General features: G+C 58.5%; 207 protein-coding genes, 5 tRNA genes and 2 pseudogenes (2 of these 214 running past the window's edge). 86 read left to right on the top strand and 128 right to left on the bottom strand.

Annotated elements, in window-relative coordinates; genetic code table 11:
- Window positions 1–634 carry the 5' portion of a D-alanine--D-alanine ligase family protein gene (locus ACLI1M_RS05340; RefSeq protein ID WP_023021676.1) on the bottom strand. It extends 428 nt beyond the left edge of the window, so 634 of the gene's 1,062 nt are visible here — the first part of the coding sequence; its start codon is at window positions 632–634; its stop codon lies beyond the left edge, outside the window.
- Window positions 635–656: 22 nt separating this feature from the next.
- Window positions 657–1,655 carry an NAD(P)H-dependent glycerol-3-phosphate dehydrogenase gene (locus tag ACLI1M_RS05335; protein ID WP_248098859.1) on the bottom strand — a complete coding sequence of 333 codons (999 nt, stop codon included), beginning with the start codon at window positions 1,653–1,655 and terminating at the stop codon, window positions 657–659.
- A 162-nt stretch (window positions 1,656–1,817) separates the two neighbouring features.
- On the opposite strand from ACLI1M_RS05335, the gene ACLI1M_RS05330 reads away from it, so the two are divergent.
- Window positions 1,818–2,816, top strand: a complete 999-nt coding sequence (locus ACLI1M_RS05330; protein ID WP_239205614.1) for an NUDIX hydrolase — start codon at window positions 1,818–1,820, stop codon at window positions 2,814–2,816.
- Window positions 2,817–2,920: 104 nt separating this feature from the next.
- Here the strand turns inward: ACLI1M_RS05330 and ACLI1M_RS05325 are convergent, their stop codons facing one another.
- The 3 genes from ACLI1M_RS05325 to leuC form a co-directional block, all read right to left on the bottom strand.
- Window positions 2,921–3,796: a hypothetical protein gene (locus tag ACLI1M_RS05325; RefSeq protein ID WP_248098861.1), complete on the bottom strand. Its 876-nt coding sequence runs from the start codon at window positions 3,794–3,796 to the stop codon at window positions 2,921–2,923.
- Window positions 3,797–3,997: 201 nt separating this feature from the next.
- A complete protein-coding gene (gene leuD, locus ACLI1M_RS05320; RefSeq protein WP_411706716.1) occupies window positions 3,998–4,588 on the bottom strand; it encodes a 3-isopropylmalate dehydratase small subunit in 591 nt (196 codons plus the stop codon).
- A 21-nt stretch (window positions 4,589–4,609) separates the two neighbouring features.
- Window positions 4,610–6,031 carry a 3-isopropylmalate dehydratase large subunit gene (gene leuC, locus ACLI1M_RS05315; RefSeq protein ID WP_200287618.1) on the bottom strand — a complete coding sequence of 474 codons (1,422 nt, stop codon included), beginning with the start codon at window positions 6,029–6,031 and terminating at the stop codon, window positions 4,610–4,612.
- A gap of 52 nt (window positions 6,032–6,083) precedes the next feature.
- Here leuC and ACLI1M_RS05310 point away from each other — a divergent pair, with 52 nt between their 5' ends.
- From ACLI1M_RS05310 to ACLI1M_RS05295, 4 genes are all read left to right on the top strand, one after another.
- Complete coding sequence (locus tag ACLI1M_RS05310; RefSeq protein ID WP_200287619.1) at window positions 6,084–6,767, top strand: IclR family transcriptional regulator; 684 nt, start codon at window positions 6,084–6,086, stop codon at window positions 6,765–6,767.
- A gap of 189 nt (window positions 6,768–6,956) precedes the next feature.
- Window positions 6,957–7,250: a hypothetical protein gene (locus ACLI1M_RS05305; protein ID WP_023021683.1), complete on the top strand. Its 294-nt coding sequence runs from the start codon at window positions 6,957–6,959 to the stop codon at window positions 7,248–7,250.
- A gap of 216 nt (window positions 7,251–7,466) precedes the next feature.
- Entirely contained in the window at window positions 7,467–10,118 is a 2,652-nt protein-coding gene (locus tag ACLI1M_RS05300; protein ID WP_248098865.1) for a YhgE/Pip family protein, read from the top strand.
- A gap of 3 nt (window positions 10,119–10,121) precedes the next feature.
- Complete coding sequence (locus tag ACLI1M_RS05295; protein ID WP_239208446.1) at window positions 10,122–12,329, top strand: YhgE/Pip domain-containing protein; 2,208 nt, start codon at window positions 10,122–10,124, stop codon at window positions 12,327–12,329.
- A gap of 278 nt (window positions 12,330–12,607) precedes the next feature.
- On the opposite strand, the gene ACLI1M_RS05290 is transcribed toward ACLI1M_RS05295, so the two are convergent.
- From ACLI1M_RS05290 to gltX, 4 genes are all read right to left on the bottom strand, one after another.
- A tRNA-Glu gene (locus ACLI1M_RS05290) sits at window positions 12,608–12,683 on the bottom strand.
- Window positions 12,684–13,373: 690 nt separating this feature from the next.
- Window positions 13,374–13,446, bottom strand: a tRNA-Glu gene (locus ACLI1M_RS05285).
- Window positions 13,447–13,485: 39 nt separating this feature from the next.
- Window positions 13,486–13,557, bottom strand: a tRNA-Gln gene (locus ACLI1M_RS05280).
- 246 nt (window positions 13,558–13,803) lie between these two features.
- A complete protein-coding gene (gene gltX, locus ACLI1M_RS05275) occupies window positions 13,804–15,297 on the bottom strand; it encodes a glutamate--tRNA ligase (protein ID WP_411706737.1) in 1,494 nt (497 codons plus the stop codon).
- Between the two features lie 232 nt (window positions 15,298–15,529).
- Between gltX and ACLI1M_RS05270 the strand changes: the two genes are divergently transcribed.
- From ACLI1M_RS05270 to ACLI1M_RS05240, 7 genes are read left to right on the top strand one after another with little or no spacing between them, the layout of a single operon-like run.
- Window positions 15,530–17,971 carry a choice-of-anchor M domain-containing protein gene (locus ACLI1M_RS05270; protein WP_248098868.1) on the top strand — a complete coding sequence of 814 codons (2,442 nt, stop codon included), beginning with the start codon at window positions 15,530–15,532 and terminating at the stop codon, window positions 17,969–17,971.
- A 36-nt stretch (window positions 17,972–18,007) separates the two neighbouring features.
- Complete coding sequence (locus ACLI1M_RS05265) at window positions 18,008–19,609, top strand: choice-of-anchor M domain-containing protein (protein ID WP_411706715.1); 1,602 nt, start codon at window positions 18,008–18,010, stop codon at window positions 19,607–19,609.
- Window positions 19,609–21,117 (top strand): anchored repeat ABC transporter, substrate-binding protein, encoded by a 1,509-nt coding sequence (locus ACLI1M_RS05260; RefSeq protein ID WP_411706714.1) that lies wholly within the window; start codon window positions 19,609–19,611, stop codon window positions 21,115–21,117. The genes ACLI1M_RS05265 and ACLI1M_RS05260 overlap by 1 nt, the downstream gene beginning before the upstream one ends.
- Window positions 21,110–21,988 (top strand): choice-of-anchor M domain-containing protein, encoded by an 879-nt coding sequence (locus ACLI1M_RS05255; protein WP_150850455.1) that lies wholly within the window; start codon window positions 21,110–21,112, stop codon window positions 21,986–21,988. The genes ACLI1M_RS05260 and ACLI1M_RS05255 overlap by 8 nt, the downstream gene beginning before the upstream one ends.
- Window positions 21,975–22,709, top strand: a complete 735-nt coding sequence (locus ACLI1M_RS05250; protein WP_411706736.1) for an anchored repeat-type ABC transporter ATP-binding subunit — start codon at window positions 21,975–21,977, stop codon at window positions 22,707–22,709. The genes ACLI1M_RS05255 and ACLI1M_RS05250 overlap by 14 nt, the downstream gene beginning before the upstream one ends.
- The gene (locus ACLI1M_RS05245; RefSeq protein WP_411706713.1) at window positions 22,706–23,614 is read left to right on the top strand and encodes an anchored repeat-type ABC transporter permease subunit; all 909 of its coding nucleotides are present in this window, start codon (window positions 22,706–22,708) and stop codon (window positions 23,612–23,614) included. Before ACLI1M_RS05250 ends, ACLI1M_RS05245 begins: the two co-directional genes overlap by 4 nt.
- Window positions 23,611–25,092, top strand: a complete 1,482-nt coding sequence (locus ACLI1M_RS05240; RefSeq protein WP_411706712.1) for a choice-of-anchor M domain-containing protein — start codon at window positions 23,611–23,613, stop codon at window positions 25,090–25,092. The genes ACLI1M_RS05245 and ACLI1M_RS05240 overlap by 4 nt, the downstream gene beginning before the upstream one ends.
- Before the next feature lie 85 nt (window positions 25,093–25,177).
- Here ACLI1M_RS05240 and ACLI1M_RS05235 read toward each other — a convergent pair whose 3' ends face one another.
- Window positions 25,178–26,341 (bottom strand): alpha/beta hydrolase-fold protein, encoded by a 1,164-nt coding sequence (locus ACLI1M_RS05235; RefSeq protein ID WP_411706711.1) that lies wholly within the window; start codon window positions 26,339–26,341, stop codon window positions 25,178–25,180.
- A gap of 100 nt (window positions 26,342–26,441) precedes the next feature.
- Here ACLI1M_RS05235 and ACLI1M_RS05230 point away from each other — a divergent pair, with 100 nt between their 5' ends.
- The gene (locus ACLI1M_RS05230) at window positions 26,442–27,545 is read left to right on the top strand and encodes an isochorismate synthase MenF (protein ID WP_200287635.1); all 1,104 of its coding nucleotides are present in this window, start codon (window positions 26,442–26,444) and stop codon (window positions 27,543–27,545) included.
- Here the strand turns inward: ACLI1M_RS05230 and ACLI1M_RS05225 are convergent.
- From ACLI1M_RS05225 to ACLI1M_RS05185, 9 genes are all read right to left on the bottom strand, one after another.
- On the bottom strand, window positions 27,542–27,907 hold the full coding sequence (locus ACLI1M_RS05225; protein WP_396127275.1) for a hypothetical protein: 366 nt from the start codon (window positions 27,905–27,907) through the stop codon (window positions 27,542–27,544). The genes ACLI1M_RS05230 and ACLI1M_RS05225 overlap by 4 nt on opposite strands.
- 201 nt (window positions 27,908–28,108) lie before the next feature.
- Entirely contained in the window at window positions 28,109–28,918 is an 810-nt protein-coding gene (locus ACLI1M_RS05220; RefSeq protein ID WP_049360951.1) for a fumarylacetoacetate hydrolase family protein, read from the bottom strand.
- Between the two features lie 181 nt (window positions 28,919–29,099).
- Window positions 29,100–30,119: a 3-isopropylmalate dehydrogenase gene (locus tag ACLI1M_RS05215; RefSeq protein ID WP_248098881.1), complete on the bottom strand. Its 1,020-nt coding sequence runs from the start codon at window positions 30,117–30,119 to the stop codon at window positions 29,100–29,102.
- 120 nt (window positions 30,120–30,239) lie between these two features.
- Complete coding sequence (serA, locus tag ACLI1M_RS05210; protein WP_023021699.1) at window positions 30,240–31,826, bottom strand: phosphoglycerate dehydrogenase; 1,587 nt, start codon at window positions 31,824–31,826, stop codon at window positions 30,240–30,242.
- Between the two features lie 63 nt (window positions 31,827–31,889).
- Window positions 31,890–32,690 carry a hypothetical protein gene (locus ACLI1M_RS05205; RefSeq protein ID WP_232212590.1) on the bottom strand — a complete coding sequence of 267 codons (801 nt, stop codon included), beginning with the start codon at window positions 32,688–32,690 and terminating at the stop codon, window positions 31,890–31,892.
- Between the two features lie 94 nt (window positions 32,691–32,784).
- Window positions 32,785–34,575, bottom strand: coding sequence for a DUF262 domain-containing protein (locus tag ACLI1M_RS05200; protein ID WP_248098882.1), 1,791 nt, complete (start codon window positions 34,573–34,575; stop codon window positions 32,785–32,787).
- 112 nt (window positions 34,576–34,687) lie between these two features.
- Window positions 34,688–35,701 (bottom strand): ketol-acid reductoisomerase, encoded by a 1,014-nt coding sequence (gene ilvC, locus ACLI1M_RS05195; protein WP_248098883.1) that lies wholly within the window; start codon window positions 35,699–35,701, stop codon window positions 34,688–34,690.
- Between the two features lie 100 nt (window positions 35,702–35,801).
- A complete protein-coding gene (gene ilvN, locus ACLI1M_RS05190; protein WP_248098885.1) occupies window positions 35,802–36,320 on the bottom strand; it encodes an acetolactate synthase small subunit in 519 nt (172 codons plus the stop codon).
- Between the two features lie 2 nt (window positions 36,321–36,322).
- A complete protein-coding gene (locus ACLI1M_RS05185) occupies window positions 36,323–38,173 on the bottom strand; it encodes an acetolactate synthase large subunit (RefSeq protein ID WP_248098887.1) in 1,851 nt (616 codons plus the stop codon).
- 306 nt (window positions 38,174–38,479) lie between these two features.
- Here ACLI1M_RS05185 and ACLI1M_RS05180 point away from each other — a divergent pair, with 306 nt between their 5' ends.
- From ACLI1M_RS05180 to ACLI1M_RS05170, 3 genes are all read left to right on the top strand, one after another.
- Window positions 38,480–39,022, top strand: coding sequence for a PH domain-containing protein (locus tag ACLI1M_RS05180; RefSeq protein WP_411706709.1), 543 nt, complete (start codon window positions 38,480–38,482; stop codon window positions 39,020–39,022).
- A 54-nt stretch (window positions 39,023–39,076) separates the two neighbouring features.
- A complete protein-coding gene (gene ilvD / locus ACLI1M_RS05175; RefSeq protein ID WP_248098891.1) occupies window positions 39,077–40,930 on the top strand; it encodes a dihydroxy-acid dehydratase in 1,854 nt (617 codons plus the stop codon).
- 77 nt (window positions 40,931–41,007) lie between these two features.
- Window positions 41,008–42,282, top strand: a complete 1,275-nt coding sequence (locus ACLI1M_RS05170) for a glycosyltransferase family 87 protein (protein WP_248098893.1) — start codon at window positions 41,008–41,010, stop codon at window positions 42,280–42,282.
- On the opposite strand, the gene ACLI1M_RS05165 is transcribed toward ACLI1M_RS05170, so the two are convergent.
- The 4 genes from ACLI1M_RS05165 to ACLI1M_RS05150 all read right to left on the bottom strand — a co-directional run bounded on the left by ACLI1M_RS05165 (window position 42,257) and on the right by ACLI1M_RS05150 (window position 45,043).
- Window positions 42,257–42,571: a transcriptional regulator gene (locus ACLI1M_RS05165; protein ID WP_200287647.1), complete on the bottom strand. Its 315-nt coding sequence runs from the start codon at window positions 42,569–42,571 to the stop codon at window positions 42,257–42,259. The two genes, ACLI1M_RS05170 and ACLI1M_RS05165, sit on opposite strands and share 26 nt — an antisense overlap.
- On the bottom strand, window positions 42,564–43,028 hold the full coding sequence (locus tag ACLI1M_RS05160; RefSeq protein WP_248098895.1) for a hypothetical protein: 465 nt from the start codon (window positions 43,026–43,028) through the stop codon (window positions 42,564–42,566). Before ACLI1M_RS05160 ends, ACLI1M_RS05165 begins: the two co-directional genes overlap by 8 nt.
- Before the next feature lie 125 nt (window positions 43,029–43,153).
- Window positions 43,154–44,101 carry a DoxX family membrane protein gene (locus ACLI1M_RS05155; protein ID WP_248098897.1) on the bottom strand — a complete coding sequence of 316 codons (948 nt, stop codon included), beginning with the start codon at window positions 44,099–44,101 and terminating at the stop codon, window positions 43,154–43,156.
- 69 nt (window positions 44,102–44,170) lie between these two features.
- Window positions 44,171–45,043, bottom strand: a complete 873-nt coding sequence (locus ACLI1M_RS05150; protein WP_200287653.1) for a LysR family transcriptional regulator ArgP — start codon at window positions 45,041–45,043, stop codon at window positions 44,171–44,173.
- Window positions 45,044–45,113: 70 nt separating this feature from the next.
- Here ACLI1M_RS05150 and ACLI1M_RS05145 point away from each other — a divergent pair, with 70 nt between their 5' ends.
- Window positions 45,114–45,806: a LysE/ArgO family amino acid transporter gene (locus ACLI1M_RS05145; protein WP_200287655.1), complete on the top strand. Its 693-nt coding sequence runs from the start codon at window positions 45,114–45,116 to the stop codon at window positions 45,804–45,806.
- 21 nt (window positions 45,807–45,827) lie between these two features.
- Here ACLI1M_RS05145 and ACLI1M_RS05140 read toward each other — a convergent pair whose 3' ends face one another.
- From ACLI1M_RS05140 to gatB, 4 genes are all read right to left on the bottom strand, one after another.
- Window positions 45,828–46,898: an aldo/keto reductase gene (locus ACLI1M_RS05140; RefSeq protein WP_374048526.1), complete on the bottom strand. Its 1,071-nt coding sequence runs from the start codon at window positions 46,896–46,898 to the stop codon at window positions 45,828–45,830.
- Between the two features lie 16 nt (window positions 46,899–46,914).
- Window positions 46,915–48,342 (bottom strand): hypothetical protein, encoded by a 1,428-nt coding sequence (locus tag ACLI1M_RS05135; protein ID WP_200287659.1) that lies wholly within the window; start codon window positions 48,340–48,342, stop codon window positions 46,915–46,917.
- A gap of 203 nt (window positions 48,343–48,545) precedes the next feature.
- Window positions 48,546–49,598, bottom strand: coding sequence for an NAD(P)-dependent alcohol dehydrogenase (locus tag ACLI1M_RS05130; RefSeq protein ID WP_411706708.1), 1,053 nt, complete (start codon window positions 49,596–49,598; stop codon window positions 48,546–48,548).
- A 138-nt stretch (window positions 49,599–49,736) separates the two neighbouring features.
- The gene (gene gatB, locus ACLI1M_RS05125) at window positions 49,737–51,242 is read right to left on the bottom strand and encodes an Asp-tRNA(Asn)/Glu-tRNA(Gln) amidotransferase subunit GatB (protein ID WP_234288100.1); all 1,506 of its coding nucleotides are present in this window, start codon (window positions 51,240–51,242) and stop codon (window positions 49,737–49,739) included.
- Window positions 51,243–51,299: 57 nt separating this feature from the next.
- On the opposite strand from gatB, the gene ACLI1M_RS05120 reads away from it, so the two are divergent.
- Window positions 51,300–52,085 carry a DUF4261 domain-containing protein gene (locus ACLI1M_RS05120; RefSeq protein WP_200287664.1) on the top strand — a complete coding sequence of 262 codons (786 nt, stop codon included), beginning with the start codon at window positions 51,300–51,302 and terminating at the stop codon, window positions 52,083–52,085.
- Here the strand turns inward: ACLI1M_RS05120 and ACLI1M_RS05115 are convergent.
- The 3 genes from ACLI1M_RS05115 to ACLI1M_RS05105 form a co-directional block, all read right to left on the bottom strand.
- Complete coding sequence (locus tag ACLI1M_RS05115; protein ID WP_248098903.1) at window positions 52,082–53,080, bottom strand: bile acid:sodium symporter family protein; 999 nt, start codon at window positions 53,078–53,080, stop codon at window positions 52,082–52,084. The two genes, ACLI1M_RS05120 and ACLI1M_RS05115, sit on opposite strands and share 4 nt — an antisense overlap.
- A gap of 64 nt (window positions 53,081–53,144) precedes the next feature.
- On the bottom strand, window positions 53,145–54,176 hold the full coding sequence (locus ACLI1M_RS05110; protein ID WP_023021719.1) for an ATP-dependent 6-phosphofructokinase: 1,032 nt from the start codon (window positions 54,174–54,176) through the stop codon (window positions 53,145–53,147).
- Between the two features lie 24 nt (window positions 54,177–54,200).
- Window positions 54,201–55,577: an MFS transporter gene (locus ACLI1M_RS05105; RefSeq protein ID WP_200287666.1), complete on the bottom strand. Its 1,377-nt coding sequence runs from the start codon at window positions 55,575–55,577 to the stop codon at window positions 54,201–54,203.
- Between the two features lie 47 nt (window positions 55,578–55,624).
- On the opposite strand from ACLI1M_RS05105, the gene ACLI1M_RS05100 reads away from it, so the two are divergent.
- On the top strand, window positions 55,625–55,948 hold the full coding sequence (locus tag ACLI1M_RS05100; RefSeq protein WP_005323344.1) for a hypothetical protein: 324 nt from the start codon (window positions 55,625–55,627) through the stop codon (window positions 55,946–55,948).
- A 77-nt stretch (window positions 55,949–56,025) separates the two neighbouring features.
- Here ACLI1M_RS05100 and ACLI1M_RS05095 read toward each other — a convergent pair whose 3' ends face one another.
- The 3 genes from ACLI1M_RS05095 to gatC all read right to left on the bottom strand — a co-directional run bounded on the left by ACLI1M_RS05095 (window position 56,026) and on the right by gatC (window position 58,392).
- On the bottom strand, window positions 56,026–56,520 hold the full coding sequence (locus tag ACLI1M_RS05095; protein WP_200287667.1) for an META domain-containing protein: 495 nt from the start codon (window positions 56,518–56,520) through the stop codon (window positions 56,026–56,028).
- An 87-nt stretch (window positions 56,521–56,607) separates the two neighbouring features.
- Window positions 56,608–58,095: an Asp-tRNA(Asn)/Glu-tRNA(Gln) amidotransferase subunit GatA gene (gene gatA, locus ACLI1M_RS05090; RefSeq protein WP_200287668.1), complete on the bottom strand. Its 1,488-nt coding sequence runs from the start codon at window positions 58,093–58,095 to the stop codon at window positions 56,608–56,610.
- Window positions 58,096–58,392, bottom strand: a complete 297-nt coding sequence (gene gatC / locus ACLI1M_RS05085; protein WP_034656449.1) for an Asp-tRNA(Asn)/Glu-tRNA(Gln) amidotransferase subunit GatC — start codon at window positions 58,390–58,392, stop codon at window positions 58,096–58,098.
- Between the two features lie 204 nt (window positions 58,393–58,596).
- Between gatC and ACLI1M_RS05080 the strand changes: the two genes are divergently transcribed.
- The gene (locus ACLI1M_RS05080; RefSeq protein ID WP_200287669.1) at window positions 58,597–59,256 is read left to right on the top strand and encodes an amino acid-binding ACT domain protein; all 660 of its coding nucleotides are present in this window, start codon (window positions 58,597–58,599) and stop codon (window positions 59,254–59,256) included.
- Between the two features lie 10 nt (window positions 59,257–59,266).
- On the opposite strand, the gene ligA is transcribed toward ACLI1M_RS05080, so the two are convergent.
- Window positions 59,267–61,336, bottom strand: coding sequence for an NAD-dependent DNA ligase LigA (ligA, locus tag ACLI1M_RS05075; protein WP_282439148.1), 2,070 nt, complete (start codon window positions 61,334–61,336; stop codon window positions 59,267–59,269).
- 45 nt (window positions 61,337–61,381) lie between these two features.
- Here ligA and ACLI1M_RS05070 point away from each other — a divergent pair, with 45 nt between their 5' ends.
- A complete protein-coding gene (locus tag ACLI1M_RS05070) occupies window positions 61,382–62,053 on the top strand; it encodes a 3'-5' exonuclease (RefSeq protein WP_200287671.1) in 672 nt (223 codons plus the stop codon).
- Window positions 62,054–62,131: 78 nt separating this feature from the next.
- The gene (locus tag ACLI1M_RS05065; protein ID WP_200287672.1) at window positions 62,132–63,253 is read left to right on the top strand and encodes an ATP-binding protein; all 1,122 of its coding nucleotides are present in this window, start codon (window positions 62,132–62,134) and stop codon (window positions 63,251–63,253) included.
- On the opposite strand, the gene ACLI1M_RS05060 is transcribed toward ACLI1M_RS05065, so the two are convergent.
- Window positions 63,250–64,143, bottom strand: a complete 894-nt coding sequence (locus tag ACLI1M_RS05060; RefSeq protein WP_234288102.1) for a methionine synthase — start codon at window positions 64,141–64,143, stop codon at window positions 63,250–63,252. The two genes, ACLI1M_RS05065 and ACLI1M_RS05060, sit on opposite strands and share 4 nt — an antisense overlap.
- A 24-nt stretch (window positions 64,144–64,167) precedes the next feature.
- Window positions 64,168–65,253 carry a tRNA 2-thiouridine(34) synthase MnmA gene (mnmA, locus tag ACLI1M_RS05055; RefSeq protein ID WP_200287676.1) on the bottom strand — a complete coding sequence of 362 codons (1,086 nt, stop codon included), beginning with the start codon at window positions 65,251–65,253 and terminating at the stop codon, window positions 64,168–64,170.
- A gap of 94 nt (window positions 65,254–65,347) precedes the next feature.
- Between mnmA and ACLI1M_RS05050 the strand changes: the two genes are divergently transcribed.
- Entirely contained in the window at window positions 65,348–66,184 is an 837-nt protein-coding gene (locus ACLI1M_RS05050) for a spermidine synthase (protein ID WP_248098909.1), read from the top strand.
- On the opposite strand, the gene ACLI1M_RS05045 is transcribed toward ACLI1M_RS05050, so the two are convergent.
- Entirely contained in the window at window positions 66,165–67,325 is a 1,161-nt protein-coding gene (locus tag ACLI1M_RS05045) for a glycoside hydrolase family 25 protein (RefSeq protein WP_317001779.1), read from the bottom strand. The genes ACLI1M_RS05050 and ACLI1M_RS05045 overlap by 20 nt on opposite strands.
- A 429-nt stretch (window positions 67,326–67,754) precedes the next feature.
- Here ACLI1M_RS05045 and ACLI1M_RS05040 point away from each other — a divergent pair, with 429 nt between their 5' ends.
- Entirely contained in the window at window positions 67,755–68,702 is a 948-nt protein-coding gene (locus tag ACLI1M_RS05040; protein WP_234288103.1) for an HNH endonuclease signature motif containing protein, read from the top strand.
- On the opposite strand, the gene ACLI1M_RS05035 is transcribed toward ACLI1M_RS05040, so the two are convergent.
- From ACLI1M_RS05035 to ACLI1M_RS05010, 6 genes are read right to left on the bottom strand one after another with little or no spacing between them, the layout of a single operon-like run.
- A complete protein-coding gene (locus ACLI1M_RS05035) occupies window positions 68,699–69,814 on the bottom strand; it encodes a cysteine desulfurase family protein (protein ID WP_200287680.1) in 1,116 nt (371 codons plus the stop codon). The two genes, ACLI1M_RS05040 and ACLI1M_RS05035, sit on opposite strands and share 4 nt — an antisense overlap.
- On the bottom strand, window positions 69,814–70,755 hold the full coding sequence (locus ACLI1M_RS05030; protein ID WP_200287681.1) for an electron transfer flavoprotein subunit alpha/FixB family protein: 942 nt from the start codon (window positions 70,753–70,755) through the stop codon (window positions 69,814–69,816). Before ACLI1M_RS05030 ends, ACLI1M_RS05035 begins: the two co-directional genes overlap by 1 nt.
- An 8-nt stretch (window positions 70,756–70,763) precedes the next feature.
- Window positions 70,764–71,546 carry an electron transfer flavoprotein subunit beta/FixA family protein gene (locus ACLI1M_RS05025; protein WP_023021736.1) on the bottom strand — a complete coding sequence of 261 codons (783 nt, stop codon included), beginning with the start codon at window positions 71,544–71,546 and terminating at the stop codon, window positions 70,764–70,766.
- 24 nt (window positions 71,547–71,570) lie between these two features.
- The gene (locus tag ACLI1M_RS05020; RefSeq protein WP_248098910.1) at window positions 71,571–72,704 is read right to left on the bottom strand and encodes a THUMP-like domain-containing protein; all 1,134 of its coding nucleotides are present in this window, start codon (window positions 72,702–72,704) and stop codon (window positions 71,571–71,573) included.
- Complete coding sequence (locus ACLI1M_RS05015) at window positions 72,701–73,528, bottom strand: NUDIX hydrolase (protein ID WP_049361369.1); 828 nt, start codon at window positions 73,526–73,528, stop codon at window positions 72,701–72,703. The genes ACLI1M_RS05020 and ACLI1M_RS05015 overlap by 4 nt, the downstream gene beginning before the upstream one ends.
- Window positions 73,525–74,346, bottom strand: a complete 822-nt coding sequence (locus ACLI1M_RS05010) for an ABC transporter ATP-binding protein (RefSeq protein WP_023021739.1) — start codon at window positions 74,344–74,346, stop codon at window positions 73,525–73,527. Before ACLI1M_RS05010 ends, ACLI1M_RS05015 begins: the two co-directional genes overlap by 4 nt.
- Before the next feature lie 58 nt (window positions 74,347–74,404).
- Here ACLI1M_RS05010 and ACLI1M_RS05005 point away from each other — a divergent pair, with 58 nt between their 5' ends.
- Entirely contained in the window at window positions 74,405–76,414 is a 2,010-nt protein-coding gene (locus ACLI1M_RS05005) for a maltotransferase domain-containing protein (RefSeq protein WP_034656479.1), read from the top strand.
- Between the two features lie 44 nt (window positions 76,415–76,458).
- Entirely contained in the window at window positions 76,459–78,576 is a 2,118-nt protein-coding gene (gene glgB, locus ACLI1M_RS05000; protein WP_248098911.1) for a 1,4-alpha-glucan branching protein GlgB, read from the top strand.
- A gap of 5 nt (window positions 78,577–78,581) precedes the next feature.
- On the opposite strand, the gene ACLI1M_RS04995 is transcribed toward glgB, so the two are convergent.
- From ACLI1M_RS04995 to rho, 20 genes are all read right to left on the bottom strand, one after another.
- A complete protein-coding gene (locus ACLI1M_RS04995) occupies window positions 78,582–78,974 on the bottom strand; it encodes a low molecular weight phosphatase family protein (protein WP_200287685.1) in 393 nt (130 codons plus the stop codon).
- A 20-nt stretch (window positions 78,975–78,994) separates the two neighbouring features.
- Window positions 78,995–79,921, bottom strand: coding sequence for a tetratricopeptide repeat protein (locus tag ACLI1M_RS04990; RefSeq protein ID WP_086588750.1), 927 nt, complete (start codon window positions 79,919–79,921; stop codon window positions 78,995–78,997).
- Window positions 79,922–80,230, bottom strand: coding sequence for an MTH1187 family thiamine-binding protein (locus ACLI1M_RS04985; RefSeq protein WP_034656448.1), 309 nt, complete (start codon window positions 80,228–80,230; stop codon window positions 79,922–79,924).
- A 10-nt stretch (window positions 80,231–80,240) separates the two neighbouring features.
- Entirely contained in the window at window positions 80,241–80,525 is a 285-nt protein-coding gene (locus ACLI1M_RS04980) for a hypothetical protein (protein WP_080971253.1), read from the bottom strand.
- Window positions 80,525–81,217 (bottom strand): endonuclease NucS, encoded by a 693-nt coding sequence (gene nucS, locus ACLI1M_RS04975; protein ID WP_049361374.1) that lies wholly within the window; start codon window positions 81,215–81,217, stop codon window positions 80,525–80,527. The genes ACLI1M_RS04980 and nucS overlap by 1 nt, the downstream gene beginning before the upstream one ends.
- A gap of 23 nt (window positions 81,218–81,240) precedes the next feature.
- Window positions 81,241–81,717, bottom strand: a complete 477-nt coding sequence (locus ACLI1M_RS04970; protein ID WP_023021746.1) for a DUF2550 domain-containing protein — start codon at window positions 81,715–81,717, stop codon at window positions 81,241–81,243.
- Window positions 81,718–81,898: 181 nt separating this feature from the next.
- Window positions 81,899–82,267, bottom strand: coding sequence for a F0F1 ATP synthase subunit epsilon (locus tag ACLI1M_RS04965; protein WP_086588747.1), 369 nt, complete (start codon window positions 82,265–82,267; stop codon window positions 81,899–81,901).
- Window positions 82,268–82,277: 10 nt separating this feature from the next.
- Window positions 82,278–83,723, bottom strand: coding sequence for a F0F1 ATP synthase subunit beta (atpD, locus tag ACLI1M_RS04960; protein ID WP_049361377.1), 1,446 nt, complete (start codon window positions 83,721–83,723; stop codon window positions 82,278–82,280).
- 3 nt (window positions 83,724–83,726) lie between these two features.
- On the bottom strand, window positions 83,727–84,716 hold the full coding sequence (locus tag ACLI1M_RS04955) for a F0F1 ATP synthase subunit gamma (RefSeq protein WP_023021749.1): 990 nt from the start codon (window positions 84,714–84,716) through the stop codon (window positions 83,727–83,729).
- A gap of 50 nt (window positions 84,717–84,766) precedes the next feature.
- Window positions 84,767–86,407 carry a F0F1 ATP synthase subunit alpha gene (gene atpA, locus ACLI1M_RS04950; RefSeq protein ID WP_023021750.1) on the bottom strand — a complete coding sequence of 547 codons (1,641 nt, stop codon included), beginning with the start codon at window positions 86,405–86,407 and terminating at the stop codon, window positions 84,767–84,769.
- Window positions 86,408–86,467: 60 nt separating this feature from the next.
- A complete protein-coding gene (locus ACLI1M_RS04945) occupies window positions 86,468–87,283 on the bottom strand; it encodes a F0F1 ATP synthase subunit delta (protein ID WP_239205708.1) in 816 nt (271 codons plus the stop codon).
- 6 nt (window positions 87,284–87,289) lie between these two features.
- The gene (locus ACLI1M_RS04940) at window positions 87,290–87,859 is read right to left on the bottom strand and encodes a F0F1 ATP synthase subunit B (protein ID WP_023021752.1); all 570 of its coding nucleotides are present in this window, start codon (window positions 87,857–87,859) and stop codon (window positions 87,290–87,292) included.
- A gap of 42 nt (window positions 87,860–87,901) precedes the next feature.
- The gene (locus ACLI1M_RS04935; protein WP_023021753.1) at window positions 87,902–88,141 is read right to left on the bottom strand and encodes an ATP synthase F0 subunit C; all 240 of its coding nucleotides are present in this window, start codon (window positions 88,139–88,141) and stop codon (window positions 87,902–87,904) included.
- Between the two features lie 102 nt (window positions 88,142–88,243).
- Window positions 88,244–89,044 carry a F0F1 ATP synthase subunit A gene (gene atpB / locus ACLI1M_RS04930; RefSeq protein ID WP_023021754.1) on the bottom strand — a complete coding sequence of 267 codons (801 nt, stop codon included), beginning with the start codon at window positions 89,042–89,044 and terminating at the stop codon, window positions 88,244–88,246.
- Window positions 89,045–89,499: 455 nt separating this feature from the next.
- Window positions 89,500–89,925 (bottom strand): hypothetical protein, encoded by a 426-nt coding sequence (locus ACLI1M_RS04925; RefSeq protein WP_023021755.1) that lies wholly within the window; start codon window positions 89,923–89,925, stop codon window positions 89,500–89,502.
- A gap of 16 nt (window positions 89,926–89,941) precedes the next feature.
- Window positions 89,942–91,117, bottom strand: a complete 1,176-nt coding sequence (locus ACLI1M_RS04920) for a glycosyltransferase family 4 protein (protein WP_248098913.1) — start codon at window positions 91,115–91,117, stop codon at window positions 89,942–89,944.
- A gap of 12 nt (window positions 91,118–91,129) precedes the next feature.
- The gene (locus tag ACLI1M_RS04915) at window positions 91,130–91,798 is read right to left on the bottom strand and encodes an L-threonylcarbamoyladenylate synthase (RefSeq protein WP_023027842.1); all 669 of its coding nucleotides are present in this window, start codon (window positions 91,796–91,798) and stop codon (window positions 91,130–91,132) included.
- 31 nt (window positions 91,799–91,829) lie between these two features.
- A complete protein-coding gene (gene prmC, locus ACLI1M_RS04910) occupies window positions 91,830–92,666 on the bottom strand; it encodes a peptide chain release factor N(5)-glutamine methyltransferase (RefSeq protein WP_248098915.1) in 837 nt (278 codons plus the stop codon).
- 6 nt (window positions 92,667–92,672) lie between these two features.
- Window positions 92,673–93,749: a peptide chain release factor 1 gene (gene prfA / locus ACLI1M_RS04905; protein WP_411706707.1), complete on the bottom strand. Its 1,077-nt coding sequence runs from the start codon at window positions 93,747–93,749 to the stop codon at window positions 92,673–92,675.
- Entirely contained in the window at window positions 93,742–95,571 is a 1,830-nt protein-coding gene (gene rho, locus ACLI1M_RS04900; protein WP_248098917.1) for a transcription termination factor Rho, read from the bottom strand. The genes prfA and rho overlap by 8 nt, the downstream gene beginning before the upstream one ends.
- Before the next feature lie 351 nt (window positions 95,572–95,922).
- Between rho and ACLI1M_RS04895 the strand changes: the two genes are divergently transcribed.
- The 5 genes from ACLI1M_RS04895 to ACLI1M_RS04875 all read left to right on the top strand — a co-directional run bounded on the left by ACLI1M_RS04895 (window position 95,923) and on the right by ACLI1M_RS04875 (window position 101,178).
- Window positions 95,923–97,704 carry a long-chain fatty-acid--CoA ligase gene (locus tag ACLI1M_RS04895; RefSeq protein WP_248098919.1) on the top strand — a complete coding sequence of 594 codons (1,782 nt, stop codon included), beginning with the start codon at window positions 95,923–95,925 and terminating at the stop codon, window positions 97,702–97,704.
- 66 nt (window positions 97,705–97,770) lie between these two features.
- Window positions 97,771–98,883, top strand: coding sequence for a GTP 3',8-cyclase MoaA (gene moaA, locus ACLI1M_RS04890; RefSeq protein ID WP_248098921.1), 1,113 nt, complete (start codon window positions 97,771–97,773; stop codon window positions 98,881–98,883).
- A gap of 10 nt (window positions 98,884–98,893) precedes the next feature.
- Window positions 98,894–100,093 (top strand): molybdopterin molybdotransferase MoeA, encoded by a 1,200-nt coding sequence (locus ACLI1M_RS04885; protein WP_248098922.1) that lies wholly within the window; start codon window positions 98,894–98,896, stop codon window positions 100,091–100,093.
- 9 nt (window positions 100,094–100,102) lie between these two features.
- Complete coding sequence (moaC, locus tag ACLI1M_RS04880) at window positions 100,103–100,582, top strand: cyclic pyranopterin monophosphate synthase MoaC (protein WP_248098924.1); 480 nt, start codon at window positions 100,103–100,105, stop codon at window positions 100,580–100,582.
- On the top strand, window positions 100,582–101,178 hold the full coding sequence (locus tag ACLI1M_RS04875) for a molybdenum cofactor guanylyltransferase (protein WP_023021765.1): 597 nt from the start codon (window positions 100,582–100,584) through the stop codon (window positions 101,176–101,178). Before moaC ends, ACLI1M_RS04875 begins: the two co-directional genes overlap by 1 nt.
- Window positions 101,179–101,309: 131 nt before the next feature.
- Here the strand turns inward: ACLI1M_RS04875 and ACLI1M_RS04870 are convergent, their stop codons facing one another.
- Genes ACLI1M_RS04870 through ACLI1M_RS04860 form a run of 3 tightly spaced genes read right to left on the bottom strand, consistent with a single transcriptional unit; the run spans window position 101,310 to window position 104,922 of the window.
- Entirely contained in the window at window positions 101,310–102,677 is a 1,368-nt protein-coding gene (locus ACLI1M_RS04870; protein WP_248098925.1) for a multicopper oxidase domain-containing protein, read from the bottom strand.
- The gene (locus tag ACLI1M_RS04865; RefSeq protein ID WP_248098926.1) at window positions 102,678–103,856 is read right to left on the bottom strand and encodes a beta-carotene 15,15'-monooxygenase; all 1,179 of its coding nucleotides are present in this window, start codon (window positions 103,854–103,856) and stop codon (window positions 102,678–102,680) included.
- A complete protein-coding gene (locus tag ACLI1M_RS04860) occupies window positions 103,843–104,922 on the bottom strand; it encodes a hypothetical protein (RefSeq protein ID WP_248098927.1) in 1,080 nt (359 codons plus the stop codon). The genes ACLI1M_RS04865 and ACLI1M_RS04860 overlap by 14 nt, the downstream gene beginning before the upstream one ends.
- A 66-nt stretch (window positions 104,923–104,988) precedes the next feature.
- On the opposite strand from ACLI1M_RS04860, the gene ACLI1M_RS04855 reads away from it, so the two are divergent.
- The 6 genes and pseudogenes from ACLI1M_RS04855 to ACLI1M_RS04830 all read left to right on the top strand — a co-directional run bounded on the left by ACLI1M_RS04855 (window position 104,989) and on the right by ACLI1M_RS04830 (window position 108,623).
- On the top strand, window positions 104,989–105,249 hold the full coding sequence (locus ACLI1M_RS04855) for a DUF2249 domain-containing protein (protein ID WP_248098928.1): 261 nt from the start codon (window positions 104,989–104,991) through the stop codon (window positions 105,247–105,249).
- A gap of 75 nt (window positions 105,250–105,324) precedes the next feature.
- Window positions 105,325–106,089, top strand: a complete 765-nt coding sequence (gene modA / locus ACLI1M_RS04850; protein WP_248098929.1) for a molybdate ABC transporter substrate-binding protein — start codon at window positions 105,325–105,327, stop codon at window positions 106,087–106,089.
- 3 nt (window positions 106,090–106,092) lie between these two features.
- Window positions 106,093–106,848, top strand: a pseudogene (locus ACLI1M_RS04845) (ABC transporter permease); the annotation flags it as partial.
- Window positions 106,849–106,923: 75 nt separating this feature from the next.
- A pseudogene (locus ACLI1M_RS04840) lies at window positions 106,924–107,340 on the top strand (ATP-binding cassette domain-containing protein); the annotation flags it as partial.
- Window positions 107,341–107,469: 129 nt separating this feature from the next.
- Window positions 107,470–107,925 carry a TOBE domain-containing protein gene (locus ACLI1M_RS04835; protein ID WP_369707473.1) on the top strand — a complete coding sequence of 152 codons (456 nt, stop codon included), beginning with the start codon at window positions 107,470–107,472 and terminating at the stop codon, window positions 107,923–107,925.
- Between the two features lie 38 nt (window positions 107,926–107,963).
- A complete protein-coding gene (locus ACLI1M_RS04830; protein WP_200287705.1) occupies window positions 107,964–108,623 on the top strand; it encodes a helix-turn-helix transcriptional regulator in 660 nt (219 codons plus the stop codon).
- On the opposite strand, the gene thrB is transcribed toward ACLI1M_RS04830, so the two are convergent.
- The 4 genes from thrB to argS form a co-directional block, all read right to left on the bottom strand.
- Window positions 108,610–109,539, bottom strand: a complete 930-nt coding sequence (gene thrB / locus ACLI1M_RS04825) for a homoserine kinase (protein WP_248098933.1) — start codon at window positions 109,537–109,539, stop codon at window positions 108,610–108,612. The two genes, ACLI1M_RS04830 and thrB, sit on opposite strands and share 14 nt — an antisense overlap.
- A gap of 24 nt (window positions 109,540–109,563) precedes the next feature.
- Window positions 109,564–110,907, bottom strand: coding sequence for a homoserine dehydrogenase (locus ACLI1M_RS04820; RefSeq protein WP_411706706.1), 1,344 nt, complete (start codon window positions 110,905–110,907; stop codon window positions 109,564–109,566).
- A 172-nt stretch (window positions 110,908–111,079) separates the two neighbouring features.
- Window positions 111,080–112,417 carry a diaminopimelate decarboxylase gene (gene lysA / locus ACLI1M_RS04815; RefSeq protein WP_023021776.1) on the bottom strand — a complete coding sequence of 446 codons (1,338 nt, stop codon included), beginning with the start codon at window positions 112,415–112,417 and terminating at the stop codon, window positions 111,080–111,082.
- Window positions 112,418–114,070, bottom strand: coding sequence for an arginine--tRNA ligase (argS, locus tag ACLI1M_RS04810; RefSeq protein ID WP_248098938.1), 1,653 nt, complete (start codon window positions 114,068–114,070; stop codon window positions 112,418–112,420).
- Between the two features lie 210 nt (window positions 114,071–114,280).
- Here argS and ACLI1M_RS04805 point away from each other — a divergent pair, with 210 nt between their 5' ends.
- The 5 genes from ACLI1M_RS04805 to ACLI1M_RS04785 all read left to right on the top strand — a co-directional run bounded on the left by ACLI1M_RS04805 (window position 114,281) and on the right by ACLI1M_RS04785 (window position 119,021).
- Window positions 114,281–115,066 carry a (Fe-S)-binding protein gene (locus tag ACLI1M_RS04805; RefSeq protein ID WP_049361528.1) on the top strand — a complete coding sequence of 262 codons (786 nt, stop codon included), beginning with the start codon at window positions 114,281–114,283 and terminating at the stop codon, window positions 115,064–115,066.
- Window positions 115,066–116,571 carry a lactate utilization protein B gene (locus tag ACLI1M_RS04800; RefSeq protein WP_049361405.1) on the top strand — a complete coding sequence of 502 codons (1,506 nt, stop codon included), beginning with the start codon at window positions 115,066–115,068 and terminating at the stop codon, window positions 116,569–116,571. Before ACLI1M_RS04805 ends, ACLI1M_RS04800 begins: the two co-directional genes overlap by 1 nt.
- Window positions 116,568–117,188, top strand: coding sequence for a lactate utilization protein C (locus tag ACLI1M_RS04795; RefSeq protein ID WP_023021780.1), 621 nt, complete (start codon window positions 116,568–116,570; stop codon window positions 117,186–117,188). The genes ACLI1M_RS04800 and ACLI1M_RS04795 overlap by 4 nt, the downstream gene beginning before the upstream one ends.
- 118 nt (window positions 117,189–117,306) lie before the next feature.
- Window positions 117,307–118,893: an alpha/beta fold hydrolase gene (locus ACLI1M_RS04790; RefSeq protein ID WP_248098941.1), complete on the top strand. Its 1,587-nt coding sequence runs from the start codon at window positions 117,307–117,309 to the stop codon at window positions 118,891–118,893.
- A 54-nt stretch (window positions 118,894–118,947) separates the two neighbouring features.
- Window positions 118,948–119,021, top strand: a tRNA-Arg gene (locus ACLI1M_RS04785).
- A gap of 64 nt (window positions 119,022–119,085) precedes the next feature.
- On the opposite strand, the gene ACLI1M_RS04780 is transcribed toward ACLI1M_RS04785, so the two are convergent.
- The gene (locus ACLI1M_RS04780) at window positions 119,086–119,883 is read right to left on the bottom strand and encodes a MerR family transcriptional regulator (RefSeq protein WP_248098943.1); all 798 of its coding nucleotides are present in this window, start codon (window positions 119,881–119,883) and stop codon (window positions 119,086–119,088) included.
- A 97-nt stretch (window positions 119,884–119,980) separates the two neighbouring features.
- Between ACLI1M_RS04780 and ACLI1M_RS04775 the strand changes: the two genes are divergently transcribed.
- The 3 genes from ACLI1M_RS04775 to ACLI1M_RS04765 are packed head-to-tail and all read left to right on the top strand — an operon-like array spanning window position 119,981 to window position 122,558.
- Window positions 119,981–120,487, top strand: coding sequence for a hypothetical protein (locus ACLI1M_RS04775; protein ID WP_239208285.1), 507 nt, complete (start codon window positions 119,981–119,983; stop codon window positions 120,485–120,487).
- Window position 120,488: 1 nt separating this feature from the next.
- Window positions 120,489–121,388: an ABC transporter ATP-binding protein gene (locus ACLI1M_RS04770; RefSeq protein ID WP_248098946.1), complete on the top strand. Its 900-nt coding sequence runs from the start codon at window positions 120,489–120,491 to the stop codon at window positions 121,386–121,388.
- Between the two features lie 3 nt (window positions 121,389–121,391).
- A complete protein-coding gene (locus tag ACLI1M_RS04765) occupies window positions 121,392–122,558 on the top strand; it encodes an ABC transporter permease (protein ID WP_248098947.1) in 1,167 nt (388 codons plus the stop codon).
- 59 nt (window positions 122,559–122,617) lie between these two features.
- Here the strand turns inward: ACLI1M_RS04765 and ACLI1M_RS04760 are convergent, their stop codons facing one another.
- From ACLI1M_RS04760 to ACLI1M_RS04730, 7 genes are all read right to left on the bottom strand, one after another.
- On the bottom strand, window positions 122,618–122,821 hold the full coding sequence (locus ACLI1M_RS04760; RefSeq protein WP_034668134.1) for a hypothetical protein: 204 nt from the start codon (window positions 122,819–122,821) through the stop codon (window positions 122,618–122,620).
- Between the two features lie 108 nt (window positions 122,822–122,929).
- Complete coding sequence (locus ACLI1M_RS04755) at window positions 122,930–123,229, bottom strand: molecular chaperone GrpE (protein ID WP_248098949.1); 300 nt, start codon at window positions 123,227–123,229, stop codon at window positions 122,930–122,932.
- A gap of 5 nt (window positions 123,230–123,234) precedes the next feature.
- On the bottom strand, window positions 123,235–123,741 hold the full coding sequence (locus tag ACLI1M_RS04750; protein ID WP_248098951.1) for a MarR family winged helix-turn-helix transcriptional regulator: 507 nt from the start codon (window positions 123,739–123,741) through the stop codon (window positions 123,235–123,237).
- 4 nt (window positions 123,742–123,745) lie between these two features.
- Window positions 123,746–126,331, bottom strand: coding sequence for an AAA family ATPase (locus ACLI1M_RS04745; protein WP_248098953.1), 2,586 nt, complete (start codon window positions 126,329–126,331; stop codon window positions 123,746–123,748).
- The gene (locus tag ACLI1M_RS04740) at window positions 126,331–127,449 is read right to left on the bottom strand and encodes an exonuclease SbcCD subunit D (protein WP_248098955.1); all 1,119 of its coding nucleotides are present in this window, start codon (window positions 127,447–127,449) and stop codon (window positions 126,331–126,333) included. The genes ACLI1M_RS04745 and ACLI1M_RS04740 overlap by 1 nt, the downstream gene beginning before the upstream one ends.
- Window positions 127,449–128,270: an SWIM zinc finger family protein gene (locus tag ACLI1M_RS04735; RefSeq protein WP_248098957.1), complete on the bottom strand. Its 822-nt coding sequence runs from the start codon at window positions 128,268–128,270 to the stop codon at window positions 127,449–127,451. The genes ACLI1M_RS04740 and ACLI1M_RS04735 overlap by 1 nt, the downstream gene beginning before the upstream one ends.
- Before the next feature lie 3 nt (window positions 128,271–128,273).
- Window positions 128,274–131,309: a DEAD/DEAH box helicase gene (locus ACLI1M_RS04730; protein WP_248098958.1), complete on the bottom strand. Its 3,036-nt coding sequence runs from the start codon at window positions 131,307–131,309 to the stop codon at window positions 128,274–128,276.
- 167 nt (window positions 131,310–131,476) lie between these two features.
- Between ACLI1M_RS04730 and putP the strand changes: the two genes are divergently transcribed.
- From putP to ACLI1M_RS04715, 3 genes are read left to right on the top strand one after another with little or no spacing between them, the layout of a single operon-like run.
- Complete coding sequence (gene putP, locus ACLI1M_RS04725) at window positions 131,477–133,042, top strand: sodium/proline symporter PutP (RefSeq protein ID WP_023021794.1); 1,566 nt, start codon at window positions 131,477–131,479, stop codon at window positions 133,040–133,042.
- Window positions 133,043–133,079: 37 nt separating this feature from the next.
- On the top strand, window positions 133,080–133,658 hold the full coding sequence (locus tag ACLI1M_RS04720; RefSeq protein ID WP_023021795.1) for an HNH endonuclease family protein: 579 nt from the start codon (window positions 133,080–133,082) through the stop codon (window positions 133,656–133,658).
- A gap of 44 nt (window positions 133,659–133,702) precedes the next feature.
- Complete coding sequence (locus tag ACLI1M_RS04715) at window positions 133,703–134,152, top strand: hypothetical protein (protein ID WP_023021796.1); 450 nt, start codon at window positions 133,703–133,705, stop codon at window positions 134,150–134,152.
- A gap of 20 nt (window positions 134,153–134,172) precedes the next feature.
- On the opposite strand, the gene ACLI1M_RS04710 is transcribed toward ACLI1M_RS04715, so the two are convergent.
- On the bottom strand, window positions 134,173–135,258 hold the full coding sequence (locus ACLI1M_RS04710; RefSeq protein ID WP_248098960.1) for an HNH endonuclease signature motif containing protein: 1,086 nt from the start codon (window positions 135,256–135,258) through the stop codon (window positions 134,173–134,175).
- Between the two features lie 289 nt (window positions 135,259–135,547).
- Window positions 135,548–137,407, bottom strand: a complete 1,860-nt coding sequence (locus ACLI1M_RS04705) for a DEAD/DEAH box helicase (RefSeq protein ID WP_411706704.1) — start codon at window positions 137,405–137,407, stop codon at window positions 135,548–135,550.
- Between the two features lie 373 nt (window positions 137,408–137,780).
- Here ACLI1M_RS04705 and ACLI1M_RS04700 point away from each other — a divergent pair, with 373 nt between their 5' ends.
- The gene (locus ACLI1M_RS04700; protein ID WP_248098963.1) at window positions 137,781–138,395 is read left to right on the top strand and encodes a hypothetical protein; all 615 of its coding nucleotides are present in this window, start codon (window positions 137,781–137,783) and stop codon (window positions 138,393–138,395) included.
- Here the strand turns inward: ACLI1M_RS04700 and hutI are convergent.
- Both hutI and ACLI1M_RS04690 read right to left on the bottom strand, forming a co-directional pair.
- Window positions 138,392–139,561, bottom strand: coding sequence for an imidazolonepropionase (gene hutI / locus ACLI1M_RS04695; protein ID WP_200287729.1), 1,170 nt, complete (start codon window positions 139,559–139,561; stop codon window positions 138,392–138,394). The two genes, ACLI1M_RS04700 and hutI, sit on opposite strands and share 4 nt — an antisense overlap.
- Window positions 139,562–141,238: a urocanate hydratase gene (locus ACLI1M_RS04690; protein ID WP_411706703.1), complete on the bottom strand. Its 1,677-nt coding sequence runs from the start codon at window positions 141,236–141,238 to the stop codon at window positions 139,562–139,564.
- 188 nt (window positions 141,239–141,426) lie between these two features.
- On the opposite strand from ACLI1M_RS04690, the gene ACLI1M_RS04685 reads away from it, so the two are divergent.
- The gene (locus tag ACLI1M_RS04685; protein WP_248098965.1) at window positions 141,427–142,212 is read left to right on the top strand and encodes an SGNH/GDSL hydrolase family protein; all 786 of its coding nucleotides are present in this window, start codon (window positions 141,427–141,429) and stop codon (window positions 142,210–142,212) included.
- On the opposite strand, the gene ACLI1M_RS04680 is transcribed toward ACLI1M_RS04685, so the two are convergent.
- From ACLI1M_RS04680 to ACLI1M_RS04670, 3 genes are all read right to left on the bottom strand, one after another.
- Window positions 142,195–142,785 (bottom strand): flavin reductase family protein, encoded by a 591-nt coding sequence (locus tag ACLI1M_RS04680; protein ID WP_239208274.1) that lies wholly within the window; start codon window positions 142,783–142,785, stop codon window positions 142,195–142,197. The genes ACLI1M_RS04685 and ACLI1M_RS04680 overlap by 18 nt on opposite strands.
- Window positions 142,786–142,858: 73 nt before the next feature.
- Window positions 142,859–144,412, bottom strand: coding sequence for a histidine ammonia-lyase (hutH, locus tag ACLI1M_RS04675; protein WP_248098966.1), 1,554 nt, complete (start codon window positions 144,410–144,412; stop codon window positions 142,859–142,861).
- A 78-nt stretch (window positions 144,413–144,490) separates the two neighbouring features.
- Complete coding sequence (locus tag ACLI1M_RS04670; RefSeq protein WP_248099140.1) at window positions 144,491–145,198, bottom strand: IclR family transcriptional regulator; 708 nt, start codon at window positions 145,196–145,198, stop codon at window positions 144,491–144,493.
- Window positions 145,199–145,384: 186 nt separating this feature from the next.
- On the opposite strand from ACLI1M_RS04670, the gene ACLI1M_RS04665 reads away from it, so the two are divergent.
- Window positions 145,385–146,770: an amino acid permease gene (locus tag ACLI1M_RS04665; protein WP_248098967.1), complete on the top strand. Its 1,386-nt coding sequence runs from the start codon at window positions 145,385–145,387 to the stop codon at window positions 146,768–146,770.
- Between the two features lie 11 nt (window positions 146,771–146,781).
- Window positions 146,782–147,714 (top strand): formimidoylglutamase, encoded by a 933-nt coding sequence (hutG, locus tag ACLI1M_RS04660; protein WP_248098968.1) that lies wholly within the window; start codon window positions 146,782–146,784, stop codon window positions 147,712–147,714.
- A gap of 8 nt (window positions 147,715–147,722) precedes the next feature.
- Here hutG and ACLI1M_RS04655 read toward each other — a convergent pair whose 3' ends face one another.
- A complete protein-coding gene (locus tag ACLI1M_RS04655) occupies window positions 147,723–149,069 on the bottom strand; it encodes a YjiH family protein (protein ID WP_248098969.1) in 1,347 nt (448 codons plus the stop codon).
- A gap of 133 nt (window positions 149,070–149,202) precedes the next feature.
- On the opposite strand from ACLI1M_RS04655, the gene ACLI1M_RS04650 reads away from it, so the two are divergent.
- The 3 genes from ACLI1M_RS04650 (at window position 149,203) to ACLI1M_RS04640 (ending at window position 154,254) form a co-directional block, all read left to right on the top strand.
- On the top strand, window positions 149,203–149,598 hold the full coding sequence (locus tag ACLI1M_RS04650) for a (deoxy)nucleoside triphosphate pyrophosphohydrolase (protein WP_248098971.1): 396 nt from the start codon (window positions 149,203–149,205) through the stop codon (window positions 149,596–149,598).
- 147 nt (window positions 149,599–149,745) lie between these two features.
- Entirely contained in the window at window positions 149,746–152,868 is a 3,123-nt protein-coding gene (locus tag ACLI1M_RS04645; RefSeq protein ID WP_248098973.1) for a DUF3427 domain-containing protein, read from the top strand.
- A 201-nt stretch (window positions 152,869–153,069) separates the two neighbouring features.
- A complete protein-coding gene (locus ACLI1M_RS04640; protein WP_248098975.1) occupies window positions 153,070–154,254 on the top strand; it encodes an Nramp family divalent metal transporter in 1,185 nt (394 codons plus the stop codon).
- Between the two features lie 15 nt (window positions 154,255–154,269).
- On the opposite strand, the gene ACLI1M_RS04635 is transcribed toward ACLI1M_RS04640, so the two are convergent.
- A complete protein-coding gene (locus ACLI1M_RS04635) occupies window positions 154,270–155,511 on the bottom strand; it encodes an MFS transporter (protein ID WP_248098977.1) in 1,242 nt (413 codons plus the stop codon).
- Between the two features lie 112 nt (window positions 155,512–155,623).
- On the opposite strand from ACLI1M_RS04635, the gene ACLI1M_RS04630 reads away from it, so the two are divergent.
- The gene (locus ACLI1M_RS04630) at window positions 155,624–156,142 is read left to right on the top strand and encodes a hypothetical protein (RefSeq protein ID WP_232212585.1); all 519 of its coding nucleotides are present in this window, start codon (window positions 155,624–155,626) and stop codon (window positions 156,140–156,142) included.
- Here ACLI1M_RS04630 and ACLI1M_RS04625 read toward each other — a convergent pair.
- From ACLI1M_RS04625 to ACLI1M_RS04615, 3 genes are all read right to left on the bottom strand, one after another.
- Window positions 156,139–156,981: a hypothetical protein gene (locus tag ACLI1M_RS04625; protein WP_248098978.1), complete on the bottom strand. Its 843-nt coding sequence runs from the start codon at window positions 156,979–156,981 to the stop codon at window positions 156,139–156,141. The two genes, ACLI1M_RS04630 and ACLI1M_RS04625, sit on opposite strands and share 4 nt — an antisense overlap.
- 206 nt (window positions 156,982–157,187) lie before the next feature.
- Window positions 157,188–158,036: a hypothetical protein gene (locus ACLI1M_RS04620; RefSeq protein WP_023021822.1), complete on the bottom strand. Its 849-nt coding sequence runs from the start codon at window positions 158,034–158,036 to the stop codon at window positions 157,188–157,190.
- A gap of 81 nt (window positions 158,037–158,117) precedes the next feature.
- The gene (locus ACLI1M_RS04615; RefSeq protein ID WP_248098979.1) at window positions 158,118–159,821 is read right to left on the bottom strand and encodes a carboxylesterase/lipase family protein; all 1,704 of its coding nucleotides are present in this window, start codon (window positions 159,819–159,821) and stop codon (window positions 158,118–158,120) included.
- Window positions 159,822–159,937: 116 nt separating this feature from the next.
- Here ACLI1M_RS04615 and ACLI1M_RS04610 point away from each other — a divergent pair, with 116 nt between their 5' ends.
- Together ACLI1M_RS04610 and ACLI1M_RS04605 are read left to right on the top strand one after the other, a co-directional pair.
- On the top strand, window positions 159,938–160,666 hold the full coding sequence (locus tag ACLI1M_RS04610; protein ID WP_411706702.1) for a hypothetical protein: 729 nt from the start codon (window positions 159,938–159,940) through the stop codon (window positions 160,664–160,666).
- Between the two features lie 183 nt (window positions 160,667–160,849).
- Window positions 160,850–164,569, top strand: a complete 3,720-nt coding sequence (locus ACLI1M_RS04605) for a multifunctional oxoglutarate decarboxylase/oxoglutarate dehydrogenase thiamine pyrophosphate-binding subunit/dihydrolipoyllysine-residue succinyltransferase subunit (protein WP_411706701.1) — start codon at window positions 160,850–160,852, stop codon at window positions 164,567–164,569.
- 440 nt (window positions 164,570–165,009) lie between these two features.
- Here ACLI1M_RS04605 and ACLI1M_RS04600 read toward each other — a convergent pair whose 3' ends face one another.
- Complete coding sequence (locus ACLI1M_RS04600) at window positions 165,010–165,753, bottom strand: hypothetical protein (RefSeq protein WP_248098981.1); 744 nt, start codon at window positions 165,751–165,753, stop codon at window positions 165,010–165,012.
- A 105-nt stretch (window positions 165,754–165,858) separates the two neighbouring features.
- Between ACLI1M_RS04600 and ACLI1M_RS04595 the strand changes: the two genes are divergently transcribed.
- The gene (locus ACLI1M_RS04595) at window positions 165,859–166,989 is read left to right on the top strand and encodes an Mrp/NBP35 family ATP-binding protein (RefSeq protein WP_023021827.1); all 1,131 of its coding nucleotides are present in this window, start codon (window positions 165,859–165,861) and stop codon (window positions 166,987–166,989) included.
- 3 nt (window positions 166,990–166,992) lie between these two features.
- Here the strand turns inward: ACLI1M_RS04595 and ACLI1M_RS04590 are convergent, their stop codons facing one another.
- The 3 genes from ACLI1M_RS04590 to sigE all read right to left on the bottom strand — a co-directional run bounded on the left by ACLI1M_RS04590 (window position 166,993) and on the right by sigE (window position 168,725).
- The gene (locus ACLI1M_RS04590; protein ID WP_248098983.1) at window positions 166,993–167,538 is read right to left on the bottom strand and encodes a twin-arginine translocase TatA/TatE family subunit; all 546 of its coding nucleotides are present in this window, start codon (window positions 167,536–167,538) and stop codon (window positions 166,993–166,995) included.
- A 23-nt stretch (window positions 167,539–167,561) separates the two neighbouring features.
- On the bottom strand, window positions 167,562–168,011 hold the full coding sequence (locus tag ACLI1M_RS04585; protein ID WP_248098985.1) for an anti-sigma factor family protein: 450 nt from the start codon (window positions 168,009–168,011) through the stop codon (window positions 167,562–167,564).
- A gap of 84 nt (window positions 168,012–168,095) precedes the next feature.
- The gene (sigE, locus tag ACLI1M_RS04580; protein WP_248098988.1) at window positions 168,096–168,725 is read right to left on the bottom strand and encodes an RNA polymerase sigma factor SigE; all 630 of its coding nucleotides are present in this window, start codon (window positions 168,723–168,725) and stop codon (window positions 168,096–168,098) included.
- Between the two features lie 151 nt (window positions 168,726–168,876).
- On the opposite strand from sigE, the gene ACLI1M_RS04575 reads away from it, so the two are divergent.
- The gene (locus ACLI1M_RS04575) at window positions 168,877–169,524 is read left to right on the top strand and encodes an O-methyltransferase (RefSeq protein WP_200287764.1); all 648 of its coding nucleotides are present in this window, start codon (window positions 168,877–168,879) and stop codon (window positions 169,522–169,524) included.
- On the opposite strand, the gene glgC is transcribed toward ACLI1M_RS04575, so the two are convergent.
- Window positions 169,521–170,738 (bottom strand): glucose-1-phosphate adenylyltransferase, encoded by a 1,218-nt coding sequence (gene glgC, locus ACLI1M_RS04570; protein WP_086588169.1) that lies wholly within the window; start codon window positions 170,736–170,738, stop codon window positions 169,521–169,523. The genes ACLI1M_RS04575 and glgC overlap by 4 nt on opposite strands.
- 109 nt (window positions 170,739–170,847) lie before the next feature.
- On the opposite strand from glgC, the gene glgA reads away from it, so the two are divergent.
- Window positions 170,848–172,002, top strand: a complete 1,155-nt coding sequence (gene glgA / locus ACLI1M_RS04565) for a glycogen synthase (RefSeq protein ID WP_200287766.1) — start codon at window positions 170,848–170,850, stop codon at window positions 172,000–172,002.
- A gap of 12 nt (window positions 172,003–172,014) precedes the next feature.
- Entirely contained in the window at window positions 172,015–173,457 is a 1,443-nt protein-coding gene (locus tag ACLI1M_RS04560; RefSeq protein WP_200287768.1) for a GH32 C-terminal domain-containing protein, read from the top strand.
- A 195-nt stretch (window positions 173,458–173,652) separates the two neighbouring features.
- Here the strand turns inward: ACLI1M_RS04560 and ACLI1M_RS04555 are convergent, their stop codons facing one another.
- Genes ACLI1M_RS04555 through dapE form a run of 7 tightly spaced genes read right to left on the bottom strand, consistent with a single transcriptional unit; the run spans window position 173,653 to window position 178,408 of the window.
- Window positions 173,653–174,519 (bottom strand): methyltransferase domain-containing protein, encoded by an 867-nt coding sequence (locus ACLI1M_RS04555; RefSeq protein WP_248098992.1) that lies wholly within the window; start codon window positions 174,517–174,519, stop codon window positions 173,653–173,655.
- A 9-nt stretch (window positions 174,520–174,528) separates the two neighbouring features.
- Entirely contained in the window at window positions 174,529–174,696 is a 168-nt protein-coding gene (locus tag ACLI1M_RS04550; RefSeq protein WP_005323535.1) for a DUF3117 domain-containing protein, read from the bottom strand.
- A gap of 12 nt (window positions 174,697–174,708) precedes the next feature.
- Entirely contained in the window at window positions 174,709–175,002 is a 294-nt protein-coding gene (locus tag ACLI1M_RS04545) for a DivIVA domain-containing protein (protein WP_086588081.1), read from the bottom strand.
- Window positions 175,003–175,005: 3 nt separating this feature from the next.
- A complete protein-coding gene (locus ACLI1M_RS04540; protein ID WP_239208050.1) occupies window positions 175,006–175,728 on the bottom strand; it encodes a glucosyl-3-phosphoglycerate synthase in 723 nt (240 codons plus the stop codon).
- Window positions 175,725–176,537, bottom strand: coding sequence for a dihydropteroate synthase (gene folP, locus ACLI1M_RS04535; RefSeq protein ID WP_248099143.1), 813 nt, complete (start codon window positions 176,535–176,537; stop codon window positions 175,725–175,727). The genes ACLI1M_RS04540 and folP overlap by 4 nt, the downstream gene beginning before the upstream one ends.
- Before the next feature lie 14 nt (window positions 176,538–176,551).
- Window positions 176,552–177,316, bottom strand: coding sequence for a TIGR00730 family Rossman fold protein (locus ACLI1M_RS04530; RefSeq protein WP_198492838.1), 765 nt, complete (start codon window positions 177,314–177,316; stop codon window positions 176,552–176,554).
- A 3-nt stretch (window positions 177,317–177,319) separates the two neighbouring features.
- Window positions 177,320–178,408 carry a succinyl-diaminopimelate desuccinylase gene (dapE, locus tag ACLI1M_RS04525; protein ID WP_248098994.1) on the bottom strand — a complete coding sequence of 363 codons (1,089 nt, stop codon included), beginning with the start codon at window positions 178,406–178,408 and terminating at the stop codon, window positions 177,320–177,322.
- Window positions 178,409–178,497: 89 nt separating this feature from the next.
- On the opposite strand from dapE, the gene ACLI1M_RS04520 reads away from it, so the two are divergent.
- The 6 genes from ACLI1M_RS04520 to ACLI1M_RS04495 all read left to right on the top strand — a co-directional run bounded on the left by ACLI1M_RS04520 (window position 178,498) and on the right by ACLI1M_RS04495 (window position 184,237).
- The gene (locus ACLI1M_RS04520) at window positions 178,498–179,856 is read left to right on the top strand and encodes an amino acid permease (RefSeq protein WP_248098997.1); all 1,359 of its coding nucleotides are present in this window, start codon (window positions 178,498–178,500) and stop codon (window positions 179,854–179,856) included.
- Between the two features lie 17 nt (window positions 179,857–179,873).
- Entirely contained in the window at window positions 179,874–180,845 is a 972-nt protein-coding gene (gene dapD / locus ACLI1M_RS04515; RefSeq protein ID WP_239208047.1) for a 2,3,4,5-tetrahydropyridine-2,6-dicarboxylate N-succinyltransferase, read from the top strand.
- 99 nt (window positions 180,846–180,944) lie between these two features.
- Window positions 180,945–182,276 carry an amino acid permease gene (locus ACLI1M_RS04510; RefSeq protein WP_248099145.1) on the top strand — a complete coding sequence of 444 codons (1,332 nt, stop codon included), beginning with the start codon at window positions 180,945–180,947 and terminating at the stop codon, window positions 182,274–182,276.
- 793 nt (window positions 182,277–183,069) lie between these two features.
- The gene (locus tag ACLI1M_RS04505; protein ID WP_248098999.1) at window positions 183,070–183,495 is read left to right on the top strand and encodes an endonuclease domain-containing protein; all 426 of its coding nucleotides are present in this window, start codon (window positions 183,070–183,072) and stop codon (window positions 183,493–183,495) included.
- A 57-nt stretch (window positions 183,496–183,552) separates the two neighbouring features.
- Window positions 183,553–183,762, top strand: a complete 210-nt coding sequence (locus tag ACLI1M_RS04500) for a helix-turn-helix transcriptional regulator (protein ID WP_023021845.1) — start codon at window positions 183,553–183,555, stop codon at window positions 183,760–183,762.
- Window positions 183,755–184,237, top strand: coding sequence for a transcriptional regulator (locus tag ACLI1M_RS04495; protein ID WP_248099001.1), 483 nt, complete (start codon window positions 183,755–183,757; stop codon window positions 184,235–184,237). Before ACLI1M_RS04500 ends, ACLI1M_RS04495 begins: the two co-directional genes overlap by 8 nt.
- A gap of 188 nt (window positions 184,238–184,425) precedes the next feature.
- On the opposite strand, the gene ACLI1M_RS04490 is transcribed toward ACLI1M_RS04495, so the two are convergent.
- Genes ACLI1M_RS04490 through ACLI1M_RS04460 form a run of 7 tightly spaced genes read right to left on the bottom strand, consistent with a single transcriptional unit; the run spans window position 184,426 to window position 190,188 of the window.
- Window positions 184,426–184,989, bottom strand: a complete 564-nt coding sequence (locus ACLI1M_RS04490; RefSeq protein WP_005323549.1) for a GtrA family protein — start codon at window positions 184,987–184,989, stop codon at window positions 184,426–184,428.
- Between the two features lie 30 nt (window positions 184,990–185,019).
- A complete protein-coding gene (locus tag ACLI1M_RS04485; protein WP_248099003.1) occupies window positions 185,020–185,859 on the bottom strand; it encodes a pseudouridine synthase in 840 nt (279 codons plus the stop codon).
- Complete coding sequence (gene dapC, locus ACLI1M_RS04480; protein ID WP_248099005.1) at window positions 185,852–186,940, bottom strand: succinyldiaminopimelate transaminase; 1,089 nt, start codon at window positions 186,938–186,940, stop codon at window positions 185,852–185,854. Before dapC ends, ACLI1M_RS04485 begins: the two co-directional genes overlap by 8 nt.
- Window positions 186,941–186,943: 3 nt before the next feature.
- Window positions 186,944–187,267: a ferredoxin gene (gene fdxA / locus ACLI1M_RS04475; protein ID WP_005327491.1), complete on the bottom strand. Its 324-nt coding sequence runs from the start codon at window positions 187,265–187,267 to the stop codon at window positions 186,944–186,946.
- Window positions 187,268–187,320: 53 nt separating this feature from the next.
- A complete protein-coding gene (locus ACLI1M_RS04470; RefSeq protein WP_248099146.1) occupies window positions 187,321–187,698 on the bottom strand; it encodes a hypothetical protein in 378 nt (125 codons plus the stop codon).
- A complete protein-coding gene (locus ACLI1M_RS04465; protein ID WP_248099007.1) occupies window positions 187,698–188,567 on the bottom strand; it encodes a PIG-L family deacetylase in 870 nt (289 codons plus the stop codon). Before ACLI1M_RS04465 ends, ACLI1M_RS04470 begins: the two co-directional genes overlap by 1 nt.
- Window positions 188,557–190,188: an ABC transporter family substrate-binding protein gene (locus tag ACLI1M_RS04460; protein ID WP_248099009.1), complete on the bottom strand. Its 1,632-nt coding sequence runs from the start codon at window positions 190,186–190,188 to the stop codon at window positions 188,557–188,559. Before ACLI1M_RS04460 ends, ACLI1M_RS04465 begins: the two co-directional genes overlap by 11 nt.
- 88 nt (window positions 190,189–190,276) lie before the next feature.
- On the opposite strand from ACLI1M_RS04460, the gene ACLI1M_RS04455 reads away from it, so the two are divergent.
- Window positions 190,277–190,939, top strand: a complete 663-nt coding sequence (locus ACLI1M_RS04455; protein ID WP_023021852.1) for a GOLPH3/VPS74 family protein — start codon at window positions 190,277–190,279, stop codon at window positions 190,937–190,939.
- A gap of 11 nt (window positions 190,940–190,950) precedes the next feature.
- Here the strand turns inward: ACLI1M_RS04455 and typA are convergent, their stop codons facing one another.
- Complete coding sequence (gene typA, locus ACLI1M_RS04450; protein WP_086588097.1) at window positions 190,951–192,861, bottom strand: translational GTPase TypA; 1,911 nt, start codon at window positions 192,859–192,861, stop codon at window positions 190,951–190,953.
- Between the two features lie 227 nt (window positions 192,862–193,088).
- Between typA and ACLI1M_RS04445 the strand changes: the two genes are divergently transcribed.
- The 3 genes from ACLI1M_RS04445 to ACLI1M_RS04435 are packed head-to-tail and all read left to right on the top strand — an operon-like array spanning window position 193,089 to window position 195,353.
- A complete protein-coding gene (locus ACLI1M_RS04445; protein WP_248099011.1) occupies window positions 193,089–193,865 on the top strand; it encodes a hypothetical protein in 777 nt (258 codons plus the stop codon).
- A complete protein-coding gene (locus ACLI1M_RS04440; RefSeq protein ID WP_023021855.1) occupies window positions 193,866–194,402 on the top strand; it encodes a DUF402 domain-containing protein in 537 nt (178 codons plus the stop codon). It begins immediately after the preceding gene.
- A 3-nt stretch (window positions 194,403–194,405) separates the two neighbouring features.
- On the top strand, window positions 194,406–195,353 hold the full coding sequence (locus ACLI1M_RS04435) for a DUF808 domain-containing protein (RefSeq protein WP_411706700.1): 948 nt from the start codon (window positions 194,406–194,408) through the stop codon (window positions 195,351–195,353).
- A gap of 21 nt (window positions 195,354–195,374) precedes the next feature.
- On the opposite strand, the gene zupT is transcribed toward ACLI1M_RS04435, so the two are convergent.
- Window positions 195,375–196,172, bottom strand: a complete 798-nt coding sequence (gene zupT / locus ACLI1M_RS04430; protein WP_248099014.1) for a zinc transporter ZupT — start codon at window positions 196,170–196,172, stop codon at window positions 195,375–195,377.
- Between the two features lie 34 nt (window positions 196,173–196,206).
- Window positions 196,207–198,144 carry a BCCT family transporter gene (locus tag ACLI1M_RS04425; protein ID WP_023021858.1) on the bottom strand — a complete coding sequence of 646 codons (1,938 nt, stop codon included), beginning with the start codon at window positions 198,142–198,144 and terminating at the stop codon, window positions 196,207–196,209.
- Between the two features lie 191 nt (window positions 198,145–198,335).
- On the opposite strand from ACLI1M_RS04425, the gene ACLI1M_RS04420 reads away from it, so the two are divergent.
- A complete protein-coding gene (locus tag ACLI1M_RS04420; RefSeq protein ID WP_239205354.1) occupies window positions 198,336–199,427 on the top strand; it encodes a hypothetical protein in 1,092 nt (363 codons plus the stop codon).
- Window positions 199,428–199,453: 26 nt separating this feature from the next.
- Here the strand turns inward: ACLI1M_RS04420 and selB are convergent, their stop codons facing one another.
- The 3 genes from selB to ACLI1M_RS04405 all read right to left on the bottom strand — a co-directional run bounded on the left by selB (window position 199,454) and on the right by ACLI1M_RS04405 (window position 202,663).
- The gene (gene selB, locus ACLI1M_RS04415; RefSeq protein ID WP_239205352.1) at window positions 199,454–201,226 is read right to left on the bottom strand and encodes a selenocysteine-specific translation elongation factor; all 1,773 of its coding nucleotides are present in this window, start codon (window positions 201,224–201,226) and stop codon (window positions 199,454–199,456) included.
- On the bottom strand, window positions 201,227–202,489 hold the full coding sequence (selA, locus tag ACLI1M_RS04410) for an L-seryl-tRNA(Sec) selenium transferase (protein WP_248099147.1): 1,263 nt from the start codon (window positions 202,487–202,489) through the stop codon (window positions 201,227–201,229). It lies immediately after the preceding gene.
- Between the two features lie 79 nt (window positions 202,490–202,568).
- Window positions 202,569–202,663: transfer RNA gene (locus tag ACLI1M_RS04405), tRNA-Sec, on the bottom strand.
- 178 nt (window positions 202,664–202,841) lie between these two features.
- Here ACLI1M_RS04405 and selD point away from each other — a divergent pair.
- Window positions 202,842–203,825 (top strand): selenide, water dikinase SelD, encoded by a 984-nt coding sequence (gene selD / locus ACLI1M_RS04400; RefSeq protein WP_248099017.1) that lies wholly within the window; start codon window positions 202,842–202,844, stop codon window positions 203,823–203,825.
- Window positions 203,826–204,011: 186 nt separating this feature from the next.
- Here selD and nrfD read toward each other — a convergent pair whose 3' ends face one another.
- Genes nrfD through pcp form a run of 4 tightly spaced genes read right to left on the bottom strand, consistent with a single transcriptional unit; the run spans window position 204,012 to window position 210,084 of the window.
- Entirely contained in the window at window positions 204,012–205,127 is a 1,116-nt protein-coding gene (gene nrfD / locus ACLI1M_RS04395; RefSeq protein WP_248099020.1) for an NrfD/PsrC family molybdoenzyme membrane anchor subunit, read from the bottom strand.
- Entirely contained in the window at window positions 205,124–206,182 is a 1,059-nt protein-coding gene (locus tag ACLI1M_RS04390) for a 4Fe-4S dicluster domain-containing protein (RefSeq protein ID WP_023021864.1), read from the bottom strand. The genes nrfD and ACLI1M_RS04390 overlap by 4 nt, the downstream gene beginning before the upstream one ends.
- Window positions 206,183–209,449 (bottom strand): formate dehydrogenase-N subunit alpha, encoded by a 3,267-nt coding sequence (fdnG, locus tag ACLI1M_RS04385; protein WP_411706699.1) that lies wholly within the window; start codon window positions 209,447–209,449, stop codon window positions 206,183–206,185.
- A 47-nt stretch (window positions 209,450–209,496) separates the two neighbouring features.
- Window positions 209,497–210,084 (bottom strand): pyroglutamyl-peptidase I, encoded by a 588-nt coding sequence (pcp, locus tag ACLI1M_RS04380; RefSeq protein ID WP_248099025.1) that lies wholly within the window; start codon window positions 210,082–210,084, stop codon window positions 209,497–209,499.
- A gap of 355 nt (window positions 210,085–210,439) precedes the next feature.
- On the opposite strand from pcp, the gene ACLI1M_RS04375 reads away from it, so the two are divergent.
- On the top strand, window positions 210,440–211,801 hold the full coding sequence (locus ACLI1M_RS04375; RefSeq protein WP_248099027.1) for a dicarboxylate/amino acid:cation symporter: 1,362 nt from the start codon (window positions 210,440–210,442) through the stop codon (window positions 211,799–211,801).
- A 63-nt stretch (window positions 211,802–211,864) separates the two neighbouring features.
- Here the strand turns inward: ACLI1M_RS04375 and ACLI1M_RS04370 are convergent, their stop codons facing one another.
- The 4 genes from ACLI1M_RS04370 to ychF form a co-directional block, all read right to left on the bottom strand.
- Window positions 211,865–212,794 carry a PRC and DUF2382 domain-containing protein gene (locus ACLI1M_RS04370; RefSeq protein WP_023021869.1) on the bottom strand — a complete coding sequence of 310 codons (930 nt, stop codon included), beginning with the start codon at window positions 212,792–212,794 and terminating at the stop codon, window positions 211,865–211,867.
- 512 nt (window positions 212,795–213,306) lie between these two features.
- Entirely contained in the window at window positions 213,307–214,218 is a 912-nt protein-coding gene (locus ACLI1M_RS04365; RefSeq protein ID WP_411706698.1) for a cation diffusion facilitator family transporter, read from the bottom strand.
- 226 nt (window positions 214,219–214,444) lie between these two features.
- Window positions 214,445–214,978 (bottom strand): type 1 glutamine amidotransferase domain-containing protein, encoded by a 534-nt coding sequence (locus tag ACLI1M_RS04360; RefSeq protein WP_248099032.1) that lies wholly within the window; start codon window positions 214,976–214,978, stop codon window positions 214,445–214,447.
- A gap of 128 nt (window positions 214,979–215,106) precedes the next feature.
- Window positions 215,107–216,192 carry a redox-regulated ATPase YchF gene (gene ychF, locus ACLI1M_RS04355; protein WP_200287819.1) on the bottom strand — a complete coding sequence of 362 codons (1,086 nt, stop codon included), beginning with the start codon at window positions 216,190–216,192 and terminating at the stop codon, window positions 215,107–215,109.
- A 47-nt stretch (window positions 216,193–216,239) separates the two neighbouring features.
- Between ychF and ACLI1M_RS04350 the strand changes: the two genes are divergently transcribed.
- The 3 genes from ACLI1M_RS04350 to ACLI1M_RS04340 all read left to right on the top strand — a co-directional run bounded on the left by ACLI1M_RS04350 (window position 216,240) and on the right by ACLI1M_RS04340 (window position 219,682).
- On the top strand, window positions 216,240–217,709 hold the full coding sequence (locus ACLI1M_RS04350; protein WP_023021873.1) for an AI-2E family transporter: 1,470 nt from the start codon (window positions 216,240–216,242) through the stop codon (window positions 217,707–217,709).
- A 36-nt stretch (window positions 217,710–217,745) separates the two neighbouring features.
- On the top strand, window positions 217,746–218,816 hold the full coding sequence (locus ACLI1M_RS04345; protein ID WP_411706697.1) for a DNA recombination protein RmuC: 1,071 nt from the start codon (window positions 217,746–217,748) through the stop codon (window positions 218,814–218,816).
- Window positions 218,817–218,878: 62 nt separating this feature from the next.
- Entirely contained in the window at window positions 218,879–219,682 is an 804-nt protein-coding gene (locus ACLI1M_RS04340; protein ID WP_051138352.1) for a Yip1 family protein, read from the top strand.
- A 62-nt stretch (window positions 219,683–219,744) separates the two neighbouring features.
- Here the strand turns inward: ACLI1M_RS04340 and ACLI1M_RS04335 are convergent, their stop codons facing one another.
- Window positions 219,745–220,695, bottom strand: a complete 951-nt coding sequence (locus tag ACLI1M_RS04335; protein ID WP_023021876.1) for a 4-hydroxy-3-methylbut-2-enyl diphosphate reductase — start codon at window positions 220,693–220,695, stop codon at window positions 219,745–219,747.
- Window positions 220,696–220,836: 141 nt separating this feature from the next.
- Here ACLI1M_RS04335 and xseA point away from each other — a divergent pair, with 141 nt between their 5' ends.
- Genes xseA through ACLI1M_RS04320 form a run of 3 tightly spaced genes read left to right on the top strand, consistent with a single transcriptional unit; the run spans window position 220,837 to window position 222,737 of the window.
- Complete coding sequence (gene xseA, locus ACLI1M_RS04330; RefSeq protein ID WP_411706696.1) at window positions 220,837–222,078, top strand: exodeoxyribonuclease VII large subunit; 1,242 nt, start codon at window positions 220,837–220,839, stop codon at window positions 222,076–222,078.
- Window positions 222,079–222,099: 21 nt separating this feature from the next.
- Entirely contained in the window at window positions 222,100–222,369 is a 270-nt protein-coding gene (locus ACLI1M_RS04325) for an exodeoxyribonuclease VII small subunit (protein WP_023021878.1), read from the top strand.
- On the top strand, window positions 222,369–222,737 hold the full coding sequence (locus ACLI1M_RS04320) for a hypothetical protein (protein ID WP_023021879.1): 369 nt from the start codon (window positions 222,369–222,371) through the stop codon (window positions 222,735–222,737). Before ACLI1M_RS04325 ends, ACLI1M_RS04320 begins: the two co-directional genes overlap by 1 nt.
- Here the strand turns inward: ACLI1M_RS04320 and ACLI1M_RS04315 are convergent.
- Complete coding sequence (locus tag ACLI1M_RS04315; protein ID WP_034656435.1) at window positions 222,721–223,290, bottom strand: DUF4245 domain-containing protein; 570 nt, start codon at window positions 223,288–223,290, stop codon at window positions 222,721–222,723. The two genes, ACLI1M_RS04320 and ACLI1M_RS04315, sit on opposite strands and share 17 nt — an antisense overlap.
- 187 nt (window positions 223,291–223,477) lie before the next feature.
- On the opposite strand from ACLI1M_RS04315, the gene glpX reads away from it, so the two are divergent.
- The 5 genes from glpX (at window position 223,478) to ACLI1M_RS04290 (ending at window position 228,629) form a co-directional block, all read left to right on the top strand.
- On the top strand, window positions 223,478–224,491 hold the full coding sequence (gene glpX / locus ACLI1M_RS04310) for a class II fructose-bisphosphatase (RefSeq protein ID WP_023021881.1): 1,014 nt from the start codon (window positions 223,478–223,480) through the stop codon (window positions 224,489–224,491).
- Window positions 224,492–224,576: 85 nt separating this feature from the next.
- A complete protein-coding gene (locus tag ACLI1M_RS04305) occupies window positions 224,577–225,977 on the top strand; it encodes a class II fumarate hydratase (protein ID WP_239205332.1) in 1,401 nt (466 codons plus the stop codon).
- A gap of 173 nt (window positions 225,978–226,150) precedes the next feature.
- Window positions 226,151–226,774 carry a TetR/AcrR family transcriptional regulator gene (locus ACLI1M_RS04300; RefSeq protein WP_239205330.1) on the top strand — a complete coding sequence of 208 codons (624 nt, stop codon included), beginning with the start codon at window positions 226,151–226,153 and terminating at the stop codon, window positions 226,772–226,774.
- The gene (locus tag ACLI1M_RS04295) at window positions 226,768–228,336 is read left to right on the top strand and encodes an MDR family MFS transporter (protein ID WP_023021884.1); all 1,569 of its coding nucleotides are present in this window, start codon (window positions 226,768–226,770) and stop codon (window positions 228,334–228,336) included. Before ACLI1M_RS04300 ends, ACLI1M_RS04295 begins: the two co-directional genes overlap by 7 nt.
- Window positions 228,336–228,629: a DUF2316 family protein gene (locus ACLI1M_RS04290; protein WP_411706695.1), complete on the top strand. Its 294-nt coding sequence runs from the start codon at window positions 228,336–228,338 to the stop codon at window positions 228,627–228,629. The genes ACLI1M_RS04295 and ACLI1M_RS04290 overlap by 1 nt, the downstream gene beginning before the upstream one ends.
- Before the next feature lie 531 nt (window positions 228,630–229,160).
- On the opposite strand, the gene ACLI1M_RS04285 is transcribed toward ACLI1M_RS04290, so the two are convergent.
- The 3 genes from ACLI1M_RS04285 to ACLI1M_RS04275 form a co-directional block, all read right to left on the bottom strand.
- Complete coding sequence (locus ACLI1M_RS04285; RefSeq protein ID WP_411706694.1) at window positions 229,161–229,751, bottom strand: hypothetical protein; 591 nt, start codon at window positions 229,749–229,751, stop codon at window positions 229,161–229,163.
- Window positions 229,752–229,816: 65 nt separating this feature from the next.
- Window positions 229,817–230,386, bottom strand: coding sequence for a GNAT family N-acetyltransferase (locus tag ACLI1M_RS04280; RefSeq protein WP_049361538.1), 570 nt, complete (start codon window positions 230,384–230,386; stop codon window positions 229,817–229,819).
- A gap of 78 nt (window positions 230,387–230,464) precedes the next feature.
- Window positions 230,465–230,686: the final stretch of a PhoH family protein gene (locus ACLI1M_RS04275; protein WP_411706693.1), read on the bottom strand. 1,143 nt of this gene lie beyond the right edge of the window; the window shows 222 of its 1,365 coding nt (coding positions 1,144–1,365); its start codon lies beyond the right edge, outside the window; the stop codon is at window positions 230,465–230,467.

Here is a 230,686-nt window from a genome sequence, read left to right as displayed (position 1 = left end):
CGTCGTCTTCTAGAGCAAGGTCAACGGCTGCGGGGAATTCTTCCCAGCTATTCACTTTGGATACGCCGATTGATGATCCGCCCCGGGCGGGCTTTACAAAGACGGGCAACCCTAGGTGCTGCTTTTCTTCCTCGCTGAGCTCGGTACGACCCTTCAGAATGACCTCGGGCGCTACGGGCAGGCCTGCCGCTGCCAGTACCTTTTTGGTAAATTCCTTATCCATGCCCACCGAGGAAGCCAATACGCCCGGCCCGACATAGGGCAGGCCGGAGAGCTCAAAGAGACCTTGGACGGTGCCGTCTTCACCAAAGGGCCCGTGCAGGATGGGAAATACCACATCAACCTCAGCAAAGAGCGTGCCATCGGTGACGTTATGGAACTGGCCCCTGGCATTAGGATCCAGGGAAAGCGTCAGCTCCGCCCCTCGCCTGACTTCTGGCATGACACCATTGACAATTTCTAGTCCCTCAGTGGTGCCGGGCGTCCACGTGCCCTCGCGGGTGATGCCGATAGGCACCACCTCGAATTTTTCAGGATCGAGGTGATTCATGATCGCACCTGCAGAGACGCAGGATACGGAGTGCTCGGTGCTACGGCCGCCATAGATAACGGCCACGCGGGTCTTTTCAGTCATGCCCGCAGATTTTACCCTTGACCTACTCCGACTTCTTGGACCGACCCATCAGAGCGATGATCATATCTTCCACCGCCATGCCCTCGTAGCAGACACCATAAACCGCGTGGGTAATCGGCATCTCTACGTCTGCCTGCTGGGCTAGGCGGTAGATAGAATCACAGGAGTAGACGCCCTCCGCAACCTGCCCGTTGGTGGCGGCCTTGGCCTCTTCAATGGTGCCGCCTTGGCCCAAGCGATAGCCAAAAGTACGGTTGCGCGACAATGTCGAGGTACATGTTGCCACCAGGTCACCCAAGCCGGCCAAGCCGGAGAAGGTAAATGGATCCGCACCCAACTCCACGCCGAGGCGGGTAATTTCTGCCAAACCGCGGGTAATGATGGTGGCCATGGTGTTATTGCCCAGCCCCTTGCCGGAGGCGATACCGCAGGCTAATGCGATGACGTTTTTGCAGGCGCCGCCGATTTCCGCACCAATAACATCGGTGTTGGTATACGGGCGCAAGTACGGCGCGGCCACCGCCGCCTGGACGCGCTTTGCGCGATCTTCATCTGGGCAGGCGATTACTGTGGCGGCTACTTGGCCTGCGGCAATCTCTTTAGCCAAGTTCGGGCCTGAAAGTACCGCCACGCGGTCTGCTGGCACACCCGCCGCATCCATGATGACCTCGCTCATGCGCTTGAGCGTGGTGGTCTCCACACCCTTCGAAATGGAGACCAAGGTCGCGTTTTGTGGCAGATGCGGGGCCCACTTTTCCACGTTGCCGCGCAAGGTTTGGGAGGGAACGCCGAATACGACGACCTCGGCACATGACAATGCTTCCACTTCATCATGAGTCGCCCGCACAGCCGCCGGTAGGCGGGTATCCGGCAAGTAGTCCGGATTAGTGTGGGTCTCGTTGATAACTTGCGCCAACTCTGCGCGGCGGGCCCACAGGCGAACGTCATTTCCGGCATCCGCAAAGACCTTGGCCAAGGTAGTTCCCCAAGAACCGGCACCCATCACCGCAACATTAACCATAGTGTCTCCTCCAAACGTGCAAAGCTATAACCTCAACTTTAAAGCATGTCTGTCCGACCGTGTGGCAGGGATGCACACCGCGCCTAACCCGTGGGACAATGGGCGCTTAGACGTTGTTTAAATGAAGCCAATTACTGTGGAAAGGCCCCGTGGAGGCAGACGATGCCCAATATTAAAAAGATGCACGAAACCGACAAGGATCAACAGCACGAGGAATTCATTTCCGGTCGCCATCAAGAAATCCCGGTGGATCCAGCCAAAGAATTCCACCGCACTACCCTTGCCGCCGGCGCCGTTATCTGGCGTGGTTCTCCGCAGGAACCGGAAATCGCGCTAATCCACCGTCCCCATTACGATGATTGGTCCCTGCCCAAGGGCAAGGTGGATCCCGGCGAGTCTCTTCCTACCACCGCAGCCAGGGAAATCCTGGAAGAGACCGGATTCAGCGTCCGGCTAGGCAAGCTCATTGGCAAGGTAACCTACCCGGTCCAGGGGCGGACCAAGGTCGTCTACTACTGGGTCGCTAAGTATTTGGGCGGCACCTATTCCGCCAATAGTGAGACCGATGAGTTGCGCTGGTTACCTATCGACGAGGCGCAAAATCTCTTGTCCTACGACGTAGATACCGCAGTGGTGGCTAAAGCCGCCAAACGCCTACGCATCGCGCCGGCCACGCGCGTTCTTTATGTCCGCCACGCCCATGCGCATGAAAGCGGCAGCTGGGAAGGCGATGATAACCTGCGGCCGCTCGATAAGAAGGGGCGTCGCCAAGCGGAAATGCTGGTCCCGATGCTCAGCGCTTATCAGCCCACTGCCATTTACTCTGCGCTGCCCCAACGTTGCCAGCAGACAGCTGCCCCGCTTGCCGACGAACTGGGCAAGGACATCTCCATCAATAAGAACTTTGGCGACGAGGCTTGGGAAAACGACCCAGAAGCAGCCAAGAAGGCCTTCCGCCGCGTGGTAAACGAAGGCGGAGTGCCCGTTATCGTCAGCCAAGGCGGCACCATCCCCGGCATCATCGAGGACCTCGCCCCAAAGTTCCTTAAAAAGCCGGTGGACAAGCTGAAGTTCAAGAAGTCTTCTGTGTGGGTCTTGTCTTTCAACAACGGCGAGCTCACCGGCGCCGATTACCTGGCTAGCCCACTGCCGGTGCGCTAGTTTCCTAGTTCCTCCCCGACCAACAATTAAGGCCCTGCCTTCCATCTCATGCGGCGGACGAGCAGGGCCTTACTTGCGCAACTATCGTGCGGCTGCGGGGTTTTCTAACCGCGCAAGCCGAGCGTGCGACGGACGAAGAGGACCAAAATGAGGGTGTTCAGTGCTGGGAACAGAAGCATGCCGACGAAGGTAAAGCTCAACACTGCGTACAGGACGGCAATCAAGACGGCTACTAGGATGGTCACTCCGACATTCTCCTTCGCTACTTCGATGGAAGCCCCAAAGGTCTCGCCAACGGATAGCTCAGGGCGTGCGGCCTTAACAGCCGGCATCCAGGTAAAGAAGAAGGCGGCGAAGAGTCCCGGAATAATCAGGAGAATGAAGCCCAGGGAAATAACCAGGGTCGAAAGCACATACACCGCCATGAGACCGGCGACATTTTTAAAGCTCAGAAAGTCCTTTATCTCCAGCATCCCGGTATCAACCTGTTTATTAGCAGCCTTGTACCAGGTGCTAGCTGCCCAAATAAACACGAGGAACATGGCGATAATGGCTAAGAACATTACTGCAATGAGGCCACCGGTAAGCGCGTCAGAACCTGAGCCACTTTTGGCTAGGGCGTCAATGGATGTACCGCTGCCTGCTAGGACGGCGACCAACAGCAAATAGAGGATGGAGAGAACTACCATCTGCACCAGTGGACCGAAAATCCACTGCGCCCAATTGCGGCCGAAGTAGCGGAAGCTATCCGCGATGACCTGAATGGCGTCTACGTCACGACCAATAGGGGAATCTTCTCCTTGGTAGGTGCTTCCAGCGTATCCGGGTTGCCCGAACTGTTGCTGACCGTACTGCTGCCCGTAGCCTGGTTGGCCGTTCGCGCCGTTTCCGTAGGGCGCAGATTCACTGGCAGGTCCGAGAGTACCTGGACCATTGTTTCCTGAATTAAAGGAATCATTATTCGAATAGGGATTGCTCATAGAGTTAAAGCTAGGGGCATACTTTGTTACAGGAAACTGGAGCAGGTGATTGTTACTCTTACGTTACCAATTTTTACCCCCGCAGCTCCCCCAAGGTTTGTGCTCAAGACTCATACCCAAATGCAAAGCACCCCCACCGCCCCTTCTTTAGAAAGGACTGTAGGGGTGTTGGCGCAAGTTCATCCCCAACCGCGCTCCCATTTATGGGGCGATAACAGAGGGCTTAAAGCCGGGGCATCGCTTTTCATAGTCAGCAATATCGTCCTCGTTACGGAGGGTGATACCAATGTCATCGAGTCCCTCCATCAACCGCCAACGGGTGTAGTCATCGATGTCAAAGCGGTAGGTATTTTCTCCCACCGTGACCGTTCGCGCCTCCAAGTCAACGGTGACCTGGGTTTCTCCTGCCTCCAGCTGCTTCCAGATAAGCTCGATGTCCCCTTGTTCCATCAAACCGGTAATAAGGCCGGACTTTCCTGCGTTACCGCGGAAGATATCTGCAAAGCGGGAAGAAAACACGGCACGGATTCCATATTCACTCAACGCCCATACTGCATGTTCCCGGGAGGAACCGGTGCCAAAGTCTCTTCCTGCAAAAAGCACCGACCCATTTTTAAATTGCTCTTGGTTAAGCACGAAGCTTTCTTCGGAGCGCCAATTAGAAAACAGCCCTTCAGAAAAGCCTGTACGCTTAACCGACTTCAGGTAGCGCGCCGGAATGATTTGATCAGTATCCACGTTAGTAACGCGCAGCGGTACGCCAGTTCCGGTATGGGTTATAAATTTCTCCATTATCAATGACTTTCTAAGCGCTTAATTCAGGTCAGCAGGGCTAGACAGGTATCCGGTCACGGCTGTAGCGGCAGCCACCTGGGGCGAGACTAGGTGTGTGCGCCCACCTGGGCCTTGTCGGCCTTCGAAATTGCGGTTAGAGGTTGAAGCTGAGCGCTCTCCCGGCGCTAGTTGGTCTGGATTCATTCCTAGGCACATCGAGCAACCAGCGGTACGCCATTCGGCGCCGAACTGGCGGAAGATCTCATCTAAGCCTTCTTCCTCTGCTTGGGCCTTGACAGCTGCTGAAGACGGCACTACCAGCATCCGCGTATCTTCGGCGATGGTGCGGCCCTTGACCACACCGGCAGCGGCGCGCAAATCTTCAATGCGAGCGTTGGTGCATGAGCCGACGAATACGGTATCTATTTTGATATCGCGCAGCGGAGTCCCCGGCTGCAGGTCCATATACTGGAGGGCCTTTTCTACAGTGGCCTTTTCATTATCGTCACCGCAGTCTTCTGGATCTGGAACACTCTCCCCTAATGGCAGACCTTGTCCAGGATTGGTTCCCCACGTAACAAACGGGGTCAAGGCAGAACCATCAATCTCAACGACGGTATCGAATTCCGCCCCCTCGTCGGTGGGAAGCGTCTTCCAATAGTCAACCGCAGCATCCCAGTCCGCCCCGCTGGGAGCAAACTCGCGTCCCTTCACATATTCAAAGGTGGTCTCATCTGGGGCGACCATGCCGGCGCGGGCTCCTGCCTCAATAGACATATTGCAGATAGTCATGCGCTCTTCCATGGACATCCTGCGGATCACCTCACCACGGTACTCAATGATGTGACCTTGTCCGCCGCCGGTACCGATTTTGGCGATTATGGCCAGGATGAGATCTTTGGCGGAGACTCCCTCTTGCAATTCGCCCGTCACCTCAATCGCCATCGTTTTAAAAGGCTTCAAGGAAAGCGTCTGCGTGGCCATGACGTGCTCCACCTCAGAGGTGCCGATGCCCATTGCGATTGAGCCAAAGGCACCATGGGTGGAGGTATGCGAGTCGCCGCAGACAATGGTCATACCTGGCTGGGTGATACCCAATTGTGGGCCAACTGTATGGACAATGCCTTGCTGTGCATCTCCCATGGAATGCAAGCGCACACCAAAATCCTCGCAGTTCTTACGCAGGGTCGATACCTGGGTGCGAGAAACCTCATCCTTGATTTCCAAGAGGTTGCCAGACTTAATGCCTTGCGTGGGAACGTTATGGTCCTCGGTTGCCAAGTGCAGTTCAGGGTGGCGCAGTGTGCGCCCAGCCAGCCGCAGACCATCAAAGGCCTGTGGACTGGTAACTTCATGTAGTAGCTGAAAGTCAATAAAGATGAGGTCTGGTGCCCCAGCATCACCGGGTTGGACGACGTGATCGCGCCACACTTTTTCCGCCAATGTCAGCTTCTGGTTCATAAACATCTCTCCACACTTGAAATCTCATAATTTGGGACGTAGATTTCATTGTATGGGAGAGTATAGCGCAGTTTCCGGAATTAAAGTGTTGGATCGAGCAATGGCCATCATGATGGCCGCCGCCAACCACCCCTCCACCCTCAACGAACTATGTGAAACCACGGGCCTACCTCGGGCGACGGCACACCGGCTAGCCACCGCACTGGAAGCGCACCGCATCCTCGTTCGCACCCCCGAAGGAAAGTGGAAGGCCGGTCCAGCCCTCCCTGGCAACCGTGACCACCTACTGGAAGTGGCGGGACCAATTATGGAGAAGCTGCGCGAAGACACCGGCGAGTCCATCCAGCTTTACGAGGTCACTGGAAATACCCGCACCTGTATTGCCACTAGGGAACCCGAGTCTGGCCTTCATAATGTCGTCCCCGTCGGACGCCAGCTACCACTTAGCTCCGGCTCCGCAGCGCGCATCATTGCCGCCTATGTAGATGTCAATATCGAAGACGCCTCGTTTACTCTCCAGGACATCGAAGCGGCAAGGAGCCAAGGGTATTCGGAGTCCATTGAAGAACGCGAAGCTGGGCTAGCCTCTATTTCTGCACCGGTTTTCGACGAAGCCGGAACTTTCCTGGCAGTTTTGTCCATTTCCGGATCTGTCGAGCGCTTCCAGCCATCACCCGCCCAAAAGTACGCGGATACCCTCACGGCAGCCGCTCGCGAATTGAGCAGCCAGCTTTAAGCTTCCCCTCGCCCCCCACCATGCCCGTCTCTGCCCAATCGTTGCAGAGACGGGCATTGCCTTTTTCTACTCATTTAAAAAAATTTGAGGAAACTCGCCTCCAGCTATTGAAACCAAACTGAAAATACGATTTAATGAAAATACGTTGAAAACAACGGGACTAATCCCCGCCAGAAAGGACCAGTCATCATGACCCACACCACCCACGAGAACCACACCCACACCCACGGCACCGATTGCGGCCACGTATCCTTCCCACACGGCGACCACACCGACTACCTCCACGAAGGTCATATCCACCGTGAGCACGATGGCCACTGGGACGAGTGCGAGACCACCGAGCACGTAGAAGCCGAGGCTCACACCGACCACACTCATGGTGAAGGCTGCGGCCACGTAGCAATCCCGCACGGCGACCATGTGGACTACCTGCACGACGGCCACCGCCACGCCGCACACGGCGATCACTACGACGAGCACTAGTTGCAGCTCGGGGCTTAGCCCCTCATTATGCGCCGCCTCGGCCCTTCACCTTGTGGGTCCCGGCGGCCATTTCTATGTCTACCCTTCCGCTAAAGAGCGCCCCGAAATTCACACCAGAAACATATCTGCGAGCTCGACAGGACACACTCTCTCATTTCTGTTAAAACTGACAGTCAGACTATTAGTTCTTTCCGGTTGGGTGCTACGGTTCTTCGAGTGATTACTAGTTGGAAGATTTTTCTCCAAGATTTTGTCCGCTTGTGGCGGACCCCGCAGGTCTGGGTGATCCTTATTGGTTTGATGATCACCCCAGCCCTGTATTCCTGGGTAAACATCTCCGGTTTCTGGGATCCCTACGGAAACACAGAACACCTCAAGGTCGCCGTTGTAAATGAGGACAAGGGCGCCACCTCGGAGATGACCGGCCACTTAGACGTCGGCGGACAAATGATTGACAAGCTGCATGATAACGACAGGCTTGGCTGGCAATTCATGGACAGGCAAGAAGCCGAGGACGCCGTTAAGAAGGGCGACGTCTTCGCCTCGGTAATAGTGCCCGAGGACTTCTCGGCCGATTTCGTCAGCCTGTTTAAAGGTACGTATTCTCAGCCCACGCTCGAATACCACGTTAACGAAAAGCTCAATGCAATCGCGCCGAAGATTACTGATACCGGCGCTTCGACTCTGGATACCACTATTAGCACTACTTTCAATGAGCAGGTGGCAGATTCAGTGGCGACGGAGCTTAAAAATTCCGGTGGTGATTTAAGCCAGAAGATTAACCGTACCGCGAGCGATACCGCGGATTCTTTTTCGGAAACCGCAGACACTGTAGCCAACTCGCGCAGCCAGTTGGCCGACGTTCACGCCACCATCGATGACGCGCGCCCGACTATCGCGCAAGCCCGCGAATCACTCGGTACAGTCCAACAGACCGTCGATGACGCGCAGACCGCGTTGAACGAAGTTACTTCAATTACCGCCGAGGTCCAGCGCGAGGTCACTTCTTTCTCCGATGACGCCACGGCCGCTTATGTGGAAGGAACGACCGCGTTGGCAGACGGCACTGCTTCTGCCAACGCTACCGTGGGCTCGGTATCTGGCAAGCTACGCGGTGCCCTCACTCGCGTCGATGCCGCTTCTGCTGGCGCAGCAGGCATCGTTGGTGAAGCGGATCGGGCTATTGACCAGCTCGATAAGCTCGCCTCATCTCCAGCCCTGCCCCCGCAGGTTTCCCAGCAGATTAAAGATCAGGTGGGAGATTTGCGTGAACGCAATAATCAGAACCGCGCAGTCCTCGGTGACCTGGACTCTCTCAACGGCGATACCAACGACACCATCGATTCGCTCAATAAGACAACGAGCTTGCTGGATAAGATGGCTGCCCAAACGCGCGATGACTCCCACGCGCTGCGCGATAATGTGGCCGAGGGCTTGCCCAAGCTCAATGCCGCGCTTTCCGACGTCACAGCTACCACCGGAAAACTTTCCGCCTCGCTCGAAAGCCAAAAGGCACTGGTGGGCCAGACCGATGGGCTCTTAGGCGGCGTCGACAAGCAGCTCAACCAAGCCCAACAGGTGGTCGAGCGCTTTTCTGTAGACCTCGATGGCATTGAACAGGGACTCCGGGCCTCCCGCAGCGATGTGCTGGCGTTGAGTAATACCGCCAATAACAATTCCATCCTGCAGTCAGTCAAGGGCCTCAATACCGACGAGGTTTCCTCCTTCCTTGCCTCCCCTGCGGAGATGGAAAGCCACGCCGTCTTCCCGGTGAAGCACTATGGCTCGGGCATGTCCTCCCTATTTATCAACCTCACGTTGTGGATCGGCGCTTTCATGCTGCTCATCATCTTCCGCGCTGAGGTAGACCCGCAGGGCCGCAAGAACCTCACCATCACCAAGGCGTACCTTGCCCGCTTCCTCCTACTCTCCTTCTTTGCCATCGCCCAGGCGCTCATCGTGTCCATCGGCAACCTTGCCATTGGAGTGGAGCATGCCAATGCAGTGGCTTATGTCGGTACCGCAGTCATCGTCGGCCTGTGCTATCTGAGCATTACCTATAGCTTGGTGTCTACGTTTGGCCACGTGGGCCGAGGCATCGCGGTGGTCTTTGCCTTCATCCAGATTCCTGGCGCTTCCGGCCTCTACCCGATTGAGATGACGCCAGATTTCTTCCGTGCGGTACACCCGTTCCTCCCCTTTACCTACGGCATTGACGCCATGCGAGAAACCGTCGGAGGTTTCTACGGTAACCATTACGCACGTGACCTCTGCGCCCTCATCGGCATGGCCGCGATTGCTTACCTCATCGGTTCGGTGATGCGCCGTGGCTTGTCCAACGTCAATATGTTGGTCAACGACGAACTGCGCAAGGGTGGATTGGTTATCAATGAACAGGTCCACCTTGTAGGAAGCCGCTACCGTTTCACCGATCTCCTCTATGCCTTGAACGACCGCGAGGCTTATCAACAAAGCCTTGAGAATAAGTGGGGCATGGCGCGCAGGAACTACTCTCAGTTGATGAAAATCACCGTGGCGGTGGGCCTGGCGCTGGTTGTCGCTTTGGGTATCTACTCACGCATTAACCCTGGAGAAAAGGCCATCATCTTCGGCCTAGCCTGCCTGGTTACGCTCATCGCGGTGGGTGTTATCTGTTCCCTCGAGTACGTCAAGCAGAGCATCGCGCATGACAACCGCCTGGCGGATCTTAGCGACGAGGAAATCCAGGAGCACCTCGAGCACCAGCAGGAACATCCAAACCGCTACCTCCTGGAAGATTTGGACGAGGAATCCGCACCTGTTGATACCAGCGAGACCAAAGAAATACCCGCCGTTGAAGGCGATGACCCCGGAAAGGGCGGCGAGTAAGTCATGAAAAACATTCTGACCATCCTCCGCGATGACCTCCACGCCATTCGCACCAATGTAATGACCGCAGTCATTATCTTCGGTCTTGCTATCATTCCGTTGCTTTTTACTTCCTTCAACGTGCTGGCCAGCTGGGATCCTTTTGCCAATACCAACCAGCTCAAGATTGCTGTTGCCAGCGAAGATGAGGGACACGAAAGCGACCTAGCCTCATTGAAGCTTAATTTGGGCGATGAGGTGCTCTCGCAGCTCAGCCGCAATCACGATATTGATTGGGTCATTACCGACAGCGCCGATGCGGTCGAGGGAACAAAATCCGGTGAATACTATGCTGGCATCGTCCTGCCAAAGGACTTCAGCGCAGATCTGCTTACCTTTTATGTAGAAGGAACCGAGCCCAGCAAGCTCAATCTCTATACCAATGAGAAGAAGAACGCGCTGTCTACCAACATCACACAAAAGAGTGCGGACGGCGTCATTCAAAAAATCGACGAGTCCTTCACCCGCGTGGTGTCTAACGTTGGTCTCGGCGTCGTATCCGATTTAGATAAATACCTCAACGAGGACGACACCCAGACGGCACTCAATAACCTTCACAACCGCATCAATAACGTCAGCACTCGCCTCGATGCGGCTTCAGGCACTGTAGGTGCCCTAAGCAATCTTGTCGATTCCACCCTCCCGCTTACGCAGGCAGCGGATAATATCCTCGCCGAGGCCGGCCGCCAGGCCACGGAGACGGACAATGCCCAAGGCGAGAACCCCATCGACATTCTGCGCTCCACCCTCAATGACTCTGCAGGTTCACTAGACGCTTCCTTGGCGGCTACAACACAAAGCTACGATGCGCTTTCTGCCCAGGTGGATGAGTTGCTCAATAACGCAAGTAACGCCACCGCACAAACGGCGCAGACCTACCGCAGCGCAGCTGAACGTGTAGATGAGCAAACGAGCGCCTTTGAGGGCGTACGCGCTTCCATCAAGGAGCAAGCCGATAAAGCGGCGCTGCCGGCTCCAGTCGCTGGCGGCTATAAGGCGTTGATGGGCCAGATTGATGCTTCTATCGCCCAGAGCAACGCGCTACATGATTCGTTGGTTTCGACCGCCGATGATATTGAGCAGGGCCGTGGTACCTCGCAAGAATCGCGCCAGCGCACCAAGGATGCCATCGCCAATGCGAAGCACGCCGCAGAGAAGGCGCGCACTTCCTATAACGAGAACCTCAAGCCCCAGCTGGATCAGCTCAACCAAAGCGTCTCTGTAGTGGCCGGCGATATTGATGCTGTTAAGCAGGACATAGCTGGTATTCGCGACTCGGTTTCTCAAGATAACGAGTCCCCACAGCAAAGCCTAGCCCGCGCCCGCGATACTACTGCTAGCCTTGCCGGCACCCTGCGAGAGCAAAGCGGCCGTTTCGCGGACATGGGACGCAAGATCGACGAGGTTCGCCATGGCGGCGACCTAAGCAAACTGGCCGATATCGTTGGCTCTGACCCAGAGCTACTCGCCTCCCGCATTGCTGCTCCTGTGGCTGTGGACCGTGAACCGGTCTATCCTGTGGCCGCCTTCGGCGTAGGCATGACACCGTTCTACCTCACCTTGTCGCTGTGGGTAGGTGCCCTCCTAGCGTGCGTGCTGGTCCATACCAACGCCGAACGCAAGTACTTGCGAAAAGACGAGAACGGCAAGTACGACGAAAGCGATTTCACCCGTGGCCAGGCATTCTTCGGTCGCTTTGCCACGCTCGCGTTGGTCGGTCTGGCTCAAGCCACCTTGGTGGTGCTTAGCCTCATTTTCTTCGTCCAAATCGAGCCTGCACACCCGTTCATGCTCATGTTCGCAGCATGGGTAGTCTCGCTAGTATTCATGTTGATCATTTACTCACTGGTCATCACACTCGATAGTGCCGGCAAGGCCTTGGCGGTATTGTTGCTTGTGATACAAGTGTCTGGTTCCGGCGGCGCCTACCCGTTGCCATTGCTGACTGAATGGTTCCAGAACGTCAGCCCTTGGCTGCCAGCTACTTATGCTATCGATGCCTTCCGCAGCGCCATTGCGGGCATCTACCATGGCGATATTTGGCGTGAGCTGGGCATGCTGCTGCTGTTTACCATCCCGGCATTGCTCGTCGGGCTCCTTATCCGCCGCGCCATGGACGCCTATCATAAGCGCCTACAAAAGGCGATTAAGAAGACGAAGGTGATGGCATAGCCAGCGCTTGGCGACGCCCTCCTTACACAGCCCAGCGAGCCGTTTCACGGCCCGTTGGGCTTCTTCCTTGCTGCGGTCTAGCGCAGGGCGCAGCTGACCACTCAGAACTCACTGTAGGGAGGTGCAACGCCGCCTGCTGCACTGTTAGGGCGATCGACGAGAATTGAAGAATGCAGGCGCCTGAAAGGCCGACTTATATGCCCCAACAGTCTCAAGGAATGCGCTTTGGGAACTAGGGAAAACAAAAGCTGCGAGCCATGAGGCTCGCAGCTTGGTAGTGGTACCCCGTACGGGATTTGAACCCGTGTTACCGGCGTGAGAGGCCGGCGTCCTAGGCCGCTAGACGAACGGGGCGCGTTCGCAGCAAGCACACACCGTGCGTTGCGGACTCGTTAAGAGTAAACGATGGGTTAACTGAGCACAAATCGCACGCTTAGGGGCGGTTTTGAGGGCGGAGGCTAGGAAAACGAAAAGGGTCCCGAGTCTTCTACTGCAGTGAGGTTTCTTCATGGCCGAGGTGCGGATCGAATCAGTGGTTATTCCGCAGGCAATCTGTGGATAGTCCGTGGCCGAGAACGCTGTGCTAGTAGGACTCGGGATGGCGCTGTGCGTCGAAGTGCATATACTGCAGGCTCCTATACTTCGTACAAATGTTGGTGGGAAGGAAGTTGTGGATTATAGCGTTACTACCTGGCTATGCTTTCGGCCTGTGCGCCTTCGCTGTGGTGCGTTTCGATTTCTGTCACCCGCTCTCCTTTCTGTCTGTTTTCTGCTGTACTTGCAGTCTATGCCTGTACTTGCAGGACTGGAAAGGGTTCGCACAACTTCGCGGTGGTCTTAACCCTGGTCTTATCGGCGGCGCGTCGCTGCCTGCGCGAAAGCTACCAATGGTCCGGGGTTAGGTTATAACCAGTCCCCCATGCTTGACCGCATCTCCACGTGGCCTTTAGACGACACCTCACAATCGATACCTTCCCCTTTAAGCCCCGAAAGGATACCGACTCGGATATGAAAAATCCTCCAGCGCTAAGCTGGAGGTCTTTGTACCCCGTACGGGATTTGAACCCGTGTTACCGGCGTGAGAGGCCGGCGTCCTAGGCCGCTAGACGAACGGGGCATAGAACTAGTGAGCCTGCCGTTTAAAGCATTTTCACTGCTGGCCTACCAGGACTCGAACCTAGAATGGCGGTACCAGAAACCGCTGTGTTGCCAATTACACCATAGGCCATTTGCTAACTCGCTAGGGAAGCTAACTGCCTTTCAGCCGTTCTCCCTTGCTCGCTGCAACGTGTAATAACTATAATGATCTTCGCGTAAACTGCCAAATCGCCAGCGCATAACGCTTTTTCAGCCCATAAAGGCGGCATTAAAAATGCGGTGAATGACAGTGCTGTAGTTCAGCCGTCATCCACCGCGCTAACGCGAGAGGAGTTCTTAATCCCAGCGTTGACTGCAGCGCTTGCCGCAGCGTTACCTACTGCGCCGCCGGGACGTAGGGAGTCACCTCGCGTGCGGCACGCAGGCGGGCCAAGGTAGATTCCTTACCCAGCAGCTCCATGGACTCAAAGAGCGGTGGGGAAACCTGGGCACCAGAAATAGCTACGCGCAGCGCACCATAAGCCTTACGAGGCTTCAGCTCTAGGTCTTCAATAAGCGCCTGGGAAAGGGCCGCCTCGATATTCTCGGTCTTCCACTCGGCAACGCCTTCGAGGGTTTCAATACCTACCTCCAGAGGCTGCACGGCCTCTTCCTTGAGGTTCTTCTTCGCTGCCTTCTCATCGAGTTGAAGTTCCGCATCTGGGGTAACCAAGAAGCTCATGAGGCCATAAGCATCGGAAAGCGTCTTGATACGGGTCTGTACCAGATCTGCCGCGAAGGCAAATTTCTCGCCGTCATAGTCGGCCGGAAAGTCGGTGTATTCCGTCAGGTAGTTGCGCAGACGGAAGGCAAACTCTTCTGGTTCCAGCTGGCGGATATGGTCGGCATTGATAGCCTCGAGCTTCTTCTGATCAAAGCGGGCCGGATTCCCCAGCACATCGTGGACATCAAAGTTCTTCACCAAATCTTCCATGCTGAAAATATCCTGGTCTGCAGACAGCGACCACCCTAGCAGGGAGAGATAGTTAAGCATGCCCTCCGGGATAATGCCATTATCACGGTGGTTGAACAGGTTGGACTGCGGATCACGCTTAGAGAGCTTCTTATTACCCTCGCCCATCACGAACGGTAGGTGACCAAACTCTGGAGTGAACTCGGCAATGCCGATCTTCTGCAGGGCGTCGTAAAGCGCGAGCTGCCGCGGAGTAGAAGACAGCAGATCTTCACCGCGCAGCACATGGGTGATGCGCATTAGGGCATCATCCACCGGGTTAACCAGGGTGTAGAGCGGCGCACCGTTGGAACGAGCAACCACGTAATCCGGCTGGGTTTCAGACTTGAAGGTCATTTCCCCGCGGACCAAGTCAGTCCAGGTCCAGTCCTGATCCGGCATGCGTAGGCGCCACACCGGCTTGCGGGCTTCGGCCTCAAAAGCGTCGATCTGCTCCTGGGTGAGATCACGGTCAAAGTTGTCATAGCCCAACTTCGGGTCACGGCCAGCCGCCTTGTGGCGCTCCTCTACCTCTTGGGCGGTGGAATATGCCGGGTAGACAAAGCCACCTTCGATGAGCTTGTCTAGGACTTCCTTGTAGATGTCCATGCGCTGGGACTGACGGTAAGGCTCGTGCGGGCCACCAACATTGATGCCCTCATCCCAGCCCAGCCCGAGCCAGGTCAGGGAATCAATGATGGCCTGGTAGGACTCTTCAGAGTCACGGGCGGCATCGGTGTCCTCGATGCGAAATACCAGCTTTCCGCCGGTATGACGGGCGTAGGCCCAGTTGAATAGTGCGGTGCGCACCATGCCTACGTGCGGTGTGCCGGTTGGGGATGGACAGAATCTAACGCGTACTTCAGTCATGCCCACCATCGTAGTGGAGCCGCCGATTCCAGTCCGCACCAGCCCAGGCGCCCCTGAAACCTGCCCGGCGCGTAGCGGTTTGCAGTTTATTCCTACACGCAAATTGGGGTAATTGGAAACAGGTTTCACTACAAAACCACAGGTCAATGAAACTGACTTCCATTAGAGCTAACAGGTTATGGGAATCATTTTCTATAGTTTCTGGTGAACTTGTGAGAACTGTAGAAAGGCCTTCCCAACTGTGGCTTCCCCACGCACCCGTTTCCTTGCCACGCTGAGCACGTTGGCGCTAATCACTCCCGCCACGGCTGTCGCGGGCCCGGATGATGGCAAGCACATCGCTACCAATACCCACGTTGACTCCCCCAAGTCTTTCTGGGAGAACAACGATTTCGTCCTGAAATCCGAGTTTGGCGGTCAAGAGCCCCCGATAGCCGACACCGTTGCCTGGGTGGGCAAGGGCTACAGCGCCACGGATAACAGCAACCAGTATCTCTATACGCTTCCGGCAAACGGGACCCAAGACTACATTGGGGCACCTGGTACAACCTACTACACAGCGCCGCACCAAGTATCCGGCAATACTTCACCCATTTGGCTGGGCTTTGGCGCCGATACCTCCTTGCCCACGGACAAATTCCGTGACGGGGTCGCGTTCCTTGATTTGCTCAGCGTCGATGGCCCCGGCGAGGTAGAGCTTTTTACCAATAAAGATGATGAGGCCGGCACCCAGCTGCACCGCATGCTCGGTTCCTTCCCGGATTCGCCGCACTCTGCTTACCTTGTTGCCGGCACGCATACGCACAACTCCACGCTGTTTACCAAGCCCGGACGATACCGCCTGACCTACCGCACTAGTGCGCGCGGAAGGGACGGCCAGCTCATAGCCAATGAGCCACAGACCACCACCATCCAAGTGGGCGGGCAGAAACCCAAAGAAGAAAAGACGCCGAGCCTCAAGGAACGCTTCGCACAATCCGCAGCCGGTAACGCCGCTGCTGCAGGCTACAGCCTGCGCATGGCGCCGAAGTCCAATCCCGAAAAAGACGGTGATGACAAGCTCACCACCATCTCTTTCGATGCCAAGAACAAGGCGCAAGGCACCCTTACGCTGCTTATCGACGGCTACTTCCTCACCGACCTTCCCGTTAAGGATGGGCATGCTCAGTGGGACGAATACATGGGCCCCGACCCTTCCCAGGTGCAGGCTGTATTTACCTCAGAGGGTGATGCCCCACGCTGGATATCCCAACCTCTTGACTTCCAACCCGGTAAATCCAGCCACACCGATTCTTCTGCCGCCGCTGATACGTGGCAGGAAACCTCCCAGCCGCGCCAGCTTGCCCCCACCCAGGAAACCGAGCTAAAGGAACTGGGCTACACCATCCGCATGCGCAAGCAGGGCGATGGCGGCACCAAGATCGTGGTGGATACCGAAGATAAAAACTTCAACGGCCTACTCACCGGCGGGCTCTATGACACCAAAGGGGCGAAATACCCCACCGTGGATCTGGAAACCCCTATTACTAATGGCCACGGCGAGGTCTCCTTTGATGAGGGCGAGTACTTCAAGGGCTATTTTGCCAAGGTTGACCTCTTCCCCCATTCCACTCTGAAGGCCGGACATGCCAGCAGCGTAATCACCGAGTCCTTTGCTTTCGGCGAAAATTATGAAGTCAATGGGAAGTTTTCTACTTCCACTGACGAACCGGAGACTACTCCCGGCGAGCAAGGTACTCCGTCTTCAGCGCCGCAGCCAGGCACCGAAAAACCGCAAACCGGCAATGCACAATGCAGCGAGAAGTACCTATTAGACCGTGGGCATGTAGATATCAAGGCCCAGCCTGCCGAGGGAGGCTTTGCAACCGTTCTGCGCGATGACACGGCGCAGGTAGACAAGAAATCTGTTGACCGCAAACTCGATGACGTTGTACTCGGTGTACACGATAATGCTCTTACCCCACGCAATAAGAAGCTCGCGGGCAAGGAGTTTGATTTTCTAGGAAAGCCCGGTGAGCGTTTCTATCACCTGCCGCAAACCCAAGACCAAAACATCATTTGGCCAGGCTATAACACCCAGGATCTGGACTATTCCTTAACCAAGGACAATGCCGTCAACCTCAACTTGAAGCCCACCTCCACGCCGGACGGCGCCGAGTGGGGCGCATTCATCGATGGCACCCATGGTAAGGGCTTTTCGGTCCTCGCCAATTCTGCGGCTAAAGACTACACCATCGAAACCAACTTTCCGGCCCATACCCATACGCACTGGGCCTTTTCCAAGCCTGGCTTGTACACCTTTGAGGCCACCTATACGGCCACGGGCACAGACGGCAAGGAGCTAAAGTCCGCGCCCCAAACCCTCACCTTTGCCGTGGGCGATAAGACGTTGGATTCCTGTTCCTTCCGCGCGCCGGGCACGGCCGGAAGCGGAGAGCCCAGCGAAAATCCAACGGATAAGCCTTCCGCGGAGCCTTCCCAGGAGCCTTCCACCCAACCATCCACCCCAGATACGCCGGACAAGCCAGCTCACCCCGGAAGGCCAGAAGAGCCCACAGGGTCCTCGTTTAGCCCGTGGAGTCTGGTCCTCCCAGCGGTTCTCGTGGTGGTTTTCAAGGCCTTTTATAACTTCTTCCGCGATAACGAGGACCTCATCCGCAAACGCTTCGGCCTCAACTTCTAAGCCTCTTCTACCCCACCAACTAGACGGGAAACCACAATGCATCATTCACCCTCCTTTGCCCCTCGGCGCGTCCCGCTGCGGCGCCGATTCATTCACGTATTCGCCGCCGTCTTTGCCACAGCACTGGCCTTCTTCTCCCCCGCCGCGGCACTTGCCTTTGATGAGGTCTTCGACTCTGGCCACGTAGACGCCTTTTATGTCACGGCCCCAGACGGTCAGCTACACCTATCGATGAAGGAAGACATCACTGGATCGGGCGTTCCACGCTCCGGCGATGATGTGGTGCTCAAGGTTGTGGAGGACGCTTGGTCCGATGCCACCGAGGCCGTGCCGGAGATCGGCCAGCCCACCTATTTCCTGCCGCAGACCCAGGATCAACGCATCATTTGGCCGGGCTGGGATACCCAGCCTGCACGCGATGGCGGCTTTGACAACGTTGACCTAGAATTCGCCGAAGTTTCCGGCCCGGGTTCTGTTTATGTCTTTGAGACCAGCGGCTTTGGCGATGTGAAGACGGTGACCGATTCCGGCTCAATGGAGCTCACCAGCGGCGAGGTCATCAACCAGCCCAATCCTGCTCACCGGCACGTCAACTGGGCCTTTAGCGAGGCCGGCACGTACACCATGACGGTGCAAGCCCATTCCAACGGCGAATCCAGCAATGCTGTGACCTACACCTGGGAGGTGGGCGACGGCGGCGATGCATCCGCAGCCGATCGATCGGCTGATACCGGCGAGGTTAGCAATGACCAAGAAGCTACGAGCACTCCGCGTTCAGCAGACAAAGGCGGCGCTGCAGCCGCAGATAAATCCGGTGCAGCTACGGATAAAGAGTGCACCCCGGGTATGACGCCGCAAATCAAGGACGATACTGTCTCTCCTTCCCAGTGGCGCGATGCTGATGGCGCTACCTTTTATCTCTCCGATAAATCCAGCGTCGATCTGCCCCAAGAGGTAGGTCCAGTGCCAGCCGGTCAGGCGTGGATGATTGGTTCTACCCAGGTCGATGGTGTGCCATGGCTCGGCGCTAATACCCAAAGCCCTTCAATGCGCGAGAATATCCCTGGAGATGTCACCTGGGAGTTAGCAGGCTTCAAGGGACCCGGCCCGATGATGGTCTACTCCCAGGGCGGACTGGGAAAGATCGTGGGCGATGAGTGGTTCCGAGGCAATGCCGATGCGGCGGAGGGCACCTATTCGATTGCACCCAATACCCACGTGCACCCCAACTGGGTCTTTGGTGCGCAGGGCACCTATGACGTCACCATCCGCCAGGTGGCCAAGACCGGTGAGGGCAAGCAAGTCGCCGGCGAAGCGACACTTCACTTCGTGGTCGGCGGCGACAAGCCGGCGGAAGCCTTTGACAACGGTCACTTCGACCTGGGCGCTGCGGTAAATCCGGAGGGCGGCGACTGCGGGCATGGCGCTGCGGCAGGTGGGGCGTCGGCAAGCGCTGGTGGCTCTTCCACAAGTACCGGAACAAGCACTGGCCAGGCCGCGCAGGCCCCTAGCAAGGGCGGTTCTTTAGCCAATACGGGGACTCCCATTGTTCCCTTTGGCATCGGAGCACTGGGCTTGGGCATGCTCTTCCTCGGCCTGGGCATTGCCCGCCTAGCTGTAGCTAAGGCAGCGGACTAATGGCGCGTGCGCTATCCCATAGACGCAGGCTTCGGACCATTGGCGCGCTGCTGGGCTCCTGCCTGCTGGCTACTGGTTGTGCCCCTTCGGCTGCGTTGGATACCGGAAGCGGAGAGAAATTCGCTGTGGTGGCCACCACCCCGATTCTCGCGGATCTTGCGCGCAACGTCGCGGGAGAAGATGCCCGCGTACAAAGCCTTATCCCCAGCGGAAAAGATCCGCATACCTTTGAGCCAACGCTGCGCACGGTACGCGATGTTGCCAATGCCGATTTGGCACTGAGCAATGGCTACTTGCTGGAGCCGCAGTCTCTCATCGATACACTGCACGAATCCACCGATGCCCCCGTGGTGGAAGTCGCCGATGCTGCCTCCACCCGCGGTGCCACTCTCGTGCCGCTGGTAGAAGATGTCTCGCTCGAGGCAATTTGGCTGGGCCTGCGTATCAGCGGCGCACAACAGCGCTCTTCCGGAGTGGACTTCCGCATGGTCTCTGCCGATGGGCCAGGTAACGTCGCGGCCTATGTGGTCTCTACCTTCGGCACCCCGGAGGTCCTTTTTAACTCGGCCGATGGCATCGATGAAAAAGACACAGTGACCTTGCCGGCCAACGCTCACACGCACGTGTCTTGGGGATTTTCCCAGCCGGGAATCTACCACCTCGGGTTCCAAGCAGAGGGCACCGACGTCCAACACCTCACTGTGGCCGTGGGAGTAAACCCACCTAAAGGCATGCACGTGATAGATTCCGGACACCTGGATATTGCAGGTGACCTAGCCAAGCACAGCATTGACTTGCGCGATCAGAACAAGCGCTTCGACCCTGCCACCACCGTGGTGTCAATCCCCTCTTCGGTACTGCAGCCCATACCGCCGGATCCGGCCTACCGCTTCCTGGGCAGGCCGGGATCGGATACTTACCTATTGCCGCAGGCGGTGCTGGGAAAACACATCCACGGCGAGGTGGACCCGCACCTGTGGCACAACGTGGACAATGCCATCGCCTACGTCGATGTCATTGCCGAGGAAATGGCGCAGGCAGATCCTTCCCACGGGGCGTCCTACCGCCAACGGGCGGAGGACTACACGCAGCGTCTGCGGAATACGGATACCTATGTTGACCGCGCCATTTCTTCTATCCCTAAAGAAAACCGGCACCTTGTGACCACGCACCACGGCTACGCCTATCTGGAGCAAGGTTATGACATGTCGGTGGCCGGCTTCGTCACTCCCAATCCGGCCATCGAGCCTTCCCCACGCGAAGTCATTTCCTTGCGCCGCACGCTGGAGAACCTCCATCTGCCAGCCGTATTTGTAGAACCCGTGCAGCAGGCAAGCGCCGAGACCCTGAAGCAGGCTGCCGCGGAGCAAGGCGTGGAGCTGTGCCCCATCTACGGCGACACGTTCGATGACACCGTCAGCTCCTACATCGACCTAATGAAATTTAACGCTGATTCCGTGCAGCGTTGCCTGAACCCCAACCCCACCCATGGAGATAAAAATGCTTAATTTCGCTACTCGTACCGCCACCCGCACCGCCGCCTGCGTCCTTACTGCAGGTCTGGCACTTTCTACCAGCCCTGCTTGGGCGGGCGACCTGGCCCAGGTGGTCGGTGCCGATGAAGACGTTGCCCCGCAGGGCGAAGAAAAGGTCATCGATACCGGTCACGTAGACGTTGGTGCCCTGCTTGATGGCACGGAGTCTGAGCTTATGGCCCGCGATGATGCCGGCGATAAGCCAGTCTGGCGTCACTTGGACGACCTCGTGTTTTCCGTGGGCGATAAGGCACAGCAAACCCTTCCCGATACGGATGACTTTGGCTTCGTTGGCGCTGAGTCCGGCGATAAGGTCTGGGTGGTTCCCCAAACCGAGCAAGTCGGCGTTCCCTGGCTGGGCTGGAATACCCAGGCGCCCTCCCTTGTCGACGCCGCCGACCGCGGCGTCACCATGGAATTCCTCGGCCATTCCGGACCAGGCGATTTCTCCCTCTTCTTACAAAACGGCGGCTTTGAAGCGCCACAGCTCTTGTGGTCCACCGCACAGAAGAGCGATGAGGACTTCTGGGTAGACCTCAATACCCACACCCACGCCAACTGGACGTTTACGGAGCCAGGTACTCACCAGGTAGGCATCAGGGTGAAGGGCAAGACCAAGGACGGCGCCGATTTCAGCACTGATGGCGTACTCACCTTCGCCGTGGGCGATGATGCCGACGTCCAAGCGGCCCAAGACACTACCTGGAATCCAGACGATGCCCAGACCGCGGGCTCGTCTATTCCCACCTGGGTCTTTGTCCTCGCCGGCGTTGGCGCCGTAGTACTACTGCTGGCCCTAGGGCTCGCCCTGCGTTCAGCTAAGCGGGGCGATAGCCGTGGCTAAACCGCTCATTTCCGTTGCTGATCTCAACGTCTCGCTCTCGCACCGCAGCGTAATTAGCGATGCCAATCTAGAGGTCCACCCCGGCGAATTCATCGGGCTCCTCGGGCCGAATGGTGCTGGTAAGACCACCCTCATGCGCGCCATTTTAGGGCTTATTCCTTCCACCGGAACTCGCAGCATCTCCGGCACCGTGGGATATGTTCCCCAGCGTCACGAGGTGGAATGGGGCTTTCCCATCAACGTTTATCGCACCGTACTCAGCGGCCGCACCGGCCTTATCGGCTGGCTCAAGCGACCGCGCGCCACGGACCACGCCGCGGCGGCAGAGGCGCTTCAACTGGTTCACATGGAAGAATTTTCCACCCGCCCCATCGAAGAACTCTCCGGTGGTCAACGCCAGCGCGTGCTCATCGCCCGGGCCCTCGCCACACAACCACACGTGCTGCTGCTCGATGAGCCCTTTACCGGACTAGATGCGCCCAATACCGAATCGCTCCTCGAGCTTTTTGAAGAGCTTTCCCACCGCGGCACCTCCATCATTATGTCCACTCATAACCTTTCTGAAGCGGCACATTCCTGCCACCGCCTCATTCTCTTTAACGGCACCGTAGTAGCCGATGATTCTGCCTCGACCCTTCTTCACCAGACGGATCCGTGGACAAAAACCTTTGGCGTGCGTGCCGGTTCCCCTTTGCTTTCTGCCATTGGAGTCACCGCATGATAGAAATTTCCTTCCTCGATTTCCTGCGCGACCTGGTCAATCCCCACCTTGACTTCCTCGCTCGCGCGGTAGGCATCTCCTTGCTTGCGGCCATCGTATGCGGCGTCATCGGCTGCTATGTCGTGCTACGCGGCATGGCCTTTATTGGCGATGCCGTCTCCCACGCCGTATTCCCGGGACTAGCCATTGCCTTCGCCCTGCAAGCCTCGGTGCTCGTGGGTGGCGCAGTCGCCGGTGCGGTTGTGGCCTTGCTCATCGCCGCCTTTTCGCAGCGCCGCCACGTACGAGCGGATTCCATCATCGGTATCTTCTTCGCCGCGGCCTTCGCCTTGGGCATGGTGATCATCTCGCGCACCGATGGCTATAGTGCCTCGTTGACAAGCTTCCTCTTCGGCTCACTCACCGGCGTATCCCGCACCGATATCATCATCGCGGCCTGCGTATGTGCCGTGGTTATCGCCATCGTTATAGCCTTTGGCCCCCAGCTCAACGCCACGTGCTTGGACCGGGAAACCGCTCGCGCAATGGGCTTGCCCGTCTTTGTGCTGGATATCATTTTGTACCTGTGCGTCACGGCCGCAGTGGTCATTTCCGTAAGCACGATCGGCAATATCTTGGTCCTCGCACTGCTTATCACTCCGGCCGCGACGGCACGCCTACTTAGCGCAAACCTCACGACCATGATGTGGCTATCCGCCCTCATTGGCGCGCTATCTAGCTTCCTCGGCATCTACCTAGCATGGGCCATTGACCTGCCGGCCGGCGCCACCATCGTGCTCACCCTCACCGCCATTTTCTTGGGCGTTTGGGCTATCCACCCACTGCTCGGCGCCCGCAAGCACGCAGGTGCCTCGCTTTCCGACGCCCCACACCCCACCCCACGAAAGGAATCCGTCTCCTCATGAAACCTGTCTGCCGCACCGCGGTGGCCCTTGGCGCCGCCGGACTGATAAGCCTCGGCGCCCTTCCGGGAGCGGGAGTAGAACTCTTCGCGCCCGCCACCGCATATGCAGAAGAATCCACCGATTCTTGCTCTGCCAGCGACTTCGACCTCATCACCAAGGGCCACCAGGATATGGCGCTCAGCGGCGATTCCGGCGATCTCAGCTTCCAGGTCAAAGATGATGATAAGGACATCGAGCATGACTCTGAGTCCTTTGCCATTGAGGTATCTGATGACCTTAAACAACCGCTATCGGAGCTCGGTGATTCTTCCCTGCCCGATGAAGGTTGGATTCTGCCGCAAACGCAAGACCCCGATGCTCCTTGGCTAGGTTTTAATACCCAAGAGCTGTCTCAGGATCTCCTCACCGCTGGAGACACCGCTACTTTGAGCATGGCTATCGCACAGGGCCCTGAGGATGGCCGCATCCTGGCCTACCAGGTGAATCTTGGTGACCCCAAGGTGCTTATGGACACTGCCGATGGCTCTGCCTGGGACTACCCCGGCAACTCCCATTCCCACCCGGCCTTTGCCTTTACCGAGCCGGGTACTTACGCAGTGAGCTTTACCTTCGAGCTTCCCGACGGCTCCCGACACCACTTGCATGCCGGCTTCCTCGTCGGCGAGCAGGCAGATGCGAAGGATCTATGCGGTGTGGACTATGCCGATGCGGATGGTGCTTCCGGCAACAGTGGTGACTCAAATAGCCGCCCCAAGCAACTGGAAAAAGACGTCAAAGACGTAGACAAAGCCATCGCCGGGTTGGACAAAGAGCTCGACAATACCCTGCAGGAGGGCCAGAAATTCCTAGAAGGTGGCAAGACACAAGAAGACAAGAAGGGTTCTGACGAGGACAGCGCGGGCAAGCGCAAGCAGCCCTCCCGCACCAAGGAAAAAGACGCTGGGAAGGATGGAGCGCCACGTAAGACGCCGTCCACGGGTTCGGCTCACGCCTCTGGTACTACTCGAAAGTCTGGTGCTGGTTCTGGGGCTACGACCCACCATTCGGCTAGCCGTGTTAATGATTCTGCCTCCACTGCGAAATCCGGAAAAAGCGGAGGCGCTGGCACAGGCTCGCACCGTTCTGCTTCCACCAGCGGTTCTTCCCACTCGACGGCCAAAAAGTCCACCGGCTCTCGGGACGCAAAGTCCGCAAAGCGTACCAAGGGCAAGGCCGCAGGCACCGCTGGTGCACAGAGGGTGCCGGATGCTGGCGCTGCGGAAGGCAGGGACTCTGAGAATGTACTGACTAATGCCGCTGCGTATACCGCCACTCTGGCTAAAAGCAGCTTCTGGGCGGGCCTTTTAGCCGGACTAGGCGCATTCGCTCTGGTGCTCGGAATCGGCCTGTTGGTCTATGTCCAGTTCTTCCGCAAGAAGAAGGCCCCAGCGCAGCAGCCGGCCGATGATGCCACGGCAAACTTGCCGCGCGTCGACTAGCCCAGTGCTAGTCATCGGCCAACAATAGAACTAGGCCCAGAGGATCTCTCCTCTGGGCCTCATCCGTGGCTAAGCGCCGCTGTTTTTATACCCTGGTCTTGGACGAGAGGAAGTCCCAGACCACCCGTGGAGTATCTGGCTGCCAGAACCAGGTGTGGTCTTGCGGAACCTTAACCAGTTGCACATCCTTTTGGCAGCCGTTAAAGCTCAAGCGTTCTGAACCGCCAGCTTCCGGAGTGGACTGAAAGGTCATATCACAGCGATTGCGTTTCAGGTAGCCGCCGAGCACCGTACGCACAGGGAGGTATCCAGCCTCGTGCCGGTCACCGCCCTCATAGGTCATCATCTTGTCGTTAACGCCATGCATGATGAGGGTATTCATCGGCGCATCGGCACAGTTGACCTCAACTGGGTTGTAGAAGGCACCCGAAACCATAGCTACAGCGGCAAAGGTGTCCTGTGCGTGGCAGCCAAGCACCGAGGTAAAGCCGCCTCCGTTAGACATACCCATGGCGTATACGCGGTTTCGATCAACGTGGTAGTCCTTGTCTACCGAATCAAGAATGCGCTTGATAAAGCGGATATCCTCCCCATCGCGCGTCTTAGCATAAGGCGCCGCCTCCCAGGCGCGCTCGAATCCCTCTGGATAGACGATGATGGCCTCGTTATTGGCCTCAGTGGTCTGCATGCGTGCATAGCCGGAGTAGTTCTCCGGGGAATCTCCCCACCCACCAAAGCCGAAGAGAACGGGCGCCGCCTTTTCCGGCGAATAGTGGTTAGGAATACGCAACAAGTACCTGCGGGTCTTGCCCTCGTGCTCCATTTCTAGGGACTGCATGGAACCCGGCGCAAACGGCGGGGTGGGATTGATGCTGGTATCTACCATTGGCGGCTGCGGCGCTGGCTCGGGAAGAGATGATCCCTCTGGAGCAGGTGCCGGGTTGTCTTGGTCAGCACCTTTATCTGCTGGTGCCGGGGTGGATTCTTTCACGCCTTCTGGAACGAGGTGGGATCCATCTGGCTGCGGGATAACCGGCTTCGCGTTTTCGGGTGCCGGCCCCGGTACCGGTGCTGGTGCCGGTGCTGGTGCCGGTGCTGGCTGTGGTGCGTTTGCTGGGGCCGGCGCAGGTGCAGGTGCAGGCGCTTCTTGCGCGTGGGCAGGAGACACGCTCAGCAGCGCCCCGCAAGCCAGCACACCAACAACAATCAGGTAAAGGAAATAGCGAAGAAAATTAGTAACATTAGCCACAAGGTTAAAACTAACCACATTTTTCACTAAAGACACTGTTTACACGCCCAGTGCACACTCAATTCTGTAAGAAAAGCCCAAGGCATTAAGCTATATTTTCATGCACGAAGACAGACCAAGCACCGCCCCCGATTTTTTGCTCTCACGGGCAACGGGGTCTGTCCGTACCCAAGGTGCGCGCCACGCTTTTAATGACGCCGATGCGGCAATTTCCGCTCTCCGCAGCAAGGATGTAGAGATGGTCGTCGGTGCGATCCCCTTCGATTCGGACACCCCCGCGGCACTAACCGTACCGGAGGCCATCATCCGCGAAGAGGGCCCGCTGGAACCGCACGCCTATTATCGCAACCAGAGTTTAAGCTCCCGCGTAGTTGGCTTCGATCCAGAGCCTGAGGAACACCTTCGCCGCGTGGAGGCAGCCATCGGCACGATTGAAACCTCCAAACTAGAAAAGGTAGTTCTGGCCCGCGCGGTAGACATCGAATTCCCTGAAGCTATCGATCCGCGCCTCGTGGCGGCGCGCCTTATCGATCTCTCTGCCAACCGTGACGGGTTCATTGCTGATCTCTCCCCCGCTGGAAGGCCGGGCGCGATGCTTGTCGGCTCCTCCCCGGAGGTTCTAGTCAAGCGTCAAGGCTCGACTGTGTCAGCCTTTCCCTTGGCGGGTTCGTCTCCGCGCCGCGCCTCGGCGGCCGAGGATCACCTCGCAGGACAGGACCTCTTGCATTCTTCCAAGGATCTCCACGAGCACGCTTTTGTGGTCGACCACCTGCGCCGGGCGCTCACCCCATTGTGCGAGCGACTAGATATTCCGGACGTCCCACAACTGATAAGCACCAATGAAATGTGGCACCTTGGCACGCCGATTTCCGGAACGCTCAAGGATAAAGACTTGACCGCGCTCGAGCTTGCCCTAGCGGTCCATCCCACACCGGCTATCTGTGGCACCCCGGCCGAAGCCGCCCAAGCCCTTATTGAGACTGCGGAGACTGACCGTGGTTTCTATGCCGGCGCGGTCGGCTGGTGCGATAGTTCAGGTGACGGCGAATTTATGGTAGCCATTCGCTGCGCAGAGGTTGCCGGCGATGGACTCTCCGCACGCGCTTGGGCTGGTGGAGGCATCGTCGGCGATTCTGATGCCCAAGCGGAGTTGGAAGAAACCACCGCTAAGCTGCGCACCATTTTGAAGGCGCTAAGCCTCTAGCCCACGCGCTTGGCGACGAGCACGACGTCGGTGCGGTGGTGCGCACCTGCACCTTCAGCCAGGTGGCGCTCCTGGCGAGTTAGGGTAATAGTTTTTAATTCCTGCAGGTTGTGCGCCAACCATTCCGGCATCGCCAGTTCTGTGGACTCCATATCGTGGTGAACAAAAAGCAGTGTTCCCCCTGGAGCTACCAAGTGCTCAAGCTTTTCGACCTCTTCCGACGTTGCGCGTATCCCACCGTAGTGGACGCTTACCAAGTCAAAGGGCTCATGGCTAAAGCCACTAAACATAGCAACCTGTGCGGCAACGCCGAGGGCGCGAGTGCGGGCTACGGCCGTCGGGGCGAAGTCAATGCCCAACACATCCTAGCCGTGGTTTTAAGCCAGAGCGCGTCCGCGCCTTCTCCGCAGCCAATGTCCAGGGCAGAGCCAGGCGCAAGCTCCGCAGCATAATCGACAAGGGTGGAGTTCGGCTTTCCTGACCACACGCGATCAGTGCTGCGGTACCGCTCCTCCATTTCCGCGGGAGTGGGAACGTAGGGGCGATGCTCGCTCTGGTGGGAGTTATGCACGGTCGATGGAATTGCGCAGGGTTCCCAGCCCTGGAATCTCGATTTCGATGGTATCCCCCGGCACCATCGGAGCGGTGCCCGCCGGTGAACCAGTAGTAATGACATCGCCGGGAAGCAAGGTATAGGCGGCGGAAATCTCTTCTAAGATGCCGCCCATCTTCACAATCATCTGGTCCGTATTGGAATCCTGCTTTTGCTCACGAGAGCCCTCGTGTGTCAGGTAGGCATTAATCTTCTGGTCATCCAGATTCAAGCTGTCCAGATCCGTCTCAATCCATGGGCCGAGCGGGCAGAAAGTGTCGATCCCCTTGGCACGAGCCCATTGTCCGTCCTTGAACTGCAGGTCACGGGAGGAAACATCATTGCAAATGGTGTAGCCCAGTACGTGGTCTTGCCAGTTCTCGGCCTTGATATTCTTCGACGGTTTGGAAATGACTACGGCAAGCTCGCCCTCAAACTCTACATTGGTGGCATAGTCTGGGATCTTGATCGCGGCATCCGGGCCGATGACCGCGGTGGACGGCTTGATAAAGATGGTGGGCGGCAAGCTATCGGCAGACTTCTTGAAGACTTCCGCAACATGGTCCGCATAGTTGCGGCCCAGCGCCACAACCTTGGTAGGCAGGGTCGGTGCCAAGAGGCGAACCTCGTTAAGCTTCCACTCGCGTCCGGTTGGCTCCGGCGGAGTGAAAGGCGTGCCAGCAATTTCTTTTGCTACTAGCTCTTGCATCGGGGCGTCTTTCGGCCCATCGATAATGGCGAAACAGATTCCTTCTGGGTGTGCAATTCGTCCTAAACGCATAGCGGTAATCCTACTCAATCGCTCCCTTTACATGTGTGCAAAGGTTACGGTGTTAATTAGTTAATTTGAGTAAATTGCGGTGTCCTTGCAAACGCCATTGCAAGCCCCTGGAAGAGGGGATGAAAGCAACCGTTCGGATCCGGGGGCGTCGGCAAGCGCATCGTGCAAGGCAGGTTTGCTCCTATGTAGCTAGGGCGCGCGAAATTCGGTCGCCGACGTCAGTGGTCTTCACCGGCCCATCGCCGCGTTGGGCAACGTCTTGCGCTACCGCATCCTCTACCCTTTGCGCATTGGCTTCATCGCCTACGTGTCGAAGGAGCATGGCCGCCGATAAAATAGCCGCTGTCGGATCCGCGATCCCCTTCCCAGCGATATCCGGTGCAGAACCATGGACCGGCTCGAACATCGAGGGATTCGCTCCTGAAGCATCAATATTTCCGGAGGCAGCAAGGCCAATGCCACCCACTACGGCACCGGCAAGATCGGTAAGAATGTCTCCAAAAAGGTTATCGGTGACTATTACGTCATATCGCGCCGGATCCGTAACCATATAAATGGTCGCAGCATCGATATGTTGGTAGTCCACCTGAACCTCTGGAAACTCAGCGGCGATGTCATCGACAGTGCGCTGCCACAGCCCACCCGCATTGACCAATACATTGGTTTTGTGCACCAAGGTCAGGTGCTTGCGGCGCTGCTCAGCCCGCGCAAAGGCATCGCGCACTACGCGCTCCACGCCAAAGCGGGTGTTTTGTGATACCTCACTAGCCACCTCATGCTCAGTGCCCTCGCGCAAGGTACCACCGTTTCCGCAGTACAGCCCCTCGGTGCCCTCGCGCACCACCACAAAATCAATGTCTCCAGGATCGGCCAACGGCGAAGAAGCAGTGGGATATAGCTTGGAAGGACGGAGGTTTACGTAATGATCCAGCGCAAATCGCATCTTGAGCAATAGCCCTCGCTCCAATACGCCTGGAGGCACTTTACCCGGGGCACCAATAGCCCCCAATAAGATGGCATCGTGTTCGCAGAGACTAGCTAAATCCGCATCCGTGAGAAGCTCCCCGTTGCGTAGGTAGCGCCGGGCACCAAGGTCATACTCGGTGGTGTCAATATCGGAGCGAACGGCATGCAGCACCTTGAGAGCCTCAGCCGTTACCTCGGGCCCAATACCATCCCCACCAATTACCGCAAGTTTCATTATGTAGGATTCCCTTCTCATAGAGTGGATTTAACCTACTCTATCAAAAAGGACCCGCGCAGCGCAGGAAGTTACCTGACACTACGCGGGATATGCTCCACGGATTCTGCACCAGCAGCTTTATGCGTCCATATCTAACTGTTCGCACTCTGCACCCAATGCCGCATTAATCTCAGCAATGAGAGACTCCGGCACCTCGGTATCCACGCGCAAAATAAGGACAGCGTCAGACTCTTGCTTAGCGTGAGTAAGCGCCGCCGCCACGATATTAATTCCAGCAGCACCTAGCTTGGTGCCCACCGTTCCCAACGCGCCCGGAGCATCCGCATAACGGAAGAAGAGATTGCGGCCAGTAGCGCGCATATCGACGCCGCGGCCGTTGATGCGGATAAACTTTTCGGTTCCATCGATGCCGATAAGCGCACCGGTCAGCGAGGAAGTTTCTCCATCAGCACCGATAACTTTCACCTGCAAGGAGGAGCGGTGCCCCTTGGATTCCGCGTTGGTAGATACCTCCACCTCTACCCCACGGCTCTGCGCAATCTGCATGGCATTGACAAATGTCACCGGTTCCGAAGTCACGCCGCTAAACAGACCCCGGACAGCAGAAAGACCTAAAACTTCTACATCCTCGGTAGACAGCTCACCGCAAGCTTCTACTTCAACGGCAACGGGTGCCTGCCCCAGCAGACGTCCAGCTGTAAGTCCTAGCTTGCGTGCGAGATCCAGCCAGCCAGCAACTTCTTCTCCTACAGCCCCACCGGAGACGTTTACCGCATCTGGGACAAACTCACCGGCGAGAGCTTTGAGCACCGAAGCCGCCACATCGGTTCCTGCTCGGTCCTGGGCCTCTACAGTGGAGGCTCCCAAGTGTGGGGAAACGGTGACCTGCGGCAGCTTAAAGAGCGGAGAATCAGTGCATGGTTCCGTAGCAAAAACATCGAATCCCGCACCTCGGTGATGCCCCTGTTCGATAGACTCGGCCAAGGCCTCCTCATCCACCAATCCGCCGCGAGCCGCATTAATGAGAATCTGCCCCTTCTTCGCCTTAACCAAAAGCTCCTTATCAAACATTCCGGCAGTCTCTGGGGTCTTCGGAAGGTGAATGGTCACAAAATCGGAACGAGACATGAGCTCTTCCAATTCGACCAGTTCCACGCCCAGTGCCGCCGCACGAGCCGGGTTGGCATAGGGGTCGTGGGCAATGATGGTCGTTTCAAAAGACTTCAGACGCTGTGCGAAGAGCTGACCAATGTGTCCAAAACCAACAATACCGATGGTCTTTCCATATACCTCCACGCCCTTGAAAGAAGAACGCTTCCATTCCCCCTCGCGCAGCGACTGGTCGGCTGCTGGTACCTGACGCGCCGTCGCCAAGAGCAATGCAATGGCCTGTTCGCACGCCGAGTGAATATTAGACGTAGGTGCATTTACCACCATGACGCCCTTTTCCGTTGCCGCCGGAATATCAACGTTATCTAGGCCTACTCCTGCGCGGCCCACAATTTTTAGCTTTGGAGCTGCTTCTAAAACCTCTGCATCAACAGTAGTTGCAGAACGCACCAGCAAAGCCTCTGCATCCGGAACTGCGGCGAGCAACTCCGCACGGTTTGGACCGTCCACCCAACGAACCTCAACTGAATCCCCCAAGGCCGTAACTGTGGATTGAGCTAATTTATCGGCAATAAGGACTACCGGCTTCGACATATCTTCCTTCGCTTAAGTGTGATGCGGTGCACGCGGAATTCCCGCGTGTCAAGGAAGTGTAGTTCAGGAAGGAGTGCCTTGCTTGATTTTTGCCTTAAATTCTTTCACTCGACCGAATTCCGGTCCAAGGGCTACTAAGGAACCGTCTGTAAGGCCAGCAACAGCGGCCATGCTGTGCTTATCCTCCAATGGATCAACAGTCGGCACCACCAACACCTTGCCGCCATAGGCTGCAGCCGTAATGACGTTCGCGATGGGACTGTCTTTTGTCGCGATGATATTCGGCGCCATCTGGGCATCCCTGCGGGACTGTGCTGGGACAGGTTTCTTCTTTTTCCCATCAGCCTCAGGTTCGCCTTCATACGGCACCCATGCGGGCCGCAGCTCCACTTGGGGAGTCTTGTCCAATCGCGCAATATCTTTGACCATTTGCTCAGGGGAAGCTACCACCTTGGAGCCGTATTGGAAGGCCGTAAACTCTCCCAGCGCTTTGTGCGTACCTGGATCCTTAATCACCTCGAAGTCCCCAGATGTTTGTGTCCACGGCACATCGCCGACAATCACCAAGCGTCGTACTCCCAGGTCCGTGAGTAGCTTATGGATTTCCAAACGCCTAGCGTCGTCATACTGCACCGCAGGCAAATGCTGGTTTACCGCCAACGTTGCTGCACGCAGAATAGATTTATCATCCGCGGTAAAGAGGACGAGCGAATCGGAATCTTCAAAAAATAGGCGGCTAGCCTCGATGCCTATGGGGTCATTGACAATGACGAATCTGCCGTCAAATTTCGGGTCAATCAGCCGGTTTTGGTTCTCCGCTTTGGCCTTATTGAGGTCAATTTCAGACTCATCCAAATCAGACAATCCCCGCCTGACCAGTTTGGTTTCAGTAACTGGCGTGCCACAGGCAGCTAATGCAAGCGATGCGACAAGCACTGTGGCAGTCAGGCGCACAGAATTAGCGATCAAAAGCTTGCGGGCCTTCCTCTCCACCAAACAGGTTTGCTTCATCCACATCACGGATGACAGGTTTACCTAAAGCATATTCCACGATGTCAAGGAACCGTTGACGACGGTCTGCTAGGAATTCTCGCGGCTGTGACGCCCGCAGGTAATTCAAATTCATATCGTGGGACGCTAGTACCTCATCAAATTGCCTGTCTTCCATGATGGACTTGGACTGAACGCGCGGCAGGTAGCGATCGGGAGCGAAGCCATCGAGTACTACCTCAGTTCGCTTGCCCATTGGGGTGTAGTTCATCACGGACTCCGCCAAAACGGGGTCCACTCCGTGGCGCTTGCACCAATTCAGCGGGAAAACCGGGAAAAAGCCCGGCTTGAGCTCTTCAAATGTGCGCCTATTAAACGCCTTTCCTGTGCGCCAATCCTTTGCGCCGCGCGCCATAAGGAGGGCATAGAGACCATGCCATACACCGTCCTTATCATCCACAGAGAGCAAACGGGATTCCCGGAAGGTGGCATCGGTGACAGTTTTCGGGGCTTCATCCGTTGCGCCCGCTACCCACTCGGTGACCTCATCCACGTCGCGAGCGGCGCGCAGCTGCACGGCAGACGAGCCATAAAGCTCGCCGAAGACGCCGCACCAGAACCATTGGTTCATGCGGTCCCACGATTGCTGGGTAGACAGCGCTCCCCCGCGTTTAGCCAGGCGGGCAATGATGACGGCTAGAGGAACAATCTGTTCATTAAACGGAACCTGATCCGTATTAAGGATGCATCGTTCCGCCAAAAACTCAGATACCTCACGGAAAGTAATGCGTAAATCTTTGGCCGCCGCCTTATACTCCGTTAGGGACAGCTTTAAGATGTCCTCGCGCTGCCCACCAGCACGGCCCTTTTCTCCGGAGACTAAAAGCGATACTGCAGAAAGAAATTCTGTGCGCCCAATTCCGTCCAAAGCTGGGGACGTACGCAGATCCTTTTCCACTTCTTGCCAATCAGTGGCCAGGTGGAAATTGGGATCCTCGGAAGCAAAAACCGCAGTTAGCAAATCAAAGACGTCCATTTGCAGACCTGCCGAATTTGCCTGCGCGAAAATCGACCCGATGCCGGCTCGCTCTGTTTCTCGGGAAAGCCGAATCATCGGCAGGTCATAGCCGGACAATGGTCTAACGATGCGGTTATTAAACGCTGCTAGCTCCGCGCTGTATTCCTGTTTGGTCGCTGCAAGCTCAAAGAGCATGCCAACGCCATCTTCACTCAATAGTGAAGCAACAGGAATGCACATATTCTCTAGGGCGTCTTCCCGTGAAAGAATGTCCCCCTCAATCGTCGGTGCGAAGTGCGATCGAACTTTTCCTTTGTGATCGACTGCAAAGATGGCGTCATCCGGCATAATCTCGCCCCGCACGGCAGCTCGAATATCAATGAAGAAACGGCGATGAATTTTCTTCTTGCGGAAGTCAATTGTGTCTACAAAGCCCTCGCCGTTGAAGCAGTGATACAGCGTGGTCAAACGCTGCTGTCCGTCCAAAAGGAGCAAGCCGGGATCGACGCCGGTATCCGGCGCGCCGGCGAGGGCGCGGGGGCGAAAGCGCATCTTTTCGTTTCGAGTATCAAGTGCCATAAGCGCCCCGATGGGATAGCCGCGAAGCACAGAAACAATGAGTGAACGGATGCGATCTTCGTCCCATGCATAGCTGCGTTGGAAATCAGGTAGCTGGATGTCCCCGCGATTAATCCGTGCAAAGAGGTCTTTGAGATCATAACTTGGCGTCGTAAAGCCCATGCCCGACATCCTACCCCCAAGGATTAATTCTTTCCTGCCGATAATTCAGAAAACCCACGGTGAACACCCCTAATTCACCGTGGGTTTGGCGCTATTCGCGTGGCCTTATGTGCTAGGCCGTAGCATCCAGTGGGTTCTTGACCCAGCTCATCAAATCGCGCAGCTTGGCGCCGGTCTTTTCAATCTCGTGCTGTGCAAATTCCTCGCGCAGGTCCTCCAATTCCTTGTTGCCGCCCTCAATATTGGCCAACAGGCGCTTGGTGAAGGTGCCATCCTGGATATCAGTCAAGATGTCTTTCATGCGCTGCTTGGTATCGGCATTGATAACGCGGGGACCGGAAATGTAGCCGCCAAACTCTGCGGTATCAGATACCGAGTAGTTCATATTGGCGACGCCGCCTTCAAACATCAGGTCCACAATCAGCTTCATCTCATGCAGAACCTCAAAGTAGGCCATTTCTGGCTCGTATCCAGCCTCAGTCAGAACTTCAAAGCCGGTACGAATCAGGTATTCCACACCGCCGCACAGGACAGCCTGCTCACCGAAGAGGTCAGTAACCGTCTCTGCTTCGAAGGTAGTCGGGATAACGCCGGCACGCGCACCACCGATGGCTGCGGCATAGGACAAGGTCAGATCGTGGCCTTCGCCCTTCGGATCCTGCTCAGTAGCGATGAGGCACGGAACTCCCTTGCCATCTACAAACTGTCGGCGAACCAAGTGACCAGGCCCCTTAGGAGCAACCATTCCGACGGTGACACTGGCCTGCGGCTCAATCAGCTTGAAGTGAATATTCAAACCGTGACCAAACAGCAGTGCATTGCCATCTTCCAGGTTAGGGGCGATTTCCTCTTCAAAGATCTGCTTCTGAGAGGTATCTGGCGCCAGCAGCATAATGACGTCCGCCCACTTAGCAGCCTCTGCCACGGTCTTAACCTCAAAACCTGCTTCCTCAGCCTTATCCGCCGACTTGGAACCCTCGCGCAGGCCGATAACAACCTCAACGCCGGAGTCACGCAGGTTTTGCGAGTGTGCATGACCTTGGGAACCGTAGCCGATGACGGCTACCTTGCGGTTTTGAATGATGGACAGATCCGCATCATCGTCATAAAAGGTCTCAATTGCCATGTCCTAATCCTCAATTCTGTAGTGATTAAAAGTTCAATGAATCAACGTCCCACCCACTATTGTATCAGCGTGTGGGATTTAATGCCCACCTAGTGAGACATTAATTTCGGGGCGGAACCAATGCTTTGGGCCCACGCCCTAAGGCCACGTCGCCCGACTGCACCAGCTCGAGTACACCAAAAGGTTCTAATACATCCAGTAGCGCCGCCAGCTTTCCCGGGGTACCAGTCGCTTCTACTACCACGGATTCTTGCGCCACATCTACCACGCGAGCGCGGAAGATATTGACGGCATCGACAACCTGGGGCCGGTTGGTATTATTTGCAGCTACCTTGACCATCATCAGAGCTCGCGCCACGGTTGCGTCAGCCTCAAGCTCAACTATCTTGATGACCGGAACAATTTTATTGAGCTGCTTAGTTACCTGCTCCATAATTGTCTCGGATGCATCAACCACGATAGTCAGCCGGTTGATACCCGGATTTTCCGTTTGGGCGGAAACCAAGGAAATGATGCTATAACCGCGCCGCGAAAACATTCCGGTCACCCGCGACAGGATTCCCTCTACGTCTTCCACCAGGACCGACAAGGTATGCCGGGAAACGTCAGTGGGTGCCATGCCTATACCTCCTGGATGGTCTCGTCGATATCGGCAGGACTTTCTGCTGCCGATTCAGTTTCATCGAATAGCGGGCGCAAACCGCGGGCGTATTGAATCTCTTCGTTGGACGCCCCACCGCCAATCATCGGCCACACCTGGGCATCTTCTCCAACGATGAAGTCAATAACCACAGGGCGGTCGTTGATTGCGCGGGCCCGTTCAATCGCAGGCACCACTTCTTCCTCGCAGGTGACCCGGATGGCTTCACACCCCAGTGCTTCTGCCAAGCGGACAAAGTCCGGGGTATAGACATCACGCTCTCGCAGCTTGGTATGGGAGTAGTTCTCATTAAAGAACAAGTTTTGCCACTGGCGGACCATGCCTAGGTTGCCATTATTAATAACGGCAACCTTGAATGGAAAGCCCTCCAAAGCTGCGGTGGTTAGCTCCTGATTGGTCATCTGGAAGCAGCCATCACCGTCAATCGCCCATACCTCTTTATCTGGGCATGCTGCTTTAGCGCCAAGGGCTGCCGGTACCGCGTAGCCCATGGTTCCAGCTCCGCCGGAGTTAATCCAGGAACGCGGCTGTTCAAAGTCAATAAACTGTGCCGACCACATCTGGTGCTGCCCCACTCCGGCACAATAAATTGCCTCGGGGCCTACGGTTTCGCTGAGCTTTTCCAAGACAAATTGAGGATTTAGCTGCCCATCCGGAGTGGGATCATAACCACGGGGAAACCGCTCTTTGAGTCCGTCAAGGTAGTCCCGCCATGGACCTGTCTGCGGCAGATCCAGAGAGGAGTTTTTACGGTATTCCTTTAAAAGTCCCGCTAGTACTTTTTGCGCATCACCCACGATAGGCACGTCCACCTCGCGGATTTTGCCGATTTCAGCAGGATCGATATCCGCATGAATCACCTGAGCCTCAGGGGCAAAGGTTGAGGTATCCCCAGTTACTCGATCATCGAAGCGCGCGCCGATGGCAATGAGCAGATCCGCACGTTGCATCGCCGCGACCGCCGGAACGGTGCCGTGCATGCCCGGCATGCCCATATGCAGCGGATGAGACTCCGGAAAGGACCCCAAGGCCGTAAGTGTGGTCACGACTGGAATTCCGGTAAATTCCGCAAACGCACGCAGCTCCCGTGCCGCCTCCGCCTTGATGACACCACCTCCGGCATAAATAACCGGCTTTTCTGCTTGCGCGATGAGTTCAACCGCTTGCGCGATTTGACGGTGGTGAGGCTTGGTCGTTGGCTTATATCCGGGCAAATCGAATTCGGTTGGGAAAGAGTAGTCCAAGTGGCCATTTTGAACGTCTTTCGGAATATCCACTAGGACCGGTCCTGGGCGCCCTGTAGAAGCCAGATGGAATGCTGCAGCAATAGCAGCGGGAATCTGGCTAGGCTCCGTCACGATGTAGTTGTGCTTGGTGATCGGCATTGTCACACCACGGATATCGGCCTCCTGGAAGGCATCAGTTCCCAAAAGATTGCTTCCCACTTGGCCGGTGATAGCGACGATGGGGACGGAGTCCAGGTTGGCGTCGGCAAGCGCTGTCACCAAGTTAGTCGCGCCCGGCCCCGAGGTGGCAATGCACACCCCAACCTTGCCAGAAGCCTGCGCATAGCCTTCCGCAGCATGTCCGGCTCCCTGTTCATGACGGGTGAGCACATGCCGCAGCTTGGTCGAGGTATGCAAAGCATCGTAGAGCGGAAGCACGGCACCGCCTGGAATGCCGAAGACAAGATCGGTTCCCAAATCTTCAAGAGTGCGGACAATGGCGTGGGCACCACTCATCCGCTCCGGAGCATGGGCGCGTGAGGCTGCAGCCACCGAGGCGGGCGTGGGCGAAGTTGTCGTAACCACGGTTAATGTGCTCCTTGGATTGCTCTAATACTGGTCATGATCATCATCGTTAACGCCTTTAGATATGAACAAAGCCCCCGCGGGCTGGTGTGTCTGCAGGGGCGAAAAGCGTCGACGTCATGAGCGCCGCGGTCACCGCCGCATTGGTACTACCTGAAGTCGAATAATGATCATGAGCATGACTATACACCGATAGGTATTACACTTCTGGCAGTTACCCCCATTTGGGATAGGTTTCCCACATGGTGAGACATACCTGAAAATAGGTTAGCCCTCACCCACCCCTGTGAATTAGGCTTGCACACTATGACCCCACCACCTAAGGACAATAAACCTCATCAGTCCACCACCCAGGCAGAGGTTTTCAAGCCATCCCGTAACCACATCTTGGGCATCCTTATCCTGTCCACCATTGCGCTATTGAGCATTGGGTGGGCCCCCAAATACCTCGCATGGCTGTTTATCATCCCCGTCCTTGGGCTGTGGTGGGTCATAAAATCCCGCACCAAGGTCTCCGAATCCGGCATCGACATTTCCTATGCCTTCCGAAAAAAGGTCCAGATCCCTTGGGACGATTTTGCCGGTATCGGGTTCCAACGCTCCCGCGCCTTTGCTCGTACGAGAAGCGGCGCAGAGCACAGCCTGCCCGGTATCACCTTTAACTCGCTCCCACGCCTTTCGGAGGCCTCCCGCGGCCGCATCCCGGACGCCCTTACCCAGGGCCGTGAAGCGGCAGATGAAAAGGTGGTTATCGTCCACCGCGACGGCCAGCAAGTCCTGCTCAGCAAAGAAGAGTACGCGGACTACCTTGAGCGCCACCCCGAGCTCAAGCCCTCGGCCGAAAACTAAATACGCCACCGACGCTCTCCCCCACATCCCTTGAAGGAATGGTGACTTTAAACCATGTTCCCGCTGCGCTCAAAAGTAACTACCGTCGGCCGCCAGACCTCTGGCGCCCGGGCCCTGTGGCGCGCAACCGGCACCAAGGAAAATGACTTTGGTAAACCGATCGTGGCCATCGCCAACTCCTATACCCAATTCGTCCCCGGCCACGTGCACCTCAAAAACGTCGGCGATATTGTCGCCGATGCCGTACGGGAGGCCGGCGGAGTGCCCAAGGAATTCAACACCATCGCAGTCGATGATGGCATTGCCATGGGCCATAGCGGCATGCTGTACTCGCTTCCCTCCCGCGAAATCATCTCCGATTCCATCGAGTACATGGCCAATGCCCACACTGCCGACGCCCTGGTATGCATCTCCAACTGCGATAAAATCACCCCCGGCATGCTCAATGCTGCCCTGCGGTTAAATATCCCCACCATCTTTGTCTCCGGTGGGCCAATGGAGGCAGGAAAGGCGGTCGTTGTAGACGGCGTAGCCCACGCCCCAACCGACCTCATTACGGCGATTACGGCCTCCGCCAATGATGAGGTCTCGGATGAAGGACTGACTCAGGTCGAAGCATCTGCCTGCCCCACCTGTGGTTCCTGCTCCGGCATGTTTACCGCCAACTCTATGAACTGCCTGACCGAAGCCCTCGGCCTAGCGCTGCCCGGCAACGGTACCACCTTGGCCACCCACACGGCCCGCCGCGGCCTATTCGAAAGGGCCGGCACCACCATCGTCGAAATGTGCCGTCGCTATTACGGCGAAGAAGACGAATCGGTCCTTCCGCGCAACATCGCTACCAAGGAAGCTTTCACTAACGCCATGGCCCTAGACATGGCCATGGGTGGCTCCACCAATACCATCCTGCACACCTTGGCGGCCGCGCAGGAAGGCGAGGTGGACTTCACGCTGGATGACATCAACGACATCTCCTACCGCGTACCCTGCCTGTCCAAGGTAGCGCCCAACGGGACCTACCACATTGAAGATGTTCACCGCGCCGGCGGCATTCCCGCCATCTTGGGCGAGCTTCGCCGCGCCGGGCACCTCAATCTCAAAGTACATACAGCGCTATATGACAACGCTGAACAGTGGCTCGATGACTGGGATATCCGCAACCCTCACGCCACCGAGGAGGCCCGCGAACTCTACTACGCCGCCCCCGGCGGCGTGCGCACCACGGAGCCCTTCTCCCAATCCAACCGCTGGGACGAGCTCGATACCGACGCCGCCAATGGCTGCATCCACGACGCCGAGCATGCCTTTTCTTCCGATGGTGGCCTCGTTGTACTGCGCGGCAACCTCGCTCCCGACGGGGCCATCGTCAAGGCAGCGGGCGTCGAAGAGGAGCTGTGGACCTTCTCCGGCCCTGCACGAGTCGTGGAATCCCAGGAAGAAGCGGTATCTATCATCCTCAATAAGGAGGTTCAGCCGGGCGATGTCGTGGTCATCCGCTATGAAGGCCCGGCCGGTGGGCCTGGCATGCAAGAGATGCTCCACCCGACTTCCTTCCTCAAGGGCGCCGGGTTGGGCAAGGCATGTGCCTTGATTACCGACGGCCGCTTCTCCGGCGGTACTTCCGGCCTATCTATCGGACACATCTCCCCCGAGGCAGCCCACCAGGGAATGATCGGTCTCATCGAAAACGGCGACACCATCTCCATTAATATCCACGAGCGCGAGCTCACCCTAGACGTGGATGAGGAAGTACTGGAGCGCCGCCGCGCCGCCCAAGAACAGCGCGAATCCCCTTGGACCCCAGTAAGCCGCAACCGCCCGATCACTAAGGCACTGCGTGCATATGCGGCAATGGCAACCTCAGCTGACCGCGGCGCGGTTCGCGTGGTTGACGGTTATGTGAATTAGCAGGAGATAGCTGCTAAATTGCTGTGCTTCGGTGGGGTGCGCGCCTTTTGCCTGCAAATCGCATAAGATATCCTGCGATGAAATTCGCGCGTACCCCGTTATTCCGCTATGCCCTGGCCTTACTGGGGCTCATTTTTGGCGCTCGGAAAATCGTCCAAGATATCCACATTACGGACTTCCCCATCGATATGGTGGTCTACCGCGAAGGCGTCAAGGCCTTCCTTGAACACCGCTCTGTCTACAGCGAACCCATGCTGGCTGGCGATATTCAATTGCCCTTCATTTATCCACCCTTTGGCGCGTTGGTCATGGTCCCCTTGACGGCCTTCGACGGTATTGACCACGACATGGCAGGCGACATCGTGGTCGTCCTCTCTGATCTTCTCGTGCTCCTATGCCTCTACCTTGTATTCAAGGCAGTGCTGAAAAAGCCAGAGTTCCTCCTGCCCGTCACCACCATTACTTGGGCAATTGTATTGCGCTTTGAGCCGGTTGACCTCAATAACGGCTTTGCCCAAATCAATATCGTGGTCATGACGCTCGTTGTCCTCGACCTCGTTCCGCGCCGGCGCTTCCTACCGCAAGGAATCCTGATCGGTCTGGCGGCCGCCATCAAAATAACCCCTCTGGCCATGCTGCTTTATTTCCTCGTGCGCAAGGAGTGGAAGCAGATTGCCACAGCGCTCCTTTCCGCTGTTGCGGCCACCCTCCTTGCCGCAGCCTTCCGCTGGGACGCGTTCGTGGAGTTCTTCAGTTCCAAATTGCTCGATATGGGCTCTGGCGGCGACTTCGGCGTGGGGACTGATTACCAGTCCAATAGCTCTATCAAGGGCGCCATTCAGCGCATGTATTCTTCTTCCGAGGCCATGGACGCTAATGGTCTGGCCATCAACATCGCGTGGATCGCCGCCTCCCTCGTGGTCATTGCATTCGCGGCGTGGCTTATTAAGCGCCTGTGCGAGGAGCATTTGCTTGTCGACGCCCAATTGGTCACCGCCCTTACCCTCCTGCTCATCTCCCCCGTTTCCTGGTCACACCACTGGGTCTGGCTCACGCTCATCATCCCAGTCTTTCTTTACCGCGCCTGGAGCTGGCTTTCTACGGGATGGGCCGCGGGCAGCCTTCTTACCGTTCTCGTTGCCTGGGCAGGCATGCTTCTGACTGTTCCACCCAAATGGTGGTGGGGCGACCAAGTCGATGTCCACGCCATGGAGCGCTACCAGAAGTTCTGGGTGGATGACTTCGTGTGGCTAACCATACTGACCGTCGCACTTTTCGCAGCCGCTTTCTATGCATCCCAGCGCAATAACCGGAACGCGAATACCGCTACTCCTGTCCCGCTAGCGTCTTAAGCGCTGCAAGGTGCGAATCGAATGCGGCCTTACCTTTAGTTGTGAGCATCACCCATACCGTGTCCTTGCCACGTGAGGATCCATACTCACGAAAGCGACTGACATACCCCTCTTTTTCCAGTGCGCTTAGCTGCTTAGACAGCGTGGCATCGGACTGATTCACCTTGTCCCGGATCGCCGCGAAGCGCATCTCTTTATTAATGGCGCCTTCCACTGCCCCGGCAGCATTAAGTACCGCACAAATCTTAAACCGGTTGAGCGGGTGAATTACTGGATCAAGCTCACTCATCACCACTCGCCTGCTTGCCGTCTTCATGGCCACGCGTGGACATATCCATTGCTCCCGAATTGAGAGCCCAAAACACGCCCACGCCCCACAGCGTGAATACGATGGCCGCAATCACCATGTGCCCTTCGAGAAAGGTCTGGAAAAACGTAGGGGCAAATATTAGAAAAAATCCGAAATAGTATTTCTTATCCGGCTGCGGCTGGTCAAAGGGATTTTGTCTATAGCCTGCACGTACGTCACGCTTTTTAGCGCCTACCCAAAGGCCTACACCCACGCAGGCAATTATGACTCCGAGAGATAACCATAGCGGCATACCTTCCCCAAATTGGCTCAGGCCAAACCACAGTCCTGCTAACGCCGCAGCAAACAATGCATTAAGCGCGGTCTTCCGCCCTGCGCTCTGGTCTTGCTCCATTTCTTCATTAAATGCCAGTGCCTCGTGCACGCTGTCTTCCATCGTCTCTATCCCTTTCACCCTCGAATTTCGTTGTTTTCCACTTTAGAAAGTATCATACTTTCCCTCCCGGAAAGCAAGGGGTAAAAGAAAATCCGCCGCGTGCGCGACGGATAATCTTTTGGCGATTAGCTCAGCGGATTAACTCCCGCACCGAAGAACCACAGTGCTACGAGAATCGCTACGCCGATAAGCACAAAGACCCAGGAGGTGCCCAGCGGGCGGCGTGCCCAGGAGCGCTTGAAGTCTAGGGAAATAAAGCCCGGGCCAGTAAACTGCAGTCCCACAGCGATAACGAAGAGGACCAAAGAAAGCCAGACGGAATCTGGCCAGCTAAAGACGTCCAAACCGGCATCGGTCTGCGCTAGCTCGTGGACAGCGCTAAAGCCGGTCACTACCAAGCCCAGCATGGCAGCCAGAGGCGTAATGAGTCCCAGCAACAGGAATACACCAGCGATAAGCTGCATGGTCGGAACCGCAATCGACAGCGCGGTATCCCAAGCATAGTTGGCAAAATCACCCTCTAGACCGGACAAGCCCTGGCTATCGCCGAGCTCGAAGAAGGTTTTTGCACCGGCAATGATTAGGTAGGCGCTCAGTGCGATGCGAATGAATAGCAGACCAAAGTCGATAGTGCCGCGGCGCCCATAGCGGTGGTAGCCTTCTTTTTCTTCCTGTTCCGCCTGCAGGCGGGCCTCGCGCTCCTCTGCGGTTTCTGCGCTGGCGGCACCTTCTTCAGGGGCGTCGGCAGTAGCAAGTGCCGATTCTTCCTCGGCACTAACCGGCGTGGCCGACTCCGGTTGCGCAAACGCTACAGTTTCCTCGCTGGCGCCGCTTTGCTGACGCGCGGCTTCGTTCGCGCTGGAGTAGGACATTACCTCAGTTTCAGGGTGGTCTTGCCGCGCCTGGGAAGGCTTGATCTCCTGCGGCTCAGCGCGGCCGGCGCGCTCGAAGAGGCCAGGCTTCGAGTTCTTCTCGCTGGAAACGGAATCTTTGCTCGCGGGCTTGGCGTTGTAGGTAGGCACGCCCATGTCTTCATCTAACGGTGTGGCTTTATCCGGCTGTTTATCGCTCATAGCTCCAATTTAAGGCACGGGCCTGCGCTTTTGTGGTACCCGCCACGGCGCGCCGTTGCAGCAAACTGGCTAGAGTGCTTCCAAGCCGCTTGCGGCCTCAATCACCGAACGCGTGAGCTCACCCAAAACCTCCGATTCCAAACGCCAACGCTGCCAATAGAGGTCGATATCGAGCGGGGAGCCGTCGAGAAGCACCAGCTCTTTCGCCTCCAAAAGCGGCAGTGCCTGGGCTTGGGGCAGCAATCCCCACCCTAGGCCGACGCGAACCGCCTCGAGGTAGCCCTCGGAAGAGGGAATCTGCGACACCCGGGCACGCACCACGGCCGAATCAATGAAGCGCTCGCGCATGGCATCATCCAATACCTGATCGTTGGGACCATATCCCACCAAAGGCATGGTTTCCCAGGTTAGCCGACCGCTATGAAAGCTATCTGCAATATGCGGCGCCGCGACTGGAAAGTAGCGCATAGTGCCCAAAAAGCTAGACTCGCAACCCGAAACTGGTGTGGCCTCCCTCGTTACTGCGCCCAGCACATCGCCACGCCGCAACATGGCTAAGGTGCGTGCTTCATCCTCAATCCGGATGCGCAAGGCGACGTCGCCCCGCCGCGCGGTATCGCTTAGAACCCTCCTAAACCACGTCGCCAAAGAATCCGAATTTACTGCGACAGACAGCGGGACCCGGGCCAGGCGATGGCCTAGGCGGGCATCCGTTTCTGCCTGCACTAACGCCATGCGGCGCGCGGACTGAACAAGGATCTCGCCCGCTTCCGTGGCGGTTACCGGGGTGGCACGGCGAAGGAGTACTCGTCCGGTGCTCGACTCCAAGGCCTTGATACGCTGGCTCACCGCAGACGGCGATATACCGAGCACGGCCGCGGCAACATCGAAGCTGCCTTCGTCCACGATCGCAAGCAAGGTTTCTAGGTGCACCGGGTTCATGAAGCTATTCTAAACCAACTGAAGAAGCATTAACTGGACTAATCCAGCCTAAGAATTCACACTAGAAGGCATGTCCATCGTGCTTGCTGGTTTCTTTCTGGGATTATCGCTCATCGTGGCCGTCGGCCCGCAAAATGCCATGCTGCTTAAATTCGGCATCCGCCGCGACCATATTGGCCTCATCATTGCCGTCTGCGCGCTTTCCGACGTCATCCTGATTACCTCCGGCACAGCCGGCGTGGGCTACCTGGTAGAAAAGTTTCCCAACGCCCTGCAAGTCCTGAAATACGTTGGCGCGACTTACCTGGCCTATTTTACTTTTACCTGCTTCCGCGATGCGTTGAAGACCAAGGGTGAGGCCATTGAGGTCGAATCCACACAGCCTAAGGTCCCGCAGGAAGTAGCCACCTTCGATGGTTCCACCTCACGCAGCACGACGAAGACTAAAACTCGGGTGGAGATAAAGCGCTCCCCCTCCTGGGTTAAACCACTATTGACCGCCCTGGCCTTAACGTGGCTGAACCCAGGCGCCTACGTAGACGTGGTTGTCATGCTTGGCAGCATCGCCAACCAATACGGCGAATCAGGGCGCTGGCTTTTCGCCGTGGGTGCTATCTGCGCCAGCTTCACCTGGTTCCCCTTCATCGGCTTTGGCGCCGCACGTTTTTCCCATGTGTTGTCCCGACCCACGGTATGGCGCTGGATCAACTTCGGTATCGGCGTCATCATGATTGGCCTAACGCTCAAGTTGCTCCTGCTCTAGGGGCCGGGTTCAAAGGGCCGCCTAATTGCCGCGAACGCGCGACGCGGTCGCACCGGCCCACCGGTTGATTCCGGCGTCATGGGCGACGTCGTCAATCGCGCCCAGCTCCTCTGCACTGAAGTCGAGATTGTCCAGTGCCCCTAGGTTATGCTCGAGCTGCTCCACCGAAGAAGCGCCCAAAAGAGCCGAGGTTAGCGTGCGATCGCCTTGGTCGCGCAATACCCACGAAATAGCCATCTGAGCCAAAGACTGCCCACGCTTACGCGCAATATCGTTGAGGGCGCGAATCATGGACAGGTTCTCCTCGTTGAGCCAGCCCTTTTCCAAGGTCTTATCTTGTGCCGCGCGGGAATCGGCGGGAATGCCATCGATATAGCGATCGGTCAGCATTCCTTGTGCCAGTGGCCCGAAACCGATAACTCCCAATCCGCTACGCCCGGTGACGTCAAGCAACGACTCGCCATCTTCGCCCGGACGCTCAATCCAGCGGTTGAGAATGGAATAACTTGGCTGGTGAATCAGCAATGGGCAGCCTTCCTCTTCCATAAATTCCACGGCCTCCGCGGTAAGCTCTGGCCCGTAGGAGGAAATGCCCACGTAGAGGGCCTTGCCGGAAGCTACGATATCGCGCAGTGCATAAAGGGTTTCTTCCAGCGGGGTATCTGGATCCGGGCGGTGGTGATAGAAGATATCCACGTAATCCAAGCCCATGCGCTCGAGAGACGCGTCCAAGGAACTCACCAGGTACTTGCGGGAGCCACCAAAGCCATAAGGGGAATCATTCATCACCCAGCCAGCCTTGGAAGAGATGATCATTTCATCACGGAAGGGACGAAAATCGCGGGCGAAGATGCGGCCGAAGTTAGCTTCGGCGGCGCCAGGTTCCGGACCATAGTTATTGGCCAAATCGAAATGAGTAATCCCCCGGTCATACGCCGCGCGCAAAATCTCGCGCTGCGTGGCCAGGGGACGATCGTCACCGAAGTTCTGCCATAGGCCAAGGGAAATGGCCGGCAACTTCAGACCAGAGTTACCTACTCGGCGGTACTCCATCGAATCATAACGGTCAGGTGCGGGTGCATAGAAACTCATGGCACCCATTGTCCGCTTAATTCTTCGGTTTGTCAGCCTGCGGACGCTCCTCATCTTCCTCAGGGTCGCCGGATGCACCGGTTTCTTCGACCCACTTTTCAATCTCCTCCGGGGTGCGGTCGGTTTCTACCGCATCGCGCTCGGTGTAGTAGGAGTAATCGTGGCGCTTTTCTTCGTACTTTTCCTTGTCAAAGTCCACATCATCATCACCGTCGAGTTTCTCGGTGACTTCCTCCACCAGCTCATCGTAGAGGGCCTCGTTATCCATATTGGAGTCCTCGATGTGCTGGCCAATTTCATCGTCGTAGCGCTCGGCGTCATATTCCTTGTCCGGGTGCAGCTTCAGGTGCATGAGGGCACGTACGCGCTCGCGACGCACTGCCTCGTCCTGGATCTGGGACTGGCTACGGAACCACGCAAAAACCAAGATGGCGACCATGAGGATTCCCATGTAGCCAATGATTGGGTAGATGTAGTTCATCAAGGTCTTAAAGCCGGCAAAGGAAACAGCGAAACCAGCCAAGCAGCCGATGACGAAGATGACCGGGTAGCGCTTCTCATGGCCGGCAGACAAGCGCTTACCCAGCGCGTAGAACATGCCGATGGCGGTATTGAAGATCATCAAGTAAATGATGACCGCCATGACAGCGCCCAATGTGGGATTGACGTCATCGACCAGAGACAACATCGGAATATCGGAGCCTTGTGCCTTATCCGAGTTCATCAGCAAAGAGAAACCGGCAAGACCCATCATGACGGAGTAGATAATGCCGCCCACGACGCCGCCCCAGCCGGCCTCGCGCGGGCTAATATTATCGCCGCCGATAACCAGGGACATAGATACGGCTAGCATCAGAGCAAGGCCGTTGTAGTTCAGTGCGGAAATCAGCCAGTTGCCAATCGGAGTATCGATCTGACTCGAAGCGTCTAGGGCCGCCCCAATGTCATCCGGCATATTGAGTCCGGTGTAGATGGCTACGCCAATGACCGCAATGATGATGGACGGTGTGACCGTACCGATAACCTTGGAAACCTTATCCACGTCGAGCATGCCGACGAGCAAGACCAAGACCAGCATGAGCGTGGAACCAATCCACGTCTTCCAGCCAAATTGCTGCTCCATGTTAGAGCCGGCACCGGCCAGCATCACAAAACCAATAGCAAAGAGGGTGATGATGACCGCCACATCCAGCAATTTGGAGACGATCGGGTGGGTGACATTGCGGAAAACAGTATTGTGTTCCGAGGCGTGGAAATAGCTTCCCAGCTGCAAGAACACTGTACCCGCGAGGGTCATGACGAGTGCGGCGATAATGATGCCAGGAATGCCCCAGGTGCCAAAGGCAGTGAAGTACTGCACCACCTCTTGTCCCGTGGCAAAGCCTGCGCCGACCAACAAGCCCACGAAGGACATTGCAATGGCGATAATGTTTTTAGAAGACACAGTTGCCTAACTTTTGTAGCGAATATCTCTCGCATACTGGTGCGCGCGGCCCCTTTGTCCCCCGCTCCCCAGCACGTGGGCTACGCAACACCGATATGCGTTCCTTAAGGAATGGTACGTAAGTGACCCGCCAAACACCTACTGATGCATACCGATGTTGTGCTAAATCACATATGGGGATTCAGCGAAATCAACCAAACGCCTTAGTCTTCGAAGGTCGCGGTATCAATCACAAAGCGGAATTTCACGTCCCCGGCTACCACGCGCTCATAGGCAGCATCGACATCGTTGACGCCGATCTTCTCAATGACGGCACCAATGCCGTACTCGGCACAAAAGTCCAGCATCTCCTGGGTCTCAGCGATACCGCCGATATTATTGCCCGTCAGCACCTTACCGCCGCCGACGAGGCTGCCCATATGGATTCCCAGCTCCTCTGGTGGCAGCCCTACCACGGACATGATGCCGCGCGGCTTGAGCAGCTGCAGGTAATCATCGAGAGAGTACTGGGCAGAAATGGTGGACAGGATGACATCGAATTCGCCGCGGTGGTTGGCAAAGAAGTCCTCGTCTTCACCGGTGGCCAAAATGTGCTTCGCACCAAGCTCGTAGGCCTCCTTCTCCTTGCGCAAGGAGCGGGAAATCACGGTCACTTCCGCACCCTTTGCCGCCGCGATTTGGACACCCATGTGGCCCAATCCGCCTAAGCCCACTACAGCGACCTTGTCACCTTCCTTGACCTGCCAGCGTGCCAGCGGCGAATAGGTGGTAATTCCCGCGCACAGCAGCGGGGCCGCTTCGTCAAAATCGATGCCCTCTGGGATGGTGCATACAAATCCTTCGTTGACGACTACCTTCTGAGCGTAGCCACCTTGGGTAATGGTGCCGTCCACGTCCTCGGAGTTATAGGTTCCTACATTGCCGTTTAGGCAGTTCTGCTCCTGTCCATTGCGGCATTGCTCGCACTCGCCACAGGAATTTACTAAGCATCCCACGCCAACGCGGTCGCCCACCTTGAACTTAGTGACCTTATCGCCCACGGCTTCTACAACACCAGCGATTTCATGGCCCACCGTCAGTGGGAAGTGGGCTTCGCCCCACTCGTTTTGAATGGTGTGGATATCGGAGTGGCAAATGCCCGCAGCTTTGATATCAATAACTACGTCATCCTCGCGCGGATCGCGGCGCTCGATTTCTACGACCTTAAAGGGTGCGTCAGGGCTTTCCTTTTGCAAAACTTTGCTCTTGATTGACATGCCCACAACCCTACGCCCACCCCTACTGACCTCGCCTAACGAAAATAATCACCAATTTTGACAGGAAATGAGGGCACAAAAAAGCCAGCCACGCGTCCAGTTCGAGGAAGTGCGAGCGCGGCTGGCTTAACGTGGTGCTTAGTTCAGCTTCTCTGCGATGAGCTTATTGACCTGACCAGGATCGGCCTTACCCTGGGTGGCCTTCATGACCGCACCCACAATGGCACCGGTTACTTTCTTATTGCCGGCACGGTACTTCTCCACGATGTCCGGGTTAGCTGCCAGCGCATCATCCACGGCCTTTTCAATGGCTCCATCGTCACGCACGACCTCCAAGCCGCGCTTTTCGACGACCTCGTCGACGTCGCCTTCGCCCGCCAACACGCCATCTACCGCCTTACGCGCCAGCTTGGTAGTCAGCTTCCCTTCATTGACGAGCGCGATAACGCGCGCCACCTGCTGCGGGGTAATGGACAAACCTGCAAGGTCGGTTTCCTTCTCGTTGGCCTTGCCTGCTAGATAGGAAACCCACCAAGAGCGCGCCTCGTCCGGCTTCGCGCCGGCCTCAACGGTATCCACGATGAGGTCGAGTGCGCCGGCGTTGACCAAGTCGCGCATCTCTTCATCCTTGATGCCCCACTCTTCCTGAATGCGCGCACGGCGAACCCATGGCAGCTCCGGAAGGGTCTGGCGCAGTTCTTCTACCCACTCGCGTGGGGCGATGACCGGTGGAAGATCCGGGTCATTGAAGTAACGGTAATCCTCCGCGGTCTCCTTCGGACGCCCCTTGGAGGTAGTGCCGTCGGTCTCTTGGTAGTGGCGGGTTTCCTGATCGATGGTGCCGCCATCTTCAAGTACCTGTGCCTGGCGCTGCATCTCGAAGCGAACCGCCTGTTCCACAGAACGCAGGGAGTTGATGTTCTTGGTCTCGGTACGGGTGCCGAATTCTTCCTGCCCCACTGGGCGCAGAGACAGGTTGGAGTCCACACGCATCGAGCCCTGATCCATACGGGCATCGGAAACGCCTAGGGCTGCCACAAGCTCACGCAGAGCGGAAACATAGGCCTTAGCCACCTCCGGTGCACGCTCGCCGGCGCCGACGATCGGCTTGGTGACAATCTCAATGAGAGGAATGCCCGCACGGTTGCAATCCACCAAGGAAGCCGTAGCACCGTGAATACGGCCGTCCACGCCGCCCAAGTGGGTCAGCTTGCCGGTGTCTTCCTCCATGTGCGCGCGCTCAATTTCCACCCGCCACTCGGTGCCGTCCTCCAGCACTACGTCCAGGTAGCCGTCGTAGGCAATCGGCTCGTCATACTGGGAAATCTGGTAGTTCTTTGGCTGGTCCGGGTAAAAATAATTCTTGCGGGCAAAGCGAGAGGACTCGGCAATGGAGCAATTAAGCGCCAAGCCAATCTTGATGGCGCCCTCCACGCCCTTGGAATTTACTACCGGCAGCGCACCGGGCAGACCCAGTGAGACCGGGTCAACGTTGGAGTTAGGCGCTGCGTTGAAGTTCGTAGGAGAGGTAGAAAACATCTTGGTTTCCGTATCCAGCTCTACGTGGACTTCCATGCCCATTACCGGCTCGAACTTTTCTAGGACCTCATCAAAGTCCATCAGGTCATACATCGCAGCAGTCATGCGTGCCATCTTAATACGTCCATGCACCCGCGCGCTCACGCCCCTAAGCTGAATATTATGACTACACCACATAGCGTTGATGCTCAGCTTATCGATGCCCCTTTGATCAACATCGCAGTCTTTCGCACTGCCCCCACACCCGAGGAGGTAAGCGAGCGTCTGACCACCACTTTTGGCGATCGCTTGGGAGACATCACTCCGGGCAAGAATCCCGGTAGCCTCATGGCCGAGCTCGATGATTCATTCTTATTGCACTACCAAGCCATCGACACCCCTCCCACCCGCGATAGTTATGGTCTCCACCCCATTTTGAGCGCGGACGCACGCGGTCTCGATTCTGCCACCGCACAAATCCTCGTCTCCGTACTTCCCCGGGATGCAGAGGAGAACCGTGCCAAGCAGTTTCGTGAGGCTCGCCGCGAGCACCTAGAGCTGCTCTCCAAAGCCACCGCTGTGGTAGCTGATCACCCAGAATGCCTCATCGTCCACAATCCCAGAGGAAACGTATCTATCGCTCCGAATACGTTCCTCGAGGCCGTTCGGGACAACCTTGCCCCGATGCACATTGCGCCAGTATGGCTCACCCAAAAGGGAAACAAGATTCTGGGTTATACCGTGGGGCTAGTCCAAGCAGGTCACCCCGAAGTCCAGGCGGCCACCGAATCGATGGATCCCACCGATCTCTATTACAAGCTGGCTAATATCGCAGACCACGTTCTCCAAGGCGCCACCGTCAAGGACGGCGACACCTTAAGCTTCGAAGAAGGTCAGCCGCCCCTGACCGCACAGGAAGAACCCTGGTTTGTAGACGAGTCTCTCCCAGCGGTCACGATTAGTTTCTAGCTAGTACTCTCCTGCCTACGGGAATCCACATAGCGGCAGATGGCAGCCAGCACCGCACCGGAAAGGTTGTGCCACACGGAAAAGACGGCTCCTGGCAGAGCAGCCAATGGGTTCATATACGTCGATGCCAAGGAGGTGGCCAATCCGGAGTTTTGCATGCCCACCTCGACGGCCATCGTGCGCCGAGCGGCGACTGGCTGCTTGGTTATCAATCCGGCTAGGTAGCCCAGACCGTAGCCACACCCGTTGTGGATGATCACGGCAGCAAAGACCAGCGCACCGGCGCTAGCGATGGTGTCGTGCGCTCCGCCCACCACGATGCACACAATAGCGGAAATCGCCGCAACCGAAATCCAAGGCAATGCCGAGTTAATCTTTGCCACTACACGTGGAACCAGCATGCCCATGAGGATGCCGGCGACGACAGGAATGAGCACCACCTTCACAATGGACCATGCCATAGACGAAGCGGAAACCGGCATATACTCCCCTACCAGCCACAAGGTCAGCAACGGGGTAAGCACCGGTGCCAATAGGGTGGAAATCGAGGTCATGGTCACCGACAGGGCTACATCACCACGCGCTAAATAAGACACCACATTAGAGCTCGTTCCACCGGGAGCGCAGCCTACAAGAATGACCCCGGCCGCTACCGCTTCTGGGAGGTCCATGATTGCTACCACCGCCAATGCCACCAGCGGCATGATGACAAACTGCGCAACTACTCCGATGAGCACGGGAAGCGGCCGGCGGGCCACCAAGGCAAAGTCCACTGGCTTGAGGGTAAGTCCCATCCCGAACATGACGATGCCCAGCAGCGGGGTGACCTGCGGAGCAAAGGAGGCTGCGGTATTCGGTGCGAAGTATCCAATCACTCCACCGATAATCACAAGCACGGGAAAGCCTAGCGCTGCGATAAATGCTTGGCGGTCTTGAGCTGCGGAGGGCCCGGTAGCCGCCACAATCCGATTATCTGTCATACTATCGATACTCATGGACAAAAGAATACGCTCCCACGCAGTGGGAGCGCTATCCTAATATTCGAAATGTGCGCGGTCTCTACCCAAAGAGCGCTTGTGCATTGCGGTAACGCGATTCCGGCACTGTCTTAAGGGTTCCCACGGCCTCCTCCAACGGAACTAGATCAATATCCTCGCCATGGAGAGCTACACACATACCTGACTTGCCCTCATGGGTAGCACGGGCTGCGTGCACGCCGTATCGAGTTGCCAGAACGCGATCATAGGCAGTCGGTGTACCGCCGCGCTGGATGTGTCCCAACACCGTCGTTCGCACGTCATATCCAGTGCGCGCCTTGATCTCATCGCCAATGACCTGACCAATACCGTTGAAAGTCTGGTGACCAAACTGATCCACGCCGCCGGCTTCAAAGTCCATCGTCCCCTCCTTTGGGAGGGCGCCTTCTGCAACGCAGATGATGCCGTATTTTTCACCCATTTGGAAGCGGCGCTCCATCGCCTTGGTGATTTCTGCGATATCGAAAGGCTCCTCGGGCACCACCGTGTAGTGCGCGCCACCGGCCATGCCCGCGTGCAAGGCAATCCACCCCACATGGCGGCCCATAACCTCCACAATCAGAATACGGTTATGGGATTCCGCGGTGGTATGTAAGCGGTCAATAGCATCGGTAGCTACAGATACTGCGGTATCAAAACCAAAGGTGTAGTCGGTGGCATTTACGTCGTTGTCAATGGTCTTTGGAACACCTACTACCGGCACCCCATTATCAGATAGCCACTTTGCCCCCTTGAGGGTGCCCTCTCCTCCGATGGCAATGAGGGCATCCACCTCGGCATCGGCCATATTGGATTTAATCTGATCAAGACCCGCCTTGAACTTATCCGGATGCAGGCGGCCAGTGCCTAGGATGGTGCCACCGCGCAACAAAATGCGGTCGATTTCTGCATCATCATAGAGATCGCGGCGGCGGTCCTCCATCAGTCCCACCCAACCATCTTCATAACCTACGACGGTATCTCCAAATTCATTGGATGCGGTACGCACAACCGCACGAATTACAGCATTGAGGCCGGGGCAATCGCCACCGGACGTTAAAACACCTAGACGCATACCTACCAATCTAGCGCGCTACTTTTAGCCCTGCAGGGTGTCCCGAAAGCAGAGAGCAGAAACCAAGCCCACCACCAGCGCAAGCACGATGACAAGGAGCGAATTAATAAGTGCCACTGCTGGGTCACCTGTTTGCATAACGGCAGACACTAAGGCGACGCCCACTACGGATCCCACTTGGCGGGAGGTGTTATACACGCCAGAAGCAGCACCCATGAGGACCGGCGGCACATCGCGCAGGGTGGTCGCTGCGTTGGAACCCCAGATGAAGGACTGCCCCACGCCAAGGCCTGCAATGGGCAGCCCGAGCACCCACGGCAGGGCGTCTACATGCATCACCCACCATGCCGCAAGCAGCGAAAGAATAAGGAGGGAAAATCCCACCACCCCAAGAATTCGCGGATTCACATAATCCGCCATAACTCCCGCGAGCGGAGATATCAGTAGAGAAACCAGAGCCATTGGCGCCACGATAATGCCGGCCTCGCCTGCTGGAATGCCCTGCATGGCCTGCAGCCACAACATGATGGGTAGCATCACCGCAGCCGCCATAAACCCCATAGCAATGATGCCCACCGAGCCGGCAAGGTAGTTGCGATCGCGAAAGAGCGTCAGCGGCACCAGCGGGCTCGCCCCGCGGGCATCGGCGGTAGCCTGCAATCGAATAAACCCTGCGCTAGCGATTGCTCCGGCGAGCAGAATAAGCCAAATGGTCCAGCCCCACCCCAGTACTGGTCCCTGTTGGATGCCAAAGACAATCGCCGCCAACGCGATCAGAGAAACGACGGCCGATGGCGCATCGATAGACTGCGCGGTAGTAGGCAACTCGGGCACCCACAACAGCGCCAGCACGATGGCCAGCCCCACGAAAGGAATGTGTACCCAAAAGGCGGCCTGCCAACCGAAGTTCCCCACTAAGAAGCCTCCGGCGAGTGGACCGACAAGTGCTGCAATCGAGCCGATGACGCCCCACACACCCAGCGCGCGCCCACGGCGCTCACGTGCGAAGATTCGGTTGATGACGGACATACTTTGCGGCATCTGGAGAGATGCCCCAACGCCTTGCACGGCACGCGCGGCAATGAGTACTTCTACTTGGGGAGCTATGGCACAAACAATCGCACCGACGCCAAAGATAGCCACGCCCAGACAAAACATCCGGCGTTGGCCCAAGACGTCGCCTAGGCGGCCGGCGAAGAGCAGCGGTACCACTGCGGCCAATAAATAAGACGCGGATACCCACATGGCCTGGTTCACACCCGCGCCAAGATCGCGTTGCAGGTTCGGCAGCGCGACCGCCACCATGGATTGGTCCAGAAGAGACACAAAGAATCCGAGGGACAGTGCAAACATGGCGCGCCATGCTTGGCGCTCAGGCGGCAAGTGCGTCTCCACAGTCATAGCCATAAAGTCTAGCGGGGCCAGAATTATCGGCCTAGACTGGCCGCATGTCCATGATTGATATCAAAAAGCCCCAAGACGTTTCTACCGCCACTACTGTCACCCTCGGCCTTATCGGCGGGTGGGTGACCGCCCGCGAAACCGGAATCCGCCCGCTCGGCGGCGTTATCCTCGCCGCCGCTGGCGTGTGGGCAGGTCGCTCTTGGGCAAAGAAAACCACTCCGGCTACCACTGCTGGCCTGTGCGCACTCTACGTGGGCGCATTCGGCGCCTCCCACCCGTTGGCGAAGAAGATTGGCGCCTGGCCAGCCGTCCTTAGCGTGACCGCGGCCTCGGCGGGCGCAGCCTATGCGCTTTCCGACGCCAAGTAATCCCCCCCACACACACAAAATGCGCACCATGCCCGAGGACATGGTGCGCATTTTTAGTTTTAGTGTGCTGCGAGTTTTTACTTGGAAACACTAAACTCGGCCGCAGCTTCCTTGCTACCCAAGGCGACGGTGCCGCCAGGGAGGTTAAAGAAGGAAGGCTTGGACTCAAGGAGGCCGAGCAGGGCGTCGGAAAGCTGCTGCGTATGCTCATCGCACGCCGCGCGGGTGGAGTTAAACTCGCCGACGCTGATGGTGCCATCCGCAGCCACCTTGTAGGTGGTGGTGTAAGTATTGCAGCCATCATTCATCACCAAGGAGTGGTCCTTGGCAAATTCGACGCTAAACTTTCCTTCTTCCTTAATGGAGTGGAGAGTTCCAGTGATGGTCTGACCCTCGATGTGAGGCTCCAGCTTCTCCGCGCCCTTCGGCAGCGGGGCAATAAGCCCAGAGTTGGTCGGCGCGGTCATGCTGAACCCCGGATCGATGGAGGGCACCTGCGCGGCATTGGCAACGCCCACGCCCATGAGTGCAGCGGCGGACAGCGAAAAAATTGCGGTCTTCTTGAAATGCATACCCAATAATTTTACCCCCGCCGAATATAAAATCAACGGGGGTAGATAAACCTTTATGGAATCGCCAGGGACCCCACAGGAAGTGGCTTATTTATTGCGGCCAGCTTCATAGGCAGCGCCGACCTTGTACAGGCGGTCATCTTGGAAGGCTGGCGCCATGATCTGCAGACCGGTGGGCAAATTGGTATCGCTTGCCATACCGGATGGCACAGACATGCCGCACAGGCCAGCCAGGTTCAGCGGCAGAGTGCACAGGTCAAAGTTGTACATTGCCATCGGATCCTCGGCCTTCTCCCCCAGCTTGAACGCGGTAGTCGGGGTGGTCGGGGAAACAAGTACGTCAACCTGCTCGAAGGCGCGAGCAAAGTCCTGGGCAATGAGCGTACGCACGCGCTGCGCCTGCAGATAGTAGGCATCGTAGTAGCCCACGGACAGTGCATAAGTACCCAGCATGATGCGGCGCTTGACCTCTGGGCCAAAGCCTTCTGCACGGGACTGGGACATAACCTGCTCGGCGGAGTGGGAGCCGTCATCGCCGGCGCGCAGGCCGTAGCGCATGCCATCGAAACGCGCCAGGTTAGAGGACACCTCGCACGGCATGATCAGGTAGTACGCAGCCAGTGCGTCATCGAAGTGCGGGCAATCTACCTCGACAATCTCCGCACCTTGCTCGCGCAACTGCTCAACGGCGGCATGGTAGTTCTCCATCACGCCTTCCTGCCAGCCATCGCGCTCAAATTGCTTAATCAGGCCGACCTTGATGCCAGAGAGGTCACCCTTAGCACCCTCGCGTGCAGCGGCGACAACCGGCGCTACCGGCTTATCAACGGAAGTGGCATCGAAAGCATCGTGGCCAGCGATGACCTCGTGCAGGAGCGCGGTATCGAGGACAGTGCGGCCGCACGGGCCCGCTTGGTCGAGGGACGAGGCAGCAGCGATAAGACCGTAGCGAGACACGGTGCCGTAGGTCGGCTTTACGCCTACGGTATTGGTCAGCGCAGCTGGCTGGCGGATGGAACCGCCGGTATCGGTACCAATGCCAAGCGGCGCCTGACCAGAGGCGAGTGCGGCAGCGGTGCCACCGCCGGAGCCACCCGGGGTGCGCTCCGTGTCATAAGGGTTATGCGCTGGGCCAAAAGCAGAGTTCTCATTGGAAGAACCCATAGCAAACTCATCCAGGTTGGTCTTGCCCAGGATGGGGATTCCAGCCTCGCGCAGGCGCTTGGTCACGGTGGCGTCATAGGGAGAAACGTATCCCTCCAGCATCTTGGAAGCGGCGGTTGTCGGCGCATCGGTGGTAACCAGCAAGTCCTTCAGAGCCAGCGGCACGCCGGCCAGACCGGAAGCAGGCTCTTCGCCGGCATCGAGTGCCTTATCCACGGCGTCGGCAGCCGCGAGGGCTTCTTCCGCGCCCACGTGTAGGAAGGAGTTGAGCTCCTCGTTGGTTGCCGCAATACGGTCTAGGAATGCCTGGGTTACCTCGCGGGAAGTAATTTCACGGGCGTGAATCTTCTCCGCCAGCTCGGCAGCAGTCAGGGAGGTCAGGCCCTCCGCGGGAACGGTCAGGTTAGACATTTATTCTCCTCCCAGAATCTGTGGCACAACGAAGCGCTCTTCTTCTACGGCCGGTGCTTGGTCCAAGGCCTGTTCTGCAGTAAGGGTGCGCACAATAACGTCCTCGCGCATCGGGGCGTCCACGGAGTGCGGGTGGCTCATCGGCTCCACGCCCTCGGTATCAACGTTTCCCACCGCGGAAACCGAATCAACAATTTCATCAATCTGCGTTGCGAACTGGGCTAGCTCTTCCTCACTCAGGGCTAGGCGGGAAAGCTTGGCGAGGTGGGCTACCTCATCACGCGAAATCTCAGACACGCGAACTCCATCCTTTTTCTGCATAATTGACACGCGGGTGAAAAATATTCACCGACAGCATGTACTATGTGAATTGCTAACGACCCATGGTACTGCACCGACCACGACGGTTGCCGCGTCACCCCAAATTTGCGTTGCTTGAAGCCCGCATTGTGACGCACGTATCATGTCTGGGACTACAAACTACCGAAAGCGTGCAAGACCATGTCCTTTTTGATCCGCGTACTGCTCCCCGATGCTCCTGGCAGCTTGGGCCAGCTTGCCGACGCCTTTGGACTCGTCGATGGCAATATCCAATCGGTCGATATCGTAGAAAACTTTCCCGATGGAACGGTCATGGATGACATTGTCATTGAGTTGCCGCAAGGCACCATGGCCGATGTCCTCATTACCGCCGCCTCCTCTGTCGAGGGCGTGGAGGTCGACTCCATCCGCCCATTCAGCGGCCGCGTAGACCGCCGCGGGCAAATCGAGCTCCTTGCACGAGTTGCCCATGCCACGAATGTCACTGCCGCTATGGAAGAGGTAGTAGCCGCGATCCCAAGGGCTCTAACCTCCACCTGGTGCATCGTCATCGACAATAACGAGCCCATCCACCGCGTAGCTTCTTCCAATGCCGCCCCCGAAGATGATGGAACCGTACCTCACGATATTGAGGTGGAAAGCGCCCGCGTGCTCAGCCCCGAGCGCGATGAATGGCTCCCGGAGAGTTGGTCGCTTCTCGATTCCGCCCTGGCCGCCGCCCCGCTCGGCGATACCGGCCTAGTTATAGCCATGGGCCGCACCGGCGGCCCTGACTACCTAGCCTCCGAGGTGGAGCACCTAGGTCACATCGGCACTATCTTGGGCAGCTTCCTCAAGTAGCCGGACCGATTTAGGCTTCACCTGTTTCTAGTAGCTGCTGGAATTCCGCTTCATTGAGAATCGGGATTTCCAGCTCACGGGCTTTATCCTCCTTCGAACCGGCGTTTTCGCCAGCCACGAGATAGGAGGTCTTCTTCGAGACCGAACCGGTAGCCTTTCCGCCACGAGAAACAATAGCTTCTTTCGCGGAATCACGGGTGAAGTTCTCCAAGCTGCCGGTCACCACGATGGTCAGACCCTCTAGAGTCTGCTCCTTGTGGTCTTCCACCGCTACCTCCATAGCCACCCCTGCGGCAGCCCATTTGTCCACGATAGTGCGGTGCCAGTCCACTTCGAACCAATCATGGAAAGATTGTGCGATGGTCATACCCACGCCATCGACTTCTGCCAGCTCCTCCGTTTTGGCTGCGCGTAGCTTTTCCATGGATCCATAGCGGGAGGCCAGCGCCCGAGCGGCAATTGGTCCCACGTGACGAATAGACAGCGCGACCAGGACGCGCCAGAAGTCACGGCCTTTGACCTCATCCAGATTCTTTAACAAGTTCTGTCCGGCCGTATTGACCTTGACATTTCCTTCTTTTTTGGTGCGCTTGTCCTTTGTATCCTTCTTCGCCGTGTAGACGTCCGAGGCTAGGAGCTTTTCCTCGGTGAGCTCGAAAAGCTCTGATTCGTCGACGAGAATACCATTTTCAATTAAGTCCATTGCCCCCTTCTCGCCCAGGGCCTCAATGTCCAGTGCCTTGCGCGAGGCCAAATACTCCAAGCGCGCGGAAAGCTGTGCTGGGCACGATTGGGTATTGGGGCACCGCCAATCCGCGTCGCCGTCTTTTTGTGGGGCCAACTTCGTGCCGCATGCCGGACAGTTCTCCGGGAATGCCCACTCATACTCGCTACCATCGCGCTGCTCGCGCACTGGTCCGAGCACCTCCGGGATAATCTCGCCCGCCTTGCGAATGATGACGGTATCCCCGATAAGCACACCCTTGCGCTTTACCTCGGACTGATTATGCAAGGTAGCCATGGACACTGTGGAACCGGAGACAAAGACCGGCTCCATAATGGCAAACGGGGTCACTCGCCCGGTACGCCCAACACCCACCTCAATGCCCTTAAGCTTTGTAGTCACCTCTTCCGGTGGATACTTATAGGCAATGGCCCAGCGCGGGGCGCGGGAAGTCGCACCCAGTGCGCGCTGCGAGCCCAAATCATCTACCTTGACGACGAGTCCATCCATCTCAAAGATGGCATCGTGGCGGTGTTCTGCCCAATGTGCCACCTCGTCCTGGACCTGCTCAGCCGAGTAAACCTGCTTGGTATATGGGGAAACGGGCAGCCCCCAAGCCGCAATTGCCTTATAAGCATCATGTTGGGAAGTGGGTGAAAATCCCTCGCGCGCGCCTAGCCCGTGACACACCATTTTCAGGCGGCGCTTTTTCACCTCGGCGCGATCCTTCATGCGCAGTCCACCGGCCGCGGCATTGCGCGGGTTAGCAAACTTTTCCTTGCCATCGGCCGCGCGCTCCTCATTGATCTCTTCAAAATCCTCGGGGCGCATATAGACTTCGCCGCGAATCTCGATCAGCTCTGGGACCGGGTATTCATCTGTCCCCTTGAGCTCATGCGGAATGTCTTCAATCACGCGTGCATTAGCAGTGATGTCTTCGCCCACTGTGCCATCGCCACGGGTCGCGGCGGTAGTCAGGCGCCCATTGCGATAGACCAAATCGATAGACAAGCCATCAATCTTGAGCTCAGTCAGATAAGTCTTTGCTGGGGTTCTATCGAGCCAATCCTGCATCTCGCCAGCGCTAAAGACATTGTCCAAGCTCATCATGCGCTCAAGGTGTTCAATATCCTCACCGGCGCTCGGTGCAGCACCCACCTGCTGGGTAGGTGAATCAGGCACGGCAAGCTCAGGATGTTCTTCTTCGAGTGCAAGAAGGCGTTGGAAGAGGGCATCAAAGTCGGCGTCGGGAATAGCCGGCTCACCGTTGTAGTACAGGTTGCGGTGGCGGCGCACTTCCTGCGCAAGGTCATTCCATTCACGGTGCAGATCAACTGGATTAGTCACGCTGCTCAAGTGTAGCTATCCCTCGTGTCGGGGCTAGCTACTAAGGTATTGATCATGACTTTCGACGCCTCCCGCATGCTCGCCTTCGACCTTGAGACCACCTCGGCCAATCCCAAAGAAGCCCGCATCGTCACCTCTGCCTTAGTCCGCATTGATGGCCGCGATGTACAAAAGGTGGAGCACCTCGCCGATCCCGGAATCGAGATCCCGGAGGAAGCGACCAACGTGCATGGCATCACTACCGAAAAAGCCCGCGCCGAGGGCCGACCGCACGAAGAGGTTCTGAAAGATACGGTCGCGGCCATCAAGGCCGCCTGGGAGGATGGTCTAACGCTCATTGTCTACAACGCTGCTTTTGATCTCACCGTGCTGCGGAGCCTCACCGGCGATTTCACGGTCACTGGCCCGGTCTATGACCCCTATGTAATCGACCGCGTCAGCGATAAATGGCGCAAGGGCAAGCGCACCCTTGGCGCAGTGTGCGAGCACTACGGCGTCGAGTTGGGCAACGCCCACGAAGCTACTGCCGACGCCCTCGCAGCCGCCCGCGTCGCTTGGAAACAGGTACGCCAGCACTACCCCAACTTGGCGCAGATGGATGAAAACGAGCTCATGGAATTCCAGGCGGTCAAGTGGTACGAGGATCGGACTGCATTTAAGAAATACCTAGAGGGCAAGGGCCGCGATGCCTCGGATGTCTCGACTGCATGGCCCCTCATCGGATAAAGTCTCCCAATTCTCCTAAATCTCCAAGTACGGCTAAAAGTCTCCCAAATCTCCGATAACAAGGGTTACACTAGCCATATGGAAAATCCGTTCCGCCCTACATTCGGTGCTCCTCCCCTGTTCTGGGTCGGGCGCGGTATCGTGCTCGATAGCTTCCGCACTGCGCTCGATGGCTCGGCAGGCAATGCTTCCCGCTCCATGGTGCTCAGCGGTGCAAGGGGCATCGGCAAGACTGTTCTCATCAACGAGTTGGAGGACATCGCCGAGGCCCGAGGGTGGGTAACGCTACGCGCCTCAGGGCGCTCCACCATGGTCGAGGAACTGGTCAATACCACCATCCCCAGGCTGCTTGAACAACTCTCTCCGAGCGACAAGAAGAAGGTCAGCCGCATCGGCATCGGCGGCGTAGGGTCAATCGGCTTTGATCATCAAAAGGAAGATCGCTTCACCCCCACGCTGAATACTCGCCTGCGTGAGCTTTCCGCAGAGCTAAAAGGCACCGGAATCCTGCTTACCATCGACGAGGTGCAAGACGCCGATGTCGAAGAGCTCACCACCATCGCCGTGGCCTACCAAGACCTAGTGCGCGATGAAATTGATATCGCTTTGGTAGCCGCCGGCCTTCCCCAAGGGGTCAACCACTTATTAGATCTTCCTGGAGTAACGTTTCTGCGCAGGGCCCAGAAGTTCGTCTTAGGACCGCTGTCTCCGGCCAATTCGCAGCAGGCTCTAGAGCACACAGCGTCTGGCTCGGGGTTAGAGTTTAGCCCCGAGGCGACTAGGGACGCCGCGGCGCTTACCCGCGGCTACCCGTACCTCGTGCAATTGGTTGGCTCGCTGGCATGGGAGCGCAGTCGCCAGAACCAAGAAAGTGGCATTTCTCAGGAGACGATTGCCTCGATAGCTGCAGATGCGATTTCAATTATGGGCGCGCAGGTGCACCAGCCTGCGACGTTGACCTTGCCACCGGCACAGCGGGAGTTTTTGGAAGCAATGGCCGCAGTGGAGCTAGACGGCGTGGCCACCATCGCCGACATAGCAGGACACATGGACCGCACTGTACGATCCTTGTCCGCCACTCGCCAGCGGCTTATCGACGCCGACCTGATCGAACCCACCGCACACGGCAAACTGCGCTACGTCATCCCTTATATGGGCGAATACTTCACCGCCACGGATAGCCGCGGGCGTGTCGATTAAAGATCGCCGGCGTCCCGGACGAGGATGTCGGCGGTCTCAGTGACAGAACGAAGCGAACTAGCCGAAGCCGCACTGGGGAAAACATCGAAGTGGTCGACCAATAGCTCGCGCGGCATACCTATGCGATCAAGGTGGGAAGCTAGGGCGATTGCTTCCTCCCTCGCATCTTTGCCGGGAATGCCCAAGCCGATGCGGTAGCCCGCACTGAGGTGCTCGCCCAATCCGTCATAGTGCTGTGGGGTGGAAAGCTGCTGGCGAAAGCGCGAATCAACCAAAAAAGTCTTCGCTGCGCGCGCCACCGACCAAATAGGCGCAGCATGCACATAGTCGGCCTCAAACGCTAAAAGGCTTTCTAGGACGACTTCCTCTGGGACCGCTGGTATCGAGTCGAAATCAGTAGTCCCGGGAATCCGGCCAGCAATGATATCTGCCAGTAGCGGTTCATCGAGTTGTACGTGCACCTCGCCGTGGAAACGGCGTGCCACATCGTGGGCATGGGTGTGGAGGCCGTGTAAGAGGGCGTCGGAAAGCTCTGCGAAAGCGCTAGAGTCAGTGAACACGCGGTGGCCATCGGAGAGCTCGATGCTCGCCGCCAAAGACCAGGGCCCCAAGGCTTGCACCTTAATGTGGGAAACCGTCTCGCCCCAGACCCCCTGAACCTCATCGAGGTCGCGTTCTAAGCGATCCCAGGTGCGCCGCGTCAAAAGCTGCGGACGCGCAGTCATGCGCCACGACCGCGGACCACGATCGATATTGATGGCCTCGAGCATGCTGGCCGTACGCCCAACCGCATCGGAGCCGAGTCCCCTATCAGGAAGCTGCGGGATAGCGGGCAGGTCAGTCTCACTGATTATGATGTCCGCCGCCTCCGCTACGGAAGTGCCGGGCATGGGGCCAAGTGCAAAGCCGGTCATCTAGGCCGTCCCGCAAATGGTGCCAGAGCCGATAACGATATCTCCCAGCTCATCCGGCGAAGGCAAATACAGCACCGCCGCCTGGCCACGAGCCACGCCGGAAAGCGGCTCCTTGAGCTCAAGGCGCATCTCATCCGCCTCGCGGTCGACGTGCGCGACACAAGGCACCACGGAACCATGCGCACGCACCTGAACCTCACACTCGAAGTCCCCATCCATGCCTGGGTGGAGGTACTTTAGGCGATCAGCGTGAATCGAGGTCACGGCCAAGTCCTCGCGGGCGCCGACGGTAACCGTGCCGGTAGCAGCATCAATATCGGTGACGTAGCGGGGACGGCCGTCGGCAGCCGGCGCCTTGATGTCTAGGCCCTTTCGCTGACCGATGGTGTAGTTCCATGCACCATCGTGCTCTTTAAGCTCCGTGCCCTCCTGATCCACGATCAGGCCAGGGCGAAGCCCGATGCGAGCGCCCAAAAATGCCTGAGTGTTGCCGTCGGGAATGAAGCAAATATCATAGGAATCCGGCTTCTTCGCGGTGGAAAAGCCATACGCCGCGGCCTCTTCACGGATCTGCGGCTTAGGAGTATCGCCAATGGGGAAAAAGCAGTGCTCCAGCTCTTCGGCCGAGATGACGCCCAAGACATAAGACTGGTCCTTATTCTCATCCAAAGAACGGCGCATGTAGCCGTTTTCGTCAATGGTGGCATAGTGACCTGTCGCCACAGCATCGAAGCCGAGCGCCATGCCCTTTTGTAGCAGTGCTCGGAACTTAATCTTCTCGTTACAGCGCAAGCAAGGATTAGGTGTCTCGCCGCGAGCATAGGAATCCACGAAGTCCGTGATGACTTCTTCTTTAAATTCCTCCGAAAAATCCCACACATAGAAGGGGATGCCCAACTTATCGCAGATGCGGCGAGCATCAGCGGAATCCTCTAGCGAGCAGCAACCGCGCGCTTTCTCTCTGGTTTGCTGCGCGTCCTTGTGCAGGGCGAGGTGAACGCCAATCACCTCATGGCCAGCTTCTACCGCCCGGGCGGCGGCAACAGATGAGTCCACGCCGCCGGACATGGCAACCAATACTCGCATCTTGCTCCCCAATTCACCTTGACTACAGGCCCGAAAGTCTACTCCCTAGCCCCAACGCGGTTTAAATCGAATCCATTCCCTAAGCTTGTGTCACATGGGAAGAAAGCGAGCCTCCACCGAACAAGGAATCACCGGCACCTACGAAATCTCGACCGGAACAGCCGAGGTTGTGGCGGATGAGTTCCGCGATGGAGCCTATATCCTCAACGTTAACGGCGTGCCGAGTAGCCACATCGTGCTGGGCGAGCCAGAAGAATTGGAGTTCGAATACATGCGCTGGATTACAGCTGCCGTCGAACGCCTCAATACTCGGCCAGCGAATAAGCTGCGTGTCACCCACCTAGGTGGCGCAGGCTGCTCCCTTCCACGCTATTTTGCCAGCAAGCTCCCGGGTAGCCGCCACACGGTGGTCGAACTCGACGCCAAACTGGGGGAATTGGTGCGTACACTTTTCGACGTCCCCCGTTCCCCTACCGTGAAGATCCGCGCCGGCGAAGCACGCAAAGAAACCGAGGGGTTCCTGCCCGCCAGCCGTGACATCATCATCCGTGATGTATTTGCTGGCGATAAGACTCCGGCTAGCCTCACCACCGTGGAGTTCTTCCAGGCTGCAAAGCAGGCACTAGAGCCAGGTGGACTCTATATTGCCAATTGCGGAGACCATTCTGATCTGCAGCTAGCAAAAAGCGAACTGGCCGGACTAAGCAAGGTTTTTGACCACCTCGCGGTCATCGCGGACCCACCAATGCTTAAAGGCCGGCGCTACGGAAACATCATCCTTATAGCCTCGGATACAGAAATGCCAGCCGAGGGCTCCATTGAAGCCGCTCAGCTGGCTAAGGCACTCCTTGGCGGGGCGGTGCCTGCCCACTACAAGGACGAGGCGTGGACCCGCGCGTTTTTCGCTGGTGCTACTGCAGCACGCGATTAAGTAGCGTGGCTACTTGGCCCGCATCGAAATCGGGAACATCAGCGCCAGCCTTCTTGGCCGCGTTCTTAGCCTCCGAAACTTCGGACTCGGAGACATTGCCAGACTTAACGTTGTTCACGTGACCGGCATTGTCCAACAGGATTGCTAGGTCACTGACAGAGAAGTTCCCCTTTGCCATATCACCCAGATCTTCTACTGGGAGGGCATCCTTGTCCTGCAAGGTCTTCACGAAGCCTGCTAGGCCTTGCGCTGCTTGGGGGTCAAGGCCGGACTTTTCGGCGGCGTCGACAAGCTGTGGTATCGCAATCAGTCCTGCTGCGAGGGCTAGGATAGCGCCGATAAGCGGCGTGCTGTCCGAGCTTAGGTCAACGCCATCGCCCACCACGAGCTGTTCGAGCGCGCCGCCGACATCCACATAATTTCCATCGCTAAAGGACTGCAGCTGCTGCTTGGAACCATTAAAAAGGTTCATATCAACGTCGGTAGGAATTCCTGCCACTTTGCCGGAGCCAGAACGCTGCCAGAAGGATAGCTTCTTCCAGCCACCCACGGCCTCGGGCGCCTGATCCTGATAGGCCGCAAGCCACAACGGCATATCCGAGAACTTCTGGGAGTTATTCATCTGCCCCATCCAGAAGTACTTGTAGGTGTAGATCATGGGAGTGCGGCCGGTAAGGCGCTTGAGCTCACTGGTAAATTCTTCGATCCACTGCTCCAACTGGGCCGCGGATTTACCTTCATCCACCTCGATATCGAGTGCGGGAGGCAATGTCTGATCTGGCGCCAGCGCAATCTGCGCGGCAAAGTTCGCCGCTTGCGTTTTGGCGTCAGTCGATGGACGAGCGTAGTGATATGCGCCTGTCTTAAGGCCGGCAGCGTGGGCGGCCTGAACATCTTCGACGTAGTGCGGATTTACCCAATCCCCACCCTCAGTTGCTTTTACAAATGCAAAAGACTGACCGTCAGTACGTACCTTAGACCAATCGATGGGCGTGCCGCCCGGGTGCTGGTGTGCCGCAACGTCCACGCCCTTAGGGGCGCCAAAGCTCACCGCCCGGGCAACAGCGGTACCACTAATAGCTAGTGCAGCCACGGTAACTACCGCAGTAATACTCTTTCGGAGTGCCTTCTTTGAAGTCATGCGCGTGAGTCTAACAATGGTTTCACTCTATCAACATCTTTAACACGCACCACTTGAGATAATTTTCTTTTCTTCTATTTCTGTCACCGTAGGCAATTTCACCATTTAGAACATATTTTTGCCCCCTCTTGTGGCGGGCGCACCCACAGCGTAAGATAGACACCGTGAAGATTAGTTCAGCAGTTCTAATATTCGGGGGAAATAATTTTGGAAGCCTATTACATAGTCAATGATCCTAAAGATCCATTAGCAGTTAAAGCTACCGAAATCAGAAAGCAAGATTACCTTTTCTGGAAAGATGCCAAACCAGACTTAGAAGACGATTTCGACATTTCTTGCCATACCCTTGCCACCCGTACGGGATTGAGTGAGCGGCGCACGCGCGATATAACCATGGCGCTCTACCGGCTGGCTGAGTTACCTCTAACAATGACCCTGCAGGAAACCTACTACTTCCTGGATTTCTCTCGCCTCATTACTATCGACGCCGTACTTAGCAAGCTCGGTGATGTCCCTGCGGAAACCCTCGAGAGGATAGACCAAGAACTATCTCGTTATTTGACCCCCTCGAAGCCGGGACAGGTACTGCCCTCCAACACGAATTTACGGCGAAAACTCAATGGCCTCATTGCTATTGAAAACCCATCCACCGAAGAAAATAAAGAGGCTCCCACGAAGAATAACTCCTATTTCACCTACTCCAGCTTCGGTGGCAAAGCCGGGCTAGCAGTTGAATTTGACGAAACTACCCTTATAGCTATCGACGAACACATCAGCAAAGCCGCCGAGGAACATGGCCTTTCCAAGGCAGAAGCACTGGCCAAATTGATTCTGGGTGAAATTGAGTCTCGGACTAAGGTAGTTCTGCATATGTATCGCGCCCATGATCAGGAGTCTGCACCCGCGTTTATCCGGGGATTCGGATGGGTAAGCCCAGAGACCGCGGATAACCTGCGCCCCGCTCAGACGCGAGACATGGACTTAGCCAAAGAAATGGAAAGCGAAAGCTACGTTACTCCCCCGCTCATAGGCGCCTATGTGGAAGGCCGCGATGGGGTGTGCCGCTGGCCGGGGTGCTACCGCCCTGCGGAAAGCTGCCAGAAAGACCACCGCATTGACCATGCTCGGGGAGGGAAAACTGCAGGGAGCAATTTGGCTTCACTATGCCAGCACCACCATAACGTCAAGACTGACGGCGGTGCTTTTTATATCATGGATCCGCACACTGGGGACATTGTGTGGCTGTTTGATGATGGGCGCTGGGAATATGACGAGCCCCAAGGACCGCTAGCACCCAAGAACAAGAACTGGGCGCTAACGGTGGGCCAAGCTATCGCCGCCCGACGGGCAGCGGCGAAGGAAAGGAATGAAAGCTAGACGGATCGGGCTCGGGAGATTACCTCGGGAAGATGAGCCAACACGTAATCGACATCTTCTTCCGAAGTAAGCCGGCCTAGCGTAAAGCGCAAGGAACCGATTCCTTCAGCCTCGCTTACTCCCATCGCTTCCAGAACGTGAGACATGCGGTTTACACCTGCGCTACAGGCGCTGCCGGTTGAGGCCTCAATCTGCAGGGAATCTAGCAGCATGATGAGGCTATCGCCATCTGCACCAGGGAAAGAGACGTGCAAGTGAGAAGGCAAACACGGTTCAGTGGAATTGATGACTGCATTGTCAATGGTGGCGAGAATTCCATCGCGGAGCTTATTGCGAAGCGCGGAAATCCGCTCACCTTGAGTAGAAATTTCCGCGACGGATTCCTCCAAAGCCGCAGCTAGACCGGAAGCACCAGCGACGTCGACAGTTCCAGGACGAATTCCGCGCTCCTGCCCACCGCCATAGGCAATGGGTTGGGGTGAGGGACTCCGCTTGGCTAGAAGTAGGCCAATGCCGCGGGGACCGCCGAACTTGTGGGCGCTAGCTGCAAGGCTGGTGATCCCTAGGTGGGAAAAGTCGATGGGAACCTTTCCTACCGCTTGCACGGCATCAACGTGTACCGGTGTACCCACTGCGCTGGCTCGGGCGGCAATATCTTCGATGGGTTGAATGGCGCCGGTTTCGTTATTGGCCCACATGCAGGTAGCGACGTCGGCAAGCGTGTCTAGAGCCGACAGGTCTGCTATGTGTCCGGAGCGATCGACAGGAAGAATCTCGACGGCAGCACCCGAATTGTGCAGCTTAGCCACGGTATCGCGCACGGCGGGATGCTCAATATCGGTGGAAACTATGCGGTTTGTTTTACCGGCCGCATAAAGTCCCTGAATGGCGATATTGTCTGCCTCTGTGCCAGAAGAAGTGAAAATCACCTCGATTGGCTCGCAGCCGAGGAGTGAAGCAACCTTCTCGCGGGCATCATCGAGCACAGACCGAGCCTTGCGGCCGGAACCATACTGCGCGCCGGAGTTCAGGGAGCCAGCCGCAGCTACCCACGCGTCAATCGCGCTCTGGCGCATCGGCTGGGTAGCAGCGTAGTCAAAATAATGCGGCATTATTTGCGTGCCTTCAGTTCCTCGGTCAAGGCCGGGGCGATTTCATGGAGGTCACCCACAACGCCAAGGTCAGCGATCTGGAAAAATGGCTCATCCTGGTCCTGGTTGACCACCACAATAGTGCCAGAGGTCTGCATGCCGGAGGTGTGTTGGATAGCGCCGGAGATGCCCAAACCGATATAGAGTTCAGGCGAAACGGTAACGCCAGTCTGGCCGATCTGATAGGCAGCGTCATAGAAGCCTTCGTCTACCGCATCGCGGGTAGCGCCGACTGCGGCGCCGAGGGCGTCGGCAAGCGGCTCGACAACATCACCAAATTCATCACCCACGCCCCGGCCGCCAGCGACGACCACCTTGGCTTCGGTAATTTCCGGACGTGCAGATTTCTGGGCAGGGGTAAAGGAAGTTACCTTGACATCTTTGCCAGTAGCGGCCGGCAACGGCATCGGGGCTGGTTGCGCTTCCACCTGCTGTGGTGCGGCCTCTACCGCGCCTGGGCGCAGCGTATAGATCGGGCACTGGCCGGTAGCGGTAGAGGTAGTCTCATAGGAGCCACCAAAAATGGTCATCTGGGCGGAACCATCAGCGGCGATGCCGCTGACATTGACCAGTGCGCCGGAAGCGAGGCGGGCAGCTAGGCGGCCGGCAATCTCGTTATTGGCGGGAGTTGCGGCCAGCACGATAGGTGCGGGGTTCGCGGCGCCGAGAGCATGCAAGGCATCGACTTCTGGAATCAGGAGGCGCTGGTCATAGTCTTCGGCCGTTGCTTGGACCACCTGCGCGGCGCCAAGGGCGGCAAGGTCAGCATCGAACTTATCTGCCTGCTTGCCGACGACCACTGCAGACACCGTACCCAATTCGCGCGCGGCCGTAATCAGTTCTCCGGTAACGGGAAGGACTTTTTCCGCATCGTGCTCAACTAATACGTAAACGTGAGACATATCGACTCCTAAATCAAGTTCTTTGCGGCTAGGAAGTCAGCGATCTTCTTCGCTGCGTCTTGCGGGTTGGGCTCAGAAATAACCTCGCCAGCGGTGCGCGGTGGGCGCTTTTCGGCGGCCGAAACGGAGGTAGTGGGCGCAATTGCCTCAATTCCCAAATCAGCTAAGGAGAAAGTAGTGATTTCCGCCTTCTTAGCGGCCATCAATCCCTTGAAGTTAGGGAAGCGCGGCTTGTCGCTCTTATCGTTCACAGAAACAATTGCAGGCAGCGGCGCTTCTAGTTCCCAGGTGCCACGCGCATCATCTCGCGTGCCACGCAGCGTGCCGCCCGCCAGCTCTACCTTGTGCAGCCCGGTAAGGGCAGGCAGCTGGCGGTATTCGGCGAGCAATCCAGTAAGTAGGCCGGTCGAGGCATCGGAGGCCTCGGTGCCAGCGGTGATCAATTGGACGTCGTCAAGCTTGTTCAGCGCAGCGTTAAGAGTCCATGCGGTCGACAGCGCATCCGCTCCCGCCAGCGAATCATCGGAGACAAGCACCGCGTCATCGGCACCCATAGCCAGTGCCTTGCGCAATGCTTCGTCTGCCTGGGCCGGCCCCATGGTCAGCGCTACTACCTTATAACCCGCATCCGGGTTGTCGTCGCGCAGGCGCAGGGCTTGTTCCACGGAATACTCATTAACCTCATCAATGACGTTATCCACGGAGGTGCGATCCAGGGTGTGGTCATCTTCCAAAGACTTGGTAGACCACGTATCCGGCACGTGTTTGACCAGAGCCACGATAGTTGGCATTGGGCACTCACCTTTCCGATATATTTATGTTGCGTAATTATCCTCGGACGATGATACTCGGGGTTTGCACAGCAAGGCGATTCCTTGTGCGCCAATTCGCGTAATGATTACCGCAAAAGGCTTCTTCCCCTTGAGCTTCATCTTCTTCCGCAGCTGGTCAGGGTCCACTTCTACCCCGCGCACGAGGATTTCCAAGCTCCCCGCGTCATAGGATTTAAGTACGGATTTTAATCTCTTTAGGGGTACTTTTTCTATGAATGGAAATCCCGAGGCTCCCTCCGGAATCCTCTCCCCTGTCAGGTACGCGATGCGCTCATCGATTTGGTGCAGCCCTTCCCGTGCCGCGTAATGCCGCACCAAGCCGGAGCGCACAATGGCACCGTCCGGGTCAATGAGGTAGCTACCAATGTCTCCGGCCTCGGGCAGGTTTGTTTCTTGATCATCGAGGACGTCTAGCTTGTGTCCACGAATCATTACTGCCCTTCGGCCGGTTCCTAGGCCTGGGGTATAAAGGCAGGCTTCTTTTACTCCGCCGTCGACGCTTGCGACGGTAACAAGGCCGTTCCATTCGCTGAAATCAAGGCCGGGTGCACACTTAATGGCCAATTCCTTGTCTCGATGCTTGTCGACGACCTCTGGAAGCGGTGGCACGAGATCCTCCGGCCGGGTGATTCTTCTACCTCCGGCGCGACGGGCGGGATCTGCAAGGAGGACATCGGCAGTCGTTGTAGTGGTGAGCGCATCAGCGCGAAAGATCTTGGTCGAAGAAAGATTGTGCCTCGCCATTCTCACGCGCGACTCGTCCAAGTCTGAGCCAAAGTAGTCGAGCGGAGAATTTAGACCTTCCGTACCGATGGAGCAGGTGATGTCGTGGACGCTGCCCACCCCCTGCTCTGCAAGAAACTCCGCCCGGTATGCCGCAACCTCGACGGGGGTAGCTTGTTGGGCTGAGTCGGCGTCCATCAGCCAATCACTGGGAAGCTTGCCCGAACTACGTGCGGTCACCAGTTCCATGACTGCGCGTCCATAGTCGCCGAACTTCTCTTTCAAGACTTCGGTGTCTTTAAGCCGAGAAGCCTTGGTCAAGGCGAGATCGAGGTGAGCAATTTCCTCGTGGTGCTCAATCAAGAAGCTGACTTCTGCGGGGGTATAACTCATATGCGGTCTAAAGGGGTGGTGGAAAAGAATTCGCGGTAACGAGGGTCCTCGCGCGGATCCCCGATAACAGGGCGCAGGTCAGAAAAGGACGCATCATCGAGGACTTCTTGAACCGAGGAGTATCTGCTCAGCCTTTGCATCTGCGCCCAAGTAGGAATGACTAGGCGCACCAGCCCGGCGCGCCAGCCGTCCAAGATGAGCTGGGGAGAAAACCATCCGGCATCGTCCGCCTCGTCGGTATCCCCATCGGGTTCTTGGCCAGAAGGCAGCACCCCGACGAAAAAGAAAGTGTCGAACCAGTGGCTTTTTCCCTTTCCTACCCACCGGGCCCAGGGAAGGAGCATATCGGCGTCGACACGCATGCCGTTATTGCTGAGGAATTCGGTAAAGGAAATGGTGTGGCTCTCGAGTAGTTTTCGCTCCTTGTGATACCGCCGTGCATTGGAGACAATTCCGTCTTCGCGGATGGCAAAGAGGGTGCCGGCTTCCTCAAAGAGCTCCCGGGCAGCGGCGAATACTAGCGCGTGGGCTTTGTACTTTGTTACGCCCATCCGTCGGGCCATGGAGATGACGGATTTTCCGGCCCATAGTTCGCCCGAGTCCCAGGAACGCGGCGGAAAGTCGCGTGGGTCTACGCCGCCGCCGGGAAAGACCGAATGCCCCGGGTAATTGTGCATGGTGTGCACGCGCTCTTGTACCCACACTTCAAGACCGTCGGTGCCGTCCCGTAGAAGCAGGACGGTTGCCGCCAAGCGCCCACCGTTAAAGCCGGTGGTATCGCTGGCGTCAACGGCATCGATACGGTCATGAAAAGGGTTGGTCATAGAGAAGCTCGGCGGGCGAAGTATCGCTGTCCAATGCGGTCCACCTGAATGGGCTGGTGGAAGGCGCGAGTCAGGTTTTCTGAGGTGAGGACTGAATTAATCAGACCTTTTGCCACTACCTTACCCTCATCCAGCAGCATGGCGTGGGTAAATCCGTATGGGATCTCCTCCACGTGGTGGGTGATCATGATGATGGCTGGGGCATCTGGATCCATGGCTAGATCGCCGAGGTATCCCACCAGGTCTTCGCGGCCTCCCAGGTCCATTCCGGCGGAAGGCTCGTCTAGGATGAGCAGCTCTGGGTTAGTCATGAGTGCGCGGGCGAGGACGACGCGCTTCTTTTCGCCCTCTGATAATGTTCCCCAGGTGCGCTCTTTCAGGTGGGTTGCACCTACCTGGGCCAAAATCTCATCAGCGCGGGAGAAGTCCATGTCCTGATATTCCTCCCGCCAGCGGCCCAGCACTGCATAGCCTGCGGAGACGACGAGATCGTCCACGCGCTCATTTTCGGGGATTCGCGATTGCACTGCAGCGGAGGAGATGCCGATGAGCGCGCGCAGATCGCGCATATCAGTTTTGCCGATCTGCTCCCCCATCAAAAAGGCGGTGCCCTTTGAAGGGAATTCTTCGGCCGCGGCCATGCGCACTAGCGAGGTCTTACCCGCGCCATTGGGGCCAATAATTACCCAGCGCTCATCGAGTTCCACCTGCCAGTCCACAGGACCAACGAGGGTCTTGCCGCCGCGGCGCAACTCGACGCCGCGAAAATCTACGAGCCAATCTTGATCTGTAGGAGTTACGTCGTTCACGCCCTCCATTGTGACTGATTTATTCTTTGCCCGGTGAAATTGACACAGCTGCATTAGTCTTATGGGCATGACTACTCGCCTTGGTATTGACGATGTCCGCCCGCTTATCTCCGCCGGTTCTGTAGCTTCTAAAGCCGTTGTGGGCGAGGTAATTCCCGTCACCGCACTGGTCTGGCGCGAAGGCCACGACGCGGTCTCAGCCACTTTGTCTGCCTGGGCGGCGCGGTCCACGGCTACGTCCTCTGTCACCATGCAGGTAGACCCCAAAGACCAAGATCGAGTGCACGGCGTCTTTACCCCAGGTACCCAAGGCACCTGGTACTTCCGCGTCGATGCCTGGTCCGATCCCATTGCTACGTGGAAGAACGCGGTTACTAAAAAGATGGCGGCTGGGCAATCCGCTGCCGAGTTGGCCAATGACCTCCAGCATGGTGCGGATCTATTTTCTCGGGCGGCCTTGCAAACCCCCTCGGATATTGTGGCGCCCCTCTTTGCTGCTGCACGGGACTTGGAGGATGAGTCTTTGGACGTCGATAAGCGCGTGCAGGTGGCGCTCTCGGACGAGGCCGCAGACATCCTGCACTCCCATCCCCTGCGTGATCTCCTAGTAGAAGGCGCCATTCACGAGGTCTACGTGGAGCGCCCGGCCGCGCTTTATAACTCGTGGTATGAGCTCTTCCCCCGTTCCACGGGTGACTGGGACAAAGAGGGAAATCCTGTGCACGGCACCTTCGACACTACTGCCCAAGCACTAGAGCGCGTGGCCGATATGGGCTTCGATACGGTGTATTTTCCCCCCATTCATCCCATTGGCAAGGTGCATCGGAAGGGAAAAAATAACTCGGTCGTTGCTGAGCCCGGTGATGTGGGAAGTCCGTGGGCCATCCAGGACCACTCCACCACCCACCCCGAATTGGGCACAATAGAAGACTTCAAGAAGCTGGTCTCTCGCGCCCAGGAACTTGGCCTGGAAGTAGCGCTTGATTTCGCGCTGCAGGCATCGCCCGATCACCCGTGGGCCACCAGCCACCCAGAATTTTTCACTGTCCTTCCAGATGGCACCATCGCCTACGCTGAGAACCCACCGAAGAAGTATCAGGATATCTATCCACTCAACTTCGATAACGCGCAGGATGCCATCTATCACGAAATCTATGAAACGCTCATGATTTGGGTCGAAGCCGGAGTGAGCACTTTCCGCGTAGATAACCCACACACCAAGCCCGCCAACTTCTGGGATTGGCTGATTACCCGCGTACACGCCACCCACCCAGACGTCATCTTCTTGGCAGAGGCCTTTACCCGCGCCCCTCGCCTTTTCGGGCTAGCAAAAGCAGGGTTTTCCCAGTCCTATACCTACTTCACTTGGCAGACCACGAAGCATGAGCTCACCCAATTTGGCCAGATGCACGTAGAGCAGGCGGATATTTGCCGGCCTAATCTTTTTGTCAATACCCCGGATATCCTGCATGAATCTTTACAAACCGGGGGGCGCGCCATGTTCGCCATACGCGCTGTCCTCGCTGCCACCATGTCTCCGCTATGGGGCGTGTACTCCGGTTTTGAGCTCTATGAGCACACCCCGGTAGCCCCAGGGTCCGAGGAATACCTCGACTCGGAGAAGTACGAACTGCGGCCACGCGACTTTGCTGCTGCGGTTGCGTCAGGAGACTCTTTAGAGTCCTATATCCGGCTGCTCAATCAGATTCGCCGCGATAACCCCGCATTGCAACAACTGCGTACCCTCCGCTTCCATGACACCGACAATGACGCCATCATTGCCTATTCCAAGGCCGATCCAGCCACCGGCAATGTGGTTCTCGTCGTGGTCAACCTGGATCCGCGCAATGCGCAAGAAGCGACCGTTACGGTAGATATGCGCGCTATCGGCCGCCATCCCGGCGAGTCCTATTCCGTCCAAGACACGATTACCGGCTCTGCCTATCACTGGTCCGAGCGCAATTTTGTGCGCTTAGAGCCGCTTCGCGACGTCGCCCATGTCTTCGTCCTTCCCCCTGCCGACCATGCCCTTCAGGAGCAGCTCACCTGGCGCGAGGTCACCGACTATCGCCCGTAAACATTTGTCCACCGGAACGCACCCAATCTAGGTACCCTGATTATATGAACATCCCGGCCGCTGACCTCGCTCGTCTCAATGACTGCCGCCACCATGACCCACACGGATTCTACGGCTGGCATGAAGGTACCGTCCGTACCCGCCAGCCTGGCGCCACCGCGGTACAACTTCATACCCCCACACAATCCTTGTCTATGAATTTGGTGGGCGACGATATCTGGGAAGCGGAAGTAGGCGAGAACTGCGACTACCGCCTCGAAATCTCCTACCCCGGCGCCCCTACCCGCACCGTGGCAGACGGATATCATTTCCTGCCCACCATCGGCTCTCTAGATCTGCACCTTATCGGCGAAGGTCGCCACGAGCGCCTTTGGGATGTCCTCGGCGCCAACCTACGCTCTTATGACACAGAGATGGGCCCCGTAAGCGGTGTGTCCTTTGCCGTATGGGCCCCCAATGCCCAAGGTGTTGCCGTCGTGGGCGATTTCTGCGGCTGGAATCCTACCCAGTACCCCATGCGTTCGCTCGGTTCTACCGGCGTATGGGAGGTCTTTGTCCCAGGCATCGGTGCTGGCGAGCACTATAAGTTCGCCATCTTTAGCCAGGAAGGCCGCAAAGACAAGGCCGACCCATTGGCCAAGCGCACCGCCTGCCCGCCGGAAACTGACTCGATCGTGGATTCCACCAGCTTCGGCTGGTCTGATTCCGCGTGGATGGACAAGCGCACCGGCAACCTAGATGTCCCGATGAGCATCTATGAGGTCCACGTTGGCTCGTGGAAGGTCGGGACGAATTATAACCGACTTCGCGAGGAGCTCATCCCTTATCTCAAGGAGCATGGCTTTACCCACGTCGAGCTCTTGCCCGTGGCCGAGCACCCCTTCGGCGGCTCTTGGGGCTACCAAGTCTCTGGCTATTACTCGCCTTCAGCGCGGTGGGGCTCGCCGGATGAGTTCCGCGCATTAGTCAATGCACTGCATGAAAACGGCATCGGGATCATCGTGGACTGGGTGCCAGCCCACTTCCCCAAAGATGACTGGGCCTTAGGCCGCTTCGATGGTCAAGCGCTTTATGAGCACCCCGATCCCCGCCGCGGCGAGCAAGCCGACTGGGGTACCTATGTTTTTGACTTTGGCCGCAATGAGGTGCGCAATTTCCTCGTAGCCAACGCCCTGTATTGGGCTGAAGAATTCCACATTGACGGCCTGCGCGTAGACGCCGTCGCTTCCATGCTTTACCTGGACTACTCCCGCGATGAATGGCTACCCAATCAGTTTGGCGGGCGCGAGAATTTAGAAGCAGTCCAATTCCTGCAGGAAACCAATGCCACCCTCAACCGCACCCATCCTGGCGTACTCACCATCGCCGAGGAATCCACCTCCTGGCCGGGCGTTACCGCTCCTACTTCCGAGAACGGGCTGGGCTTTTCCCTGAAGTGGAATATGGGATGGATGAATGACACCCTGGAGTACTTCAAGCACGAGCCTATCCACCGCTCCTATCATCATGGCGAGCTCACCTTCTCCATGGTGTATGCCTATTCTGAGCGCTACGTGTTGCCGTTTAGCCACGACGAAGTAGTCCACGGCAAGGGTTCACTGTGGCAGCGCATGCCTGGCGACGACTGGAATAAGGCCGCCGGATTGCGCGCTTTGTATGGCTACATGTTCTCCCACCCTGGCAAGAATCTGCTCTTCATGGGCCAGGAATTTGGACAAACCACCGAGTGGTCCGAGGAGCATTCCGTGGATTGGGGCAACCTCGATGGTTGGGGCAATGAGTGGCACCGGGGCATTAAGCGCCTCGTGCGCGATATCAACCTCATCTACCGCGACACTCCAGCTTTGTGGAGCCAGGATTTCAGCCAAGACGGCTTTCAATGGGTCAAGGCCGATGACTCGAACAATAACGTGCTGGGTTACGTCCGCTATGGCGCAGACGGCTCTGCCTTGCTCGCCGTGTGCAACCTTTCGGGTTCTTCCATTCCCGACTACGGCCTCTGGGTTCCACGTGATGGTGCTTGGAAAATGGTACTTAACACCGATGATGCCGTTTATGAGGGCGCTGGGAACCCGCTTCCTCAGCATATTCACGTGGCGGATAATTCCGCCACGCTTCACCTACCGGCCAACTCGGTGCAGTGGTACGTACTGGAGCAATAAAACGCCTATCGCTGCGTGCGTAGGAACTCCACCACGCGCGCTTCGATATCATCGCGAAGCGCATCCATGCGCTCTTCACCCTCCAGACCACGCAGCGAAGGATCCTCGATGGCCCACCTCTGCGCTGGCCCGTCATATTCCGCATCACCTACCACGATGACGTGGTCGACAGCGGCAGCAAGGTGGGGATCCACTAGAGCAGGAGTACCAGTCATTTCTGCCCCCACCTTCGCGAGGGAAGCTTTGGCCTCTTGATTGATGCCCTGCTGGGTATGCTCCGGGGTAGTTTGCACCCCAGCCGAGTAAATATCCCACTCAGGCGCATGCTTGGCGGCAAGCGCCGCAGCCATCTGCGACTTGCCGCGATTTGTATTGCACAGGAAAAGCACTGAAGTCATGCTTTCCCATCCTACCCAAGCTAGTACAGGGCACTCGCCAGCTTGGTTCGAGCTTCCATCACACGCGGATCATTGCCCTCAAAGAGCCCGAAAAGCTCCAGCAAGCGCTCGCGCACGCGAGCTTTCTCATCACCGGCCGTTGCCTTCATCGTCTCGATGAGGCGATCAAAGGCCTTTTCTGGGGCGCCGGCAACCACTTCGGCGTCGGCAGCACGCATCTGCTTATCGACGTCCCCCTTGTCCCCTTCCGCAGCCGCAATCGGATCCTCAGTCTGGTTGGCAGGATCAAGGCGCTTGAGCAGTACGGTTGTATCGCGGGCCTGCTTAATCTGCACGTTTTCGGGCTCAGCCTCCAAGATGGAGTTATAGACCTTAAGAGCACCATCAAAGTCGCCAGCATTTAAGAAGCCCTCTGCTTCTTGGAGACGCGGATCCTCTTCTTCCTCTTGGGTCTGGGGCTCTCCCGCATCGCTCTGTAGGCCCTTCAACTGTGGGCCAACATTCTGCACCAGGGCATCTACCCATTGTTTTAGCGCATCTAGTGGTTGTGCACCCTCGAAATTCGTCAGCGGCTGCCCAGCGCCCAGGGCCACCACAGTGGGGAGGTTCTTCACGCCAAAGGCCTGCGCAACCTGTGGGGTAGCATCTGCATCCACGTAGGCAACTAGGAAGCTGCGGTTTCCTTGCGCTGCCAAACCTTGCAGATCGGTCTTTAGCTGCTCCGACTGCGTGGAACGGGCGGTGCCAATGAGTACAATCACCGGAACTTCCGTAGAACGGCGCACCACGTCCTGGTCGAAGTTAGCTTCCGTCACAGTGAAGAAGGGCTGGATCCCGCCAGCAGTGGTCTGCGGAGATTCCTGCGCCTTCTGCCGTGCCTCGGCCCGCGCCTTTACTTGGCTGAGGTCGAGCGCGCCTCCTACATAAGCGTTATTTGCTGAAGTCATCTAGTCCTCCTTTGCAAGGCGGCGGTTAACCGCATCTACCTTGTCAGTCAGTTGATTGGTTACGCCCTCGCGAATATCAGCCTTGACCACCAAAGATGTGCGCGGGGATACCGCACGCACCGCGTCAGTGGCCTTCTTAATAGTTCCAAAGACCTCGTCCCACTCGCCTTCAAGCAGGGTGAACATGGCATTGGTCTCGTTAGGAAGGCCAGATTCGCGGACTACGCGCACGGCCTCAGCGACGGCGTCAGCCATTTCTTGGGAGTCATTATTGACTACTGCGGGGGCTACAGAGAATGCAACAATCATGCCCGCTAGTCTACCTACGCTCCCAGCAGTGGCGGTGCCAGTGCCGACGATCGTCTCCCTGGCGGCCCACGTCGCGCGGCCACGCGACGATATGAGCCACCCCGGGAGGAATATTTTGATTACACCCTGGGCACACATAGTACTTTTGGGCACGCGCAGAACCGATATGCCGCATAACATAGGGTTCACCGTGCGTCCAGCTAGGCCCCTCGACCGTCTGCGAGCCGAGAAAAGTCGACCCATCTTTAGGCAAGGATCGAAGCTCGAGCGGTTTGCGTCTATTCCGCCGTGGCATTAGAACAATCGCAATTCGTTAGACTCAAGTCCGCGGAGTTCCTGATAGTCCAGTACGACGCACCGAATGCCTCGGTCCTCTGCTAGCGTGCGGGCCTGCGGTTTGATTTCCTGGGCCGCGAATACACCAGATACTGGGGCCAGAAGCTCATCACGGTTAAGCAACTCCAGATACCTCGTCAGCTGCTCCACGCCATCAATCCCACCACGGCGCTTCACCTCGATGGCAACATTATTGTTGTTTTCATCTTTCGCCATAATGTCTACCGGGCCTATCGCCGTTGGGTATTCGCGGCGTACCAGCGTATAGCTATCACCCAAGGTATCGATCTGGTCTGCCAAAAGCTCTTGTAAGTGAGCCTCCACGCCGTCTTTGACTAGGCCTGGGTCTTCACCCATGTCATAGGAGATTTCCTCATGGATCTCAGCAATTGTAATGCGCAACTGCTCGCCTTTAGGATTTTCCACCAACCACAAAACCTCGCCGGTATCGTCACCGTCTAGGTCCTCAATGGCGGATTCTTTTAACGTGCACGGAGGGGTCATCCAATTAAGCGGCTTATACGCGCGGTCGTCAGCATGCACGGATACAGAGCCGTCAGCCTTGACGATGAGTAGACGGTCTGCCATGGGAAGGTGGGCATCCAAACGGCCCACGTAATCTACGGAGCATCGGGCGATTACTAAACGCATGCCCTCTACCCTAGCGGGTAACCTTATCGCTTGGATTGACGGGTAGCGCGCTGGCGAAGTTGCCGGAAGTCGAAGCGCTGCTGACGTTTGGATGGTGCGGCCTCTACCCACGCCCCGAAGGCCATAATGCCGTGGGCATCAGATGCCAACTCATATTCCCGGCCCTTGACCCGAAAGCGCACAACCTCGGTGGCGGCAGACATAAAAGAAGCCTCGGCATCATCGAGCGAGCGGGTGCTTACTACTTCGATGTCGAGGCGGTTGATACGCAGATCGCAGCGCGGAGAAACGGAGCGGAGCTTGAAATACTCCACAAATTCGCCTTCATAACGCAGCGAACCATGGCGCCAAGAAAGGGAATTTCTAGCGGGTACTCGGCGTAGCAAGACGGCAGTGCCGCGGGCACGCACGGTAAAAAAGCGAAGCGCAGCCAGAAAAATAACCAGCAATAGGGCCACGCCAAGGGCCCACAGAAGCACTGTAACCACCGTTGAATTCATGGGCCTTCACGCCATCCTCGCTTTGTGGAGAAACTGATTCTTGAATTGTAGCGCTTGGCAGGACCTATACGCCAATAAGAAAAGGCAAAGAAAACGCAAAAAGGCGCCCCGGTTTAAACCGGGGCGCCTTTAGAGAGCAGGAAGGGCGGCTATTGCTGCCCTCTCCTATCAATCCAAGGTACTAAGCCTTGGCGCGGCGGACAGCACGCTGTGCGGCCTCGCCACGGGACTTGGCGAGCTCGTGCTCAGAAGCAAAGTCCTTCTGAGCCTTCTCCTCATCCACCTCATCGGACCAGATGGCCCAATCAGCGAGGACGGTGATCTTGTCCTGGGTAACGGAGAGGAAACCACCCTGCACGGCGGCGACGCGGCGCTCGCCGTCCACTGGGTGGATGGTCACCACGCCATTATCGATCAACTGACCGATCATTGGCTCGTGACCGGGAAGCACGCCGATCTCACCCTCGGTGGTCTCAGCCGTGACCATGGAGGCCTGTCCAGACCACAGCAGGCGCTCGACGGAAACCAATTCGGCGGTGATGTCAGCCATGTGCCTCTCCCTACTTCTCGTTCAACTTCTTGTATGCAGCCTCGACGTCGTCAAGGCCGCCCAAGCCGTTGAAAGCCTGCTCTGGGTAGTGGTCAAACTCGCCATCGCAGATGCGCTCGAAGGCGTCGATGGTCTCGGACAGCGGTACGTAGGAGCCCGGCAGGCCGGTGAACTTCTGCGCAACGAAGAAGTTCTGGCCCAAGAAGCGCTCGATACGACGGGCACGCTGAACGGTGACCTTGTCTTCCTCAGACAGCTCGTCCATACCAAGGATGGCGATGATGTCCTGGAGTTCCTTGTTCTTCTGCAGAATACCGATGACGCGCTGTGCAACCTCGTAGTGCTTCTCGCCGACGATACCTGGCTCGAGAATACGAGAGGTAGAAGTCAGCGGGTTCACTGCCGGGTAAATACCCTTGGAGGCAATAGCACGGTCCAGCTCGGTGGTGGCGTCCAAGTGAGCGAACGTCGTAGCCGGAGCCGGGTCGGTGTAGTCATCGGCAGGAACGTAAACGGCCTGCAGGGACGTAATGGAACGGCCCTTGGTCGAGGTAATGCGCTCCTGCAAAACACCCATCTCATCAGCCAAGGTCGGCTGGTAGCCCACGGCGGAAGGCATACGACCCAGCAGGGTCGAAACCTCAGAGCCGGCCTGGGTGAAACGGAAGATGTTGTCAATGAACAGCAGCACGTCCTGGTTCTGCACATCGCGGAAGTACTCCGCCATGGTCAGGCCGGACAGAGCCACACGCATACGGACTCCTGGCGGCTCATCCATCTGGCCGAAGACAAGGGCGGTATCTTGCAGCACGCCCATTTCTTCCATTTCCAGGAAGAGGTCGGTGCCCTCACGGGTACGCTCGCCGACGCCGGCGAAGACGGAGGTACCGGAGAACTCGCGGGCGATACGGGTAATCATCTCCTGAATCAGAACGGTCTTACCCACACCTGCACCGCCGAACAGGCCGATCTTGCCGCCCTTGACGTACGGGGTCAGCAGGTCGATGACCTTAATGCCGGTCTCCAGAATCTCGGTCTTACCCTCGAGCTGGTCGAACGCTGGCGGCTCGCGGTGGATTCCCCACTGCTCGCCATCGCGGCCGAGACCCGGCTCATCGAGGCAATCACCGAGGGCGTTGAAGACGTGGCCCTTGACGACGTCGCCGACCGGCACGGAAATTGGCTTTCCGGAGTCGATGACCTCGGCACCGCGGACGAGGCCGTCGGTCGGTGCCATAGACACGGTACGGACAAGGTTGTCACCGAGGTGCTGAGCGACCTCGAGGGTGACGGTCTTTGCAACAGCTTCGAGCTTGATGTCGACGTGCAGTGCGTTGTACAGGGCCGGCAGTGCCTCACGTGGGAACTCCACGTCCACAACCGGACCGATGACGCGCACGACACGACCGGCGACTGCCGAAGACTGTGCATTCTGCTCTTGCAGAGCTGTAGTCATAATCTAGTCACTTTCTGCGCTGTCAGATAGCGCGCCAGCGCCACCGACGATCTCTGAAATTTCCTGGGTAATCTGTGCCTGACGGGCCTGGTTAGCCACGCGGGAGAGGTCTTCGACCATCTCGGTTGCGTTGTCAGTAGCAGACTTCATAGCTGTACGGCGTGCAGCGGACTCGGAGGCAGAAGCCTCCAAGAACATAGCAAACAGGATACGCGAGACGTACTGCGGAAGCAGAGCTTCCATCAGCGTATCTGCGTCCGGCTCGAATTCGAATCCGGCGGCAACATCCTCCGCAGATTCGGCGTCGGACAGAGCGGAGTCACCGAGGTGGTACTCCTCATCCTGAATAACCGGCTCAACTGGCAACAGCTGCTGTGCGCGCGCAGTCTGGGTCAACATGGACTCAAACTCGGTGTAGACAACGTGTACCTGGTCAAAGCCACGTACACCTACGCCTTCACCCTGCGCATGCAGGCCGTCGCGGCCCTTGGTAGTGCCGTTGGAACCAGCAATAAAGCCATCAATCAGGTGACGGCGCACATCGTGGGTGGCCTCCCAGGTTGGGTCCTGAGAGAAACCGCCCCAGCTGCCAACTACCTCGTCCTCGCGGAACTTGTAGTGGCCGATGCCCTTGTTGCCGGTAACGTACCGAACTACCTCGTAGCCCTTGCTTTCCAGGAGAGCTTGCAGCTGTGCGGCCTTCTTGAAGACGTTGTTGTTGTAGCCGCCACACATACCGCGGTCAGAAGTGACCACGAGAATGGCTGCGACGTTTCCGTCTTCGCGCTCACGCAGCATGTCATGCTCCAACGTAGAGGCGGAAGCCAGCTTATTCATGATGCTGGTCATCTCAGTCGCATAAGGCTGAGATGCTTCTACCCTGGCCTGCGCCTTGGTAATGCGCGAGGTAGCAATAAGCTCCTGGGCCTTGGTGATCTTCTTAGTCGAATTAACGGACCGGATGCGGTCACGTAGTTCGCGAAGATTAGCCATCGTTTCTCCTCCCTTCTTTAATCTAGACGGTTAGTTATGAGTTCTGAACTCTACTTAGCCGTCTTGCGGGAGACGTTGAGCTCGGTGTTCTTTACGTCGCTTTCATCCAAAGGCTCTACCGGTGCCTCAGAGCCCAAGTTATGGCCTTCGGAGGTGCGGAAGGTCGGCTGGAAATCCTTAGCTGCCGCAACCAATGCGTCCTTGGACTCATCGGTTAGCGGCTTGCCGCCGGAAATCTGCTCAAAGACCTCTGGGGTGTTGGCGTTGAGGTATTCGTGTACCTCGTCCTCGAAGCGGCGGACGTCTTCAACGGGAACGACGTCGAAGATGCCAGCCTCGGCGAGGTAGATGGATACCATCTGGTACTCCACCGGCTGCGGGGAGGACTCGGACTGCTTCAGCAGCTCAACCAGACGGGAACCGCGCTCCAGCTGAGCCTTGGAGGCAGCATCCAGGTCAGATGCGAATGCCGCGAAGGCCTGCAGATCACGGTAGGAGGCTAGGTCCAGACGCAGGTTACCGGCAACCTTCTTCATGCCCTTGGTCTGTGCAGCGCCACCGACACGGGAGACGGAAACACCGACGTTAATAGCCGGACGAACACCCTGGTTGAACAGGTCGGACTCCAGGAAGACCTGGCCGTCAGTAATAGAAATGACGTTGGTCGGAATGAAGGCGCCGACGTCGTTTGCCTTGGTCTCGATGATCGGCAGTGCGGTCATGGAGCCAGCACCCATGTCGTCGGAAAGCTTGGCAGCACGCTCCAGCAGGCGGGAGTGCAGGTAGAACACATCGCCCGGGTATGCCTCGCGTCCCGGGGGACGGCGCAGCAGCAAGGAAATGGCACGGTAGGCCTCAGCCTGCTTGGTCAGATCATCGTAGATAACCAGGACGTGGTTGCCCTGGTACATCCAGTGCTGGCCCAGCGCTGCACCGGAGAACGGTGCCAACCACTTGAAGCCGGCGGAATCGGAAGCCGGTGCGGCCACGATGGTGGTGTAATCGAGTGCGCCGTGCTCCTCAAGGGTGCGGCGCACACCAGCGATGGTCGAGCCCTTCTGGCCAATTGCGACGTAGATGCAGCGTACCTGCTTATCCTTGTCGCCGGACTCCCAGTTAGCCTTCTGGTTCAAAATGGTATCGATGCACACCGCGGTCTTACCGGTCTTACGGTCACCGATGACCAGCTGACGCTGGCCACGGCCGATCGGGGTCATTGCGTCGATAGCCTTGATGCCGGTCTGCATTGGCTCTTCAACCGGCTGGCGCTGCAGCACGGACGGTGCCTGCAGCTCGAGGACGCGCTCCTCTTCAGCGTTGATTGGGCCCATGCCGTCAATCGGCTGACCCAAAGGGTTAATTACGCGGCCGAGGAATTCCTCGCCCACTGGGATGGAGAGAACCTCGCCGGTCCTCTTAACCTCGTCGCCCTCCTTGAGGGACTCGAAGTTGCCCAGGACCACGACACCGATGGAGTTAGTGTCAAGGTTCTGTGCGACGCCAATCACGCCGCCTGGGAACTCGAGCAGCTCATTCGCCATAACGGACGGCAGGCCAGAAACCTGCGCAATACCGTCAGCTGCCGAAATGACCACGCCGACCTCCTCACGGGAGGCCTCCGCGGAGTAGCTCGAGGTGTAGTTCGCAATCGCACTACGGATCTCGTCGGAGGAGATCGTCAGCTCCGCCATGTTCTTCCTGCTCTCGGTAGTATCTTCCAGCACTTACTTAAATCGTTTCTGTCGTTTCGGCTACGCCATCTGGGCACGCAGGCGAGCAATCTTGCCTGCCGTAGAACCGTCAATGACTTCATCGCCGACGCGGATGCGCATGCCACCGAGGAGGCTGGTGTCAACCTCAGAGTGAATGGACATCGCACGACCATAAATTTTGCCCAGCTTCTCAGCGAGTACTGCTTGCTGGCCTTCGTTTAGTTCACCCGCTGCGGTAACACGCGCAATGGTGCGGTCCTGCAGGTCTGCTGCAGAATCAGCCAAAGCGGCCACATCATCGATCGGGTTCTGCTCTGGGCGGGAGATGGCCTGAAGCACCAGTGCCTCAGTAAACATCGTGACCTTGCCATAGAGCACGTTTGCCAGCAATCCGCGCTTGCGGGCGGAATCAGCAGTTCGGTCGGAAAGCAGCTGGGTGAGCTCGCCCTCGCGGTCAAGGATCTGGGAAAGGCGGAAGAGTTCGTCTTCTACCTGGCCCAGCTGGCCCTGCGCCTCAGCGCCACGCAGCAGTGCGCGGCGGCCCAAGGAAACCAATCCCTTGACAAAGTCCTTCGGAGTGGACCACTGTACGGCCGCAGCTTCCTGAATGATGCGCAGCGCACCACCAGAAATCTTGGAGCCAAAAAGGTTCTCCGCTAGGGACTTACGTGCCTCGCTCGGGGCGGCGATATCGGTGAATGCAACGCGCAGTTCGCGGTCATCATCCAAGACATCGACAACCTCAAAGATGTCCAAGCCCGCCTGTGCGGCGGTGGCGACGTTATTCTCGCCAGCAAGGATTTCATCCAAGCGAGATTGCGAGGTTGCGAGTGCTTCGCGGCTAGCTGCCTTCATAGTTGCCTACTTTCCGGCCGGTGCCACAGAGTCGAGCTCGGACAAGAAGCCATCAATGGTGGAGGACTTCTTAGAGGCGTCGGAAAGCTCGCCGCCCAGAATCTTCTCCGCCAGGTTGATGGAGTTCTGGCCCATTTCGGAACGCAGCTCAGTAACAACCTGCGAACGGGAAGCCTCCAGCTGCTTCTCGCCGTTGGCGACGATGCGGCGGGACTCTTCTTCCGCGTTGGTCTTGGCCTCGGCCTCGATCTGCTTGCCGCGCTCGCGCGCCTGCTCGCGAATCTCGGCTGCCTCTGCACGGGCATCAGCCAGCTGAGCATTGTACTTTTCCAGAGCAGCCTTGGCCTCGGCCTGCTGAGCCTTGGCACGCTTCAAGCCGCCCTCGATCCGGTCTTCACGCTCTGCCAACATCTTGCTGTACATAGGAATTACAAACTTCCAGAACAGCAACAGAATTACGATGAAGCACAGCAAAGACCAGAAAATGTCATAGTTCTTGGGCAGAAGAACAGAGAAACTACCCGAACCTGGGTTATCTCCGCCCTCTGCTGCAAGCAAGTAAACGACGTTATTCATTGGTCTCCCGTCTTAAAAGATTCGGTGTGAAAACTCGAGCTCTTAGAACAGGAAGCCGGCAACGAGACCGATAAGTGCCAAGGCCTCAGTAAAGGCGATACCCAGGAACATGGTGGTACGCAGCTGACCAGCCATTTCTGGCTGACGGGCCATAGCTTCAACGGTCTTGCCGGCAACGATACCGATACCGATGCCTGGACCGATAGCCGCCAGGCCATAACCAATGGTGCCCAGTCCTTCAAACTTCGAAGCGGCATCCGCTGCCAGAATGATTTCGTTCATGGTGAAAGTCGTTCCCTTTCGTAGAATTTCAGTCTGTCTCAAGACTGAATGTCGATGGTTTAAATTAGGTGGTTTACTCGGTCGCGCTCGTCGACCTCGTCCTTAGTGCGAATCAGCGTGCAAGGACAGCTCAATGTACACCGCCGTCAAAAGAGCGAAGATGTACGCCTGTAGGAAGATAACCAGAATCTCGAACAGGCTCATAGCCAAGCCCAGAATAATGGTTAATCCAGACAGTGCGGTCCAACCATTCAGCTGCCAGAAGAAGAAGTTCGTAGCAGAGAAGAGAAGAACCAGAATGATGTGTCCAGCAAGGAAGTTCGCCATGAGACGAATAGCAAGGGTAACCGGCCGCAAGATGAACGTAGAGAAAAACTCAATCGGTACCACCAAAAGATGCAATAGCGGTGGCAAGTTCGGAATCACTACCGAGGAGCGAATGAACTTACCAAGGCCATACCTCTTGGCACCCGCGTAAATCATCACAATGTACGAAACCGCGGCCAAGACAATTGGCATACCAATACGTCCGTTCGGCGAGACATTAAGCCCCGGAATAACGGTCGCAACGTTCATGAATAGAACCGCGAAGAAGATGCTAGCGATAATTGGCAGAAATCGCTTTCCCTCCTTCTTACCCAAAATGTCCTCAGCGATATGAATACGGACAAAGTCGACCGCATTCTCGCCCACATTCTGAATGCCAGAAGGAACCAACTTAGGGTTCTTAAAGGCGGCCCAGAAAAGGATCACCACAATTAGCGTCATCAAGATTCGAATCAGCATCAGGCGATCAAGCGCGAACCATCCGCCGGCGAAGTCACCGAAAAAAAGATGGTCGGCATCAATTTGCCCCGGGAAGAATTCTTCACCTAGATCGGGCGTGTGGAAGTGCCCTTTCATAGCCAATGTTGTAACGCTCAGCGTTCTCTCCCGTGTTCGGGCCACACAGCTTGTAAAAGCTTTTGTGGTGCGATGGACGTCTCAAACTTTCTGTCCTGTTCACGGACTCCGTCGCACATCAGCATGAACAAGACAGGGATTTACCAATACCGGAAGAGAGCACGTGCCTACTTCCACGGTAACCCGAAGTGAATCGTATCAGCTGGATCCTGAGTTTTTGCACGTGGGGGCCCCATAGAAGCTACTCTTCAATTCCAAAGTAAGTAATTAAGCTATAAACCTGCGATTTGCTGGCCAAACTCATAAGCGTGGAATTCATCACACCACATCTCACCCGCCCCTCGTCGGGGGTATAAATCTCTCATAACCGCAAGTAACAGATGAAATAGAGCTGCTCGGTATCCCCCATGATGCTGAGCTGCCCCAAGCTTTTGGCAGCATTCTTTGGACGCCGATTAAGCCACGTACGTCACTTTAGAAGTAACTATCCCCCAGACTTCAGTTCCGAGGGTTACAACAAGAGCTGCAACTACGCTAAGAAACAAGGCCCACGTGTCATAGAAATCCATTTCCCTAATTACTGCCAAAACCCCCAAGAGCAAAACTAGCTTAAGCAGCCACCCACCGAGCACCACTGCAATTGTTGTCGAGGGGGTTGACTTGGCTGTAAATAGGACTGAAAGAGCCGTGCACAATACGAATCCTCCGCCTAGAGCTGCACCAATTAAGACGCCCCAAATTCCGGGAAGGCCTTTCAATCCCCCCCAAATGGCAAGTGATACCAACATAATGACAAGCAACGCTTTGACACCTAGCTGCACGGCGCGTTTGAGGGGCAGACGCGGATCATCAAAATCAGAGTTTACTTTAGGATCATTCACGGAGACCGAGCCTACCTCACGAGGGCTCGGTTTCCGCCACCACGACGGTCTCTCGAGCAGCAGGGCCAATCTTTCCTTGCCGCAAGGGCACGAGAGTAGCTGCAAACGCGAGAAGCAGGGCCACAATAGTCACGCCAATGGCCACCGGGGCGGGAACGATGGAAAATGACACCGCACCAAATGCCACTGCGGAAACCCACAAGTAAAGCACTAGCACGGTACGCCTATGAGTATGCCCAAGCTTGAGGAGGCGGTGATGAATGTGCGCCTTGTCCGCAGAAAACGGTGAACGGCCGCGCGATAGGCGGCGAATAACTGCCCAGACAAGGTCGAGGACTGGAATAAATACCGCTGCGGCGACCACGATAATGGGTGACATCAACGCGACAATATCCACCGTGCCATACAGAGACATGTTGATCTTGCCGGACGCAGAGGTTGAGGCCGCAGCGAGCAGGAGGCCGATAAGCATGGAACCGGAGTCCCCCATGAAGATGCGGGATGGCTCGAAGTTATGAGGCAGGAAGCCCGCGCACATTCCCACCAGTGCAGCGCTAATAATGGCTGGCGGATAGGCCGATACAGCACCGCCCTGGTCGTGGAGGACGGTCAAGGAAAAGACTAAAATTGCCCCTCCCGCAATCATTCCAAGACCTGCCGCCAGGCCATCGAGCCCGTCTACAAAGTTGATGGCATTGATAAGCAAGACGGTAAAGAATGCGGTGAGCAGGGTGCTTTGCAATTGGTCCAGCACAACGGTGGTGCCGCCGCCAAACGGAATGAAAAGTAGTGTCCAGGTAAGGCCCAACCCACTCATGAGCGTAGCAGCGAAAAGCTGGCCAAAAAGCTTCACGACGGCACTGAGTTCTACTAGGTCATCGACCACGCCAACAAGCACCAGCGCCAAGGCCGCCCACAGCACCGCATTCATTTCCGGAGTGACGGGCATAAAGCCGCGAGTCAAGGCTGGAAGCTGGGCTGCGAGGAATATTGCCGCCGCAAAGCCGGTAAACATGGCAACGCCGCCCATACGGGGTGTGGGCTGCGTGTGAGCGTCGCGCAGGCGAATTTCCGCCACCCGGCCGGTGCGCACTAAAAAGGAGCGCACCACACCGGTGGTCAGATACGTAAACGCTGCTGCGACGAGGATGACAAGGGCCAACTCGCGCAGCGGGACACCACTGCCGCTCACGCGAATACCTCCTTAAGCCTGGGGACGAGTGCGCAGGGTTTGGGCATCGAGGCCGATGACCTTGCCGATTTCCTCGGCCGAGAGCGCGCCTTCACGGAGTAGGTACGGGCGCTCACCGGAGAGATCGATGATGGTGGAAGGCTTACCGACGGCCGTCTCTCCCCCATCCAAGTAAACCGTCACGGCTTTACCCAGCTGTTGCTTAGCCATAAGCGCGGTGGTTGGTGGCTGGTGGCCAGAAATATTGGCGGAAGACACAGCCATCGGACCAACCTCGCGCAAAAGCTCAATTGCAATGGGGTGCAGCGGCATGCGCAGCATTACCGTGCCGCGGGTATCACCGAGGTTCCACGGCAAGGATGGCGCCTGAGGAACAACGATAGACAGGCCACCCGGCCAAAAGGCCTCGACCAAATCACGCGCAGTATCGGTATAGGAAGCCACGAGACCGCGAACGGTATCCCAGGAACCAACCAAAACCGGTACCGGCATATCCGGACCGCGCTGCTTGGTAGCCAAGAGATTGGCTACGGCGTCATTATCAAAGGCATCGCAGCCAAGGCCATACAGCGTATCGGTGGGCATGACCACAAGGCGACCGGATTGTGCAGCCTTGACCGCAATGTTCAGGCCCTCTTCGCGCTCGGCCTCATCGGCACAGTTAAAAATCTTTCCTTGCATAGTCTTTCCCCTTCTTGCCCTAAGTGGTGTCTTAGTCTACCGCGCGCACCGCAGTGACAAAGCGGGGCGTTCCCGTCATGTCCTGCAGCGCCGAAATTCTTTCAAAGCCGCCGTGGCGGGCCATTGCGGCTTGTACGGCTTCGCTTGTGGAGTCATCGTGCTCGATGGCCACCTTGCCGCCCGGGCGCAAAAGGCGGGCGAACGTCGGGATGAGGCTGGTGATGACGCCCATCCCATCCTCACCGGCAAAGACCGCGTCGTGTGGATCATGGTAGACCTCCGGATCGAGGTCCGGCGTCTCCGGTACATACGGCGGATTGGTCACGATGAGGTCCACGGTCCCGTTCCACTCCGCCAAGGTAGTGGCATCCGTAGCATCGGCCTGAATGACCTCTACCCCGCTGCCGCGGGTATTGGCAGTGGTGTAGGCCAAGGCGGCGTCGGCAAGCTCAACTGCCCGCACCTGCGCCTCAGGTAAGTAGTGGTGCAGATATAGTGCCAACGCCCCTGTGCCAGTGCACAAGTCCACCAGCCGCGGGCCGTCCGCATTGCGCACCGCCCAGTCCGCCAACACCTCGGTTTCCGGCCGCGGGATAAATACGCCAGGGCCCACCTTGAGCTCCAGCGGACCGAACCAGGCGCTGCCTAGCACGTACTGTAGGGGCTCGCGGGACTCGCGGCGACGAAGCAGCGCATCATAGGCCATATCGAAACCGGGCATAGGAGCTTGGTCCAGCGGGATATCCATGTGGCCGCAATGAATAAGGTGCGTGGCAATGATGCGCGCATCCCACTCGGGGCTTGGTACCCCGGCAGCACGAAGGCGCTGCACCCCACGGCGCAGCGCCTGTCCATACGTGTTGTCCACGCCCGTTTAGCCCTCGGCCTCGAGGCGCTCAGCACGCTCCTGGTCCTGCAAGGCCTTAATAAGGTCATGCATATCGCCGTTCAAAACAGAGTCCAGGTTATTGGCCTTGTAGCCAATGCGGTGATCCGTGATGCGGTTCTCCGGCCAGTTATAGGTGCGGATGCGCTCGGAACGGTCCATGGTGCGTACCTGGGAGGCGCGCTGCTCGCCGGCCTCAGCCTCGCGAGCTTCACGCTCCATCTGGTCCAAGCGGGCCTGCAAGACCTGCAGTGCACGCGCCTTGTTCTGAATCTGGGAACGTTCCTTCTGGCAGGTAACGATAAGCCCAGTTGGCAGGTGGGTAATGCGCACCGCGGAGTCGGTGGTATTCACGCCCTGGCCGCCCTTACCAGAAGAACGGTAAACGTCGACGCGAATATCCTTGTCATCAATATTGACGGACTCCACCTCTTCTGGCTCTGGGTACACCAGCACACCCGCGGCAGAGGTCTGAATACGGCCCTGGGACTCGGTGACCGGGACACGTTGCACGCGGTGCACACCGCCCTCGAACTTGAAGACGGACCAAGCGCCATCGCGCGAGGGAGACTTGGAACGGAAGGAAATGGTCATATCCTTCACGCCTCCCAGATCCGACTCATTGAGGCCCAAAACCTCCCAATTAAAGCCCGTCTTATCCGCATAACGCTCGTACATGCGGGCAAGGTCGCCGGCAAAGAGGGCCGCTTCCTCGCCGCCCGCGCCGGCCTTGATCTCCATAATGATGTCCTCGGAGTCCTGCTCATCGCGCGGTGCGAGCAGATCAGCGAGCTTTTCTTCCAAGCTCTCCACGGACTTTTCGAGGCGGTCCGCTTCTTCTTGGAAGTCATGGTCCTCGTAGGCCATCTCCTTAGCGTCCGCGAGATCCTCGCGCGCCTGGGTTAGCTCATGATTAACCATGATGATGGGGCGCAGCTCCGCATAACGCTTGGAGAGCTTGCGGAATTGCTTCTGGTCGCCGGCCACCTCCGGATCGCCCATCTGCATCTCAATGCCCTGGTATTCGGACACAATGTCATCAACGAGGGAAACCTGATTAGACATAATCTTCTTCATCCTTATCCGCAGCCATCGGGGCCGAGGAGGCCACCTGCATCAAGAACTCGCCATTGGAGCGGGTCTTCTTTAGCTGCTTAATGAGCAGGTCAATGGCCTGGTGGGAATCCAGGGCAGAAAGGATGCGACGCAGCTTGGTCATGATGCGCGCCTCCTCTGGTACGAGCAGCAACTCATCCTTACGGGTGCCGGACGGGTTAACGTCCACGGCCGGGAATACACGGCGCTCGGAAATGCCACGGTCCAATTTCAGCTCGGCATTGCCGGTGCCCTTGAATTCCTCGAAGATGACGGTATCGCCGGTAGAACCGGTCTCCACCATGGCGGTGGCGATGATTGTCAGCGAGCCGCCCTCTTCGATATTGCGGGCGGCGCCGAGGAAGCGCTTTGGCGGGTAGAGCGCGTTGGAGTCCACACCGCCAGAGAGGATGCGGCCGGATGCCGGGGAGGAATTATTGTAGGCGCGGCCCAGGCGGGTAATGGAGTCGAGCAAAACAACGACGTCCTTGCCCTGCTCCACCAGGCGCTTGGCACGCTCGATAGCCAGCTCGGCTACGGAGGTGTGCTCTGATGGCGGGCGATCAAAGGTGGAAGCAATAACCTCACCGTTGACGGAACGCTGCATATCCGTAACTTCCTCAGGGCGCTCATCTACGAGGACAACCATGAGGTAGCACTCCGGGTTATTGGTAGAAATCGCATTGGCGATATTCTGCAAAATCGTCGTCTTACCGGCCTTTGGCGGGGAGACGATAAGCGCGCGCTGGCCCTTACCAATGGGCATGATGAGGTCAATCACGCGGGTGGTGAGGATCTTCGGGTCCGTTTCCAAACGCAGGCGCTTATTCGGATACAGCGGGGTCAGCTTATTAAAGTGCGGACGCTGCTTTGCGTTTTCCGGATCGATGCCATTGACGGTATCGACCTGAACCAGCTGGTTGTACTTGCGGCGGTTACGACCGTTGCCATGCGTATGCGTCGGGCCGGAGACCTTAACCTGGCCGGTAATGGCGTCGCCGGAGCGCAGGCCCAGGCGGCGGACAATGCCGTTGTTGACAAAGACGTCGGAAGCCGCGGCGCGGTAACCGGTGGTGCGCAGGAAGGCGACGTTATTGTCTACCACGTCCAAAATGCCACCGACGGCCTGCAGCTCATCGCCCTCGCGGACCTGCAAATCGTTGCCGCCGTTATTGTCATTATTGTTTCCGCGGCCACGGCGGTTGCGGCGATTGCGGCGCCCACGACGGTTGCCGCGCTCGTGATTATTGTTGTCATCGTGGCGATTGCCGCGCTGCTTATTATCGCCGCGGTCATTCTTATCGCCCTGATTATCGGAGCCATCCTGGGAGTTATTCTCGCGGTTGTCTTTATTGCCGCCCTGCTCCTCGTTGTGGCTGCGTTCCTCGCGCTCTTGGCGCTCTTGCCGGCGGGCGCGATTGCGGCGAGCGCGGCGGGCCTGGGAACGCGACTCATAGCGCTGCTCGTCGCCAGAGTTCTGCTGGCGGTTATCCTGCTTCTCGCCGGATTCTTCCTGCTTTTCCGCCTTCTGCGGCGCATCGTCCTGCGCCTGCGCGCGTGGCTTTTCTGGTTTATCAGATTTCTCTGCCTTTTCCGCCTTTTCTACCCGAGCGGCCTTTTCCACCTTGGCCTTGGCCTTTGGCGGAACTTTACCAGTCTTGATGGCGGTGATGAGATCCCCCTTGCGCAGGGCAGAGACACCACGTAGGCCGCGCTCTGCGGCCATTTTGCGCAATTCCGGCAGCTTCAGGGATGCAAGATCCTGTGCTGCGGTGTTGTCCGTTTCGCTCACGGATATCCTTTCGTTGCTTGACCAGGTCCGATGATGCGGGAGCCGCCGTAGCCTAGGCTCACGGCGTTGCACTGGAAGCCAATGTGTATTTTTCTAGGACTTCTCGCCCTCGTGCCAAGGCGCATGCGCGTCCTGCCGGGCAATAAGTATGAGGCCTCTTCCATGTTCTCAAGGAGAATTCGCACAGCGGGTGCACGAGCCGGAAGAAATCAAGAAACGACTGCGGGCAAAACTTCTCTGGGCCCGAATCCATAGGAAAGGGGAGCTAAAAATTCCGGTTTCCTACCAGTCGCGAACAAGTATAACGCATAGACCGCAACGCCCGCACCATGACACCGCTACAGTAGAGGCATGCTTTCCACGATGATGGATATCCCCCTCTCCCTGACCCGCATTTTGGAATACGGCGCCTCGGTGCACGGCAGCACCACGGTGACAACCTGGCACGGTGAGGGCACCGGCTCTGAATTTGATCCGGCCGAAGAAGTTACCTTCCGCGATATCGCCGCTCGCGCAGCCGCCTTCGCCCACGCTATTCATGATGATTTGGGTATTACCGGCGATGAGCGGGTGGGCAGTTTTATGTGGAACTGCGCCGAACACCTCGAGGTCATGTTTGGCACTGCTTGCAAGGGCGCGATTTTTGCGCCGCTGAATAAGCAGCTGATGAATGACCAGATTCTCCATATTATTAATCACGCGGAAATATCTGCCATCGTGTGCGATCCCCGGCTGGCGCAGCAACTAGGCAAGGTGCTTGTGGGTACCGACTCCGTGAAAAGCGTCATCATTACCGGCGCACAGCCTGCGCAGCAGTTTGCCCATCTCTTCCCCCGTGGGATTGAAGTGTATTCCTATGAAGCTTTAATTGATGGCCGCTCCACCGTCTATGACTGGCCGGAACTAGATGAGCGCACGGCCGCGGCACTGTGCTATTCCACAGGCACCACGGGTGCCCCCAAGGGCGTACTGTATTCGCACCGTTCGCTGTATCTGGAGGCCATGCAGCTGCGCTCCTCGGACTCGCTGTGCATCACCCACGGTGAGACTTTCCTGTGCTGCATCCCCATCTGTCACGTGCTGAGCTGGGGCGTTCCCTTTACCTGCTTCATGACGGGCACCCCGCTCGTGCTTCCCGACGCCGACGTATCCGCCCCCACCCTTGCCAAGGCCATTGCCGCTACTTCTCCGCGCGTGGCCCACGGCGTTCCCACCATCTGGATCCAACTCTTTGTGCACTACATGCACCACCCGCCGGAGCGCATGACCCTCACGGAGATCTATGCCGGCGGCTCCCCTGTTCCCCCAACTCTTATCAAGATGTGGGAGGAACGCTACGGTGTCGACGTTGTTCACGTGTGGGGCATGGTAGAAACCTCCACCGTCGGCAGCGTCGCCCGCCCTCCTCAGGGCGCTTCGGGCGATACCCGGTGGGCCTACCGCATTTCTCAAGGTCGCATCCCCGCCTCGCTGGAATACCGCGTGGTCAATGACGGCCAAGTTGTGGCCCGAACCGACCGCAACGCGGGCGAGCTGCAGGTACGCGGCAACCTGGTCACCGGTTCTTACTACCACTCGCCTACCGCTGAGCCGGGCGAAATCGCCTCCGAATTTCGCGGCAAGCAGGTCGAGGCTGCAGAGGGCAAGTTCACCGCGGATGGCTGGCTGCGCACTGGCGATGTCGGCTCGGTCACCAAGGACGGCTTCCTTACCGTAGAGGACCGCGCCCGAGACGTCATCCGCTCCGGCGGCGAGTGGATCTATTCCGTCCAGCTCGAAAACCTCATCATGTCTGACCCACTCGTCGTCGAAGCCGCCGTTATCGGCTATCCCGATAAGCAATGGGTCGAGCGCCCACTGGCCGTTACCGTCTTGGCAGAAGGTGCTTCTCCCACCATCGAAACCGCAGAGCGCCTGCGCGCCAGCATGCGCAAGGAGCTGCCGAGTTGGATGCTGCCGGAGTACTGGACCTTTGTAAAGTCCATCGATAAAACTTCCGTGGGCAAATTCGATAAGAAGGATTTGCGCACCCACCTGGCAGAAGGCGAGTACAACATCATCCGGCTCAAGGGTCCAGGCGAATCGCAGCGCCTCGCTGCCACCGAAGCCACCGATTTAAGCCGGGAAAACTAGGAATAATATCCTTCTCTAAGCCGTTGCAGCTTGGTGTACCTCATCCCCTCTCTTAGACTGGCACCGATGACCTCTTCCACGCAGCGACCCGTAGTTTCCCTACCCCTGCCCACCGTGGTCCGGGCGCAGTCGCCAGCGGATCTGCCCGCCCCGGCTGCTGATGGCACGCGCGCACTGCTGGATCGCTATGGCCGCCAAGCCCGCGACCTGCGCGTCTCCCTCACGGATCGCTGCAACTTGCGCTGCACCTATTGCATGCCGGCCGAAGGCTTAGAGTGGATGCCCACAGAGAAGACCTTGAGCGATGAGGAAACCATCCGACTGATTCGAATTGGCGTCGGCAAGCTGGGCATCCGCCAAGTGCGTTTTACCGGCGGCGAACCCTTGCTGCGTAAGTCGCTGGAAAAGATTATTGCCGCCACTAAAGAGCTGCGCACCGACCAGGGGAGATCCCCGTCCACCGCGCTAACCACCAACGGGCTTGGCCTAGAAAAGCGCGCCGGCGCCCTCGCCGCAGCCGGACTCGATCGCATCAATATCTCGCTCGATACCATCGACCGCGAGCGCTACGCCGCGCTCACCCGCCGCGACCGTCTCGATCACGTGCTCCAGGCCATCGCCGCTGCGGATGCCGCAGGCCTCCACCCCATCAAAATCAACGCCGTGGTCATGCCCGGGGTCAACGAAGAAGACATCGTCCCGCTAGCGGACTATGCCGTCCGCCACGGTGCTCAGCTGCGCTTCATCGAACAGATGCCGCTTGGGCCCCGCGAGCAATGGCGCCGCGAGGACATGGTAACGGCCGAAGATATCCTTGGCCGCCTGCGCACCCACTTCTCCATGGAGCCCGCCCACGAACCGCGGGGATCTGCCCCCGCCGCCCTGTGGGAGGCCACTGCTCCGGATGGAACGCGCGGCACACTGGGCATCATTGCCTCGGTCACCCACCCCTTCTGCGGCGACTGCGATCGTACGCGGCTGACTACCGACGGCGCCGTGCGCAACTGCCTCTTTGGCAATTCCGAAACCCCGCTGCGGGAACTATTGCGCTCTGGGGCCAGCGATGAGGAGATCATGGAGGCCTGGGCTGGGGAAATGTGGAGCAAAAAGCCTGGCCATGGCATCGATGACGAAGGCTTTCTGCAACCGGACCGTCCGATGTCTGCCATCGGCGGCTAACCTTATTTTTATGTCCACGCCCCGCAGCATCTCCGCGCACCTCGATGCCGTCCTCACCCTGGCATCCCCCCTGCCGGCCGAGTCAGCCGCCGTCGATGCCTCCCTCATCAGCCGCGTCCTCGCCGCCGATGCCACCGCGCGCTTTCCCGTGCCGCCCCACGCCAACTCGGCGATGGATGGCTTCCTCGTCCACGCCGCGGCTCTTCCCTCCCCCGGCCCATGGACCCTCCCCGTCGCCGGCGATGTACCAGCCGGTGCCGCCCCTACCGAGGTCCCCGCAGGACACGCGGTGCGCATCATGACCGGCGCACCGGTAGCTGATACCACAGGAATGCTTGTCGTGCCCGTGGAAAATACCACCACCCCAGCCGGACCCGTAGCACTTCCAGACGAGGTGACCATCACCGATGCTCCCATCAAGTCACATATCCGCGCCGCCGGGGAGGATATCCAGCCCGGCGCGCCAGTGGCCACAGCCGGCACGCTTGTCGACGCCGCCGTAATCGCCGCTCTCACTTCCGCTGGCGTTTATTCCGTCTCGGTCCACCGCCGCCCGCGCATAGCGATCATTTCTTCTGGCGAAGAACTCGTCTCTTCCCCAACAGAGCTCGCTCCCGGCCAGCTGCCGGATTCCAACGGCCCCATGCTCGCTGCCCTTGCAGGCGCTGACGCACACGTCCACGTGGGTGATGCCCCTGCGGACCTCGCCTCCGCGCTGGATGAGCTTGCCTCCTCCCACGACCTCATCATCACCTCCGGCGGCGTTTCGGCCGGCGCGTTCGACGTCGTCCATACTGTGCTGAGGCGCACGGATTCCGCGTGGTTCGGGCACGTCGACCAGCGCCCGGGCGCCCCACAGGGCTACTCCAATTGGAAAGGCACCCCGATATTATGCTTGCCCGGCAACCCCGTGGCTGCCTTCGTAGATTTTCAGCTCTATGCTCGTCCCCTCATCGCCGCACTTTCCGGGCACCCTGCGTCACGGGAGCGGGTCAACCTGCGCGCCCGTGTAGACTCGCCTCTTCCTGCCTCCCGCGGCCGGCCGACCATTGTCCCCGTGACCGTAGACTTTCAGCCGGAGCCCGCCATTACTTCGCACCTGCCCCACGGCAGCCATCGCGTTGTATCGCTCGCCGCTACCAATGGCTTTTGTCTCATCTACTCCGAACCGCCCGCCGTGGGCGAGGACATCACCGTTTATCTGTATTAAGGAGCAGCCATGAAATTTACCCACCTTGACTCTGACGGCGCCGCCTACATGGTCGATGTCACCGAGAAGCAACCGACCGTGCGCTCCGCCACGGCCGAGGGCGAAGTCGCTTGCTCTCCCGAGGTCATGACCGCTTTGCGCGACGGCACGGTGCCCAAGGGCGATGTCCTAGCTGTAGCCCGCATCGCCGGCATTTCCGCTGCCAAGAAGGTCCCCGAGCTGCTTCCACTAGCGCATACCATCGGCGTGCACGGCTGCGCTGTGGAGCTCACGCTTGCCGACGACCACGTATTCATCTCCGCCACCGTCCGCACCGCCGACCGCACTGGCGTGGAGATGGAAGCGCTTACGGCCGTGAATGTTTCCGCGCTCGCCATCATCGACATGGTCAAGGGCGTGGACCGCTCCGCCTATATCCGCCGTTGCGGCATCGTGGCGAAATCCGGCGGCCGCTCCGGAGACTGGTCCCGCACCCTGCCGGAGGCCTAATGCTCGGCGCGATAATCCTCGCCGGTGGCCACGGCCGACGCATGGGTGGCACAGATAAAGCCTCTCTTTCCGCCCACGGAACACGTTTTATAGACCGCCTGCTCGCCCAGCTCCCCTACGGCACCCCGGCCGTGGCCGTCTCACCGCATTATCTCGGCCTACCCCAGGTGTGCGAGTCCCCGCTCTACGGTGGTCCCGTCGCTGGCATCGCGGCCGGCGCACAAGCGTTATCCCACTGCACCGAACTTGCCCTCTTCGCCGTGGATGCCCCCGATTCGCCGCTACTGCTTCCCCGTCTGCGCTCGACCCTCGCCTCCTCCACAGCCGATGCCGTACTCACCCGCGCCGCCGACGGCTACCTCCAGCCGCTGTGTTCCCTCTGGCACGCCCCCGCGCTCCACACTCAGCTCGAATCCCTTCCTACGGCTAGGAACGTCTCCGTCCGCCGCCTCATCCGCGGTGTGAATTTTGTCGAGGTCCCTGGCACCGGCGCCGAACGCGACTACGACACACACGCGGAATTGCGCGAGCTCCCCCTGCTCCGCTTCCCGGACCCTGCCCTCCCCCTTCGCGCTCACCGCAGCTCGCTGAACTAGGCCACGGCACCGCACTGGTGAGCGGCAAGGGTAAGGGTCTTCTTCCCACCACCCTTCGCGCTCACTAGCAGCCGCGGATTTATGAAACTTGTTTCATGGTGAGCGCGAAGGGTGTATCGAGCGAGGCTGGCCTACTCCGTGACGATGAACTTGCCGTGCTGCCCCTTCTCGGCGTTAGTCATGATGTGATTGACAAAGGAATAAGTACCGGGCTCGTTGAAGGTCATCTCGACGAATCCGCCTTGCGCCGGGAGGAGGTCCAGGGCTTGCGAGCCGGTCGAGTCCTCATTCTTGATGAGGTAAGCGCCTTCTTTGTAGGCGGTATCGAATTGTTCGCCCACAACGTGGAAGCTCAGCGGCTGGTCGGGGCCTAGATTAGTCAGCCACAGGCGAACGGTATCGCCCACCTTGGCCTTGATGGGTTCTGCGTCGTACTGGCCGGGATAATAGTTAAAGGCCATGAGGTCGAAGCGGCCGTCGGCTACGCGCTGGGCATCGGCACCAGTGTTTTCCTCACCGAGGAACACGTCGGTCGCCATGAAGTTGTATTCCGCGTCCACGGGCTTCAGGTTCGGCGGATCGATGATGACGTTGCCGGCCATGCCATTAGCGATGTGGAGGGACATGGGCATCGTAGAGCAGTGATACATCCAAATGCCGGAGCGATGCGCGGTGAATTTATAGGTCAATTCCTCACCCGGTTGGATGGATTTCATGGTCTCATCAGGGTTGACCTCGCCGGCGTGGAAGTCGATGGAGTGGGCCATGGAGCCCTCGTTTTTGATGGTGATTTCGAATTTATCGCCCACTTTTCCGCGCAGGGTCGGGCCTGGGGCTTGGCCGTTGAAAAGCCACCGCATCTGTTTGATTCCTGGGGCGACCTCTACGACCTTCTCGGTCATCGTCCAGGTCTCTTTGTGCGTCTTCGTTTCGGCGGCAGGCTGCAAGGTGGCGTCAAAGGCGGAAAAGCCTTCGCGCTGGGTGCCGAGTTCAGCGGCGGTAGGCACGTCCACGTGGGGGTTGCTTGCAGAAGCCACCGTGTGGTCATGCCCTGCAGCGGCGCCATCTCCGACGTTGACCTTAAAAGTCATGCCCTGCATCTTGTGGCCGGCGATGGTGCAATAACCTTCCGCGGAGGAATCGATGACGCCGGCATCGAGTTGAACTGTCTCGCCGGGATCGACGCGGCCGGTTTCGGCATCACCGATCTTTAGGTCATGGACTTGGTCACCCGAGTTGGTGAAGTTGACCACCAGGTGGGTTCCGGGATCGATATCGATGGACGAGGGCGTAAAGGCCATGCCGTCCACCCCCACGTCAACAGTCTGCGTTTCGCCGGAGGCTACAGGCGTGGCGGACTGAGAGCTCTTGCCGGTGGAATTGACCACCGCGAGTGCGATTACTGCCGCTAACGCGATACCGATGAGCAGCCACGAAGCCCAAGAGGAATCCTTAGGCGCGGGTTTGTCCGCGGGTTGCGAGGAAGAAACGCTCAGCATTTAGTTCTCCAGTCTTTTCTGTAAGTAGAGGGCGCGGCCGACGGCGAAGATATTGGCGGCAATCCCTATCCCCATCATGATAAGCCCGGCCGCAGTAGCGTCCAGCAAGCTAAATAGTCCGCCCAGGTTGATGAGCAGCAGACGAGCGTAACCGGTGCGCTCGGCGGTATTGGGGCGCGCCCCGGTAAGTATGGGCAGCAGGTGGTGTAGGACACCGGTCACCAGCTGCAAGAGGCCAGCACCGAGGAAGGCGGGAAGCACAACCAAGGTGATGGTGCGCGGGTAGGCTCCGACGGCTGCGGAGATGGCATCACCGGCGCACAACGCCAGCATCCACAGCAGGCCGGCGATGACGGCAACGGTGGCGGTGGTCAGCCGTGGTGAGCGCCCCATGACGGTAGCGAGTACCGGCTGGACGATGAGCAGGGCTGCCAAGACCACGAGCAGCTGGGCCACGCCTGCAGCTCGGGTGAGGCCTACCGCGTATAGTGCCATCGCACATCCCAGCCCCACGCAATGCACGATGAGCGCACGGGTACATCTTGCACGGGCGGTGGAGGAAATCGCAGTGGCAGACAACGTGGGAAGCAGCGTGACCACCGTGCCGATGACGGTCAGCCAGGCAAATCCCCAGACCATACCGCGCGAGTGCGCGCCGATGAGGAGGGAGTACTCGCCTACCCTGTTGCCGCTGAGGATGACGAGTACTACGGAGACAATCATGAACACGCTAGCGGCGATATAAAAGGGCACGGTCACGGCAAAAGAACCAGACAATGAGCCGCGTAGGCGCCGCGCCACGAAGCACAGGTGCCAGGCGAGGGCGACGATGATGAGGGCAGAGGCGGCGTCGGCAAGCGGGCCCCAGTCATACCCCGCCCTATCGATGAGTAGCAAGATAAGGCCAAGCTGTACCAGCCCCACGCGACTGCCGACGCCCCGATAGTCCCCACCCGCCGTCCGGGTCAAGGCCTCAGTGAAGTGGGTGGAAAAGACGATGATCGCCGTGGTCAGCGCGCCAATCGTGAAGGGGTGGATGATATCCCACCACACCACAGGTGCGCCCAAAGAGCTAGCGATGAGCAGGCCGAGGCCGACAAGGATCCATCCTGCGATAAGGGCTGCGGTCAAGATATGCCAACGGCCGCGTGCGGCCAGTGAAATGTCATGAATGCGCACGTCGCGCCTCCTTGCTGGTCAAGGTAATGCCGCAGGCAAGAAAGCCTATTACCGCAATAATGGTAACCACCCCGCCGCTTTGGAGCGCTGTGGTGTGCTGGACACAATCTGCAAGGACTCGCAGCGCAAGGCCACCATGCAAGAGCCCCACAGGTACGTAGAGCACTTTGTGGTATGGCAGGCGGCGGCTAATAACAGAGGTGAAGATGATGGGCGCGTGCGCGAAAATCATGGACATGACAAAGCCCAGGAAAATGGTGTGCACCGAGGCATCATAGACAAAGCCGGTGGCCTCGCCATAGATCAGCCACAAGTACCCGCCGAACGCGAGCCAGGCGTAGCCGGCCAGCATGCATGCCGCCGAATAGCGCGGCAATCCTTGTGAGCGCACCAAGTTCTTGGCCACATCCGCCCGCGCGGTCGCCGCGGCGATAGCAATCAGCGCCAGCCCCATAGCGCGATAGCCCACCGCCGGGGAAAGCATATAGATAACGCTGACTGCCGCCAGCCCCAGCACTAAGAGGGTGAGATGATTTTCGGCGCGCGTTCCGGCCATGGTTATGCGCGCTAATTCCATGCGCTCGCCGATGATGGTGGCCACGGCATAAAGTGCGCACAGCGGCATCGCTGTAGCAAACCCCGGCCCAATGGCCCAGAGGGCAGCGGCGGCTACTCCCCCAATGACGCCGACTGCCTGCACCAGAATCGCGAGGCTAGCCTGACGGCGGTAGATAGTGGCATAGATGCAGCCAAGGCAAAGGAATCCGGCGGCAAAGAACATGGCTGCGACCCCACGCGGTAGGCCGGCGAGAATGCTGAGCACGCCAGCGACGTGGCATACAGGCCCCACCCAGGCCCACGTGGTGCGCACGGCGACGGCGCGTTCGAGGCCTATGGCTCCGCCTACGAAACCAAAGACCATTAGCGGCCCGTGGTCGGCAGCAAAGGATGCTCCCGGGGTGGCGTTCAAACCCAGGAGGGAGGCGCCCGCACCCAGCCCAACCAGCAGGGATACCCCTGCACAGGCGAGAAAAATAGGGCGATGCGCCACGCTATTATTTTGCACGAGTTTTATCGTACTAATATTGGGGTCAGAGCGAAACTCGCACCCCAGTAGAAAGGACTACTTGCCATGCAGCTGCCCATTTCCGACGCCAATAGGCCGCATTCCATCCCCACCCTCAACGCCTCAGAAATTCCGCACGCCGTTCGCCACGGTGCCATCCATGGCGCGCTGGGCACCCTTAATGTAGGCAAATCAATGATCCTTATCGCCCCACACAACCCCGTCCCACTGCTCAAAGAGGTCGAGTCCCGCGAGGAGAAGTTCGAGCTTGACTACCTCCAGGAGGAAGAAAACGACTTCCACATCAAGTTCACCCGCGTGAGCTAAACCTTTGTTCGGTGGAGGGCTATTCTAGGTAGGTCATACTCACCGCCAAAGAAGCCGAAAAGGAGCTCTCCGCAGATGCACAAACGCGTCACCGCACTCCTCGTTGCCTTGGGAATCGCTCTTTCAGGCTGCGCTCCACACACGTCAGTAACGTCGTCACAGGATACGGCGGATACCACGCTCACTGTACTGGCGGCCTCATCCACCCGCGTTATCAATGATGAACTTACCGAACGCGCCGGCCAGCTCGAATCTCCGGTGAATTTGAGCTTTGAAAATGGCGGCTCTTCCGATCTGGTGAGCAAGCTGCGCGAGGGTGCCCCGGCCGATCTTCTCCTCACGGCTTCCAAAAAGACCATGGATAAGGCGGTCCAGGATGGAACCGTGACCGCCCCCGAGGTGCTCGCCACGAATGTCATGGTCATGGTGGTACCTAAAGGAAACCCGGCGGGAATCCATTCTGTGCAGGATCTCTCCCACGCCCATCACTTCGTACTCTGCGATCCGCAAGTACCCTGCGGCGATATTTCCTCCCAGATCATCGATGACCAGCATTTGGACGTCCACCCCTCCTCCCAGGAGCGCCAGGTAGCGGATGTTTTAGGAAAGGTGGCCTCGGGTGAGGCCGATGCTGGATGGGTCTACTCCACCGATGCCGCCGCGGCCGGCAATGATGTTGAGGTGATTGATATTCCTGGGGCGGAGAAATTCTCTAATCAGATCCTGGGCGCCGTTGCCACGGACGCCTCTCATCCCGACCAGGCCCGCGCGGTGCTCAATTTGTTGGCCAGCGACTTTGATTCCACCTGGCGCGACCTTGGCTTCAGCCCAGCGAAGTAGTCTATGTCCGCCCCTCAGCCTGTCCGCCCCAAGGCCCCGCTGCTTGTCGGCCTCATTGGTCTCATTGCGGTAGCTACCATCATTGTTCCCGTGGCAGCTCTCGGGCTGCGGGTACCGTGGGCGCGCATCGGCGATTACCTTGGCCGCGAAGAGATTCGAGACATGCTGCTCATCTCCGTGGCGGCGGCTTGCCAATCCATGCTGCTCGCGCTCGTAATGGGCTTGGGCCTGGCATTATGGGTCCAGCAGCTCGGTCGCGGTAGCACCATTATCCGTCTTTTGGTCTACCTTCCTCTGGCTATGCCACCGGTGGTCGGCGGTTTGGCCCTTACCGCAGCCTTAGGGCGCAAGGGCTACCTCTCCCCGCTTCTCAACGCCCTGGGGATCCACCTCGCCTTCGCCTTCCCCGGAGTCGTGGTGGCGCAAACCTTCGTGGCACTGCCCTTTGTGGTGGTAGCGGTCGATTCGGCACTGCGCCAACTAGACCAGGAAATCCTCGCTTCGGCGCGGGGCGTGGGCTTGGGGCGTTGGGAGATACTCGGCAAGATCACCCTTCCTTCTATCGCGCCGGCTGTAGCTACCGGCGCGGCGCTGGCCTTCGCGCGCTCATTGGGCGAATTTGGCACGACACTGACTTTTGCCGGCTCTCAGCCAGGGGTTACCCGCACGATGCCGCTGGGCATCTACTTAGAGCGCGAGGTCGACGCGGACGGCGCCTACGTGCTCTCCGCCCTGCTTATCGGGCTGGCCTTGGTCTGCCTGGCGCTTGCGGGCTTGCCGGCCCTGCGCAGGCGGCGCTACCAGCCGCAGGCAAGGCAGCTGCATTCACTGGACGTGGACAAGCTCCGCGAGCTCACCCAGCCCACGAATGCGCAGGCGGTATCCGTGACGGTCGATGGCGTGCGCACGGCTTTGTCTCCGCGAGCCATTACGGCCGTGGTGGGCCCGAACGGCTCCGGCAAGACCACTTTTATGGGACGCATTGCTGGGCGCCTGAGCGGCGGTGAGGTTTCTCCAGACGGAACCGGCATCGTCTTACTCACCCAGCGGCCGGGCTTGCCGCCGCGCTCGACGGCCCAGCAAGCGGTCGCCATGGTTACCCGCGATAGGACCCGTGCGCATGAGCTTCTCGCGGCAGCAGGATTGCACGAGCTTGCCGACGTCCCAGTAACAGCCCTCTCCGGCGGCCAGGCCGCCCACGTGGCCCTGGTGCGCGCGCTAGCCGCACGACCAGCCGTTCTCATATTGGACGAGCCACTTGCCGCAGTCGACGTGAAATCGGCTGAGAGGTGGCGCCACTTTCTGCACGCTGCCCGCGAGGATAGGACCACCCTGCTCGTTACCCATAACGCGCTCGACATTGCGAACCTGGCGCAAGACATGCTGGTCATGGAAGCCGGACAGGTGCGAGCGCACGGCGCTACCGCGCGGCTCCTTGATGCCCCGCCGACTGGCTTCGTTGCGGCACTCGCGGGGCTTAACCGCATTGAAGGAACGGTGACCGCCACAGATGCCTCCACTGTGGAGGTCGCCTGCGGGGAGATTACTATTTTGGCAACGACGGAATACGCGCCTGTTCAGCCCGGGCAGGAGGTGGCGGTGACATTCGATCCGCATGCGGTCACCATCGGTGCCGTGCCGGAAGCCTGCAACCAGTGGGCTGTGCGAGTCCTAGCGGTCGAGGCCACCAGCCTCGCAGCCGCTCAGCTGCGCGTGGATCTGGGCGGTTACGAGGCCACCGTACCGGTAGACCGCGAGTCTGCTTTAGGTTTTGCGGTGGGTAGCACCGTATCCTTGGCAATATCTACAGCAAACGTTTTTGTCCACCCCAAATAAAATCTCTGTTATGCAGACCCCAAGGCGGATTTCCTACCATGCCTGACTCACTACCCCGGCCCACCACCGAACTCTTCCCCGAGGCCCTCAATCTCTCGCCAAAGCAACGCGAGGTACTCGCAGCCTTACAACGCCACCCCAATGGCGCCAAAGCTGGCACCGTGGCCGAGGAGCTTGGCATGCACGTCAACACCGCCCGCGGCCACATCGATGAGCTGGTCAACGCCGGAGCCATAAACGTGCTATCCGCGCCGAGTAAGGGCCGGGGACGCCCTTCCCTGATTTTCCAAGTCCGCGTCCCAGACAATAAGACCGTGGCAGAGGAATACATCACCCTGGTAGAAGTGCTGACCACCATGCTGGCGGGCAAGGAAGAGCTTGACGACGCCGCGTCTGCCAAGGCCATCGAGATCGGGCGCCGCTGGGCACGCGCTGCAGGCGCGGAGGGCTCCGATCGCGCACTCGATACGCTCTTTTCCACGCTGCGCGATATGGGCTTTGACCCCGCCATGCAGCCAGACTCTACCGACATGGAGCTCCGTGCCTGCCCGTTTGTGTCTTCGGGACTCCAGCCTTCACCATTCCTCTGCGCGGTACACGCTGGCTTCCTGCAAGAAACTACCGATGAAGGCACCACTATTAACCTAGTGCCGCGCCAGCCTCACAACGTATGCAGGCTGGAAATTAAGCCTGCGTAAGCTCCACGCTGACAGGGCCGGCGATGGCGAGGTCGAGGACGCGGAGGTTTTGCTCGCGGGCGTCGGCAAGAATGCTCTCATCGATGTCCTCGGTGTGCAGCACCATTACGGTCGGGCCGGCGCCGGAGAGGTAAGCTGCGTATCCTCGGTTGCGCAGACGGTTGACCCACTCCGCGGTCACAGGAAGCACATCCGCTCGGTACGGCTGGTGCAGGCGATCGCGGGTGCCTTCCCACAAAAGGTCCGGATAGTTTTGCAATGCAGCCACTTGCACCGCGGTGCGCGAGACGTTAAACGCCGCATCCGAATGAGTCACGTGCGACGGCAATACGCGACGCACCGCCTGGGTAGACGCGTGGAAATCCGGCACGAGCGCGGTGGCACGAATATCTTTATGCACCTTGATGGAAGCAGCGCGATAGTCCGGCAAGGAGTGGCCATCGACGGGGACATTGGTCCACGACACCACGGCATCCCCCAGCACGGAGGCGGCGGCATTATCGGGGTGGCCCTCAAAAGCGGAAGAAAGCTGCACCACCTGGTCTTGGGTGAGGGGGCTTCCCGCCAGTGCATTGCCAGCGGCCACGCCCGCCACAGCGGCGGAGGCGGAAGAGCCTAAGCCACGCGACTGCGGAATATTATTATGCGAAACCACCCGCAGGCCCGGCACGGTAGCATCGGCTGTCGAAAGCGCGGAGCGAATCGCCTTAACCACTAGGTGGGAGCCATCGCGCGGCAGGTCTTCTGTGCCCTCACCAAAAATCTCTACCTCCAGCCCAGAGGTGGTGACCTCTACCTCGACGGTGTCATAAAGGCTTAGCGCCATGCCCAAGGTGTCGTAACCGGGGCCAAGATTCGCCGTAGAAGCGGGAACGGTCACGATTGCTTTGGTGCCGACTTCAACTTCGATACTCATAGCTATTCAGTCTATTGCGTCGGGCTAGCTGCCGAGGCGGATTACGGAATGGACGGCCTTGACCTCAGCTAGCTCATCCAAGTCAGCCACGATCTTGTCCAGGGTGGCTTCCTTGGCAGCATGGGTGACCACGATGAGGCGAGCAGTATCTTCGCCGTCCTCTTGGCGTACCGTGCGCAGGGATACGCCATTATTTGCAAAGGCCGCAGAGATGGCCGCGAGCACACCGGTGCGGTCTTGGACCTCCATATCGATGTGATAGCGGGTTTCCACCTCACCAAAGTCGGCGATAGGAAGATTGGCGTAGGTATTTTCACCCGGTGCGCGGCCGCCGTGGACGATATTGCGGGCTGCACCGACGACGTCGCCAAGCACGGCAGAAGCCGTAGGATTGCCACCCGCGCCATTGCCGTAGAACATCAGGGAACCTGCGGCCTCGGCCTCGACGAAGATGGCGTTATAGGACTCGCTGACAGAAGCCAGCGGGTGCTCCTTGGGCACCAAAGTGGGGTGTACGCGGGCGTTGACGGCTTCGGATCCGTCCTCCCGCTGAAGGCGTTCGCAGATGGCCAACAGCTTGATGGAATAGCCGGCATCATTGGCCGCCGCGATATCCGCGGCCGTGACCTTGGTAATGCCCTCGCAGTGCACGTCTTCAAACTTCACGCGGGTGTGAAAGCCCAAAGATGCCATAATGGCGGCCTTGGAGGCGGCGTCGTGGCCCTCAACATCCGCGGTGGGATCAGCCTCGGCGTAGCCTAGGCGGGTGGCCTCGGCCAGTGCCTCATCATAAGAGGCACCCGTGGACTCCATGGCATCCAAGATGAAGTTGGTGGTGCCGTTGACAATGCCGGAGATGCGCTCTACCTGATCGCCGGCCAAGGAGCGGCGCAACATGCCCACCACCGGGATAGCGGCGGCCACGGCAGCCTCAAAGTAAAGGTCCACGCCGGCACGGTCGGCGGCTTCTGCCAACTCATCCGCATGCGCGGCCACCAGCGCCTTATTAGCGGTAACCACGGATTTGCCGGAATTAAGCGCGGCGAGGACCAGCTCGCGCGGAAAATCAATGCCGCCGATGACCTCGACTACAAGGTCGATATCGTCGCGGGCGACAAGTGCCTTGGCATCATCGGTCAATAGCTCCTGGGGTACCCCTGGGCGCAGCTTATTCTTATTCTGGATGGCGATGCCGCGAATCTCGGCTGGGCCGCCAATGCGGTGAGCAAAGGCATCAGCATTCTCTCCCAGCAAGCGGAAGACCTCAGCACCAACGGTGCCAAAGCCCAGCAGCGCGATACCAACGGTCTCACCCTCGCCCTTGCCGGAATGCTTTTGTGCCTGAAGCTCGCTAGTCGATGCAGCCATAGTCCGTCTCCATATTGAAGTTGGGGTTAACGTGTCGTTCCCGCTCAGTGCGGATACAGGACACTATACAGAACAAGCTGTCTACTTTCGCCCTAAATAGACCCATAGATAGAAAAAGCCCCGCCACAAGGCCTGAATTAAAATAGGTTTTGTGGCGGGGCTCGCGTGCCAGCTAGTCCACTTCGAGGGAGAGAAGATCCTCGATGGTCTCGCGCCGCAGCATTGGCTTGGTATGTCCCACGCGCGTGGCGACGACCGCTGGGCGCACCGCACCGTTATAGCGTGAGGACATCATGTACTGGTAGCCGCCGGTAGCCGCAAAGGCGATCAAGTCTCCCGGCTGGATATCATTGGGTAGCTCGCCATCCTCAAGTAGGATATCTCCGGATTCGCAGTGGAAACCCACCACGCGCGAGGGCACCTCTTCCCCATCGCTAAAGCGGTTGACCACGCGTACGTCATACGCCGAGCCGTAAAGGGCCGGACGTATATTGTCCGACATTCCGCCATCGACAGAGATATAGCGGCGCAGGGGCAGATCGGACTTGCCGGTTTCTACATCCTTGACGGTACCCACTCGGTAGACGGTCACCGCAGAGCCGGCGACCAAGGAACGGCCAGGCTCGACTAGGAGGAAGGGCGCCTCGATGCCCAACTCCTCTGCGGTGTGCTTGACCGCACCGAGCATATCGCTGGCCACGCGCTCGATATCCAGTGCCTCCTCATAGGGCATATAGGGAATGCCGAAGCCACCGCCCAAATCGAGCTCTGCCAGAGTCACGTTCAGTTCGGTGTAGATCTGACGGTACAGGCCCATGACGCGCTCGGCAGCAAGCTTAAAGCCCTCCGCATTAAAGACCTGGGAGCCCACATGGCAGTGCAGGCCGCTCAAGTGCAGGTTCTCTGCCTCCAAACATCGCTTGGCCGCGGCGAAGGCGGCACCGGTGGCTAGCGAAATGCCGAACTTTTGATCCTCATGCGCTGTCGCGATGAATTCATGCGTATGCGCATCCACGCCCGGCTTGACGCGGATCATGACCGGCTGCACCTTGCCCGCTTCCCCAGCGATGCGATTGAGTTCTTCGAGTTCGTGCTCATTATCGATGACGACGTGACCCACGCCGGCATCTACACACAGCCGCAGGTACTCTTCGTCCTTATTATTGCCATGCGTGGTAATGCGCTCGGCCGGGAATTCTGCCGCCAGTGCAATCTTGAGCTCGTTGAGGGAGGCCGCATCCAAGCACAGGCCTTCCTCATTGACCCAATTGACAATCTTCTTGGAAATGAATGCCTTGGAGGCATAGTGCACATGCTCCGGGCCGCCAAAGGCACGCGCCATGTCCTGGCAGCGGGACCGGAAGTCATCTTCATCGAAAACGTAGAGCGGGGTGTGGAATTCCTCCGCCAAGTCCGGCAACGGAACGCCGGCGATGGTAACTACGCCGTCTTCCTCGCGCTGCGCATTGCGCGGCCAGACATGGGCGGGCAACTCATTAAAATCCGCCATTTACATCTTCTCCGGGGTGCTTACGCCCACCATGGTCAAGGCATTAGCCAGGACCACGCGGGCTGCCTGCGCCAATGCCAGGCGGGCGCCATGGATAGGAGCCTTTTCCTCGCCGGCCTTGGGCAGGACCTGGCAAGAGTCATAGAAACGGTGGAATACCGCAGCGAGGTCCTCGGCGTAGCGGGCAATGCGGTGCGGTTCGCGCAACTGCGCTGCCTCTTCCACTACGGCCGGGAATTCACCCAGCGTACGGATGAGATCTCCCTCGCGTTCATGGGTGAGCAGGGAAAGGTCCGCACCTTCGGCATCAACGCCCAGCTCGGCTGCCTTGCGGCCGATAGAGCACAGGCGGGCGTGGCCGTACTGCACGTAATAGACCGGGTTATCGGAGGACTGGGATTCCCACAGACCGAGGTCGATATCGATGCTCTGGTCCACAGAGGAACGCACCAGGGAGTAACGGGAGGCGTCCACGCCGATGGCGGCCACGAGGTCCTCCATGGTGATAACTGTGCCCGCACGCTTGGACATGCGCACCGGCTTGCCATCGCGCAAAAGGTTGACTAGCTGGCCAATTAGTACCTCGACAGCATCGGCATCGTAGCCCAAGGCGGCAGCTGCCGCCTTCAAGCGCGGCACATAGCCGTGGTGGTCCGCACCCAGCATGTAGATATTCAGATCATGGCCGCGGTCGAACTTATCAGCCACGTATGCGATATCGCCTGCGATATAGGCCGCATTGCCATCGGACTTAACCACCACGCGGTCCTTCGAATCGCCGTAGTCGGTGGATTTGAGCCACCACGCATTCTCGGCCTCATACATATTGCCTTCAGCCTTGAGCTTGTCCAGCGCAGCGTCGACCGCACCGGACTCAAAGAGGGAGTTCTCGTGGAAGTAGACATCAAAGTCCACGCCAAACTCATGCAGAGATTGCTTAATCTGCGCAAACATCATCTCTACACCGTCTGCACGGAAGGCTTCCTGCACTTCTTCATCGCTGCCCTCCAGGGCGGATGGATTCTTCTCCACCACGGCCGCAGCGATGTCTTGGATATAGGCTCCGCCATAGCCATCCTCCGGAGTTGGCTCGCCCTTCGCGGCCGCCACGAGGGAGCGGGAGAAACGGTCAATCTGGCCGCCATGGTCATTGAAGTAATACTCGCGGGTAACCTCCGCGCCGGATGCCTCCAGCACGCGACCCAAGGAATCTCCCACTGCGGCCCAACGAGTACCACCAAGGTGGATCGGACCGGTGGGGTTAGCGGAGACGAATTCTAGATTCACCTTCTTGCCTGCAAAGGAATCATTAGAGCCATACTCCTTGCCGGCGCGGAGAATCTGCGCGACGATCTCCCCCTGGGCATCGGCAGCAAGGCGAATATTAAGGAAACCAGGCCCGGCAATGTCGGCCTCCGCAATGGCGTCATTTTCCGCCAGGGACTCTGCCAACCAGCCTCCTAGCTCGCGCGGGTTAGTTCCGGCCTTTTTGGCCACCTGCAGTGCCACGTTGGTGGCATAATCGCCGTGTTCAGGATTGCGAGGGCGTTCGACGGTTACCGTTTCGGGCAAGACGGAGGAGTCAAGGTCATGGCTTTCCATGACCTTGGTGGCAGTTTCTTTAATCAGTGTGGCCAAATCAGCTGGTGTCATGTCGCACGATTCTAGTGGACTGAAAAGTCAAGTGTGAAAAGGGCCGTGCCCTAAAAGTCCCCTTTACTGCACAAACGGCTGATAGAGACTTTCTGCAACACTAATATTGCAAAATAATCGCTGGTCAACGAGGAGACGCATTACGCACGTACTGCTTAAAGGGAGTAAGGTTGTGGCTACCCCATGTCAAAAATCAACGAGGAGCACCGTATGCGCATTGCGCTATTTTCCACTTGCATTGGTGACGCCCTTTTCCCGGACGTACAAAAGGCAACGGCACTGGTTCTCTCCCGCTTGGGCCACGAAGTGGTCTTCCCGGAAGAACAGACCTGCTGCGGCCAGATGCACATCAATACCGGCTACCAGAAGGAAACCCTCGGCATGATCCGCTCTTATGCGGATGCCTTCGCAGATCCCTCTATTGACTACGTAGTTGCGGCCTCCGGTTCCTGCGTGGGCGCCGTTCGTGAACAGCACGAGCGCATCGCCGACCGTTTCGGCAACTCCGCCGACGTCGACGGCGCCCGCAAGACCACCCAAAAGACCCTGGATTTACCCGAATTCTTGGTCGACGTTGCCGGCGTGACCAATGTGGGCGCATTCTTCCCGCACCGCGTGACCTACCACCCCTCCTGCCACGGCTTGCGCTTCCTGAAACTGGGCGACCGCCCGCTGCAGCTGCTCCAAGAAGTAGAGGGCATCGACCTGGTCACCCTTCCTAATAAGGAAGAATGCTGTGGCTTCGGCGGTACCTTCGCAATCAAGAATGCGGAAGTATCCCGCGCGATGGTCACGGATAAGACCCGCCACGTTAAGGAAACCGAAGCAGAATTCGTCACCGGCGGTGACTCCTCCTGCCTGATGAACATCGGTGGTGCCCTGAGCCGCCAGCGTTCCGGTGTCCGCGCCGTTCACATGGCTGAGATCTTGGCTTCCACCAAGGAGCACCCATGGACTCCTACCTCCGCCGCCTACTCCAAGGAGACGATGCTCTAATGACCTCTTTCCTCGATACCACCCCACCGCGTGCGCCGGAAGGCTACGGTAACCTGCGCGGCAGCAAGGCCTTTGTTCCCCTCGCACACGTTGGCCTAAACAACGCCACCCAGCGCCACAACCTGCAGCATGCCACTACCTCCATTCGTGAGAAGCGCTCTGGCGCTGTAGAAGAGCTGGATGATTGGCAGGAGCTGCGCGCCGCTGGTTCCGCAATTAAGGAAGATGTCGCCGCCCGCATGCCAGAACTGCTCGAGCAGTTCGAAGAGGCAGTTAAGGCGCGCGGTGGCACTGTCCACTGGGCACGCGATGCCAAGGAAGCTAACCAGATCATCGAGGGTCTGATTCGCGCCACCGGCGAGACCGATGTGGTCAAGGTTAAGTCCATGGCCACCCAGGAAATCGGCATGAACGAGCACCTGGAGGCAGCGGGCATCAACGCTCGCGAGACTGACCTGGCAGAGCTCATCGTGCAGCTGGGTGAGGATAAGCCATCCCACATTCTGGTTCCGGCTATCCACCGCAACCGCGCGGAGATTCGCGATATCTTCGTCAACAAGATGCCGAACACCGATGACTCCCTGCAGGCAGAGCCGGCCGAGCTGGCAGAGGCATCCCGCCAGTTCCTGCGCGAGCAGTTCATGAAGGCCAAGGTTGCCATCTCTGGCGCCAACTTCGGCGTAGCAGAAACCGGCACCATCAACATCGTGGAGTCCGAGGGCAATGGCCGCATGTGCCTGACCCTGCCGGAGACCCTCATTACCGTCATGGGCATTGAAAAGCTGGTTCCTACCTTCCAGGACCTGGAAGTCTTCCTACAGCTGCTGCCGCGTTCTTCCACCGCGGAGCGTATGAACCCATACACCTCCATGTGGTCCGGCGTTACTGAGGGCGATGGCCCGCAGAACTTCCACTTGGTGCTGCTGGATAACGGCCGTACCGCGGCCCTGTCCTCCCCGATTGGCCACCAGGCCCTCAAGTGTATCCGTTGCTCGGCCTGCCTGAATGTTTGCCCAGTCTACGAACGCGCCGGCGGCCACGCCTACGGCTCGGTCTACCCTGGCCCAATTGGCATTTCCCTGACGCCACAGCTCACCGGCATGAAGGACCACAACGATCCTTCCGCCAGCCTGCCTTATGCTTGCTCGCTGTGTGGCCGCTGCGACGAGGTTTGCCCGGTTAAGATTCCGCTTTCTGACGTCATTTTGGAAAACCGTCACCAGAAGGTCACCCACGCCACCCCACCAATCGAGCCGAAGCTCTTCAAGACCATCCAGCTGCTGTGGAGCAACCCGAAGCTGTGGAACAAGGCAACCCACATGGTCGCCTTGGGCCGCATTTTGGGTGGCACCAACAAGACCATCGAATCCCTGCCACTGTTTATGTCCGGTTGGTCCGAAGGCCGCGATACCGCGGTTCCGCCGAAGAAGTCCTTCCGCCAGTGGTTTGAATCCGAAGAAGGCAAGGAACTTCTTGCCGAGGCCCGTGAGGAGTCCAAAAAGTGAACGCAAAGCAGGAAATCCTAAGCCGCATCCGCTCCGCCCAAAAGCAGGCTGGTCTCCCCGACCACGTTGATGCCCCACGCGACTACCAGCGCGAAGGCACCCTGAACGCGGACGAACTGCGCGATATGCTCATTGACCGACTCGAGGACTACAAGGCCGAGGTGCACGTCACCGAGGAAGGCGAGCTCAAGCAGGCCATCGCCAAGATCCTCAAGGACCGCAAGTGCAACGACATCCGCTATGCCGAGGGCATGGATGCCAGCCTATTCGAAGGCTTCGACGCGAAGCCGGACGATAAGAGTGTCGATCCGCGCACCCTTAATGAGACCGACGCAGTGGTCACTTATTCCCACGTCACCTCCGCCCAGACCGGCACCATCGTGCTCGAGTCTGATGAACGTTGCGGTCGTCGCGCGCTCACCCTGGTTCCGGATCGTCACCTGTGCATCGTCCACCAGGATGAGATCGTCTACGGCATCCCCGAGGTCATCTCCCGCATGGATCCAGAGAAGCCTGCAACCTGGATTTCCGGCCCGTCCGCTACCTCCGATATCGAGCTCACTCGTGTTGAGGGCGTACACGGCCCGCGTGACCTCATCGTCCTCATCGTCAAGTAGGTTGCATAGCCCTCGCCCCGGCCGGTGAGGGCACCCACCTACTGTGAATATGATGCCAAAAGCATCAAAAAAGCATAGGCTAGGTCTACCAATAATTCTTATTCTGGAGACCTAACCTATGCTTTCTTTTTCTTCAAAGCTTGCGGCCACGCTCGGTGCTGCCGCACTTACCATGGGCATCACTGCACCGATTGCCACGGCCGCGCCTGCACCTGCACCGCAGGAAACCAAGCCCACCATTTCCTGGGAAGACTGCCCTGAACAGGTAGACATCGACAACGCCGAATGCGGACGCATCGAGGTTCCTACGTACTACGACAACCCAGAGGCCGGCACCATTAGCGTCGGCTTCGTGCGCGTTCCCGCCGCCAAGCCAAGCGCCCGCCGTGGCGCGTTGTTCACAAACCCTGGTGGCCCAAGCGGCGATGCTTATGGCTGGGCCGGCAATAGCGCTATTCCGTGGCCACAGGCCGTGCGCGACGAGTGGGACACTATCGGCGTACAGCCACGCGGCCTTCCAGGCTCCACCCCTGTCAAGTGCGATGCCACGGCTACCAGCGACCCACTCCGAGGAAGCCTGCAGGTAGGAAAAATCACTCGCGATGCCTGCGAGAAGAACACCCCGGGCTATACCAATTCTTTGACCACCGCCAATACCCTGGAGGATTGGGAGATGGTACGCCGCGCCCTGGGCGAGGACAAGATTGATATCGCCGGTACTTCTTATGGCACCTACCTCGGCTCCGCTTATGCCACCAAGTATCCGGAGCACACCGGCAAGGTCTTGTTGGATTCCGGTATGAGCCCCAAGCTGGCGTGGAATGGCATCTTTGCTTCGCAACAACGCGGCTATGAAAAGGCACTGCATGATCTCTTCGGGTTCATCGCCAAAAATGATGCCAAGTACCACCTCGGCACCACCCCGCTGCAGGTCTATGAAAAGTGGTCTCAAAAGGTAGCTCGTGAGGCAGGTGTACGCCCCACCGTTTTGCCACCGAACGCCAAGATTGGTGACCTACCTCCAGGACTCGAATTTGCCGGTCAACCTGGTGCGGACATCATGACCGCCACCGGCCCATTGCGCGTGCAGGCGGAGTTCCTCAGCCAGAAGATTCACAACCCCAACGCCGTGCAGGCAGCCTCCCCGTTACTGAACATGACGCGCCTCCTTGTTGTACCGACCCCTTCACGATGGGATGCCTTTGCCAAGCACCTAAATGGCAGCGAGCCTATAGATGCCGAGCAGTCCGATCCAGAGGCAACGCGCAAAGCGCAAGAGTCCCAAGTTCAGGCAATAAATATGCAAAACCTCATTGTCTGCAATGAAAACACCGTGCCCGGAAATCCGCTGCTGTACCCGAGCTACCTGTGGTCCAACTTCGTCAGCTTTGATCCCTTCACCCAATTCAACTCTCTCTACGGCTCCGGCGCGGGCTGCGGTGGACGTGCGCCGGTCACTGGCCAGGCGCCTCTCGACGGTTCCAAGCTCGCCACCAAGCCCCTCCAGATTCAAGCAACGGGCGATCCACAAACGCCGTACCAATACCACACGAGCCTCTCCAAGCCGATGCAGTCGCGTGTAGTCACCGTCCACGGCCCTGGCCATGGGCACTTTGCCGCCGAGAATAAGGTTGTCGATGACATCGGCGTGCACTACCTGCGCACCGGTGAAGTCGCTGCCACCGACGCTCCAGGGTTGATTTAGTCCCCCACTAACCCATGCGCTAAAATCACATCGTTGGGAATTTTTCCCAGCGATGTCTCCGTAGCTCAGCGGATTAGAGCATCGGTTTCCGGTACCGAAGGTCGCAGGTTCGATCCCTGTCGGGGACACAGTCACCGCTGGCCACCAGTACTTTTTGGTGGCCAGCGGTTTATTCATTTTCCGGCCCGCTACCTATTTCCACTCCGGGTTAGCGGTATCCACCCCTTGCTTCTTAGCCGCATGCTCTATCGCGTCCGCCAGCCACTGGGCCAGCCCTTCCTGCTGCGCCTCATAATGAGCACGGAAGCGCTCATCGGCAACGTAGCCGCGGGAAATTAAGTAGTGCTTTGCCGGCGTTACAGGAAAGAAAGCGCTGAGTGCTGCGCGGTGCTTTTCGACGAGCCCCTGGGCCTCCTCCGAGTCCGGTGCCACTCCACCGGCTATAGCCTGTGCCAGCTCCTTTTCCACCTCAGCAACTGCCGCTTGGGCATCGCTCCAGTTCTGCTTCGACCAGTCGGCAGTGCGTTGCTGATACATTGCCCAGTCCTCGCTCGAACCATAGGCCTCTTCAGCTTCTTGTTGATGCGCGGCGAAGTTAGCATCGCCGACAATGTGTCCGATTTCTTCCACAGTGAGCTTTCGTTTATTCATTGCATCCTCCATCAAGGTGTCAATCGCTGCCAGCATTTCACTGAGGTTGTCGCGCTGGGCAAGCAAGCTTTCCCTCTGCCTCTGCAAATGTTCTATATCGGAGGCAGCGCCATCTAGCAGCTGTTTAATATCGGTCAATTTCATACCAGTGGCGCGGTAGATGAGAATCTTCTGCACTCGGGCACAGTCTTCCTCGGTATATAGCCGGTAGTTGGACCAGCTGCGCCACGTGGGTGACAGCAAACCTTGCGCCTCCCAGTGATGCAGCGTGCGCACCGTAATACGGAAGAGCGCTGCTACCTCGCCAACGGTATAGAGAACTTCATCGATGTCGTCCATGACTTCATTGTCGCGCCTTACGCCACGTCAGGGTCAACCCAGAGAAAATCTGCAGAATCTCTTGCCAGAGTGTTGGGTTTATGCAACACTTGGGTGCATGACAGCAAACGACAACCCTGTTTCTACAAAGGTCCGTGCCGAGCGGTTCCGCCGACCAGGCCCCACCCGTGGATTAATCGCGTCTATGTATCTGTGCGTAGCCATTTCCGCGATTTCCCTCATCTGCGCACTAGCGTTTTCCTCCTACTGGTCTCTCTTGGCCATGTCTGTAGCAATGGTCCTCTCGTGCGTCCCGTGGACCATTCTGCGCATAACCATCGATTCCAAGGACAGCAAGCCGCTGTCTTTTCTCGATGAATATGAAGCCCAGGTCCTGGATGAGTGGCGCCGCAGGGCCTTCAAGCTGTCTACTTCCCTGCTATTTGTCGGCGGTTTCGCCACGCTCCTCGTGGGGAATTGGTTCCTCGGAGGAGGGATTACCGGCACTATTGGTACCAAATACTTACTTGGGGCCGGCTATTTTCTGCTTTTTAGCTTCTTCATCTCTACCACCCTGCCCGCCGTCGGCTACGCACTAACCTTCAACCAGAACACGGAGCACTAATATGCCCACCTTGACCATTGACCACCTCAATAAGTCCTTCGGGGAGACGCAAGCCCTGCGGGATATGACCTTTAGCGTTGGCGAGGGCGAAATCTTCGGGTTTGTCGGCTCCAACGGCGCCGGAAAGTCCACCACCATGCGCATTGCACTAGGTGTGCTGGCGAAAGACTCCGGCGAAGTCTACTTTGATGACGCCCCGATTAATGACGATAACCGCCGCCGCATTGGTTATATGCCAGAAGAGCGCGGCCTCTACGGGAAAGAACCTCTGCTCAGCCAGTTGGTCTTCCTTGGCACGCTGCACGGTATGGACAAGTCTGCCGCCAAGCGCGCCGGCGCTGAGCTCCTTGAGCAGCTGGGCTTGGGCGAGCGCATGGACGATAAGCTCGATGACCTCTCCTTGGGCAACCAACAGCGAGTACAGCTCGCGGCCTCCCTGATTCACGACCCAGACATGCTGATTCTGGACGAGCCCTTTTCCGGTCTGGACCCAGTAGCAGTCAACGTGATGTCAGATATGCTGCGCGAGCGCGCCAACCGTGGCGTTCCCGTCATTTTCTCCTCGCACCAGTTGGACTTGGTGCAGCGCTTATGTGACCGCGTGGGCATTGTGACGAAGGGGCACATGGTGACCGAAGGGGGCGTCGATAAGCTGCGCAGCCAGGGCCCGCCGCGCTTTGAGGTCGCTACCCCAGCACGCGGCTGGTACCCGGAGGGCACGGAGCTGGTGGCCGAAACTCCCGACGCCATGGTAATCCAAGCAGATCCCAGCGTTGATGACCAGACGATCCTGCAGGCTGCCCTAGCCGCTGGCCCAGTGCATTCCTTCGGTCGCAAGATCCCAGACCTGACCGAGCTTTTCCAGGACGTCGTCACCAGCAACCAGAATGAGGAGGCCTAAGCCATGCAGTATTCCGCAATGAAGACCATCGGCGTCGTAGCCAAGCGTGAAATGGCAGTCGCGCTGAAGTCGAAGATGGTAGTGGGCACTATGCTGCTCCTCATCCTCGGCGCCATTATCGCCCCAATTGCTATCAGCTTCTTCAGCGGCGATGAAGAACCTGATTCCGTAGCCGTCGTGGGGATGGAAGCGTCCGCCTTCAAAGATTCCGGCATCGATGCCACAGCAGCGAAAGACCGCGCGGAAGCCCAGCAATTGGTGGAAAATGACGAGGCCGATGCCGCCCTCGTGCCAGCAGAAAACGACGGCTGGGATCTCTTGAGCAAGGGCGATACGCCTGCTGCGGTAACTACCACCGTCAACCAAATCGTTTCTTCTCAAGCACAAGCAACGGCGCTGGAAAAGCTCAATATTGACCCGCAGGAGCTAGAAAAGGCTACCCCGTCGACCACGGTAAATCAGGTGAATCTAGAAGAAGAGGACGGCACTGAACAAAAGATGGCCGGCGTAGCCACGGTCCTCATTGGCGCAATGGCAGTGGTCTTTTCCATCATGACCTTCGCTGGCCTGATTGGCGGCCGCGTCACGGAGGAAAAGTCCTCCCGCGTGGTGGAAATTATCTTATCTTCCGCGCGCCCGGTGGACTTCCTAGCCGGCAAGATTTTGGGCAATACCATCGCCGGTTTCTTGGCCACCCTCCTCATCCTGGGCGGTGGCGCGATTTCGATTGCTGCGTCCGGCCTAGCTAGTGACTTCGAGCTAGATTATGGCTTGGTAGCCGTCCTCCTTGTAGGCGAGATTTTAGGATTGCTTTTCTTTGGCAGCCTCTACGCTGCAGCCGGCTCCATGGTGCAGCGCACCGAGGATCTCCAGTCCACGCAGGCACCGATTCTGTTCCTTGTCTTTGCCACCATGTATGTACCGATGTTCGGCTGGATGCATCTGGATGCCACGTGGATGCAGGTTATGACCTGGTTGCCGCCGGTTTCCATGCTGGTCGCTCCGATGCAGGTGGCCGGGGGCAACCTCAGCTGGCTGGGATTGCTGGCTAGCTATGTGCTCATGGCTGTGGTGACCGCACTGATTATCGTGCTAGTCGGTCGAATTTACCGCCGCGCCATTTTGAATAATGGACGCAAGATGACCTGGCGCCAGGCGGTGGGCAAATAAAAATAATCCGGCTCCCCTGCCGTGTGCAAGGGGGAGCCGGATTCTTCTATGTGCCGAAGCTACTGAGTAATGAACTCGTTGGTGATCGGCTGGGTGATGTCCAAGGTGCCGTGCTCGATGTAGTACATACCGAAGAACATGGCTGCCAGCATCACTACGGCTAGCAGCATGGAAGGAATCCACTGAAGGAATACGGGAACCCAGCCATTGCCCTTGTCGCGAGCTGCTGCTTCGCGCTGTTCCTGAGCCTCACGCTCGTTCATAATGATAAAACCTTTCGATCCACCGAGGATTAACTACGGATATCTTAACAGTTAAGTGCTTATAAGGCCGCATTCCTCGCACTTTTGATTGACGCCGAAATTTCGCCCTTAGATTCCGGGGTCCTCGTTATTGAGCAGTGCCTCTATGAAAGACTCGCGGTCCGCGAGCATGCGCTCGATGTCCTCTTCCGCGCCGACAATCCATAGCTCGGTGTCTTGGTCATAAGTCAACGCGTAGTCCGGGTAGGCCTCTAGGGCCTCCTCCATGGCGGCAACTTGGTCCTCACTAGCGGCATCATCCAAGTGCGCTTCGGGGTCACCGATGCGCGGGCTAAGCTCCTCCAACGCGGTGATTCCGTAGGTCTTATATTGTTTCTTTGGGTGCTCAAGGAGCTCTTGTCCCATCATGGAGCTTAATCCCTTCCGTGTAGTAGCAAATCTGGCACATATCCCTCATAGCCGGGGAGGTTTTTGGCCTGCAAAACGCCGTTGAAAAAGCGCCGCAGCGCAGGCACGTCCTCGGGCTGCAGGTGGTCAAAAACCATGCGGCGGACTGATTCCACGTGTTCGGGGGCGGCGCGCCGCAAGTGTTCTAGGCCCACGTGAGTAACGCACACATTGATCCCACGGGCATCTACCGCGTCTGGTTCTTTATAAAGCAGGCCGCGCTTTTCCATGCGGGTTACTTGGTGGGAGGCGCGGGAGCGATCCCACTCTAGCTGCGTGCACAACTCGTGCAGGCGCAGGTGCTGCTCCGGTGCCTCAGACAAGGCAACGAGGACAGCAAACTCGGAGGCAGATACCTCGCCGCCGGCCTTGAGCGTTTCATCCATTCCCCTATTAATCTTGCGCACAGCGCCAAGGAGCAGGCGCCATAGTTCCTGCTCCTCGTCGTCTAACCAGCGAGTTTGAGAAGGCATGGCACTAGATTACCCCTTTGAGGGAAGCAATGGCGCGCTCGCTGCGCCCCGGCACGCGAGAATAGCGCTCCGGCATGCAGGTAAAGACCAATACCTGGTTATCCCGTCCCACGTGGGAAAAGAGCGTAGCCATGAGTTGCAGGCGGTGCGCGTCGGTAGAACCCAGCGCATCGTCCACGATGACCGGCACCGACTCCGCCCCTACCAATTGCGCGATGGCAAAGCGGGTGAGGATGGCCAACTGCTCGCGAGCACCGCCGGACAAGCTGGCCAGGTTCACCGTCTCTTTATCCTGGGTACGGGCGGTCACGCGGAGATCTTCATCGAGCTCGAAGGTGATATCGCCACCGTAGACGGTGCGAGCCAGCTGTGAGAGTGCGTCCACGAAGGGCGCGGCATAGCGCTGGCGGGCGGCATCGCGGTGCTTGAGTAAAAGTTCGCGCAGATAGCAGGCTGCTTGCGCGCGCTTGTCTACGCTCTCGTACACCGCGCGAGCCATCTCTACCGCTGCGGTGGCCTGCTGGGCGCGCTCTGCGGCACCAGAGTGGAAGTTGATTTCGCTCGACAGCCTGCCAAGGTCCACCTCACTACGCTGGATGCGTCCGGTGAGGTATTCCAGGTGGGACTGTGCGCCTTCTACCAGCGAATTGGCGGTATCAAGATCAACCGCTTCCATCTGCTCCAGCTGCCCGCGCAGCTCCGCCACGACGGTCTCCAAACGGGTGACTTCGGCATGGAGCGCCTCGTCGGCGGCTTGCTCGCGCGCGGAGGCGAGCTCCCTGGTCACGCGCTGTGCATTCTCGCGGGCGGCGGTCAGTTCGGCGTTTAAGCGCACTACCTCGTGGGCAAGACGGCTTTCGCGATACGGCACAAGCTCGCGGTCGAGCGCATTGACTTTTTCGCTGGCTGCTTCTTCGGCGGCTTCGGCGGCGGCGAGATCTACCTCGCCCGCATCTTCAAGGTCCGCCACCTTCTCGGACAAAGCGGAATGCTGTGCGCGGAGGTCGCCTAAATCATCCGGCCCCAGTTCCACGGCAAGAGCCCGGGTGGCGGCATCCAGAGTGTCGTTGAGCGCGCGGTGCTCCTCATGGGTCTTTTCGGCCGCTTCTACAGAATCCACGCCAAGGGTATCGAGCAGGTCCTGCAGCCGCGTGCGGGACTGTTCCACATCGCGCAGGGTGTCTTCGGCCGAATAGGACCCAGCGGAGAAGCGAGCGGTAATTTTTCCGATGGTGATAACTCGGGCGTCGACAAGCTCGATGGCGGTGTCCTCGCCTATCTCGACGTCCTCCCCATCAACACGGATCCTAGAACCATCCGGACCCGAAAAGTGCACCTTGGCGGCCGCAGCCTCGTGCAGGCGCGTGGCCACAGACAGCGCCGAGTCCGCCTTATGCAGGCTGCTGATATCGGCCGCGGTGATCTCGCGTCCGCGCTGGGCAATGGCCGCGCGGGCTTGGTCTACCTCGGCGGCGAGGGCGTCGAGTGATTCCAACCGGGCGCTTAACTGTTCAAATCTCTGCCTATCTTGCAGGCGGCGAGCCTGTTTGAGAGTGCTGCGGGCCGCGGCATAGTCCTCTTTTGCCTCTGCCAGGCGCTTGTCCAGTGACTCCTTTTCCGCAGCTTCTTCTTGAGCTCTTTCTTGCGCGCCGGTGAGCTTCTGCTCGGCGTCCTTGGCAGCCGTGGCAGATTCATCGGCTGTGGCGACGAGCCCGGCGCGCTCGGTAACCGCTGCTTGGGCGCGGGCGAGGTCCTCGATGGCGCGCTCAAGCGTGGCTTTGTGGGAATCCAGCGTGGCCTGCGCGGTTGCGGCTTCCTCCGCCTGGGTCTGCTTTTCGCTGAGATCGGCTCGGGCGGCGGGAAGCTCGGCTTCGGCGGCGGATTGCTCGCGCTGGAGTTGCTCGTAGCGCTCGACCACGGAGTCCAGCTCCCGCAGCACGCGGGTGGCCTCGGTGTATTCTTCTTCGGCGTGTGCGAGGGCTGCGGCGGACTCCTTATATTCACCGGCTGGGTTGCCCTTCGCGGCGGTGAAGTAGCGCTGGTATTCCTTATCGACGCGGGCAAGGAGCGCGGAATCATCGCCGGAGACCTCTTCCTCTGCCAGGCCAGATTCGCGCTCCAATGCGCGGGTGAGGCTAGGAATGCCGACGGCCGAGATGGCCTCGCCGGTGTCGTCTTGGCGCATAAAGAGGGCGTCGACAAGCGAGCGGTCCAAGTGCTCCGAGAGGATGCGCTCCAACTCATCATCGGCCTGACTGCCGGTAAATTGCGCCGGCCGCGGGGAAGAAATGTGCAGCTCGCAGGATTTCTTGGAAAGCCAGCGCTTGGCAATGCGAAAGCGGTAGTCGCCTACGCTAAGTTCAGCCGTGATTTCCGGGGCCACGTCCTTGCCCACCGGTTGCAAGGCACGAATGCGCTTGGATCGGCCACTGTGTTTTTCGGTGAGCACCACGTCGAGCGCCTCCACGATGGTGGATTTGCCGGCCTCGTTTTCGCCGTGGATGACCACGACGCCGGACTCGGGCAGATCATCGAGGACCAAGTGCTCGATGCCCCGGACGTTATTAAGTTCTAGGCGGTGGATGCGCATTAGGACTGTCCCTCCAGGCGGAATAGCAAGTTGGCAGCGTCGCGGGCGACGGGATCCTCGCGGTTATCCAGCAGCTCCTGCAGGGCTTCGGCCGCGTAGCCGGAAATATCAAGGCTAGCTAGTTCTTCCTCGCTGGGTTCGAGGTAGAGATCCATGGTGCGCTCGCGGGGGCGAAGGGAGGCAAATACGGCCTCGTACTCATCTAATCCGCGCTGCAGGCGGGCGTGGGCCTCGACGCCGAGCGTGCCGCGCAGGCTATATTTCACGGCCGTGCGCACCTTATCCGGGTACTCGCCCAAGCGTGCCAAGAACAGGTCCACATCCTCGGCGGAGTCCACCGCGGCAGCAAGGGCTTCAAAGGTCCAGCGGCCGATACGCCGCTTGTCGACGTCCACCTCATCCCCCACGCGCACCACCAGCGCATTGCCAGAATCCGACTCGCCGCCGCCGGTGCTCGTTTCCTTAAAATCCGTGGTTTCTGGACTGCCGGAGAACCACACTCGGCCGGTGGTGCCGAGGCTTTCGGTGGAGTGGGTATCGCCGAGCGCCAGGTAGTCAATCACCCCGCGGTCCAGGCAGTCTTCAACGAAGGCTAGATCGATGGTATCGGCATCATCCTCGCCGGAGCGGGAATCCACCTGCCCGTGACCAACGGCGATGCGAATGCCCTCGGCCGGCTCCAGCGGCTCGAGAGCGTGGCGGACTAAGTCGTGGTTCGCGCGCTTGGACAGATAAGGCGCGCCAACCAGCTCCACGCCGGGGGCCACCTCAATCGGCTGGGAGTCCGCAATAACGTGAACATTATCGGCGCTGGTCTTATAAAAGACCGAATCCGCCACCAGCGGGTCATGATTGCCGGGCAGGACGTAGACCGGTACAGGTAGGCGTTTAAACATTTCCGTGGCGCGGGCGAGGATTTCGCGGGAAAGCGAATTGTGTTCAAAGACATCGCCGGCTACGACGATGAATTCCGCCCCGGTGTCCTCGGCCAGCTCGCCCAGCCGCATGATGGCGGCTTCGCGGTCATCATTAAATCGGCCCTGGGCCTCGCCCTTCAAGAACCAGCGGGTCATGCCCAGCTGAAAATCGGAGGTATGGATAAACGTGGTAGCAGTCATTAGTGCGTGAGGTGGTAGTAGAGGTCTTCAATATCGGATACCGCGCGCAAGAGATCCAGGTTGGTATGAGAAACCGAACGCATGGCCTTGCGCAAGAGGTCCGGATCGGAGTCATCGATGGCCGGGGCGACCTTGGGCTGCGGCAGCTTGGGCAGCTCACGGCCGTTCCAGAAGATGGCATTCTTTTCTTCCTCGGACAGCCCACTTGGGGTAAAGCTTTCGCGGCTGACTGTCTTAGCCTGTTCGAGAACCATGCGCTCAAGGCGGGCAAAATCCAAGCCACGCATATTAAAAATGACAGCCGGGTCCGCATCCGCCCGGGTGGCGAGCTTATCGCCCACCGCCACGATGTGCTTGCACACGTACTCGCCGTCCGGGCAGTCACAGGTCAGGCGCAGGTCTTCGGCCTCGGGGGCGAAAAGGGTGTCTAGGGCGGCGTCGGCAAGCAGGCCTTTGCGTGCATTGGCAACGGAATTGGGGGTGCGGGCGAATTCGGTGGCCAGCTGGGCAATATCGTCATTATTGCGGTAGGGCAACTGGATGAGCACCGCGAAGGGCTCATTCTGGGAGCCGGCCACGCGGCCGTGGATGGCGCCGTTGCGCACCTCCAACCCCACGACGTGGCCGCCCTCGGCATACTGGCGGCCGCGGGTAATCCGGCCGCGATCCGCACCGTGGGAGGTAAAGGCCGCGATACGCGAGGCCGTCGTGGATAGGATGCGCCCGCTGCGGTCGACGTGATTGACCTCAGCCGGGGTGCTTACCCGCTTGCGGGTACCAAAATTGGCATAGATGACGTTGTCATCGCCTTTAACAGCCATGGATTATTCCCTCCCCCGGTAGCTCATGAGTGCGGCCAGCTGATCTGGGTCCAGCTCGGTAAGCCAGCCCTCGCCCTCGCCCACGACGGCGCCGGCCAGCTGCGTCTTACCGTCCAAAATGTCCTGGATGGATTCCTCCAGCGTACCCGCGGTGATCATCTTATATACCTGCACATTGCGGCGCTGGCCAATGCGAAAAGCGCGGTCCGTCGCCTGGTTTTCCACCGCCGGGTTCCACCAGCGGTCCATGTGGACGACTATGGAAGCAGCCGTCAGGTTCAGGCCGGTACCGCCGGCCTTGAGCGAAAGGATCATCGCCGGCGGACCATCCTCGGACTGGAAGTCTTCCACCATCTGATCGCGCTTATTTTTGCTCACCCCGCCGTGGAGGAAGGGGATCTCGCGGCCGAGCTGATCGCTAAGATATGGCTGTAGGATATCGCCAAAGGCCTTGTACTGGGTAAAGACCAAGAGGCGCTCGCCGGATTCAGTGGCCTCGTCCACGATGCGCATGAGTTCTTTGACCTTGCCGGAGCGATGCTTGCCCTTGAGCGTCACCGGCGAGCTATCGCCCAGGTAATGCGCGGGGTGATTACAAATCTGCTTGATACGGGTGAGCGAGGACAGCACCAGCCCACGCTTATTCATTCCCGTAGCTTCCTGCAGGTCTTTTTTCACCTGGTTGACCAGTGCTTTATACAGGGCAGCCTGCTCGGTGGTCATGGACACGGTAAGGATTTGCTCGGACTTTTCAGGCAGATCGTCGATAATATTCGGATCCGTCTTCACACGGCGAAGGATAAACGGCGCGGTGAGCTGGCGCAGGCGTTCAGACATCTCTTCGTCATCATTGCGCTCGATGGCCTTAGCAAAGTGATTGCGGAAAAACGAGGCGGAGCCCAATACTCCGGGATTACAAAAGTCCAGGATGGAGCGCATCTCTGAGAGGCGATTTTCCACCGGGGTACCGGTCAGCGCCACGCGGTGCTCCGAGGGCAGCGAGCGCACGGCCTTAGACGAGCGCGTCGCGGAGTTCTTGATGGCCTGGGCCTCATCTAGGACAACGCGCTGCCAGCCTACTTCGCCCATGTCCTTAAAATCGCGGCCCACGGTGCCATATGTGGTGATAACCAGGTCGCACTCAGTAGCGGCTTGAGCGAAGTCCTCGCCCCGCGGGCGGCTTGGACCATGCTGCACCATGACCTTGAAATCCGGGACGAAGCGCTGCGCCTCGCGCGCCCAGTTTCCCACCACGGAGGTTGGCGCCACGACGAGCGTGGGGCCGGTCTGCTCACCGCGCACCTTTTCCACCGCGAGAAGGGACAGTAGTTGGAGGGTTTTGCCGAGCCCCATGTCGTCGGCAAGCACCGCGCCTATGCCATTGCGAGACATCCAATACAGCCAGTCGACGCCGCGACGCTGGTACTCGCGCAGCTCCGCGTGGACAGTTTTGGGAATGTCCACGCGCTCTGGGGCGACCTTGTCCACCCCGCCGAGCAGGGCCGTATGCCAGGTACTGCCGGTGAACTCGATGGGTTCTTGGGTCATGGACTCGAGCGCCAGCTCGCGCAGCTCAGCCACGGTAACCTGCTCGTGTTCTTCGCCGCCCTCGTTGAACTCTTGGCGGCGCCGCTCCACGTCCGCCATTAAGGCTTCCCACCCGGGCTCGCCAAGCTGCTTGGCCATCTCTGCGGTGGCGGCCAGCTGCTCAAGTTCCTTCTTCTTGCGCGCCAGGGACTTCTCCCGCAGCGCATCCATGTATCCGGAGACCTGGGAGACAACCTGCTTATCGGCCATGACCCACTTGCCGCGCAACTGGATAAGTCCGGACTTGGAATTGACCAAGTCCTCCATCTCTTCTTCAGTCAGCTCTACATCGCCCACCGACATGCGCCAGTTATAGTCCACCAGCTTATTCATGCCGATGTGCTTTTTAGTGGCGGCCTCAGCCGGATCGCGGGCCTCGTGGGTTTCCAGCTTGGCCTTCGTTTCCATCTGCGCCCAGGCCTTGGGCAGCATGACAGTCACGCCACTGGCCTTGAGCTTGTCTACCTCGTGCGTGACAAAATGGGTGAGCTGGTGGGTTTCTAGGTAGACATCCCAGTCGCCGTCGCCAGGCTGTGGCAGCTGTGCGGTCTCCCCCAGCGTGGGCGCGATGCGCACAGCCTTGCGGTGGGCTTCCCGCAGCTTTTCGACGCTCGCCCTATCCAGACTCTGCGCTGACACCGGCCGCGGAGCATCCGTGCCCGAGCGAACCCGCACGCGCACCGGCCACTTGGCCGCATCCGGGTCATCTTCTGCCGGTTCTTCCACGATGTAGACCAATTGGAGTTCCACCTCGTAGATGGAATTCTTCCACTCATTGAGCCCGCGCAGAAGTTGTGCGCGCCCACGCCGGATCGGCCGCGTATCGAGCAGGGCGCGGGCGAACTCGTGCCACGGCATCGGCCGCGGTGCTTCCGCCACGGGCCGCAGCTCTCGAAACGCGATCCAGTGCGTGAGCTCATCGGCCATATCATCCGACAGTGCCCGGTTATTAACATGCAAGATGCCGGGCGCGGCTGCCATCATCTCTGCAAGCCACCCGCGCTCCCCCAAGCCGGAGGCCAGCTGCCACATGGGGAACCACTCATTGGCCTGGTAAGCCAGCCGGAACGTCACGCGCCCGGCGCGCACGAATTTGCATAGGCCACTGTAGGCATGGAGCAGCCACTGAAGGTCTGGAGCGATGGTGGCAGGCGGCTTGTGATTCAGGTGTTCCATCTGAGCAAGCGCCGCGACGGCCTCTTCTGGGCCGAACATTGCCATCGGCACCATCAAGGACACGTCCTTGCCCTTGGGCGTGCGCAGCGAGACCCGCGCCCGGTTGCGGAAAGATTTCTTCCCCAGGATGGACTCTACCGCCGGCGGGAAGGTGCCTTCAGGAACGGCATTGGGCATGACAATCTTGTGCCCTTCTACCTGTTCAATCCACAGACCAAGCCCCGTAACGGGGAGCCACAGTCCATGCACGAGGTAAGAAGCCATAACCGCCAGCATAGCAGCCCTTCCAAGTTTGTTACACGCTCGTTATATTTCCCTCTTTCCCCAGTTGAACGATAGAAAATCCAAACGGAGACATGCGTCACACCTGTATTTTCGCTTGGGTTAACCTTGTGACCCCGTTAACGTGAATATGTCCTACATATCACTACAAGGAGTAAAACGTGCAAGATTCAACTTGGTACGTCATTGCGATGATCGTGTATCTCCTCGCAATGGCAGCCATTGGCTACTGGAGCTACAAACAAACCGACCAATATGACGATTATGTTTTGGGCGGCCGTGGCCTGCACCCATTCGTAGCGGCTCTTTCCGCTGGCGCATCCGATATGTCCGGCTGGCTACTCATGGGCCTGCCCGGAGCTCTATTCCTTTCCGGCATGTCCGAGCTGTGGATGGCCATCGGCCTGCTCGTCGGCTGCTGGGCTAACTGGAAGTGGGTCGCACCGCGCCTGCGTTCTTACTCGGAAATCGCGGCCAACTCCATTACCGTGCCGTCCTTCTTTGAAAACCGCCTGCACGATAAGTCCCGCCTGCTGCGCATCATCTCCGCAGCCATCATTATTTTCTTCTTTACCTTCTACGTCTCCTCCGGCATGGTTTCCGGTGGCCGCTACTTCGAGTCCACCTTCGGTGGCGACTACCTCACCGGCATGCTCGTCATCGCTGCGGTGACCATCTTCTACACTTTCGTCGGCGGCTTTTTGGCGGTGTCTTACACGGACGTCGTCCAGGGCGTTCTTATGTTCGTCGCCCTGATGATCGTGCCGATCATGGCCATTGTCTCTCTCAGCGATCCATCCTCGATCTTCTCGTTTGCCGCCAATAATCCCTATGGCACCGATGGCGTAGTAGAAAATGACAGCTACTTCTCCATGTTCGCAGGCGTATCCGCCGGCGTTATCATCGGCAACCTGGCCTGGGGCTTGGGCTACTTTGGCCAGCCGCACATCGTTGTCCGTTTCATGGCGCTGCGTAAGCCTTCCGACGCCAGCCAAGGCCGCTTCTACGGCGTGACTTGGATGGGCCTGTCCGTCATCGGCGCAATCTTCGTCGCGCTCTCTGGCACCGTTTACTTCACCCAAACCGGCCACAGCATCACCGACCAGGACAATTTCGAAACCATCTTCCTGGACATGGCACAGGCCATGATGCACCCGTTGCCCGCAGGCTTCGTCCTGACCGCGGTTCTAGCCGCCATCATGTCCACCATGTCTTCCCAGATGCTCGTCGTCTCTACTTCCCTCATCGAGGACCTCTTCCTCATCTTTGCCAAGAAGAAGCCAGGCGAACAGGTCCTCATCAACCTCTCCCGCACCGCAATCGTTGCCATCGCGGTCATTGCCGCCCTCTTGGCGATCAACCCGTCTGACTCCATCCTTGGCCTTGTGGGCTTTGCGTGGGCAGGCTTCGGTTCCGCTTTCGGCCCAATCATCTTGCTGTCCCTGTACTGGAAGCGTTTCAACGCCACCGGCGCGATTGCCGGCATGCTCACCGGCGCCATCGTAGCCATCGGCTGGGGCATGTCTCCGCTTTCCGATACCCTCTACGAGATGGTTCCTGGCTTCTTCCTGGCCCTCATTGTGGCGGTCATCGTCACCAAGCTCACCAAGGAGCCAGCACCGGAAGTTGTTAGCGAGTTTGAAGAGGCCACCAAGCTGGCCAAGCTCGTGGAAAATGACTCCAGCCTCGACTTCGAGGAGGCCGCGGAAAAGGTCACCGATAAATAATCGGAACCATCACGGACTCCACGCAGTCCAATAGGACATGAAGTCCTATTATCTGGCCGCGCTATCATGCGTCACCGTCCTTATCGGCGCATGGTATGCGTGGCCTTTTCCACGTTTTGAGGTCGATACCGTAGCTGCACGCCCTAACGCCGCTGGTTACAATCGCGATGATTTCGGCATCTGGCAGCCCCACGGTGCCTGTAGCACCCGCGAGGCCATTCTGGAAAGCCAGGCCAGCGATCCCCTCCACGATTGCCATGCCCGCAGTGGGACCGTCTATGACCCTTATAGTGGCACCACCATTCCTGCCACTTCACCCATAGAGATCGACCACATCTTTCCGCTCTCCGCGGCCTATGACATGGGCGCTTCCGAGTGGGACCGCGAGACCAAAGTGCGCTTTGGCAACGATCCGCTCAATCTCGTAGCCACCAGCCGCAAGCTCAACCAAGAAAAGTCAGATGCTCTTCCTGCCGAATGGCTTCCGCCGACCAACCGCTGCGAATATTCTCGCCGCCTCGCAGACATCGCCCGCAAGTACTCGCTTCCGCTCCCTTCCGCGGACGTGCGCGCCATGCAAAGGCAATGTCGGATAGCCCTACTCACCGGAAATTGATTAGGGTAATTGTGGCAACTTTCCGCGATTGAAGGGTTCTTTCAATGACTACTTTCCTTGTATTCCTCCACGTGGCCGCAGCTATTCTCTTAATCGGTCCAGTCTGCGTATCTACCTCCAGCTTCCAGACGCAGATGGCAAAGGCAGCACAAGGTGAGCACGCAGCACTAGGCTCCGCCCGCGTTCTGCATAACATAACCAATACCTATGGCTACATTTCCGCTATTGTGCCTATCCTCGGGCTCGGCGTATTTCTCTCCGATATCAGCGCCTACAAGTCCGAGGTAAACTTCCACATCGCCATCTTGGTTGCCATCGTCGCGTGGTGCTTGCTCTTCTTCGTCATCATCCCTAAGCAGAAGAAGGCAATGGCCTCCCTCGAGTCAAACGAAACCTTTGACTACGCGGCGGCAAAGAAGCCACTGTCCGCGTTCGGTGGCGTATTTAACCTCCTATGGATCATCTGCCTAATCCTGATGTACGTCCACTTCTAATTGGTCTTCTAGAAGGCCATCTACTCTTCCGGGACAGTTTCTTCGCTGTCCCGTTTCTCGTTTTCCAGCTCTTCTTTCAATCTCTGTGCATCCTCGTGCGCATTGTGCCGACGCCGCTGTGTCGCCTGCGCCACCGTCTGCGCCCACCTCCGATTTTTCGCTGCGAGTGGCCCGCTAGCTTCGTCATAGACCCACGTGGAATCCTCAAAAAGCCAGACTATGTCCCCACTAATCGGATCCTTTATATAAAAGGCCCGCCCATCAGTCTTGATGTTGTGGTGATGTTGGCATAGGCACGCAAGATTGGCCGCCGCCGTAGGCCCTCCTTCGGCAAAGTCGTGTCGATGGTCCATCTGGGAAGCCATTGCTGGCCGCGTGCAGCCGGGCCATCGGCAGGTTCCGTCGAGTCCTTCCACAAAGGCACGGATATGGGGCGGAGTTACGTAGTTTCCACTTTCGTCCTGTGCTGCCTTTTCCATATCGCGGACGGTTGTCGCCCGCGTTTGCATGTCGTCGGCAACCTCTGGCGAGACCCAACCCAAACTTTGAACGAAGGCTGGCGCATCAGGAAGATCGCAGCGGTACATATTGAGCACCACCTTCGCCTTGGCTTCAGCCTTGCCGGTGAGCAGAGCAACTGCCGCTTGGGCCAAGGAAATGTCCTTCTCCGTAGCCACGCTGCGGATATTTCGGTCAATGATTTCGGCGGTTTCTAGGCCCACGTCGAGACAAACTGCAGCCCACTCCCCTCCCGTGGGCTCGAGGTTATAAGACTCCTTACGGCGTGGATCGCGTGCGGCGATAGTGGGATCGAGGCGGACAATAAGCTCCCGCAACTTACGCCGCAGGTTGCGATGGGAGGGCAATTTTTGGTTGGGGCGCTTGGGGGTGAGGTAGGTGGTTAATTCGGCGTCGATAAGCAGCCGTTTATCGGCGTCAATCTCCCCTAGCTTGGAAAGTGTCTGGTCGATAGTAATTAAGCGGTCTAAATCTAGGTGGTAGAGCTCTTCCTGCCGCGCTTGAAGGTGTGGTAGCTCCTTTAAGCGCTCAAAGGCGAAGATAATATTTCTAATTCGAGACTGCCGCGTACCAGTAAGGTCCGACAACGATTGGCTGATGATTTCGATATCCTCATCCGGATCTGGATGCAGGCGCCTCCATTACAAGTATTCGGCCTTGCGTATGGTTGTAGCTGCTCGTGAGGTTGAATTTTGTGAATTGGTATTGGCAAAGTAGGGCGCATTCATAGACTTCCCCCGCAGAAGTTTCCCTAGAACATGTTTGCGCTTTTAGTATATAAAATCGCTCCGACACGCTACCCCCGTTTATAGTAAAACTGCTGGTCACAGCGTATGAAAAAATGGGCCTCCGAAGAGGCCCATTGAGTCGAAAAATTTAGTCGCGCCAGCGTCCACCGCGCTTGCGTCCACCGCCGTGATCACGGCGTGGTGGTCGGCCGGTGTCCTTTTGAATATTGATGAGCTGGCCGGAAATGCGCGTATCTTTTAGGCGCTTGAGCACAGCTGGATCCAAATTCTTCGGCAGGTCCACCAAGGTGTGGCCTACCGCGATGGTGATGCGGCCAAAGTCCTTGGCGGACAAGCCACCCTCATTGGCGATGGCACCCACGATGGCTCCCGGGCGCACATTTTGCCGCTTGCCGACGTCCAATCGGTACGTCTCAAAGTCACCATCCGGCCGCTTTGGCCCACGGCCCTTGCCGCCACCCTTGAAGTCGCGGTCGCGCTTGCGATCGTCACGACGGTCGCGCTTTGGCTTCGGAAGCGGTTTGTCTTCCATCAGGAAGTTCTTTCCGCCTTGCAGCATAACGGCGAGGGCTGCAGCAATATCGTCCATGGCCGCGTTGTTCTCCTCGGAGTACTTGCGTACCAAAGAGCGGAAAAAGTCCGCCTGCTTATTGTCCATGGAGTTGGTAATGGACTGCGCGAACTTTTCCTTGCGCTTTTCATTGACCTCATCGACGGAAGGCAAATCCATTTCTTCCAAGCGGGCATTGGTTACGCGCTCAATGGAACGCAGCATGCGTCGCTCGCGCGGAGTGACGAACAGGATGGCTTCGCCAGAGCGCCCCGCGCGGCCGGTGCGGCCGATGCGGTGCACGTAGGACTCGGTGTCGTTAGGAATATCGAAGTTAACCACGTGGGTGATGCGGTCGACGTCGAGGCCACGAGCGGCAACATCGGTAGCCACGAGGATGTCCAGACGGCCATCCTTGAGCTGATCGACGGTACGCTCGCGCTGCGCCTGCGCAATATCACCGTTGATGGCTGCGGCGCTAAAACCGCGGTCCCGCAGGGTCTGGGCTACCTCTTCGGTCTCGTGCTTCGTGCGGCAAAAGACGATGATGGCATCATAATTAATGACCTCAAGGATGCGGGTGAAGGCATCCATCTTCGCGCGATGCGGGATAAGAAGGAAGCGCTGCGTGATGTTGTCATTGGTGCGGCGCTCGGACTTCACCGTGACCTCGGCAGGGTTGTCGAGGTAGCGCTTAGACAGGCGACGGATAGCGTTCGGCATGGTGGCCGAGAAAAGCGCCACCTGCTTGCGGTCCGGGGTATCCCCCAAGATGCGCTCAACGTCTTCCTGGAAGCCCATGTTCAGCATCTCATCGGCCTCATCAAGGACAAGGAACTGCAGCTGAGACAGGTCCAGCGAGCCCTTTTCCAAGTGGTCGATGACACGACCTGGAGTACCCACGATGACCTGCGCACCGCGACGCAGACCGGATAGCTGAATGCCGTAGGCCTGACCGCCATAGATAGGCAGTACCTCGACGCCCTTGAGGGACTCGGCGAAGGACTGGAAAGAGTCTGCCACCTGCAGGGCCAGCTCGCGGGTGGGCGCGAGCACGAGTGCCTGCGGGTGACGGGCCTTAGCGTCAATTTGCGACAGAACTGGCAGCGCGAAGGCCGCGGTTTTGCCGGTACCGGTCTGGGCGAGGCCGACTACATCGCGGCCTTCCATCAAGATCGGGATGGTTTCTTCTTGAATGGGGGACGGCTTGGTAAAGCCTACTTTCGCAACGGCTTCCAGAATCTTCTCTGGCAGGCCAAGATGTGCGAACCCCTGGGAGTTGTCATTGGCCGAGTCTTGAGACTCAGCGCCGGTGTCCTCAGAAGTATTCGCAGCCCTGGTGTCCTTGGTGACACCTTGCGAGTTGTCCTGAGATTCCGACTTTTTAAAATCTTCCGGCTCGTTGACGCCGCCGGTGGCGTTATCGGTAATGCTCATTGCTTCACCAACCCTACGCGATTGCAGCTATAAACTCCATTGCGCAGCTCCTAGGCTTTCCTAGCCCAGATTTCCTGCCCTGTTCGAAGCAGTTCGAAAACACCGAAGTGTGGCGTCGGGTCCGTCTTCTACTGTGCAGCCTATGAGTCATCCACGCCCACGATTCCTTGACGACCAAGCACGTATCCGAGCCAAGCTAAGTTCTTATCCAGGGTTCAGCACGGAACTAGACCCGCCGGTAGACCTTTATTTATCCTCGCTGTCTACGGGCCTGATCTATCCCACTAGACGCAGCCGTCGGCCACAGAGCGGAGAGTATGTACACATAACAGACCGGCGTTTTCATCTAAACCCCGTCTTTCGCATAACCGGGGTGGAGGATAATTTTGAGTTTTATGTGGTGGAGCTAGAGCCAGTGCGCTTTCACTGCACGGAATACGCCGCACGCCCAAAGCTTCTTAGCCTCGGCAGCGTGGTGGACAACGAGAAAGCAACCTACTTTCCGGTGGAGTTTGATTTCGCATCCCGTGGCAAGTTTGTGACCTTTAGTGCCGTCGATAAGCCGAAGATAGGCCACCTATACTCCTGCTTTACTTCACAGCCTCGGCACCCTTTATGCCTACGCATAGAATCCACGGAGGACAAAAATGGGCTGGTGCGTGCCCAAGTGAGCGAGGTCTATAGCGATTTTGAGCGCGGAGAAAGAAAAGGCCCGCGAAAGGACTATGGACCCGACAACCTCCCCTACCGGCCACCGGCTTTCACCCGCAGGGACGTAGAGATAGAGCTAGGGCGCTTTCGTCGCCTCTACGACCCAGAGTCGTGGACTGTCCACGGTGCACAAGACGAAGAAACCCTCTTTATGGTGGAAGATCCGGATGGATCGCGCGCAGTCTTTATCGGCAAGAAGGATGCGTGGCTACATATGACAAAAGAAAAAGGCCGCCGACTATATCAGATAGCGGCGACCTTTCTAGAAGAGCGCTAGGCTCCGGCGATAAAGGTGCGATAGCTCAGCGGCATGCCTGGGCGGTAGGCCAAATGCACGGCGCTGGGGGCGTCGAGCACGTGCAGGTCGGCGGCGGCGCCTTCCACGATGGTGCCCTTGGCGGGTCGGCCCTGCGGGTCGAGACCATTGCCCACGTTGTGGCGGCGCAGAGCGGTCGCCCCGCCGGTGGTCGCCGCGTGGATAGCCTCATCGACGGACAGGTACTGCTGGAGGACCGCGGTGGTCACGCAGTAGTTCATCGAGGAGGTATAGGACGTGCCGGGGTTGAGGTTGGAGGCGATGGCGAGGATTGCGCCGGCGTCGAGAAGCTTGCGGCCTGGGGCTAGCGGCTCGCGGGTGGACAGATCGCAAGCCGGCAGCATCGTGGCCACGGTATCGGAGTTAGCCAGCAGTTCTACGTCCTCGTCGCTCAAGTGATTGACGTGGTCTACCGAGGCCGCACCCAACTCCACGGCTAGGGCCACGCCTGGGCCTTCGCCCAGCTGATTGCCATGCACGCGCAGGCCAAGGCCTAGCTTCTTACCGGCTTCCAGTACGCGCCGGGATTGTTCCTCGTTGAAGGCTCCACGCTCGCAGAAGACGTCGATCCACTGCACATAGGGAGCGACGCCCTCGAGCATCGGGCCAACGACTTCGTCGAGGTAGTCTTCCGCGTCTGCCCCTGGCGGCACCAAGTGGGCGCCAAGGAACGTCACGTCATCTACGTGGCGGGACGCGACCTTAGCGGCCTCTACCTCGGACTCGGTGTTGAGGCCGTAGCCCGTCTTGGTCTCGAAGGTGGTGGTGCCGCCGCGACGACCAGCGGCCACGCGATCTGCCACCAGCTTGTCTAGGCGGTCGGTGCCGGCCTGGCGGGTGGCGTCCATGGTTACGGCGATGCCGCCAGCCTCATAGGAACCGCCGGAGATGCGGGCCTCAAACTCAGCGGAGCGGTCACCGTCGAAGACCATGTGGGTGTGCGAATCGACCCATCCCGGCAGGACGGCGCGGCCACCCAGGTCCACCTTCTCATCGGCGGCCGGCGCTTCGGATGCCGGGCCAATCCAGGAGATGGTGCCGGATTCGGCTACCAGGGCGGCGTCGTTAAGCGTGCCGCGCTCGCTGACCGTACGGAGTTCTGAAATTCCGGTAAAAAGTGTGCTCATCTAGTCCCTTGCCTTGAATTCCATTGGAATGCGGACGTCGCGCTCATCGGCGACCTCCTTTGCGCGAGTGTAGCCGGAATCAACGTGGCGGATAACGCCCATGCCCGGGTCATTGGTCAGCACCGCGCGCAGCTTAGCCGCAGCAAGCTCGGTGCCGTCCGCAACGGTAACCTGACCGGCGTGGATGGAACGGCCCATGCCTACGCCGCCGCCGTGGTGCAAAGATACCCAGGTAGCACCGGAGGACACAGCGGTCATGGCGTTGAGCAGCGGCCAGTCGGCCACGGCATCGGTGCCATCGAGCATGGCTTCGGTCTCACGGTACGGGGAGGCCACGGAGCCGGAGTCCAGGTGGTCGCGGCCGATGACAATAGGAGCCTTGATCTTGCCCTCGCGCACCAGGTCATTGAAGAGCAGGCCGGCCTTGTGGCGCTCGTTATAGCCGAGCCAGCAAATGCGTGCCGGCAGGCCCTCGAATTCGACGTACTCCTCAGCGGCATCGAGCCAGTTGTGCAGGTGCTCGTTATCCGGGAAGAGCTCCTTGAGCGCTTGGTCGGTGACCTTGATGTCCTCTGGGTCACCGGACAGGGCGGCCCAGCGGAACGGTCCTAGGCCCTCGCAGAAGAGTGGGCGGATATAAGCCGGGACGAAGCCTGGGAATTCGAAAGCGCGCTGGTAGCCAGCCTTACGGGCCTCATCGCGAATGGAGTTGCCATAGTCAAAGACCTCGGCGCCCTCATCCTGGAATTCGACCATGGCCTGGACCTGGGCCGCCATGGACTCACGAGCCTTCTTGGTAAAGGTGGTCGGGTCTGCCTTGGCCTCGTTATGCCAGTCCTCCATGGTGATTTCAGAGGGCAGGTAAGACAATGGATCGTGGGCCGAGGTCTGGTCGGTGACGATGTCGACGGTAAATTCCCCGGCGCGCTGGCGGCGCAGGACCTCTGGGAATACCTCGGCGGCGTTGCCTACCAGGCCTACGGAGAGCGGCTTCTTGTTTTCCTTAGCGTCAAGAACCAGCTTGAGTGCTTCATCTAGGTCGGTGACGACCTCGTCCAGGTAGCGCTTGTGCTGGCGGCGCTTCAGGCGGGTTTCATCAACGTCCACAATGAGGCAGGCGCCACCGTTAAGGGTGACAGACAGCGGCTGTGCGCCGCCCATGCCGCCGCAGCCGCCGGTCAGGGTGAAGGTGCCGGCCAGGGTGCCGTTGAAACGCTTCTTGGCCACGGCTGCGAAGGTCTCGAAGGTGCCCTGCAGGATGCCCTGGGTAGCGATGTAAATCCAGGAGCCGGCCGTCATCTGGCCGTACATCATCAGGCCTTCATCCTCGAGCTTGCGGAAGTGCTCCCAGTTAGCCCAGTCTCCCACCAGGTTGGAGTTAGCAATAAGCACGCGCGGTGCCCACTCATTGGTCTTCCAGATGCCCACCGGCTTGCCGGACTGCACCAGCAGGGTTTCATCGGATTCGAGGTCCTTGAGGGATTCTACGATGGCGTCAAAGGCTTCCCAGCTGCGCGCTGCACGACCGGTGCCGCCGTAGACCACGAGGTCCTCGGGGCGCTCGGCAACCTCGGGGTCGAGGTTATTCATGAGCATGCGCAAGGGCGCTTCGGTCTGCCAAGACTTGGCGGACAGTTCGGTTCCGCGCGGCGCGCGTACTTCGCGTGGTTGAGACATGGCTTCCTTTCTTCGTGCTTTTTCGACGCCCTCCCAAGTCCCCTAGGCCGGTGTCCCGGGGCTGTCCCCGAGGACTTGTTCAGCGTCACATGTCATAAAGTACTGTGACATAGCTCTGTGTACCATGCCACATGAACCCTAACTGTCTCGTATATGAGACACAGGCGGGATGATCTACGATGGCCTGCATGCGCCGGTTCATCCCCTTCCTTTCCGTGGCCCTCCTCGCCGCTTGTTCCACCCCCGCCGAGGAGCCGCAGCCACCCCACTATGTCGCCCTGGGGGATTCCTACGCGGCCATGGGATCCACTACGCTGCCGCTCGATCCGCCCAATACCTGCGTGCGCGCTCAGGATTCCTACCCCGAGCTTGCAGCCAAGGAAATGGACGCGGAGCTCACCAATGTAGCCTGCCAGGGCGCTAGCACCCTCGATGTGCTTTCCTCGGCCGGCGAACACCCCGCCCAGGTCGACGCCCTGCGAGAGGACACCGACCTGGTGAGCCTTTCCATCGGCGGCAATGACGCCAGCTTCGTACGCCTTACCCAATGCGCCACGGATGATATCTGCCAGGCGGAATCCGGCCCGCAGATAGACCTGGAAATTCGCGATCTACCCCGCCGTCTAGACAAGGTCTACGAGGAGATCCACCGCCGCTCCCCTGACGCGAAAGTCCTGGCTACTGGTTATCTTCCGCTAATTAAGCGCGGCGAGACCTGCCCCTACATAGAAAAAATCCCGGCCAGTGACCGGGAATGGTTGGCACGCTCCATCGAGCGCATCAACCAGGCGGTGCGCGAGGCCGCCGAGCGCAATGGGGCTATATACGTGCTTGCCGACGCCGCCTTAGACCACACCGCCTGCTCCCCCTCACCGTGGGTGGACTTCACGGGCCAGGAGACTAATTCCTTTCCCATGCACCCCACCCACGCGGGCCAACAGGCCATGGCCGATGCACTACGCGCTGCCCTCTAACCCGGCGCGCGCGGCGTCGTCGGAACCAGGCACGCGCATCTCGAACTTTTCTGTGACCACGGTGTAGTCAAAGTAGCCCATGCGCGCGATGGGCTTGATCTTGAGGATGTCGAGCTTGCCTTCCTCATCGATGACGGATTCATCGATATGGATGGTCTTTACATCCGCTACCACGAGGTCGATGCTGCCCACCTTGGAATTACCGGGCACGCGCAGCGTGGTTTTGTACTGGCACTCGAACTTCACCGGCGATTCTTTCACCATGGGAATGCGGTGATTGTCCGCATACTCCTTAGTAACGGAAAGGCGGTCCCACTCGCTGTCGCCATAGTCAAGCACCTGGGCGGATTTATTGACTTCCTCACGCAGGTCATAGGTGGCCATATTCCACACAAACCAGCCGGTTTCCTCCGCGTTAAGCACCGTGTCCTTGCGGCGACCATCCGGGTATTGGTTGGCCGAAAACATCACCATTGGTGGATCGAAAGTGAGGTTTTGCCACTGGCTATAAGGCGCGATGTTTTCGCAGCCCTCACCGTCCACGCTGGAAAGCCAGCCAATGGGGCGCGGCACTGTGCTCGCTTTAAAAGGGGAAAACGGCAAGGGGTTGGGCTCAGATTGTGGGTGCCAAGAAATGGTCGACATATTAGCCACGCAGCTTTCCAGTAGCGTTCTCAACGGCTTCGACAAGCGCACCCTCCTTAACCAGGCGCACGGTCTCCTCGATTTCCGGCGATAGGTAGCGGTCCACACCTGGACCCGTGACGGTCTCGCGCAGCTTGGCGATGACCGCGCCGGTTCCCTTGGCTGGGGTGCCCTCGCGCATGTCGATAGCGCGGGCGGCGGTGAGGATTTCTACGGCAAGCACGCGCTGCAGGCCATCGACGGCCTTGCGTAGCTTGCGGGCAGCGGACCAACCCATGGATACATGGTCTTCCTGCATGGCCGAAGAAGGAATGGAATCGGCCGAAGAGGGGTTGGCTAGGCGCTTCATTTCGCTCACGATGCCGGCTTGGGCGTACTGGGCGATCATGTGGCCAGAGTCAACACCGGGGTCGTCGGCAAGAAAGGCGTTCAGCCCGCGGTTGCGCGCCGGGTCCAGGAAGCGGTCGGTGCGGCGCTCAGAAATGGAGGCCAAGTCCGCAGTGACAATTGCCAGGAAGTCAAGCGCATAGGCCACCGGCGCGCCGTGGAAGTTGCCGTTAGAGACCACGCGACCATCCTTGGTCACCACCGGATTATCCACCGCGGCAGCCAGCTCGCGCTCGGCCACCTGGGCGGTGTGGGTCAAGGTATCGCGGAATCCGCCAGCTACCTGCGGGGCGCAGCGCACGGAGTAGGCATCCTGCACTTGGTTCTTCTTAAACTCCTCCAGCGCGGCCTCCAAGATCTCAGAGCCTTCGGCCACCTGGAGGATATTAGCCGCAGCATCGGCCTGGCCCGGATGCGGGCGCAGCTGCTGCAGGTCATCCGCGAAGACCACGAGGGTACCCAGCAGGCCTTCCACGGTCATGGCGGTGGCAATATCGGCGGTCTTTGCGGCCGCGCGCAGGTCAGTGATGGCCAGGCAGAGCTGTCCCAGCATGCCATCGGTGCCGTTGATAAGCGCTAGGCCTTCCTTCTCGCGCAGCTGCAGCGGCTCGATGCCAGCTGCGGCCAAGGCTTCGCCCGCATCCTGCAGCTCGCCGTTCACGCGCACCTCGCCCTCTCCCAACAAGGCCAGCGCACAGTGAGCAAGCGGCGCCAAATCGCCGGAACAGCCCAGCGAGCCATACTCGCGCACCACCGGCACAATGCCGGCATTAAGGGCCTTGGCATACGTTTCCACCACTACGGGGCGCACGCCGGTGCGGCCAGTGCACAAGGTGGACAGGCGCAGCAACATCAGTGCGCGGATGACTTCTTCTTCCACTTCCGGGCCGGTACCCGCAGCGTGCGAACGCACCAGGGAAAGCTGCAGCTGGGCGCGCATCTCCTCTGGGATATGGCGGCGAGCGAGCGCGCCAAAGCCGGTGGAAATGCCATAGACCGGGGTGGGATCTTGTGCTAGTTCTTCCACGCGCTCGCGGGTAGCGGCTACCTCTTCTAGGGCTGCAGGCGCAATCTCCACCTGCGCGCCATAGCGGGCAACGGCAACAACATCCTCGATGCTCAGCGCGCCGACGTTTACGGTCACGGTGGTTGGGTAGGCGTTAGGCATGGCAAATACTCCTCTAAATAAGGGATCAACAATTGTGATGTGTCGCGCGACAGCCTAACGCGATGAATGTATGCTACCTCACTTTTTGCGATTGCGGTACATTTTGGCCGCGACCTTGTCCGATACCTCTAGCAAGGCCCGAATAGCGGCGTCCACCTTCACATCCGGCGTCCCAACCGGATACGTCACCGCCACCGCCGCTGCAGGGCGGTCCAAGTGATCCAGGATGGGCGCCGCTACAGAGGCCTGACCGCGAGTAATCTCTTCGATCTCTTGATCCCACCCGCATGCAGCCACCAAACTCAAGCGCTTTTTCAATGCAGCAAAGCCGCTACCTCCCGCAGTATCAAAGGCGGCGCGCACCTCCGCATCAGGCAGATGCGCCAGCATCACGCGCCCGGACGCCGTTTTATGTGCCTGCAGGCGCACACCCACCTCAGTGACCAAGGAGGTAGCACCCACCGCACGCACCTCTTGCAAATACAAGATTTCCGAGCCTGCCATACGTGACAGGTGCCCCGATCCACCCACCAGCGCCGCACACTGTTCCAAATCCCGAGTGGCCATGCGCACCAAGGGCTGCTGCGTTACATAGGCCGAAGCCATGGAATACGCTGCCAGGCCCAGTCCATACGTCTTGTGCTCCGGCAAATGGGCTACAAAACCAGCATCAACCATCTCCGCCAGCAGGTGGTATGTAGACGAGCGCGGCAGGTTGAGCTCACCTTGGATGCGGGCGGCGGATATAGGGACGTCGATGGTGGACAAAAGCTTGAGGATCTCCATCGCATGACGCGCCGCCGGGACTCTGTTGGTACTCACGGAGGGCAATTTTAAGCACCACTGTGGCGCTTATCAGTGCAGCACACGGCACCAAGTCTGAAATTCCAGACAAATAAATATGTTCCATGACACACCTTGGACAAATAGAGACTTAGACTACATAAAACTTTTCATACGCTAGGAGATGCCATGTCCCAACACGGCCTTAAACACAGGCACCTGCACTTCATCGCCCTCGGATCCGCGATCGGCACCGGACTGTTTTATGGTTCAGCCGGTGCCATCCAAGCCGCTGGCCCCTCTGTCCTCGTCGTCTATCTCCTCGCCGGCGCGGTGGTGTATTTCATGCTCCGCGCCCTAGGTGAAATGGCCGTGCGCCACCCCATCACCGGCTCCTTCGCCGGCTACGCCCGCATGTTCATGGGCGGATGGGCGGGCTACATCACCGGCTGGATGTTCGCCTTTGAGATGGTCATCGTAGCGCTTGCGGACCTCACCGCCATCGGCGTTTATATGCGCTTTTGGTTCCCAGACGTCTCGCAGTGGGTTTGGGTTGCAGCCACCTTGCTCATCGTGGGCGGCGCAAACCTCGCCACCGTCAAGGCCTTCGGTGAACTGGAATTTGCCTTTACCATCATCAAGGTCGGCGCCGTACTCGCCATGATTGCCGGCGGCCTTGCGGTATTAGCCTTTGGGCTTTCCGATGCCCACACCACCGGCCCCGTCAACCTCGTCAACGACGGTGGCTTCTTCCCCAACGGCCCCACGGGCATGATCGCTTCTTTCATCCTCGTTCTCTTTGCCTTTGGCGGCACCGAAATCATCGGTGTTGCCGGCAGCGCCGCCCAGCACCCAGAAAAATCCGTACCCAAAGCAATCAATACGGTGCCCATGCGCATCCTGCTTTTCTATGTCCTTGCCATCGCCGTCATTCTCATGATCACCCCATGGCGCGAGATTACCGGCGAGCAGTCCCCCTTCGTCCAAATCTTTAATACCCTCGGCGTTTCCTGGGCTGCAGGTTTGCTCAACTTCGTGGTCATTACCGCCGCTTTATCGGCCATCAACGCCGACCTCTTCGGTGCAGGACGCGTCATCACTGGCCTTGCCCACCAAAAGCACGCCCCTAAGTTCATGTCCAAGGTAGTGCGTGGCGTACCCGTAATGACCACCATCATCCTCATCGCCACCATGATCATTGGCACCATACTCAATGCCCTCCTGCCGGAGAATGTCTTCGAGGTCATCGCCTCGCTAGCTACCTTCGCCACCGTGTTTGTCTGGCTTATGATTCTGCTGGCTCACCTGTACTCCCGGCGCGGAATGAGCACACAAGACGTAGCGAACCTCAAATACAAAGTTCCCTTCTGGCCCTATGGTCAGTACCTGTCCATCGCATTTATCCTCATGACCTTCGGCATAATGGTCTGGCAAGAGGAGTACCGCATTTCCCTCGTTGTGGGTGTGGCCTTCATTGCCATTATGACGGCGGTTTATTTCCTCACCAACCGGCACGAGGTAACACATGAGGATGAACCCACCGAAGAGCCAGAAGAACTCGTCGTTTCCGCCTAACATCGAAAACCATGAACACTGAAAAAGCTGAACTTTTCACCCCCGCCCCCGAATGGTCCGGCCGCTCCGATGGCCCTGGCCCAGAGCATGCCCGTTGGCATAGCGTTATCAATCAGTCCACCGAATCCCCCGCCCCAGTAACCCTCCTGGGGTTTGCCTCCGATGAGGGCGTTCTGCGCAACGGCGGCCGCCAGGGTGCAGCCGCAGGCCCGGCCGCGCTGCGAGCTGCCCTAGGTTCCTTGGCAGTCCACCATGAGCATGCGCTTGCCGACGCCGGCACGATCACCACCCAGTCCGACGACCTCGACGGCGCCCACGATGCTCTTTCCGATAAAGTGCAGGAACTCGTCGAGGCCGGCACCCTCCCCATCATCCTGGGCGGCGGACACGAAACCGCCTTCGGCTCCCACCGCGGCCTCTACCGCGCGGTAGGCGCCACCAAGATCATCAACCTGGATGCTCACTTCGATCTGCGCCGCGCGAACCAAGCCACCTCCGGCACCCCGTTCAAGCAGATTTCGGAGCTTTCCGACGACTTCGACTACACCGTGTTGGGAATCTCCCGCCCCAATAACACCGCTGTGCTTTTCGACGAGGCAGAGAGCCTGAACGTCGCCATCACCCTGGACGAGGAACTAGTCAATCTCACCCCAGCCGAGTGCGCTGAGCTAGCCGCCAAGGCTACCGAGGGCAAGGACAAGGTCCACTTGTCCATCGACCTCGATGTCCTACCGGCTTCTACCGCGCCGGGCGTATCTGCCCCAGCTTCCCTGGGTGTGAGCTATGAGCGCATCCGCGCCATGGCCGTAGCAATCGCGCGGACGGGCAAGCTGGCCCTGGTGGACGTCGTCGAGCTCAATCCCACCTTTGACATAGATAACCGCACCGCCAAAGCGGCGGCGCGGCTTATCGATGACATCGTCACGGCCCACCTCGGGGCCTAGCTCTTAAATCAAAACAGCAGGTGAGCAATCGGCGTGGCGATAAGAATGGTCAGCGCCACGCGCTCAAACCAAATGATGACCAAGTGGGTCAGCTTCACCGGAATCTTGGTAGCCAGGATGCACGGCACCAGCGCCGAGAAGAAAATAATGGCAGAGACTGCCACCACGCCGATGACGAACTTGAGCACCATGCTGTCGCTGCCTGCCACTGCCGTGGCGGGCAGGAACATCTCCGCAATTCCCATGGCCGCACCCTTGCCCGCTTGTACCGGCTCCGGCAGCTGCACTACCCACGCGAATGGGTAGAACAGGTAACCAATCCACTCAAAGATGGGCGTAAAACGCGCCAGCAGCAGGCCAATGAGACCCACCGACATAATGGAAGGCACAATGGCCGCCGCCATGCGTACACCATCGCGCAAGTTCTCCCAGATGGATTCCCACAACGACGGCGCGCGCTGTAGCGCCAGCATGGCCTCGCGCCACGCGTTTTTGATGCGCGAGCCTTCTACCGGCTTTTCCGGATCTGGGTGCGCATCCGCAAAATACTCGTCCGGAATCGTCCGCAGCGGCGGAATCCGCACGGTAATGGCGGTAACCACAAAGGTCACAATGAGCGTGACAATGAAGTAGGTACCCCAGACCTTCATCAGGTCAAGCTGCTTGGCCACGATGACCATGAAGGCCGCAGAGACCGTCGAAAAGCCGGTGGCAATAATCGCTGCCTCGCGCCCGGTATAGCCGCCCTTTTGATAGACGCGGTCCGTGACCAAGATTCCCAGTGAATACGAGCCTACAAACGAGGCCACCGCGTCAATTGCTGAGCGCCCCGGAGTCTTCCACAGTGGCCGCATGATGGGCTGCATGAGCACGCCGACAAATTCCAGCAAACCAAAGCCAATGAGAAACGCGAGGAATGCACCACCAATAGGCACGATAAGGCCTACCGGAATGGCAATGGAGTTCCACAAAAATGGCACCAAATCCTCGTCACCGAGCACCCACGGCAGCGCGTCGATGACCATCAGGAACGAAACCACCGCGCCCACAATATTGAGCACCGCAAAGACTGCCTGCAGCACGCTTTCTTTGAACGCGCCGGTAGTAAAACTGCGCACCGTTCCGTACACTGCCAGGGCGAAGATAATCCACGGCACCGCCGCCGGAATCCCCTCACGCACCATCGTGACCATGTGGTCCAAAGGAATGGAGCGCTTATCCTGATACGTCACCGGCAGGAAGAATACGAACGCGCCAATCGCGCTATATAAAAAGAGTTTCCACCGTCCCCCAGGCTGCGGGATTTCCCCGTCATGGCTCTGGATGGAGGAGTAAACCGATTCGGTAGAAGTCACAGTAAAACCGTCCCCTCAAGCTTGCCTACAAAAATCAAGCCCGCGTGACAGCCTTACGCGAACATTGGGGACATGTTATCTAAGTAACAGCTCACTGTCTAGACGTTTTCGAGATCCAAGGCACAATAGAGTCATGTCTAAACCCATTCGCGTCGTCGGCGCCGTTTTCCATGACGGCCAGCGCTTCCTCGCCTGCCGAAAGAAACCGGGCAAGCCATTAGAAGGCCACTGGGAATTTCCAGGTGGAAAGATTGAGCCTGGTGAAACGCCTCAGCAAGCTCTAGCTCGGGAGATACACGAAGAGCTTAACCTCAAAGCCGAGGTGGGAGCGAAGCTCGCGACAACAACTTACGAGTACGAATTCGCGACCATTGAGCTAACGACTTTCTATTGCACGCTTGTCGACGGCGACCTCCGCCTGACCGACCACGACGAAACGAAGTGGGTTACCCCCGCAGAGGCCGCCAGTTTGAACTGGGCTCCCGCTGATATTCCAGCGGTAGAAGCATTAGCTTCTAATCACATCTAAGGAACGAAAGTTCCTTTCTTTCATAGTGTCCTTTCGCCAGCATTCGGCGGATATCCTCCGCTAAACGCAACACCAGCGGGAGAACATTTAGTCACTAATGCTCTCTTATGCCAATTTAGGATGCCCAGCCTTTAGAATTTGGTCATTATGAGCATCAGTCCCGACTCTTCCCTACCTTTCGGTGTATACGAAACCCCCATTACGACCCGTATTCGCGAACGAATGGAGGAAACGTTAAACCAACATCCTGCTGCAGGATTCGGTATCGGGCGAAGCTCCGATCAGGAAGCTCAGGGCCGCTATACTTCGGCGGTTTCTCAACACATCGGCTCACTCTTAGAACACCGTCTCCGTAGTTTGAAGTCGCCCGAGGACCGCGTTGCCCTCATCAACACCATTGCGCTTCTGCTGGGCGATGATGAAGGAATCGATTCCGAGGAGCTCCTCTATGCTGTGTACAACTCCGGATTAGCGGATCCTCCCCTCCTTCCTGACGTTTCACTCACCAAGAGCGCACTATTTACCAATGCCCGGGGAGAATCTAGTTTAACCAGCGAGATCGAAAGAGAAATTAAAACGGCCGATTCGGTAGACCTGCTGTGCGCTTTCATCAAGAATTCCGGCATTAGCGTCCTCGATAGACAGCTGGAGTATCTTCGCGATAACAAAATCCCATTCCGTCTTCTTACTTCTACGTACTGCGGTGCGTCTGACGCAGCCGCGCTCAGGCGATTGGTCGAGAAGTATCAGGCAGACGTGAAAATTTGCTATGAACACAAATCCACTCGCCTTCATGCCAAAGCTTGGCTGTTCCGACGAAAATCCGGTTTCGACACTGCATTTATTGGTAGTTCTAACCTGTCAAGGTCCGCTCTTGTCGATGGTTGGGAATGGAATGTCCGCGGCTCTAACACCGCAACACCGGAAGTGATTGATAAGTTCATCAAGACTTTCGATAGTTACTGGCACGACAGCCACTTTAAAACCTTCGTCCCAAATAGTGACATGGAGCGTCTCGAGCGGTCTCTACGCATAGCCAAAGGCGGTGAATCGTCCGGAGCACTTCGCCAATTGGAGCTTTCTGGCCTAGAGGTAACGCCTTACCCATACCAAGAAGAGATGCTCGAGGCTTTGCGGTCAGAGCGGGAGATAAAGGATCGACATCGAAACCTTCTGGTAGCTGCGACAGGAACTGGAAAGACCGTAGTTGCTGCACTAGATTATCGAAATCTTTGCGAACAATGGAAGCGACGTCCCCGATTGCTCTTCGTGGCTCACCGGAAGGAAATTCTTCACCAAGCCCGACGGACATTCCGAGAAGTTCTCAAAGACGCAGACTTTGGCGAGCTGCTTGTCGACGGCGCCGAGCCGCACCGTTGGGATTTTGTCTTTGCCAGCGTGCAATCCCTACGTGCTTCCCGTCTAGAACAGCTAGATCCCAAACGCTTTGATGTCGTAATAATCGACGAGTTTCATCACGCACAAGCTCCCACCTATAACGCGCTTTTAGGCCACTTCCAACCACGAGAGCTCTTAGGCTTAACAGCTACGCCGGAACGTGGTGATGGCGAAAACGTTCAGAAGTACTTTGACTATCGCGTTGCCCATGAACTGCGATTGTGGGATGCTTTGCGTTTGCAGCTGTTAGTTCCCATGCATTACTACGGGATCGCTGATGGGACGGACCTTTCTTCGTTGACCTGGATCCGAGGCAAGAAAGACTATAACTCCAGAGAGCTCTCCGAGTTCTACATCAAAGCAGGAGAAAAGCGCACCCGCTTCATTATTAACGAGCTGAACCGGCGCATTTTCGATCTCTCAGAGATGAAAGCCATCGGTTTTTGCGTCACTATCGCTCACGCAAAATATATGGCAACGCAATTCCAACAATTTGGAATCCCAGCGCGCGCTGTAACGAACGAACTCTCCGCCGCCGAGCGGGCCCAGGCCATTAGAGATCTGGAGACGGGTGAGGTCAAAGTTCTGTTTTCTGTAGATATATTTAACGAGGGCGTAGACATTCCTGCTGTTAACACCCTACTTTTGCTCCGCCCGACGCAAAGCCCCGTGGTCTTTTTGCAACAACTGGGTCGCGGTCTCCGTCTATCTCCAGGTAAAGACTCCTGTGTCATTTTCGATTTCATTGGCCAACAGCATGCGGATTTTGATTTCGAGCGCAAGTTCCATGCCCTAACTCGGAAACGGGGCAAGCGCTTGACCGAAGAAATTGAACAGGGATTTCCCACAACTCCGCCGGGGTCACATATTCAGCTAGACCAAACGACAACCGAGCAGGTTCTTCGCAATGTCAAGAAGATCTCACGAAATTCACTACGCAAAGTACGTGCATTACTTTCTGAAATTGGAACTACAGATCTTAAAGAGTTCCTTGAGGAATCAAATCTCCAGCTAGAAGATATCTACCGCCCCTCAAAATATTCGTGGACGCGGCTTCTTCGTGAAGAAGGCCTTATTCAGCAGAACGCCAATGAGACTGAAACATTTCTGCTCAATCGGATTCGGGTTTTCCTGCACGTCAACGATCCGCACCGAGTCGACGCCTATCTGCGCATCCTTTCCACCCCAGATCTCCGCTACGCTGACATGGCTCAATCCGATCAAGCCTTCACCCGAATGCTCGTCCTCGGGTTCTGGGCGAACTCAAATTCTCCGCATCCCGGTTCCTATGACAAGGCTCTGTCAATTTTGCGCCAGCACCCGCAGGTCGCTTGGGAATTGCAACAGGTTATGCAACTGTGCAGTGACTCTTCTCGAATCATTCCGCAGCATAGCGAGACTTCTGTGTTGGAAACGCACGCGGATTATTCATTGGCCGAACTAATTGGTGCTTTGGAGACTGGGAGCCTTGAACAACTTGTAAACCTTCCCCGCGAGGGCGTGAAATACTTCCCGGATATCAATACGGACCTGTTCTTGGTGACGTTTCAAAAAGATGAACAGGTAAGTGCCTCTACGAATTACCGAGACTATCCAATTTCACCCGATCTATTGCACTGGGAATCTCAATCAACAACGACGCTGAAGTCGAAAGCGGCTAAACGCTACATCGGCCATCAGAATCGTGATGGCAAGATTCTCATAGCCTCGCGCTTTAATAAGAAGAACGAAGTCGGTACAGCGAGCGCTTATACCTATTTAGGCGCTGTGGATTATGTGTCACACCATGGGGAAAAGCCGATCCAATTCGAATGGAAGCTCCAGCGAGCAATGCCCAAGGCACTCTACGCTGCGGGAAGAACGGTGGCATAGACGGCCGATCGAAAATTGAAATCTGCGTTTTCCTGATAGAAAAGCACCACCCTCCCTATAGTGATTAGCAACACAACTAATTGAGAGGGCGCCATGAGTCATACCCACGAATCAAATTCTGCCCGTCCTGCAGGCAGCAGGCACGACGCAGCAACGACAGACCAGGCCAGAGTGAAATGGACTTTAGTCGGTCCAGGATTAGTGGCCGCAGCGACAGGCGTCGGTGCGGCCGACCTAGTGGCCACCATGATCGCCGGCCAACGCTATGGCTACGCGCTCCTTTGGGCGGTCATCATCGGCACGATCATGAAGATCGTACTGGTCGAAGGTGTCGGACGGTATAGCCTCGCCACCGGAAACACGATGTTCCACGGTTGGCGCGAGCTGGGGCGTTGGACCGCCTGGTACTTTGCCCCTTATATCGTTATCTGGGGACTCGTATACGGAGCCGCCGCGATGTCCGGCACTGGACTAGCCCTCAGCGCTCTTTTCCCGAACACCAGCCTCGAAATGTGGGCAATTATTACGGGCATTTCCTGTTTCATTCTGACTTGGCTTGGCCAGTATCAGCTTTTTGAAAAACTTTCAGCCATCTTGGTCGGGATTATGTTTGTCACCGTAGTGGGCATCGCCGCCATTACTGCACCTAACCTTCCCGAAATCATCGGGGGCTTAGTGCCACAGATTCCGGATGGTTCCTTCGTCTATGTACTATCCATCGCTGGCGGAGTAGGTGGCACTATTACGCTAGCTACCTACGGTTACTGGCTGCGGGAAAAGGAATGGTACACGCCGAAATGGATGAAGGTTATGCGTATGGACAATGCGGTAGCTTACGCAGTCACCGGAATCTTCGTTCTGGCTACACTCGTGCTGGGCGCCGAGCTTCTTTACAGCGCCAACGTCGCCGTATCCGATAACGATCAGGGCCTCGTTGATATGGCGGATGTACTCGAGGACCGCTACGGAACCTTCATCTCCAAAATGTTCATCATCGGATTTTTCTCTGCCGCATTCTCCTCTTGCCTTGGTGTTTGGAACGGCGTGTCCCTCATGTTCGCCGACTATATTGGCCACCTCAAAAAGATTCCGCAAGGCGATCCGAGGACAAGTACCGGTGGAAAGTATTACCGCGCTTATCTCATCTGGCTAACCTTTCCACCAATGTTGTTGCTTCTCCTTGGAAAGCCAACTGGGCTCATCATCGCTTATGGAGTCCTCGGCTCACTTTTCATGCCCTTTTTAGGCCTGACCCTCCTGGTATTGCTGAATACCAGACACACGCCAAAGAAATGGAGAAATGGTTGGTTCGTCAACACCTTGATGGCGATTATCTCCGTCGCCTTCGTTTATCTATGCGTCTCCCAATTGGCTGAACTTTTCTAGCCCAACTCCAAATGCTTAGTTCTCCTGCGGCACCCGCTTCGGCTTATTCCCTACCTCAGCGTGCGGATCGCGGCCGAATGCCCAGGCAATGATGCCAATGGAGGCGATAGCGCCGCAAACGGTGAAGGCGAGGGGGAATCCGGCGGCGTCGGCAAGCAGGCCAATGAGCATGGGGCCTAAGATTTGGCCGAAGTCTCCGGCCATCTGGAAGGTGGATAGCACCTTGCCGCCGGAGCGGTCATTGCCCACGATGTCTCCCACTGCGGCCTGCTGGGAGGGGTTAATGAGCCCGGAAGATGCGCCGGCGAAGGCGGACACGAGCAGGAGGAACCAGACACTGGTAGCCATGCCCATGAGAACCATGAAAATGGCGGAACCGACCAGGCCGATAAGGATGAGTGGCTTGCGGCCGTGGATATCGGACCACCTGCCCGAAAATTGCAAGACGATGGCGTTCCCAGCAGCAAAGACCGCGAGTGCAAGGCCGGATGCCGCGGCGCCATTGTGGAAGATAGAGGCGGCAAATAGAGGAAGGACGGACACCCGCACGCCCATATTGATCCAGCTATGGGCAAAGTTGGAGGTCAGCACCGCGCGGTAGGCGGTATCGCCCCAGGCTTCCTGCAGGCGCATGGGCGGCAATTTATCCTTATTGGCCTGTTTGTGGTTGACGCGGGGCATTTGCCACCAGACAACGAATGCGGCGAGCGCGACGCCCACGCCGTAGATGAAAAATGGCCAACGAAAGCCCAGGAAGGACAGGCTGGCGCCAAGAACCGGGCCAGCAACATTACCTAGCAGGAAGGCTGTGGCATAGGTGGCAGAACACTTGCCGCGAATCGACGGCGGAGACATGCGCACAATTAGCCCCATGGCCGAGACCGTGAACATGGTCGAACCAATGCCGGCAAGCGCACGCAGGGCCACGATATGCCAGTAGCTTTGGGCAATGGAAACGAGTCCTGTGGTTACCGCGACTGTCATGAGCCCGATGAGGTAAACACGGCGTGAGCCAACGCGATCCACCAATGAACCGGACATCGGCGCAAATAGGAGGCGCGAGGCAGCGAAGATGGAAACCACCAAGCCCGCGGCGGCCATGGAGACATCGAAGCTCACCACAAACTGCGGCAAGAGCGGAGCGATGAGACCGTATCCCAACGCGATGATGAATGCGGCGGTGACCATAACCCAGATCTCGCGTGGAATGTGCGGTTTTTGTTCTGGGTTTATTTCCCCACTCTTCGTATTCATCATATCGGCTGCAACTCTAATCCTTCAGTTACGGGAAAGCCATTTTCGATCGCCCGTCGCACGTGCGTTCTAATTATGCGGGCTTGTGTCCGCACGGGACCCTAAGGTGATGGCCATGTACAAAGCACAAAAGAACTTTCCCCAGTCCACCCCGATGTTCCTCCCACGTTCCGCCAGCGAGATTGCCGCAGATTTGCTCTACCACGAATACGACACCATCGAGTCCATTACCGCTATCCTGCACCACCCACGTTCCCTGGCCCGCCCTACTCCCACCTGGCGCCCACCACTCAAGCAGCTGCCGACGGCCGCGGGTGGACCGGGCGGAGACTACTGCATGAGCATTACCCGCCACCGCGTGGGTTCACGCGTAAAGGCCCGAGTGCGCGGCTTTGGGCAAGACCGCATTCCCGCATACCTCATCACCATCCGCATAACCGAGAACTTTGGCCAAACGGTGGAACCTGCCGTGGCCGAAGGCTGGGTACGCACGCTTGTGCCGGCGGAGATGGTGGATGCTGTTCACGAGGTCTCTCGCGGCCCCAATGCCACCTATGTGTGGCTAGTGGATAGCTCTTATCAGCCGGTCCGCTCCCCCGAGTCGCTATTCGTCGGCTTGACCCAAGCCGCCTAAGCGGTCGCGGGCTGTTTTGTCTGCTGCCCCGGCACATCCGGTGCTGCATGCGGGTCAGGCGCGTGCAGGATCTTTTTCAATACTTCGCGGTTAAAGGTCACCGTGTAGTGTCGAGCGATTGCCTTGGGCATAAAACGCAAAACCAAGCAGGCGATGAGAACGGTAAAGACCTTGTCCAAGATGTCAGAGGTAAGGCCTTGCAGGATGATGGCCAGGCGCTCATCTTGAAAGATCAGCTCATAGAACTTGGTAAGGTTTTGCGGTTCCTGGCGTGGACGCCCGCTGAACGAAAAGATCAGGACATATACGCTCATCACGCCGGAGCCGATGCCCATACCGAGGCCGGAAAAAATGATCGACGAGAGCCTATTAAATACCCCGCGGCGGGCCATCAAACCCACGGCGGCGCCGATAAAGATGCCCACAGGAGCAAAGGCGAGATCATAGGCAAAGTACACTCCTCCCAACACCGTGGTGGTCAAGCCCGTGGCCATGCCCAGCACAGGACCGGCGATGATTGCCACGATGGAGGTACCCACAGCATCGAAGAACAACGGGGCTTGCGAGCGCACCGTCAACGAGCCCAGCAATAAATTTATCGAGGCACCGAAGATGGGATACAAGAGGATGCAATTGGGCACCAACCCATACTGCGAGGTGTATAACAGCACCGCAGCCACCAAGAGCAGCACCCAGACGCTGGCGGTCAGATAAGACTCAAAAGTCACGCTCACCGTGGAGTACACGCCAAGCACGGTGCAAAACCACGCGGCAAGCGAGAGTGCTACGGCAACAACGACAAGAACGTATCGCCACGTAGTATCGCGGTTCACTGCCATGGTTTTCTACTCCTCATAAGGTTTGGCCTGGGGCGGATTTTCAGTCCCAGGCCGGGAACCTTCTAAAGCCTAGTTGCCGGCGCGTGAAAGTAGCAAGACAATAAGGAATATATAATCTATACCCCTACCTGCAATGATGCTTTGAAAAAGAGAAAGGCCCAGCCCCACCGCAAGAAGGCGGTGAGCTGGGCTATGGGAGGTAGGGTTTACTTATCTTCAGCTGCTTCGGCCTCGGATTCATCGTCCACGTCGGCATCATCGGTGTCGAAGTAGTCCTCCTCTTCGTCCCCGTCATCCTCACCGAAGATGTCGTAGACGTCCGGTTCTTCATAGTCTTCATCATCGAAGGATACGAGCTGCGCTTCCCAGTCCAAAGCTTGCTCAGAGACAAGACCTAGGACGTCGAAGAGGCGATCGAAATCGGTGTAGGTACCAAGTTCGAGGGCCTCGGCAGGAACCTCCACGATGGGGACATCATCAAAGTCGGCGTTATCAAAGAGGGCGAGGCGGTCGGCCTCATCGAGATCCTCATCCTCTTCATCAACTTCCCAGGCGAGGGTGACGGCCTCATCTTCCATGTCATCTAGATCGTCTTCGTCGAAGTCGAAAGCGAGGAAGCGGACGATGGCAGAAGGGACACCGTCTATGGTTTCCACAAGCACGCGCAGCTCCGAGTCATTGGCTACTTCAGCCACGACAAGGTGCGGGTTGAGCTCATCTTGGGAAAATTCTAGTTCCGCAATGCGTTCATCGGTGCCCTCCAGCAGGTCGCGCAGGACGGTGACCACTTGGTCGGTAGCGATGTGGCGAGAAACCGCCTCCACGGCGTCATCTACAGAGAAGGCGACGGAGACCAAGACTGCCTCAAATTCCTCATCGTCTTCATCAACGTCTGCCGCAGCGATATAGACATTTGCTGCAGGCAGGAGCGGATCGATTTCAATAAATTGGATTTCCAGATCAGAGGTGATTGGAACGAACATGACGTCATCATTGACGCGGGACTCGATGCCCTCGGCATCCAATGCAGAAGCAATATCTTCGAAAAAGCTCATGGTGGTTTAAAATCCATCCTTCGGAAGCAGAGGTCCCCACGGTAGGCAAGCCGCCGCCCGCGGTCACTGTGGAGTCTACCGCTATTCCCACCCGTATGGTTGGAAGCCCAAAGATTTCACCAGCTCTGGGCGCCCACTTCCCCACTCCAACATGTGGTATCCCTCCCACGCTTGCCGCTTGAGCTCGTGCGGGGCGTTTTCAATATAGGCTTCCGCATCAAAGATCATGGTGGCCCGCTGCTTGAGCCCGTAGCGCGGCCAGCTCATCTTCGGGCGGCCACCGTGGATAAAGGCGGACCAGTGCTGCTGCATGGTGGCGGTAAGTTCTTCCATCTCCGCGCGCGAGCCCCAATTAGTAAGGAAGGACGCGCGCGAAGAATGTGGGTCACCAAAGACGTTGCCCAGCTCCATCGAGTGCATGGCCCCTAGGCCCAACCACTTGAGTACGGCAGAGGCGAAGTCGAAGCGGTACATCCACGTTGGTGCCACCTGCGCGTGGGCGGCGGCGATGCGGGTGGAGGGTGCCCAAAAGAGGGCGTCGGCAAGCAGGTGCGCAAAGTCTTCGCGGGCCACTGCGCCGTCATAAGCGGCAACCACCTCAGGGGCATGCTGGGGATCGAAGGAGGCCAATAGGCGCAGGGCGGCGCGCTCACGGGAGCTTTGGCGCTGGAAGAGGAATTTGCCAAAGCTAGCCTCGTCCGAGTTCGTGCCGATGAGCAGCGGAACTTGATGCTGGTGGCCGTTTTCAAAGGCGGCAATGGGGTGTTCTGGAATAAGCTCCTCATCCACCGTGGGCGCATAGCAAGAATTAAGGTGAATGAGCTCTCCAGCCCGCCACATCATGGACTGGCCGGAGCGCACCAAATCAGCAAAGTTTTCCTGCCGCAGATCCTCTACCGAGGTGCGGCGCGGCAAGGCCAACCGGTGAACCAGCTCGCGCGCCCACAAGGTGGATTGAGCCCGGGAGTGAATCATGGCGATCGGCGGGGACTGGGCGATGGCGCGATGGAATAGGCCCTCCGCGGGCGGGCTCGTCATCAAGGTCAAAACGGCCGCACCGCCGGCAGACTCGCCCATGAGGGTGACAGAGTCAGGGTCACCGCCAAAGGCGGCGATATTATCGCGCACCCACTGCAATGCCAAGATCTGGTCAGCCACCGCCGGGTTGGCACTGCAGTCGCCGCCTAGGCTGCGCAGGTCCAAATAACCCAAAGAGTTAAGGCGGAAATTGATGGATACGTAGACCACGTCCATGCGGGTGGCTAGCTCGAAACCACGAAGCATGAGCATATGAGACGAACCCATAATGAAGCTGCCGCCATGTAAATAGACCACCACAGGAAGCTTCTCCTCGGTGCGCGGGCGCACGATGTCGAGGTACAGGCAGTCCTCGGAGCCGATAATGCGGTCGGTCCAGGAGTACGTGGGCTGCGGGGCCGGCGGGCCGAACTGACTGCAATCGCGCACGCCCTCCCACGCCGGCGCGGGCTGCGGGGCGCGGAAGCGATTGTCCCCAGCGGTGGTATCTCCAAACGGGATACCGCGCCACGTCAACACCGGCCCGGCGCTAATGGGGCGATCGGGGCGCAGGTCCTCTTCAATAACACCGCGCACCCAACCAGAGGTGGTGCGCACCGTCAGCTCATCTGCCAGGGCGTTTCGAGCTTCCTCGTAGGCGCGGCGGGCGCGTTCGTGCGCCTGCTCCGCCTTCAGTCGCGCCGCCGCGGAGGACTCCTCCGAGAAGACATCCCCGGAATCGCGGTAATTCTCGTGCGGCCTAACCATGTCCACTAGCTTAGGTGGCCTGCACGCCCAGGGCGATCTGATTGCGGCGCGGCGGCACATTAATACAGCCTTTACTATGCTGGGCACGGATAAGTTTTAGCGAAAGAGAAGGACACATGGGTTTATTCACTAAAGATAAAAAGGACAACTCCACCGAGGTGGATACCGTCGATACCTATGACATCGATCCGGAGGACAGCAACCGCTTTACCTCTGCCCTGCTCAACTCTTTGGACCGCGCGGTATCGATACAATCTGGCGTCATCATCAAGTATGTCGAGAGCCTGAAAAAGCGCAATAAGGGCGCAAGCCCACAGAAGCTGCAGGAGCTCATTGACAAGCACTTCCTTAATATCACCTCCGGTACCGGTGCGGCCGCAGGTGCATCCGCCGCCATCCCGGGTGTTGGTTTGGTAACCGGCGCTGCCACCATCGCAGGCGAGTCCGTGGTTTTCTTAGAGGCCGCAGCTTGGTACATCTTGGCTTCTGCCTACCTGCGTGGCGATGACATCAAGTCCCCCGAGCGCTGCCGCGCCCTTGTACTCGTCGTGCTCACCGGCTCGAAGGGGTCCGCTTTGGTCGATACCTTTGTCGGGGACCTCAATAGCGTTGCCGGTATGCGCTCGGCCGCTAGCCTGTCCCGATTCTCCGGCCCCACTCTATCTGGCATCAACGGCCGCCTGACCAAGCTTTTTACCAAACAAGTCACCAAACGCCTCAAGTGGGCGTGGGTAAGCAAACTGATGCCCATGGGCATTGGCGCGGTATTAGGCACCACCGCCAATCGCAAGCTGGCCAAGCAGGTCATCGAGCACGCCGGCGAGCAGCTTTCCCCCCTTACCTAAGGCTAGGGGTAGCCAGAAACCGGAAAGTGGGGCTATTGATACCCCTAACATAGTGAGTTTAGGGGTATGCCCCGTATCATGTAGGCAGACTCTTTGGCGGGTGACGTATGCGCTCGTACAAAGGCCGCACTAAAGTCGAATAAACGACCATTTTAAAGCAGAGAAATGAGGCGAATACCTGCCGTGAGCACATCGAATATCTTCGGCCCCAATGCGTGGCTGATAGACGAGCAGTTCCAGCAGTACTCCAAGGACCCGAGCTCCGTAGATAAGGAGTGGCGCGACTACTTCGAGGCAAACGGCGCGCCTAAGTCCAAGGCCCCAGCCAAGGAGGCCGCGAAGCCGTCTAAGCCAGCCGCGAAGAAGACTGAGGGTACTACTACCGCCCGCAAGCAGGAAGTCCGCGAGACCAACGTGGACAAGTCCGTGTCCAAGGCACAGGAGAAGTCCGCTAAGGCACAGCAGTCCGTAAAGAAGTCTGAGTCCCCGCTGGACCATATTGCGGACTACAAGGGCGGCGAAGAGCGCCAGCTCAAGGGAATGTTCAAGGCAATTGCTAAGAACATGGAAGAATCCCTGGAAATTCCTACCGCTACCACCGTGCGCGATATGCCGGTCAAGCTCATGTGGGAAAACCGCTCTATGATCAATGACCACCTCAAGCGCACCCGCGGTGGCAAGATCTCCTTTACCCACATCATCGGCTACGCCATGGTCAAGGCCGTGCAGCTGCACCCAGATATGAACGTGCGCTACGAGCTCAAGGATGGCAAGCCTTTTGTCATCCAGCCCGAGCACATCAACCTGGGCCTAGCCATTGACCTCCCGCAGAAGGATGGCTCCCGCGCGCTGGTCGTTGCCGCCATCAAGGAGTGCGAGACCAAGTCCTTCTCCGAGTTTGTTGCGGCATATGAGGACATTGTTACTCGTTCCCGCAAGAACAAGCTCACCATGGATGACTTCTCTGGTGTGACCATTAACCTCACCAACCCGGGCGGCATCGGCACCCGCCACTCCATCGCCCGCCTGACTAAGGGCGCGGGCTCCATCATCGGCGTGGGCTCTATGGATTACCCGGCCGAGTTCGCCGGTGCTTCCGCAGATCGCTTGGCTGACCTAGGCGTAGGCCGCCTGGTTACCTTGACCTCCACCTATGACCACCGCGTTATCCAGGGTGCCGAGTCCGGCGAATTCTTGCGCACCATTGGCCAGCTGCTTGTCGACGGCGCGTTCTGGGACGACCTCTTCTCCTCCATGGGCGTGCCTTATGAGCCATTCCGTTGGGCACAGGACGTGCCGAACTCCGGCGTGGACAAGAACACCCGCGTCATGCAGCTCATCGAGTCCTACCGCTCCCGCGGCCACCTGCTGGCCGATACCAACCCGCTGGGCTGGGTACAGCCGGGCCTGCCTAACCCGGATCACCGCGACCTCGACATTGCGACCCACGGCCTCACTATTTGGGATCTGGACCGCACCTTCAACGTCGGTGGCTTTGGCGGCAAGGAGCAGATGACTCTGCGCGAGGTGCTGTCTCGCCTGCGCGCCGCCTATACCTTGAAGGTCGGCTCCGAGTACACCCACATCCTGGACCGCGATGAGCGCGGCTGGCTGCAGGACCGCCTCGAGGCGGGAATGCCGAAGCCCACCAATGCGGAGCAAAAGTACATCCTGCAGAAGGTCAATGCCGCCGAGGCATTCGAGAACTTCCTGCAGACCAAGTATGTGGGCCAGAAGCGCTTCTCCCTCGAGGGCGCTGAGACCCTCATTCCGCTGCTGGATTCCATCATTGATACCGCCGCCGGCCAGGATCTGGACGAGGTCGTCATCGGTATGCCGCACCGCGGCCGCCTGAACGTTCTCTTCAATATCGTGGGTAAGCCGCTGGCCGATATCTTCGACGAGTTCGACGGCAACTACAAGGGCGGCCAGCTCGGCGGCTCCGGTGACGTTAAGTACCACTTGGGTTCTGAGGGCCACCACCTCCAGATGTTCGGCGATGGCGAAATCAAGGTCACCCTTGCTGCCAACCCGTCCCACCTCGAGGCCGTGGACCCAGTCATGGAAGGCATCGCGCGCGCTAAGCAGGACATTTTGGACAAGGGCCCAGAGGGCCACACCGTTGTTCCGGTCATGCTCCACGGCGATGCATCCTTCACCGGCCTGGGCATCGTCCAGGAGACCATCAACCTGTCCCAGCTGCGCGGTTATACCAACGGCGGCACCGTCCACATCGTAGTTAATAACCAGGTGGGCTTCACCACTACCCCGGATTCCGGCCGTTCCACCCACTACGCCACCGACTTGGCCAAGGGCTTCGACTGCCCGGTCTTCCATGTCAATGGCGACGACCCAGAGGCTGTTGTTTGGGTGGGCCAGATGGCTGCCGAGTACCGCCGCCAGTTTGGCAAGGATGTCTTCATCGACCTCATGGTCTACCGCCTGCGCGGTCACAATGAGGCCGATGACCCATCCATGACCCAGCCAGAGCTTTACTCTGTCATCGACGAGCACAAGGCAGTGCGCGAGCACTACACCAACGACCTCATCGGCCGTGGTGACCTCTCCGCCGAAGACGCCGAAGCAGCCGCACGCGACTTCCACGATCAGATGGAGTCCGTCTTTGCCGAGCACAAGGAAGCTGGCAAGGCTCGCCCGAAGGAGCAGACTGGCATCACCTCCTCCCAGGAGCTCACCCGCGGCCTGGATACCTCCATCACCGCCGAGGAACTCGCCGAGCTCGGTGCCGCCTATGGCAACCCACCAGAGGACTTCGAGTACCACAAGCGCGTGGGCAAGGTAGCCAAGGATCGCGAGAAGTCCTCTCGTGAGGGCGGCATCGACTGGGGCTGGGGCGAACTCATCGCCTTCGGTTCCCTGGCCGGCGAGGGCAAGGTCGTCCGCCTGGCTGGTGAAGATTCCCGCCGCGGTACCTTCACCCAGCGCCACGCCGTTACATTCGACCCACGCAACGGCAATGAGTACAACCCGATGCACGCCATCGCCGCCTCCAAGGGCAACGGTGGCAAGTTCATGGTCTACAACTCCGCGCTGACCGAGTACGCTGGCATGGGCTTCGAATACGGCTACACCGTGGGCAACCCAGACGCCCTCGTGGCGTGGGAGGCACAGTTCGGTGACTTCGCCAACGGTGCCCAGACCATTATCGATGAGTACATCTCCTCCGGTGAGGCCAAGTGGGGCCAGCTGTCCAGCCTGGTACTCCTGCTGCCGCACGGCTACGAGGGCCAGGGTCCGGACCACTCCTCCGCCCGCATTGAGCGCTACCTCCAGCTGTGCGCTGAGGGCTCGATGACCGTGGCTCAGCCTTCCACCCCGGCTAACCACTTCCACCTACTGCGCCGCCAGGCACTCGGTGAGATGAAGCGTCCATTGGTCGTCTTCACTCCGAAGTCCATGCTGCGCAACAAGGCGGCCACCTCCGCCGTGGAGGACTTCACCGAGGTCAAGCGCTTCCAGTCCGTTATCAATGATCCGAACTACGTTGACGTTGACGGTAAGAAGGTCGGCGATACCGATAAGGTCAAGACCATCATGCTGGTCTCCGGCAAGCTGTACTGGGATCTGGAGAAGAAGCGTGAGGCCGACGGCCGCGATGACATCGCCATCGTCCGCGTGGAGATGCTCCACCCGATTCCGTTCAACCGCCTGCGTGAGGCATTTGAGGCTTACCCGAATGCCACCCAGATTCGCTTCGTACAGGACGAGCCGGCCAACCAGGGTCCATGGCCGTTCTACAATGAGCACCTGCGCACCCTGATCCCAGATATGCCTGAAATGGTTCGCGTTTCCCGCCGTGCCCAGTCCTCGACTGCTACCGGCAATGCCAAGGTGCACCAGATTGAGCAGAAGAACCTGCTGGAAGAGGCTTTTGACATCTAGAGCTCTTCGAATTGTTTAAACCCCAGTGAGGACTCCTCACTGGGGTTTACTCATGCGGGCCAACGTTCCTCAGGAACTACGGACTCGGCTCGCTTTTCAACTAGAACTTTCTTCTCACTCGACTCTCCTTGCCTCTCACGTACTTAGCGCACACTTCACTCCTTTCGCGCTCACGGGGAGTGACCGCTGCGAGAAAGGTGCGTTACCGGTGAGCGCGAAGGGAGGGAGTGAGGGTATTGCTGTGCTATGGCCGACCGCGTTCGCAACAGCACCGTTGATCGGATCTGCTGAAATGTTCGGGAATTGGCATCTACGTCAAGCTCGAAGGCTTTGGGCGCCGTTCAGATAACCAAGAGCTGTCGGGCCCGTTGGTTTTACTTGACTTGGTGGTTTCCGAGTTGTCGACGCCTGGAAACTTTCGCCTACCCGCCAAAGAAAAACTATTTGGAGCCTCCGGTGAGATCAGACCCACCGGAAGAATCTGAGTCGCCTTCCTCATCGAGCATTTTCGTGCCGGAGCCGTGCAGCCACGTGCGAACCACTTTTGCCACGTCGCCTTTTTGCTCTGCCTCTTGCGCCAATTCAGAGATGTCTTTTCGCGTGATGAACTTCGTCAATGAAGCTATAGATTGGCGTTCCTCGCGGTCCAAGAGATCATCCTGGTAGAGCGCCACAAAATTCTCGGGGAGCTTTGGCTCCGCGTCCTCACAGCCAGTGGCGCTGGATGGTTCCACCGCGGCTAGGTCGCCTGGAAGTGCAGACATTAAAGCGATGTGAGTACGCGCCAGGTAGTCCTCGCCGCCGGGTTGGGAGGATTGCTGAGCTTTTCTATAGTCCTTGGATACTTCCCGCGCCTCACCGGGATTGAGAACGCTGAGAAAAGCCCCCGTGCAGCCGACATAAAAATTACCATTGGGGTTCAAATAGCGACCGGACTTAGACTCTTGGAAAATATCCTCCCTAACAAGAGAGGCCTCACGCCCCTGTCTGATCAGCTCTTGACGAAAGATCTCCGCCAGAACTACTTGGTCGGTCTCACTAGCATCTACCATGATGCCAACGGGGGCACGCTTAACATTATCCGCATAAGGATCTCCATCAAACTGGGAGGAGCAGCCGGTAAGCAGCATGGCAGAGAGCACCACGCCAGCAATGGCGTGGGCAGGGCGGGCACAGCTGCGCATGGCGATACTATTCTCCTTCAGATTGGCGGCGCTCGAGCGTCTAGATGATTCTACACCGAGGGCGTGTTTACCTCCTGATGCGGCCCGACTAAGATGGCAAGGGTTATGTCTAGCGTTATTACTGAATCCGCCGTACGCGAGGCACTTTCCCGCGTTGAAGATCCCGAAATCGGGCGCCCTATCACCGAGCTCAACATGGTGAAATCAGTTTCTGTCACCGGAAACGATGTAGCCGTAGAAATTTACCTCACCATCGCTGGCTGCCCCATGAAATCCACCATCGAGTCCAATACTCGCGCAGCAGTAGAGGATATCGAGGGCGTAGGAAACGTCACCGTGACGATGGAAGCCATGAGTGATGAGCAGCGCCGCGAGCTGAAAAAGAAGCTTCGTGGCGGCCAAGCTGAGCCGGAAATCCCGTTTGCCAAGCCAGAATCCACCACGCGAGTCTTTGCGGTGGCTTCTGGCAAGGGCGGCGTCGGCAAGTCCTCGATGACGGTAAATCTCGCCGCGGCGCTGGTGCACAAGGGGCTTAAAGTCGGCATCGTCGATGCCGATATTTACGGCCACTCTGTTCCTAATCTGCTGGGCTGCACCGATGGCCCGACCGTTCTCGATGATGAGATGCTTTTGCCCCCGATTTCCCACGGCATTAAGCACATCTCCATCGGGCAATTCGTCGAAGGCAACGCCCCTGTGGTCTGGCGCGGACCTATGCTCCACCGTGCATTGCAGCAGTTCTTGGCCGACGTTTTCTGGGGTGACCTAGACGTTCTCCTGCTGGATCTGCCTCCAGGCACTGGCGATATCGCCCTATCCGTGGCCCAGCTCATTCCTAATGCGGAGTTGCTCATCGTTACCACCCCGCAAGCCGCAGCTGCCGAGGTGGCAGAGCGTGCCGGGTCCATCTCCCAGCAGACGCGCCAGCGCGTGGCCGGTGTGATTGAGAATATGGGCGCTATGGTCATGCCGGATGGTTCCACCATGGATGTCTTTGGTACCGGCGGCGGACAGATTGTGGCCGATCGCCTCGGCGTCATTCTTGGCCATGAGGTTCCACTGCTGGCTTCGGTGCCTCTGGATCCCACCCTACGCAGCGGTGGCGATGCCGGCACGCCGATCGTTATAGACGCCCCCGAGTCCCCCGCCGCCCAACAGATCCAGGCGGTGGCCGATAAACTGGCCATCCGCTCCGATTCCCTAGTGGGCAAAAACCTGAACTTGGGCGTGAACTAGCCCCTAGGTTACATCTTCCCACATGCCGCCGCCGGTGGATTCTTCCCCACCGCGCGGCGGTTTCTTCTCGGGCGCAGGCTGCTCCGTCGATTGCGGTTGCGAAGCTGCGGCGCGCTGCTGCGGCTGTGGCTGCTGCGGCTGTTCGGCAAAAACCTGGGAATAGTCGAAGCTTGGGCGCTGTTGCGGTTGCTGCTGTTCCGGCTCCTTTGGAGCGGTATTGCTCTTAATATCTTCTGCCATCTTCTGGGGATTGAAATCATCCCAGGCGGATTCGTCGCCGTCGAAAAGCGCCTTGGTGATTGCGCCCTTCGGCCCCAAACGCGTCCACTGCGCGGCTTGGGTAAGCGGGCCACGGATATCATCAAATTCCGAGGTAATAGAGCCCATCTCCCCATTGAGCTCCGCCTTGGCATTATTGATGGCCTTCCGCGCCGCATAAATGGCTGCGCGCACGTCCTTAATCACCTCAGGCATGCGTTCTGGGCCGATGACGATGATGCCCAAGAGCACAATGACGAAAATCTCGGGCCAACCAATGGAAGAAAACACGCTTAAATACTAGTCCTTCGCTCTTAGCCGCGCTGATTGTGCTTGATTGCGCGAACCACCATCTCCACCTTGTCCAAGAAGTCCTGCTGGGGCCGGTGCGCTGGCGTTGCTGCATCGGGCCCCGGGGTTACCCCCTCCGTGGCAATGCCTGCGAGCTTCGCGAGCAAGGATTGCGGCGCCTTAACCGTTGCGGACTCCGCGCAGTGGCGCACCCATTCCGAGGCACGACGCTGCTGATGCACATCCGCGCGGCATTCAGCGCAGTGCACCAGGTGAATGCGCACACGGTGCATAAATTTTGGCTCCATCTCGCCGTCCACAAAGGCAACAACCGCCTCTGGGCCCAAATGCCCGATGGTATCGCTACGCCGCGCCTTGGCCTTCGCCCTATCGCGAGCCTTGGCTTGGGCGGCATCAAATCCGCCGTGCACGCTCAGCATGGACAAGGTTCGGCGTCCTCGCAGCGAGTCCATCGATCCCTCCTCCACTAGTTGCTCGGCCTTCATTGACGCGGAAAGTCCCCGCCGGCAGCGGGGACTATGCAGTTTCTCTAAAGTTTAGCGCGTACGCAGCAGCATGCGCGTTTCCGCATTGGTTTGCGCCTCTTTTTCTAGCGCCGCGCGTAACTGGGAACGGCCGCGGTGGATGCGCGAGCGCACCGTACCCATCTTGACACCAAGGGTCTCTGCAATCTCGTCATAGCTCATCCCAACGACATCGCACAGGACCACGGCCACGCGGAAATCGGGAGCCAGCCCGTCGAGCGCGGACTGCAAAGCTGGATCCAGGTTAGCCACGGAATAAGCCTGCTCCGGGGTCATATCCGTACCAAGAACGCGTTCATAATCCTCTGGCAGGGCCTCCATGCGGATCTTGGAACGGTGACGCACCATATCCAAAAAGAGGTTAGTGGTAATACGGTGCAACCAGCCTTCAAACGTTCCGGCTTGATACTTGTCCAAGGAGCGGAAGACGCGCATGAAGGTTTCCTGGGTGAGATCCTCGGCGTCATGCTGATTGCCAGACAGGCGATAAGCCAAGCGGTAGACCCCATCGGCGTGCTCGGCCACGAGGTCACCCCAAGCGGGCATGTCGCCCGTGCCAGCATCGAATGCTGCGGTACCGGTCAACTCTGCCTCAGAGGTTGCAGGTTGAAGGGATTCGGCATCGCGCTTCATCTTTGTCATGCATGTCATCTTTCTACACTCAGCACAGAAACTCCAGCCATAGTACTGATAATATCCTGTGAACCCGTCACATTATCCCCACCGACCACAACCTTGCTGGCTAAGCGCGTTTTTGCCACATTGGCGGACACTTTTCCCTATGGTTTATTACGTGACTAATACCGCATACGAAGCACTGCGTTCTTATATCGAGACCAACAGCGAAGCATCCCCGGCCCTAAGTGGCGCACGCGACCACGCCGCAGAGTACGGCTTGCCAGTCCCGGATGAATCCACCGGCCAGCTGCTCACCACCCTGACGGCCGCCTCCACTGGTTCCACCGAGCGTCCTCAAGCTGTGGCCATTACCCCGGCCGCCAATGTAGTGGGCCTCTATGTGCTCGCCGGCATGCCCGATAACGGCATTTTGACCTGCATCGACCCCGAGGCGGAGCACCAGCGCAGCGCCAAGACCGCATTCCGCGAGGCCGGCTACGCGCCATCCCGCGGCCGTTTTTTGCCATCGCGCCCACTCGAAGTCATGGGTCGCCTTGCCAACGATGCTTATCAGGTGATCTACGCCGACGTCGCCGCGCTCGAGTTACCAGCCATCATCAAGGCCGCCTGGCCACTGCTGCACCAGCGCGGCACCCTAGTCTTGGCTAATTCTTTGCTCGATGGCACGCTTGCCGACGCCTCCCGGACCGACCGCGACACCGCCGCCGCCCGCGAAGCAGACGAGTACCTGCGCGAGCTCGAGGGGGCGAGCGTAACCCGCTTGCCGCTGGGTTCCGGGCTCACCCTCGTGACGAAGCTCTAGACCTTTTGGTTTTTGCCGACGACGACCACGCCGCCGTCAGAAACCTTAAAGCGCTCTTCATCACGCTCGCGGTCCACTCCGATAATCGCGCCATCACTAACGACGACGTTCTTATCTAGGATCGCGCGGCGCACCACTGCACCGCGCCCGATACGCACGCCAGGCAGGATCACTGATCCTTCGACCGTAGCTCCGTCGGCCACATGGACATCGGACGCCAGCACTGAATTGCGCACAGTGCCGCCAGAGACGATGCAGCCTGGGGCCACCATCGACGACTGCGCGATGCCGTTTTGCACGAACTTGGCCGGTGGGAAATTGGAATCATCCGTCGAGTGGATCGGCCAATTCTGGTTATAAAGGTTGAAAATCGGGTGCACCGAAATCATGTCCATGTGCGCCTCGTAGAAGGAATCGATGGTGCCGACGTCGCGCCAGTAGCCGTGGTCACGCTCAGTAGCCCCTGGCACTTCATTGGCCATGAAATCGTACACATGCGCCTGTCCCCGCTCCACAAAGTACGGGATAATATCACCGCCCATATCGTGGGCGGAGTCCTCGTTCTTTTCGTCCTCCAAAAGGGCGTCGATAAGCGCCTGCGCTGTAAAGACATAATTGCCCATCGAGGCATAGCTCATATTCGGATCATCCGGAGTAGCCGGCGGGTCCGCGGGCTTTTCCACGAATTGCGTAATCGTGCCCATGCCATCGGCTTGGATGCAGCCAAAGGCCGTCGCTTCCGAGCGCGGTACGCGAATACCTGCCACCGAACAATCCAATCCGGTGGCGATATGCTCTTCTACCATCTGTGCCGGATCCATGCGGTATACGTGGTCTGCACCAAAGACGATGACATAATCCGGATTCTCGTCATAGATGAGGTTCAGCGACTGCACAATTGCATCTGCCGAGCCGTTGTACCAGCGCTTGCCGCGGCGCTGCTGGGCGGGCACCGAGGCAATATACTGCGGGGTCGGCCCCGCCAAGTTCCACGCCTGGGAAATGTGGCGGTCCAGAGAATGGGACTTGTACTGGGTCAGCACCGCAATCTTGAGATAACCGGCATTGACCAGATTGGACAAAACGAAATCAACGAGGCGGTAGGAACCACCGAAGGGTACGGCGGGCTTGGCGCGGTCTTCGGTCAGGGGGAAAAGGCGCTTTCCCTCACCGCCGGCGAGGACAATGGCTAGGACATTCGGCAGGCTTCTCACGTTTTCAAACCTATCCGCAAATCCCACATTCCGCAGCAGAACTTTGCACATTTTTACCCCCATATCGGAATTCTGCACATGACAGCAGAGATACGTATTCTGGGTGGGCATGAGAGCCGGAATCTTTTCCAAAGAATACCCGCCGGAAATATACGGCGGAGCCGGAGTTCACGTAGCTGAGCTCACCCGTTTCATGCGCGATATCATCGATGTCTCCGTGCACTGCATGGGCTCCCCGCGCGAAGAAAAAGACGTCTTTGTCCACGGCGTAGATCCCGCACTCGAGGGTGCCAACGGCGCGCTGCAGACCTTGTCCACTGGGCTGCGCATGGCCGATGCCGCCTCCGATATCGACATCGCCCACTCCCACACGTGGTATACGGGCCTTGCTGGCCACCTCTCCGCCCGGCTTTATGATATTCCGCATGTGGTCACCGCCCACTCTCTCGAGCCGCACCGCCCTTGGAAGCGCGAGCAGCTTGGCGGCGGCTATGACATCTCCTCATGGTCCGAAAAGAACGCCATGGAATATGCCGATGCCGTAATCGCCGTCTCTGCCGGTATGAAGGACTCCATCCTCGATGCCTATCCGCGCATCGATGCCTCCAAGGTCCACGTCGTCCTCAACGGCATCGACACCGAGCTATGGCAGCCGCGAGAGGGCGATGTTTTGGACAAGCTGGGCGTCGATAAGCAGCGCCCCATCGCTGCCTTCGTCGGACGCATCACCCGGCAAAAGGGCGTAAAGCACCTGCTGCAGGCGGCGCAGAAATTCGATCCAGACATCCAGCTGGTCTTGTGTGCCGGCGCCCCTGATACGCCCGAAATCGCGGCCGAGACCGAGGCACTGGTCGATGAGTTGCGCGCCCAGCGCGATGGCATTTTCTGGGTCAAGGATATGCTCCCGCGCAACGAGGTCCAGCAGATTTACACCGGTGCCGATGTTTTTGTCTGCCCGTCCATCTACGAACCGCTGGGCATCGTGAACTTGGAAGCAATGGCCTGTGGCACGGCCGTTGTTGCCTCCAACGTGGGCGGCATTCCCGAGGTAGTAGTCGATGGTGAGACCGGCGTGCTAGTGCATTACGACGCCACCGATACCGCAGCCTTCGAGGCCGACCTCGCCGCTGCAGTCAATGACGTCGCCGCCGATAAAAAGCGCGCTGCCGAATTTGGGCGCGCCGGCCGCGAGCGTGCCATTCGTGATTTTTCTTGGGCTACGATTGCCGCCCAGACCGTCGATATTTACCGCAGTCTGATTTAAGGAAGGATAGCCGTGACAACCCACCGCCCCGAACTGCATTTTGTCCCTGAAGACGGCGTCCTCGACGCCCCCGCCGGAATCCTGCGCGATGGCGATACTTGGCATCTGTTCTACCAGTACCGCCCCACCGCGGACTCCCCGGCGCGCTGGGGACACACCTACTCCGAAGAGTCTCCCTTTGACTGGTTGGACTGTGACGATGCCCTCGCCCCCGTCGGCGGCGAGCTCTCCCTGCGCGCAGGTTCCGTAGCCCAAGGCCCAGACGATATCCATCTCTACTTCACCTCCGTGACCGCCGCCGGAATCGCCGTTCACCTCGCCCGCTACGCCAACGTGGACGAAATCTGCGAGGTCTCCGATGACCCACAGGCGCTCGACCCCAATGTCGTTCGTTTTGGCGAAGTCGTGGGCAATACCCGCAACTTCGATCATTTCCGCTCCCCCTCCGTGGTGCCCGACTGGGCCTCAGAGGACCGCGATGACGGCCACGACGGTTGGCTCATGTTGGCTCTCACCGGCCACTCCGACGCCCCGGTTCCCGTCATCCTCGAATCCGCCGACGGCGTGTCTTGGCGCCTGCGCGGCAGCCTCAAGTTCGACGGCGACCCTGGCTTCCTAGAGGGCGAGGTCCCCGCTACCTCGCCCATTCCGCCGGTCGTCTCCCCGCGCCTAGTCCGACTGCGCGATGAGGTTGACGGCAATGTCTACGACGTCCTCTTTGTCACCTTGGAGCGTGGCGGCCGCGACGTCTCCGGCTACCTCGTCGGCCGGCTGGAAGGCACCACCTTTACCGTGGTCTCCGGCTTCCGCCGCGTAGACTTCGGCCACGATTTCTCCCGCCCACGCAGTACCAACACCACCACCGGCACGCTCACCCCCGAGCAGCGCTATGAGCGCGCCGTTATCGTTGGCCTCCTCAACGGCAACGGCCGCGGCGATGACGCCACCAAGCACGCCTCGTGGGAAGCCGAAGGCTGGGCCAATGCCCTTTCCTTACCCCGCCGAGTTACCCTCGAGGGCGGCGTCCTCTACCAAGCCCCCGCCCGGGGCTTGCCCGATGCCGTTAAGCTTTCCGATTACGCCCGCTCATGGACCGGCGTCATGGAGGTGCCTTCCGGTTCCTGCGTCACCGTCACGCTTCTCGACGGCGCCGGTGACCCCGCCGCCACCATCCGCCACTCCGGCGATGACATCAGCCTCGATCGCTCAATGAACAAGGCTTTCAATCATTGCTTTGCCGATTCTGAGCCCGCCACCGCCACGCTTGCCGAGGGTGACTCCGACACCCTCACCATTATCCAAGACGGTTCCACCGTCGAGGTATTCGTCGATGGTGGCCTCATCGCCATGGCCTCCCGCGTCTACTTCGAGGGCGGTTGCTCTGGGCTGCGCGTCGAAACCTCCGGCGATGCCGTCATCGAGCAGGACTGGCAGCGCTCCGGCTCCAAGCTCTAAACATCACCCGACGCCCCGCTCGGTTCTCCACCCCGCCCTTCGCGCTCACGGGGGGACGCTGGGGCGTCGGAAAGCGTGTGCTGGTGAGCGGCAAGGGCGAGGAACCACCCCTCGCGCTCACCGGAACAACGAAAAGAACCGCCCCACGCGCTGCTGGTGAGCGCGAAGGGCGGGGATGAGGCAGAAGGGCCGGGGCTAAACTGCGCGGAGGCGGTCCAGTCGAGCGCGGGCGGTAACCGTAAGTGTCGGAGGAAGAGCGGCCATGCGCTCGGCGAGTTCCCCGGCGCTAATGTGACGCGCGGACGGGCTCATCCCAACCTGCGCGGCAACGGAGGCCTTATCGAGCTCGATGGGGAACGAAATATCGACCGGATCGGCCGCCTGCTCCAGGTATCCCTCGGCCTGCTCGTACATGCGCTCCACCTTGCCGTCTTCCACGCCGAGGATGCCCAAAGGCTCCCGCAGCTCGTCCAAGTGGCCGGCATCAGGGGTCAAGACGATGACCTGGCCGCCTGGGGCGAGCACGCGCTGGAATTCGGCCGGATTGCGTGGGGCGAAGACGACGGAAATAGCGTCGACGGACTCATCACGAATGGGCAGGCGCTCCCATACATCGGCCACGACGGCACCGACGCGCGGGTGGCACTTAGCCAAGTGCTTCGCAGCGTGCGGAGAAATATCGAGCCCGACGCCGCGGGCCTCAGCGATGGAGTCGAGGGTGTGGGCCAAGTAGTAGCCCGTACCAGCGCCCACCTCAAGCAGAGAGGCGGGCGTAGATTCGGCCAACGATGCGGAATCCAGCGCACCTTGGACTGCCCCAGTCACGGCCTCCACGAAGGGCGCGAAGTGCCCCATGGCCAAATAGGTCTCGCGGGCGTTGACCATGTCCATGTCATCGCCCTTGTGCTTGAGTCCGGCGCCGGCCGCGAGGGTGACGTAGCCCTGCTTGGCCACATCAAAAGAGTGGCCGGATTCCGAGACCAGGCGAGAGAAATCATCGGCACCAGAAAGCGCGGTGCCATCATTGGGATCAGCCAGAATGTCGACGATATGAGAAAGCATGTATCTAGACTAGCTAGAAACCTCGGTCAACAGAGAACCAAGCTCGGCGGCCTCGTCCTTGCTCAGCTCGATGACGATGCGCCCGCCGCCATCGGAGGGGATGCGCATTACAATTTTGCGGGACTCCTCTACTGCTTCCATTTCTCCGCCCGTGGTGCGCGGCTTCATTGCTGCCATAGTGAGTCTCCTTTAGTTAACTTCTTTTCCTTCCAGCTTAGACCTTTTCGGCGTGGAAGATAGTTGTTCTTCTAGTTGTGCGAGGAGATCATCTACTTGGTCCTGGCGGTACCCGCGGGGCACAACCTCGAATTTCACCTGGTCAAGGCGTCCTTCGCGGGCAGCGGCGCGGTTATTTTCGCGCACCTTCTCCGGCTCATCGAGCGGGTGCATAACCTCGCCGCGGCCAAAAATCGAACCCCATACCCAGGTGCCGATGACGGTCAGGGAGAAAAGGACGAGGAGGAGCATAATCCAAGACAGCATGGCTTAAACCTTACCTTTTAGCGGCGGGCGTTGGGCAACGGGCGCGGTAACTCCGGCGCGGGAGAGCAGTGTGCGCGCGACTACCTCGGCCATCGGCGCGAGTTCATGCAGCGGCCGGTTGCGGTGCACCCGCGTTCCCAAGTCCACCTGCGCTATTGTGCCCCGCTTGCCGACGTCCACCAATAGCCCCGCTTCCACCCCGTAGCCTTCTACAAAGGGCAGCTCGACGGCGGTGGCGCGGCGCAGAGAGTATTCGCCTCCGAGCGGCTGGTCGATATGAGCGAGCTCTGGGAAAAATTGCTTAATGAGCGGTTTGGCTGTCAGCTCGGTGACGCGGCCGCCGCCGGTGGGCTGTCCGTTGAGGCTGCGGCGGTAGCGGGCCTTGACCATTTCTACCGCGGGGTCGGAAAAAGGAGCGGCTAGGGCAGCTACCATGCCGGGCGCAGCGGATTCAAGATCCGCATCGACGAAGACGACTATGTCTCCCTTCGCCGCGGCGACCCCGCGCCAGAGGGATTCGCCCTTGCCGGGGCGCGGTTCTTCTGGCAGGATATCGCGCCAATTGCGTACCTCCGCCCCGGCTGCGGCAGCACGAGAGGCGGTGGCGTCGGTGGAATCGGCATCGATGACCAGCACCTCAAGCGGATTATCGGCAAGGCAGGCACGCACGACGTTCGCGACAGTGTCTTCCTCGTTGAGGGCCGGGATGACAACGGAGACACTCATGCTAGGCCTCGCGTGGTTGCCAATGGTGCCGCCTCGCCTTGGATGGCGGCAGTCATACGGATGACATCAGCGGTTTCTGCCACCTCGTGGACGCGGAAGGCGGCCACGCCCCGGGCGGCGGACCACGCGGTGGCGGCTAGGGTACCCGCGACGCGCTCTCCTACCCCGCGGTCTAGCGTCTCGCCCACAAAATCTTTGTTTGATAGCGCCATAAGCACCGGCCAGCCGGTGGCCACAACCTCGTCTATCCGCCGCAAAAGCTCCAGCCCGTGAAAGGTGTTCTTGCCAAAGTCATGCGTTGGATCGATGAAGGTCAGTTCCTCCGGGCAGCCGAGGGAGGCGGCACGTTCGGCGAGCTGGGTAGTTTCCGCGATGACATCGGCCACCACGTCATCAAAATGGACGCGATGCGGCCGGGTGCGCGGGGTGATCCCACCGGTGTGCGAGCACACGTAGCCTACGCGGTGGTGGCCGGCGACCTCGATGAGCTCGGGATCCCAACCGGCCCACGTGTCATTGACTAGGCCGGCACCGGCGGCGATGGCGGCCTCTGCTACCTCGCTGCGCCAGGTATCGACGGAGATGAGCACATCCGGGTGGCGCTCATGCACCTTCTCAATGGTCGGCACCACGCGGTCGATTTCCTCCGCCGCGTCCACAGCTTTGCCGGGGCCAGCCTTCACGCCACCAATATCGACGATCGAAGCACCGGCTGCGATCACCTCATCGCAGCGGCGCAGCGCTGGGTCGAGGTCAAAGGTTGCCCCGTTGTCATAGAAAGAATCCGGGGTGCGATTGACAATCGCCATCACACGCGCGAGGCTCAACGCGGCTCCCTGATGCGCTTATCGCTCATGACTTGGTGGCGCTGGATGATGTGGGAGAGGGCCTCATCGGGGTCGTCGGTAAGCAGGAAAAGCTCCCGGTCGCCCTCGTTGATATACCCGCTGGCCGCGAGCGTGTTGTCCATCCACTCCAGCAGGCCGGACCAATACTCGGTGCCCATGAGCACGATGGGGTAATTGGTCACCTTGCCGGTCTGCACCATGCACATGACTTCGAAGAACTCATCCATCGTGCCCATGCCGCCAGGTAGGCAAATGAAGGCCTGCGAGTACTTCAAGAACATCGTCTTGCGGGCGAAGAAGTAGCGGAAATTCAGGCCCAGGTCGACGTACTCGTTGAGGCCCTGCTCATGGGGAAGCTCGATGCCCAAGCCCACGGACAGCCCGCCGGCTTCGTGGGCGCCACGGTTGGCTGCCTCCATGATGCCGGGGCCGCCACCGGTGATGACGGCATAGGAGTGCTCGGCCAGCTTGCGGCCGACCTCGACGCCCAGCTGGTAGCTCGCGTCCTCGGGCGTGGTGCGTGCGGAACCGAAGACGGTGACGGCCTTCGGCAACTTGGATAACGCATCGAAGCCGGCGACGAATTCGCCTTGGATGCGCAGCACACGCCACGGATCGGCATGCTGCCACTCATGGTCCGCGCCGGACTCCAAGAGCCGCTGGTCAAAGGTGGAGGCCTGTTCGCCTTCGGTGCGCAGCAGCATTGGGCCGCGCAGAGTGCGCATCTGCTCAGGAGTCATGGTTTATCCCTTCAGGTATTTCAGGAGGGCGGTGGATACTTCACTAATCTGCGCGGTGGGGACCTGCTCGTCCTTTTTATGCGCAAACCCTGGGTCACCGGCGCCGAAGTTCACGGCCGGGGTGCCCATTTCGGAGAAGCGGGCGACGTCGGTCCAGCCAAACTTGGCGCGGACGTTGCCCCCGACGGCGTCGATAAGAGCTTTGGCTGCAGGCTGGCCCAACCCAGGCTGGGCGGCCGGTGCGATGTCATCGATCTCGATGGTGACATCTTCTTCCTCGCCGATGATGGATTTCATGTACTCCAGCGCCTCCTCGCTCGTGCGGTCCGGGGCGAAGCGGAAATTCACAAACATCCACGCCTCATCCGGCAGCGTATTTGTGGCCACGCCGGACTCGAGGTGAACGATATTGAGGCCCTCGCGGTAAGTACAGCCGTCAATGGTGACGTCGCGGGACTCATAGGCGGCGATGCGGCTCATAATCGGCGCGAGCTTGTGCGCGGCATTGGAGCCGAGCCAGGCGCGGGCCGAGTGCGCGCGGGTGCCGTGTGCGGTCACGCGCAGGCGGATGGAGCCCTGACAACCGGCCTCCACCATGGCGCCGGAGGGCTCGCCCAGAAGCGCGAAGTCCCCCTCGAGCCACTCCGGGTGGTCCTTTTGCAGATGGCCCAAGCCATTAAATTCAGTAGCTACTTCTTCACCCTCATAGGCGATGACAGTAAGATCATGTTTCAGCTCCTCCGACTCGTGCAGCTGGGCAAAGGCATTAAGGTAGATGGCCATGCCTGACTTCATGTCCACGGTGCCACAGCCCCACATAATCTCCACCCCGTCTTTAGTGGTTTCCATGTGATGCGGTACATTTTCTGCCAACGGAACGGTATCAATGTGTCCAGCGAGCACCACGCGGGAATCTAGCCCACGGTTCGTGCGGGCGCACACGGTATTGCCGTAGCGGGCAACCTCGACGTCCAAACCGCGCAGCGCTTCTTCGACGGCGTCTGCGATGGCCTCCTCATGGTGGGAGGGGCTCGGAATATCAACGAGCGCCTTGGTTAGTTCGATGGGGTCTGCATATAGATCTAAAGTCACAAAGCGCCATGCTAGCGCCCCGCGTAGCTCCCCGCATTGTGTAAAGTTCACTTCACTGTAAATATTTCGTCCTCCCTAAGGTGATAACAATGGCCGAAACCGCTCAATTGAAATCCCGTCATCTCACGATGATGGGCCTTGGCTCTGCCGTGGGCGCCGGCCTCTTCCTCGGCGTAGGTCTCGGCATCCAGATTTCCGGCACCTCCGTGCTCATTTCCTATGCCGTGGCCGGCGCGCTCATTGCGCTAGTGATGTGGATGCTCGGTGAGATGGCCGCTGCCCGCCCCTCTTTGGGGTCATTTTCCACCTATGCCGGTCAGGCCTACGGGCACTGGGCACGCTTTACCATGGGATGGATTTATTGGTTCATGCTGATCATGGTCATGGGCGCCGAAATCACCGGCGCGGCCGCCATCATCTCCAGCTGGTTCGGTATTGACCCGTGGATTCCGGCGCTTATCGCCGTGGCATTCTTCGCGGTGGTCAATTTTGCGGCCGTGGGCGGATTTGGTGAGTTCGAGTTCTGGTTCGCCATCATCAAGGTCGGCGTCATTGTCGCCTTCCTTGCCATAGGCGTACTCATGGCGCTGGGCATCCTGCCCGGCATGGATCTCTCCTTGGCCGGGACCAATTTCACCGCTAATTTCCTGCCCAATGGCATGCCCGGTTTCGCCGCCGGATTGCTAGCCGTGGCCTTTGCCTTCGGCGGTATCGAATTGGTTACTATCGCGGCGGCCGAATCCGAGGACCCAGCACATAACGTGGCCACCGCGGTCCGCGCCATTATCGTGCGCATCATGATCTTCTACATCGGCTCCATCGTGGTAATCACCATGGCGCTGCCTTTTAGTTCCATCCAGGACGCCGACGTAGCCGCCGATTCTCCCTTCACCCTCGTGCTTGCGGCCGCCAAGATCCCCTTTGCGTCCGGTTTCATGGAAGCTATTATCGCCTTGGCGCTGCTCTCCGCCTTCAACGCGCAGATCTACGCCACTTCCCGCTTGGTCTTTGACATGGCTAAGGATCACTGCGCCCCAGGATTCTTCCTCAAGCAAAATCGCGCTGGCTCCCCCATCAACGCGGTCATCTTGTCAATGGTCTTCGCCTTCGCTTCGGTAGGCCTGCAATTTTGGAACCCTCCGGGGCTCCTAGCATTTCTCTTCAATGCAGTGGGCGGGTGCCTGCTGGTCATCTGGTTTTTCATCGTCGCTTCCTTTATCAAACTGCATCCCCAAATGCGCGAAAATGGCGAGTTGACCGATCTGCGTGTGCCCGGCTTTCCCTGGCTGCCGTGGGTCACGGCCGCGGCCCTGGGCGGACTCACCCTACTCATGCTCTTTGACCCAGATGCACGCAACCAGGTCATCTCGGTACTCATCCTCGCTGCGATACTCGTCGTGTTGTCCTTCGTACTACCCACCGGCCAGCGCGCAGAGGCGCGGAGGTAGTTGCTAAGCTAGCGGGCATGACTTCTGCATCCGCACGTGGCCTGGCAACCATTACCCATGACGGCACCGTCTTGGACGTCTGGTTCCCAGCCGTTTATACCGATAAGACCGTAGAGACCACCGAGACCAAGCGCTTGGAGGAGGTCCCTCAGCAGTTCTCCGCGCTGGCAGGCCCGGACGAGGAGCGCGGCGTGGCCCGCGTTGCCGTCGAGACCTCCATCAAAGATCTGGATGACGCCCCCGTCGATACCTACGATGCTTACCTGCGCCTGCACCTCCTTTCTCACCGCGCGGTCAAGCCGCACGGCCTGAATATGGATGGCATCTTCGGCCACCTCAATAACGTGGTTTGGACTAACTATGGCCCCTGCGCCGTCTCCGATTTCCAGATGGTGCGCGGCCGCCTTGCCTCCCGCGGCCCGGTCGTTGTCTACTCCGTTGATAAATTCCCGCGCATGGTGGACTACGTTGTGCCGTCTGGCGTTCGCATTGGCGACGCGGACCGCGTGCGCTTGGGCGCCCACCTTGCTGAGGGAACCACCGTCATGCATGAGGGCTTTGTGAACTTCAACGCCGGCACCTTGGGCGCCTCCATGGTGGAGGGCCGCATCTCCGCGGGCGTCGTCGTGGGCGATGGCTCCGATATCGGCGGCGGCGCGTCCATCATGGGCACCTTGTCCGGCGGCGGCAAGGAGGTCATCTCCATCGGCGAGCGTTGCCTGCTCGGCGCCAACTCCGGCATTGGCATTTCGCTTGGCGACGACGCCGTGGTCGAAGCCGGCCTCTACGTCACCGCCGGCACCAAGGTCACCGTCTTTGGCAAGGTCGCGGAAGCACTGGGCGTTGATAATGGCGAGAACGTCAAGGGTTCCCAACTCTCCGGTGCCTCCGGCATGCTGCTGCGCCGCAACTCCGTCTCCGGTGCGGTTGAGGCCGTGGAGTGGAAGGCCGAGGCCGTCGCGTTGAACGACGAGCTGCACAAGAATTAATACCCCCGATTCCTATAGCCTTATCGGGCAAAATAAGATGGAGGGGTGACTGATAACTCCTCCACCCTCGGTTCTGGCCTGAAGGTCCGCCACCTAACCATGATGGGGCTTGGCTCCACCATCGGTGCCGGACTATTCCTCGGCACCGGCGTCGGTATCTCCGCCGCCGGTCCTGCCGTGCTCCTCGCCTATATTATCGCCGGCTTCCTGGCCATTTTGGTGATGCAGATGCTGGGCGAGATGGGCACCGTTATCCCCGCCTCCGGCTCTTTTTCCGAATATGCCGAACATGGCATCGGCCGCTGGGCGGGCTTTACCCAGGGCTGGATTTATTGGCTAGCCACCGTCGCCGTACTCGGCGCCGAAATCACCGGCGCGGCCGGATTCATTGGCTCCTGGTTCGACGTCTCGCCGTGGATCCCCGCAGCTATCTGCGTGGTCCTCTTCGGCGTCATCAACCTGCTGCGCGTGCGTAGTTTCGGCGAATTCGAGTATTGGTTCGCGCTTATCAAGGTCGTCGTCATCGTGGCCTTCCTCATCATCGGCGTGCTGCTCATCCTGGGCCTCCTGCCTGGCCATTCTTTCATCGGCACCTCCGTCTTCCTCGAAGACGGCTTCATGCCCAATGGCCTCGGCGGCGTCGCGGCCGGCCTTTTGGCCGTAGCCTTCGCCTTCGGCGGCATCGAGGTCGTCGCCATCGCCTCTGCCGAATCCGAGGACCCCGAAAAATCCCTGGTCAACGCCGTGCGCTCCACCATCTTGCGCATCTCCGTGTTCTACTTGGGCTCCGTTCTCGTCATCACGTTCCTTCTGCCTTATTCCATCTTGGGAGGTGCCTCCACGGCCGCAGAATCGCCCTTCACCATGGTCCTCGAGCGCGCCGACATCCCGGGTGCGGCCGGCATCATGGAGGTTGTCATCGTCCTTGCGTTGCTTTCCGCTTTCAATTCGCAGATCTACGCCTCCTCTCGCATGATGCACTCGCTGGCCTCCCGTGGCGAGGCTCCACGCATCTTCACCACCACCAATAAAGACGGCGTACCCACCACCGCTATTGCCCTGTCCGTCCTACTCTCGGCCGTCATGGTGGTGCTCAACTACGCCGATACGGGTTGGCTTCTTACCTTCATGCTCAATGCCGCCGGCGCCTCCCTGCTCATCGTGTGGGTATTCATCGCCGTCAGCCAGCTGCGCCTGCGCCGTCAGCTCGAAGCTCTCCATCCCCTTCCCATCCGCATGTGGGCCTTCCCCTACCTGACTTGGTTCGCCCTCGCGCTCTTTGCGGCCATCGCGGTGCTCATGCTTACCGACGCCACCGCCCGCACCCAACTCCTCTCCGCCGCCGCTATGTTCGCGGTGCTCGCCGTCGCCGGTGTCATCAACTCCAAGGTTCGCGGCATTGACCCCACCTCCACCCTGCCGCTGACTTAGCCCCCCTCCCGCCCCGCCCTTCGCGCTCACCGGCGCGAGAATGGACGTCTCTTTTCGTCTCCCAGTGAGCGCGAGGGGGTGAGGTGCCCTACGCTCCGCCCGCCGCGCTCACGGGGAACGAATGGGGACGTCGGAAAGCTCTGCCGGTGAGCGCAAAGGGCGACGGCCTTTTCTACCGCTCCCGTCGCGCTCACCGTGAACACGGATCTCTGCCAAAGGGTGGCTGCCGGTGAGCGCGTGGGGCGGTTATCCACAGCGCTCCAGCCCCAGCGGCGGAAAATCGAGCCCCGTCCCTGAGTTATCCACAGGTTGCAGCGGGAAGCGTAGCCATCACGCACTGCGGCTGTTTACGTTTATTCCCATGGGGGAATGGACAACCGCGGAACTTCACGAGCAAGGTTTAAGCAAAGAGGCGATTCGCCGCAAGGTGCGTGAGAGGAAGCTGTATCGCGTGCATCGGGGGATTTATACCGATACGTGGACGCCCCTGGCGGTAGCGCGGGCCTTGGCGCATGGGCTCAGCCGAATCCATTTCACCGGAAAGACCGCGCAGGAGATTTATCTGGGCCGGCCAATAACATTTCCGTTGGAAGCAGAGGGACCCCGCACGTTGAAGGGAAAATGCTTCCGCGTGTCGCACTCGCGCCTCCGGGTCACACACAAGGTCAACGGCCTACCGGTGGTGCAACCGCTATGGGCTGCACGCAGAATTTCGCGTGCATGCAGGCCTTTATTGGAAGACTACTACCAAGGAAAGCACGGGCCCGGCCGCCTCGAAGAGGACCGTCGGCGAATGAGGCGCGTCCCGAAGCCTCTTAGAGAGGCGATACGACACGCTGCTATAGGCGCAGATAGCCCGCCGGAACGCACACTAAGTAGGCAGCTTCGCGCAGAAGGAATCTACCCCAAGCACAATGTTCTCATCGCCGGCTACCGCTTTGACCTAAAGATTGGCAAGTTGCTGGTGGAAGTTGACGGCTGGGAATACCACAAGCACAGTGTGGCCTTTCAAGCTGACCGTTCCAAACAGAACGCGGCCGTAGTCCATGGTTATACCGTTTTGCGTTTTACTGCCGACGACATCATCCACCACCTCAGCCAGGCCGTTTTGCTCGTCAAGGCCACTTTGGAGGTGCTAAAAGGTGGGAATCCGCAGCTCCCCACTTCAGCCACTGTGCCCTATTGGCGGTGGCACCTGTGCGTATACCCCTTGCCTTAGTGACAACGTTACTTTACACTCGGTAATGTAAGAACGACAGCCCGTAAAGGAGAACAGGTGGCCGAGCACCCCAACATGGTCCGCAAATGGCGCCGCTGGCTCGAATTATCACAAGCTGAACTCGCCAGAAGAGTTGGCGTCTCCCGCCAAACCATCGCCAATATCGAACGCGGCAACTACTCGCCCTCCGTGCACCTCGCACTGGATATTTGCCACGAACTAGGAAAAACCGTCGAAGAAATTTTTGGAGCTGAACAACATGATTAACGCCATCGCCAATTACTCCCTCAAGGAAATCGATCGCGCGACTCGCGATGAATTCGAACGCGACACTCTTTACAAGGCCTGCGCAATCGGAATGACCCCAATCCCGTTCCTCGAACTCGTCGTCGCCGCAATTCTCGCCTGGGTCCTTCCTGGCCAAATGTCCATGCTGTGCTTCCTCGCGCTCGTGCCGTCCATCGTGGGCAACTCCATCGGTTCTGCTTGGATGCGCCAGCGCGTGGCCACCCCAATTGTTAGCCGCAATTGGACGGCTATCGCTGTCTACCTCATCCCTCTTATAATCATGTTCGCCGGCATTGCCTATAACGCCTATGCGCCAGCCGACGGCCACGACCCCGTCTCCTACCTCATCGGTACCGCAGTCGGCGCCATTGCCGTGCTCGCCCTGACCCCCTTCATTCGTCGCCGCCAGCACCGCCGCGACCAAGCTCGCCTCGATGCCGAGTTAGAAGACTAGTTTCACTCCGGCACCTCACCCCGCCCTTCGCGCTCACCGCGGACGGCGGGTTTTCTCTGATTTCGTTCCCCGTGAGCGCGACGGGAGGTACTGTCCCCTTCGCGCTCACTGGGAGAAAGAAAAATCCCCGCCAACCTGCGCTGGTGAGCGCGAAGGGCGGCGGGGATGAAAATGAACACGGGACCTAGCTAGGCCGGCTCGGTTTCCTCGACAAGTTGAGGCGTCTTCGGCTGCGAGCGGAAGGTCCACAGCTTGTTCAAGATAAAGTTAATCGGCATAGCGACAATGATAGAAATGGCCGATGCCCAGTACACCTTTGTACGCAAACCGGTCGAATCATCCAGAATGTCTGAGGGCAAATGCAGCGGCGAAGTCGGATTCATTAACAGTGTCGCCACAACTTGACTTACGATAAAAGCTCCAATTCCAGCGAGAAGGAATGGGAAGAAACCGCGCAGCCAAGACACCTTCGCCACCGATCGGAAAGTCCACATGCGATTCAGCTGGTAGTTCCAAGTGTTGGCGACCAAAAACGCAATGGTCAAAAACACATGGTACCAACGGATATGGAAAACAGAGCCGAAGAGATTGATGAAGGGATCATCCGCCTCGATGCCGCCAGACCACCAAGTAATCTTTCTGCACAAATAGACCACAAAGAGATTAACCGCGGTACCGGAGCCGCCAACAATGCCGAATTTGAGAAACTGCCCAAAATTGGACACAAAGCGCGCGACGCTGAGGTCTGCCATGGGCCGCCTTTCTAGCCAGTGATTTAATAACTACTCGATTGTAGTTCTTAAGTCCTGCGAACTGAAAAATTGACGCTCGGATTGTGATAGAGGATCTATAAAAGAGATAGCCTCATGGAGTAGGGCGAGCGGGGCGCGAAAATCATAGAGGTCGAGCTTGCGCGGGGCGGGGTACGTGTCGTCCCCGAGAAGCGGGTGCCCCAGATGATTAAGCAGCACGCGCAGTTGGTGGGTATGGCCGGTGCGCGGCCACATGGTCACCTCCCGGCCGGCGGCGCGCACATACGTAGAGGTGGGCGTGCCATCGGAAGCAACGAGCACCTGGCGCGAGCCGCGGGGCTTGTGCATGTGCAGGGTGATTTCCCGATCCACATAAAGCGGCCGCTTGACGACGCCCCGATACCTCTTCACCGCACTCCCCTTGCCAAAGATGCCCTGGTAAGCGGCGCGAGTGGCGGGATTGCGAGAGCAAAGCACAAGGCCGGCCGTCAGGCGGTCTAGGCGATGCAGCGGCACGATATCGTCGTCGCCAAAATCTACGCGCAGGCGGGTTTGCAGAGTTTCGCGTTGTAATCGGCCATTGGTGGTCGTGGGCAGAAAGTGCGGCTTATCGACCACGATGAGGTCGCGGTCGGCGTAGATGACTGAGTAGTCGAAAGGAATAGGGCGCTCGGCAGGCACAGTGGGGTGATACCAGGCGGGCACGGGACGCGGCAGCTCGGCCCCAGCCGGCAGCAAAGCCCCAGGCGGATAAGGGGAATCGCCGGCGCGAGCGGCGAAGTACTCCCCTTTTTCGGGCACGTAGCCGCGCAGGACCGTCTTGCGCGGGGATATGCCCTCGCGTGCGGGAGGCCTGCCGGAATTAGGCACCGGCGAGGCGGTCTACTGCAGCATCGATGCGCTCATCGGTGCCGTTGAGACCAATGCGCACGTGCTTCTCGCCTGCTGGGCCATAGAAGTCACCAGGGGCGGCGAGGATACCTCGCTCGGCAAGCCAGTCGATGGTCTCGCGGCAATTCTCGCCGCGGGTGGCCCAGAGGTACATGCCGGCATCGGAGTGGTCGATGGTAAAGCCGGCGTCGATAAGCGCGTGCATGAGCACCGCGCGACGGGAGGCGTAGCGGTTGCGCTGAAGCGTCTCGGTGTCGTCGTCGTTAAGCGCGGCGACCATGGCGGCCTGAATGGGCCCTGGAACGATGAGGCCGGCGTGCTTGCGCAGCAGCAGCAGCTCGTCGATGAGGTCGTTATCGCCCGCGAAGAAGCCAGCGCGGTAGGAAGCCATATTCGCGGTCTTGGATAGCGAATGCATGGCAATGAGCCCGGTGTTATCGCCATCGGTCACGCGCGGATCGAGGATGGACACCGGCGGATTATCGTCATTCCAGCCCAAGCTCATATAGCACTCATCGGAGGCAATGATGGCGTCGTTCTCGCGCGCCCACGCCACGATGCGGCGCAGCTCCTCTACCCCGAGCACACGGCCCGTGGGATTGGAAGGCGAATTCAAAAAGACTAAAGAGGCGTCTTGGAAATCGGAATCCGCACGCAGCGGAGTCGCTCCGGCAAGCAGCGCGCCCACCTCGTAGGTGGGATAAGCCACCGAGGGGAAGGCGACGGTCTCGCCGCGCATGCCCAAAAGCGTGGGCAACCAGGCGATGGCCTCCTTGGTACCAACCACCGGCAGTACGCGATCGACCTGCATATTATAGCGGCGGGTCAGCGCGGCGGCGATGGCCTCGCGCAGCTCCGGGGTGCCGGCGGTCTGGGGGTAGCCGGGGGCCTGCGCGGCTGCGGTCAACGCAAGCTGCACGCCTGGGGCTACTGGGTCAACGGGGTTGCCCACCGAGAGGTCAACGATTCCACCCGGGTGGGCCTGGGCCTTCTTCTTGGCGCCGGCCAGTGAATCCCAGGGGAAGTCTGGAAGCGTCTTTCCTAGCGGTGTGCGAGCCATGTCTTACTCCTGATTCTGTGGCGGAAGTGCGGCAATCATCGGAACGTCAAAGTCCTGCGGGCCGAGGGCAGCTGCGCCACCCGGAGAGCCCAAGTCATCGAAGAAGGCTGCATTAGCGTCGTTATAGTCCAGCCACTCATCGGGAACGTCATCCTCGTAGAAGATGGCCTCGACCGGGCAAGCCGGCTCGCAGGCGCCGCAGTCCACGCACTCATCCGGATGGATGTAGAGCATGCGCTTGCCCTCGTAGATGCAATCAACAGGGCATTCCTCAACGCAGCCGCGGTCCATTACGTCAACGCAAGGCTGTGCGATCGTATAAGTCATGGAGATTCCTTGAAACTTCCTGATGTCTAGGATTTGGGGTGATTAATAGTATGTCACTTCTGCTTAAAAAATGGCCAAACGCCGCCGCCTATTCCCGCCAAAAGCAGGAGCAGACTGAGAATATTATTGGCCAAGAGCATGTCTCCAGTCATTGGCACCATCAACATGAAGGCGAAAAATCCTAAGCACCATACGATGAGCGGGATGGCGCTGACTACCGGCGTGCGGCTCCACAAGCGGGCGGTGCGGGTAAGCACGGAGTTGAACCACCACGCGATCACAATCGTAATGGGAAAGGCTACGCTCGCCCCATTGGATAGCGGGATGCGGGCGGTGAGATAAATGACCTCGAGAAATACCGAAAGCAACGCGCCAATAGCCAACCACATCAGGCCGGTTACCTGCTCGCCGCGGCTAAAATCCGTGCGCATCACAGCCCACCGAGCAAATCATCGGCCGGCTCGCCTTGACCCAGTTGGAAGTATTCGGCAGGCAGCAGCGGCATAACTAGCAGATTGGACAGGCCAAAGGCGCCGGGCACGCGCTCAGGTTCATGGAGCGCGGCCACAGCGGACGCGGGATTGGTGCGGGTGGTGGAGCCATCGGCCAACCAAATTTGGGAGGCGTGAGCGCGCATGGCGCGGCGCTTGGCGTCCAAGGCGGCGTCAGAAAGAGCGACAGTGACATCAGCACCCTCGTTGGTGAAATTGTCCAAGTACTCCTGGCTGGGCTTGGTCCATCCAGCTGGGGCATCGAGGGTTTCCAGGCCGCCGTAGTTAGCGGCGCGTTCAAAAATGCCGTACCAAATGCGTGTGCTTGGCGACGCCGCCTTCATCACCGCCTTATGCACCGCAATGTGGTCCGGGTGGCCGTAACCGCCATCAGGCCCGTAGGTCAAGATGACGTGGGGCTTAATCGTCTCGAGCTCGTCGCTCAGGAAATCGGCCGCCTCCTCGATGCGATTGACCAGCGCGCGCGAATCTTCGTGGGAGGGTGAGCCCGCCATGCCGGAGTCACGGAAGTGACCGAAGCCGCCGAGCTGGATTCCCTTTACTCCAAGAGCCTCCAGTGCGTTAGCCAATTCGCGAGCGCGAAAGCCGCCGAGCTGATCATGGTCGGCCAGGCCCTGGTAGGGCTCACCAATAACCTCGCCGTCCTCGCCCAAGGTGAGCGTAATAACGGTGACCTCGGCGCCGCGTGCGGCGAGGCTCGCCAGGGTACCGCCCATAAAAAGGGTTTCATCATCCGGGTGGGCGTGGACTGCCACCACGCGATAGCCGGTTAAATCCTTAGTCTTCATCTATCCTCCAGCGGGGCGCGGTGATAAGACCCCCGTCCCAGTCATCAATGCTTTGGCCGGGGCCTACAATACCCTTCCCGAGCGCGTGGATACGCGTCTCATCCATCAGCGGCACGTAGAGCGCTTCCTTAGAGTTCACTTCTCGAATGCGGCGAAGGGCTTCCTTTGGGCTCATGGCCCCAGATAAGATTTCCTTGCGAATCTCCTCCGCATTCTCCGGACAGATTCCGGACAAATCGCCTGCCAGTGGTTGTTTATTATCGCAGCTAAAGATATTTGCCGCGGCCAACGAGTTCAAGGAGATATCTTCCCAAGTGACCACAGCATCCACATCGCCTTCTGGCAAAAGCTTGGAGGTTATTGTGGTCAGGCGCTCGGAAACCACCTCGGCATCTATCCCGTGAGCTTCCAGAACATCGTAGAGGGTATTTGCCGCGGCCAAGGCAGTGGGGCTAGTAGGATCTACCGCAAAGCGAATCGGTTTCTTACTGGCGCGTGCGCGCAACGCAGTAAGATCCGTGTCTTTACTTATGGGGTTATTTCCGGGATCCAGATTGGAAGCACGGCCTGTGGCCAAGCGGGCGACCTGATCCGTATCAATCAGTGAGGCCAATCCGCGGCGCTCTGCCCTTTCTTCCAATGCGCCTTCCGCAGTAGACATATGCAGGCGCAATTGGCGTGGGCGAGTAAGTGCTTTTTCAGAAACATGCCCTAAAAGACCCAACGCCTCCTCTGAGGTTTGGTCCGGAGTAAAGTCCGCGAATCCAATCTGTCCGGAGCGCAGCATATTCAGCGCCTGGGTGCTATCGCGCACCTCACTTAGCTGGATGACATCCACTTGGGCCGGATTAGCGCCCCAGAACCGATCATTTCGGTTCAAGGTAATGACTCCGCGCCCGCGGTCCACGCTATCGACAAGGAAGCGTCCGGCCGATGCCGGAATCTTATCGGCTAATGCAGAGCCGAAATTATCATCTTGCAATAAGTGCGAAGGCAGTAGGTTATGGAAGAGCAGGTGCCAGTCCTTAACCTTCTGAGAAAAATCCACCGTGACTACGCGACCACCATCAGAGGTATTCACGGCCGAGATGGCGTGGTAGCCAGCGGGATCTCGTACACCGGCGGTCGTGGTCATCTGCTTCCACAAGTAGCTAAAGTCTGCACCAGAGATGGGTGTACCATCAGACCACTGCGCAGGCGATGCAATCACGTAGCGCACTCGCTGCGCCACCCCCTTGGGGGCGTTGACCTCGGCGGCGGATTCTAGGATATCGGCGTCCCTCTGGCCGCCGTGGAAGGTTGAAGGCAACACCAGTTCCGCAATCTGGTCCACCAGCTCGGAGTTATTGGCCACCAGGTGCGGGTTTAAGCCTGCGCGCAAGGGGTCCACGCCTACTGAAATAGTAGGACGTTTGTCAGAATCGGCGTCTTGGGCCGGCTCTTCTTCCTGGTTTGCAGTGGTGGTGGTCTGATCCTCTTGCAGCGGGGAGGCATTATCCTCCACCACCGGTGGAGGGCCGGGATTAGCTGCGCAGGCACTGAGGAAAGAGAGGCTGGCGGCGCTAAGTACCGCCGCCGCTGCCATAGCCGCACGCTTTATTGAAGCCGGATTCTTTTTCATCGCGGATAATTTTAGACCCTCTACCCCGCCGGTACGAAGATATTCGGCGCTAGACTCGGGTTCATTCCGCAACTTTTAGGGAGGCACCATGCTGATTTGCCAAGAAATGTTCCTGCTATTAACTAAAGACAATGGCAAGAAAGAAGACTGGGTGTCCAATAATGAGGCCGCCCTACGCGCTACCGTCCTCGCGGACCTTCTGCTGGGCGGGCACGTCGAACTTGCGGAAAAGAAAAAGGTAGTAACTACCACCCAGCGCCCGAAGAACCCAGTTTTGGCCTGGGCCTGGGAGGAGTTACAGCAGCGCAAGACCGCCAGTACGAAGGAGCTCTTGGAAGCTTCTTGGTTTACCCCACGGGAAATCATCGCCTTGGATTTCCACGCGAATGGCCAGCTCGACATAGAAAAAGCCAAGTGGTGGCAATGGGGCGGCGACCGCTACATCATGACGGACTTGGAATTAGAGCACCAACTGCGCGAGCGGCTGGTCGCGGTGCTGGAAGCACAACGTCCAGCCGAGGTTAATGACGTCATCATCCTCGATATCCTCCGCGAAGTCTCCGGTGCCTATACTCTGCTCAAAAATGATGCGGAGGGTATGAAGCGACGGGAAATGCGGGCACGCATTCAGGAGATCAAAAAGGAGGTGACATATGACAAAACCGCCTCCTCAGCGGTTAAGGCCGTAGTAGAGGAGGCGGCAGCAGTAGCGGCAGTGGTTGCCACTTCAGCGGCAATCACTACCACCTAAGGCGGTGCTCACTACTTATTCATCTGCTTCGCGCGAGCAGCCGCACGCTTGCGGTCGGTAGCGGAAAGCTCTACCTTGCGCACGCGCAGGACGTCCGGGGCGACCTCGACGCACTCGTCGTTGCCACAGAATTCCAGTGCTTCTTCCAAGGAAAGGGTGTGTGCCTTGGCCAGGGTGACCGTGGCCTCCGCAGTAGCGGAGCGCATATTGGTCAGCTTCTTTTCCTTGGTGATGTTGATGTCAATATCCTCATCACGGTTATTGGCGCCAACGACCATGCCCTCATAAGCCTCGGCGCCCGGCTCGACGAAGAAGTTGCCGCGGTCAGCCAACTGCGTCAGCGCGTACTGGGTGATCTGGCCGGTGCGGTCAGCCACCAGGGAACCGGTCGGGCGGGACTTGATATCGCCGGCCCAGACATCCAGGCCGTCAGAGATGGAGTTAGCGATACCGGCACCGCGGGTCTCGGTCATGAACTGGGTGCGGAAGCCGATGAGGCCACGGGCAGGAACGCGGAAGATCATGCGTACCCAGTCGCCCTCGCGCACATCCATGGCCTGCATCTGGCCCTTGCGGGCGGCCAGCAGCTGGGTGATAGCACCTTGGTGCTCGGACGGGGAGTCAATGGTGAGGATCTCGTATGGCTCGTAGGTCTTGCCGTCGATTTCCTTGGTCACAACCTGCGGCTTGCCAATCGTCAGCTCGAAGCCTTCGCGGCGCATGGACTCAATCAGCACGGACAGCGCCATCTCGCCACGGCCCTGTACCTCCCAAGCGTCGGGGCGCTCGGTGGGCAGCACGCGCAGGGAAACGTTACCGATGAGCTCTTGCTCCAAGCGGGCCTTGACCATACGCGCGGTGAGCTTATCGCCGCCGCCCTGGCCTGCCATCGGGGAGGTGTTCACGCCGATGGTCATGGAGATGGCCGGCTCGTCTACGGTGATGCGCGGCAAAGCCTCAGGGTGCTCCGGATCGGCGATGGTGTCACCAATCATGACGTCAGAAATGCCGGAGATAGCCACGATGTCACCGGCGATGGCTTCCTCGGCCGGCTGACGCTCGAAGCCGACGGTGCGCAGCAGCTCGGCGACCTTCACGGTCTTGGTGTGCTGGTTGCCATCCTCGTCGTAGTGGATCCAGGCCACCTGCTGGCCCTTCTTAATGCGGCCGGCGTAGATACGCAGCAGCGCGATACGGCCTAGGAAGTCGGAGGCGTCCAGGTTGGTCACGTGCGCCTGCAGTGGGGCGTCGACGGTAGCGGAAGGCTCTGGGAGGACGTTATAGATGACGTCGAAAAGCGGCTGCAGATCCTCGCCCGCAGGGACGTTGCCATCGCCTGGGTTCTCGGTGGAGGCAACGCCGGCGCGGCCGGAAGCGTAGAGAACCGGCAGGTCCAGCAGCTCCTCGGCGGCGGCTGCAGCTTCCTCATCCTCCAGGCCGGCGGCGATTTCCAGCAGGAGGTCCTGGGACTCGGAGACAACCTCGTCGATGCGGGCATCCGGGCGGTCAGTCTTGTTCACGCAGATGATAACCGGCAGCTTGGCTTCCAGTGCCTTGGTGAGCACGAAGCGGGTCTGCGGCAGCGGTCCCTCGGAGGCATCGACGAGCAAGACGACGCCATCCACCATGGAAATACCGCGCTCGACCTCGCCACCGAAGTCGGCGTGGCCTGGGGTGTCGATGACGTTAATAATCAGGTCCTGGCCGTCCTTGCCTAGGCCCTTGCGGTGAATGGCCGTGTTCTTGGCCAGAATGGTAATGCCGCGCTCGCGCTCCTGATCATTGGAGTCCATGACGCGGTCCGTGTGTTCACCGTGGTCACCAAAGGCGCCGGACTGCTCCAGCATGCCGTTGACCAGGGTGGTCTTGCCATGGTCAACGTGCGCGACGATGGCAACATTACGGAACTCGGTATTACTCACTAGTGGGGTTCTCCTTCGGAGGATCTACAGCGCTTGCGCGCGCGAATTTGATCTTGAACGAGCTCCCACGATACCCCCTTAAAGGGCCAAGTGCAGCATTGGGGTTGGCTTTACCCGGTAACGCACCGTATAGGGCGAGCGAAGATTCTTATAGATCGCAAACACACTTGACACCTCCCTAGCTATCACTATCGTTACTTTAGGTACTATTGTTACGATTGTGACTAATGGGGTTTGAATGCCCTGACCGAGACCGCACCCAAGGAATTGATAACGTGAGCAACGCCCGCACCACCTGGCGCCTATCCGGCCGCATCGGTTATATTACCGCCGCCACGGCCGCGCTCATCGGCCTCGCCTCCCCACTCGTCGCCCCAGCGCAAGCATCTGCACCAGACCTTTCTTCCCTGGTGCAGCAGGCTTCTTCCCATAGCCCGCTGGACGAGCTAGGCCGCCCCAATCAGGAAACCCAAGATCGCATCCGCGCCTTCGCGGCTCAACCGTGGATTCCAGAGGATGCCCGCAACGCCATCCTATCCGGCCTCGCATTCTTCGCCGGCGGCGGCGATGGCAAGGGCGGCGTGGCTATGCCGGAAGGCAATAACCCGAATTTCCGGCAGTTTTATTGGCCCACGGTCTCCGCGCATTGCATAGGCGGCACCAGCGATGCCATGGGCTCGGCCATTGCCGTACCTGGCCCCACGGAAATGCCGGCACCCGGCGCAAAACCGGGCGAAACCGTCTTCCTCTTTACTGCTCTTGGTACCCCTCCGGCCGCGCGCGAGCAGGGCGGAATGAATGTGCAGTGGTTCAACCTGGATAACCTGCGCAGCGGCATCACCCCGCTGAATAACAACGGCATCAACCAGGATGGCCCCACTACCTTGTCCGGCACCGCCCAGACCGGCAAAGGCACCGTTATCGCGCTGCTATCCGGCGGCGTTAATACCCAAGAGTCCCACTGCAAATTCGCCCCCACTGCCGCTTTCCTTGAGGTGAAGTAGATGGCGGCGGACCTCCATCCGGTCAAGCGCGAGACCTTTAATACCGCCGATTACACCAATACCGACCCCAAAGGTTTCCTGCGCGAGGTCGATACCTACACCGAAACCGAGTTTGGTCTGTACATGGCGCGCGGTGCCGATCACCCACGCTTTGGTTACCTAGAATCGTGGCTGCTCCCCGGCCTTAACCTGCGTGCCAATATCTTTCACTTCCGTCCGGGCGTAGACGTCCACCAAGATTTTTATATCGACGTTGCCGAAATCCAGCGCGATGGTGCGCTCTGGACCACCCGCGATCTTTATGTGGACCTGGTCGCAACGCGCGACGAGCCCATTTCCGTGCTCGACATCGATGAGCTCTCTGCCGCCACCTCCGCTGGTTTGATTACTGCCGAGGAGGCAGAAAAAGCGATCGACACCACCCTAACCGCCGTAGAAGGCATTACTCGCAGTGGTGACGATGCGATGGCTTGGTTGGCACATCAAGGGATAAACTTGACGTGGTCCAATGACATTACCCTAGCCCCAGAAGGATAATTTATGGCCGGTGGCCTATTTGCACTGCTTGACGACGTTGCCTTGATCGCCCGCTCCGCAGCTTCCAGCGTCGACGATGTGGCCGCACTCGCGGGCAAGACCTCGGTGAAAGCCGCTGGCGTCGTAGTCGATGATACCGCGGTAACCCCGCAATACGTGGAAGGTATTAAGCCGCAGCGCGAGCTGCCGATGATTTGGCGCATCACCAAGGGCTCGCTTATCAATAAGCTCGTTATCATCTTGCCCATCGCGATGATCCTCTCCTGGATCGCGCCGTGGGCACTCACGCCTATCTTGATGTGCGGCGGTACCTACCTTTGCTTCGAGGGTGCCGAGAAGATCTTGCACCACCTTCTTCCCCACCGAGAAAAAGAAACCGAATCAGTCCAGGAAAAGGGTGCCGACGCCGAAGACAGCTTGGTCAAGTCCGCGATTACCACTGACCTCATCTTGTCGTCTGAAATCATGGTCATTTCCTTGAACGAGGTCATCGACCAGCCGTTCTGGATGCGCCTCGGAGCCCTCATTTTCGTCGGCATCATATTGACCTTGGGTGTCTACGCCGCCGTGGGCCTATTGGTCAAGATGGACGATATTGGCATGGCCTTAAATGAGCGCCACAACGGCAAATCCACGGTGGGCAACGCACTTGTCAAGGGCATGCCCATTGTGCTCGATATTATCGGCGTCATCGGCACCGCCGCGATGCTATGGGTCGGCGGCCATATCGTGGTCAAGGGCCTGCACGAATTCGGCATGAATCAGCCGCACGAATTCATCGTTTCCGTGACCGAAAAGATTTCTAATGGCGCCCTGGCTTGGCTGGCAGAGACCGGCATGTCTATGGTTTGCGGCCTGGTTCTCGGCACGGTCATCGCCACCATCGTCATGGCAGTCAAAGCTTCCTTTGGCAAGTCCTCGAGCACCTCTTCCACGCCGGCAGAGGCTTAAGCTTCAAGCACAGTAGGCCTCCTACATAAATAGCATCAGCGATACCGCCATTACTGCCATTCCGGCGATCAGGCCATAAACGGCATGATGATGCTCGCCGGTTTCTTCGGCGGTGGGCAAAAGCTCATCCAACGAGATAAAGACCATGATGCCGGCGATGGCGGCGAAGCTGATTCCCATTGTCGCCGGCCCAATAACCGGCATGAGAAGGCCGAAACCAATGAGTGCGCCAATCGGCTCCGCCAGCCCAGACAAGGTGGCCCACCAAAAGGCCTTCGTGCGTGATCCGGTTGCCTCCCGCAGCGGGACGGCCACCGCGATGCCTTCCGGGATATTGTGAATGGCGATTGCCACCGCCACCGGCACCGCGATTTCCTTAGACTCTAGGCCGGATAAGAAGGTGGCGAATCCTTCCGGAAAATTGTGCAGCCCCAGCGCGCAGGCGGTAAATACGCCAGTTTTCATCAGCTTTTTGCGGCGGGCCTCTTCGGCCGTCGTAGCCGGCTCATGGGGATTGATCTCTTCCGGCACGAGCCGGTCAATGATGGCGATAACGGCAATGCCAGCAAAGAAGGCACCGACGGCGGCCCAGGTGCCAGCGGTTTCTCCCCCGAGGGCGTCGGAAAGCTGGGACATGCCTTCGGGGAGAATCTCCATGAAGGAGACGTAGAGCATCACACCGGCCGAAAGACCTAGAGCTGCAGCCATGAAAGCCGAGCCCGGCTGGCGCTTTCCCACCGCCAAGGCTCCGCCAATCGAGGTCGATAGCCCCGAAAGCAGCACCAAGGCGAAGGCGAAAACAAAGGTACTAAGAGTCATATCTGGCACCCTACCTGATAATAATTATCAGGTATTAACCCTCATCTTTGTCCTCAGGCACAGGAGAGATAAATTCGCCATTCTTGATAGAAGGATCATTATCCACGTACTCGCCTGTCTCGTAGTCATAGCCCACAGCGTGGCCTTCCTCGTCCGTGCGCGCGTACCAATCGGTCACCTCTGCTGCAGTGGAGTTAAAGTGCGCGCCCGTTGCATAGTCCCCCTCCGTCGGTTCAATGGACAAGGCAAAATTATCGCCATAATCGCGCACGCCACGCACAATCGCATTAGAAACCGCCTCATCCTCGTAGAAGTGACGGATAGAGATTGGATCATGGCGCAGCTCGCGCACCAGCGCGATACACATAAGCACAATGATGACCGCAAATGGCAGAGAGGTAATCGTAATAAGATTCTGCAGGCCCTGCAGCGCATTGCGTCCGCCAGCGAGCAAAATGACCACGGCGATGCCGGCCATGCACACCACCCAAAAGACGGTAACAATAGGGTTTGGCTTGGGGTTACCCCGCTGCGTGAGCTGCGAGTTCACAATGGATGCGGAGTCCGCCGTGGTAATGAAGAAGACAACCAGCATGAGAATGACAATGGGTGCCATCCACTCCGCACCTGGGAAATGGTCCAGGACCTTAAAGAAGATATCTTCTGCCGCCGGCATAGAGTCAATAGTGCCGTCCGGGGCGATATCGCCATCGCGGCGCTGCAGCCAAATGGTGGTGCCACCAAGAATGGTAAAGGCAGCAACAATGATGGCCGATGGAATAAGCAGCACGCCAAGCACGAACTGGCGGATGGTACGCCCGCGCGAAATCTTGGCTACGAAAACACCCACAAACGGTGACCACGATACCCACCAAGCCCAGTAGAAGGTGGTCCATGAGGAGAGGAATGCCACCATATCTTCGCCCTCGCCCATATTGGCAGAGAGCATCTGCGGCATTTCATCGAGATACTCAATCACCACTGCCGGCAACATGTTGATCAAGAAAGCGGTGGGACCTACCACGAAGAAGAACAGCGCCAGCGCAAGCGCTAGCACCAGGTTGATATTTGAGAGCCAACGAATGCCCTTAGCCACGCCCGAAACGGCCGAAAAAATCGTGCCGATAGACAGCACCACGATAATGACCAGCGCCGCAGTATTGCCGGTGGTGGACCAGCCGCTAACCAATTCCACGCCGCGGCCGATCTGCAGCGCACCAATGCCCAAGGTCGCGGCGGTACCAAAGAGCGTGGCAATAATGGCCAGGCCGTCGATGATGCGCGCCGGCAGGGAATCCGTAGAACGATTGCCGAAAAGCGGCATCAAAATGGAACTCATCAGGGGAACGCGGCCGCGGCGGAAAGACACATAGGCCACGCACAAGCCCACGATGGCATAGATTGCCCAAGCATTAAATCCCCAGTGCATTGCGGCCTGAGCCATTGCCCCAAGCACGGCTTCATCGCTAGCCGCCTCGTACGCGCCCGGGCGCGGCGAAAGGTAGTAGCTCAGCGGTTCGAAGGGGCCGAAGAAAATAATGCCGATACCAATGCCAGCACCAAAGAGCATCGCAGCCCAGCTCACCGTGGAAAACTCTGGCTTCTCCCCATCGAGCCCCAGTGGAATCTTGCCGTACTTGGAAAAGGCCAAGATGAGGAGCAAAAACATCAGGAACGTAGCCAAGGCAGTAAAAATCCAACCCAAGTTGCGCATTACCCAATCCAGCGCGGCCGAAGAGGCATCAAAGACTTGCTCGGGCGCAACCACACCCCAAATGACGAAGGCCATGACCAGGCCGCCGACCGCCACAAGGATCGGCTTATCCACTCCATATTTAACCTTCTGATCCTCAATGGAAACGCCCGGCACCAGCGCAGGGTGGATATTATGCGGGTACATAATGTCTTTGAGAATGCGCTTGGCGTTACGGGTGCGTTTTTTACTTTCTTCCGAGCTATTTACCCCGCGCACAGGGCGGGATGAAGAAGACGGTGAAGAAGAGATGGTTCTACTCCTATTCTATTTTCAGGCGTCACTTTGAAAGAGCTGTCTACACATTAATAAAAACTCGCTGGATATAAAGCTGGCATCAGCCTTACCCCCATATGCGTAAAATGGGCTCAGCATTGTTTACCGGCCTTTAACCTTGGGAGTGACTTTCTATGGCGCTTTACCCGCTCGCGACTAGTTACTTCGGCGTGGAGCATGTCGCAGTCCTTGAGCACCCCGTGCTGGGCACCGCGTTGAGTATCCCCGGCGTGTCCGAGCACGCAGCGCTTGTCGATGTCTCCCTAGAACCCGATACCTACACCAACGGCTGGCGCATCCGCTCAGACTTCGGCTTCCTAGGTTTTTTGGACGAGGTCGAAGCCGCGGAATATCCCGCCCTAGAGCGTTTGAAAAACTCGTTTGCCCAGCCACAGACTATTGCCACAGTGGAAGTAGTTGACGGCGAGGTGGAGGTTGCCGTGTCCCTTGGCTTGTGGCCTTGGATGGTTCCGGTCAATGACCAGCCCCAAGGAACCGCGCTGCTAGCCGGTGGACGAGGCGTGCTTATCGACGTCGCCGCTGGCGACCTTTCCTCCCCCCAGCTGCAACGCATGGGTACGCAACAATTCTTCGTTACCCTGGAAGACCTTTCCGGTACGGCTGTGGCTACCTGCGACGATATGGTTCTCGGCCCCTGCGGCGATATCGCCTCGCTGCCTGGTCTGCGTGCCGCATTCGAGGCTGCTAGTGCCTCCGGAGCGGGGCTGTCCGCCCGTGCCTACACGAGCCACGGCATGCTTGCAGTCGATATCCCCGCTGATACGGCCACCACCGAGGAAATCTTCTCCCCCGCCGTCCCACCATTGCGCGTGCCTGCTCCCCAACCTGCAATTCCTGCCGCCGCACCTGCATCCATGCCCACACAGCCCGAAGTCTGGGATCACACAGTATCCGGCGAGACCATCGTCACTGCACTTCCCACGGGCTCGCGTCGTCCGCAAGGACCGCACGCGCAGCCAGCCGCACCCGCTGCGCCTTCCCAGACGGCTTCGCCACAACAAACTGCTCACTCGGCCACGCCGCCTAAAGCCAGCGCCAAGCTTGCAGAATTGGTCTCCTCTGTCCCAGGCGAGCAGAGTTTTAGTTGGCGCGTGCTCCCGGTAGCCGAGGAACCAGGCCGTTATTCTTCCGAATCCGCGCGCGTGCGGGCTCGGCGCGTAGCACGCGAGACTTCCCACCACCGCGGAGGAAACCACCGCAAATAGCTACCGGCCCCGCCAAAGTGTCCTTGCTAGCGCAAGGTTCTGCAGCCTCCCTCCCCGCGGCGAGTAATCCGCTGGGCATCTAAATATTCCAGGAGCGGAATGGCTACCCGTCGCGTCGTCCCCAAGGCCCGGCGGGCAGCAGAAAGCGTGAAGGGCTGTTCCAGCTCGGCCAAGTACCGACGCGCTTCCTCTGGTGCCGAGGGCAAAAGCACGATGCTGTGCTGAAGACGCAACAGGCGCCCGGCGCGCTCAGCGGCAGCAAGCTCCTTGGTACCCAGACCCAGCTCCGCTAAATCATCTGCCTCTGGTGCCGCAAAGGGTGACGCTTTAAGTCTCTTCTCGATAACAGCAATGCCCTGCTCAGCCGCGCCGAGATCCACCCGTTGCCCAGGCAGACGAAGCACTCCCTCACTGCTTTCTGCCTTCGCAGCGGCGATCGCAAGCCCTAGCAATCCTTCGTCGCGCATGCCGAGGGCATCCATGGCCGCCTTGCGAGGCATTCCCGGCGCCAAGGGATGTGCGGCAGCGTGGGCATGCAGAGCATCGTTGAGTGCTTCCTTCCACCGTGTTACCTGGGAAGCGGCTATCCACCACTCGCGGAAGGCGATGATGCCTGCGGGTGGCGCGGCAGTATCGAAGCCATCGCGGGCGAGGTCATCCAAGCGGGCGTAGCCGACGCGCCACAGATAGGATGCAGGATCCCTAAATGACTCCTGCGCGCTGAGTTCTTCTGCGCGACGGCGAGCGGCACCGCGACGGTTAAGCTCCGGCGGGCGGAGATCTACTGCTTCTACCCCGGCGACGACGTGGCGACCGCCGGGGCTGCGGACGACGAAGCGGTCGAGGAGCTGAAGGGGCAGCGGATGAGCCAAGCTAAGGCGCGCGAAATCGGGCGAAAGGGGCCGCAAGTGGCCCTCTACCCCGGCGGTACCGGTGTGGACGACGAGGTTATCTGGCAGCCCATCGAGCTCGGCGCCAAAGGTGCGGCGAATATCGAGGTGCTCCACTAGTCGCCATGCGCCTGGGCTCAGCACTACGTCGCCGCGGTGTATCTCGGCGGCATCTACTCCCCGCAGGTTGACGGCAGCGCGGGTGACAGGGCCAAGGGATTCCTGTGCGCTATTTTCGCTGTGCAGTCCCCGAATTTCCACCGTCTTTTCGCCCTCAGCTGTCACCACCTGCAGGCTATCGCCTACGCGCAAGCTGCCCGCGGCGAGTGTTCCGGTGACCACGGTGCCCGCTCCCTTCACGCTAAACGCCCGGTCGACCCACAGGCGCACTGGGGCTGTCGGATCGGGAGCAGGTACTTCAGCAAGCACATCATCCAGCGCCCGCCGCAGCTCTGCAATGCCTTCGCCGGTGGGGGCGGAGACGGGGATAATGGGGGCGTCGGCAAGCGGGGTATCTGCCAACTCCGCACGGATCTCGGCGGTGCGATCTACGGTGGCGCGGTCGCTGCGGGTAAGTGCGATAATTCCATGCTCTACGCCCAGGGCGCGCAAGGCATCGCGATGATCGGTGGACTGGGCTTGCCACCCCTCATCAGCTGCCACCACGAAAAGGACCACTGGGGCTGGGCCCACGCCGGCAAGCATATTGCCCAAGAATTTTTCATGGCCGGGCACGTCCACGAAAGCCACATCTGCACCAGAGGGCAAGGTGGTCCAGGCAAATCCTAGGTCAATAGTGAGCCCGCGGCGCTTCTCTTCTTCCCACCGGTCCGGGTCCATCTCCGTAAGTGCGCGCACCAAGGTGGACTTGCCATGGTCTACATGGCCGGCGGTAGCAACGACGTACACCTAGCCCACCGCCTTAATCGCGGCAATGACCACGGCGTCTTGGTCTGCGGGAACGCAGCGTATATCCACTAAGCAGTTGCCCTGATGCACCCGGGCTACCACCGGTGGTTCGTGGTGGCGAAGCGCGTCCGCAAAGTGTTCTGGCAGGCTAACCGCATAACCGGGTAGCGGGTATTCGGGCGCCCCGCCACCGCCTACGCGGCCATCGTGGGGCACTACGCGCGCACCGACTGCCTCCGCTATCGCTTCCGTGCGCGCGCGATGGGTCTCCCTGTCCAGATGCAGTGCATCTTGCACCGCATTCGAAGGCGTGGAAATGGCAGCCTCCAAGGCGTTGAGGCGCAGCTTGTCTATACGCACGGCGCGCGCAAGTGGGTGCTTTTTCACCGCAGCAATCGCCTCCTTGGTACCGAGCAAAATTCCTGCCTGCGGGCCGCCGAGTAGCTTATCGCCGGAGGCAATGACGATATCGGCGCCGGCGCGCAGCTGGGCCTGAATATCTGGTTCCTCTGGCAGCGCGGGATCATGATTTAGTAAACCAGAACCCAGGTCCACAATGAGCCGCGTATGGTGCTGCGCTGCTAGGCGGTGCAGCTCATCCACGCCGACTGCGGAGGTAAAGCCCTCAATGCGGAAGTTAGAAGGGTGCACCTTCAAAATGGCGCCGGTATTTTCCCCCAGCGCGCGCTCATAATCGGCCAGATGCGTGCGATTAGTCGCGCCGACTTCCTTGAGGCGCGTGGCCGTAGACTCGATGAGCTCCGGCAAACGAAAGCCCGCACCGATCTCAATAAGTTCGCCGCGCGAAATGATGACGTCTTTGCCCGGGGCGAGTGCGGCAGTGGCCAAGAGCAAGGCACTGGCGCCGTTATTGACCACGAGGGCATCTTCTGCACCGGGACAGGCCGCAAGCAGCGCAGCCGTGGCGCCAGCTCCGCGGTTTTTCGAGCGCTTGCCAGAATCAAGGTCCATTTCCACGTCGGTATAAGAGGCGGCGTCATGAAGGGCCTCTACTGCGGCCCCCGGAAGAGGGGCGCGCCCTAAGTTGGTATGGATGATGACGCCGGTGGCGTTGATGACCGGCCGCAGGGAATGCACCCTCTGCTGCCCCAGGCGTTGCGCAATTTCTGTGGGGATATCGTTGATAGGCAGCTCGCCGCGGCGTGCTTGGGCAACTGTGCGCTGAACAATTGCACGAATGGTGTGCTCGGCAAGGCGCTGTCGCGCGGGTTCTACTTCTGGCAGCTGGAGCAGCTCATCCATGCGGGGAATATTCCGACGGGGATCGGGGCTGGCTGCAGGGGTGGGCGTGGGCACTGTGGCATTCCTCCTTGCGCGCGAATGGCGGAGACGGACAGGAATCGAACCTGCCAGACCGAGATGCTCGGCCTCACCGGTTTTGAAGACCGGGGCGCCCACCAGGACACGTACGCCTCCGTGTGCTCACCTTACACGCGCATTCGCCGGCGCCAATACACCTGTCATCCCTACGTCCACCAAGCCCCTCGAAGGCGAAACCTCGGCGCCCTCTGTCCTATCGCCACACGCCGCCGCAAGCGGGTTCCCGCCCTAGCTTTGCAGCCAGATACTCTCTGGAGATGAGTAAAATGGCGCTATGACCGAAGAAATTAAGCTCACCTCTTTCGCCGCAGGCGGCGGTTGCGCCTGCAAGATTCCCGCTGGCCAGCTTGAGTCTGCCGTCGAGGGCCTGAAAGGCAAGGCCGACCCTAATGTACTGGTGGGCCTAGATGACGGCGATGATGCTGCGGCCGTCAAAATCCAGGATGGTCTAGCAGTTATTTCCACCGCGGATTTTTTCACCCCGATGCTCAATGACCCCTACGATTGGGGGCGAGTGGCTGCGGCCAACGCGCTTTCTGATGTCTATGCCATGGGCGGCACCCCCGTTACCGCCATCAACCTCGTAGGCTGGCCCAATGAAAAGCTCGGACTGGACGTACTACGCGAGGTCCTGCGCGGCGGCATGGACGTAGCCACCGAAGCCGGCATCTCTGTTACCGGCGGCCATTCCATTACCGCCCCTGAACCACTCTATGGCATGGCCGCCACCGGTATCGTCGCGCCCGAAAAGCTCATGCGCAACGACGCCGCCGAGCCCGGCCTGCCCATTACCCTCACCAAGCCCATCGGCGTAGGCATCCTCAACAATAAACACAAGGCCACCGGCGAGGTATCCCAAGCCGCAGTCGATTCCATGACCACCTTGAATCGCGAGGCCGCCCGTGCCGCGGTGGAGGCAGGCGTGCGTGCGGCCACCGATGTCACCGGCTTCGGCCTGCTCGGCCACCTTTATAAGATGTGCCGCGCCTCTGGCATCGCCGCGGAGCTCGACTTTTCCGCCGTGCCCACCATCGACGGCGCGAAGGAGGCCTTGGCGGAAGGATTCATCCCCGGTGGCTCCCGCCGCAACCTCGACTGGGTACGCCCGCACCTAGAAACCTCCTTGAGCGAGGAAGAGCTGGTGCTGCTTGCCGACGCCCAAACTTCCGGCGGCCTCCTCCTTATCGGCGAGGTACCCGGCTACCCCGTCATCGGCCACACCACCGAGCGCTCCGGCGATGCTTATATCAAGGCCTAAAATTTCTCCTTCCCCGGCGCCCCTAGCCGCGCTGGGGTTGATGGGGTGTGCAACCGAGGGGCATCGCCAAGCGCATGTTCCCCTTCCCTTCGGGTCCACCGACCGGCACTTTTATTGCTCCGCAGCCGAGCAACAACGCAGGGAAGATATCGGCGCGGAACTCGCTCCCGGCCTACGGGAGGTGGACTAGTCCGGGCTCACTACATCGTGGTCGAGACCCTGCTCGCGCCGGCGCTTTTCCGCCCGGCGCTTTTGCGGGCCGATGGTAGTCTCCGGATTTTTCACTGCTTCTAGGCCGGCGTTGAGCACACCAAAGCGGGTGCACGCCGATCCTGCCAATAGCGATAGCCCCGCGGCCACCGATACCGCGCGGGACTTTGTGGCCGCAGCCAGCATGCTTCCCACGCCACCGGCCGCAATGAGGCATTCCGAAGCCTTCATCAGCGTGCCCGGCTTTCCCTCGTGCAGAGCCTGGCGCGGCTCCGGCTCCATGCCTTCTTCCAAGACCTTGGTCGCCGCTAGGTCGCTGGCCGCGGCGGCCATGCCCGACACGCGGGCAGGACCTGCGTGCTCGACCGGGGTGGTCACCATAGCCATTCCTGATGACGCCGCCGCTGCCGAGGAAACAAAGACATACGGCAGGTGCTTTTTCATGTCATTCCACACCGGATTCGAGGTATTCGACAGCAATACCGCGGTATATCCCGCCAGCGGACCGCCGAGCACTCCCGCGACTGCGCCTGCCGGTCCAGCAGCTTTCTGCAGCGCCGTGCGCACGAACTTAGGCAGGGGCAGCTTATGTCCAGTCGCTGCATCCACTTCCGCTGCGGCCGGCAGCGCGGCCGCGCTCGCGAAGCCCGACAGGATCCACGATCCCAGAGACATCGGCGAGGTCACCTTGAAGACGCGGAACATATTCAGCGCGCGCTCCGGGCGGCCCAAATCCAGAATCAAAAAGACTGATCCCGCGGCCGCCGCGCCAAAGGCAGAAAGGCGGGTGGTACGACGCAGCGGTGCATTGCCCACGGCCTGTGCGCCGGCGGCCAAAAGCCCTGATCCGCCACTGACGCCGCCCAAGAAGAGATACGCACCGATTGGCCATTCCCACGGCGGCGCCTTAACCACTGGCCGGCCGTAGTAGGACGAGAACTCGAAATCCTGCGCCATGCGCTCTTCTTTGGAACCATCCTGCGCGCCCGCGCCTGGGCGCTTGCGCTTCTTTTTAGGCTTGGTGCCATCAAATTTCCGGTAGCGGTTACGACGCTCCGGCTGCGGCGGGCGGTACTCATCAAAGTTGCTCATTTACGTCCCCCAATCAGGAAGGAACCGGCCACGGCCAGCGCCATACCGCCGATAGCCTTCACTGCGGTCTTATACATCTGCGGCAAATCCGCCGTCGGCACGCGTGGATCAGGCGGAAGCCCATAGACCTCTGGCGAATCCAAAAGCAAGAAGATGGATCCGGTTCCACCGACACCATCGTCTTGATTAGCACCATAAAGCCGGGCCTCGGTAATCCCCTGCTCGTGCAGTACCCGCACGCGTTCCTTGGCGGCTGCCACCATCTCCTCATAAGGGCCAAACTGGATGGAATCGGTCGGGCAGGTCTTAGAACACGCTGGCTGCTCGCCCTGCTTCAAGCGGTCATAGCACATAGTGCACTTCTGGGCCACGCCCAAGTTCTTGATCGGCATCGCCTCGCCCGGTGTATGGTCCGGGCCTTGCGGGGCAAGCTGCTTGAGCTTTTTCAACACGTTGACGCCAGCATGGGAATTATCCACGTAATCCACCGTGGCGGTCTTGTCATATTTCAGCGCCACACCGCCATCATCGCGGCGTTCAATGACACCGAACGGGCAACCGGCTACGCATGTCCCGCAGCCATTGCACACGTCATCTTGCACTACCACAGTGCCAAATTCGGTGCGAAACAGTGCGCCGGTAGGACAGACATCAAGGCAACCTGCATGCGTGCAGTGCTTGCAGACATCCGAGGACATCAGCCACCGGAAGGTATCGGTATCTGGCGGAGTGGTATCAACTTCTTGCGGCTGCGCCCCGACCGAAGGCATGCCCAAAGAAATGAGCTTCTTTCCCTCCTCGCGGGCGTGCTCGATACGGTCATTATTTTGTTCCACGAAGGCCACGTGCCGCCAAGTATTAGCTCCCAGCGCACCGGTGTTGTCATAGGAATCACCGGTGACGTCATAGCCTTCTACCGGATTGCGGTTCCACTCCTTGCACGCCACCTCGCAGGCCTTACAACCAATACAAATGGAGGTATCGGTAAAAAAGGCCATGCGGCGGTACTTATCGTAGCCGTGCCGGCTCGCGTTCTCGGTCAGTAGATTTGTCATTTACTTACCTTCTTCGCTTTCCTCGCCCTTCTCGCCGGGCGTGTCCGCATCCACGGGCTGCTGCGGCTCTGGGTTATAAGTGAAGGAATCATCCACAGTGAGCAGATCATTACCGGAATCCAGATTCAGGTGCGCACGCTTCTGGTACTCCTTGAGCATCTCCACACGGGCCTCACCACGAGGACGACGCCCCGGCTGGATATCGCAGGCGCCAATCTTGGAATTCTGAATGAATACGTTCGGCTCCAGCGTGAGGCCCAGCAAATCATTGGCACCATCGCCAGCTACGGCTGTGGAATCGGACTCGCCATAGTGATACGGCAAACCGATTTGGTGGAACTCCTCACCATTGATCTTCATCATCTGCATGCGGTCAGTGACCAAGACCTGCGCCTCAATCACGCCGCGAGGCGAGACGATCGTGGCCCACTGACCATTTTCTAGCCCACGCTTTTCTGCCAAGGCCTTATCAACCTCGCAGAATAGGCCTGGCTGCAGTTCCGCCAGATACGGCAAACGGCGTGACATCGCACCCGAGGTATACATCTCCGTGAGGCGATACGTAGAAAAGACGAACGGGAAAACCTCCGCGCCCGGCTCGCCCGGCTCTGGACGCGACAGGTTATCTGGACGCTTAATAGTCAGACGCGTCGGCGACTGCTGCTGCTTGTACAGCACATTGTGTACCGGGGACTCGTGCGGCTCATAGTGGGTGGGCAAAGGGCCGTCGGAAAGCCCGGTCGGCGCAAAGAGCCAACCGCGGCCATCAGCCTGCATGATGAAGGCATCGGTGCCATCGAGGGCGTCCGGCCCCACGGCGTCGACCGGAGCCTTGTAGTCAGGGGCCTTAGTAACCGGGAAGTCCGGCACGTCATCGCCAACCCACTTTCCTTTGTCAGCATCCCACCACACATACTTCTTGCGCTCCGACCACGGAGTGCCATCCGGCTTCGCCGAAGCGCGGTTGTAGAGCAGGCGGCGGTTTGCCGGCCACACCCAGCCCCACTCCGGAGCAACCTCATTTTGCTCCGAACCAGGAACCTTGCGGGCGGACTGATTAATACCATCCTTAAACACGCCAGTGTAGATCCAGCAGCCACCCGAGGTGCTGCCATCATTTTTCATCTCCACGAAGGCAGGCAAAAGCTCGCCCTTCTTCGGGCCCTCAAGGTAATAACCATTGATCTCCTTGAGGACGTCCTCAGAATTCGGCTCACCTTCCTCGGTTTCCACATAATCCCACGTGACCTTCTGCAAAGGCAGATCTCGCGGATCAGTGGAATCGCGCAGACGCTCCTTAATCTTCTTGCCCAACTGGTAGAAGAACCACAGGTCACTCTTGGCATCACCTGGCGGCGGTGCCGCCTGGAAACGCCATTGCAACATGCGCTGGGTTTGGGTGAAGGTACCGGCCTTTTCCACGTGGGTTGCCGCCGGCATCAAGAAAACCTCGGTACCGATATCTTCGGTCTTGAGCTCGCCGTTTTTAATCTCCGGCGAATCCTTCCAGAACGAGGCAGTCTCAATCTCCTGGAAATCGCGCACAACCAGCCACTTTAGCGCCGCCAAACCACGGCGCTGCATGCCGCCATTAGACTGCGCCACTGCCGGATTCTGGCCGAAGACAAAATAGCCTTCCACCTGCTCATCCAGCATTGCCATGAGCGTTTCATAGGTCGAATGCGCACCAGAAATACGCGGCATGAGGTCATAACCCCACCCGTTTTCCTTGGTCGCTGCATCGCCCCAGTAGGACTTCATCAGCGAGACCGCATAGTTCTCTCCGATCTGCCAGAAGCCCTTCTGCGACTCATTGCGGATGCCATCTACATACTCAGGCCAGCTTTGCTTGTCGACGCCCGGCATCGGCAAATACCCCGGCAGCGAATGGAACAGCGTCGGAATATCGGTAGACCCCTGAATAGACGCGTGTCCACGCAACGCCATAATGCCCGAGCCTGGTCGGCCCACATTACCGGTCAGCAGCTGCAAAATTGCCGCGGTACGAATGAACTGCGCACCCAGAGTGTGCTGAGTAAAGCCCAAAGCATAAGCAAAGCACGTGGTGCGATCCGGCGTAGAATTCTGCGCAATCGACTCCGCAAGGTAGTAAAAGTCCTCTTGCGCAATACCGCAGGTCTCCTCCACTATCTCAGGCGTATAGCGTGCGTAATGGCGCTTGAGAATCTGGAAAACCGAATTGGGATGCTCCAGCGATTCATCGCGTTCCACATTCCACGACGCACCCTCGGGCTTCTGCACGTACTGCCACGAATCCGTGACGTATTTTCCGGTCTCTGGGTCATAGCCAGAGAACAAACCATCTAGATCCTCGGTGTCTTGGTAGTCCTCCGAGATAATCATCGGCGCATTGGTATACGCCACCACATAGTCATGGAAGTACAGCTCATTTTCCAGCAGATAATTAATCACTGCACCCAATAGCACTACATCCGTGCCGACGCGAATACCAATATGGCGATTCGCAAACGCGGACGTACGCGTATAGCGCGGATCCACGTGAATGATGCGTGCCCCACGCTTTTTGGCCTCCACTACCCACTGGAATCCCACTGGGTGGCACTCGGCCATATTAGAACCCTCAATGACGATGCAGTCCGCATTCGCCATATCCTGCAGCGGTTGGGTTGCGCCGCCGCGGCCAAACGAAGTTCCTAGACTAGGAACGGTGGCGGAGTGTCATATGCGCGCCTGGTTCTCAAGCTGTATCGCACCGGCCGCGGTAAACAGCTTCTTAATGAGGTAATTTTCCTCATTATCCAAGGTCGCACCGCCCAAACCGGCGATGCCCATCGTGCGATTGAGGGTGCGGCCCTCATCGTCGACATCCTGCCAACCGTTGCGACGCGCCTCCAAGAAACGATCCGCAATCATCTCCATCGCGGTATCTTCATCAAGGTCCTGCCACTGCGAAGAATAAGGCGCGCGATATTTAATCTTGGTCAGGCGCGTAGCGGAGTTAATGAGCTGCTCCGACGCAGATCCCTTCGGGCACAATCGCCCACGAGAAATGGGCGAATCCGGATCACCCTCTACCTGGATGACACGGTCATCTTTGACATACACGCGCTGCGAGCAACCGACCGCGCAGTACGGGCACACTGACTGCACCACGCGGTCCGCTTCCACGGTGCGTCCATGTTTATCCTTGCTCTTTTGAGACTGCGTATTGACGTCCCTGCCAAAGGGATCGCCGCTGCGCAGCTGGCGCACAACCGGCCAGTTGAGAGGGCTAAAGCGAGACATATCCATAAATCTATATTTCGCTGGTTCAAAAAGCCACAAAGGCTACCCTAACTAGCCTGCACCGCCCAGAGTGCCCGCTTTATCCCCTCGACTACCTCAGCTAGCGCCATCATGGGCTTATCCGCTTTGTTCTGCTCCTCAATATAGGGAACATGTACAAATCCCGCGCGCACCTCCGTCCCTGCGAAGTGATGCAGGAGACCATACAGGAGCTGATTGCACACGAAAGTCCCCGCCGTATTCGACACCCGCGCCGGACAATCATCCATCGCCGCGACCATTTCCTTTACCGGTAGCGTGGAAAAATACGCCGCTGGGCCACCCTCCACGACCGGTACATCCACTGGCTGATAACCCGCGTTATCAGGAATCTCGGCATCCATCACATTAATGGCGACTCGCTCCGGGGTGATATGTTTCCGGCCGCCTGCCTGTCCCAAGCACACAATTGCATCGACTGATGATTCCTCTGCGAGTGCAATTACTCGGCGCAGGGATTCCCCAAACTTGGTCGGAATCACCGTCTTGACAAGCTCCGCTCCCCCAACCTCCTCTGGTAATAGCTCCAGCGCTTGTTCTGTAGGGTTAATGCTTTCTCCGCCGAAGGCGTCAAATGCAGTCACGAGGATTTTCATGCCGCCAGTATTCCAGAAATCGCAGCCCCTCCTCGCTCTGCACCTCGCGCTCCGCCCTTCCCCCCTCCGCCCTTCGCGCTCACCAGCAGCGTAAAGGTGATGCTTCCACCCCGCTCTGGTGAGCGCCGAGGGCGCACACCGCAATTCCTCCTCCCCCTCGCGCTCAGTGGGAAAAGAACCCCAGGTATTAAGAAGCCACCCGGTGAGCGCGAAGGATGAGGTCGCAGCCACGGGAGAATCCCCACGTCTTGTGCCTAAAGACGTCGAAGGAATAAACTGAGCGAAGTTGAAGTTGAACAGGACAGTATCTGAAAACTAGTCCGATCTGTCCATTTTTATTTTCAAAGGAACCTTTATGTCTCAACAGGAATCTTCGCGCTCTAGGCTCCCAGGCTGGGCCACAGGATTCGGCGCGCAAGTTATTGCCGGCCTTATCATCGGCCTCATCTTGGGTTTCATCGCCTCCGGCATGGATACCGACCCAGACAATCCCGGTTGGTTGACCACCCTGCTCACGGGAGTCGGTAGCGCCTACGTCCAGCTGCTCAAGGTGATGATCCCGCCGCTGATCTTCGCCGCTGTTGTTACCTCTGTCGCCAATTTGCGCAAGGTAGCTAACGCTGCTTCCCTGGCGATTTCCACACTGGTGTGGTTCGCCATTACCGCATTCTTCTCTGTCTTGATGGGCATTTTCGTTGCCGTCATTATGAAGCCGGGCGTCGGCACGAGCGTCGATGCCGCTACTGCACAGGATCCTTCCCACGTCGGCTCGTGGACCGCGTTCTTTGAGCAGCTTCTGCCGCAGAACTTCGTAGGCCTTTCTGCCTCGCTTTCCGACGGCGAAGTATCCCTCAGCTTTGGCGCGCTACAACTGCTTGTCATTTCCCTGGCCATCGGTATCGCCGCGGTCAAGACCGGCAAGTCCGCCGAGCCATTCCTGCACTTTACCGAGTCCTTCCTCAAGGTCATCCAGGTCATCTTGTGGTGGATCATCCGCCTTGCACCGATTGGCACCGCCGCCCTTATCGGTAAGGCAGTAGCAACCTACGGCTGGGACGCCTTGGGCTCGCTGGGCAAGTTTGTGCTGGCCATGTACGTGGGCCTTGGTCTGGTTTTTGTCGTGGTCTACCCCGCCGTACTGAAGTTCAACAAGATTCCAGTCATGGGCTTTTATAAGCGCGTTTGGCCGGTCACCTCGCTGGGCTTTGTTACCCGTTCTTCCATGGGTGTCATGCCAGCTACCGAGCGCTTTAGCGAAAAGGCCATGGGTGTTCCTTCTGAATACGCTTCCTTTGCCGTTCCGCTAGGAGCAACCACCAAGATGGACGGCTGCGCCTCCGTATACCCGGCCATCGCAGCCATCTTTGTTGCCCAGTTCTACGACATTAACCTCGACTTCACCCAATACCTGCTCATCATCTTTGTTTCCGTCATTGGTTCCGCTGCTACCGCAGGCACCACAGGCGCAACGGTTATGCTCACGCTGACGCTATCTACACTTGGCCTTCCGCTGGCTGGTGTCGGTCTCCTGCTGGCCATTGAGCCGATTATTGACATGGGACGCACTGCACTCAACGTCACCGGACAGGTACTGTGCGCCACCGTCGTTGCTAAACGTGCCGGCATCCAAGACAGGGCAACCTGGGACGCAGCAGAAAGCGGCGTCAAAGACATTATGGATTCTGACTCGGCCGCAGCCATCGGTGCCAAGGCTTAAATAAGCCCTCAAACATAATAAACGCCCGCAAGGAAAACCTTGCGGGCGTTTAGCTATGCGCTTTTACTTCTTGAGGCCATCAACACCATCGGTGTCGATCTGCTCCTTGCGCAGCTCCTCGGTGTGAGTCTCGGTGTCGCGAACGGTGTCCTTCTTCAGGTTGATCTTCTCAACCGGAACGGTTTCCTTGTTCACGTTAACCTGCTCCTCGTGCAGGGTGACGGAAGCTTCCTCAGTGTCACCGGAGATGGTGCCGTTGTAGTTCTTGGCATCTTCAGCGCTGATCGGAGTGCGCTCAACGCTGACCTCTTCGCGCTCAACCGGAACCTCAACGGTCTCGGTGTCGGTTACAACGTACTTGCGCAGGCGAGCCTCGCCGGTAGCCACACGCTCCTTATTGACGTTCATCTGCTCCTCAGAACGGATGAGCTCGCCGTCATTGTTGGTGTGCGCAGCTGCGGTGTTCTTGGAAGCAGCGTTATCGGCAACGCCAGCCTTACGCTCAGCAGCAGCCGCATCAGTGGTGTGGGTAGCTTCCTTCTTCTCGTTAGCGTGTGCACCAGCAGCGCCTGCACCAGCGCCAGCAACGCCGGCACCTGCGGCCAAGTTGTGGTCCTTGTCAGCGCCAGCCTGAACGTCGCGCTTGGAGTCCAGGTTGGAGTCCTTGTAATCGGTAACGTCCTGTGCATTATCCAGGCCGTAGTGCTTGAAGATATCGGACTGTGCCTCTGGGGTCAGCGGCTTATCGGAATCGAAGTCTGGGGCGTCCTTGATGCGGTCCTTGGAGAAGCCCAGCTTCAGGTCATCGCCGGAGAAGTCGTGACCGCGCAGCGGAACGAGGCTGGAGTTCATACCGAACAGGCCGTGGTTAACCTCAACGAAGGTAGGCTGGCCGGACTGGTCATCAACGAATACCTCGTTAACGTTGCCCAGCTTCTCGCCGTCCTTGTCGTATGCGGTTGCGTTAAACAGATCCTTAATGTTCTTACCCATTGTCAGTAAATCCTTTCTGCTATTGGTATAGCTCTCTTCAGCCAATCAAAAGGACATATTCTTGCCCCCACATGTGGAATGCGGGGGTGAGAATCGCTATTTGCTTGGTGTGACAACCACCATACGGAGAATTCAAAATTTTTCGACCGCCAGCAAGAAATTTTTGCCGTTTTATTCACCCAGAGAAGACTTCATGCAGCTCAGAGCAATCAATAACATTTTCATAACGTTAAGAATTCTGCACCATAAATGGCCCGAATCTAAAAAATAGATGTCGTTTCACGACCCCGCAGCGCCGTAGTCAACACCCCCACTTTCTCCAAATCATTCAAGACTTACCCCACCCCCAAAAGGCGGTACCACTAAACCCACAGAATCCTTTCAGGAGGGTGTATGCTTTCTGCGGAAAAGCACAGGTTATGTACAGGCCCTATTCACTCGAACGGGTCTACACACATGTCGGTCTAAAAAATCAGCCACAGTGACCGCCCGAAAACTTAGAAAATTAAGGCCTAGCGAAATAGGTACGGGCGGCGGTTTTCCACGCCCGCCGGCTCCACGTGAATGAACGCACTGCAGCCTGGATACAGCTCATCTAGGGCGATTTCCACGACGTCAGCAACCTCGTGGGAATGCATAACGCTCCACTCTCCTGGCACCTCCATGGTCAGGTAGACCAAGCGCTGACGGCCGGAAGCGACAGTACGCCGGTCTGTGAAGGTAACCGATTGCTCCTTTTCCAACCGGGCCAGCAGCTGGCGAATCTGCTGGCGCTCATCCGCGGGAAGTGCTTCAGAAAGCAAACTGCTCACGGAATCGCGCAGGAGGGTGTAACCAGTCCACAAGATATTGATACCCACAGCGAGGGCTACTACAGGGTCTAGCCACATCCAGCCAGTTAAATAAACGGCGGCGATACCGACAAGGACGCCGACGGAAGTCCAGACGTCGGTAAGCAAATGGTGCCCATCCGCATCCAAGGTAGCGGATCGGTAGCGCTTACCTGCACGGATGAGCGCGATGCCTACCGCGGCGTTGAGCACCGACGAAAGCGTTGACAACGCCAAGCCCCAGCCCGGCTCTTCAATCGGCTGCGGAACAAAGAAGCGCTGGATCGCCGTGTACACGATCATGCCGGCTGCAATAAAAATCATTGCGCCCTCTACCAAGGCGGAGACGTACTCCGCTTTGCCATGGCCAAACTGGTGGTTATCGTCGGCCGGCTTAGAGGCAATCCGGAGGGCATAAAAGCCGGCGACGGCCGCGACGAGATTCACGATGGATTCGAAGGCATCGGAGAGGAAGCCCACCGAGCCGGTAAACCACGCGGCCACGGCCTTAAGGATGATGGTAGCCACAGCGGCGGCGATGGATAGCTGCATGAAGCGCTCAAGAATGCGCTGCTCTGAGCCCATGGAGGACATAGTCACTTCTCCCTTCGGTTCGGTTGCGGACCGAAGGTCTCGTTCACGGCCGCGGGCACTGCGGGCGCTGGCTGGCCGGGCTAAACGCCAGTATGTCGACCAGTCATCTCGGAATTAGCCGAGGGAACTACTCCCCTTCAAGAAATCCTAACTTTATAGGGCATGTGACACCGGCGCAAGATCGAAAAAAGCCACGGGAAACTCCCGTGGCTTAAATTGTGGAGCCTTAGTGCTGGCCCTCTGCAAACTCTTCTACCAGCTTGGTGTTAAAGGCTGGCAGGTCATCTGGAGTGCGGGAGGAGACCAAGCCCTGGTCACAGTGAACTTCCTCATCTACCCACGTGGCGCCCGCATTGCGCAGGTCGGTCTGCAAGGAGGGGAAGGACGTCAAGGTACGACCCTTAAGAGCTTCAGCATCGGCCAGGATCCATGCACCGTGGCAGATAGCACCAAGCGGGAGATCCTTGCTCATGTGGTTGCGCACGATTTCTACTGCGGCCTTGTCCAAGCGCAACAGGTCGGCATTGTCGGTACCGCCAGGCAAGATAATGCCATCGAAAGACTCGCCGGTTGAGTCAGCGGTAACGGCGTCAACGGAAATCTCCGTGCCCTTCTTGCCGGTAATAGTACCGGCCTTAGGGGCGATGACGCGCACGGTAGCACCAGCGTTCTTCACGGCCTCCAACGGGGAAGTCAGCTCAGAGTCTTCGAAACCATCGGTAGCGATGATTGCAATGGTCTTGTTGTCTAGTTCAGCCATAATGTGACCTCCTATTGTTTGGGTACCTCGCCCACAGTAACGCGGAAGATTCTCAATCGCTACAATTTCTCCGCCTGCGCGGGCAGTGCCTTCTCCGTTAGGAGGCCCAAGACTTAGAAGACGCGGAATTAACCGCCGATCTTAAAGTCGCACACGTCGCCGTCTTGCATGATGTAGTCCTTGCCTTCTTGGCGGACCTTACCGTGCGCGCGAGCTTCGGCCATAGAGCCGGCGGCTACTAGGTCATCGTAGGAAACGATTTCGGCCTTGATGAACTTCTTTTCAAAGTCAGTGTGGATAACGCCGGCGGCTTGCGGGGCGGCAGAGCCCTGCTTGATGGTCCACGCGCGGGCTTCCTTCTCACCGGCGGTGAGATAGGTCTGCAGGCCCAGCGTGGCAAAACCCGCCTTGGCCAAAGTAGCCAACCCCGGCTCATCTTGGCCCACGGACTCAAGCAATTCGCGCGCTTCGTCTACTTCCAGCTCAAGCAGCTCAGTTTCTGTCTGGGCGTCAAGGAACACGGCCTCGGCCGGGGCGACGAGCTGGCGAAGCTCTTCCTTCTTTGCGTCGTCGGTAAGCACGGCCTCGTCCGAGTTAAAGACATAGAGGAAAGGCTTTGCCGTCATCAAGTGCAGATCGCGCACGAGCGAGAGGTCAATCTCGCCCTCCTTAGCTGCTGCGAAGAGGGTGCGGTCATCTTCTAGAATCTCCTGCGCCTTCTTGGTGGCTTCCACCTCAGCAGCCAGGTCCTTATTCTTGCGCGCATCTTTTTCAAGGCGCGGCAGAGCCTTTTCAATGGTTTGGAGGTCCGCGAGGATGAGCTCGGTATTAATAACGGAGATGTCATTGCGCGGGTCAACTTTGCCATCAACATGGATGACATTGTCATCGGAAAAAGCGCGCACGACCTGGCAGATGGCATCTGCCTCACGGATATTGGCTAGGAAGGCGTTACCCATGCCTTCGCCCTGCGAAGCGCCAGAGACGATACCGGCAATATCCACGAAGGACACAGTGGCGGGCAGGATACGCTCCGAGTTAAACATTTCCGCCAGGTGGGTCAGGCGGGAGTCCGGCAGCTCCACCAGGCCCACGTTGGGCTCGATGGTGGCAAACGGGTAGTTCGCCGCCAGGATCTCGGAACGGGTCAGGGCATTAAACAATGTGGACTTGCCCACGTTGGGCAGGCCGACGATTCCTAGTGTAAGACTCACGGGGCCAATCCTAACTCACCCACCTTCTTTTAAGGCAAGATGGTGGGGTGAGTTCTGATAACCAACCGCTGCCCGAGGCTCCCAAGACGGGCCTGGGCGATAAGTTTGATGAAAGCTTCGATACCAGCAAGCTGGAGGATGTATCGCCACATCCGCCGGGCGATCAGGTAGATCGCTCTGTCATTGCCGGCGAGGTAGTTAAGTCTGCGTCCCTATGGGCGGTCCGCCTGCTCATCATCTGCGTTTTCCTCTACGCCCTCTACCGCTTGCTCGGCAATTTCTGGCAGGGCATCTTGCCAGTGCTTTTGGCCCTCATCATCTGCACCGTCCTAGCCCCAGTGGCTAAGAAGTTGCGCAGCATTGGCCTCCCCGCCGCGTTGGCGGCTGCCGTAACCATTTTGGTTTCTTTCACGGCAGTGGGTGGACTCATTTCCTTCGTTGCCCCGGACTTCATGCGCCAATCCCGCTCTTTGTACTTGCAGACGGTCTCCGGCATCCAAAGCCTGCAGCTCTGGGCACAGGGCCCACCCCTTAACCTCGATAGCGAGGATATGAGCAGCTACATCGATGAAGCGGCTTCCTGGCTGCAGCAGCGCGCTGGCGCCATCGCGGGTTCCGTCTTTACCGGTATCGGCACCGCTACCTCCATCTTGGTCACCCTCTTCATTGTGTTGGTGCTGACCTTCTTCTTCCTCAAGGACGGCGCCAAGTTCCTCCCCTGGCTGCGCGATGCCACCGGCAAACGCGCCGGCTGGCACCTTACTGAGCTACTCACCCGCGCATGGACCACGCTTGGAGGCTTTATTCGTGCGCAGGCAGTTGTCTCGCTTGTCGACGCCGTCTTTATCGGCATCGGCCTCGCCCTCATCGGCGTCCCCCTGGCCATGGCTTTGGCAATCATCACCTTCATCGCCGGCTTTATCCCCTTCGTCGGTGCAATTGTGGCCGGTGCCCTTTCCGTCACCATCGCACTGGTGTCCCTTGGTATTACCAAGGCCTTGCTCGTTCTTGGACTGGTCTTGCTGGTCCAACAGCTGGAGGGAAATGTCCTTTCCCCTTGGCTGCAGTCCAAGGCCATGGACCTGCACCCCGTCATCGTCTTGGTTTCTGTGACGGTAGGCTCTGCGCTATTTGGCCTGGTGGGAGGTTTCCTCGCGGTTCCGGCAGCCGCGATGTTCGCGGTGGCCTATCGCTACAGCCAAGATATGATGAAGCTCCAGTCGGGAGAAAAGACCGCCGCTGAGCTGGACTTTTCCACCGTAGCTGGCTACCTCATCGGCCGTTATACGGAGGAACAAGGGCGCTATAAGCGCGAGGCGTGGCTTAAAATGCCGGACTACGCAGCCCCAGAAGGCGCAGTGGCGGACGTAGCCGCGGACGGCAACTCCAATTCCCTCGACGCTGCCCTCAACGTGGAATCCACCCCGAAAGAGCATGAGAAGCCCGGCGTGCGCTCCAACCTGCGCCGTGCCCGCGATGCCTTCGAGGGCCTTTTGAACGGAGATTCGAAAAAATAGTGGGCTGTGTCGGCTGTACGTGCCATGCTGGGTTCCATGACTTCCACATTGCCCGTGCTGCTACTTTTTATCGGCCTCACCCTCGGCGCGGTAATGGGTTGGTTGGCCCATTCCTACTCCGCTGCTCGTTCGGCGCCAAGTGCCGAACACCGCGCGCTGCAAGAATCGCAGCGTCGCCAAGCTGAGCTCCAGCCGCTGGAAAAGGCCATGGACCGCTTGGGGTTTCAGCTCCAAGAAATTGAGGAAGACCGCACCGCGCTGCTCGCTTCCCTTTCTAGCCAGGTCCAGGCGGTAACCCGTACCTCCTCTCGTCTGACTGAACGCACTGACAAACTTGTTAGTGCCTTGCGCTCGCCCAATACCCGCGGTCGTTGGGGCGAGGTGCAATTGGAGCGGGTGGTTGAAATAGGCGGCATGACCAAACATGTGGACTTTGACTGCCAGGTTTCTGCTCCGCTGGGTGGTCGCATCGTTCGCCCAGACATGGTTATCAAGTTGGCTGGTGGCCGCCATATCATTGTCGATGCCAAGGTGCCTTTTACTTCTTACCTCGACGCGCTGGAGACCGATGACCCAGAAGAACACGCCGGCTTCTTGCGCCGCCACGCACACTTGATGCGTGGCCACGTCCAAGCACTATCGCACAAAGACTATATTGAAGCGTTTCAACCTACACCCGAATTCGTCATCCTGTTTGTCCCTGCAGATCCTTTCCTCGATACTGCATTGTCAGTGGACCCAGAACTCATCGAGTATGCCTTTGAACGCAATGTAGTAATTGCCACCCCCAGCTCGCTTTTTGCCCTCCTGCGCACGGTGGCTATGGGGTGGCACCAAGAAGACATGTCAGCCAAGGCAAAGGAGGTTCAGCGCCTAGGGCGCGAACTGTACACGCGCCTGAATACACTTTCTGATCACTATGGCAGGGTGGGCCACAACTTGGAAAAGGCAGTCGAAGCCTACAATGCCACACTGTCCTCGCTAGATTCCCGTGTCGGCGTCACCGCCCGCAAATTGCACGAGATGGATATCCCAGGCCGCACGGACCGCACGCCACGGGAGCCCATAGCCATCGATACGTGGCCGCGCGGGCATTCGCCACTATAAATCCGGCGACTTAGTGCGTGGAAATAGCCATGGGCAGGCACGAACCGGTAGGATCTTCCGACGTGTCACAAGCCAAGCAAAGAAAGTCTTCCGCCGCCCAAAGCTCTGGACTCCCCAGCATCACGCTGGGCACGGGCCTTGGGCTGCTCGCGGCAATTTTGCTCACCGGCGCGTTGATTTCCATCCTGATGGGTACCATCGGGTGGGCTTACCTCGCCTTCCTCGTCATCGGCTCGCTGCTGGTGGCGCTCATCGTAGAAGAACGCGGCCTCTTCCTCACGGTGGCTTCCATCCCCATCTTGTATGCCATCACGGTGGTACTGGCCGGATTCTTTATTACCAAGGCCAACTTGCCAGAGGGAGCATCACCGTTTTCCAAGACGGCTACCGTAACCGCAGCTTTCCCCCTTGTCCAAAGCTTTCTCTGGCTCCTCATCGCTTTAGTAGGCGCAGGAATCATCGGCTGGTTGCGATGGGTCCGCTACCGTAAGACGGCACGTCGCACCGCTAAAATGGAAACTTCCTCCCGCCGTTCCGATGCTGAGCAAGACCGCCGCAATCGCGCTGAGCGTTTATCGGTCGCTGACTTGATGGCGCGCGATAGGCTGGCAAAGGAACCTACTAAAACTCCAGCCACTCCGCAGCGCGCCCGCGCTTCTCACACGTTAAGGAAGTCCCGCCCCACGCCCAAAGATCGCCTGCGTGGGCGCGACCGAGAGGAACGCCGCCGCCTCCAGCAAGAGGAACGCGCAAATCCAATGCGCCCGGATCCAACCCGGCGCGCCGGCGATTCGGTACCGGCGTCTAAGGAGCACAAGCAAGCGCCCAAGCAAGGTTGGGACGATAACCTCTATGACGAGGACTAAAACAAAAGAAAGGCCCGGAAACGGGCCTTTCTTTTTTAGATGTAGTTTAAGCGCGCGCCTGTTTAAGTGCGTGCTGGGCGCAGGTCGCGCGGCAGGGCGAAGGTAATCGTCTCCGTAGAGGTAGTTACCTGTTCTACGTCGCTATAGCCACGCGCATCGAGAAATTCCAATACCTCGCGTACCAGCAATTCTGGTACAGATGCACCACAGGTGACTCCGACGGTGCGCACGCCTTCCAGCCAGGCATCGTCGATCTCCTTGGCAAAATCTACGAGGTGTGAAGCCTTAGCACCAGCCTCGAGCGCCACTTCGACCAGACGCACCGAGTTAGAGGAGTTTTTAGACCCCACCACAATCATCAGGTCGCACTTGGGGGCAATGGCTTTGACGGATTCTTGGCGGTTTTGGGTGGCGTAGCAAATATCGTCTGAAGGCGGATTTTCCAGATGCGGGAAACGCTCGCGCAGTTTATTGACGATGGTGATCGTCTCATCCACCGAGAGCGTGGTTTGGGACAGCCAAATAAGCTTCTCGTCCTGCAGGAAATCCGGCAGCTTAGCAACGCCCTCGACGCCATCCACAAGGTGGGTAACCTCCGGTGCTTCGCCGGCGGTTCCTTCCACTTCCTCATGTCCTTCGTGGCCAACCAAGAGGATGTGATAGCCATCGCGCTGGAAGCGCTGGGCTTCCTTATGCACCTTGGTTACCAATGGGCACGTGGCGTCCAACGTTAGTTGCTTCCGCTGCGTTGCCTCTGCCCGAACGGCCGGGGAAATACCATGGGCGGAAAAGACTAGGTGGGCACCTTCTGGGGCCTCAGAGGCCTCATCAACAAAAATGACGCCGCGTTCTGCCAAAGACTCTACGACGTAGCGGTTGTGCACGATTTGCTTGCGTACATAAATGGGCGCGCCGTACTTTTCCAGCGCCTTTTCTACGGTTTCAACCGCGCGATCTACGCCTGCGCAGTATCCGCGCGGCGCCGCGAGGAGAACATTTTTACCTTCAGTCATGGCTCCCAGAGTATCGAAACAGCACCCAAAACAATAGTGGGGCCCACCGCCACCATTCCGGCTACCCCGAGCGGGGCAACCATCTGCGCTGGCCCCTAAACTAGGCGGAAGAATACGGCAGACTGAAGAAAGGGAGGCTGTGTGAATCAACCGGCAAATACTCCGGATACTCCCTGGCCCGTTGGTAAAGTCAACGACCAAGTCAAGGGCTGGATCGAGCGCCTGGGCTACCTGTGGGTAGAGGGTCAATTAACCCAAATTAATTTCAAACCCACCTGGAAGCTGTCCTATCTCACGCTGCGTGATGTACAGCAGGAAAAGTCCGTGCAGCTGACCTGCCCATCATCAATGTTGCAGTCATTGTCAGCACCGCTAAAAGACGGCGACCGCGTCATTGTCCATGGCAAGCCAGCTTTTTATGCCGGCCGCGGTTCTTTTTCACTGTGGACCATGGAGATTCGTCATGTGGGCATAGGTGATCTACTCGCGCGCATTGAGAAATTGCGCCAGCAGCTTTCGGCAGAGGGACTTTTTGATCCTGCTCGCAAGCGGCCACTGCCTTACCTACCGCACAAAATCGGGCTGATTACCGGCCGCGGTTCGGCCGCGGAGCGAGATGTGATGGCGGTAGCTCATGATCGCTGGCCAGCGGTACAATTCCGAGTTCTCAATACCGCGGTTCAAGGTGCGAATACCGTTCCAGAGGTTATCGATGCCCTCCAGCAGCTAGATGCGGATCCAGAGGTAGACGTCATCATCATCGCCCGCGGTGGTGGCTCTGTAGAAGACCTGCTTCCCTTCTCAGAAGAAGCGCTGCAACGCGCGGTCGCGGCTGCTGGCACTCCGGTGGTCTCCGCCATCGGCCATGAGCCGGATAGCCCGGTGCTCGATAACGTCGCGGATCTGCGCGCTGCCACGCCTACCGACGCCGCAAAGCGCGTCGTCCCCTCCGTGGCCGAGGAGCGTGCCGTTATCGCAGAGGCACGCTCCCGGATGGCTGCCGCCTTGCGCGGCTGGGTGGAAAGGGAGCGACGCGGCCTGGACAATATTCGTTCCCGGCCCGTCATGGCAGACCCCATGACCCCCATTCGTACGCGCCGCGAGGAAATAGAGCGGACTCGTGCCACCATGCGCCGGGAAATTGAGGTCATGGTAGAACGCGAGACCCGCCACGTGGAGTCGCTGCGTGCTCGCGTTTCAGCTTTGGGACCTTCAGCTACTCTCGCCCGCGGGTATTCCATCGTCCAAGTGGTACCCAAAGATGGCTCCGGCCCCGAAGTTGTCACCTCTTATGAGCAATCCCCTCCCGGCGCGCAACTGCGCATCCGCGTGGGCGATGGGTCTATTACCGCTGTTTCTATGGCCTCCCAGGCCGCCGATTAATCACCGAACAAGGAGAAAACAATGTCAGAGGACACCATTGGCACCGGTCAACCAGGCCAGGATGCTTTTACCCCAGTAGAAAAATTGAGTTATGAGCAAGCCCGAGACGAGCTCATTGAAACCGTAAAGATCTTAGAGCTCGGGCAGATGGGCTTGGATGAGTCATTGAAGTATTGGGAGCGCGGCGAGGCCCTTGCCCGAACGTGCGAGGCACATCTCGACGGCGCAGCAAAGCGCGTTGAAGCAGCGCTCGAGAGGGCCGAAAAAGCAGACGCAGAAGGAGACGAGTAGTGCAGATTTATGGGTATCCAGGTGAGCGGGTGGATTTTGTGTCGAGGTCTGCGGCCGCCGGTTCCATCATGGCGGGAGACTCCCGGGAATTCGTAGAGGAATTCTTTGGCCCAGCACATACCCGCGATGATGACGAGGTGAGCTATTTCTCCCAATCCGTGGTGCTGCGCTTTACAGGCGATAAGGTACGCGAAATCGCTATTTATCCGCAGCGTTCCCAGCGTGAGCGCATCGATGTTTTTGTAGGAAAGACGCGCCTTAGCGGCTTAGATGAGGAATCCCTCGCAGAGGTCATTGCCCAGGCCGGCGACGGTCTTAGCGCCACCGCTGCGGCAGAAGGATTGGGCGAGGTTATTTTTCGGCTATAGGTGCGGCGTCGATAAACGCAGCGGTAGCAGCCTCAAAATCGCTATCGTCTGCGGCACCGGAGATAATGAGGCGGGCGTCGCCCAAATCTGTCACCCACAGGCGGCGCACGGAGTCGTCATCACTTTCTAATACCCGCACTTGGTGCCCTTTGACCTCACGGGCAGATTCGATGCCGCGGTAGTTGGCGTCGTATTCCTTACCCGCATCATCGGCCGCCACCTGTGTCTGAGTAGACTCCACAAACCCTTGGTCAGCGGTCACCCAGCTGACCACGGTGGCGTTTTCTCCACCCATATCAACGCGGCGGGCAGCATTAGCCTCCCAGCCCTCTGGCATATCAGGATTGCGAATAGCGCCAATGCCCGCGCGAGCTTGGGTTTCAAGGAAGGTTTGTTCATCCACTTCCTGCACTGCTCCCTGTTGAGTTTCGGAATTGATCGAGCATAGGCCGGTCGCTCCAACGGCCAGCAGCATCATGATCACCACGACGGCGAGGGACAGGGAGATATCCTTCGCGCCTTCAAAAATCTTTGGTCTTTCTTCTGCAGCCACGCGCCTTAGTATCGCACGGTGTGCTTCCAAAAAGCCACACGGCCCATTCTCCCCCGAAAGTTTGATGAATCCCCCACAAATGGGGCGCAAAATCAGACCCATTAGAGCAAAAAAGTGCGAGAATGGAAAGGTAGAGCATCAAGGGGAACACCCTCGATGAGAAAACTATGGAAGGCAACCACTACACATGTCCGAAAATACGTCTTATCTTCCTGACCGCAACCTGGCGATGGAACTGGTCCGTGTCACTGAGGCAGCAGCGCTCGCATCCGGCCGTTGGGTAGGCCGCGGCCAGAAGAATGAGGGCGATGGCGCGGCGGTCGACGCAATGCGCAAGCTCATCAATTCCGTAGCCATGAACGGCGTCGTTGTCATTGGTGAGGGCGAAAAGGATGAGGCCCCTATGCTATTTAACGGCGAAGAGGTAGGCACCGGCGAGGGCGCCGCCATGGATATCGCCGTGGACCCCGTTGACGGAACTCGTTTGATGGCAGAAGGCCGCCCCAACGCTATCTCCGTCATCGCGGCCGCAGAGCGCGGAACCATGTATGACCCTTCCGCAGTCTTCTACATGGAAAAGATTGCTGTTGGCCCAGAAGCAGTCGGCGCTATCGACATCAACGAGTCAGTGGAGTGGAACATCAACTCCGTGGCCAAGGCGAAGAATATCCGCCCGGAAGATCTGACCGTCGTGGTCCTTGACCGCCCGCGCCACGAGCAGCTCATCTCTGAAATTCGCGCCGCCGGCGCAAAGGTGCGCCTCATTATGGATGGCGACGTTGCAGGCGCCATCGCCACCTGCCAGGATTCCAATTCCATCGACATGATGATGGGCATCGGCGGCACCCCAGAAGGCATCATCACCGCCTGCGCTATGCGCTGCATGGGCGGCGAAATCCAGGGCAAGCTGTGGCCAAAGGATGAAGAGGAAGCAGAAAAGGCCCGCGCAGCCGGCCACGATTTGGACCGCGTCCTTAAGACCACTGACTTGGTCTCCTCCGAAAACTGCTACTTCGCTGCCACCGGCGTGACCAATGGTGACATGCTGCGCGGTGTTTCCTACCGCAATTCCGGCGCTACTACCCGCTCACTGGTTATGCGTTCCAAGTCCGGCACCATCCGCTACATCGACTCCATCCATAAGCTATCCAAGCTGCAGGAATATTCCGTAGTGGATTACACCACCCCGACCAAAAACTAGGGGGCACCCCCGAAGGCGGCCCTCCTGGTAGATCTCCGCCATACTGGAAAGCACACACTACCCAATTAACTGAGGTGATCTTCACATGACTGAATACCGCATCGAACATGACACCATGGGCGAAGTAAAGGTTCCTGCAGATGCCCTGTGGCGAGCACAGACCCAGCGCGCAGTGGACAACTTCCCTATCTCCGGCCGTGGCCTCGAAAATGCGCAGATTCGCGCACTTGGCCTCCTTAAGGCAGCTTGTGCTCAGGTAAATAAGGATTCCGGCAAGTTGGACGCGGACAAGGCCGATGCCATTATCGCCGCCGCTACTGAAATCGCCGAGGGCAAGCACAATGATGCTTTCCCTATCGACGTTTTCCAGACTGGTTCGGGCACCTCGTCCAATATGAATACCAATGAGGTTATCGCCTCCTTGGCACACCAGAATGGCGTGGAGATTCACCCGAATGACCACGTGAATATGGGCCAGTCCTCTAATGACACTTTCCCCACCGCCACCCACGTTGCCGCTACTGAGGCCGCCGTTAATGACCTCATTCCGGGCTTGAAGGTTCTGCACGAGTCCCTGAGCAAGAAGGCCAAGGAATTCGCCGACGTGGTCAAGGCGGGCCGTACCCACTTGATGGACGCCACCCCGGTTACCCTCGGTCAAGAATTCGGTGGCTACGCCCGCCAGATTGAGCTGGGCATCGAGCGGATCGAGGCCACCCTGCCACGCTTGGGCGAGCTGGCCATCGGCGGTACCGCCACCGGCACCGGCCTGAATACCTCTGCGGACTTTGGCGCTAAGGTCACCGAAGAGCTCAAGAAGCTCACCGGTGTTGCGGAACTAAAGGAAGCAGAGAACCACTTTGAGGCACAGGCCGCACGCGATGGCTTGGTGGAGTTCTCCGGCGCCATGCGCGCGGTTGCTGTGTCCCTTAATAAGATTGCTAATGACCTCCGCATGATGGGTTCTGGCCCACTGACCGGCCTGGCAGAGATTCACCTGAAGGACCTGCAGCCAGGTTCTTCCATCATGCCGGGTAAGGTCAACCCGGTCATTCCGGAGGCCGTCACCATGGTTGCCGGCCAGGTGGTGGGCAATGACGCCGCAGTCGCCTTCGGCGGTGCCCAGGGCCACTTCGAGCTCAATGTCTTCATCCCGATGATGGCACGCAACGTGCTCGAGTCTGCTCGCCTGCTGTCCAATGCCTCCCGCGTCTTCGCCGATAAGTGCATCGATCACATCGAGGCCAACGAGGAGCGCATGAAGCACTTTGCGGAGTCTTCCACTTCCATCGTGACCCCGCTCAACTCTGCTATTGGTTACGAGAACGCGGCCAAGGCCGCCAAGCATGCCTTGCATGAGAAGATCACTGTTCGCCAGGCCGTCATTGATTTGGGCTTTGTCGACGGCGAAAACCTCACCGAGGAAGAGCTGGATAAGCGCCTCGACGTGCTGAGCATGACTAACCGCGACCGCGATAACTTCTAAGTATCCGCCGCACCGCTACCCCGCCCGGGCAGGACCCGGGCGGGGTTTCGCATGCCTGGGGTAAGGGGGCGTCGGCAAGAGCAATGGCACATCTCACATAAAGACGGATGCACCTCTAAAATCACCCTTTTTGCACTTGGTGCAAGTTTGCACCGAGTGTAAAGTTGCATGGCGTGCAAGAAGAACTATCACTACGGGAGCAGAAACGCCTCGAGACGCGCCTGCGCATAGAGGATGCCGCCACAAAACTGGTGGATGAACAGTCCTTTAGCGCAGTCACCATTGAGCGGATCTGCGAAGTAGCCGGTATTTCTCGGCGCACCTTCTTCAATTACTTCGATTCCAAGGAATCCGCCGTTTTGGGCGCTCCAAGCACCGAGTTTACGGAAGAGATGCGGGAACTCTTCCTTAATGAGCCAACGACCAGCATGGTAGACCTCGTCCTCCAGTTGGTCAGACGGCATATGGAAGGCCACCACATCAACCCGACTATCCGGGATCGCCGCAAACGCATCTCCAATGATCCAGATGCAGCTGCGGCGGCAATAAGCCGGAAGCGAGCAAAATCCATTGAGCTCATCGATCTCATTGAAGAGCGCCTTAACAAAGAACCGGAGCTTCGCGTCCTTGACAGCTGCTCTTCTAGCACCGAGGCGATGCTCATCGTCGGCCTCGTCCGTGAGGCACTTTGGTTGGCGATGGCATCCCCGGATGCAGATTGCAGCCTAGACCTCGGCGCGCGTCTCGATACTTCCCTCACGCTAATAACAGACTTTATGAAAGGAATGCGATGGTAGATACGGCTGCTAAGGCCCCCTCACAGGGCCAGTCCCGCGCCGATAACCTCGGGCTTATTTTCTCGGCCCTAATGCTCACCATGCTGATGAGCTCCTTGGGCCAAATGATCTTCTCTTCTGCTCTTCCAACCATCGTTGGTGAGCTCGGCGGCGTCGACCACATGAGTTGGGTCATCTCCGCCTTCCTTGTCACCATGACCATCGCCATGCCTATCTCCGGCAAGCTGGGTGACATGTTGGGCCGCAAGTGGCTCTACATTGGGGGTATCGCCACCTTCGTCGTGGGATCCACCCTCGGTGGCTTTGCCAACTCCATGTCGCTGCTGATTATCGCCCGCGCCGTGCAAGGCTTTGGCGCTGGATTCATGATGATCTCTTCGCAATCCATCATCGCCGAGGTCACCTCCTCCCGTGAGCGCGGCAAGTTCATGGGCATCATGGGCGGCGTCTTTGGCCTGTCTTCCGTCCTCGGCCCCGTCCTCGGCGGCTGGTTCACCGACGGTCCGGGGTGGCGCTGGGGCATGTGGATGAACATCCCGCTTGGCATCCTCGCCATCATCGTGTGCACCTTGGTGCTGCACCTGCGCGTCGGTGAAGCCGACATGAAGCGCTTCGACTGGCTCGGCGCAACCTTCATCGCTATTACCACCGCGTCCCTTATCCTCATGACCACCTGGGGCGGCACCGAGTACGAGTGGGGCTCGTCCATGATCCTCACCTTAGGTGCCATCACCATCATTGGCGCCATCATCACCATCCTGGTGGAGCTGCGCGCCAAGGAACCGCTCATTCCAGTTCGCCTATTCAAAAACCGCAACATGGCCCTTACTACCCTGTCCGGCGTGGTGCTGGGCCTGGCAATGTTCGGTGTTCTGGGCTACATGCCTACTTACTTGCAGATGGTGCACACCCTGACCCCAACCAAGGCGGGTCTGATGATGATCCCGATGATGGTGGGCCTTATCGGCACCTCCACTGGCGTGGGCTTCATCATTGCCCGCACCGGCCACTACAAGGTCTACCCCATCATCGGCCTAGCCATTACCGCTGGTGCATTGTTCTGGATGTCTCACCTGACCGTAGAGACTTCCCTGAAGCAGCTGGGCTGCGAGTTCTTGGTCTTCGGTATCGGCCTGGGCATGGTTATCCAGGTCCTCGTGCTCATCGTCCAGAACTCCTTCCCACTGTCCCAGGTGGGTACCGCTACCGCGGCGAATAACTTCTTCCGCCAAATCGGTTCCGCACTGGGTGCTTCCCTGGTTGGCTCCATGTTCATCCACAATATGAAGGATGAGATGGCCACCCGCATGCCAGAAGCCTTCCAAAAGATGGGCCCTGAGGGCGCCGCCTATGCAGAAAAGTTTGGCAATGCCGACGGCGGTGCCAATAGCCTCACCCCAGATTTGGTCGCGTCCTTCCCCAAGCCAATCGAGGAAGCAATCCTCAATTCCTATAATGACGGCCTGACCCCGGTTATCGCTCTGATGGTTCCGTTGGTCATCGTCGCGCTCCTTCTCCTCCTACCTCTGCGCGAGGAGCGACTGAAGGAAACCATTGACTAATGTCGCTCACACCTGCAAAAACTGAGGCTACAAGCCAAGAGCTGCATGCCTTGCGCGATGCACTCCCGCTTGCCGACGCCCCCATTGAATCCGCCCTCGGCTATGCTCCTGGCGGCCTGCAGGCGGCGTTGGATGTTCATGCCAACCCCATCGAGGTATGGCGCACTAGGGACTATCTAGTTTCCTTAGCCCGCGCACACGGTATCCCGATCCCGCGCTTTAGCCGCTTGAGCGATAACATGCGCTCATCGGCGCAGCGCTGGTTCGGCCCCTGGGACGTTCCTACGATGTAGCGCCCCACACGCCCCGCTCTCGGCGGGGTATTTTTTATTGCCAGAAACCCATCTGCCGCAGAACTTGGGACCCAATTCCCAAAATGGCAACGATGGCGGCAATGATGCCGATAGCCGCGCCGGCGCTCGATCCTCCACCAATGCCGCTACCGTCTGGTTCAGTGCTTCTCCAGCCGGGCGAGTTTCCCCGTTGCGCAGCAGGTATGGAGTAATACGCACCTCGGCCGTGCCTTCCTGCAAAGCCTCATATGTGCCGTCAGAATGCACCGCAAGAACCTCCGGATCGGACGAGGTTAGCGATGACCCCGGCACCCCTAACCGGGCACCGTCCCATCCCGCAATGCTTACGCCAATGCTGCCGGAATCGCCCACATGGGTACCGCCGCTAAAACGTATAGCCGCGCTTGCCAGAGCGGCTTCCGGTACCGCAATGGGAAATGCGTGCCGTCCTTCGAGGCGCTCTGAGGCGCCCGACGCCGCGTGCTCGGAATAATGGCCGGCCGTCGTGCTGCCAACCTGTGCCTGGGCAAACTAGTGGTTGGCTGGGTTAAGCAAGCTGTAAATATGCCCCGCACCGCCAGAATAGGAACCGTTAGAGCGAATGAGCTGATTCCACTCGCTGCCAGAACCGCCATCAGTAGACCAGTTAGCAATGGCGCGTTCCATCGGTGAAGTGGTGAGGTTTTCTGCGAAAAAGGCGCCGGACTTTACCGTCCACGGCTCCTCCCCGTCTCCACGGCGATGATCAAAATCGTAGTTTTCCTCCGCAGCGCGCTGCATCGCGGAGTGTTCCAATCCCCTGCTCCAGGATATGCCGTTGATATATGCGGTGCGGTCCGGTGCGACGTCGCGAAGCCTAGCACCAGCAAACGGAAGATTGGCATCCCAGGCCTTGGCGCGCAACTCATGCAACTGGCGGGTCACCGTCTCGATATGGGACTGTAGCTCAGGAGTGGCAAACACATAGGCCACACCACCATCAACCTGGGTGATATCCAACTGGGCAACAGGCACCGAGCCTGCGGAGGGATAGGACACAGCTCCCGCTGTAGGAACAGAAAGCGCCCCTGCCGTCATAGCCGCAACGGTGGACAAAGCAAGGGCACGGGTACGCACAGACATTTAAAAGCCTTAGAGAGATAGCGTACGAATACTCTCTTAACTTTATTCCTGTGCGCTGGGAAAAGCTAACGCTTCTTTTCCTCCGGCTTGGGCAAAAGCAGCTCGTACACATCGGTATCTCGCCACTGGCCCGCAAGCTCGCCGTAGGTCATCTTCGCCATGTGAGAGTAAGTGCCCACCTTCACGAATCCACGGGACTTATGCAGCCCCGCAGAACCGGCGTTTTCGGGGAAGATCCACGAGTGGATAGCCCACTTATGCAGGTCCTTACATACCTCAATCAAGCGATCCAAAAGTGCGCCGCCAATGCCGCGGCCCTGCGCCTCGGAGCCCAAGTAAATAGAATCCTCCACTACTCCGTGAAAGACGGTGCGGGTAGATACCGGCGCCGCAGACACCCATCCCAAGACCTTCGAATCATCATCGGCTTCAACAGCCACATGCACCGAGGGCATGATTTTGCCGGCTTTGAACTCTTCAAAGGTCAGGGAACGGGTCTCGTAGGTGGCGTGCCCAGTATTGAGTCCCTGTTCATAGATCTCTCGCATCTGGGGATAGTCCGCCGCGGTAAAGGGGCGGATGCGGAAATCTTTCTTCTTTTCGTCCGAAGACGTCTGCTTGGCGTTATCGCTCATATGCAACATTATTACTAGGCAATGCCCAGCTTCGCCACGCTGTACACATCACGATCGCCATACGCGAACATGTCTGGCCTAATCGCCACCTTCCAGCAGGTCGGTGACGAGCTCCGCAATGGCGGAACGCTCAGAGCGCTGGAGCGTAATATGCGCAAATAGCTCGTGCCCCTTGAGCTTTTCAATCACTGCCTGGACGCCATCGTGGCGGCCCACGCGCAGGTTGTCGCGCTGCGCTACGTCATGGGTGAGCACCACCCGTGAGCCCTTGCCTAGCCGAGAAAGCACGGTGAGCAAAAC

Origin of the sequence: Corynebacterium sp. LaCa54, assembly GCF_046717495.1 — a bacterium.
Lineage (GTDB): Bacteria > Actinomycetota > Actinomycetes > Mycobacteriales > Mycobacteriaceae > Corynebacterium > Corynebacterium kefirresidentii.
This window is presented reverse-complemented; position numbering and strand designations above follow the sequence as displayed.

Bases quoted from the DNA above. Each gene is read 5' to 3' on its own strand.
- fdxA (WP_005327491.1), bottom strand. From the start codon at position 187,267: ATGACTTATACGATCGCACAGCCTTGCGTTGACGTAATGGACCGCGGC.
- ACLI1M_RS04885 (WP_248098922.1), top strand. From the start codon at position 98,894: ATGTCCACGCCCCGCAGCATCTCCGCGCACCTCGATGCCGTCCTCACC.
- ACLI1M_RS04955 (WP_023021749.1), bottom strand. From the start codon at position 84,716: ATGGCTAATCTTCGCGAACTACGTGACCGCATCCGGTCCGTTAATTCG.
- ACLI1M_RS04735 (WP_248098957.1), bottom strand. From the start codon at position 128,270: ATGGCTGTTAAAGGCGATGACAACGTCATCTATGCCAATTTTGGTACC.
- ACLI1M_RS05150 (WP_200287653.1), bottom strand. From the start codon at position 45,043: ATGAACCCGGTGCACCTAGAAACCTTGCTTGCGATCGTGGACGAAGGC.
- ACLI1M_RS04620 (WP_023021822.1), bottom strand. From the start codon at position 158,036: ATGAGCTTTTTCGAAGATATTGCTTCTGCATTGGATGCCGAGGGCATC.
- ACLI1M_RS04685 (WP_248098965.1), top strand. From the start codon at position 141,427: ATGCGCCGGTTCATCCCCTTCCTTTCCGTGGCCCTCCTCGCCGCTTGT.
- ACLI1M_RS05165 (WP_200287647.1), bottom strand. From the start codon at position 42,571: ATGAGTGAGCTTGATCCAGTAATTCACCCGCTCAACCGGTTTAAGATT.
- ACLI1M_RS04995 (WP_200287685.1), bottom strand. From the start codon at position 78,974: ATGACTTCAGTGCTTTTCCTGTGCAATACAAATCGCGGCAAGTCGCAG.
- ACLI1M_RS04750 (WP_248098951.1), bottom strand. From the start codon at position 123,741: ATGCCTTCTCAAACTCGCTGGTTAGACGACGAGGAGCAGGAACTATGG.
- ACLI1M_RS04985 (WP_034656448.1), bottom strand. From the start codon at position 80,230: ATGATTGTTGCATTCTCTGTAGCCCCCGCAGTAGTCAATAATGACTCC.
- selA (WP_248099147.1), bottom strand. From the start codon at position 202,489: ATGGATGAGCTGCTCCAGCTGCCAGAAGTAGAACCCGCGCGACAGCGC.
- ACLI1M_RS04965 (WP_086588747.1), bottom strand. From the start codon at position 82,267: ATGGCTGACATCACCGCCGAATTGGTTTCCGTCGAGCGCCTGCTGTGG.
- gatA (WP_200287668.1), bottom strand. From the start codon at position 58,095: ATGTCTAACCTGACCGTTCCCGCGGAGGGCCTGACCTCCCTGACTGCT.
- ACLI1M_RS04445 (WP_248099011.1), top strand. From the start codon at position 193,089: ATGGGGTTTGAATGCCCTGACCGAGACCGCACCCAAGGAATTGATAAC.
- ACLI1M_RS04870 (WP_248098925.1), bottom strand. From the start codon at position 102,677: ATGCTGAGCGTTTCTTCCTCGCAACCCGCGGACAAACCCGCGCCTAAG.
- ACLI1M_RS04715 (WP_023021796.1), top strand. From the start codon at position 133,703: ATGACTACTTTCCTTGTATTCCTCCACGTGGCCGCAGCTATTCTCTTA.
- ACLI1M_RS04360 (WP_248099032.1), bottom strand. From the start codon at position 214,978: ATGGCTGAACTAGACAACAAGACCATTGCAATCATCGCTACCGATGGT.
- ACLI1M_RS05220 (WP_049360951.1), bottom strand. From the start codon at position 28,918: ATGCGTTTAGGACGAATTGCACACCCAGAAGGAATCTGTTTCGCCATT.
- ACLI1M_RS04455 (WP_023021852.1), top strand. From the start codon at position 190,277: ATGCTGATTTGCCAAGAAATGTTCCTGCTATTAACTAAAGACAATGGC.
- glpX (WP_023021881.1), top strand. From the start codon at position 223,478: ATGTCCGAAAATACGTCTTATCTTCCTGACCGCAACCTGGCGATGGAA.
- ACLI1M_RS05200 (WP_248098882.1), bottom strand. From the start codon at position 34,575: ATGGGCTTTACGACGCCAAGTTATGATCTCAAAGACCTCTTTGCACGG.
- hutG (WP_248098968.1), top strand. From the start codon at position 146,782: ATGAACACTGAAAAAGCTGAACTTTTCACCCCCGCCCCCGAATGGTCC.
- ACLI1M_RS05335 (WP_248098859.1), bottom strand. From the start codon at position 1,655: ATGGTTAATGTTGCGGTGATGGGTGCCGGTTCTTGGGGAACTACCTTG.
- ACLI1M_RS04980 (WP_080971253.1), bottom strand. From the start codon at position 80,525: ATGCCACGGCGGAATAGACGCAAACCGCTCGAGCTTCGATCCTTGCCT.
- nucS (WP_049361374.1), bottom strand. From the start codon at position 81,217: ATGCGTTTAGTAATCGCCCGATGCTCCGTAGATTACGTGGGCCGTTTG.
- ACLI1M_RS04335 (WP_023021876.1), bottom strand. From the start codon at position 220,695: ATGACTGAAGGTAAAAATGTTCTCCTCGCGGCGCCGCGCGGATACTGC.
- ACLI1M_RS05060 (WP_234288102.1), bottom strand. From the start codon at position 64,143: ATGCCCGGCACTTCCGTAGCGGAGGCGGCGGACATCATAATCAGTGAG.
- ACLI1M_RS04420 (WP_239205354.1), top strand. From the start codon at position 198,336: ATGGCGCTTTACCCGCTCGCGACTAGTTACTTCGGCGTGGAGCATGTC.
- ACLI1M_RS04800 (WP_049361405.1), top strand. From the start codon at position 115,066: ATGACCTCTTTCCTCGATACCACCCCACCGCGTGCGCCGGAAGGCTAC.
- ACLI1M_RS04470 (WP_248099146.1), bottom strand. From the start codon at position 187,698: ATGCGCACGGATTTTAGCCGCGGCGAGCAGGTAACCGGCCTGATGTGG.
- ACLI1M_RS04280 (WP_049361538.1), bottom strand. From the start codon at position 230,386: ATGAGCGATAACGCCAAGCAGACGTCTTCGGACGAAAAGAAGAAAGAT.
- leuC (WP_200287618.1), bottom strand. From the start codon at position 6,031: ATGAACCAGAAGCTGACATTGGCGGAAAAAGTGTGGCGCGATCACGTC.
- ACLI1M_RS04550 (WP_005323535.1), bottom strand. From the start codon at position 174,696: ATGGCAGCAATGAAGCCGCGCACCACGGGCGGAGAAATGGAAGCAGTA.
- ACLI1M_RS04600 (WP_248098981.1), bottom strand. From the start codon at position 165,753: ATGCGCAGCTGTGCCCGCCCTGCCCACGCCATTGCTGGCGTGGTGCTC.
- argS (WP_248098938.1), bottom strand. From the start codon at position 114,070: ATGACACCAGCTGATTTGGCCACACTGATTAAAGAAACTGCCACCAAG.
- ACLI1M_RS05155 (WP_248098897.1), bottom strand. From the start codon at position 44,101: ATGAGCGATAAACAGCCGGATAAAGCCACACCGTTAGATGAAGACATG.
- ACLI1M_RS04855 (WP_248098928.1), top strand. From the start codon at position 104,989: ATGCAGCTGCCCATTTCCGACGCCAATAGGCCGCATTCCATCCCCACC.
- dapC (WP_248099005.1), bottom strand. From the start codon at position 186,940: ATGGCTCGCACACCGCTAGGAAAGACGCTTCCAGACTTCCCCTGGGAT.
- ACLI1M_RS05145 (WP_200287655.1), top strand. From the start codon at position 45,114: ATGTCCATCGTGCTTGCTGGTTTCTTTCTGGGATTATCGCTCATCGTG.
- ACLI1M_RS04940 (WP_023021752.1), bottom strand. From the start codon at position 87,859: ATGAATAACGTCGTTTACTTGCTTGCAGCAGAGGGCGGAGATAACCCA.
- ACLI1M_RS05035 (WP_200287680.1), bottom strand. From the start codon at position 69,814: ATGCCGCATTATTTTGACTACGCTGCTACCCAGCCGATGCGCCAGAGC.
- ACLI1M_RS05010 (WP_023021739.1), bottom strand. From the start codon at position 74,346: ATGGAGGGCGTGAACGACGTAACTCCTACAGATCAAGATTGGCTCGTA.
- selD (WP_248099017.1), top strand. From the start codon at position 202,842: ATGACCGAAGAAATTAAGCTCACCTCTTTCGCCGCAGGCGGCGGTTGC.
- ACLI1M_RS04820 (WP_411706706.1), bottom strand. From the start codon at position 110,907: ATGGCTGCATCGACTAGCGAGCTTCAGGCACAAAAGCATTCCGGCAAG.
- ACLI1M_RS04835 (WP_369707473.1), top strand. From the start codon at position 107,470: ATGCTGGTCATGGAAGCCGGACAGGTGCGAGCGCACGGCGCTACCGCG.
- ACLI1M_RS05025 (WP_023021736.1), bottom strand. From the start codon at position 71,546: ATGCCAACTATCGTGGCTCTGGTCAAACACGTGCCGGATACGTGGTCT.
- ACLI1M_RS05265 (WP_411706715.1), top strand. From the start codon at position 18,008: ATGCATCATTCACCCTCCTTTGCCCCTCGGCGCGTCCCGCTGCGGCGC.
- zupT (WP_248099014.1), bottom strand. From the start codon at position 196,172: ATGACTCTTAGTACCTTTGTTTTCGCCTTCGCCTTGGTGCTGCTTTCG.
- ilvC (WP_248098883.1), bottom strand. From the start codon at position 35,701: ATGGCAATTGAGACCTTTTATGACGATGATGCGGATCTGTCCATCATT.
- ACLI1M_RS04705 (WP_411706704.1), bottom strand. From the start codon at position 137,407: ATGAGCATTACCGATAACGCCACCGGCGGCGTCAACGAGCCGGAAGAT.
- ilvN (WP_248098885.1), bottom strand. From the start codon at position 36,320: ATGGCACCCACTGACGTTTCCCGGCATACCTTGTCGGTCCTGGTGGAA.
- ACLI1M_RS04775 (WP_239208285.1), top strand. From the start codon at position 119,981: ATGACAGCAAACGACAACCCTGTTTCTACAAAGGTCCGTGCCGAGCGG.
- ACLI1M_RS04755 (WP_248098949.1), bottom strand. From the start codon at position 123,229: ATGATGGGACAAGAGCTCCTTGAGCACCCAAAGAAACAATATAAGACC.
- ACLI1M_RS05120 (WP_200287664.1), top strand. From the start codon at position 51,300: ATGACTACACCACATAGCGTTGATGCTCAGCTTATCGATGCCCCTTTG.
- ACLI1M_RS04630 (WP_232212585.1), top strand. From the start codon at position 155,624: ATGTACAAAGCACAAAAGAACTTTCCCCAGTCCACCCCGATGTTCCTC.
- ACLI1M_RS05260 (WP_411706714.1), top strand. From the start codon at position 19,609: ATGGCGCGTGCGCTATCCCATAGACGCAGGCTTCGGACCATTGGCGCG.
- ACLI1M_RS04285 (WP_411706694.1), bottom strand. From the start codon at position 229,751: ATGTCTGTGCGTACCCGTGCCCTTGCTTTGTCCACCGTTGCGGCTATG.
- nrfD (WP_248099020.1), bottom strand. From the start codon at position 205,127: ATGAGCAACTTTGATGAGTACCGCCCGCCGCAGCCGGAGCGTCGTAAC.
- ACLI1M_RS05140 (WP_374048526.1), bottom strand. From the start codon at position 46,898: ATGAGTTTCTATGCACCCGCACCTGACCGTTATGATTCGATGGAGTAC.
- hutI (WP_200287729.1), bottom strand. From the start codon at position 139,561: ATGAGCACACTTTTTACCGGAATTTCAGAACTCCGTACGGTCAGCGAG.
- moaA (WP_248098921.1), top strand. From the start codon at position 97,771: ATGACCTCTTCCACGCAGCGACCCGTAGTTTCCCTACCCCTGCCCACC.
- ACLI1M_RS05100 (WP_005323344.1), top strand. From the start codon at position 55,625: ATGTCCATGATTGATATCAAAAAGCCCCAAGACGTTTCTACCGCCACT.
- serA (WP_023021699.1), bottom strand. From the start codon at position 31,826: ATGTCGAAGCCGGTAGTCCTTATTGCCGATAAATTAGCTCAATCCACA.
- ACLI1M_RS04375 (WP_248099027.1), top strand. From the start codon at position 210,440: ATGTCTCAACAGGAATCTTCGCGCTCTAGGCTCCCAGGCTGGGCCACA.
- ACLI1M_RS05005 (WP_034656479.1), top strand. From the start codon at position 74,405: ATGACTACTCGCCTTGGTATTGACGATGTCCGCCCGCTTATCTCCGCC.
- ACLI1M_RS04520 (WP_248098997.1), top strand. From the start codon at position 178,498: ATGGCCGAAACCGCTCAATTGAAATCCCGTCATCTCACGATGATGGGC.
- moaC (WP_248098924.1), top strand. From the start codon at position 100,103: ATGAAATTTACCCACCTTGACTCTGACGGCGCCGCCTACATGGTCGAT.
- gatB (WP_234288100.1), bottom strand. From the start codon at position 51,242: ATGACTGCTGCGATGTATGACCTGATGGACTTTGATGAGGTCCTAGAA.
- ACLI1M_RS04295 (WP_023021884.1), top strand. From the start codon at position 226,768: ATGGTAGATACGGCTGCTAAGGCCCCCTCACAGGGCCAGTCCCGCGCC.
- thrB (WP_248098933.1), bottom strand. From the start codon at position 109,539: ATGAGTATCGAAGTTGAAGTCGGCACCAAAGCAATCGTGACCGTTCCC.
- ACLI1M_RS04305 (WP_239205332.1), top strand. From the start codon at position 224,577: ATGACTGAATACCGCATCGAACATGACACCATGGGCGAAGTAAAGGTT.
- mnmA (WP_200287676.1), bottom strand. From the start codon at position 65,253: ATGCGAGTATTGGTTGCCATGTCCGGCGGCGTGGACTCATCTGTTGCC.
- ACLI1M_RS05130 (WP_411706708.1), bottom strand. From the start codon at position 49,598: ATGTCAATCAAGAGCAAAGTTTTGCAAAAGGAAAGCCCTGACGCACCC.
- folP (WP_248099143.1), bottom strand. From the start codon at position 176,537: ATGGCGATTGTCAATCGCACCCCGGATTCTTTCTATGACAACGGGGCA.
- ACLI1M_RS04765 (WP_248098947.1), top strand. From the start codon at position 121,392: ATGCAGTATTCCGCAATGAAGACCATCGGCGTCGTAGCCAAGCGTGAA.
- ACLI1M_RS05305 (WP_023021683.1), top strand. From the start codon at position 6,957: ATGACCCACACCACCCACGAGAACCACACCCACACCCACGGCACCGAT.
- dapD (WP_239208047.1), top strand. From the start codon at position 179,874: ATGACTTCTGCATCCGCACGTGGCCTGGCAACCATTACCCATGACGGC.
- ACLI1M_RS04690 (WP_411706703.1), bottom strand. From the start codon at position 141,238: ATGTCTCAACCACGCGAAGTACGCGCGCCGCGCGGAACCGAACTGTCC.
- ACLI1M_RS04945 (WP_239205708.1), bottom strand. From the start codon at position 87,283: ATGAAGGCAGCTAGCCGCGAAGCACTCGCAACCTCGCAATCTCGCTTG.
- hutH (WP_248098966.1), bottom strand. From the start codon at position 144,412: ATGCCTAACGCCTACCCAACCACCGTGACCGTAAACGTCGGCGCGCTG.
- ACLI1M_RS04585 (WP_248098985.1), bottom strand. From the start codon at position 168,011: ATGGACTCGCTGCGAGGACGCCGAACCTTGTCCATGCTGAGCGTGCAC.
- ACLI1M_RS04540 (WP_239208050.1), bottom strand. From the start codon at position 175,728: ATGAGTGTCTCCGTTGTCATCCCGGCCCTCAACGAGGAAGACACTGTC.
- ACLI1M_RS05110 (WP_023021719.1), bottom strand. From the start codon at position 54,176: ATGCGTCTAGGTGTTTTAACGTCCGGTGGCGATTGCCCCGGCCTCAAT.
- ACLI1M_RS04670 (WP_248099140.1), bottom strand. From the start codon at position 145,198: ATGGAGATCCTCAAGCTTTTGTCCACCATCGACGTCCCTATATCCGCC.
- ACLI1M_RS04780 (WP_248098943.1), bottom strand. From the start codon at position 119,883: ATGGACGACATCGATGAAGTTCTCTATACCGTTGGCGAGGTAGCAGCG.
- ACLI1M_RS04290 (WP_411706695.1), top strand. From the start codon at position 228,336: ATGTCGCTCACACCTGCAAAAACTGAGGCTACAAGCCAAGAGCTGCAT.
- ACLI1M_RS05310 (WP_200287619.1), top strand. From the start codon at position 6,084: ATGGGAGAGTATAGCGCAGTTTCCGGAATTAAAGTGTTGGATCGAGCA.
- ACLI1M_RS05240 (WP_411706712.1), top strand. From the start codon at position 23,611: ATGAAACCTGTCTGCCGCACCGCGGTGGCCCTTGGCGCCGCCGGACTG.
- glgB (WP_248098911.1), top strand. From the start codon at position 76,459: ATGAACATCCCGGCCGCTGACCTCGCTCGTCTCAATGACTGCCGCCAC.
- ACLI1M_RS04895 (WP_248098919.1), top strand. From the start codon at position 95,923: ATGCTTTCCACGATGATGGATATCCCCCTCTCCCTGACCCGCATTTTG.
- prfA (WP_411706707.1), bottom strand. From the start codon at position 93,749: ATGTCTAATCAGGTTTCCCTCGTTGATGACATTGTGTCCGAATACCAG.
- ACLI1M_RS04990 (WP_086588750.1), bottom strand. From the start codon at position 79,921: ATGACTTCAGCAAATAACGCTTATGTAGGAGGCGCGCTCGACCTCAGC.
- ACLI1M_RS05230 (WP_200287635.1), top strand. From the start codon at position 26,442: ATGCACGAAGACAGACCAAGCACCGCCCCCGATTTTTTGCTCTCACGG.
- ACLI1M_RS04490 (WP_005323549.1), bottom strand. From the start codon at position 184,989: ATGGCAGACCTCAGCGTCGCGCGCTTTGTGTCCAATTTTGGGCAGTTT.
- ACLI1M_RS04615 (WP_248098979.1), bottom strand. From the start codon at position 159,821: ATGGTTAGGCCGCACGAGAATTACCGCGATTCCGGGGATGTCTTCTCG.
- ACLI1M_RS05170 (WP_248098893.1), top strand. From the start codon at position 41,008: ATGAAATTCGCGCGTACCCCGTTATTCCGCTATGCCCTGGCCTTACTG.
- ACLI1M_RS04635 (WP_248098977.1), bottom strand. From the start codon at position 155,511: ATGATGAATACGAAGAGTGGGGAAATAAACCCAGAACAAAAACCGCAC.
- ACLI1M_RS04645 (WP_248098973.1), top strand. From the start codon at position 149,746: ATGAGCATCAGTCCCGACTCTTCCCTACCTTTCGGTGTATACGAAACC.
- ACLI1M_RS04665 (WP_248098967.1), top strand. From the start codon at position 145,385: ATGTCCCAACACGGCCTTAAACACAGGCACCTGCACTTCATCGCCCTC.
- ACLI1M_RS04440 (WP_023021855.1), top strand. From the start codon at position 193,866: ATGGCGGCGGACCTCCATCCGGTCAAGCGCGAGACCTTTAATACCGCC.
- ACLI1M_RS04935 (WP_023021753.1), bottom strand. From the start codon at position 88,141: ATGAACGAAATCATTCTGGCAGCGGATGCCGCTTCGAAGTTTGAAGGA.
- ACLI1M_RS04740 (WP_248098955.1), bottom strand. From the start codon at position 127,449: ATGACTGCTACCACGTTTATCCATACCTCCGATTTTCAGCTGGGCATG.
- ACLI1M_RS05040 (WP_234288103.1), top strand. From the start codon at position 67,755: ATGACCCTGCAGGAAACCTACTACTTCCTGGATTTCTCTCGCCTCATT.
- ACLI1M_RS04720 (WP_023021795.1), top strand. From the start codon at position 133,080: ATGAAGTCCTATTATCTGGCCGCGCTATCATGCGTCACCGTCCTTATC.
- modA (WP_248098929.1), top strand. From the start codon at position 105,325: ATGCACAAACGCGTCACCGCACTCCTCGTTGCCTTGGGAATCGCTCTT.
- ACLI1M_RS05065 (WP_200287672.1), top strand. From the start codon at position 62,132: ATGGAAAATCCGTTCCGCCCTACATTCGGTGCTCCTCCCCTGTTCTGG.
- ACLI1M_RS04435 (WP_411706700.1), top strand. From the start codon at position 194,406: ATGGCCGGTGGCCTATTTGCACTGCTTGACGACGTTGCCTTGATCGCC.
- glgA (WP_200287766.1), top strand. From the start codon at position 170,848: ATGAGAGCCGGAATCTTTTCCAAAGAATACCCGCCGGAAATATACGGC.
- ACLI1M_RS04325 (WP_023021878.1), top strand. From the start codon at position 222,100: ATGTCAGAGGACACCATTGGCACCGGTCAACCAGGCCAGGATGCTTTT.
- ACLI1M_RS04730 (WP_248098958.1), bottom strand. From the start codon at position 131,309: ATGCTGGCGGTTATGGCTTCTTACCTCGTGCATGGACTGTGGCTCCCC.
- ACLI1M_RS04465 (WP_248099007.1), bottom strand. From the start codon at position 188,567: ATGAAGACTAAGGATTTAACCGGCTATCGCGTGGTGGCAGTCCACGCC.
- ACLI1M_RS04830 (WP_200287705.1), top strand. From the start codon at position 107,964: ATGCCTGACTCACTACCCCGGCCCACCACCGAACTCTTCCCCGAGGCC.
- ACLI1M_RS04365 (WP_411706698.1), bottom strand. From the start codon at position 214,218: ATGTCCTCCATGGGCTCAGAGCAGCGCATTCTTGAGCGCTTCATGCAG.
- ACLI1M_RS05255 (WP_150850455.1), top strand. From the start codon at position 21,110: ATGCTTAATTTCGCTACTCGTACCGCCACCCGCACCGCCGCCTGCGTC.
- ACLI1M_RS04805 (WP_049361528.1), top strand. From the start codon at position 114,281: ATGCGCATTGCGCTATTTTCCACTTGCATTGGTGACGCCCTTTTCCCG.
- ACLI1M_RS04760 (WP_034668134.1), bottom strand. From the start codon at position 122,821: ATGAACGAGCGTGAGGCTCAGGAACAGCGCGAAGCAGCAGCTCGCGAC.
- ACLI1M_RS05050 (WP_248098909.1), top strand. From the start codon at position 65,348: ATGGGAAGAAAGCGAGCCTCCACCGAACAAGGAATCACCGGCACCTAC.
- ACLI1M_RS04595 (WP_023021827.1), top strand. From the start codon at position 165,859: ATGTCTAGCGTTATTACTGAATCCGCCGTACGCGAGGCACTTTCCCGC.
- ACLI1M_RS04875 (WP_023021765.1), top strand. From the start codon at position 100,582: ATGCTCGGCGCGATAATCCTCGCCGGTGGCCACGGCCGACGCATGGGT.
- atpB (WP_023021754.1), bottom strand. From the start codon at position 89,044: ATGAAAGGGCACTTCCACACGCCCGATCTAGGTGAAGAATTCTTCCCG.
- ACLI1M_RS04370 (WP_023021869.1), bottom strand. From the start codon at position 212,794: ATGGGTAAGAACATTAAGGATCTGTTTAACGCAACCGCATACGACAAG.
- ACLI1M_RS04530 (WP_198492838.1), bottom strand. From the start codon at position 177,316: ATGACTCCTGAGCAGATGCGCACTCTGCGCGGCCCAATGCTGCTGCGC.
- ACLI1M_RS04610 (WP_411706702.1), top strand. From the start codon at position 159,938: ATGGGTTTATTCACTAAAGATAAAAAGGACAACTCCACCGAGGTGGAT.
- ACLI1M_RS05245 (WP_411706713.1), top strand. From the start codon at position 22,706: ATGATAGAAATTTCCTTCCTCGATTTCCTGCGCGACCTGGTCAATCCC.
- ACLI1M_RS04790 (WP_248098941.1), top strand. From the start codon at position 117,307: ATGCTTTCTTTTTCTTCAAAGCTTGCGGCCACGCTCGGTGCTGCCGCA.
- ACLI1M_RS05325 (WP_248098861.1), bottom strand. From the start codon at position 3,796: ATGAGCAATCCCTATTCGAATAATGATTCCTTTAATTCAGGAAACAAT.
- ACLI1M_RS04505 (WP_248098999.1), top strand. From the start codon at position 183,070: ATGAGGCGCGTCCCGAAGCCTCTTAGAGAGGCGATACGACACGCTGCT.
- ACLI1M_RS04390 (WP_023021864.1), bottom strand. From the start codon at position 206,182: ATGACAAATCTACTGACCGAGAACGCGAGCCGGCACGGCTACGATAAG.
- atpD (WP_049361377.1), bottom strand. From the start codon at position 83,723: ATGACTACAGCTCTGCAAGAGCAGAATGCACAGTCTTCGGCAGTCGCC.
- ACLI1M_RS05105 (WP_200287666.1), bottom strand. From the start codon at position 55,577: ATGACTGTGGAGACGCACTTGCCGCCTGAGCGCCAAGCATGGCGCGCC.
- ACLI1M_RS05180 (WP_411706709.1), top strand. From the start codon at position 38,480: ATGACCCCACCACCTAAGGACAATAAACCTCATCAGTCCACCACCCAG.
- ACLI1M_RS04460 (WP_248099009.1), bottom strand. From the start codon at position 190,188: ATGAAAAAGAATCCGGCTTCAATAAAGCGTGCGGCTATGGCAGCGGCG.
- ACLI1M_RS05160 (WP_248098895.1), bottom strand. From the start codon at position 43,028: ATGGAAGACAGCGTGCACGAGGCACTGGCATTTAATGAAGAAATGGAG.
- lysA (WP_023021776.1), bottom strand. From the start codon at position 112,417: ATGGCGGATTTTAATGAGTTGCCCGCCCATGTCTGGCCGCGCAATGCG.
- ACLI1M_RS05295 (WP_239208446.1), top strand. From the start codon at position 10,122: ATGAAAAACATTCTGACCATCCTCCGCGATGACCTCCACGCCATTCGC.
- ACLI1M_RS05045 (WP_317001779.1), bottom strand. From the start codon at position 67,325: ATGACTTCAAAGAAGGCACTCCGAAAGAGTATTACTGCGGTAGTTACC.
- ACLI1M_RS05015 (WP_049361369.1), bottom strand. From the start codon at position 73,528: ATGACCAACCCTTTTCATGACCGTATCGATGCCGTTGACGCCAGCGAT.
- ACLI1M_RS04915 (WP_023027842.1), bottom strand. From the start codon at position 91,798: ATGCAAGGAAAGATTTTTAACTGTGCCGATGAGGCCGAGCGCGAAGAG.
- ACLI1M_RS05215 (WP_248098881.1), bottom strand. From the start codon at position 30,119: ATGAAACTTGCGGTAATTGGTGGGGATGGTATTGGGCCCGAGGTAACG.
- ACLI1M_RS05080 (WP_200287669.1), top strand. From the start codon at position 58,597: ATGTCCTTTTTGATCCGCGTACTGCTCCCCGATGCTCCTGGCAGCTTG.
- ACLI1M_RS04345 (WP_411706697.1), top strand. From the start codon at position 217,746: ATGACTTCCACATTGCCCGTGCTGCTACTTTTTATCGGCCTCACCCTC.
- ACLI1M_RS04745 (WP_248098953.1), bottom strand. From the start codon at position 126,331: ATGCGCATCCACCGCCTAGAACTTAATAACGTCCGGGGCATCGAGCAC.
- ACLI1M_RS04510 (WP_248099145.1), top strand. From the start codon at position 180,945: ATGATGGGGCTTGGCTCCACCATCGGTGCCGGACTATTCCTCGGCACC.
- ACLI1M_RS05330 (WP_239205614.1), top strand. From the start codon at position 1,818: ATGCCCAATATTAAAAAGATGCACGAAACCGACAAGGATCAACAGCAC.
- ACLI1M_RS04545 (WP_086588081.1), bottom strand. From the start codon at position 175,002: ATGCTGTCTTGGATTATGCTCCTCCTCGTCCTTTTCTCCCTGACCGTC.
- pcp (WP_248099025.1), bottom strand. From the start codon at position 210,084: ATGAAAATCCTCGTGACTGCATTTGACGCCTTCGGCGGAGAAAGCATT.
- atpA (WP_023021750.1), bottom strand. From the start codon at position 86,407: ATGGCGGAGCTGACGATCTCCTCCGACGAGATCCGTAGTGCGATTGCG.
- ACLI1M_RS05095 (WP_200287667.1), bottom strand. From the start codon at position 56,520: ATGCATTTCAAGAAGACCGCAATTTTTTCGCTGTCCGCCGCTGCACTC.
- gltX (WP_411706737.1), bottom strand. From the start codon at position 15,297: ATGGTGGGCATGACTGAAGTACGCGTTAGATTCTGTCCATCCCCAACC.
- ACLI1M_RS05030 (WP_200287681.1), bottom strand. From the start codon at position 70,755: ATGTCTCACGTTTACGTATTAGTTGAGCACGATGCGGAAAAAGTCCTT.
- ACLI1M_RS04625 (WP_248098978.1), bottom strand. From the start codon at position 156,981: ATGGCAGTGAACCGCGATACTACGTGGCGATACGTTCTTGTCGTTGTT.
- sigE (WP_248098988.1), bottom strand. From the start codon at position 168,725: ATGACAAAGATGAAGCGCGATGCCGAATCCCTTCAACCTGCAACCTCT.
- leuD (WP_411706716.1), bottom strand. From the start codon at position 4,588: ATGGAGAAATTTATAACCCATACCGGAACTGGCGTACCGCTGCGCGTT.
- ACLI1M_RS05070 (WP_200287671.1), top strand. From the start codon at position 61,382: ATGACTTTCGACGCCTCCCGCATGCTCGCCTTCGACCTTGAGACCACC.
- ACLI1M_RS04650 (WP_248098971.1), top strand. From the start codon at position 149,203: ATGTCTAAACCCATTCGCGTCGTCGGCGCCGTTTTCCATGACGGCCAG.
- ACLI1M_RS05020 (WP_248098910.1), bottom strand. From the start codon at position 72,704: ATGAGTTATACCCCCGCAGAAGTCAGCTTCTTGATTGAGCACCACGAG.
- ACLI1M_RS04495 (WP_248099001.1), top strand. From the start codon at position 183,755: ATGATTAACGCCATCGCCAATTACTCCCTCAAGGAAATCGATCGCGCG.
- ACLI1M_RS04770 (WP_248098946.1), top strand. From the start codon at position 120,489: ATGCCCACCTTGACCATTGACCACCTCAATAAGTCCTTCGGGGAGACG.
- ACLI1M_RS04970 (WP_023021746.1), bottom strand. From the start codon at position 81,717: ATGAATTCAACGGTGGTTACAGTGCTTCTGTGGGCCCTTGGCGTGGCC.
- ACLI1M_RS05115 (WP_248098903.1), bottom strand. From the start codon at position 53,080: ATGAGTATCGATAGTATGACAGATAATCGGATTGTGGCGGCTACCGGG.
- ACLI1M_RS04555 (WP_248098992.1), bottom strand. From the start codon at position 174,519: ATGCTTTCTCATATCGTCGACATTCTGGCTGATCCCAATGATGGCACC.
- ilvD (WP_248098891.1), top strand. From the start codon at position 39,077: ATGTTCCCGCTGCGCTCAAAAGTAACTACCGTCGGCCGCCAGACCTCT.